Source organism: Kordia sp. (genome assembly GCF_965283645.1).
In the GTDB taxonomy this organism is placed as follows: domain Bacteria; phylum Bacteroidota; class Bacteroidia; order Flavobacteriales; family Flavobacteriaceae; genus Kordia.
Genome location: NZ_CBDIPG010000001.1, coordinates 634,386 through 865,071 on the forward strand (window position 1 = coordinate 634,386; position 230,686 = coordinate 865,071).

General features: G+C 32.7%; 172 protein-coding genes and 2 pseudogenes (2 of these 174 only partly in view). 59 read left to right on the forward strand and 115 right to left on the reverse strand.

Translation table 11 applies throughout. From position 1 onward, the window contains the following. From ACQ654_RS02660 to ACQ654_RS02705, 10 genes are all read right to left on the reverse strand, one after another. Window positions 1-2,342: the beginning of an amino acid adenylation domain-containing protein gene (locus ACQ654_RS02660; protein ID WP_430408766.1), read on the reverse strand. The gene continues 5,518 nt to the left of window position 1, outside the view; only the first 2,342 of its 7,860 coding nucleotides appear in the window; the start codon lies at window positions 2,340-2,342; its stop codon lies beyond the left edge, outside the window. Window positions 2,343-2,377: 35 nt separating this feature from the next. Then, window positions 2,378-8,890, reverse strand: a complete 6,513-nt coding sequence (locus tag ACQ654_RS02665; protein WP_430408767.1) for an amino acid adenylation domain-containing protein — start codon at window positions 8,888-8,890, stop codon at window positions 2,378-2,380. A gap of 70 nt (window positions 8,891-8,960) precedes the next feature. Next, the gene (locus ACQ654_RS02670; RefSeq protein ID WP_430408768.1) at window positions 8,961-15,521 is read right to left on the reverse strand and encodes an amino acid adenylation domain-containing protein; all 6,561 of its coding nucleotides are present in this window, start codon (window positions 15,519-15,521) and stop codon (window positions 8,961-8,963) included. Between the two features lie 60 nt (window positions 15,522-15,581). Then, the gene (locus tag ACQ654_RS02675; protein ID WP_430408769.1) at window positions 15,582-23,558 is read right to left on the reverse strand and encodes an amino acid adenylation domain-containing protein; all 7,977 of its coding nucleotides are present in this window, start codon (window positions 23,556-23,558) and stop codon (window positions 15,582-15,584) included. A gap of 77 nt (window positions 23,559-23,635) precedes the next feature. Next, a complete protein-coding gene (locus ACQ654_RS02680; RefSeq protein ID WP_430408770.1) occupies window positions 23,636-26,719 on the reverse strand; it encodes an amino acid adenylation domain-containing protein in 3,084 nt (1,027 codons plus the stop codon). Window positions 26,720-26,931: 212 nt separating this feature from the next. After that, a complete protein-coding gene (locus ACQ654_RS02685) occupies window positions 26,932-27,921 on the reverse strand; it encodes a TauD/TfdA family dioxygenase (protein ID WP_430408771.1) in 990 nt (329 codons plus the stop codon). Then, complete coding sequence (locus ACQ654_RS02690; protein ID WP_430408772.1) at window positions 27,918-37,130, reverse strand: amino acid adenylation domain-containing protein; 9,213 nt, start codon at window positions 37,128-37,130, stop codon at window positions 27,918-27,920. Before ACQ654_RS02690 ends, ACQ654_RS02685 begins: the two co-directional genes overlap by 4 nt. Before the next feature lie 93 nt (window positions 37,131-37,223). Further along, complete coding sequence (locus tag ACQ654_RS02695) at window positions 37,224-45,920, reverse strand: amino acid adenylation domain-containing protein (protein ID WP_430408773.1); 8,697 nt, start codon at window positions 45,918-45,920, stop codon at window positions 37,224-37,226. Between the two features lie 17 nt (window positions 45,921-45,937). Further along, entirely contained in the window at window positions 45,938-46,462 is a 525-nt protein-coding gene (locus ACQ654_RS02700) for a UpxY family transcription antiterminator (protein ID WP_430408774.1), read from the reverse strand. A gap of 411 nt (window positions 46,463-46,873) precedes the next feature. Next, entirely contained in the window at window positions 46,874-47,656 is a 783-nt protein-coding gene (locus ACQ654_RS02705; RefSeq protein WP_430412994.1) for a YifB family Mg chelatase-like AAA ATPase, read from the reverse strand. Here ACQ654_RS02705 and ACQ654_RS02710 point away from each other — a divergent pair. Next, entirely contained in the window at window positions 47,633-48,016 is a 384-nt protein-coding gene (locus tag ACQ654_RS02710) for a helix-turn-helix transcriptional regulator (protein ID WP_430408775.1), read from the forward strand. The two genes, ACQ654_RS02705 and ACQ654_RS02710, sit on opposite strands and share 24 nt — an antisense overlap. Window positions 48,017-48,062: 46 nt before the next feature. Here ACQ654_RS02710 and ACQ654_RS02715 read toward each other — a convergent pair whose 3' ends face one another. The 4 genes and pseudogenes from ACQ654_RS02715 to ACQ654_RS02730 form a co-directional block, all read right to left on the reverse strand. Next, window positions 48,063-49,139, reverse strand: coding sequence for a hypothetical protein (locus ACQ654_RS02715; protein WP_430408776.1), 1,077 nt, complete (start codon window positions 49,137-49,139; stop codon window positions 48,063-48,065). A 36-nt stretch (window positions 49,140-49,175) separates the two neighbouring features. Further along, on the reverse strand, window positions 49,176-49,937 hold the full coding sequence (locus ACQ654_RS02720; RefSeq protein ID WP_430408777.1) for a hypothetical protein: 762 nt from the start codon (window positions 49,935-49,937) through the stop codon (window positions 49,176-49,178). A 510-nt stretch (window positions 49,938-50,447) separates the two neighbouring features. Then, window positions 50,448-51,290 (reverse strand): annotated as a pseudogene (locus ACQ654_RS02725) (YifB family Mg chelatase-like AAA ATPase); the annotation flags it as partial. Then, window positions 51,253-52,776: a recombinase family protein gene (locus ACQ654_RS02730; RefSeq protein ID WP_430408778.1), complete on the reverse strand. Its 1,524-nt coding sequence runs from the start codon at window positions 52,774-52,776 to the stop codon at window positions 51,253-51,255. The gene ACQ654_RS02730 and the pseudogene ACQ654_RS02725, both read right to left, overlap by 38 nt. 340 nt (window positions 52,777-53,116) lie before the next feature. Between ACQ654_RS02730 and ACQ654_RS02735 the strand changes: the two genes are divergently transcribed. Next, a complete protein-coding gene (locus tag ACQ654_RS02735) occupies window positions 53,117-54,640 on the forward strand; it encodes a PDZ domain-containing protein (RefSeq protein ID WP_430408779.1) in 1,524 nt (507 codons plus the stop codon). An 89-nt stretch (window positions 54,641-54,729) separates the two neighbouring features. Here ACQ654_RS02735 and ACQ654_RS02740 read toward each other — a convergent pair whose 3' ends face one another. The 11 genes from ACQ654_RS02740 to ACQ654_RS02790 all read right to left on the reverse strand — a co-directional run bounded on the left by ACQ654_RS02740 (window position 54,730) and on the right by ACQ654_RS02790 (window position 67,634). Then, window positions 54,730-55,125: a LytTR family transcriptional regulator DNA-binding domain-containing protein gene (locus ACQ654_RS02740; RefSeq protein ID WP_430408780.1), complete on the reverse strand. Its 396-nt coding sequence runs from the start codon at window positions 55,123-55,125 to the stop codon at window positions 54,730-54,732. After that, window positions 55,112-55,672, reverse strand: a complete 561-nt coding sequence (locus ACQ654_RS02745; RefSeq protein ID WP_430408781.1) for a hypothetical protein — start codon at window positions 55,670-55,672, stop codon at window positions 55,112-55,114. Before ACQ654_RS02745 ends, ACQ654_RS02740 begins: the two co-directional genes overlap by 14 nt. Before the next feature lie 500 nt (window positions 55,673-56,172). Beyond that, a complete protein-coding gene (locus ACQ654_RS02750) occupies window positions 56,173-56,961 on the reverse strand; it encodes a hypothetical protein (protein WP_430408782.1) in 789 nt (262 codons plus the stop codon). A gap of 5 nt (window positions 56,962-56,966) precedes the next feature. Next, window positions 56,967-57,647 (reverse strand): queuosine precursor transporter, encoded by a 681-nt coding sequence (locus ACQ654_RS02755; protein WP_430408783.1) that lies wholly within the window; start codon window positions 57,645-57,647, stop codon window positions 56,967-56,969. Between the two features lie 5 nt (window positions 57,648-57,652). After that, window positions 57,653-58,537: a hypothetical protein gene (locus ACQ654_RS02760; RefSeq protein WP_430408784.1), complete on the reverse strand. Its 885-nt coding sequence runs from the start codon at window positions 58,535-58,537 to the stop codon at window positions 57,653-57,655. A 74-nt stretch (window positions 58,538-58,611) separates the two neighbouring features. Next, window positions 58,612-61,617: a type IV secretory system conjugative DNA transfer family protein gene (locus ACQ654_RS02765; RefSeq protein ID WP_430408785.1), complete on the reverse strand. Its 3,006-nt coding sequence runs from the start codon at window positions 61,615-61,617 to the stop codon at window positions 58,612-58,614. A 3-nt stretch (window positions 61,618-61,620) separates the two neighbouring features. Continuing rightward, window positions 61,621-62,202, reverse strand: a complete 582-nt coding sequence (locus tag ACQ654_RS02770; protein ID WP_430408786.1) for a hypothetical protein — start codon at window positions 62,200-62,202, stop codon at window positions 61,621-61,623. A gap of 273 nt (window positions 62,203-62,475) precedes the next feature. Further along, window positions 62,476-63,366: a hypothetical protein gene (locus tag ACQ654_RS02775; protein ID WP_430408787.1), complete on the reverse strand. Its 891-nt coding sequence runs from the start codon at window positions 63,364-63,366 to the stop codon at window positions 62,476-62,478. A 57-nt stretch (window positions 63,367-63,423) separates the two neighbouring features. Further along, the gene (locus tag ACQ654_RS02780) at window positions 63,424-65,163 is read right to left on the reverse strand and encodes a UvrD-helicase domain-containing protein (RefSeq protein WP_430408788.1); all 1,740 of its coding nucleotides are present in this window, start codon (window positions 65,161-65,163) and stop codon (window positions 63,424-63,426) included. An 8-nt stretch (window positions 65,164-65,171) separates the two neighbouring features. Continuing rightward, complete coding sequence (locus tag ACQ654_RS02785) at window positions 65,172-66,608, reverse strand: hypothetical protein (RefSeq protein ID WP_430408789.1); 1,437 nt, start codon at window positions 66,606-66,608, stop codon at window positions 65,172-65,174. 6 nt (window positions 66,609-66,614) lie between these two features. After that, window positions 66,615-67,634 carry a hypothetical protein gene (locus ACQ654_RS02790; RefSeq protein WP_430408790.1) on the reverse strand — a complete coding sequence of 340 codons (1,020 nt, stop codon included), beginning with the start codon at window positions 67,632-67,634 and terminating at the stop codon, window positions 66,615-66,617. A gap of 210 nt (window positions 67,635-67,844) precedes the next feature. Between ACQ654_RS02790 and ACQ654_RS02795 the strand changes: the two genes are divergently transcribed. After that, window positions 67,845-68,093, forward strand: a complete 249-nt coding sequence (locus ACQ654_RS02795) for a hypothetical protein (RefSeq protein ID WP_430408791.1) — start codon at window positions 67,845-67,847, stop codon at window positions 68,091-68,093. Between the two features lie 158 nt (window positions 68,094-68,251). Here the strand turns inward: ACQ654_RS02795 and ACQ654_RS02800 are convergent, their stop codons facing one another. The 6 genes from ACQ654_RS02800 to ACQ654_RS02825 form a co-directional block, all read right to left on the reverse strand. Continuing rightward, window positions 68,252-68,743 carry a hypothetical protein gene (locus ACQ654_RS02800; RefSeq protein WP_430408792.1) on the reverse strand — a complete coding sequence of 164 codons (492 nt, stop codon included), beginning with the start codon at window positions 68,741-68,743 and terminating at the stop codon, window positions 68,252-68,254. Then, window positions 68,733-69,092, reverse strand: a complete 360-nt coding sequence (locus ACQ654_RS02805; RefSeq protein WP_430408793.1) for a helix-turn-helix domain-containing protein — start codon at window positions 69,090-69,092, stop codon at window positions 68,733-68,735. Before ACQ654_RS02805 ends, ACQ654_RS02800 begins: the two co-directional genes overlap by 11 nt. 155 nt (window positions 69,093-69,247) lie before the next feature. After that, complete coding sequence (locus ACQ654_RS02810; RefSeq protein WP_430408794.1) at window positions 69,248-69,706, reverse strand: replication protein; 459 nt, start codon at window positions 69,704-69,706, stop codon at window positions 69,248-69,250. 51 nt (window positions 69,707-69,757) lie between these two features. Further along, window positions 69,758-70,651, reverse strand: a complete 894-nt coding sequence (locus ACQ654_RS02815) for a tyrosine-type recombinase/integrase (protein ID WP_430408795.1) — start codon at window positions 70,649-70,651, stop codon at window positions 69,758-69,760. A gap of 379 nt (window positions 70,652-71,030) precedes the next feature. Next, a complete protein-coding gene (locus tag ACQ654_RS02820; RefSeq protein WP_430408796.1) occupies window positions 71,031-71,987 on the reverse strand; it encodes a tyrosine-type recombinase/integrase in 957 nt (318 codons plus the stop codon). 234 nt (window positions 71,988-72,221) lie between these two features. Further along, on the reverse strand, window positions 72,222-74,843 hold the full coding sequence (locus tag ACQ654_RS02825; RefSeq protein ID WP_430408797.1) for an AAA family ATPase: 2,622 nt from the start codon (window positions 74,841-74,843) through the stop codon (window positions 72,222-72,224). Window positions 74,844-75,264: 421 nt separating this feature from the next. Between ACQ654_RS02825 and ACQ654_RS02830 the strand changes: the two genes are divergently transcribed. Genes ACQ654_RS02830 through ACQ654_RS02860 form a run of 7 tightly spaced genes read left to right on the forward strand, consistent with a single transcriptional unit; the run spans window position 75,265 to window position 79,352 of the window. Beyond that, window positions 75,265-76,467 carry a type IV secretory system conjugative DNA transfer family protein gene (locus ACQ654_RS02830; protein WP_430408798.1) on the forward strand — a complete coding sequence of 401 codons (1,203 nt, stop codon included), beginning with the start codon at window positions 75,265-75,267 and terminating at the stop codon, window positions 76,465-76,467. 50 nt (window positions 76,468-76,517) lie between these two features. Continuing rightward, entirely contained in the window at window positions 76,518-76,985 is a 468-nt protein-coding gene (locus tag ACQ654_RS02835; RefSeq protein WP_430408799.1) for a JAB domain-containing protein, read from the forward strand. Between the two features lie 33 nt (window positions 76,986-77,018). Continuing rightward, complete coding sequence (locus tag ACQ654_RS02840; RefSeq protein WP_430408800.1) at window positions 77,019-77,804, forward strand: DNA adenine methylase; 786 nt, start codon at window positions 77,019-77,021, stop codon at window positions 77,802-77,804. 34 nt (window positions 77,805-77,838) lie between these two features. Next, a complete protein-coding gene (locus ACQ654_RS02845; protein ID WP_430408801.1) occupies window positions 77,839-78,168 on the forward strand; it encodes a DUF2958 domain-containing protein in 330 nt (109 codons plus the stop codon). 5 nt (window positions 78,169-78,173) lie between these two features. Beyond that, window positions 78,174-78,377, forward strand: a complete 204-nt coding sequence (locus tag ACQ654_RS02850) for a hypothetical protein (RefSeq protein ID WP_430408802.1) — start codon at window positions 78,174-78,176, stop codon at window positions 78,375-78,377. A gap of 21 nt (window positions 78,378-78,398) precedes the next feature. After that, window positions 78,399-78,908, forward strand: coding sequence for a hypothetical protein (locus ACQ654_RS02855; RefSeq protein WP_430408803.1), 510 nt, complete (start codon window positions 78,399-78,401; stop codon window positions 78,906-78,908). A gap of 3 nt (window positions 78,909-78,911) precedes the next feature. Further along, entirely contained in the window at window positions 78,912-79,352 is a 441-nt protein-coding gene (locus ACQ654_RS02860) for a hypothetical protein (RefSeq protein ID WP_430408804.1), read from the forward strand. Window positions 79,353-79,428: 76 nt separating this feature from the next. On the opposite strand, the gene ACQ654_RS02865 is transcribed toward ACQ654_RS02860, so the two are convergent. From ACQ654_RS02865 to ACQ654_RS02880, 4 genes are all read right to left on the reverse strand, one after another. Continuing rightward, on the reverse strand, window positions 79,429-80,808 hold the full coding sequence (locus ACQ654_RS02865; RefSeq protein WP_430408805.1) for a thioredoxin-like domain-containing protein: 1,380 nt from the start codon (window positions 80,806-80,808) through the stop codon (window positions 79,429-79,431). Between the two features lie 4 nt (window positions 80,809-80,812). Beyond that, complete coding sequence (locus tag ACQ654_RS02870) at window positions 80,813-81,076, reverse strand: hypothetical protein (protein WP_430408806.1); 264 nt, start codon at window positions 81,074-81,076, stop codon at window positions 80,813-80,815. 277 nt (window positions 81,077-81,353) lie between these two features. Further along, complete coding sequence (locus ACQ654_RS02875) at window positions 81,354-81,899, reverse strand: hypothetical protein (protein ID WP_430408807.1); 546 nt, start codon at window positions 81,897-81,899, stop codon at window positions 81,354-81,356. A gap of 36 nt (window positions 81,900-81,935) precedes the next feature. Next, complete coding sequence (locus ACQ654_RS02880; RefSeq protein WP_430408808.1) at window positions 81,936-82,283, reverse strand: hypothetical protein; 348 nt, start codon at window positions 82,281-82,283, stop codon at window positions 81,936-81,938. A gap of 128 nt (window positions 82,284-82,411) precedes the next feature. Here ACQ654_RS02880 and ACQ654_RS02885 point away from each other — a divergent pair, with 128 nt between their 5' ends. Further along, window positions 82,412-82,672: a helix-turn-helix transcriptional regulator gene (locus tag ACQ654_RS02885; RefSeq protein ID WP_430408809.1), complete on the forward strand. Its 261-nt coding sequence runs from the start codon at window positions 82,412-82,414 to the stop codon at window positions 82,670-82,672. Here ACQ654_RS02885 and ACQ654_RS02890 read toward each other — a convergent pair. After that, a complete protein-coding gene (locus tag ACQ654_RS02890) occupies window positions 82,669-83,463 on the reverse strand; it encodes a hypothetical protein (protein ID WP_430408810.1) in 795 nt (264 codons plus the stop codon). The genes ACQ654_RS02885 and ACQ654_RS02890 overlap by 4 nt on opposite strands. A 183-nt stretch (window positions 83,464-83,646) precedes the next feature. Between ACQ654_RS02890 and ACQ654_RS02895 the strand changes: the two genes are divergently transcribed. Together ACQ654_RS02895 and ACQ654_RS02900 are read left to right on the forward strand one after the other, a co-directional pair. Then, window positions 83,647-85,098, forward strand: a complete 1,452-nt coding sequence (locus ACQ654_RS02895; RefSeq protein ID WP_430408811.1) for a hypothetical protein — start codon at window positions 83,647-83,649, stop codon at window positions 85,096-85,098. 10 nt (window positions 85,099-85,108) lie between these two features. After that, on the forward strand, window positions 85,109-85,735 hold the full coding sequence (locus ACQ654_RS02900; RefSeq protein WP_430408812.1) for a hypothetical protein: 627 nt from the start codon (window positions 85,109-85,111) through the stop codon (window positions 85,733-85,735). 111 nt (window positions 85,736-85,846) lie between these two features. Here ACQ654_RS02900 and ACQ654_RS02905 read toward each other — a convergent pair whose 3' ends face one another. From ACQ654_RS02905 to ACQ654_RS02950, 10 genes and pseudogenes are all read right to left on the reverse strand, one after another. Then, on the reverse strand, window positions 85,847-86,209 hold the full coding sequence (locus tag ACQ654_RS02905) for a helix-turn-helix domain-containing protein (protein WP_430408813.1): 363 nt from the start codon (window positions 86,207-86,209) through the stop codon (window positions 85,847-85,849). A gap of 83 nt (window positions 86,210-86,292) precedes the next feature. After that, window positions 86,293-87,003, reverse strand: a pseudogene (locus ACQ654_RS02910) (magnesium chelatase domain-containing protein); the annotation flags it as partial. A gap of 152 nt (window positions 87,004-87,155) precedes the next feature. After that, window positions 87,156-87,359: a hypothetical protein gene (locus ACQ654_RS02915; RefSeq protein ID WP_430408814.1), complete on the reverse strand. Its 204-nt coding sequence runs from the start codon at window positions 87,357-87,359 to the stop codon at window positions 87,156-87,158. A gap of 175 nt (window positions 87,360-87,534) precedes the next feature. Beyond that, window positions 87,535-87,699 carry a hypothetical protein gene (locus tag ACQ654_RS02920; RefSeq protein ID WP_430408815.1) on the reverse strand — a complete coding sequence of 55 codons (165 nt, stop codon included), beginning with the start codon at window positions 87,697-87,699 and terminating at the stop codon, window positions 87,535-87,537. 143 nt (window positions 87,700-87,842) lie between these two features. Further along, a complete protein-coding gene (locus ACQ654_RS02925) occupies window positions 87,843-89,531 on the reverse strand; it encodes a helix-turn-helix domain-containing protein (protein ID WP_430408816.1) in 1,689 nt (562 codons plus the stop codon). Between the two features lie 84 nt (window positions 89,532-89,615). Further along, window positions 89,616-90,254: a response regulator gene (locus ACQ654_RS02930; RefSeq protein ID WP_430408817.1), complete on the reverse strand. Its 639-nt coding sequence runs from the start codon at window positions 90,252-90,254 to the stop codon at window positions 89,616-89,618. Between the two features lie 3 nt (window positions 90,255-90,257). Beyond that, window positions 90,258-92,366, reverse strand: coding sequence for a tetratricopeptide repeat protein (locus tag ACQ654_RS02935; protein ID WP_430408818.1), 2,109 nt, complete (start codon window positions 92,364-92,366; stop codon window positions 90,258-90,260). A gap of 6 nt (window positions 92,367-92,372) precedes the next feature. After that, window positions 92,373-92,792, reverse strand: a complete 420-nt coding sequence (locus ACQ654_RS02940; protein ID WP_430408819.1) for a hypothetical protein — start codon at window positions 92,790-92,792, stop codon at window positions 92,373-92,375. Window positions 92,793-92,922: 130 nt separating this feature from the next. Beyond that, on the reverse strand, window positions 92,923-93,600 hold the full coding sequence (locus ACQ654_RS02945) for a hypothetical protein (RefSeq protein ID WP_430408820.1): 678 nt from the start codon (window positions 93,598-93,600) through the stop codon (window positions 92,923-92,925). A gap of 78 nt (window positions 93,601-93,678) precedes the next feature. Then, window positions 93,679-94,149 (reverse strand): hypothetical protein, encoded by a 471-nt coding sequence (locus tag ACQ654_RS02950; RefSeq protein WP_430408821.1) that lies wholly within the window; start codon window positions 94,147-94,149, stop codon window positions 93,679-93,681. A gap of 355 nt (window positions 94,150-94,504) precedes the next feature. Here ACQ654_RS02950 and ACQ654_RS02955 point away from each other — a divergent pair, with 355 nt between their 5' ends. After that, window positions 94,505-94,882: an RDD family protein gene (locus ACQ654_RS02955; RefSeq protein WP_430408822.1), complete on the forward strand. Its 378-nt coding sequence runs from the start codon at window positions 94,505-94,507 to the stop codon at window positions 94,880-94,882. A 9-nt stretch (window positions 94,883-94,891) separates the two neighbouring features. Here ACQ654_RS02955 and ACQ654_RS02960 read toward each other — a convergent pair whose 3' ends face one another. The 24 genes from ACQ654_RS02960 to ACQ654_RS03075 form a co-directional block, all read right to left on the reverse strand. Next, window positions 94,892-96,196: an ATP-binding protein gene (locus tag ACQ654_RS02960; protein ID WP_430408823.1), complete on the reverse strand. Its 1,305-nt coding sequence runs from the start codon at window positions 96,194-96,196 to the stop codon at window positions 94,892-94,894. 111 nt (window positions 96,197-96,307) lie between these two features. Beyond that, window positions 96,308-99,043 carry a hypothetical protein gene (locus tag ACQ654_RS02965; protein ID WP_430408824.1) on the reverse strand — a complete coding sequence of 912 codons (2,736 nt, stop codon included), beginning with the start codon at window positions 99,041-99,043 and terminating at the stop codon, window positions 96,308-96,310. 76 nt (window positions 99,044-99,119) lie between these two features. Further along, window positions 99,120-99,773 carry a hypothetical protein gene (locus ACQ654_RS02970; RefSeq protein ID WP_430408825.1) on the reverse strand — a complete coding sequence of 218 codons (654 nt, stop codon included), beginning with the start codon at window positions 99,771-99,773 and terminating at the stop codon, window positions 99,120-99,122. Window positions 99,774-99,788: 15 nt separating this feature from the next. Continuing rightward, window positions 99,789-100,349, reverse strand: a complete 561-nt coding sequence (locus ACQ654_RS02975) for a hypothetical protein (protein WP_430408826.1) — start codon at window positions 100,347-100,349, stop codon at window positions 99,789-99,791. Between the two features lie 9 nt (window positions 100,350-100,358). Beyond that, the gene (locus ACQ654_RS02980) at window positions 100,359-104,456 is read right to left on the reverse strand and encodes an AHH domain-containing protein (RefSeq protein ID WP_430408827.1); all 4,098 of its coding nucleotides are present in this window, start codon (window positions 104,454-104,456) and stop codon (window positions 100,359-100,361) included. Window positions 104,457-104,484: 28 nt separating this feature from the next. Beyond that, a complete protein-coding gene (locus tag ACQ654_RS02985) occupies window positions 104,485-106,377 on the reverse strand; it encodes a contractile injection system tape measure protein (protein WP_430408828.1) in 1,893 nt (630 codons plus the stop codon). Window positions 106,378-106,380: 3 nt separating this feature from the next. Continuing rightward, window positions 106,381-112,260, reverse strand: a complete 5,880-nt coding sequence (locus ACQ654_RS02990) for a hypothetical protein (protein WP_430408829.1) — start codon at window positions 112,258-112,260, stop codon at window positions 106,381-106,383. A 197-nt stretch (window positions 112,261-112,457) separates the two neighbouring features. After that, window positions 112,458-115,307 carry a hypothetical protein gene (locus tag ACQ654_RS02995; protein WP_430408830.1) on the reverse strand — a complete coding sequence of 950 codons (2,850 nt, stop codon included), beginning with the start codon at window positions 115,305-115,307 and terminating at the stop codon, window positions 112,458-112,460. Next, window positions 115,295-118,513 (reverse strand): baseplate J/gp47 family protein, encoded by a 3,219-nt coding sequence (locus ACQ654_RS03000; protein ID WP_430408831.1) that lies wholly within the window; start codon window positions 118,511-118,513, stop codon window positions 115,295-115,297. The genes ACQ654_RS02995 and ACQ654_RS03000 overlap by 13 nt, the downstream gene beginning before the upstream one ends. Window positions 118,514-118,515: 2 nt before the next feature. After that, on the reverse strand, window positions 118,516-118,929 hold the full coding sequence (locus tag ACQ654_RS03005) for a GPW/gp25 family protein (RefSeq protein WP_430408832.1): 414 nt from the start codon (window positions 118,927-118,929) through the stop codon (window positions 118,516-118,518). Window position 118,930: 1 nt separating this feature from the next. Next, window positions 118,931-119,218: a PAAR domain-containing protein gene (locus ACQ654_RS03010; protein ID WP_298420540.1), complete on the reverse strand. Its 288-nt coding sequence runs from the start codon at window positions 119,216-119,218 to the stop codon at window positions 118,931-118,933. 14 nt (window positions 119,219-119,232) lie between these two features. Next, window positions 119,233-120,981 carry a type VI secretion system tip protein VgrG gene (gene vgrG, locus ACQ654_RS03015; protein ID WP_430408833.1) on the reverse strand — a complete coding sequence of 583 codons (1,749 nt, stop codon included), beginning with the start codon at window positions 120,979-120,981 and terminating at the stop codon, window positions 119,233-119,235. Beyond that, window positions 120,978-121,733 (reverse strand): CIS tube protein, encoded by a 756-nt coding sequence (locus ACQ654_RS03020; protein ID WP_430408834.1) that lies wholly within the window; start codon window positions 121,731-121,733, stop codon window positions 120,978-120,980. Before ACQ654_RS03020 ends, vgrG begins: the two co-directional genes overlap by 4 nt. A 1-nt stretch (window position 121,734) precedes the next feature. Then, entirely contained in the window at window positions 121,735-121,890 is a 156-nt protein-coding gene (locus tag ACQ654_RS03025; RefSeq protein WP_430408835.1) for a hypothetical protein, read from the reverse strand. A gap of 6 nt (window positions 121,891-121,896) precedes the next feature. Continuing rightward, window positions 121,897-122,355, reverse strand: coding sequence for a phage tail protein (locus tag ACQ654_RS03030; RefSeq protein WP_430408836.1), 459 nt, complete (start codon window positions 122,353-122,355; stop codon window positions 121,897-121,899). 1 nt (window position 122,356) lies between these two features. Beyond that, window positions 122,357-122,794 (reverse strand): phage tail protein, encoded by a 438-nt coding sequence (locus ACQ654_RS03035; RefSeq protein ID WP_430408837.1) that lies wholly within the window; start codon window positions 122,792-122,794, stop codon window positions 122,357-122,359. Between the two features lie 53 nt (window positions 122,795-122,847). Further along, entirely contained in the window at window positions 122,848-124,944 is a 2,097-nt protein-coding gene (locus ACQ654_RS03040) for a phage tail sheath C-terminal domain-containing protein (protein WP_430408838.1), read from the reverse strand. A 33-nt stretch (window positions 124,945-124,977) separates the two neighbouring features. Beyond that, window positions 124,978-125,538 (reverse strand): hypothetical protein, encoded by a 561-nt coding sequence (locus ACQ654_RS03045; protein ID WP_430408839.1) that lies wholly within the window; start codon window positions 125,536-125,538, stop codon window positions 124,978-124,980. Next, entirely contained in the window at window positions 125,531-126,097 is a 567-nt protein-coding gene (locus ACQ654_RS03050) for a DUF4255 domain-containing protein (RefSeq protein WP_430408840.1), read from the reverse strand. Before ACQ654_RS03050 ends, ACQ654_RS03045 begins: the two co-directional genes overlap by 8 nt. Window positions 126,098-126,387: 290 nt before the next feature. Next, a complete protein-coding gene (tmk, locus tag ACQ654_RS03055) occupies window positions 126,388-127,017 on the reverse strand; it encodes a dTMP kinase (protein ID WP_430408841.1) in 630 nt (209 codons plus the stop codon). Window positions 127,018-127,183: 166 nt separating this feature from the next. Then, the gene (locus ACQ654_RS03060; RefSeq protein WP_430408842.1) at window positions 127,184-127,861 is read right to left on the reverse strand and encodes a response regulator; all 678 of its coding nucleotides are present in this window, start codon (window positions 127,859-127,861) and stop codon (window positions 127,184-127,186) included. Between the two features lie 11 nt (window positions 127,862-127,872). Then, window positions 127,873-128,667, reverse strand: a complete 795-nt coding sequence (locus ACQ654_RS03065) for a sensor histidine kinase (RefSeq protein WP_430408843.1) — start codon at window positions 128,665-128,667, stop codon at window positions 127,873-127,875. Further along, window positions 128,667-129,305, reverse strand: coding sequence for a hypothetical protein (locus ACQ654_RS03070; RefSeq protein WP_430408844.1), 639 nt, complete (start codon window positions 129,303-129,305; stop codon window positions 128,667-128,669). Before ACQ654_RS03070 ends, ACQ654_RS03065 begins: the two co-directional genes overlap by 1 nt. Before the next feature lie 3 nt (window positions 129,306-129,308). Further along, window positions 129,309-129,665 (reverse strand): hypothetical protein, encoded by a 357-nt coding sequence (locus ACQ654_RS03075; protein WP_430408845.1) that lies wholly within the window; start codon window positions 129,663-129,665, stop codon window positions 129,309-129,311. Between the two features lie 232 nt (window positions 129,666-129,897). Here ACQ654_RS03075 and ACQ654_RS03080 point away from each other — a divergent pair, with 232 nt between their 5' ends. From ACQ654_RS03080 to ACQ654_RS03090, 3 genes are all read left to right on the forward strand, one after another. Then, window positions 129,898-130,458 carry a phage tail protein gene (locus tag ACQ654_RS03080; RefSeq protein WP_430408846.1) on the forward strand — a complete coding sequence of 187 codons (561 nt, stop codon included), beginning with the start codon at window positions 129,898-129,900 and terminating at the stop codon, window positions 130,456-130,458. Window positions 130,459-130,509: 51 nt separating this feature from the next. After that, entirely contained in the window at window positions 130,510-131,070 is a 561-nt protein-coding gene (locus tag ACQ654_RS03085) for a phage tail protein (protein ID WP_430408847.1), read from the forward strand. A gap of 129 nt (window positions 131,071-131,199) precedes the next feature. Beyond that, the gene (locus tag ACQ654_RS03090) at window positions 131,200-132,240 is read left to right on the forward strand and encodes a T9SS type A sorting domain-containing protein (protein ID WP_430408848.1); all 1,041 of its coding nucleotides are present in this window, start codon (window positions 131,200-131,202) and stop codon (window positions 132,238-132,240) included. A gap of 342 nt (window positions 132,241-132,582) precedes the next feature. On the opposite strand, the gene ACQ654_RS03095 is transcribed toward ACQ654_RS03090, so the two are convergent. The 3 genes from ACQ654_RS03095 to tilS are packed head-to-tail and all read right to left on the reverse strand — an operon-like array spanning window position 132,583 to window position 138,181. Next, a complete protein-coding gene (locus tag ACQ654_RS03095; protein WP_430408849.1) occupies window positions 132,583-134,418 on the reverse strand; it encodes a DUF885 domain-containing protein in 1,836 nt (611 codons plus the stop codon). A 14-nt stretch (window positions 134,419-134,432) separates the two neighbouring features. Next, a complete protein-coding gene (locus ACQ654_RS03100; protein ID WP_430408850.1) occupies window positions 134,433-136,874 on the reverse strand; it encodes a protein-disulfide reductase DsbD domain-containing protein in 2,442 nt (813 codons plus the stop codon). After that, the gene (tilS, locus tag ACQ654_RS03105; protein ID WP_430408851.1) at window positions 136,871-138,181 is read right to left on the reverse strand and encodes a tRNA lysidine(34) synthetase TilS; all 1,311 of its coding nucleotides are present in this window, start codon (window positions 138,179-138,181) and stop codon (window positions 136,871-136,873) included. The genes ACQ654_RS03100 and tilS overlap by 4 nt, the downstream gene beginning before the upstream one ends. Window positions 138,182-138,414: 233 nt before the next feature. Between tilS and ACQ654_RS03110 the strand changes: the two genes are divergently transcribed. The 3 genes from ACQ654_RS03110 (at window position 138,415) to ACQ654_RS03120 (ending at window position 139,605) form a co-directional block, all read left to right on the forward strand. Next, entirely contained in the window at window positions 138,415-139,083 is a 669-nt protein-coding gene (locus tag ACQ654_RS03110) for a hypothetical protein (RefSeq protein WP_430408852.1), read from the forward strand. Between the two features lie 79 nt (window positions 139,084-139,162). Beyond that, window positions 139,163-139,348: an ATP-grasp domain-containing protein gene (locus ACQ654_RS03115; RefSeq protein WP_430408853.1), complete on the forward strand. Its 186-nt coding sequence runs from the start codon at window positions 139,163-139,165 to the stop codon at window positions 139,346-139,348. A 95-nt stretch (window positions 139,349-139,443) separates the two neighbouring features. Continuing rightward, window positions 139,444-139,605, forward strand: coding sequence for a hypothetical protein (locus tag ACQ654_RS03120; RefSeq protein WP_430408854.1), 162 nt, complete (start codon window positions 139,444-139,446; stop codon window positions 139,603-139,605). Between the two features lie 190 nt (window positions 139,606-139,795). Here ACQ654_RS03120 and pabB read toward each other — a convergent pair whose 3' ends face one another. The 14 genes from pabB to ACQ654_RS03190 form a co-directional block, all read right to left on the reverse strand. Next, complete coding sequence (pabB, locus tag ACQ654_RS03125; protein ID WP_430408855.1) at window positions 139,796-141,106, reverse strand: aminodeoxychorismate synthase component I; 1,311 nt, start codon at window positions 141,104-141,106, stop codon at window positions 139,796-139,798. Between the two features lie 136 nt (window positions 141,107-141,242). After that, window positions 141,243-142,259 carry a hypothetical protein gene (locus tag ACQ654_RS03130; protein ID WP_430408856.1) on the reverse strand — a complete coding sequence of 339 codons (1,017 nt, stop codon included), beginning with the start codon at window positions 142,257-142,259 and terminating at the stop codon, window positions 141,243-141,245. A 107-nt stretch (window positions 142,260-142,366) separates the two neighbouring features. Then, window positions 142,367-142,927, reverse strand: a complete 561-nt coding sequence (locus tag ACQ654_RS03135; protein ID WP_430408857.1) for a hypothetical protein — start codon at window positions 142,925-142,927, stop codon at window positions 142,367-142,369. Between the two features lie 158 nt (window positions 142,928-143,085). Beyond that, window positions 143,086-143,856 (reverse strand): hypothetical protein, encoded by a 771-nt coding sequence (locus ACQ654_RS03140; protein WP_430408858.1) that lies wholly within the window; start codon window positions 143,854-143,856, stop codon window positions 143,086-143,088. 9 nt (window positions 143,857-143,865) lie between these two features. After that, window positions 143,866-145,299, reverse strand: coding sequence for a DUF5916 domain-containing protein (locus ACQ654_RS03145; RefSeq protein ID WP_430408859.1), 1,434 nt, complete (start codon window positions 145,297-145,299; stop codon window positions 143,866-143,868). Then, window positions 145,296-146,723: a DUF3526 domain-containing protein gene (locus ACQ654_RS03150; protein WP_430408860.1), complete on the reverse strand. Its 1,428-nt coding sequence runs from the start codon at window positions 146,721-146,723 to the stop codon at window positions 145,296-145,298. Before ACQ654_RS03150 ends, ACQ654_RS03145 begins: the two co-directional genes overlap by 4 nt. A gap of 2 nt (window positions 146,724-146,725) precedes the next feature. Next, window positions 146,726-148,132, reverse strand: a complete 1,407-nt coding sequence (locus ACQ654_RS03155; protein WP_430408861.1) for an ABC transporter permease — start codon at window positions 148,130-148,132, stop codon at window positions 146,726-146,728. Continuing rightward, a complete protein-coding gene (locus tag ACQ654_RS03160; RefSeq protein WP_430408862.1) occupies window positions 148,129-148,845 on the reverse strand; it encodes an ABC transporter ATP-binding protein in 717 nt (238 codons plus the stop codon). The genes ACQ654_RS03155 and ACQ654_RS03160 overlap by 4 nt, the downstream gene beginning before the upstream one ends. A 666-nt stretch (window positions 148,846-149,511) precedes the next feature. Next, on the reverse strand, window positions 149,512-151,782 hold the full coding sequence (locus tag ACQ654_RS03165; protein ID WP_430408863.1) for an aconitate hydratase: 2,271 nt from the start codon (window positions 151,780-151,782) through the stop codon (window positions 149,512-149,514). 336 nt (window positions 151,783-152,118) lie between these two features. Continuing rightward, the gene (locus ACQ654_RS03170) at window positions 152,119-153,057 is read right to left on the reverse strand and encodes a DUF6438 domain-containing protein (RefSeq protein ID WP_430408864.1); all 939 of its coding nucleotides are present in this window, start codon (window positions 153,055-153,057) and stop codon (window positions 152,119-152,121) included. Window positions 153,058-153,183: 126 nt separating this feature from the next. Further along, on the reverse strand, window positions 153,184-154,137 hold the full coding sequence (locus tag ACQ654_RS03175) for an AAA family ATPase (protein WP_430408865.1): 954 nt from the start codon (window positions 154,135-154,137) through the stop codon (window positions 153,184-153,186). A gap of 7 nt (window positions 154,138-154,144) precedes the next feature. Further along, complete coding sequence (locus ACQ654_RS03180; protein WP_430408866.1) at window positions 154,145-155,563, reverse strand: peptidylprolyl isomerase; 1,419 nt, start codon at window positions 155,561-155,563, stop codon at window positions 154,145-154,147. A 1-nt stretch (window position 155,564) separates the two neighbouring features. Continuing rightward, a complete protein-coding gene (locus ACQ654_RS03185) occupies window positions 155,565-156,413 on the reverse strand; it encodes a peptidyl-prolyl cis-trans isomerase (RefSeq protein WP_430408867.1) in 849 nt (282 codons plus the stop codon). 6 nt (window positions 156,414-156,419) lie between these two features. Further along, entirely contained in the window at window positions 156,420-158,405 is a 1,986-nt protein-coding gene (locus ACQ654_RS03190) for a peptidylprolyl isomerase (protein ID WP_430408868.1), read from the reverse strand. A gap of 190 nt (window positions 158,406-158,595) precedes the next feature. Between ACQ654_RS03190 and ACQ654_RS03195 the strand changes: the two genes are divergently transcribed. The 5 genes from ACQ654_RS03195 (at window position 158,596) to ACQ654_RS03215 (ending at window position 160,581) form a co-directional block, all read left to right on the forward strand. Beyond that, complete coding sequence (locus ACQ654_RS03195; protein ID WP_430408869.1) at window positions 158,596-158,976, forward strand: T9SS type A sorting domain-containing protein; 381 nt, start codon at window positions 158,596-158,598, stop codon at window positions 158,974-158,976. 111 nt (window positions 158,977-159,087) lie between these two features. Continuing rightward, window positions 159,088-159,321, forward strand: a complete 234-nt coding sequence (locus ACQ654_RS03200; RefSeq protein WP_430408870.1) for a hypothetical protein — start codon at window positions 159,088-159,090, stop codon at window positions 159,319-159,321. Between the two features lie 94 nt (window positions 159,322-159,415). Beyond that, a complete protein-coding gene (locus ACQ654_RS03205) occupies window positions 159,416-159,940 on the forward strand; it encodes an OmpH family outer membrane protein (RefSeq protein WP_430408871.1) in 525 nt (174 codons plus the stop codon). 182 nt (window positions 159,941-160,122) lie between these two features. Next, window positions 160,123-160,323: a hypothetical protein gene (locus tag ACQ654_RS03210; protein WP_430408872.1), complete on the forward strand. Its 201-nt coding sequence runs from the start codon at window positions 160,123-160,125 to the stop codon at window positions 160,321-160,323. Between the two features lie 63 nt (window positions 160,324-160,386). Then, window positions 160,387-160,581 (forward strand): hypothetical protein, encoded by a 195-nt coding sequence (locus ACQ654_RS03215; RefSeq protein ID WP_430408873.1) that lies wholly within the window; start codon window positions 160,387-160,389, stop codon window positions 160,579-160,581. Window positions 160,582-160,662: 81 nt separating this feature from the next. Here the strand turns inward: ACQ654_RS03215 and guaB are convergent, their stop codons facing one another. The 5 genes from guaB to ACQ654_RS03240 all read right to left on the reverse strand — a co-directional run bounded on the left by guaB (window position 160,663) and on the right by ACQ654_RS03240 (window position 165,824). Beyond that, window positions 160,663-162,138: an IMP dehydrogenase gene (gene guaB / locus ACQ654_RS03220; RefSeq protein WP_430412995.1), complete on the reverse strand. Its 1,476-nt coding sequence runs from the start codon at window positions 162,136-162,138 to the stop codon at window positions 160,663-160,665. Window positions 162,139-162,271: 133 nt separating this feature from the next. Continuing rightward, window positions 162,272-163,135, reverse strand: coding sequence for a hydroxymethylglutaryl-CoA lyase (locus ACQ654_RS03225; RefSeq protein ID WP_430408874.1), 864 nt, complete (start codon window positions 163,133-163,135; stop codon window positions 162,272-162,274). Window positions 163,136-163,643: 508 nt separating this feature from the next. Continuing rightward, a complete protein-coding gene (locus ACQ654_RS03230) occupies window positions 163,644-164,261 on the reverse strand; it encodes a LysE family translocator (RefSeq protein WP_430408875.1) in 618 nt (205 codons plus the stop codon). 30 nt (window positions 164,262-164,291) lie between these two features. Next, window positions 164,292-164,789: a mechanosensitive ion channel family protein gene (locus ACQ654_RS03235; protein WP_430408876.1), complete on the reverse strand. Its 498-nt coding sequence runs from the start codon at window positions 164,787-164,789 to the stop codon at window positions 164,292-164,294. Window positions 164,790-164,804: 15 nt separating this feature from the next. After that, window positions 164,805-165,824, reverse strand: coding sequence for a quinone-dependent dihydroorotate dehydrogenase (locus ACQ654_RS03240; RefSeq protein WP_430408877.1), 1,020 nt, complete (start codon window positions 165,822-165,824; stop codon window positions 164,805-164,807). A 181-nt stretch (window positions 165,825-166,005) separates the two neighbouring features. Here ACQ654_RS03240 and pepT point away from each other — a divergent pair, with 181 nt between their 5' ends. The 3 genes from pepT (at window position 166,006) to ACQ654_RS03255 (ending at window position 168,872) form a co-directional block, all read left to right on the forward strand. Then, complete coding sequence (gene pepT / locus ACQ654_RS03245) at window positions 166,006-167,241, forward strand: peptidase T (protein WP_430408878.1); 1,236 nt, start codon at window positions 166,006-166,008, stop codon at window positions 167,239-167,241. Window positions 167,242-167,369: 128 nt separating this feature from the next. Further along, a complete protein-coding gene (locus ACQ654_RS03250; protein WP_430408879.1) occupies window positions 167,370-168,197 on the forward strand; it encodes a mechanosensitive ion channel family protein in 828 nt (275 codons plus the stop codon). Between the two features lie 75 nt (window positions 168,198-168,272). Continuing rightward, a complete protein-coding gene (locus ACQ654_RS03255) occupies window positions 168,273-168,872 on the forward strand; it encodes a YdeI/OmpD-associated family protein (RefSeq protein ID WP_430408880.1) in 600 nt (199 codons plus the stop codon). 189 nt (window positions 168,873-169,061) lie between these two features. Here the strand turns inward: ACQ654_RS03255 and ACQ654_RS03260 are convergent, their stop codons facing one another. The 5 genes from ACQ654_RS03260 to ACQ654_RS03280 form a co-directional block, all read right to left on the reverse strand. Beyond that, complete coding sequence (locus tag ACQ654_RS03260) at window positions 169,062-169,391, reverse strand: hypothetical protein (RefSeq protein WP_430408881.1); 330 nt, start codon at window positions 169,389-169,391, stop codon at window positions 169,062-169,064. Between the two features lie 105 nt (window positions 169,392-169,496). After that, on the reverse strand, window positions 169,497-169,787 hold the full coding sequence (yajC, locus tag ACQ654_RS03265) for a preprotein translocase subunit YajC (protein WP_430408882.1): 291 nt from the start codon (window positions 169,785-169,787) through the stop codon (window positions 169,497-169,499). Window position 169,788: 1 nt separating this feature from the next. After that, on the reverse strand, window positions 169,789-170,379 hold the full coding sequence (locus ACQ654_RS03270; protein WP_430408883.1) for a DUF1573 domain-containing protein: 591 nt from the start codon (window positions 170,377-170,379) through the stop codon (window positions 169,789-169,791). Window positions 170,380-170,421: 42 nt separating this feature from the next. Then, window positions 170,422-171,363 (reverse strand): transcription antitermination factor NusB, encoded by a 942-nt coding sequence (nusB, locus tag ACQ654_RS03275; protein ID WP_430408884.1) that lies wholly within the window; start codon window positions 171,361-171,363, stop codon window positions 170,422-170,424. Window positions 171,364-171,453: 90 nt separating this feature from the next. Next, complete coding sequence (locus ACQ654_RS03280) at window positions 171,454-172,557, reverse strand: Glu/Leu/Phe/Val family dehydrogenase (protein ID WP_430408885.1); 1,104 nt, start codon at window positions 172,555-172,557, stop codon at window positions 171,454-171,456. 138 nt (window positions 172,558-172,695) lie between these two features. Between ACQ654_RS03280 and ACQ654_RS03285 the strand changes: the two genes are divergently transcribed. Together ACQ654_RS03285 and ACQ654_RS03290 are read left to right on the forward strand one after the other, a co-directional pair. Next, window positions 172,696-174,450 (forward strand): ABC transporter ATP-binding protein, encoded by a 1,755-nt coding sequence (locus ACQ654_RS03285; RefSeq protein ID WP_430408886.1) that lies wholly within the window; start codon window positions 172,696-172,698, stop codon window positions 174,448-174,450. 79 nt (window positions 174,451-174,529) lie between these two features. Further along, window positions 174,530-174,910, forward strand: a complete 381-nt coding sequence (locus ACQ654_RS03290; protein ID WP_430408887.1) for a PUR family DNA/RNA-binding protein — start codon at window positions 174,530-174,532, stop codon at window positions 174,908-174,910. Window positions 174,911-175,187: 277 nt separating this feature from the next. On the opposite strand, the gene ACQ654_RS03295 is transcribed toward ACQ654_RS03290, so the two are convergent. Further along, complete coding sequence (locus ACQ654_RS03295) at window positions 175,188-175,541, reverse strand: 4Fe-4S dicluster domain-containing protein (RefSeq protein ID WP_430408888.1); 354 nt, start codon at window positions 175,539-175,541, stop codon at window positions 175,188-175,190. Between the two features lie 139 nt (window positions 175,542-175,680). On the opposite strand from ACQ654_RS03295, the gene ACQ654_RS03300 reads away from it, so the two are divergent. The 5 genes from ACQ654_RS03300 to ACQ654_RS03320 all read left to right on the forward strand — a co-directional run bounded on the left by ACQ654_RS03300 (window position 175,681) and on the right by ACQ654_RS03320 (window position 180,590). Then, window positions 175,681-176,748, forward strand: coding sequence for an acyl-CoA reductase (locus ACQ654_RS03300; RefSeq protein WP_430408889.1), 1,068 nt, complete (start codon window positions 175,681-175,683; stop codon window positions 176,746-176,748). A 33-nt stretch (window positions 176,749-176,781) separates the two neighbouring features. Then, window positions 176,782-177,522, forward strand: a complete 741-nt coding sequence (locus ACQ654_RS03305; RefSeq protein ID WP_430408890.1) for a hypothetical protein — start codon at window positions 176,782-176,784, stop codon at window positions 177,520-177,522. A gap of 140 nt (window positions 177,523-177,662) precedes the next feature. Further along, window positions 177,663-178,727, forward strand: a complete 1,065-nt coding sequence (gene serC / locus ACQ654_RS03310; protein ID WP_430408891.1) for a 3-phosphoserine/phosphohydroxythreonine transaminase — start codon at window positions 177,663-177,665, stop codon at window positions 178,725-178,727. A gap of 39 nt (window positions 178,728-178,766) precedes the next feature. Beyond that, window positions 178,767-179,726 (forward strand): D-2-hydroxyacid dehydrogenase, encoded by a 960-nt coding sequence (locus ACQ654_RS03315; protein WP_430408892.1) that lies wholly within the window; start codon window positions 178,767-178,769, stop codon window positions 179,724-179,726. A gap of 192 nt (window positions 179,727-179,918) precedes the next feature. Next, window positions 179,919-180,590 carry a DUF937 domain-containing protein gene (locus tag ACQ654_RS03320; protein ID WP_430408893.1) on the forward strand — a complete coding sequence of 224 codons (672 nt, stop codon included), beginning with the start codon at window positions 179,919-179,921 and terminating at the stop codon, window positions 180,588-180,590. A gap of 630 nt (window positions 180,591-181,220) precedes the next feature. On the opposite strand, the gene ACQ654_RS03325 is transcribed toward ACQ654_RS03320, so the two are convergent. The 3 genes from ACQ654_RS03325 to ACQ654_RS03335 form a co-directional block, all read right to left on the reverse strand. Beyond that, window positions 181,221-182,243 carry an NAD(P)-dependent alcohol dehydrogenase gene (locus ACQ654_RS03325; RefSeq protein ID WP_430408894.1) on the reverse strand — a complete coding sequence of 341 codons (1,023 nt, stop codon included), beginning with the start codon at window positions 182,241-182,243 and terminating at the stop codon, window positions 181,221-181,223. Window positions 182,244-182,303: 60 nt separating this feature from the next. Further along, entirely contained in the window at window positions 182,304-183,149 is an 846-nt protein-coding gene (locus tag ACQ654_RS03330) for a helix-turn-helix domain-containing protein (RefSeq protein WP_430408895.1), read from the reverse strand. A 227-nt stretch (window positions 183,150-183,376) separates the two neighbouring features. Next, a complete protein-coding gene (locus tag ACQ654_RS03335) occupies window positions 183,377-184,297 on the reverse strand; it encodes an AraC family transcriptional regulator (protein WP_430408896.1) in 921 nt (306 codons plus the stop codon). 545 nt (window positions 184,298-184,842) lie between these two features. Between ACQ654_RS03335 and ACQ654_RS03340 the strand changes: the two genes are divergently transcribed. Continuing rightward, on the forward strand, window positions 184,843-185,091 hold the full coding sequence (locus tag ACQ654_RS03340; RefSeq protein ID WP_430408897.1) for a hypothetical protein: 249 nt from the start codon (window positions 184,843-184,845) through the stop codon (window positions 185,089-185,091). Between the two features lie 27 nt (window positions 185,092-185,118). On the opposite strand, the gene ACQ654_RS03345 is transcribed toward ACQ654_RS03340, so the two are convergent. Together ACQ654_RS03345 and ACQ654_RS03350 are read right to left on the reverse strand one after the other, a co-directional pair. Continuing rightward, on the reverse strand, window positions 185,119-185,826 hold the full coding sequence (locus ACQ654_RS03345; RefSeq protein ID WP_430408898.1) for a tetratricopeptide repeat protein: 708 nt from the start codon (window positions 185,824-185,826) through the stop codon (window positions 185,119-185,121). 33 nt (window positions 185,827-185,859) lie between these two features. Beyond that, the gene (locus ACQ654_RS03350; protein ID WP_430408899.1) at window positions 185,860-186,462 is read right to left on the reverse strand and encodes an RNA polymerase sigma factor; all 603 of its coding nucleotides are present in this window, start codon (window positions 186,460-186,462) and stop codon (window positions 185,860-185,862) included. 145 nt (window positions 186,463-186,607) lie between these two features. On the opposite strand from ACQ654_RS03350, the gene ACQ654_RS03355 reads away from it, so the two are divergent. The 8 genes from ACQ654_RS03355 to ACQ654_RS03390 all read left to right on the forward strand — a co-directional run bounded on the left by ACQ654_RS03355 (window position 186,608) and on the right by ACQ654_RS03390 (window position 197,857). After that, window positions 186,608-188,584 carry a T9SS type A sorting domain-containing protein gene (locus tag ACQ654_RS03355; protein ID WP_430408900.1) on the forward strand — a complete coding sequence of 659 codons (1,977 nt, stop codon included), beginning with the start codon at window positions 186,608-186,610 and terminating at the stop codon, window positions 188,582-188,584. Window positions 188,585-188,702: 118 nt separating this feature from the next. Beyond that, complete coding sequence (locus ACQ654_RS03360; RefSeq protein ID WP_430408901.1) at window positions 188,703-190,244, forward strand: T9SS type A sorting domain-containing protein; 1,542 nt, start codon at window positions 188,703-188,705, stop codon at window positions 190,242-190,244. Then, on the forward strand, window positions 190,241-193,165 hold the full coding sequence (locus ACQ654_RS03365; protein WP_430408902.1) for a CHAT domain-containing protein: 2,925 nt from the start codon (window positions 190,241-190,243) through the stop codon (window positions 193,163-193,165). Before ACQ654_RS03360 ends, ACQ654_RS03365 begins: the two co-directional genes overlap by 4 nt. Window positions 193,166-193,305: 140 nt before the next feature. Further along, the gene (locus tag ACQ654_RS03370) at window positions 193,306-193,737 is read left to right on the forward strand and encodes a DUF6146 family protein (protein WP_430408903.1); all 432 of its coding nucleotides are present in this window, start codon (window positions 193,306-193,308) and stop codon (window positions 193,735-193,737) included. 39 nt (window positions 193,738-193,776) lie between these two features. Continuing rightward, complete coding sequence (locus ACQ654_RS03375) at window positions 193,777-194,304, forward strand: DUF6787 family protein (RefSeq protein WP_430408904.1); 528 nt, start codon at window positions 193,777-193,779, stop codon at window positions 194,302-194,304. A 206-nt stretch (window positions 194,305-194,510) separates the two neighbouring features. Next, a complete protein-coding gene (locus tag ACQ654_RS03380; protein WP_430408905.1) occupies window positions 194,511-194,843 on the forward strand; it encodes a hypothetical protein in 333 nt (110 codons plus the stop codon). 43 nt (window positions 194,844-194,886) lie between these two features. After that, window positions 194,887-197,283, forward strand: coding sequence for a TonB-dependent receptor (locus ACQ654_RS03385; protein ID WP_430408906.1), 2,397 nt, complete (start codon window positions 194,887-194,889; stop codon window positions 197,281-197,283). Window positions 197,284-197,296: 13 nt separating this feature from the next. Beyond that, window positions 197,297-197,857: a type 1 periplasmic binding fold superfamily protein gene (locus ACQ654_RS03390; RefSeq protein WP_430408907.1), complete on the forward strand. Its 561-nt coding sequence runs from the start codon at window positions 197,297-197,299 to the stop codon at window positions 197,855-197,857. A gap of 105 nt (window positions 197,858-197,962) precedes the next feature. Here the strand turns inward: ACQ654_RS03390 and ACQ654_RS03395 are convergent, their stop codons facing one another. Next, a complete protein-coding gene (locus ACQ654_RS03395; protein ID WP_430408908.1) occupies window positions 197,963-198,286 on the reverse strand; it encodes a hypothetical protein in 324 nt (107 codons plus the stop codon). Window positions 198,287-198,466: 180 nt separating this feature from the next. Between ACQ654_RS03395 and ACQ654_RS03400 the strand changes: the two genes are divergently transcribed. Continuing rightward, on the forward strand, window positions 198,467-199,579 hold the full coding sequence (locus tag ACQ654_RS03400; protein ID WP_430408909.1) for a DUF6438 domain-containing protein: 1,113 nt from the start codon (window positions 198,467-198,469) through the stop codon (window positions 199,577-199,579). 22 nt (window positions 199,580-199,601) lie between these two features. Here ACQ654_RS03400 and ACQ654_RS03405 read toward each other — a convergent pair whose 3' ends face one another. From ACQ654_RS03405 to folE, 3 genes are all read right to left on the reverse strand, one after another. After that, complete coding sequence (locus ACQ654_RS03405) at window positions 199,602-201,677, reverse strand: BNR-4 repeat-containing protein (RefSeq protein ID WP_430408910.1); 2,076 nt, start codon at window positions 201,675-201,677, stop codon at window positions 199,602-199,604. 453 nt (window positions 201,678-202,130) lie between these two features. Continuing rightward, window positions 202,131-203,447, reverse strand: a complete 1,317-nt coding sequence (locus tag ACQ654_RS03410) for a DUF885 domain-containing protein (protein WP_430408911.1) — start codon at window positions 203,445-203,447, stop codon at window positions 202,131-202,133. Between the two features lie 12 nt (window positions 203,448-203,459). After that, window positions 203,460-204,056 carry a GTP cyclohydrolase I FolE gene (gene folE / locus ACQ654_RS03415; RefSeq protein WP_430408912.1) on the reverse strand — a complete coding sequence of 199 codons (597 nt, stop codon included), beginning with the start codon at window positions 204,054-204,056 and terminating at the stop codon, window positions 203,460-203,462. 215 nt (window positions 204,057-204,271) lie between these two features. Here folE and ACQ654_RS03420 point away from each other — a divergent pair, with 215 nt between their 5' ends. The 5 genes from ACQ654_RS03420 to ACQ654_RS03440 all read left to right on the forward strand — a co-directional run bounded on the left by ACQ654_RS03420 (window position 204,272) and on the right by ACQ654_RS03440 (window position 211,720). Continuing rightward, entirely contained in the window at window positions 204,272-206,752 is a 2,481-nt protein-coding gene (locus tag ACQ654_RS03420) for a DUF5916 domain-containing protein (RefSeq protein WP_430408913.1), read from the forward strand. A 50-nt stretch (window positions 206,753-206,802) separates the two neighbouring features. Then, a complete protein-coding gene (locus ACQ654_RS03425; RefSeq protein WP_430408914.1) occupies window positions 206,803-207,465 on the forward strand; it encodes an ABC transporter ATP-binding protein in 663 nt (220 codons plus the stop codon). A gap of 168 nt (window positions 207,466-207,633) precedes the next feature. After that, window positions 207,634-208,200 carry a hypothetical protein gene (locus ACQ654_RS03430; RefSeq protein ID WP_430408915.1) on the forward strand — a complete coding sequence of 189 codons (567 nt, stop codon included), beginning with the start codon at window positions 207,634-207,636 and terminating at the stop codon, window positions 208,198-208,200. Window positions 208,201-208,395: 195 nt separating this feature from the next. Next, window positions 208,396-209,862 (forward strand): phosphatase, encoded by a 1,467-nt coding sequence (locus ACQ654_RS03435; protein WP_430408916.1) that lies wholly within the window; start codon window positions 208,396-208,398, stop codon window positions 209,860-209,862. 40 nt (window positions 209,863-209,902) lie between these two features. Continuing rightward, entirely contained in the window at window positions 209,903-211,720 is a 1,818-nt protein-coding gene (locus ACQ654_RS03440) for a cytochrome-c peroxidase (protein WP_430408917.1), read from the forward strand. Here ACQ654_RS03440 and ACQ654_RS03445 read toward each other — a convergent pair. Next, window positions 211,708-212,718 carry a carboxypeptidase-like regulatory domain-containing protein gene (locus ACQ654_RS03445; protein ID WP_430408918.1) on the reverse strand — a complete coding sequence of 337 codons (1,011 nt, stop codon included), beginning with the start codon at window positions 212,716-212,718 and terminating at the stop codon, window positions 211,708-211,710. The genes ACQ654_RS03440 and ACQ654_RS03445 overlap by 13 nt on opposite strands. Before the next feature lie 63 nt (window positions 212,719-212,781). On the opposite strand from ACQ654_RS03445, the gene ACQ654_RS03450 reads away from it, so the two are divergent. After that, window positions 212,782-213,543 (forward strand): TIGR02757 family protein, encoded by a 762-nt coding sequence (locus ACQ654_RS03450; protein ID WP_430408919.1) that lies wholly within the window; start codon window positions 212,782-212,784, stop codon window positions 213,541-213,543. Window positions 213,544-213,726: 183 nt separating this feature from the next. Here ACQ654_RS03450 and ACQ654_RS03455 read toward each other — a convergent pair whose 3' ends face one another. Continuing rightward, complete coding sequence (locus ACQ654_RS03455) at window positions 213,727-213,978, reverse strand: hypothetical protein (protein ID WP_430408920.1); 252 nt, start codon at window positions 213,976-213,978, stop codon at window positions 213,727-213,729. A 282-nt stretch (window positions 213,979-214,260) separates the two neighbouring features. Then, window positions 214,261-215,817, reverse strand: a complete 1,557-nt coding sequence (locus ACQ654_RS03460) for an NAD(P)/FAD-dependent oxidoreductase (RefSeq protein ID WP_430408921.1) — start codon at window positions 215,815-215,817, stop codon at window positions 214,261-214,263. A 192-nt stretch (window positions 215,818-216,009) separates the two neighbouring features. Between ACQ654_RS03460 and ACQ654_RS03465 the strand changes: the two genes are divergently transcribed. Further along, a complete protein-coding gene (locus ACQ654_RS03465; protein ID WP_430408922.1) occupies window positions 216,010-216,999 on the forward strand; it encodes a hypothetical protein in 990 nt (329 codons plus the stop codon). Between the two features lie 119 nt (window positions 217,000-217,118). On the opposite strand, the gene ACQ654_RS03470 is transcribed toward ACQ654_RS03465, so the two are convergent. Both ACQ654_RS03470 and ACQ654_RS03475 read right to left on the reverse strand, forming a co-directional pair. Further along, window positions 217,119-218,207: an NAD(P)/FAD-dependent oxidoreductase gene (locus ACQ654_RS03470; RefSeq protein WP_430408923.1), complete on the reverse strand. Its 1,089-nt coding sequence runs from the start codon at window positions 218,205-218,207 to the stop codon at window positions 217,119-217,121. Between the two features lie 161 nt (window positions 218,208-218,368). Continuing rightward, window positions 218,369-220,474 carry a LodA/GoxA family CTQ-dependent oxidase gene (locus tag ACQ654_RS03475; RefSeq protein ID WP_430408924.1) on the reverse strand — a complete coding sequence of 702 codons (2,106 nt, stop codon included), beginning with the start codon at window positions 220,472-220,474 and terminating at the stop codon, window positions 218,369-218,371. Window positions 220,475-220,628: 154 nt separating this feature from the next. Here ACQ654_RS03475 and ACQ654_RS03480 point away from each other — a divergent pair, with 154 nt between their 5' ends. The 6 genes from ACQ654_RS03480 (at window position 220,629) to ACQ654_RS03505 (ending at window position 226,753) form a co-directional block, all read left to right on the forward strand. Further along, entirely contained in the window at window positions 220,629-221,192 is a 564-nt protein-coding gene (locus tag ACQ654_RS03480) for an NUDIX domain-containing protein (protein WP_430408925.1), read from the forward strand. 361 nt (window positions 221,193-221,553) lie between these two features. Continuing rightward, window positions 221,554-222,432, forward strand: coding sequence for a DUF4238 domain-containing protein (locus ACQ654_RS03485; RefSeq protein ID WP_430408926.1), 879 nt, complete (start codon window positions 221,554-221,556; stop codon window positions 222,430-222,432). 152 nt (window positions 222,433-222,584) lie between these two features. Next, the gene (locus ACQ654_RS03490; protein WP_430408927.1) at window positions 222,585-224,513 is read left to right on the forward strand and encodes a BatA domain-containing protein; all 1,929 of its coding nucleotides are present in this window, start codon (window positions 222,585-222,587) and stop codon (window positions 224,511-224,513) included. Then, window positions 224,510-225,766, forward strand: coding sequence for a dihydroorotase (locus tag ACQ654_RS03495; RefSeq protein WP_430408928.1), 1,257 nt, complete (start codon window positions 224,510-224,512; stop codon window positions 225,764-225,766). The genes ACQ654_RS03490 and ACQ654_RS03495 overlap by 4 nt, the downstream gene beginning before the upstream one ends. Beyond that, window positions 225,763-226,089 carry a DUF4870 domain-containing protein gene (locus tag ACQ654_RS03500; RefSeq protein ID WP_430408929.1) on the forward strand — a complete coding sequence of 109 codons (327 nt, stop codon included), beginning with the start codon at window positions 225,763-225,765 and terminating at the stop codon, window positions 226,087-226,089. The genes ACQ654_RS03495 and ACQ654_RS03500 overlap by 4 nt, the downstream gene beginning before the upstream one ends. 10 nt (window positions 226,090-226,099) lie before the next feature. Next, window positions 226,100-226,753, forward strand: coding sequence for an alpha/beta hydrolase (locus ACQ654_RS03505; RefSeq protein ID WP_430408930.1), 654 nt, complete (start codon window positions 226,100-226,102; stop codon window positions 226,751-226,753). 349 nt (window positions 226,754-227,102) lie between these two features. On the opposite strand, the gene ACQ654_RS03510 is transcribed toward ACQ654_RS03505, so the two are convergent. The 3 genes from ACQ654_RS03510 to ACQ654_RS03520 all read right to left on the reverse strand — a co-directional run bounded on the left by ACQ654_RS03510 (window position 227,103) and on the right by ACQ654_RS03520 (window position 229,744). Then, window positions 227,103-227,921 (reverse strand): DUF7594 domain-containing protein, encoded by an 819-nt coding sequence (locus ACQ654_RS03510; RefSeq protein ID WP_430408931.1) that lies wholly within the window; start codon window positions 227,919-227,921, stop codon window positions 227,103-227,105. Between the two features lie 506 nt (window positions 227,922-228,427). Then, window positions 228,428-228,949 carry a hydrolase gene (locus tag ACQ654_RS03515; protein ID WP_430408932.1) on the reverse strand — a complete coding sequence of 174 codons (522 nt, stop codon included), beginning with the start codon at window positions 228,947-228,949 and terminating at the stop codon, window positions 228,428-228,430. Window positions 228,950-228,976: 27 nt separating this feature from the next. Beyond that, window positions 228,977-229,744 (reverse strand): MBL fold metallo-hydrolase, encoded by a 768-nt coding sequence (locus tag ACQ654_RS03520; protein WP_430412996.1) that lies wholly within the window; start codon window positions 229,742-229,744, stop codon window positions 228,977-228,979. Between the two features lie 165 nt (window positions 229,745-229,909). Here ACQ654_RS03520 and ACQ654_RS03525 point away from each other — a divergent pair, with 165 nt between their 5' ends. Further along, window positions 229,910-230,686: the 5' portion of a TonB-dependent receptor gene (locus ACQ654_RS03525; protein WP_430408933.1), read on the forward strand. The gene runs 687 nt beyond the window's last position; 777 of the gene's 1,464 nt are visible here — the first part of the coding sequence; the start codon lies at window positions 229,910-229,912; its stop codon lies beyond the right edge, outside the window.

Consider the following 230,686-nt stretch of genomic DNA (forward strand, 5'->3'; position numbering starts at 1 on the left):
TAACGAAGGTATAAGTTTTTACTTTGTTTTTCAGTTTCTATCCAAATTAGATTGTAGAATGATGAAGGCGTTTGGTTTAAAACAGTTACTTTTTCTTTTACTAATAAATCTATAAATAGATTGGTGTCTTTTGCTGTTTCAAAAGGAGCAACTACGAGTTTTCCACCAAATAATAAAGCACCATACATTTCCCAAACAGAGAAATCAAAACAATACGAGTGAAATAGAATCCAAACATCTTTTTCGTCAAAATTGAATAGCTCTTTTTCATTTTTAAATAATCGAACTACATTTTCATGCTCAATTAATGTTCCTTTAGGATTTCCTGTGGTTCCTGAAGTGTATATTACGTAAGCTAAGTTTTGTGGTGTGTTTTGTTTGGCTAAGTTTTTTACAGTGTAGTTTTCGGCTACAGCCATAAATTTTTCTAACTCATTTTGATCAAGTACAACTTTACAGTTGCTATCTTTTGTCATATATGCCACACGATCAGCAGGATAGTTTGGATCTATCGGAACATACGCGCCTCCAGATTTTAAGACCGCTAATAACGTAATGACCATCCATTCCGAACGTTCGAGTAATACGCCAACTAAATCATCTGATTGAATGTTGAATTCATTTCTTAGATATTCAGCTAATTGGTTTGATTTTGCATTTACTTCGGCATACGTCAATTGTGTATTTTTAAAAACTAATGCAATGTTATTTGGTGTTTTTGCAACTTGCGCTTCAAATAAGTCTACAATTGTTTTTTCTTTCGGATACGCAACGTCTACTTCGTTAAACTCATATAATAATTTGTGTTTTTCTTGTTGTGTAACAATGTCTATTTGTTGTACTTCTTGTTGTGCATTATCTGCAATTGTAGTCAATATTTGCTTAAAATGATTGCACATTCTTTCAATAGTTTCTTGCTTAAAAAGACTTTTTAGGTATTCAATAGAAACCACCAAACCTGAGGCAGTTTCTTTGATGTTGAATGTAAGATCGAACTGCGCGAATGTATCGTTGAAAACAAATTCATCATATTGATCAACTGAAATTTCTATTTCGGCTGGAGCTGTTTGATTTTGAAACGCAAATAATACATCAAAGAGTAAAGATCGACTTTGACTTCTTTCTTTAGAAATACTGTCTACTACTTTTTCAAACGGCGTGTCTTGGTGTTTGTATACTTCTAATAATTCTGTGTTTACATTTTTTGTAAATTCAATAAATGAACTTTTTGCAGGAATTTGAGATCGCAATACCACCGTATTTACAAAGAATCCTATGAGTTTTTCTAAGCTTTTGTGTCCTCTGTTTGCAACTGGAGTTCCGATACAAATATCTTCTTGTCCTGTATATTTATAGAGTAATACTTTTAATGATGCTAGCAATAAAGAGAATAGCGTAATTTGTTCTGAAGCTACTATTTTATTGAGTTCTTTTGTGGTTTCATTCGTTATTAGAAACGAAATAGAACGTCCTTCAATTTCTTTTATTGCTGGTCGATTGTAATCTAATGGCAACTCTAACGCAACACTATTTTCTAAGTATTTTTTCCAAAAGTTTAGTTTTCCTTCTAATACTTCTCCTTGTAATTGTTCTCGTTGCCAAACTGCATAATCTGCATACTGAATTGCTAATTGTGGTAAGTTTGAAGGTTGATTGGATAGTTTTGCTTGATAACTCTGAAATAGTTCTTTATTTAAAATACTCATAGACCAGCCATCAGTAGCAATATGATGCAATACAATAACGAGTGTGTATTCTTCTACAGTATCAATTACAACGGCACGCAACATATAATCTTTGTCTAGCGCAAATGGTTTACTAATAAACTGCTGTGTAATAGTTTCTGTAGTATTTTCTGTCGCTATAATATGCTCCAAATTCCATGCTACTTCTGATTGAATTTCTTGAAAAGCATTTCCATTTTCTATTTTAATGATGGTTCGTAATATTTCATGTCGTTGCATGATTTCGCGAAAAGCATCTTGTAATACGTTTGTATTTAAATCTTTGGTAAATTTAGAAATTGCATGAATATGATATTCTTGACTTCCGCCCATTTGATCTATAAAATGCAAGCGTTCTTGAGAAAATGATAACGGAATTTCTTTTGTAACAGTACGATCTAGCTTAGAAATTTCACCGCTAAGCATTCCTTTTTCATGCTCTTGCTGATTCTTTAACAATCTAAATATCTGCTCTTTATGATTTCTAATATCATCAATTAAGTTTGCATTAGGCTTTACTCCTTTAATCACTTTATATTGAAGTCGGTTGTCTCCTATAAATAAAGAAACACCTTCTTTAGCAGCCGCATTTATGAGTTGAATAATCTCAGTATTCATGGTATTGGTTTTATGTTTTTTGAATAAAGTGTTGTTTACAGTTCAAAGATTTCGTAATTGTCTTCTTCTACTTCTTCCTTGGAGATTTTTATAGAAACCATGTAATCGGAAATGTTTTCGATGGTCATTAACTTGAAATACACATCAATTGGAATACTGATTTCGAATGCTTCTTGAATAGTTGTAATCGCTTTTAAGACTAGTAATGAGTTTCCGCCTAATTCAAAAAAGCTATCCTTTATTCCTATTTGCTCCACATTGAGAAGTGTTTGCCAAATTTTTACTAACTTTTCTTCGTCTTCGCTTCTTGGCGCTACATATTCTTTTTTGATGATGTCTTCTTCTGAAATACTTGGCAATGCTTTTCTATCTATTTTACCATTGAATGTCGTTGGAAATTCTTCTAAAATGACATAATAGTTTGGAACCATATATTCTGGTAATCTTTTAGCAAGTGCATCTTTTATTTGAGTTTTTTTAACATCACTTTTTGCTACAATATATGCTACTATTGATTTTTCATCGTTTACTTCTCTGATATCAATGATGGCATGTTTTACATTTTCTGTTTGATGTAATACTTGCTCTATTTCTTCTATTTCAATACGATGACCTCTTACTTTTACTTGATTGTCTCTTCGTCCGATGAATATGACATTTCCATCTGGCAACCATTTTCCTAAATCTCCAGTTCGGTATAAAAGTGTTCCTTTTTTAAATGGATTTTCTATAAATTTTTCTGCTGTCAATTCTGGTCGGTTTAAGTATCCTCTACCCAATCCAACTCCACCAATGCATATTTCTCCAATAACACCTGGCGCTTGTAATTGTAAGTTTTTGGATAAAATATACACTTCAACGTTTGCCATTGGCTTTCCTATCGGAATGACTTTTTCTGCTTCATATTGCCCGTTAAACTCAAATACAGTAGCAGTTACTGTAGTTTCTGTTGGTCCGTATTCATTAAAAAATCGAGTGTGTCCATTTATTTTTTGAGCCAACGCGTACGGAAAATATTCGCCTCCAGTGACAACTCTTTTTATGGTTGGACATGTTTCTAAACCTTCTAACTGATTTAAATAACTTGGTGGTCCAGGAATATGTGTCAATCCTCTTTCCAGAATTCTTGCTTTTAATAACGACGGATCATAAATGAATCCTTCAGGAGCCAATTCAACGGTTGCGCCATTTAACAAGACTAAAAATAGTTGCTCTACAGATGCATCAAATGCATGATTGATCATCAATATAGATTTGTCTTCGCTTGTAAAATCTAAAGTTTTGGTTAAATCCTCTATCAAGTTTATGACTGAACGATGTTCAATCAATACGCCTTTCGGTTTTCCAGTAGAACCAGAAGTGTAGATTATGTATGCTAAGTTACCTGAGGTCAATGCTGTCTTTGGCAACGTTTCATCAACATCGTTTGTTGCAAAGAATGTTGCTAAGAAATCAGGATCAATGATGATTTTACAATTGCTATCAGCTTCAATAAATGCAATTCGTTCTGCTGGATTTGTAGGATCAATTGGCACATATGCGCATCCTGTTTTTAACACAGCGAGAATTGTGATTATTAACCATTCGTCTCTTTCAAGTTTTATCCCTATAAAATCTTCAACAGCGATTTCTTTTTGTTGCAGTATGTAGTTTGCCAAACGATTTGATGCTGTGTCTAATTCCGCATACGTCATTTGTTCTTCTCTAAACCATAAAGCAACTTTGCTTGGGTTTGCTTGTACTTGACCGCTGAATACATCAACAATTGTTTTATCTTTTTGATACGGTGCAACAGTATTATTGAATGTTGTTAAAAGCGTTTCATTTGTCGTTTGAGTAAAGATTTCTTGATGATCAATTGTAGCTTCAACATTTTTACTCAGTATTGAAAGTATGCTTTCATAATTGTGTACAAATTCTTCGAGCTGTATTCCTGAGTTTAATTCTTTTTTCTGGCTGAATGTTGCCTTTAATTGATCGCCCGTAATTCCTACTGAAATACCAAAATCTATGTTTGTTCGTTCGTAAGAATTGAGTTCAATATCATTTCTCTCTACAGGTTTGCTTTCTTGTATTTCTGTCTCCTCTGAAACTTTCCCCATTTCCTTGTAGATATGGAAGTTTGTAAAGTTGAAACCAATGTTAAATATTTTACTCGTTGCCTTTGGATCTTCGCCAATAATGGCACTAATTTGCTGTAAAGAGATGCGATCTCTTGTTTTGAGTGCATCCAGGTTTTTCTGAATGTTGAGTAAATACGTTTTCCAAGTATCACCTTCTTGATTTGTTTGAACTCTAAACGGAACCGTGTTTAAAAAACAACCCAATATTTTTTCTCCATCTTCGCTAATAGGTCTGTTATTTGACACCAATCCGATAGTAATGTCAGTTTCATATGCCATAAGTTGCAATGCATATATGAACGAACCTAAGAAGACTGTTTTCAATGGAATTCCTAACGTACTTGCCATTTGCTTGATTGCTACTAAGTCTACATTTTGGAAAAATTCCTGATGGTTTTTATCTACAGAAGTTTCCGAAAGTATATTTAAGAGTTGATATTCTTCTAAATACGATTGCCAAAAGTTTGTGTTTTCAGGATTTTCTTGTTCTAGTAACGATTCTACAACGGCAACTTTATTGGTTCCTGCTAACGGTGTTGGAACGAAGTTTACATCTTGTTGCAGTTTCATACATATTTCATACAATTCTGTATTCAGCATTGCCAAACTCCAACCATCAATTATGGCATGGTGAAATTGAAACACATATACCATTGTGTTTTTTGTGAGTCTAAAGATTTTAGCTCTCCATAATGGCGCTTTATGTGGTATGAATTTGTCTTTTAACTCTTCTTGTAAAAACAATTCTATGTACTGTTCTTGCTCTTTTTGTGTTTGATTTGAAATATCTTCATACTGAACTGTCGCAGGAACTTCTTTGTAAACGATTTGGTAGTTTTCACTAAAATCCGTCATGTTAAATGCCGTTCTTAGTGTTTCATGCTTGGCTACAACTAGCTTGAAAGCTTTTTCAAAAATGTCAAATTCAATAAATGGAACTACATATACAAATTGATCATGATAGACGCTTTTATCTTGACTTTTGAAATATTCATAGATCATTCCTTCTTGAATATCACGCATTGGATATACATCTTCTATTGCAGTAGCATTTTCAAGTTTTGAAAGTACCGTTGCTTTTACAGCTGTTATTTCATTATTTTTAAGTAGTCTTTGCCTTTTGTGTTGATCTTCTTCTTCGGCAGTTTCGATGAATTTTGCTAAATCTTTTAAGATTGAATACTCGTATATGGTTTGTAAGTCTACCGTTTTTTGAAGTTGCTTTTTTAGTTGCGTCAACATTCGAATTAAAAGGATAGAATCGCCACCAATTAAAAAGAAATCATCTTCAATACTTACACGTTCCAATCCGAGTAATTCTTGCCAGATTTCAGCTAGTTTATGTTCTACAATTGTGGTTGGAGGAATGTATGTTCTTTCTGGTAATTCAAATTGTTCTAGCAATGCTTTTCTATCTAATTTACCACTATTACTCAACGGAAATGTTGCAACTTGTATAATTGCATTCGGGCTCATATATGCAGGGAGTTTTTCCTTTAGATGCGTTGTGATTAAAGTGGTATCTACTTCTCCATCTCCAATAACAAAAGCAATTAGTTGTGCGTGATTGTTTTTCCCTTTTTTAACCAATACTGCAGCTCTTTGAACCGTTGCAACTTCTTGAATTGCCGTTTCAATTTCGCCCAATTCTATTCGGTAACCTCTAATTTTTATTTGATTGTCTATACGACCAATGTATTCTATAGTTCCATCTGGCATCCATTTTGCCAAATCGCCCGTTTTATATAAACGTTGTTCTTCTTGAAAAGGATGTTTTATAAATTTTTCATCAGTTAATGATTCGCTATTTAGATAACCTCTTGCCAAACCATCTCCTCCAATACATAAATGACCAACAACACCTATAGGTTGCATTTGATTTTCTTCATTTAGAATGTATATATTTTCGTTTTGGAAAGGCTTTCCTATAGATAAATTTGTGCTCGATTTTATGTCTAAAAATGTACTCCAAATGGTTGTTTCTGTAGGGCCATACACATTTTTGATATTTAAATGTGCTATAAATTCTAAGTTGTCATATACTTCTTTTGGAAAGGCTTCTCCACCAATTAATAAATGTTTTAAAGAAGGAATTGCAGTTTTAGAAATCACATCTTTTAATTGTAACAATCGAGATGGAGTTATTTGTAAAACTTCAACATTGTTTTTGTTCAATTCCGCTACTAAATTTGTAGGTTCTACTAAATCCTTATCACCAATAACGACTAGCTTTTTTCCATGTGCTAAAGCACCAAATATTTCCAAAATGGAGATATCAAATACTGTATTTGTAGTAGCAGCCACACTTTTTCCATCTGTATAACCTAATTGATCTTCAATATTTAGTAAAAAGGACGCTAAATTTCTATGCTCTAACAATACTCCTTTTGGCTTTCCTGTAGAACCTGAAGTGTAAATTACATACGCTAAATTTTTAGCTGTTATTGTATTTTCAATCGTATTGGTTTTTGTGTAATTAGCTTGATTTTTAATGAAATCAGCTATAATTTCTTTGGTAACACAAACTTTATATCCTGTATCTTCTGCTATAAATTTTACTCTACTTTTAGGGTAGTTTAAGTCTAATGGCACATATGCTGCTCCAGATTTTAGAATTGCAAGTAATGTTATGATTAACCATTCTGTACGTTCTAACTGAACGCCAATTAAATCTTCTGTTTTAATTGAATAATTTTCTGTTAAGTAACTTGCTAGTTGATTCGATATTTCATCTAATTCTCGATATGTATAATGCTGTTCTTTATATGTTAATGCAATAGCTTCTGGACTATTTGCAACTTGTTTTTGAATTAAATCTAAAACAGTTATCGCTTCATCATAAGGCACTCTAGCTTTATTAAACTCGTGTTGTATTGTATGTGCTTCTTCTTCAGATACCAAATTAAACATATCTAATTTTTCATCAGCTAATGTTATAATTTTATGCAAAGCATATTTAAAATGATCACGAATCATTTTTATATGTGCTTCACTAATTAAATCACTATTGTACTGAAAATCAATGTTTAATTTTTCGTTTAAATCTGCTTGAATCGATAATGGATAGTTATTATTCTCTTTTACACTATACTTCTGAATTGTTAATGAATCTGCTGTTTTTTCACCATTAGATTTGTTAATAGGAAAGTTTCTGAAAACTAAAATAGAATCAAAAAAGTCATCATTAATTTTATTATATCTTTTTATTTCACTTATCGATGCATGTTGATATTCACGTGCTTTTACATGTCCTATTTGTAAAAATTGCAACCATGTTTTAATGGTTTGCGTTGTATCAATGGTTGCTCTAAATGGAATCGTATTGATGTATAACCCAACTTTCTTTTCATACTTTGCTTCTGCTGGTCTGCCAGAAACTGTCACTCCAAAAGCGACATCATTTTTAGTTGTATACGTTGCTAATAATAACGACCAAACTCCTTGAAGTAATGTATTTACGGTAATGTTTAGCTTTTTAGTAAATGCATTCAATTCATTTGTAAATGCAGCATCTATATGTATTGAAACTTCTTTAAATATACCTTTTCTGTGTTCTTCTTTTATTGCATTATTTACAAAAGGTACTAGTGTCGATTTTTCAAATCCATCAAAGTATGTTTGCCAAAATTCTTTTTCATCTTTCGGATCAATTGCTTTGATATGTTTTATGTAATCTTCAAACTTGTCTTCTCTTAATACTGGCGGAACTCTATGATTTTTGTATGCGTTATACGCTTGTAAAAATTCGCTCATTAGAATTTGTCCTGACCAACCGTCCCACAAAATATGATGCTTTGTCCAAATCATTCGAATTGCTTTAGCTCCTGTTTTTACCAAAGTCAATCGCATTAATGGCGGTTTTTTGAAATTGAATTCTTTTTTGCGTTCTTCAGTTACAACTTCTTGAAATTTTTCTTCTAATTCAGTTCCTGTATAGCTTGTAAAATCTAGTAAAGTATAAGTAAGTGGTGTTTCTTTATACACACATTGTACTGGAATACTTAATTGATCGTGGATAAATGATGTTCTTAATATCGTGTGGTTTTTAATTAGATATTCCCATGATTTCTGAAAAGCTTCTAAGTTTAATCCATCTGGAAATTCCATACTAAATTGTGTTTTGTATGTAGTTCCTTTAGGATTATATAAGCTATGAAATAAAATTCCTTCTTGCAGTGGACTCAACTCATATAAAGCTGAAATATCTTTTTTATTGATTTTACCATCATAAGTTACCGTTTCCGTTAAATGTGCTATCAACTTCGATTTATTATTTTTAATAAACGTAGGTATGGCAACATTTTTCTGGATCATAGAAATTTCACTTGGAGATAGTTTTCCGTTGGCTCCTTTTAGTAATAAAGAGTCACCTTGCACTTCCAATCTTAATCCTAATGTTGTTATTTTATTTATAAATTCATTCATAAATAATGTCTTATTGTAGTTGCTGTTTTTGGTTGTTTTCTAGTATATTGTAAGTTGAATGCAGTGTTATTTACAGTTCAAAGATTTCGTAATTGTCTTCTTCTACTTCTTCCTTGGAGATTTTTATAGAAACCATGTAATCGGAAATATTTTCGATGGTCATTAACTTGAAATACACATCAATTGGAATACTGATTTCGAATGCTTCTTGAATAGTTGTAATCGCTTTTAAGACTAGTAATGAGTTTCCGCCTAATTCAAAAAAGCTATCCTTTATTCCTATTTGCTCCACATTGAGAAGTGTTTGCCAAATTTTCACCAACTTTTCTTCGTCTTCGTTTCTTGGCGCTACATATTCTTTTTTGATGATGTCTTCTTCTGAAATACTTGGCAATGCTTTTCTATCTATTTTACCATTGAATGTCGTTGGAAATTCTTCTAAAATGACATAATAGTTTGGAACCATATATTCTGGTAATCTTTTAGCAAGTGCATCTTTGATGTCTGCTTTTGAAACATCCGTTTTAGCTACGATGTATGCTACTATTGATTTTTCATCATTTACTTCTCTAATATCAATAATGGCATGTTTTACATTTTCTGTTTGATGTAATACTTGCTCTATTTCTTCTATTTCAATACGATGACCTCTTACTTTTACTTGATTGTCTCTTCGTCCGATGAAAACGACATTTCCATCTGGCAACCATTTTCCTAAATCTCCAGTTCGGTATAAAAGTGTTTCTTTTTTTAATGGATTTTCTATAAATTTTTCTGCTGTCAATTCTGGTCGGTTTAAGTATCCTCTACCCAATCCGTCTCCACTTATGCATATTTCTCCAATAACACCTGGCGCTTGTAATTGTAAGTTTTTGGATAAAATATACACTTCAACGTTTGCCATTGGTTTTCCTATCGGAATGATTTTTTCTGCTTCATATTGCCCGTTAAACTCAAATACAGTAGCAGTTACTGTAGTTTCTGTTGGTCCGTATTCATTAAAAAATCGGGTATATCTATCTATCTTTTGAGCCAACGCGTACGGAAAATATTCGCCTCCAGTGACAACTCTTTTTATGGTTGGACATGTTTCTAAACCTTCTAACTGATTTAAATAACTTGGTGGCGCAACAATGTGTGTCAATCCTCTTTCCAGAATTCTTGCTTTTAATAACGACGGATCATAAATGAATCCTTTAGGAGCCAATTCAACGGTTGCGCCATTTAACAAGACTAGAAATAGTTGCTCTACAGATGCATCAAACGCGTGATTGATCATCAATATAGATTTGTCTTCGCTTGTAAAATCTAAAGTTTTGGTTAAGTCTTCTATCAAGTTTATGACTGAATGATGCTCAATCAATACGCCTTTCGGTTTTCCTGTAGAACCAGAAGTGTAGATTATGTATGCTAAGTTATCTGAGGTCAATGCTGTCTTTGGCAACGTTTCATCAACATCGTTTGTTGCAAAGAATGTTGCTAAGAAATCTGGATCAATGATGATTTTGCAATTGCTATCAGCTTCAATAAATGCAATTCGTTCTGCTGGATTTGTAGGATCAATTGGCACATATGCACATCCTGTTTTTAACACAGCAAGAATTGTGATTATTAACCATTCGTCTCTTTCAAGTTTTATCCCTATAAAATCTTCAACAGCAATTTCTTTTTGTTGCAGTATGTAGTTTGCCAAACGATTTGATGCTGTATCTAATTCCGTATACGTCATTTGTTCTTCTCTAAACCATAAAGCAACTTTGCTTGGGTTTGCTTGTACTTGATCGCTGAATACATCAACAATTGTTTTATCTTTTTGATACGGTGCAACAGTATTATTGAATGTTGTTAAAAGTGTTTCATTTGTCGTTTGAGTAAAGATTTCTTGATGATCAATTGTAGCTTCAACATTTTTACTCAGTATTGTAAGTATGCTTTCATAATTGTGTACAAATTCTTCTAACTGTATTCCTGAGTTTAATTCTTTTTTCTGACTGAATGTTGCCTTTAATTGATCGCCCGTAATTCCTACTGAAATACCAAAATCTATGTTTGTTCGTTCGTAAGAATTGAGTTCAATATCATTTCTTTCTACAGGTTTGCTTTCTTGTACTTCTGTCTCTTCTGAAACTTTCCCCATTTCCTTGTAGATATGGAAGTTTGTAAAGTTGAAACCAATGTTGAATATTTTACTCGTTGCCTTTGGATCTTCACCAATAATAGCACTAATTTGCTGTAAAGAGATGCGATCTCTTGTTTTGAGTGCATCCAGATTTTTTTGAATGTTGAGTAAATACGTTTTCCAAGTATCACCTTCTTGATCAGTTTGAACTCTAAACGGAACCGTGTTTAAAAAACAACCTAATATTTTTTCTCCATCTTCGCTAATAGGTCTGTTATTTGACACCAATCCGATAGTGATATCCGTTTCATATGCCATGAGTTGCAATGCATATATGAACGAACCTAAGAAGACTGTTTTCAATGGAATTCCTAACGTACTTGCCATTTGCTTGATTGCTACTAAGTCTACATTTTGGAAAAATTCCTGATGGTTTTTATCTACAGAAGTTTCCGAAAGTATATTTAAGAGTTGATATTCTTCTAAATACGATTGCCAAAAGTTTGTGTTTTCAGGATTTTCTTGTTCAATCAACGAATCTATAACCGCCATTTTGTTAGTTGCTTTCAACGGTTGCAAATTGATAGTTTCTCCTTTTTGAATTTTAGCACATATTTCGTACAATTCTGTATTGAGTGTTGCCAAGCTCCAACCATCTAATATAGCATGATGAAATTGAAACACATATACCATCATATTGTCACGTATTTGGAAAATATTTGCTCTCCATAATGGACCTTCATGCGGAATAAATTTTTGCTTTAATTCTTCTGATAAGAAATTTTTAACATGCGTTTCTTGTGTTTCTTTGTCAAGATTTGAAATATCTTCGAATCCAATATGTACAGGAATTTCCTTGTATACAATTTGATAGTTTTTATCAAAATTTGTCATATTGAACAACGTGCGAAACGTTTCATGCTTTGCTGTAACTGCTTTGAATGCTTTTTCGAAAACGGTTACTGGAATTAAAGGTACGATGTAAACAAATTGATCATGATAGACGCTTTTATCTTGACTTTTGAAATATTCATAGATCATTCCTTCTTGAATATCACGCATTGGATATACATCTTCTATTGCAGCAGCATTTTCAAGTTTTGAAATTACCGTTGCTTTTACAGCTGTTATTTCATTATTTTTAAGTAGTCTTTGCCTTTTGTGTTGATCTTCTTCTTCGGCAGTTTCGATGAATTTTGCTAAATCTTTTAAGATTGAATACTCGTATATGGTTTGTAAGTCTACCGTTTTTTGAAGTTGCTTTTTTAGTTGCGTCAACATTCGAATTAAAAGGATAGAATCGCCACCAATTAAAAAGAAATCATCTTCAATACTTACACGTTCCAATCCGAGTAATTCTTGCCAGATTTCAGCTAGTTTATGTTCTACAATTGTGGTTGGAGGAATGTATGTTCTTTCTGGTAATTCAAATTGTTCTAGCAATGCTTTTCTATCTAATTTACCACTATTACTCAACGGAAATGTTGCAACTTGTATAATTGCATTCGGGCTCATATATGCAGGGAGTTTTTCCTTTAGATGCGTTGTGATTAAAGTGGTATCTATTTCTCCATCTCCAATAACAAAAGCAATTAGTTGTGCGTGATTGTTTTTCCCTTTTTTAACCAATACTGCAGCTCTTTGAACCGTTGCAACTTCTTGAATTGCCGTTTCAATTTCGCCCAATTCTATTCGGTAACCTCTAATTTTTATTTGACTGTCAATTCTGCCAATGTATTCTATGTTTCCATCTGGCATCCATTTTGCTAAATCGCCCGTTTTATATAAACGTTCACCAGTTTTAAATGGATTTTCAATAAATTTTTCTGCTGTTAATTCTTCTTTATTTATATAGCCATTTGCTACTTGAATTCCACCAATACATAATTCGCCAGCAACGCCAATTGGTTGTATCTGATTGTTTTCGTCAACAATATAAATTTGTGTGTTTGCAATCGGTTTTCCTATGAATGATTTTTCTATGAAATCTGATAAAGGAACATTCCAATAGGTTACGTCAATTGCCGCTTCCGTTGGTCCGTATAAGTTTTGTAAATTGATATTCCGATTCCCAAAAACTTTTTTAAACTCCTCAATATGATATCCTTGCAACGCTTCACCACTACAAACAACATTTCGTAAACTTTGACAGTCATTTTCCGTAAGTGTTAGTAAAAACACCGATAACATTGAAGGTACAAAGTGAATTGTAGTTACATCTTTTTGTTCAATTATTGTTTTTAAATAGGTATTGTCTTTGTGTCCTTCTGGTTTGGCAAAGAGTAATTTTGCACCTGTGAATAATGGTAAAATTAATTCCCAAACGGAAACGTCAAAACAGTAAGTTGTTTTTTGTAATACAACATCTGTAGTATCCAATTTATAAGAATCTTGTGCCCAAAGTAATCGGTTTAGCAATCCACTGTGTGCATTTAATACACCTTTTGGTTTTCCTGTTGAACCTGATGTATAGATAACGTATGCGAAGTCTGAAGGCAAAATTTCAATAGTTGGTGCTTCTGTCAATTGCTCTTTTAGCAAATCTTCATTTAGTATGATTGCAATTGCATGAAAATCATTTGGAATTGCAGTGATATTATTTTCAGTAGTAATTAGAATGTTTGCATCAATATCTTCTAAAATGTAACGTATACGATCTTCAGGATATTCTGGATCAATTGGTACATATGCGCAACCTGCTTTTAAAATTCCCAAAATACTCACAATCATTTCTAATGATCGTGTTACACACAAACCAACAAAGCTATTTTTTTTGATTCCTGTTGATCGTAAATAATTGGCTAGTTGATTCGATTTTTCATCCAATTCTTTATACGTTAACGTATGTTCACTACATTCAACAGCAACTGCATTTGGATGTTTTTTAAGTTGTTGTTGAATTAAATCTACTACCGTAATTCCTTCAGGGTAAGCAACTTTCGTGTTATTAAATTCGTGTTTTATTTTGGCTTCTTCTTCTTCCGAAATTAAACGCACTGTTTTAAGTTCTTCATCTGTAGAATTAATAATTTGCGTCAATACATTTTCAAAATGATCTGAAATCATTTGGATATGCGCTTCTGAAATTAATTCATTATTATACTGAAAATCAATGCTTAATTGTTCATTTAAATCTGCTTGAATTGATAAAGGATAATTGTTGTTTTCTTTTACTTCATAGTTCTGAATTGATAACGAATCATCTGTTTTCTCTGTATTTGCAGCATTAATCGGGAAGTTTCTGAATACTAAAATCGAATCGAAGAAATCGTCCTGAATATTGTTTTGTCTTTTAATTTCACGCAAAGAAGTATGTTGAAATTCACGTGCTTTTACATGTCCTATTTGCAAAAATTGCAACCACGTTTTAATGGTTTGTGTTGTATCAATGGTTGCTCTAAATGGAATTGTATTAATGTACAATCCGACCTTTTTTTCATATTTAGCTTCTGCAGGTCTACCAGAAACTGTTACACCAAAAGCTATATCTTTTTTGTTTGTATATGCCGCCAATAGTAACGACCAAACTCCTTGTAATATGGTATTTACAGTAACATTTACAGTTTTTGCATAGTCATTAATTACTGCCGTTTGTTCAACATCGAAGTTGATGGTTTGCTTTGTAAATGCTCCTTTTTTCTTTTCTTTATTAGTACCATGATGTACAAAAGGCAACAATGTAGATTCATTGAATCCTTCTAAATATGTTTGCCAAAATTCCTTTTCTAGTGTAGGATCAAGATTTTTGATATGTTTGATATAGTCCTCAAATTTATCTTCACGCATTGCTGGCGGAATTCTGTTAGTTGTATATGCTTGGTATGCTTGAAAAAATTCACTCATCAAGATTTGACCAGACCAGCCATCCCACAAAATGTGATGTTTAGTCCAAATCATTCGTATTGCTTTTTCACCAGTTTTCACTAATGTAATGCGCATTAATGGTGGTTTTTTGAAGTTGAATTCTTTTTTGCGTTCTTCCGTGACAACTGTTTGAAATTTTTCTTCTAATTCTTCGCCTTTATATGCTGTGAAATCAAGTAAATCATAGGTAAACGGAATTTCTTTGTACACACATTGTACAGGAACACTCAATTGGTCATGCACAAAAGAAGTTCTAAGAATTGTATGATTTTTAATTAAATATTCCCACGATTTTTTGAATGCTTCCAGATGTAGCCCTTCCGAAAACTCCATGTTAAACTGCGTTTTGTAGGTAGTTCCGTTTGGCTGATATAAACTGTGAAATAGGATTCCTTCTTGCAACGGACTTAGTTCATAAAGCGCCGCAAGATCGTTTTTGTTGATTTTATCATACGATTTTGTAGCCTTTACATGTGCAATTAGTTTGGCTTTGTTTTCCTTGATAAACGTAACAATTTCCACATTTTTTTTGATCAATTCGATTTCATCTTTCGATAATTTTTCTTCTGTTCCTTTCAGAATCAAATCATCTCCTTCTGCAATCAGCGTTAACCCTAATGTTCCTATTTTATCTATAAATTCGTTCATGAATACGATCTTAAAACTGTTGATTTGGTTGACTTTTGAAGTACTAAAGTTGCGCTACAGTTAAAATTTAATAATCCCGTCAGCTTCTGAGTTTTCGCTTTCAAATAATGTGTCAAGTTCAGAAATACTGACTTTGTCTTGTAAATCGAAATCTGATGGTGTAAAGTCTCCATCTTCTTTTCCTTCACAATGTTCTATTACTTGCGTTATATTTATAATGAACTGATTTGCAATATATTGAATGGTTTCTTTGTAATATTGCTGATCTGAATAATCCCAAGAAATTCCTAGTTTGTTATTCATAATTGCACCTTTTACAACTATTTTTTCACGAATTGGATAGTGTTCACTGATATGATTTCCAGTATTTTCAGTAGCTCCTAAAAACCAATTACTTTGGTTGATAACATTGTCCATTTGTCCTAAATAGTTGAAACCAACGTCCCAAGAAGTTCCTGCAAGTGTTTCTTTAGTGCCAAGTTTGGCATTGAGATATTTTAAACAACCAAATCCAAGTCCTTTATCAGGCACATTTCTAATTTGTTCTTTTACAGATTTGATTAAATCGCCTGTTTCTTCAGTGTTTACGGTTAGCAACAATGGATATTTGTTTGTAAACCATCCAACTGTATTACTAATGTCGAGCGTTTCCTCAATGGCTTCTCTTCCATGACCTTCCAAACCAATAACTACATGTTCATTTTGCGTCCAATTTGTCATGGTTTTTGCGAGTACTGTTAATAATATATCGTTGATTTCGGTGTTGTAGGCATTGTTGGTAGATTTTGTCAGTTTAGTAGTCAACGTTTCGTCAATGTTTACAATGACTGATTGAATGCTTGCTCTTTTTTGAACTTCATCACTATGATCTGTAGCGAAAGGCACAAAAGCATTTTTCACAGTTTCCCAATATTCTTTTTGTTCCGTAATTTTTGTTGAATTTGCAAATTCTTGTAATGCTACTGCCCATTCTCTGTATGAGTTTGTTTTTGGACCTAATTCTACATCTACATTTTGAAGAAAAGCATCTAAGATTAACTCCATTTCATCTAAAATGATTCTGATCGAAACACCATCAACGCCAAGATGATGGAAACTTAAGAATAATCGGTTGTGTGATTCGCTTTCTGGTGTGTTGATTAGTGTAAAATGTGCCAGTTTTCCTTGAATCAAATCGTTGCTTCGTTGAACATTTTCACATATTTCCGTGATTTTTTGAGCAAGTTCAGTCGTTTCTACTTCTGAAATATCATGGAAATCACAAATACCTTGATCGTTTCCATATGCTTGTTCCCAAACACCATCTACATTTTCAAATTGTAAACGCAATGCATCGTGCTGTTCTAAAATTCGAGCCGCTAGCATTTTGATGTTTGTTTCGTTGATTTTTTTATCAATTTTGAACAATAAGTTCATATTGAAGTGCGTTTTGTGTCCGCTTTCTTCTTCAAAAAACCATTCTTGAATTGGTGTTAATGGTAGTTTTCCTTCCAGAATTCCTTGTTCAGCAACATGCTTTTCAGTAGCTCGTGTTTCTAATAGTTCTGAAAGTTCTGCAATGGTTTGATGATCAAATAGATCTTGTACTTTAAATTGATGCCCTTTTCGTTTTGCTCTACTTACAAATTGTATTACAATGATAGAATCGCCACCTAATTCGAAGAATCCGTCATTGATTCCAACTTTTTCAACATTTAGGAGTGATGACCATATTTCGCATAAGTCTTCTTCAACTTTGTTTCTTGGTGCTTCATACTCTTGTGAAGCTTCAAAAGTTTCTGGTTCTGGTAACGCTTTTCGATCTACTTTTCCGTTGCTGGTTAATGGCATTTGGGCTAATTCCATAAATACTGTAGGAATCATATAATCTGGTAAACGTGATTGTAAATAACCTTTTAGTAATTCTTCATCAAATTCGCCTTCAGAAACTATATAACCAACTAGTTTGTTGTTGCCATTTTGATCTAGCTTGACTGAAACATGACTTTGTTGCACATATTTGTGTTCCGAAATTGCTAACGATATTTCACTTGGCTCTACACGATATCCTCTTATTTTTACTTGATCATCTACACGTCCAATAAATATAATTTCGCCTTCGGTGTTCAGTTGAACTTTATCGCCTGTTTTGTATAGAAATCCGTTTCCTTCTTCAAATACATTTGGAATGAATTGTGCTGCCGTTAGTTCGGCATTGTTGATATATCCTTTGGAAACACCCAAACCACCAATTAAGAGTTCGCCCGAAACTCCTTGTGGACATAAAGTCATTGCTTCATTTACTACATATACAGATGTTGCGGAGAATGTTTTCCCGATAGGAACTCTGCTATAGTTTTTGTCAAGTGATACTTTATGAATCAGCTTTCCAATGGTTGTTTCCGTTGGCCCGTAATGATTTACGATTTCAACTTCACTTCCACTCGCTTTTATTTTTTCTAAGATATCTAATGATAGTACTTCTCCTCCAAAAACAATCATACCTTTTGGAAGTAGTAAACTGTCTTCATTTGATAACGCTTTCCAGTGTGATGGAACTATTTTGATACAGTCAATTGCTTTTTCAGTAACATATGATTTCAACGTTTCGGCATCCATCAAGCTTGACTTGGTAAAGGTATGCAACGTTCCGCCACTTAGCAATGATCCGTACACGACTGTGTTTCCTAAATCTGCTGAAAGTGAAGACATTAATCCGAAGTTTTGGAAACGATTTATGTCTAACACTTCATTTAAACCAACATAATAGTCTACCAAGTTTTCATGACTTACCATCACTCCTTTCGGCTTTCCAGTTGTTCCTGAAGTATAAATTACATATGCTGTATCTGCTTTGTCAATTTTTGTTGGCGTTTCTGAGATTGTTATTTCATCTAATTCATCATCTTGAATGTCGATTGAGAAGATTGGTACTTCAAACGAAGTCACTTCAAATAAATCGTCAGACATAATGATTAGTGCTTTTATAGCTGCATTTTGAATGATATAGCCTTTTCGATCTTCTGGCAATTCATTATCTATAAATACATAGCCTGCGCCCGATTTTAAGATTCCAAGCATGCAAATCATAGACCATTCGTTTGTGTCCATCATCACACCAACCATATCATTTGCGCCAACTTCGTAGTTTTCTTTTAAATATTGACCTAAACGTGTTGCTTTGTCCGATAGTGCCGCATACGTATATTCGGTTGCTCCAAATACATGTGCTATTGTGTTTGGATTTGCTTCAACTTGCGCTTCAAATAAGTCTAGTATTGTAGTGTTTGACGTTTCAAATGTAGCTTCATTCGTATGCAACGCCAATAGTGTTTCTTTTTCTTCTACAGATAAATATTCTATATCAGCTAAAACACTGTCTTTGTTTGTAATTATATTTTCTAGCAATTGACTGAAATGATTTCCCATTTGAATCATTCTGCTTTCTGTAAATAAATCGATACAATAGTTGATACTTACTGAGAGTTCATCATTGATTTCTTGAACAAAGAATGTGATGTCAAATTTTGCAATTTGATCGCCCATAGTGAGCGTTTCTTCCGTTAAGGAAATATCATCTATTAGTTGTATTTCAGGATCTGGATTGTTGTTGAATACAAACAAGTGTTGAAATAGAGAAGTTCGGCTACTATCGCGCGTTACTTCTATTTTGTCTACTACTTTTTCAAAAGGAATTGCAACATGATCATACGCTTCTACGACCGTTTTACGTACTTCTTTGAGTAAACTTTTGAAGGTTGTTTCTTTGTCAAATTCCGTTCGTAGTGCCAATGTGTTTACGAAGAAACCAATGAGCGGCTCTAATTCTTTGCTTTTTCTGTTGGAAACTGTGGTTCCGATACAGATATCTGTCTGATTTGTATATTGATAGAACAATGTTTTGTACGCTGTAATTAACACCATATACAAGGTTGTACCTTCTTCTTGTGCTATTTTTTTGAGCGCAGTTGTTTGTTCTTTTCCTATGGTAAAATTTTTGTAATCGCCTCGTGTACTTTGGATTGCTGGTCTGTTAAAATCTGTTGAAAGATCCAGCACTTCTAAGCCTTTTAGCTTGTTTTCCCAGTATTCCATTTTCTGGTCAAATGCTTCTCCTACGATATGATTTCTATGCCAAATTGTGTAATCTGCATATTGAATGCTTAGTTCTGGCAATACAGGTTCTACGTTTTGCGATTTTGCCTGGTATATTTCTACAAATTCATTGATTAACAACGATAGTGACCAACCGTCAGAAGCAATGTGATGGCGAACTGTGAGTAGTAAATGTTCATTTTCAGAAATAGTGATTAATGTTACGCGTAACATGTAATCGATTGCTAAGTCGAATGCTTTGTAAACTGCATCTTCTAAGTATTCGTTTAGTGCGGCCGAAGTGTCTCCAATTTCGTTGATCGTAATTTGATTTAGTGACCAATCGTTTGCCGTTTTGATACTTTGATACGGTTTTCCTTCTTCATTTAAAAATACTGTTCGCAACGCTTCATGCCTGTCAATTATTTTTTTGAATGTATGTATTAGTGTTGCAGTATTGATGTTTCCGTTGATACGAAATAGTGATGGTTGATGATATGGCGTGCTACCTTTCCAATTGTCTATAAACCATAATCGTTCTTGTGCAAATGATAGTGGAATTCGTTCTGGGCGCTCTTGCGGAGTTATTTCAAAGGTTTTGTTTTCTTCTTTGTTAGATTCTATATGCATTGCCAACGTTGCAACTGTTGGATATTCAAATAAGTCTGCAATAGAAACTTCCATTGCTTTTTGCGTTTTGATTTCCGAGATCAATCTAATGGCTAGTAACGAATGTCCTCCTAGCGCGAAGAAATCGTCATTGATTCCAACTTTTTCAACATTTAGGAGTGATGACCATATTTCGCATAAGTCTTCTTCAACTTTGTTTCTTGGTGCTTCGTACTCTTGTGAAGTTTCAAAAGTTTCTGGTTCTGGTAATGCTTTTCGATCTACTTTTCCGTTGCTGGTTAATGGCATTTGGGCTAATTCCATAAATACTGTAGGAATCATATAATCTGGTAAACGTGATTGTAAATAACCTTTTAGTAATTCTTCATCAAATTCGCCTTCAGAAACTATATAACCAACTAGTTTGTTGTTGCCATTTTGATCTAGCTTGACTGAAACATGACTTTGTTGCACATATTTGTGTTCCGAAATTGCTAACGATATTTCACTTGGCTCTACACGATATCCTCTTATTTTTACTTGATCATCTACACGTCCAATAAATATAATTTCGCCTTCGGTGTTCAGTTGAACTTTATCGCCTGTTTTGTATAGAAATCCGTTTCCTTCTTCAAATACATTTGGAATGAATTGTGCTGCCGTTAGTTCAGCATTGTTGATGTATCCTTTGGAAACGCCCAAACCACCAATTAAGAGTTCGCCCGAAACTCCTTGTGGACATAAAGTCATTGCTTCGTTTACTACATATACAGATGTTGCTGAGAATGTTTTCCCGATAGGAACTCTGCTATAGTTTTTGTCAAGTGATACTTTGTGAATCAGCTTTCCAATGGTTGTTTCCGTTGGTCCGTAATGATTTACGATTTCAACTTCACTTCCACTCGCTTTTATTTTTTCTAAGATATCTAATGATAATACTTCTCCTCCAAAAACAATCATACCTTTTGGAAGTAGCAAACTGTTTTCATTTGATAACGCTTTCCAGTGTGATGGAACTATTTTGATACAGTCAATTGCTTTTTCTATAACATATGATTTCAACGTTTCGGCATCCATCAAGCTTGACTTGGTAAAGGTATGCAACGTTCCGCCACTTAGCAATGATCCGTACACGACTGTGTTTCCTAAATCTGCTGAAAGTGAAGACATTAATCCGAAGTTTTGAAAACGACTTACGTCTAACGCTTCATTTAAACCAACATAATAGTCTACCAAGTTTTCATGACTTACCATCACTCCTTTCGGCTTTCCAGTTGTTCCTGAAGTATAAATTACATATGCTGTATCTGCTTTGTCAATTTTTGTTGGCGTTTCTGAGATTGTTATTTCATCTAGTTCATCATCTTGAATGTCGATTGAGAAGATTGGTACTTCAAACGAAGTCACTTCAAATAAATCATCAGACATAATGATTAATGCTTTTATAGCTGCATTTTGAATGATATAGCCTTTTCGATCTTCTGGCAATTCATTGTCTATAAATACATAGCCTGCGCCCGATTTTAAGATTCCAAGCATGCAAATCATAGACCATTCGTTTGTGTCCATCATCACACCAACCATATCATTTGCGCCAACTTCGTAGTTTTCTTTTAAATATTGACCTAAACGTGTTGCTTTGTCCGATAGTGCCGCATACGTATATTCGGTTGCTCCAAATACATGTGCTATTGTGTTTGGATTTGCATCAACTTGCGCTTCAAATAAGTCTAGTATTGTAGTATTTGACGTTTCTTTTGAAGTATTTCCTTGATAATGAGAAAGTAACGCTTCTTTTTCGGCAACAGCCATAAAATCAATCGTTTCAATGTTTTCTTTAGAATTGTCTAAAATAGAAACGATGAATTGTTTGAAATGTGTGATGAGTTTTTCTATCATTGAACGCTCGTACACATCCGTATTGAAGATGACATCACAGAATAGACTGTTACCTATCCAACTGTAAATAATTGCCAAATCTACTTTGGAAATGATGTTTCCATAGTCTTGAATTTGATTGATTTTACTTGTACTTACATAATAATCTTCAGCTTTTTTGTCTGCATCTGGAAATCCGATAATGACATCAAATACAGAACTTCTTGATGGATCTCTCACCAAGTTGATGTCTTCCACCAATAAATCAAACGGATATTGTTGGTGATTGTAACTTTCCAACGTGTTCAATTTTACATGTTGAAATAATGTATCAAAGTTTTCTTTTGCGTTGATTTCGTTTTTTAATGGCAACGTGTTTACGTAAAACCCAATTTGATGATCTAAATCTACGTGTCCTCTTCCCGCAACAGGTGTTCCGACAACGATTTCTGTTTGACCAGAATATCTGTGGAATACTGCATTCCAAGCGGCTAACAATCCTATGTATAGACTTCCGCCGTTTTCTGTACAGTAGTTTTGAAGTTTTTTCGTGATTTCTGGAGAGAGATACGCGCCAAGTTTGTGCCCGTTGAATGTTTTGTTTTTTGGACGTATTTTTTGACTTGGTAAGTCTAGAAGTGGCAAATCGCCTTCAAATTTTTGTTTCCAGAATTCTTGATGTGGTTTGTAAGCACCACTTTTTATTTGTCCTTGTTGCCAAGCGGAAAAGTCTTTGTATTGTATTCTTAATTCTGGCAAATTAGTTCCTGTTCCATTTTCATATGCATTGTAAAATTCAAAAATTTCTTTGAATAGTACTTCCATTGACCACGCGTCGCCAATAATGTGATGCATGTTGTAATAGAGCAAGTATTTTTCTTCCGTAAGTTTTAATAAACGGACTCTAAATAATGGTCCTTTTTCTAAATCGAATGCAATGGTATTGTCTTCTGCAATGTAATTGTCAATCCACGTATTGTAATCTTTTTTGTCGCTTACATCAATGAAATCAATATCTATCGTTGCGTTTTCCGCAGGTATAATCCATTGTCTTGGTTCACCTTCTTCATTTTTACGAAATATCGTTCTTAGAATTTCATGTCGTTCTACTACAGCATGAATTGCTTTTTTGAAGTTTTCAAAGTTGTACGTTCCTTGCAATACTAAATCGGAAGGAATATTGTACGCCATTGCGCCTTCTTCAAAGTGATTTAGAATCCAAAGTCGTAGTTGTGATGAAGATAATTCATAGCTTTCCTGTGGTTCCAATGTTGGAATTTCCGCCATGAATGTATTACTTACTGTATTCTTATCTTGTGCTAATAGATAGTTTTCTAGTTCAGTTTTACGCGCTTTTATTTCTTTGATCAATTCTGTATCGATCGGATTTTTATCTTTTGCATACATCTTGAGTTTTCCATCTTCAAGTTTTAGCAATAATTTATTTTCTAGAATGCGTTTTAGTAAACTTTCCATATGAATATGAGCTAGTGGTGATTGGTTGATTTTGTTACTACCTTTAGTAGTTTCGAAGTTTTTTTTATTGCGATTGATTATATATCGAGTTCTATTAAGTTGTCTTCATTCATTGATTTTTGATCGATCATGAATGTAATTTCTAACCCTGAACTGCTTATTGTTGGCTTGCTGAAGAATGATTTAAAATCTATTTTTACACCAAATTCATGACTGATTTTATTCATTAACTTCATGACCAAGAGACTATTCCCGCCAAGGGAAAAGAAATCATCATTGACACCAATTTTTTCTTTGTTTAGAATTTCTTCCCAAATAGCAACTAGTTTTTCTTCCACTTCATTGCTTGGCGCTACATACGCAACTTTGTTTTGAGTTTCTTTTGCTTTTAAATCGATTAAATATTGCGTGTCAATTTTACCATTGATTGTCATTGGCATTTTATCAACTTGAATCATGCTACTTGGCATCATGTATTCAGGAATTTTATTGGCAATGGTGCGTCGTACTTCAATTCCGTCTACTTGTTGACTCGTTAGAATGAACGCCGTTAGTTCTTTTTCATCTTGATCTGAAAGTGTAACCAACACAACAGCTTCTTCAATGTTTGAGTTTTCCGTAAGTACTTTTTCTATTTCGCCAAGTTCTATTCGATATCCACGAATTTTTACTTGAGAATCAATTCGTCCTAAGTATTCAATGTTTCCATCGGGTAACCAACGTGCCAAATCGCCTGTTTTATAGATTCTTTCTTCCGTTTCGTGAGCTACAAATTTGGTTTCGTTAAGTTCTGGTCGGTTTAAATATCCTTTTGCTACTCCTGCGCCTGCAATTCCTAGTTCTCCTACAACTCCAATTGGGCAAGTTTGATGTTGCTCATCAAGAATGTGAATTTTTGTGTTTGCAATTGGTTTTCCTATGACAATTTTAGCATCTTCTTTTTCTATTTTCTTTACAACACAACCTACCGTAGCTTCAGTTGGTCCGTATTCATTATAGATTGTTGTTTCAGCATTTAGTGCATGCACATTTTCTATTTGTTGTGCTGTTAATGCTTCTCCTCCACAGATGATCGTTGTGATTTGAGTTTCCGAAATTTCCAGTTCTTTTAGTACAGATAAATGTGTTGGCGTTAGTTTTAACGTATCAATTTCTGGATGATTAAAACTTTCGGTTAGCAATTCGTAAATGTCTTTTTGATTGCCTCCAATCCAAAGTTGCTTTCCTCTGGTAATGCTTGTAAATAGTGCTGTAATGGTGAGATCGAAAGAAACAGAAGTTATCAATCCCCAATTTCCAGAATCTTCATTTTTAAAATAGTATTCGTTTGCCCAAGTAATGTAGTTTACAAGATTTTTGTTTGTGATAAGACAGCCTTTTGGGTTTCCTGTAGAACCTGATGTGTAGATACAATACGCAACATCTTCCAAGTTGTAATTGGCTTCATACGTTTGTATTCCTTCGTATATTTCTGCTGTAGTTGGATGCACAAATGGAATTTCTTTTAGTTTGCGTTCGCTTGCTGTGGCATCACAAACTAAGAGTTTCGTTTTGGTATCTTCTAGTATGAATTGAACTCGTTCGTCTGGATAGTTTGTATCTATTGGTACATAGTATGCGCCCGTTTTTAAGATTCCAAGTATGGAAATGATAAACAAATCTGAACGCTCTAATAGTACGCAAATTGCATCACCTTTACCAACATTATGTGTGCTTGTTAGATAGTTTGCAAATTGATTTGCTTTTGTGTTTAATTCTTGATAAGTGATTTTTTTATCTTCAAATACAATTGCGGTTGCTGTTGGATTTTGCGTTACTTGCAATTCAAATAGTGAAACGACGGATGTTATTTTTAATAGTTCGCTTTCCGTAGCGTTTGTTGTTGTTATGATTTGTTGTTCCGCATCCGTGATTGCCAATTGCTTTTTCGTTTCAACCGTAATTGTGTTGAAAAATTCGTGTAGTTGCGTTTCAAGTATGGAACTATTGAGTGTGTTGTATTTTTCTTGATCGAAGTATATTGCTACTTCTATGCTATTTTCTAATTGAACACAACTCAGTTTTAGTTCAAATTGATCTTGAATTCCATAACTATCAATAATTGTTGCTGTTGCTTCTTTTTTGTAGTGTATGAATTCGTAACTGTAATTGAATGTTGTTTCAGCTACACCTTTATTTTCTCTGTCAAGCGAGAAATAGTCTGCCCAATCGGCTAATTCAGTAAGTTGTTGTTTAGCATTTTTGACTGTTTCCAGCATTGTTGCTTCCGATTTCGTATATGTGAACGGCAATTGCTTGGCAACTAAACCTAAAGTATCTTTTAATTCTTCGTAATTTCTCTCAAAAGGAATATATCCAATTGTGAGTTGATCCGTTGTAAATGACGCCAAATAGTTAGAAAACTGAGCTAATAGTATTGTTCCCATTTCTATTTCATTGGCTTCACTAAATGCTTTTAGTTTTTCGTAGGTAGCGCCACTAATTGTTGCAACTTTCTTTTTTACAGGAGAAAAGTTTGCGTTCGTTGCGGTTGCAAACGGAATTATGTTTTGATTTGCTCGATATTCGTGAGATTTCCAGAAATTAATCGCGTCTTCTTCCGCTTCTGCTAGTAATTCGTTTTGCCATGCGCAAAAGTTTAGGTAATCTACTTTTTCTATTTCTTCAGCTACATACGCATCTAAGTTGTGTAGCGCTTTTGTAAGTTCTTCTTTGAAGTAAACAATACTGTAACTATCGCCCCATAAAGCAAATAATCGTATGGTTAAATACTGTACACCTTCAGCTGTTGTTGCGCCACAGAAACGTATTGGTTTGTTAATTGTAGCATCATAGTTACCGTTTATTTTTGCTGTTGTCGTTTCTATGATACGATCTTCTTCAAGACTGATTTCATGATAGTCTATATCTTGATTTTCAGCTATTACTTGCAATGGAAACGAGAATTTTTTATCGTCCAGCATATGGAACGACAATACTTGATGCTTTTGTATGACAGCCGAAATTGCTTTTTTCAGCGTTTCAGTTGCTATTGCCGCTTCGAATTTTATGACTAATTGGTTGTAGCATACTTGCTGACTATCATTTCCTAATTGCCAAACATTTTTTTGGTTTTCAGAAAATTCATACCCTTGAATTTTTTCTACAGTATTCGAATCCATAATTTATGTTTTATTGAGTTGGTCTAGTTAGTTTTTTTCTTAAAAAAGAGTATTGTAATGAGGCTGTCTAATAAGCTGTCATTGCGGATAAAATGAAGCAATCTGTTAAAATTAGGTTATCGATTTACAGCTTGTTTCATAGTTAATATTTTTTCGCAAAGACGTCTTTTTAAAATTTTCAGACTGCTTGTTTTTTATTGGTAATTAGATTGTTATGAGATGGAAACAATAATTTTTCGTTCTCCTTTGTATGGTCGTCGTCCGTGCGAGAATAACATGTTGTCCAAGAATAATACATCGCCTTCTTCCCAAGGAAATGTGATGGTTGCTTTTTCGTACGCATTTTTTATTTCTTCTATTTCTTCTTTAGATATTTCGGTTCCGTCACCAAAGAAAGTATCGTTTGGAAGGTCATCAAATGAGTTTACAGAGTTTAGTACCGATTCATCTAACATGTATTTGTTGAAGAATAATCCGTGATTGAACCATATTTCTTCATTTGTGGTAGGATGATTCCAGATCGCTTTTTTAGTCCAGGTTAGAATTAGTGTTTCTTCATCTTTCCATTCGAAATTCATTCCTGTTCTTTTGCATTCTTCTTCTACGTCTTGTTTGTTTGAGGTTTGAAATACTTCTTGCCAATTCAACCCTAATAATCCACTAAGATTTCTTCGGTATTGCACTCCTTTTTCTAGAAATTTAGCTTTTGTTGCTTCACTTAAGTTTGCTATAATTATTCTGTTGTCTGCAATTGGAGTTTCTCCTTGTTCAATAGCCGCAGTAATACAACAAAATACGATTCGCTCTGGATGATTTGGCGCATACGAACTTTCACTATGCATTTGTATTGTTTGATCTTCCGGATAGGTTGTGGATACATATACATTGTCTGTTAGTGAATAGCGTGGTGATGATCTCATTTTGTATTCTAATAGATCATTTGGAAAAATAGTCATTAAGTGCTGAAACTTTTCTACCGTATTTATTTTGAAATCTCTACATAGTATTGCGCCATGTTTTAGAAGATTGCTATTGAATTTTGTTAGATTTTTTTCAATCCAATTGCGCAGATTTAACCCAGAAATCATAGGCTTCTTCACTAATGGAAACTGTAATTCACCGTCAAAAAATGAGGTACTTACTTCTTCTTGGTTTGTTACTTCTTTAACTTTTATGTTTTTTAATCTTGCGAGTCGGTTCATAACATTTGTTTTTTCAGCCTGTTACTATTTATGTTTTTGAGATTTTTTAATGCTGTACGTGGCGATTTTTTAGGGTTTGAAATTGCTACAGATGTTTTTAATGTCGTTAGCATTTCCGTTGGATGATTCAAGAATTTTTTGAATAGTATGGTATAGTTTGATACGATATCTTTTATGATTGCTTCTTCATATTTGGTAGTATTGTATCTGAAATTGATTTCAATTGCCGTTTCAAACGGAACTACAATAATGTCAAAATCAAAACTTGGTTCTTCAAATACTTCTGGCGATTCTATGTTGATTGCATCCGTATTTTTCACTGTTTCTTCTTGCAATGGCAAGTTTTCAAATGTTACCGTATGATGAATTAATTCTTTTCCTAATTCATTTTGATATTGAATTTCTGAGAGTCCTAAGTAATGATGATCATTTCCGCCTAAAGCCTTGTCTTTTATCGTTTCTAAATAGCCAATTACAGTATCGTTTTCGGTATAATTGATTCGTACAGGAATGGTGTTTATAAATAAACCGACCATGTTTTCTACACCTTGTAATTCGGCTGGTCTTCCAGAAACAACCATTCCAAAAACAACATCATTTATGTTATTGTAAAGTGAGATTAAATATCCCCAAACACCTTGTATGAATACGTTTTGTGTGATATTATGTTTGATACAAAATGTGTCTAACGCTGTATATAATTCGTCTTTTACATGCAACATTTCAATAGCCATTTGAAAGCTTTTTTCTTCCGTTTGATTTTTGATGACAAATGGTTTTGAAATTTTGTTGTTGTATCCTGATAGATAGTTTTTCCAATACATTAATGAATCTTCATTTTTAAAACTTTCTAATAGTTGAATGTAGGTTGCATATACTGCTGGAACTGGCAATTTTGCTTCCGTTTTTGTGAGTGTTGTTTGTATGAGTTGTAAGTATTCATCAATGAGAATGTTTGCACTCCAAGCGTCCATGAGTATGTGATGGTAACTCCAGATAAAGTGAAAAGTATTGGTCGTAAGTTGTAATACTTTCAATCTAATTTGAGAAGTATCTTCTAAATTAAAACCTGTTTCTCGATCGGTTAATTTTATATTTTTGATGTATGTTTCTTTGTCTTCATCTTGAAGATTTTCAGGCATTATTTCACTAGAAAAATTACCTTTTACACCATTTCTCACTATTTGTAAAATTTCACCAGCATAATCGTTACTAAAACTCGTTCGCAAAACTGCATGTCTGTCAATTAGTTTTTGATATGCTTTTTCTATTACAGAAAGCGTAAGTTTAGGTACTGTAATCGTAAATGATGTTTGCTCAAAGTATAATGTTGTAGATGCATTGGACAGCCATAAGAAATACATTCCTTTTTGTAATGGCGATAGTTTATAGATGTCTACAACTGTATTGTCTTTGTTTATTTTTACAATATCTTTTACCGAAAGTCCTTTATATGTAAGATCTGACGGCGTTTTATAGCTTTTTGTTTCTGTTGCAAAGTCTGTGATAAATGCTTGCAATTGTGTTTTGTATGCCGTAATTAGTTTTTGAATCGTGGTTTCTTTGTGAATTGCTTTCGAATATCGAATTGACATGTGTAAAGCTCCTTTTACTAACATTCCTGAGATGTCAAGTAGGGTATCATGTCCGTTTTCTGGCGCTACATTTTTTCCAATTGATTTTGAAGAAAATTCAAAAAGTGTATTTGATTCGTCACCAACATTGTTTCCAAAATCTCCGAGATAGTTAAACGTTATTGAAGCGTTATTTTTCGGGTTGAAATCAGAAGTTAAGTAACGTAAGATTCCATATCCTATTCCTTTGTTGGGAATTTTTCGAAGCGCTTCTTTTACATAGATTAGATTTTCTCTTTTTTTATTTGATTTCGACAAGTCTAAAACAAACGGAAACATAGAAGTAAACCAACCAATTGTTCTACTAATATCAATATCTTTTAGGATGTCTTCACGACCGTGACCTTCCATTTGAATGATGGTTTGTTCTTGTTGAAAGACATCTTTTATGGCTAGCCCTAAAGTCGTTAGTAAAATATCATTGATTTCGGTTTTATATACATTTGGAATTTTTGTTTGTAATAAAGTGGTTTCTTCTTCTGTTAATGAAAATAGTTGTTTGCTTTCCAGCTGTATTACTTCATTTACCTCATAATCAACAACTAATGGTTGTACTGTAGCATTTGAAATTGTGTTCCAATATTCTTTCTCCGTAATCATTTCTGGACTTGTAGCATGTTCTTTTTGTGCTGAAGCCCAATTCATAAACGCGTCCGTTTTTAATGGTAATTGTATGTTGTTTTCTGTACTGAATTGTGTGTATGCTGTAGAAAAATCTTCTAATAATATACGCCACGAAATTCCGTCAACGACTAGATGATGTATGATGAGTGCAATGTAATCGCCGTCATTTTGTTTGAAATACCCAACTTTTACTAACGGTCCGGTTGTGATGTCAATTGACGCTTGCAACGCACTTCCCAATTCCTCCATTTTTGCATCAGCATGTGCTTCGTTTCGAAGATCATATTCATGTAGTTCATAATGTTCATGAGTAGTTGCCTGATTGATTTGCTTCCAAGAAGTTTCTTCCTTCGTATATTTCATACGCAACGCATCATGATGTGCTACCAATTTTGAAATACATTTATGAATGGTTGTAATGTCTAAAGTTGTCTCACTTTTTAATAATACAGATTGATTGAAATGATTCGGAATTGTAATTGCTTCATTCGTAAAAAAGTACTGTTGTATTGGCGTTAAAGCTACTACTCCATTCACCTCATCTTGTGGTATTGTACGTGTTTGTGTTGTGATGAGTTTTGCTAAACTTTCTACAATTGGGTTTTGTAGTATGTGTTCTACTTTTACTTGATATCCTTTTTGCTTGAGTCGCGCTACAATTTGAATTGATTTGATAGAATCGCCACCTAAGTTGTAAAAATTATCATGAATTCCTATTTGTTTGCGCTTTAATACATCTTCCCAAACTGCAATTAATACTTTTTCTTTGTTTGTAGTGGGCGCAATGTAAGTTTCACTGCTTTCTAATTCTGCTGTATTTATCGCTACTAATGCTTGTGTATCTCTTTTTCCGTTTGGTGTTAATGGAATTTCCGCAACTTCAATTGTATAGTTAGGCAACATATACGTTGGTAATTTGTTCATTAAAAAGCTTCTAATTGTTGCGCTTTTTTGTGTTTGCGTTGCTACTATAAAAGCGATCAATTCTTTTGTTCCTTCTTCAATTTCTTTTACACAAACAACCGCTTGCGTTATTTCTGGATGTGTTCGTAATTGTCGTTCTATTTCCTGAAGTTCTATACGATATCCATTTATTTTTACTTGATTATCAATTCTTCCAAATAATACAATATTTCCATCTGGAAGCCATTTTGCAAGATCGCCTGTTTTGTATATGCGTTCATTTTCTTTAAAAGGATGCGGAATAAATTTTTCAGCAGTTAGCTTGTTTCTGTTTAAATATCCTTTCGCTAACCCTTTTCCGCTTATGCAAAGTTCTCCAACGATGCCTTCAGCTTGCAAGTTGTTTTCAGTATCTAATATGTATGCTTCCGTATTTGCAATTGGTTTTCCTATTAGTACTTTTGATGCTGTTTTTCCAACTTCATATATCGTACATCCTACAGTAGCTTCCGTAGGTCCGTATTCGTTATATATTTTAATGTTAGGATTTAGATTTCGTAGAATTCCAACATGATGTTGCGTTAGTATATCACCGCCAACAATGGCTATTTCAACTGCAGTTTTAGTAATTCCGATTTTTGGCAGAATACTAATATGTGCTGGCGTAATTTTAATACATGAAATAGTACTTTCAAAATATTGTTTTAGTTGTTCTGAAATGTCTTCATCTTCGTTAGATACGACTAATTTTCCGCCACTTACTATTGGTAAGAATACGCTTGTTACCGTTAAATCGAAAGATAATGAGGTGAATAAACCAAAATCTGTATTTGTTAGGGTATTATTTGTTAAGTAATAACCTTTTGCCCATTGTACATAATTTGCTAATGAACCGTGTGTTAACTGTACTCCTTTTGGTTTTCCTGTACTACCGGAAGTGTAAATTACATACGCTAAATTTGCTGGTATTGGTTGTTCTAAGTTGGTATTATCGGTTGTAAATGTTGCTTGTTTTTGTTTAAAATCCGCTATGATTTCTTTTGTGATACATACTTTATAATTTGTTTCTTCTTGTATGAATTGTATCCTTCTTTTTGGGTAATTTAAATCTAAAGGAACATATGCCGATCCACATTTTAGAATTGCCATTATTGAAATGAGCATCCATTCACTTTTTTCTAAATGAATTCCTACCATATCTTCTAGTGTGATGTGATAGTTTTCACTTAAATAGTTTGCAAATTGACTTGATATTTCATCAAGTTCAACATATGTAAAACTCTTGTTGTTAGCTTGTAAAGCAATGGCAGTCGGCGTTTTTACAACTTGATGTTGAAACATATCCAATGCCGTATCCAACACATTGTATTCCGTTTTAGTAGTATTGAAGCTTAGTAATTGCTTGTTTTTTTCTACTTCCGTGAGATAGGTTATGTTCTTAATTTTTTCTTCAGAATTCGCCAAGACCGCTTCTAACAATTGCTTGTAATGCTTTGTTAGGTTGTGAATCATGTCTGCATCGTAAATACTGGTATTGTATGTAATGCGTACCTGAATTCCTTCCGAAACTTCTTTACAGATGATATCAACATCTAGTTTTGACATTTTGAAACCTGTATCGCGAATTTCATCAGAATGTAGTGTTTCTAAGTTGTTGTCTTTTTTCGTATTTGCATTGTGCATGGTTAGCATTACATCAAATACGGCATTTCTATTGGCATCTCTTTTTATGTCTAGTTTTTCAACCAAACGATCAAAAGGATATGCTTGATGTTCGTAAGAAGCTAGCGTGTTATTTTTTATTTTTTCGTAACACGTTATAAAACTATCATCTCCCTGTATTTCATTGCGCAAAGCAAGTGTATTTACATAGAATCCTATTTGGTTTTCCAACGCAATATCGTCTCTTCCTGCAACCGAAGTTCCGATAATAATATCTGTACTCGAACTGTATTTTTGTAAGAGAAGATTCCAAACGGCAAGCAAACTGATGAATAGACTTCCGCCTTGTTCTTTACTAAACGTTTTTAGTTTTTCTGTTGTTTCTTTTGAAATGTACGTTTCTACACCATTTCCTTCATATGATTTTACCAACGGACGTTTTGTGTTTGTTGGCAAATCCAATACAGGTAATTCTCCAGCTAAATGATGCAACCAATACGCTTCATGTATTTTGAACGTTTCTTCATTTATTTTTTGCAATTGCCATGCGGCATAATCTTTATATTGAATGTCTAGCTTTGCAATGGTTGCTGTTTCATTTTTTTGATACGCTTCATAGAAACGCATGATATCTTTTGCCAATATTTCCATTGACCAACCATCACTTATGATGTGATGCATGTTGTAATAGAGTACAAATTTTTCTTTTGAAACTTGCAGTACAGCAACTCTTAGTAATGGGCCTGTTGCAAGGTTGAAAGGTTTGTACGAATCGTTTGTGATGTATGCTCTTGCACTTTTTTCTGGAGATTCGGCATCACTATAATCTATATATTCAATGTTGAATCCGAGTGCTTCTTTTGATAGAATCCATTGGCGTATTTCACCTGACGCATCTACTTTACATACCGTACGAAGAATTTCGTGTCGTTCTATCGTAGCATGAATTGCTTTGTCTAAATTTCTAAAATCGTAGGTTCCATCCAGAATAATGTCATATGGCATGTTGTATGCCGTTGATAATGCTTCAAATTGACTTAATACCCATAATCGATATTGTGATGGAGATAACGCATATCCCTGTTCTGATATCGCTACTTTTTGAATGTTTTTAGTACTTGATACAGTATTGCTTAATAGTCCACTTGCTACCAACGCTTCAATTGTTGGCATAGCAAAAATATCGTGTACGCTGAGTTTACAATTGAATTCTTTTTTAACAATATTGATGAATTTCACAATTTTTAAACTGTGTCCACCAAGTTCAAAGAAGTTGTCGGTAAGTCCAATTGGAGCAACATCTAATAAGTTTTCCCAAATGGCAACAATTCGTTTTTCAAGATTCGATTGCGGCGCACTGTATGTTGCCTGCGTTGTGTGCTGAATTTCTAAAGCTAGTAATGCTTTTTTATCCGTTTTTCCGTTTGATGTTATCGGAATTGCATCCAAAACCATATAATGGTTAGGAAGCATGTATTCTGGAAGTTCTCGTACTAATTGAGTTCGAACTGCATCTATTTGTATTTCTGTTCCAACTATATATGCGACAATGCTTTTTTCACCATTTTTTTCTTTTACTAGTACAACTGCTTGATTGATATTTTCATGCGTTGTTAGTGCATATTCAATTTCACCAAGTTCTATACGATAACCTCTTATTTTTACTTGATCGTCTTTTCTACCTTCAAATACAATATTTCCATCTGGAAGCCATTTTCCAAGATCGCCTGTACGATACAGTTTTTCTCCTTTTTGGAATGGATTTGGAATAAATTTTTCGGCTGTTAGCTCAGGTTTGTTAAGGTAATTTTTTGCCAAACCTGTTCCAGCGATACATAGTTCTCCAGGAATGCCAATTGGACTTAGTTTTGTTGAATTTGGCTCTAAAATATATACATGTCTGTTTGTAATAGGTTTTCCAATAGGAATTGTCGTATTGTTAAGATTATTCACCTTGTAATACGTTGCACAAACAGTACTTTCTGTTGGTCCGTAGGTATTGTAAATAGCAATATTACCCCATAGATTATCTATATAATTTGGTTTTAAAATATCGCCTCCACTTATGAGAATTCTAAATTTGAAGTTATATTCTTGATCAATTTGATTCAAATATTGCAACGCAAATGGATTGGTACTTAAAATGGTAATTTCATGTTGTTCGCATGCTTGAAGCAATCCTTCAAAATCATTATTATTTTTTTGAATAACCAATGCGCCACCGCTACTCAGAATCGGGAATATTTCTTCTATGGACGTATCAAAAGAGATACTCGCTTGTTGTATGAGTTTGTCAGTAGTATTTATATTGAAATATTCTTGACATGTACGCGTATAATCTAGTAAGGAACAATGTGTGATTTGAACTCCTTTTGGGTTTCCTGTAGAACCTGACGTGTAGATTACATATGCTACATCTTCAGCTGAAATAGTTGGTGTAATTGTTCGTTGATATTTTTCCTTTTCAGTTCTAAACTTAGCAATAAGTTCATCATTTATAATCAACTTGCAATCGCTATCCGTATAGATGTATTTTTTTCTTTTTTCAGGATAACTTGGATCTATTGGAACATAAATAGCTTCCGTTTTTAGCACTGCATAGATTGCAATAATCATCCATTCATTTCGCGCTAATTCAATTCCTAGATAATTTCCTTTTTCAATTTCAAAATTAGTGACTAAGAAGTTTGCCAATTGACTACTATACTGATCTAATTCCGCATACGAAATGTACTCATTTTCAAATATTAAAGCCGTTTTATTAGGTTGCTTTTTTGCTTGTGCTGTTAATAAATCTACAACAGTAATTGTTTTATCACGAGTATGTATTTCAGAATTGAATTCATAAAGAATTTTGTCTTCTTCTTCCTTAGAAATAATCGCTATAGCTGTTAGTGTAGTTTCTGGTTGCTGTAAACCGTTGCTAATGAAATGTTCAAAGTGTGAAATGAATTGCGTTATAAAGCGTTCTTCAAACAGATCTGTATTGTATTCTACATTTAATAGTAATTCTGTTCCTTTTTCTTCAAATATAAATGTAATGTCTTGCTGACTTACGCCTCTTTCTATTTCATCATATATAGACGTTTGTATGCCTTGAATTTCTTTTTCATCATTAATATCTAACGCTCTATGATTTTGCAATAAAACCATAATGTCAAATAGTGGCGATCTGCTTTGATCTTTAGGAATTGACAACTGTTTTACCAATTCAGTAAACGGATATTCTTTGTTGTCGTATGCTTTGAGTAACGTAGTTTTCTGCTTTTGTAATAACGTCAAAAACGAATCATCCGTCGCAAATTTGGTGCGAATTGGTAAGGCATTGGAAAATAATCCTATTAGATTGGTCAATTCATCATTTGATCTTCCAGCAACTGTGGTTCCTAATGTTATATCTGTTTGACCAGTATATTTTGAAAACACACCATTGATACTTCCCAATAACATCATAAACAGCGTCATTTGATGCTCTTTCGTAAATGTGTTTATGTTTTGTATGAGTGTTGTTGAGAATTCATGACTATATACACAACCATTGTACGTTTTTTTAATTGGACGCGCTTGGTAGGTTGGCAATTCTAATACAGGAACAGCTTCTGAAAAGACTGTTTTCCAATAGTTTAGTTTATTTTGATATTCTTTAGTAGCTAAACTATCCGTTAACCATACACTGTAATCTTTGTATTGAATGCTTAATGTTGGCAATGCAATTGGTTTGTTGTGTACCAAACTATTGTACACTTTCATGACTTCTTTTGCCAATATTTGTAACGACCAACCATCACCAATAATATGATGAATTACAAATAATAAGATGTGCTTTTTATCGCATCCAATCAATTTTGCTCTTACTAGTATTTCTTTGTCTAGTTTAAATGCTTTTTGGTATTCTTTTTCTACTTCTGCTTCAATACTTGTTTTTGAAAAAGTTGAAAGTTTTTTGTGTAAAAGTTGAAACGTACTTGTTTCCGGAGCTACAACATGTTGTACAATTTCTTCTTCCGTATTTTTTATAAAAATAGTACGAAGTGAATCATGCCGTTTTATGACAGTTTGAAATGCTTGTGTTAAAAAATCAACATTCAAATCGCCATCTAACTGTAGTGTAGACGTGATGTTATATGCCTTATTTCCACCAAGATGTTCATGTGTAAACCACATAAAATATTGAGTTGGAGTCAAAGGATAATTATTGTCAAGATTGGTTTTAGGAATCTTTACTTTTGGAGCTAATAGTTGTACTAAAAAATCCTTATTGGACTTTATCTCCGTAAGTAATTCTGGAGTCAACGCACCTTTTGGCGCATTTACTTTTAGATTTCCATCTACAACCTTTACTTTAATATTTAAAGAAAGTAATTTGTTAATTAAATCTTTTTTCACAAAAATCGGTTTTTACTGATACGCACGCGAGTACGTATGAGAAAATAGTTGGTTATAAGTTTGAATGGTTTGCTTTAAAAAGCGTATTTGGTATTACAAGATGATTTCATCATAATCTTGATCTACCGCATCATTATTTTGTTGTTGTATTGAGAAATTGAGTATTTCTGCGAGTTCACTTATACGTAGTGTTTCATATAAGTTTCCGATAGATAATACACTATCGTATGTTTTGTTTATGGTATTGATAAGCACAACAGCTTGAAGGCTGTTTCCTCCTAATTCAAAAAAGTTATCTTCCACACCAATAGTCGTTGCTTCGAGTTGCAATACTGTTGCCCAAATAGTTACTAATTCATGTTCCAAATCATTTTTTGGCGCTACATACGGAACCGTTTTAAGGTTTTCTATTCCAGGCGTTGGAAGATTCTTTTTGTCTATTTTTCCAGTTCTTGTCATTGGAAAACGCTCCATAAACATGTATGCCGTTGGAATCATATATTCTGGCAATACATTTTTCAAAGCAGTTTTAATAGCACGTATTGTAGGCTCGTTTGTTGTACAGCAATAAGCCGTTAAAAATTTGTTGTTGTTTATTTCTTTGAGCAATACTACGGCTTCATTTATGGAATCGAGTTGTTCTAATTGATATTCAATCTCAGATAATTCTATGCGCAATCCGTTTAGTTTTATCTGTGTATCTTTTCTTTTGATAAATTCTATTTCGTCTGTTGGCAAACGTCGTCCAATATCGCCCGATTTGTAGATTCTTCCTTCTCCCGTAATTGGATCAGTTGTAAATACTTTTGCGGTTAATTCTTCTCGGTTTAAATATCCTACAGACAAATAATTACTTTTAAAAACAATTTCACCTTCTTGATAAATTCCTTTTTGCTCGTTATTTTCATCTAAAATATACACTTCAGTTTCAGTCACTACTGAACCAACAGGAACGTTACTTTTAGTGATTTCAGAACGATGTGATAAAAATTTTTGTGAAACTATGGTCGATTCGGTCGGACCGTAATCATTTACTAAAAATGCTGTTGTTGCAAAATGTTTTTTGAAATGTTCGAAATCAGATTTGAAAGTTGCTTCACCACCTAAATCAATAATTCGTATGTTTTCAAATACTTGATCAGCGTCCAAACCTCTTATAAAATGTCTGTATATGGTTGGAACCATATGAATGATTGTTATGTTGCGTGCTACAAACCAGTTTGACAAGTTCGTTAATCCGCTTTCGCTGATATCATATAAATGTACCGTTGCACCATTAAGTATAGCTCCATACATATCTTTTACAGAAGCATCAAAAGTATAAGTAGAAAATACACTTAAATGATCTTCTTTTGAGATATGAATTGCGTTGGTATATACACGTATGAAATGCAATACGTTTGTATGAATTTGAACAACTCCTTTTGGATTCCCAGTACTTCCTGAAGTATATAATACATACGCTTCATTTATATATGGAATCTCTAATTCTAAATTTGTTGTGTGCGTCAGTTTTTTGCCTACTTCAATTGTTATAAGTGCTAATGAAGGTATTTCTGTTTGTATTTTTTGCGCTTTGGCTGTTGTTGCCGTATTACAAATTAGAATGTTACATCCAGCATCTTCTAGTATGTATTGTATTCTACTGATTGGGTTGTTTACATCAATAGGAACATACGTACAACCACTTTTTAAGGTTGCTAACATTCCTATCACACATGTTTGATTGTGATCAAGAAGTAATGCAATACGTTGTTGTTTTTTCTGCGTAATCGCTGTAATTTGATGTGCAATATCATTCGCACTTTCATTGAGTTCCGTATATGTTACAGCAGTATCTTTATCGTAAACAGCAATTTTAGTTGGTGTTTGCAGTACTTGTTTTTCAAATCGTGCAGGAATGCTTTGTCTTACTTCTTCAGGTGTAAATGTATCAAATGCATTTGTTGGTTTTTCATCATCTACTTTAAAAACAGGAACTTCAAAAGCTTTTATACTTTTTATTGGTATCATTATTTCCGTCAAAACCTGATCTACAATAGTGATGTATTCTTCTAACCAATACGAAATCGTTTCGCTTTTAAATACATTGCTATCGTACACAAAATTTAATTCAAATCCGTTTACAAACGTCTTTACATAACATTCAAAATCAAATTTTGGTCGTGCTTCTAAGGTTCCGTGAATGAAATCAAAGTTTTCTATTTTTTCGGTTGCACGCGCATCAAAATCTAACATGTTCATAAATACCGAACTTATTGGAAAACGATTGTTCTCTTTTGGTATGTTTAGCTGTTCAAGTAATTGCTCAAACGGATAGTTCTGATTTGCCAATCCGTTGCGTAATGTTTGATCTACTTGTTGCAAAAAGCCTTCAAAAGTTTGTGTTTCATCAAGCGTATCACGTAGCATTATGGTGTTTAGAAAACAACCAACCATGTCTTTTAATTGATCGTGATTTCTGTTTGCTACAGGAATTCCTAAAATGATATCTTTTTCAGAAGTTAATCTGTTTAAAAGTATTTTTAGTGATGCTACAAATATTGAAAATACACTTACTTTCTTTTCTTTAGAAATAGCAATTATTTGTTGCTTTACATCTTCTTTTAAGAAAATTGTTTGATACGCTGACGTATTTATTGTTGCTTTTACTTTCCTTGTAAAATCGGCAGGTAACTGTAAATATGGCAATTCTCCTTCCAATTTAGATTCCCAATACAAGCTTTCTGAATTCCAATGTGTTGTATTGTAATCTTGATGTTGCCAATACGTATAATCTTTGTATTGAGCTCTTAATTCTGGCAGATTTACAGCTCTGTTTTCAACTTTCGCCGTATATATTTCTACTAAATCTCTTGATATAATATTTAATGACCAACCATCACTTAAAATGTGATGAATGTTAAAAAATAAAGTCGTTCCGTCTGTCGTTTCTGCCAAAGCAACTTTGAATAATGGATATGAATCCAATTCAAATTCGTAATCAAAAGTAGTACGTTCTGCTACTTCTAAACGCTCTTTTTCATAGTATGGAATTACAATTGTTGCATGCGGAAGTACTTTTTGTTTTGGTTCGCCTTCGTTTTCTACAAATATGGTTCGTATAATTTCGTGTCTGACGAGTAAATCATTGAATGCCGATTGAAATATTTCCACATTCAAATCTTTTGGCAAATCTAGTTTGCTATAAATATTGAATTCTTTTGATTTTCCTTGAATTTTATGCAGTAACCAAAAACGAGTTTGTGATGGTGATACTTCATAGAATTCTTGCGGAAGCACCTTTTTAATTCTGTGATAACCTGTTTTATTGCCAATCATCAACAATCGTGCATGATGCTTTAATGTTGTATTGGCATATATTTCTTTTAAATCTACGCGTGTTTTGAATTCTTTTTGGTAAGCATTAATCAAGCGTGTTAATAGCAAGCTATGTCCGCCAAGCTCAAAGAAATCATCTAAAATTCCGATGCGTTCTTGCTGTAATAATTCTTTCCAAATAGCAACTACTTTTTCTTCTGTTTCGTTTGTAGGTGCTATAAAATCTTGTGTTGTTACAATAGAAGCTTCAACTTCAGGAAGCATTTTTCTATCTATTTTACCATTTGCAGTTAATGGCATTGTTTCCAGTTCCGTATAATACCTTGGAACCATATAGTGTGGCAATCGTTGTTTTAGAAAACTTCGCAATTCATTTGTATCGACAGCAACAGAAGTTGTATAGTAAGCAACCAAAGTAGCTTCTCCTTTTACTATTTTTACAAGAACTAACGTTTGTTTTATTTGTGTTGAATAGTTTGTAATTGCAAGTTGTATTTCTTCTAGCTCTATACGATGTCCTCGTATTTTTACTTGATAATCTTCACGTCCAATATAATCTAAGGTTCCATTTGGAAGCCATCTTACCAAATCTCCTGTATCATACATTACAGTGTTTTCTTGGAAAGGATTTGCAATGAATTTTTCAGAAGTTAATGACGGTTTGTTTAGATATCCTTTCGCGATACCTGTTCCCGAAAGGTATAGTTTACCTACAACTCCAACTGGCAACGGCACTAATTTTTCATTAAGAACATACGCTTTTGTATTGCGTATTGGTTTTCCAATTGGAACGTTATTTGTTGCAGTTTTCGATAATTTATGAAACGTACTATAGGTAGTATCTTCCGATGGTCCGTATAAATTTCGAACTTCTGCAGGATGTTTTGCTAATGCATTCGCGATAACTACAGGAAATGCTTCTCCTGCAAGATTTATGACAGTTACATTGCTTAAATCTGCATCAGATTCCAACATATTTTGCATTGCAGAAGGAACCGTGTTTAGTAAAATATTTTTGTAAGTACCTAAATATTGATCTGCTTCTAAAATATTTTTTAAGAGTTTTATTGTTTTACCAACTGATAAGGTGTAAAACATTTCAAAGACTGATAAATCAAAACAATGTGATGTTGCCGCAAATACAATATCAAATGTTGTCGTATCAAACTCTTCTTTTGACCAAGATACAAGTGCAGCTACATTTTGATGCGTAATCATCACTCCTTTAGGTTTTCCTGTACTTCCAGAAGTGTAAATAATATAAGCGACAGTAGCTAGCGAAATAGAAATTTCTAATGATGTTGTTTTATAATTTGCTTGCACTGCTTTGAATGTCGCCAACTCTTTTTCATCAATAATTAATTTTGATTGACTATCATTCTCAATATATTCAATTCGTTCCTTTGGATACTCAACATCTATGGGAACATACGTTGCTCCTACTTTTAAGATTGCCAATAAACTGATGAGCAACCACTCATCTCTTTCTAATTTTACCGCTACAAAATCTGTCGCCGCAATTGCATGATTTTCTATTAAATAGTGTGCAAGCTGATTTGAAACAGCATCTAATTCACTATATGACAGCGTTTTGTCATTAACTAGCAAAGCCGTATGATTTGGTGTTTGTAAAACTTGCGCTTGAAATAAATCAACGATTGTTTGTGAACTAACAGTATTGTTTTCGACAGCATCACTAGAAATTCCTAGTTCTCTTTTTTCAGCATCTGTTAACAATGTGATCTCATCTAATTCAATTGCATGATTTTCAACAACTTGATCAAATATATTTTCCAAGTGTACAAAACTATTTTGAATAAAATGCTCATCATAAATAGCTGTATTGTATTCTATATATAGTGAAATTTCATCAGTAGCTACAAACGTAAATGTGATATCGAATTGAGAAGTATTTCGCTGAATATCAAATGATTCAACTTGTAAATCTGTAAATTCTTTTCTATTGGTAAAGTTTAATAATTGCTGTTGATTTTGCAATACAACCATAACATCAAATAATGGCGATCTTGATGTATCTCTTTTTATATTCAGTTTTTCTACCAAAGCATCAAAAGGATATTGTTGGTGTGTGTATGCTTGCAACAATTGTTCTTTTTCACGTTGTAATAAGCTTGAAAAACGTTCTTTTTCTTGAATGCGTGTGCGTATTGGTAATGTATTTAAATAGAGTCCAATTTGATGTTCAAAATCAGGATGTTCACGTCCTGCAATTGGCGTTCCGATTGTAATATCGTCCTGATTGCTGTATCTGTATAGTAACGTTTTTATACTTGATAATAAGGTCGTAAATAACGTTACTTGCTGTTCCTTTGAAAAGGCTTTTAGTGTATCTGTTATTTTTGATGAATAGGTATATTTTAGTTGCTTGCCCGAAAATGTTTTTACTACAGGTCTCTTTTTAAAACTTGGCAATTGTAATACCGATCGTTCTCCTTGAAATTGTTGTTCCCAATATACTGCCGCTTCTTTTGATACGTTCGTTTTGTTTTCAGTAGCCAACCAAGCCGCATAGTCTTTAAATTGTATTGGTAATACTGGTAAATCAATACGATTTTCCGTTTGTAATTGCGTATATGCTTGTAAAACTTCAGAAGTTAAAATTTCTAACGACCAACCATCACCAATAATGTGATGCATTGAAATGTATAATATATAGTCTTGAGTTCCTAATTGGAGTAATTCGCAATGAAATAAAGCCGTTTTAGACAACTCATATTCAACATCAATTTCCGTAGCTATGTAATTTTGAACAGCTTCAACTGAATTTGAAATATTCGTAAAATCTTTCGCTTTGATCTCAAATTGAAAAGCTTCGCTTGGTATGATGTGTTGTTGTAAGATTCCTTCATCATTCAAACTAAAAGTAGTTCTTAAAATCTCGTGTCTTGTTACAACTTCTACTATTGCTTTTTCTAATAATTTTATATCAATAACCGATTGAAAACGCAATGCTCCTGACATTTCATAGGCTTTTGATCCGCCTTCTAACTGACTCAACATCCATAAACGCGATTGCGCCGCAGTAGCTGGATATGATGCTGATTCAGACACTTTCTCAAGAGTAACATATTGTTTTTCTACCAATTGCTCACTTAAGCTTGTAATTGTTGGATTTGCATAAAATGTTTTAATCGTTATGCCTTTCCCCATTTGCTTGTAAACCTTGTTGATAATTTGAGCCATCATTAAACTATGACCGCCTAAAGCAAAGAAATCATCGTGTATTCCTATAGGTGAAGTTCCCAAAACTTCTTCCCAAATATCTACTAATTGTTGCTCAATTTCGTTTCTTGGAGCTTCGTAAACGTTGCGTACAACATCATTTATATCAATTGCTGGTAATGCGTCACGATTTACTTTTCCATTTGGTGTTAATGGTATTGTTTTTACTGCTACAAAATGACTTGGAATCATATATGACGGTAGTTTGCCTGCCAAATATGTTCTGAGTGAAGAAACATCTACAGGATTGTTTCCTACATAATATGCGACTAATATTTCTTCATTTTTTACTGCAACAACGACTTGCTGAATTGCATTGTTGAATGTTGCAATAGTATTTTCAATTTCTTCAAGTTCTATACGATATCCTCGCAATTTTACTTGTTGATCTTTTCGCCCAAAAAATTCGATCGTTCCATCTGGTAGCCAACGCACAACATCACCAGTATCATACATTTTAGCACCAACTATATATGGATTTTCTATAAATTTTTCTGCTGTTAATTCTGGACGATTTAAGTATCCTTTTGCGACACCTTTTCCAGAAAGATATAATTTTCCTTTAACGCCGATTGGCACTAATTCTAGGTTTTCATCTAAAATATAAGCTTGTGTATTGGCAATAGGTTTCCCAATAGGAATTGTTTTGTATGCTTTGTTTGTAATTTTATAATATGTGCTATACGTTGTATCTTCAGAAGGTCCATACAAGTTTCGTACTTCTATGTTTGTTTCAGAAAGTATAGTTGCAATAGCTACAGGAAACGGTTCTCCTGCCAAATTGATTACGGTAACAGTCTCCAAACTGTATCCGCTTTCGATAATATTTCGCATTGCAGACGGAACTGTATTTAACAATATATTTTTGTCATGTTTTAGTTCTGCGCCTATCGCAAGTGCATTTTTTAACAACTTTATTTTCTTTCCTATTGCTAGTGGATAAAATAATTCAAATACCGATAAATCAAAACAATGAGAAGTTGCCGCGTAAACAATATCAAAAGAATCTGGATTAAATTCTACTGTTGCCCATTGTATCATTGCAACTGCATTTTCATGTGTAATCAATACACCTTTTGGATTGCCTGTAGTTCCAGAAGTATAAATTACATAAGCAACATCATTTTTGCTTGTGTTTCGAGTTATATTTTGCGTCGAATAGTTCGTTTTAGTTGTCTCAAAAGCTAGTATTTTTTCTTCATCAATAACTAAAGTACACTTGCTATCATTTTCAATATATTGAATCCTTTTTTCTGGATATTCAACATCAATAGGAACATAAGTCGCTCCAAGTTTTAATACTGCTAATATGGTGCAAACCAAATATTCATTACGCGCTAATTTTACTCCAATAAAATCATTCGCTTTTACAGCATAATTCGTTTTGATATAGTTTGCTAACTGATTCGATTGCTCATTCAGAATGCTATAACTAAGTGACCTATTACCAACAAGTAACGCTATATCATTAGGAGTTTTAACAACTTGATTCTCAAACAAATCTAGTAAACTCAGTTCTTCATTATATGTAAGTTTTGTATCATTAAATAACGATACAATTTGTACTTTTTCGTTTTCAAGAAGAATTGGAATTTTAGAAATTTCTTTTGTCAAATATGTTGCTAACTGTTGTAACCAATGTGTATAGATTTCTAAAAATTGGCGAGCGATTTCCGTTGCTACAAATTCTTGAGAAAACCGTATCGAAAAATCAAATCCTGTCGCCGTTTTATCGATGTATAAACCAAATGGCATTTCATTGCTACCAATATCTTCATTTTGATTATAAAAAATCCCGAATGGTGTATAATTTGTTGTGAATAATTCTTCTAAATGTTCTTTGTGCAGGAATGAATTTGGCAACGTATATTTATATACATCCTGTACTTCTGTTTTTATTTCTTGAAGATATTCCTTCACAGATTTCTCTGATATCGAAGGTGCTAAATAGTGTGTTTTACAATTAGTGTTTGCCTTCGTCTTAGAGCATATAAAATCGCATTTCTCAAAATACCTTTTAGAAAGTATTCCAAAAACTGTAATGAAAACAGTAAACTCTACAAGTTTATTTCCTGAAGATATTTTAGAAAAATATTCTAAATTACCGTTCTGTATGGAAATTGTTTGTGTAGCAAAAGAAGCAAAATATTTACTATCGTAAACTTCTTGTTCTTTCAGTTTAATTTTCCAATAATTAATACTGATTTTTTCCTCTATAGTAATCACTCTGAATATGTTATAAATTAAACAGCACGTTCAATTTCTTGAAGATAATTAGCAGGAATAGTAGCTGTAATATTCTGTTGTAAAGAATCGATTCTTACTACTATTTTATTTTCATTATTTACTTTCAAAATTTCACATACCAATCCTTCAAGAGGACCGTATGTGATTTCTTTAAGTTCTCCTTTTTTGGGAAGTTGAGCATTTACATTTATTTCTGTAATCTCATCTTCCTGCACTAAAAATTTGATATTGTTGATTTCTTTATCTGTAACTTTGGCATACTCTTTACCAAAACGAATATACGCGCACGCTCCGCTTACAGAAAGCGCTTTATGAAAATCTAAAGAAGACGTTAGATTAACAAAAACGTATGAAGGAAATAAGGGTTGGTATATAATTTTCTTTCGATCACTCCACTTCTTTACCGTTTTCATTAACGGAAGAAAAGCATCTAGAGAGAGCTCTAAAAGTAAATCGTAAACTTTTTTTTCATGACGAGATTTGACATATAATACATGCCATCCGTTATATAAATGATTCATTAAATGTTATTTAAATTAAATTAAATAACAACACAGCTTCGCTTCCCTCAGTCACATGAGGATACTTTTATTCGAAAAATGGGTGGGGAATTAACTAATTTTGAGTAAAAACTATTGTTCTCGTGAGGATGAACCATACTATTTAAATACAATAGCAAACAACACTATTGTTTTTACTCTTTACAATGATAATATTTTTTTTTGAGTTCACAATAATAACTTATTATATTTTTTAACATATTTATAACAGTCTAACAGTCAAATGCATAAAAAAATATTTATACACAAACAAAGTAAATAACGCTCACAATAGTAAGTATTATTAATTTGGATTAGAAAGCAAAATACTACAAAATAAATTTCAAAATGTTGATTTGTAAAAATCGGTCGTTTTTAACAGATTTATTTACATTATCCTAACCAACCTTCACGATCCAAACTTCTATATTGAATAGCTTCTGCAATATGATTTGGTAGTATGTCTTTTTGTTTACTTAAATCAGCAATTGTTCGTGCTACTTTTAGGATTCTATCATACGCTCTTGCGGATAAACTCAACCGTTCCATCGCTTTTTTGAGAAGATTCAACGCTTCTTGATCTAATTTGCAATACAACCGAATTTGTTTGGTATTCATTTGCGCATTGTAATGTAATATTTCGGATTCTTTAAAGCGTTCCGTTTGAATTTCTCTAGCTTTGATGACACGTTCGCGAATAACCTCACTCGCTTCACCTTTTCGTTCTTCGGATAATTTTTCAAAAGGAACTGGTGTGACTTCGATGTGAATGTCTATTCGATCTAATAACGGACCTGAAATTTTTCCCATATACCGTTGCATTTCCATCGGTGAAGATGACATTGGTGAGTTTGGATCATTGAAAAAACCACTTGGACTCGGATTCATACTCGCTACCAACATAAAACTACTTGGATACGTTATGGTAAATCGTGCTCTGGAAATCGTGACTTCTCTATCTTCTAGCGGTTGTCGCATGACTTCTAAGACGCTTCGCTTGAATTCGGGTAATTCATCCAAAAATAATACACCATTATGTGCCAACGAGATTTCTCCTGGTTGCGGATAGCTACCGCCGCCAACTAATGCAACGTCTGAAGTGGTACGTTGCCCATTTGTAACATCAAACTGAAAGTTCAAAAACCCAGTTATTTGCCACTTCCCGATGAAAACGATAAAAGTCTCGGTGCAGAACTGAAACGCCGTCGTTTAGCCCTAGAATGGACACAGCAGGAAACGGCAAACCACTTTGGAGTACTTAAAGACTCCTACCAAAACTGGGAGTGGAATCAATATATCCCTCATATACGGAATCGAAAAAAAGTAGTTGAGTTTTTGGGATATAACTATTGGGATGATGGTTCTGATTCGTTGGCTAATAAGTGCTTGTTGTATAGGATTGAGCATGGATTAACCATAAGCGAATTAGCGGATTTAATAGGTGTTAGCTGTGGAATCATTAAAAGGATGGAAAACGCAGAAGAAAATGTTTCATTAGAAATTGAAAGTCTATTTTCTAAATTAACATTGTCATGATAGATTAAATATATTTTATTTTTACGGATGTTAATTTAAAAATCAGTCATCTCTTTCTTTTGATTTCTCTGAAAATAAACACAATCACTATGATAGCCAATAAAAAAAATAAGAAAGTATTTATCTTTGAACCATTTGAAGAATTTTCACTGTTTTTATTTATTAAATTTGGTTCATCTTTATATTTCGTTGATGACTCATCAGAAGTTGGTTTTTGCTTTTCTTTATCGTAGGTATTCTTGTTTTTCATCAAACTGGCGACTTCAAGAAATATCCTTTCATTTAAAATTTCTTTAAAACCATCTTCTTTAAAGGAAATTACATCATACAATATATATTCATTATCTTTAGTATTACCACTATCGATAACATTAAAAAAATTATTGTAATAAATTTTGTCATTTGAATATGTACGATGATCCAAATACATAATTTTAAGTTGATTACCTTGTTTAATTATAAATATTGGATTCCAAAATCCATCATTCTCAAGGATGTTTAATATATATATGTCAGAAGAAGAAATAGGTGACTTTTTTAATACTATTCTATGTTCCCTATTATTATATTTTTGTACTCCAAAAAACTTTAGTTTATTTTCATCAATATTAATTTCACAAAGTAGTTTTTTATCTGTTACGAAAGCATCATTTAATTTAGTTACTTTCCTACTCCATGATAATTCTCCATTATTAAAGCGTGTGTTTAATTTTTCTAATTCTTTTGTTTCGGTAAAAAGGGTTGGGCTTATATCTTTTTTACTTTTGAGATCATTTAATTTTCGTATTAATGAATCATTTTTGAAAAAAAGATAATCACCAACTATAGAATAATATTTATTATTTTGAAGATTTGATTTTGTAAATTCTGAGTATATTTCCACTTGACAAATATTACTGAAATTTGGTTTATTAAAATTTATCATAGTTTTACCAAATTCAATCTTATCAAAATCAATATCAAAGGCACTCTTAAGGTATCCTAGTTCATAAGTTCCATTAAAAAATTCAGGTAATATTCTTATAATTGGAGACTTTTTTTGAGGTATAGCTGTTTCTGTATAAAATACTACACAACTAGAGAAACAAAATATAAAAAAAACTATAAGAGTATATTTTTTCATAATGGATTGCTTTTATTGTTTATCTATTACAAGATATTAATTCGGAAATGTTAATATTTCATAGATAAAAATAGTTGGTCTTATTTCAAAAAGATAATCATACCCAGTTCCTTGATAATCTCTAGTTAGGGGATATCCTTGATTATTATATGTATATAAATATGTATCCATAACATTTAAATCGTTGGTATTGTATACTAGAACATTATTACTCCCAACAAATAGAGCTGTAAATAATACTTCTCTAGCCAAATTAATCTTAAGATATTCTTCAGTGTAAACTAATAACAATGGATTGTTTTTATCATCATAACTAGCGCTGTAATTCCAACATCCTTCTTGAAAGATACTATTTCCGTTACTTTCAAAAGTTATTGTATTAGTTGAGCAAATGGGAGTATTATTTAAAAATTGAGTATACTGAGTAACCTGATTAGAAGAATTATACTGAAATTCGTATGAAAAACCAGTTATTCCTTGGACTGGAGTAGCTGAAGATATAAGGCCATTTACATATTCAAAGTTAAAAGTACCATCAGAGATCAATTGTCCATTATTATCATAAGTAAATTCATATTCGACGACGGTATTATTATCAAAGAAAAAAGATTTCTGATTTAATGTCTGATCGTCATTATATTCATATGTTATGTATTGATCAACATTTCCACTCGAATCTAAGAAGTCCACTCTTACTAACTTTAACACTTCTTGTGTAGTTTCAGTGACTAAATTATTTTCGTCAGAAGAACAAGAAAATATAGTCAAGACTAATACTATAAGAAAAATAGATTTCATTTTCATTATCTTAATAAGTTATTTATTTAGATAAAAATAAGAATATTAAACTAATTATTACACATTAAACCTAAAAAAATATACTAAATAGACTACAAATAAGTGATATTATAACAAAATTTAAAAAGTGTTTAAAATATATAAGTTTATTCTTTTCAAAATAGCTTAAATGAACGATTTAATAGAAGTTATTGAGAAGCCATACTTAACGCATATCTGTTTGAATCACTAACACAAGTTAGCCTATTAACCCAATAATAGATGGAACATTATAACCCCAAAAGACCGCATGAGGGACTATTAAACCTAACTCCAATACAATTTTTATAACGTCATGAAAAGCTAGCTTTTCCATGAAAGAAAATCATAACTTTGTAAAAATTACATCGTAGCTAACATTGGGGACTTACACTTATAATTGAATATAACTCTGCAAAATGGTTCAACCCAATCATTGAATCATGTAAATTATTAATAAAGTAGTTCGACCTATCAGATAATAAGTCAACTTCATCCCAACCAACCTTCCCGATCCAAACTTCGATATTGAATAGCTTCTGCAACGTGATTGGGTACAATATCGTTTTGTGCTTCTAAATCAGCAATAGTTCTCGCTACTTTTAAGATTCTGTCATACGCTCTTGCGGATAAACTCAACCGTTCCATCGCTTTTTTGAGAAGATTCAACGCTTCTTGATCTAATTTGCAATACAACCGAATTTGTTTGGTATTCATTTGCGCATTGTAATGTAATATTTCGGATTCTTTAAAGCGTTCCGTTTGAATTTCTCTAGCTTTGATGACACGTTCGCGAATAATCTCACTCGCTTCACCTTTTCGTTCTTCGGATAATTTTTCAAAAGGAACTGGTGTGACTTCGATGTGAATGTCTATTCGATCTAATAACGGACCTGAAATTTTTCCCATATACCGTTGCATTTCCATCGGTGAAGATGACATTGGCGAGTTTGGATCATTGAAAAAACCACTTGGACTCGGATTCATACTCGCTACCAACATAAAACTACTTGGATACGTAATCGTAAATCGTGCCCTAGAAATCGTGACTTCTCTGTCTTCTAATGGTTGTCGCATGACTTCTAAGACGCTTCGCTTGAATTCGGGTAATTCATCCAAAAATAATACACCATTATGTGCCAACGAGATTTCTCCTGGTTGCGGATAGCTACCGCCGCCAACTAATGCAACGTCTGAAATTGTGTGATGTGGGTTTCGAAAAGGTCGTTCGGCAATTAAACCCGATTTGTCTTTTACATTCCCAACTACAGAGTGAATTTTAGTCGTTTCCAACGCTTCATGTAATGTCAACGGTGGAAGAATTGATGGCAATGGGTTTGTGACCCATTTTTTCCGAATTAGAAAAATGCCTCTTCTGAGGAAGAAGGCTCTTTAGATTGAAGTCAATCGTATCGCTACCAATGATAACAGACTCAATAACTTCTTCTACCAATTCACGCTTCTTATCTCGTGTATAGGTATCCCAATTATCAAAGATGTACTTTGATTCAGTAATGTAGTAATCAGCAGATTTCTTTTCTATTTTGAGACTTTCTAATTCACGTTCTAAGATATTGAGTTGTGCTTGCAATTGTTGAGATCGTTCAAATGGTTCTTGATGATATTGTGAAAATGCTTCGGTTGGTATTTGTTTTTGTTGATGTAGGTGGATAATGTTTTTAAGTTCTTCTTCTACTTTAGATAATTCAATTTTCACAAGATCATATTCTGACTTTTTTTCATCATACTTTCCGTTTGCTTGGTTAAAGTATGATGTTAGTTGTTCGGTATCTCCAAAGAAATTATCAAGGCGACTTTTAAATGCTTCTTCTAAATCGTCTCTACGTATCTTGTTGGTGCATTCTTTACTGACGCATTTATAGTGTGTCATACGCGAACGAACATTCATACGACTATCACAACATCCACAATGTATATAATTGGTAAAAATATGAACTTTACGATTTGGTACTGGCTTCCTATTTTTATCATATTCATCTATAAGATCATATACTTCTTGCCACATTTCAGGGCTGACAATTTGAGGGCAATCATGGAAGAACCATTCATTTTTTGGTTTGGTACGTGATGTTTGATTTCCTTTAAGTTCTTGCGAATAGTTGGTTCTGCGCTTTCCTTTACTAATAGGGTCTTTGAGCCAACGCTTAATTGTTGATGAATGAAATGGTTTTCCTTTTCTTGATCGGAATCCTTTTTCTTCGAGTTCTCGTGATACGGCTTTAAAACGCTTGTGTTTAAGATAGAGTTCATACATCATCGCACGGATCTTTGATTCTTCAGGATGAAGTTCAAGTTTATCTTCATTCCATTTAAAACCATACTGTGCTACACCTCCTAATTTCTTTCCCTCCTGCGCCATAATTTTCATTGAGTTTTTAACCCGTGACGCAATTTCAGATCGCTCAAATTCTGCGAATGCACCAATCATAGTAAAGAGCATTTTTCCTGCGGGCTGCGAACTATCTATATTCTCGTGGATGGAAATTAAATCTGCATTATTAGCGTTAAATACTTCTGCAATTTCAAGAAGGTGTCGTGTCTTACGGGTTAAGCGTGAAAGCTTAGAAAATATTAAACCACTTATCTTCTTTGAACGTATGTCTGAAAGCATTCTTTGGCATTCAGGATGCTCCATAACATTTGCTCCCGATACACCTGCCAAATCGTACACCGTGACTACATCATATTTTTTTAGCTTTGCGTACATCTGTGCATCTTTGAGATGATTCTCTGGAGACTGTCCTTGTGCTTGCATTTGAGTACTTACCCTAATCCATATTGCTACCTTTTTTTTCTTCATAACTATCTTACTTTAAGCGTGTTATAAAGTTACGGATTAAAGGTCACAAAAGGAAGGGTTTTGCGACTTTATTACCGAAACTTTAAATAAGAAACCTACTCTCTAAATGACTAAATATAAGAATGTCAAAGAGTCTAATTTATAGCATTTATTAGATATATTATAAAATAAAATTTAACAAATTACGGAATACCGTAAAGAAATGAGTTTTATAATATTTATTATTGTTTAGTTACAAAAGATATAAAAAAAACAAAAAAAATAGACTTACTAATAGAAAATACAGACCTTATTAAATTTTTTTCACAATAAGTTATTAATATTTAAACTTAAATACCAAATGAGAAAAAAACAGCTTCTTCCCACAGTTCTAATTAAGATAAAAATCATCTTCATTATTTTACTTTTATTTTCACATACTGTATATGGTCAATCAAATAAAGAAGAAGCAAGAGGTTTTATTGGCTCAATCGCTTCCTTGGTGTATGGCTTTGCATGGCCTACAGCTACATTTGAACGTTGGGATATAAATGACGTATCGCGTTTAAGTAATGGGCTTGATTTAAAAGTTAAGTTTACAGGAAAAAGTATTTTAGGACATAAACTTTGGGTTGTCATGAAATTTGAATTTAGAAATGGAAGTTTCCATGATATAAAAGTTTCTAATCATAATGCCGTTTTTGTTGAACCTTTTGCTCTTACGGGTGCGCTTACTGAACTTATGGCTGATTTACTTTCTGAAAATTCATCTAGTAGCTCTTATTCAAATAATTCTTATACGAATACTGAAAAGGAAGTTTTACCCTACTATTCTACACGTAACATAAAATTTAAAAATAATTGTGGCTATTCTGTTAAAGTGTGGATACGTTATCAAAATGAATACGGTAATTGGGTTACCGATGGTGTTTGGGATATTGATGGCAACAAAAGCTTTTTTCTTAGTAATGAGAATTCCAAAAATATAAAACTATCTAGTTCTGTTTTTTACTACTTCGCAGAAATACCCGATAGAAATTATAGTTGGCATGGAGATTATTCAAATTATTTTGGTGATGATAGGCTTGCCATGCGGAAACAAATACTTTCAAAGGATACTGATGGAAACTACTTCATTAATATAAATTGTAACAATCTTAGTGTTGAATTACCTAATAATGAAATTACTAATAAACCATTAATTATTGGTATTCTTGGAAGAAATAAAGAGAATTCTAATGGTTTTACCAATGTAGTAGAAGTCACAGATGTCATGAATGGTTTGCCTGCTTTTAAGTCTGGAATACAAAGAGGAGATATTATTACTCATGTAAATAATAAAAATGTTATTAACTTGAAAAATCTGCAAGATTTAGTAAAGAGTCATTACAATAAAAGTATGGAAATTAGTTTAGTTAGAAACAGTAATTTTCACAAAGTAAATCTAACTCCTGAATTTTATCCTCAGCGAAATCCCATAGATAGCAAAAAATGTAGAAAAGAAGGTAATCCTAATGATTATTACTTAGGAGCGGTTGCAGTCCCATTTACTAAATATGGTGTGTATGTTGTTCCTAGATACCCAAATACCATAGGAAGACTATTTGACACTAATGAACTCGATATATATATTTTACATAAAGATTCATCTACAGTTCATATTTACCATGGAAAACCAATAAGAAATGATATTATTGAGTTTACGTATATCGATAGAGATCGTGCCTTAATTGCTAAACTAGATTCAGGTGAATATTTAGATTTAGGAGTAAGAATTCAATGCCTTATCCAACCATGGGTTATAAAGGCAAGTAAAGTTAAATTAATCAGAACTAAAAACAGTGAAGAAATATCTTCTTATACAATACCGCTTAAAAAAGATTAAGAATGTATTTTTGAATTAAAATTATTGTCAAAAAAAGTAAATCCACTTAAAGAAGCGGATTTACTGGTAATTTAAGAAATTTACAACTTTTAGAAACCTACGTATTTTTTGATAGCTTCTCGATACGGTTGTGTGATATACAAAGGCTCGTCTAGATACTTTGAAAAAATGTAGTTCAACCCGAGCGTGGCTGTGAAATATCTGATGTTTATCTTGATTTTTTTGCTTGTCGCAACCAAATTGATTCCAAGCTCTTTCTCTAATGTTGCCATTGATCCGCTAAAAAAATATTCGTCCAAGTTTTTTAAAACAATCTTAGTGTAGTTCTTTTCACTACTACTTGAAATATAGAGGATTGAATTAATCTTAATTCTGTAACGATTTGCTGATACAACCTTTTTTCGGTCAACCAAATTAATATGCGTATGTGTACTCTTATTCCACGTCCGCAACAGCCAAATATGCTTCTTCCTATTCTTTTTCATGTGATGTGGCGTTGGGTGAATTTACTTTCTTCTTAATGTATCGTTTACATTTATTAATATATTTGATACATGTATACCAATTGTTCGATCTGTCATTAACCATAAAGTGCGATACCTTATGAATAAGATAATCTTGTCCCGCAACGAGCATAAAGTACCATACATCAAAATCAGGTACAGCCGCAAACGCTGCTGCAACTAATAATACAAATGAAAATAGAAGTAAGCTTGGAAACTTTTTACAGAATTGTAACAGTACTCTATATGTAAGGCGATTGTAGTTAAAGACATTTGTTTTGCTATCATGGACAACGGTGATAATATCTCCAAATCCTATGATATTGGTAATGTCTACATGTACTAACAGAGTGAATACATCACACCATTCGTTTACTAAACAATATACTTTGTATCCATGTAGGAGTCTAAAGCCTACAAGTAATATTACTAAAACTAGAAATACGGTTTTTACGGAAAACTTCGGAGTTTTTACCGAAGATAATATGCCACGTATTGAAGCATATCCTTTTGAAGTAATGTTCTTCATGGTATTCAATTTTTATATAATTCGTTAGATGACGAATCGAAATTGAATTGTTAAGAGAAGATTTTACCAAGCAAATTTTGGAACAACTTTTGTTACTATACAAACGTATTTGCATAGATTTTTTAAGTCGTGTAAAATGAAAAAAGGCAAAGTAATACTCAATTATCAATGATAATTGAGTACCTTTGCCGAAAAATGTACGAAGGGACGTGAGAAATTCTAAGTACACATTCAAATATGCTTGGACATTATTGTCCAATAACAATTGAAGACGAAAAGCCACTAATTTATCGGTGGCTTTTTTATTTTCTACAGGTAAGCCACTCTTTCTACCCAAAAAACTGAAAACCAACATATCATTTACAGTTTGTTTTGTAATAGTGATATGTTGGTTTTCAGTTTTCATATATCAAATATACTAAAAATGTAAACTAAAATGTTGATTAACATTTTAGTTTACAAAATTATTATTTGATCTAAATAAAAATAATGATTGGTAACTAATCTACCTTTGTTACTTCATAACAAACTGACTTACAATTCAAATAATTATTTATTAAATTTTCTTTGACTAAAGTCGAAACAAATTTTTTGTCATCTTCATTAAATTTATTGTAATTAGAATATGATAGTAAAGAAAGTAAAGATTCTTTTTCTATATCTGTCCTTTCATAAGGATTAACAAAATTTGAATTAATGAAAGTTTTATTAATTACGAAGTCTTTTTTGTCTAAGTTATCGATATAATCTCTAACAAATAATGATCGATCATGGTATTTTCGTGCAGTACGTTTCCATAATTTAGTGAATATAGAATCTTCTGAATCTAATACTATTATTAGAGTTACATTATTAGGAAGATTATTTATAAGATTATAAAAAGATTCTTTTTCAATTAGGTAAACTAAATGAATTGCTAAAATTATATCTACATCTATTGAAACTATATTAAATGCTTCCTCGAATGGGCTATTAATTCTCTCTATATTTTTAACTTTGTTAGTGTTTTTGATAGAATCTACAGCTTCGTTAATCATCAAAGTATCTGGATCAACTAACTTTATTGTTTCAAAACTCTGCTCGCTTCTTAATACTAATTCTCTGGTAATTAAGCCATCTCCACAACCTAGGTCTAAAATTCGAGATATATTTTTATTCCAAGAATTTAAACCTATTATATGTTTAGCTGTTATAACATTTTCGTCACTTATGGCTCTAAAAATTTTCCAACTAGATACATAATGTTCACGAGTCATTGGAAAATCTATTTTCATATTTGTTTCAATCATACATTTTATTTAACCTTAAAAGGATTATAATTAACTTCAACATCATATTTATCTTCCTCTTCTTTCTTCTTTAACCAACTTACAAAGAGGTAAGTTAAAGGAGTTGCTATAACCTCATACAATGTTTTTAATATAAATCCTGATACAATAATAGTAATTAAATCATTGAAAGCAAATATACCAGCAAAAGCAATAATGTTAAAAATAATACTATCAGCTCCTTCTCCAATAATTGTTGATCCAATAGTTCTCATCCAAAGTTTTTTTCCTTTCATTTTCAACTTCATAATAGACATTACGTATGAATTCAAAAATGATCCAACTAGAAAAGCGATAAAACTTGCAAATGCTATTCTAGGTGCAAAACCAAAAATTTTAGAAAAACTTTCCTGATCTTGCCAAAAAACAGCTGGAGTTAAAATTGTTGCTATATAGTAGAAAAATGACATTAAAGCTAATGATAAGAAACCCCACCATATAACTGAGCGTGTTTTTTCATATCCATAAACTTCTGTTAATGCATCATTGATTATATAAGCAATTGGGAAACAAATTATACCCGCAGGAAGAGAAAACCCCCAAAAGGTTATAATTTTGACTGCCAGAGTATTACCGATTAAAAGCATAGCTATAAATAACATTGCTACGCCGTGAAAATATCTATATCCTTTAGGTGCTGTTTTCATAATTTTTATATTATATCAGTAAATTTTATTTCATTTAATCCCTGTTCAGAGAAAGTTAATAATTTCTTAAGATGAGTATCTTTCCATAACTGAGTGACGTCATCAGAATATCTTGCAACACTTGGGTCATTTCTAACATAAGAAACACAAAAACTTGTAATTTTTATAGAATTATATTGTAATGCAATTACTGGAAAACAACACAATTCTTCATCAATTGTATAGACTTTTAACTTTCCTAGATTATTTATTTCGGTGAGAGTTTTATCTGCTAATTGAATATTCATAGAATATTCTTCATTTAACCTGTTTCTAAGGCTTTTCCAAAATTTAATAGCAATTAAACTATTTTTAGAGTTTGGTAAGAAAAATTTATAGTTTGCTTCTACTAGATTACTATATTCAGGAGTTGGTTTAATTACTCCAAGTTTATAAAGAAGTTGATTTTTTAACTCATCTGCATAAATAGAGTGATGCAGCTCGGCTGGTTCAAGCGTGACGATAATAATTTCTGAAGCTTTTTCTGTTTCATTTCTTAAATCAAAAAAATCTTTATCTCCAATATCAAGCCTCTTTTCTATTAGCCTCGATTCTGATTGGTACTTAAATGAATCAAATAAGTCTTTTTTAAAACTTTCTACATGGCTCAAATTATCATATCTTGACAGAATAGCATCTTCAATAGCTTTTCTTAAATTTTTACTTACGTTTCTTTCCCCTGTAAAAATTTGACTTAAAGAACTTCTAACCGTCGATTCTCTTTTACTTTTATATTGATGATCTTTGAGAGACATTATTGATTTTGCTAAATCAATTTGATTTTCAAATAGTGGAGTATTTTCTTTACCAACTCTTGCCTCAAAAAGAAAATATGATGGAGATTTGCTCATTTGAAATTAAATTAAAATGTTAATTTACATAAAAATTACAAAAATATTGTTTTTTTATGAAAATTTTATCTAATTTATTTCTTCTTTTTTATGGCATTTATGACTTTATTCCTAATAGAATCTTTTTTCTGTTTAGATGAATCATTTGGATGATAGTTAACATTAACGCGCCATCCTTTTACTTTGGTAGTGGACTTTTTTTCTTTTTCAGTAAGAGCATCTAAATGTGTACTCAATTCATTAGGATGCATATAAAAAGTCTTTCTAAATGATTTTGCTGTAATAGCTTTCTTTGCTCGCTTTTGTATGTTATTTCTATGCATCTCACTTTCAGAAACAAGGAATACTAAATCATAATCAGCAGACAGGCATTTTTCAATATTTTTAACTTCGTAATTAATAGAATTGGTAACTGATACCTCAACAGCAATGCGAATATCATTTTGTGTTAGTCCCACATCTACTCTACCAACATTCTTTATTTCTTCTTCAATACGTGCAACAAATCCTCGCTGTTGCGCCATGGTCTTGATATATTCTTGAAGAGAACGATGCTTACGCAGAACCTCCTGTTCTTCTTCTTTTTTGATATACGCTTCGGTATCAAAAGATTCTTTTTCTTTGGGTTCTACTTTAGGTTTAACCTCCTTAATAACTGCTGGCTTTGTAACAACTTCTTCTTTAACCACAACTTCTTTTTTAATAGATGTTTTTTGCTGCGGTAGAAGCGTCGCAAGAAGTTCTTTTATATGTTCTTTACTCTTTGAATATTTTTCTCGTGAATACTGAATAATGTGTGATAGTACCGATGGATTGGATTGAACTGTTTGTATGCCTAAGGTACGCATATTAAAATCATTGCTCCGCTTATGCACCCGCACAATAGCTTCTCCTCTATCAAGTTCCATAAAGTCTTCTGCTTCAAAAAATGAAAAGCTTGGTGCAATCTTTTTACTATCCTTATCACTCTGCCTAAAGAAGATTTGCGTAGCGGTATTACTTAAAATTGAGTTTAACAGATTGTTTGGAACTTGCTCCAAATGTTGAAGCGTCAGCACAAGACTTAAATTATACTTCCTAGCACCACTTAAAATTTGTTCAATCACAGGCGTATTTGCATAATTGTGACTTTCATCAATATAGAGGTGTATGGGAAATCTTTCATGTTGAGCAAAACTCTGACGAGAGAACGCAATTTGATTAATTTTTGAAATGATAAGGTGTGCTAAAAATATTGAGTTCTGTAAACCAATTAAGCCAACTGATAACTGAATCAGTACAAGTTTCCGCTCTTCAACTAATTCTCTAAAGTTAATACCTCTGGTTTGGCAAAAGATGTTCCGTAACAAACGTGTTTGCATAAAGATATCAATACGTAACAATAATGGCGATAAATCGTTTCTTCTTACTAATGGAAATTCGTTATTCCAATAGTACAAAAGTATTTGATCATCAAGCGACTGCAAAAATTCAGCCCTAAAATTTTGCTCTAATAAGAAGCGTTTCATGTCGAGTATGGATGCTTCTTTTTCAGAATAGATAAAGGTTGAAATAGTTTTTTGTAATACGGATTGGATTCTATCTCCCGAACTAATCCATGTGTCAGCAAATGCAGTTGCTAAATCAGATGCTAGAACCGTTTTCTCTGCATCCGTTTCTGTTGAAAAAATATTAAAGCCAAAAGAATAGTCTTGGTCAGCAAGATTGATATACACAACATCATCCTGCTTATCTTCGGGTATTAATTCTAAAATATCGTGTACAAGATCACCATGTGGATCAAGTACAAAGGCAGAATTTTTGAATGCTATATCTTGACGTATGAGTTGCTTCAACAAGTGGCTTTTCCCTGTACCTGTAGCACCACCAGCAACGATATGCTTACTAAAAATATCATCATTAATACTGACGTATTCTTGTTCTCCATTATGCTCATTGATACCAAGTACATACTTCTGCTGAATGACTTCTTTTGGTAACAACTTTGTTTTGTTATTACCATGACCAAGCTTTGCCGATACAACACTTTTGTTTGGGTAATGGATAAAGGTGCTGAGTTCTTTAGCGTTGAGAATAAATCCCAGGCGATTACTTAATCGCTCATGTAAATTAAATACATGAAAATCATAGTTATATCCCTCATTAGATAACGGAATCAACATATTAAATTCTGAACGAGAAACGTTACTGATGCTACGCGCGAGTTCTTGCGCTAGATACTGACTTCTTTCATTACTTCTTCCTTGGGTAGCAATACGCATAACAACTGAAAATAACGGATAGGACGTTTTCATCTTTGCGCACGTAAGCATTTCGGGAGCGTCAGCGAAGAATGAACCACCACTTCCATCACTTACCGAATATGGAATATCTTTTGCGAGTGGAGATGTAATACCTTTAAAGAGTATCTGAACAACTGCAACATCATCTGCCCTTAATGAATCAAGTGTTGCAATAATTGAAGTTAATGGATCGATACTATATGAATCGGCTTGCGCTATTGGTCGCATAAATTCATCATTCAATCCAAAATCTGCAATAGCAATATCGCAGAGCGTATCAAAACCAAACGATTCAATATCTATCTTTTTTGTAATGATATTCGGAAAATAGGCTCTAATTTGTGATTCTAATCGTTCACTATCGAAGGTGCTACATACTATTTGAATGTTGATTGTATCTACGGTACCGTGTATCTCAAAAGACATTGGATATGCCGTTGACGACAGCATGCTAAGAAACTCAATGTTTTTCAAAGGATGCACTTCATTACCTTTAGGAAATGAAAGTACAAATCCTATTATGTTAGGAATTGCTTCTGCTTCTATCAGGCGTGCCAGTGTATCAGGTTCTGCAACTTCCGCTACTTCTTTCTGCTCTGATTCAAAAAACTTTCCGATACGTTTGAATAACGATGGTACTCGTCCATCATCAATTACAGGAGCAACATTCTGAGTATACCCAAAAGGAATGTACGGTATCTCTATGTCAACAGGAGCTTCGAAGTGGTAATAACCACGATATCGATACTCCCATTGATAGAAATCTAGTGTTCTTTGTTCACTTAGACTTAGATTCATTTCTTAACGTGTAAACACATTATTAAGTAGTGGTTTACGTTCAGCTTCATTTAAGCTTCGTACTCCTTTATCTTTCGTAATATCATCAAGAACTTTCAATACGGATGATTGTGCGTATGACATAAACATAGAAGCAGTATCGATGCGGTAATACGTAACAGGATAGAGTTTTTCAGCTAACCATGCACCAGCAAATGGAATTTTAGAGACTACAAGTTTTCCAAAAGAGTTTTTGTACAACAGCCACCACGAAATAAAGAAGCCATTTCCAAACTTTGCTCCACAAATATCGTATTGATAATCTTTCCATGTTACTCGTAAATACAAGCGTGAAAATGAAAGCATACCTCCTTCTTTTAAACTTTTCTTTCTCATCGTGATGTTGGTAATACCATGAGATTTGAGTTCAACTGTTAATCGTTCATAAAATTCAGTTGGAGAATACTGAAATCCATCGATAAGGGTATTCCAATTAGAGTGATGATCTTTCAGAGCCTTACTGAAAATATACTTTAGGATAATGAAGATAATGACTCCATACAGGAGATACCACGAGTAAAAAATAATGTAATAAATAATGTCCATGTTATTGGATTTTAAGATTAATATTACATCGAAAATACTGAGGTGTGCTTGGTCAACAAGGGAGAAATGACAAGAGTATATTTTTAGAGGATAAGAGGCTTATAGAAGTGATAAAATACTAAATTCTAGGTTTTGTTGTACTTATAAAGGTGTATTAATCCTCTCCACTTAAATACTTGGAATTAAAAACTGCACAAACACTGGTAAATGCGAGCTATGATACTTTCCATTGAGTGAATTGAAGGTATAAAACCTAATCTAGAATCACATTACCTAGCTAAATAGATCCTTTAAGATATTCAAAGTTTCTGATAAGGTTTTTAACATTGTCGTTTCTTTAAAAGAGCCTACTTTCGTCAATTCTACAAGGGTAAGAAGCAATGATAAAGCACTAGAGATTATTAAAGAAATTCTAATGACGTTAAGAGAATTCCGGTAATTAGGTTTCTCTTTGTTTCTTAATATCTGAATAAAGACAATTGGAATTAAAAAAGTACCTATCAAACATATAAATATAACAATTGCTGGATCGAATGAAGTTTCAGGTATGTCTTTGAAATAGAAATTTAAAGAGTGGATTAATAAAAAAATACTAATTATTGAAACTAAAATGATGATTTTGTTTAATACGAGATAATTGGAGATTTTATCAAGCACATTCACTTTAGGTATATCTTTCAGATTTTCATCATATTTCTCCTTAACATAATCAAAATACAGTATATACATAATGATTGTCAGCGCTATAAAAAATAAGACATAGAGAATAAACAATAATGATTCCCAAAAAGTGTTGTAAGAATAGCTTTGAGTACTAGCACTATAATAATCTGAATATACTCTTTGCCTTTTTTGATTTACATAATAAAACCTTTTTAGATTATCTCCTAAATTGTATTTTTTTTCATCTGAGGAGAACTCTAGAGAATCATTTAAAGTAAAAGTCCAAACCTTAATGTAGTTTACATAAAATCTTTCTCCATCAGAAATTTCAAATCTTTGTATTGTGTCACTAATCTTTTTTACGGTATATAGTTCATTCTTTTTTGATAAATACAACTGCTTCTTGTGAATGTTAGATTCTATATTACCCCAAAGAGCAAAGAAGAATAGAAAAAAACTTATTATTGTAGCGCATCCTGTAAAACAACCATCATCGTGCATATAAAAAGTTCTTTATCATTAAGATTTCATTTTCTTATAAATCCACAAAAAAATTGATTATATAGCTAAATTATCAATATCATCATCTAAATCACACATATCAATTACCTCATTATTTTTCATAAAAATTTGATTTTTTTCTGGAAGTGGTTCAACCAAGAAAAGGGTGTTTTTTGCTCTTGTTATCGCAACATATTTCAAACATTTTTCTTGATAAATTTGCCAATCTAACATCCCTTCAATTTTTCGAGGTAGATTATTATATTCAAGGATAAAAACTCTATTTGCTTCTAGTCCTTTCGCTTTATGGATGGAAGAAAGAATTACTGAATCCTCATCTTTTCCATCCATTAACTTCTCAATAAATTTGAATAATTGATCTAAATTATTCGTATCATCAGAATTAAAATAACAGGTTTCCAAGATGTTTATACTGTCTCTGAGATTCTCTAATTTATCAAAGTTTGCAGGATTATTACCTAGCTTGACCTTAGCAGCTTTGAAAATATTTTCTAAATGCTCAACTAAGTTTTCAAAATAATATTCATCATAAAGTTTTTTATTTGGAACTAAATTTTTCAATTCTTTGAGAATCTCGGTTTTCCCAATAATCTTGCATTTTATGTTTACTTTTAGAAATTCAAAAACAACATCAAATAAATCTGAATTAGAACGAGAAAGAACATAATCTGATTGCCTAGCGTGTTCTATGATTTCATTAAACTGAATTTTTTCTACGCTACCCTCATTTGTATTCATCGTAGTTATGTCAGTCCTAATTTCCTTTGCTAATTCAATAATCTTTTTGTCACACCTAAAACAATTAGTTAATTTAAACATTGATGGCTCAAATGTTTGTTGAATATTATTAAAGGACTTTTCTGAAGCTCCTGCAAAACCATAAATTGACTGGAAGGGATCGCCAACAGCAAATAATCTACCTTGCTTTTTTATATGTTTAGTAATTACTTTTAACTGAGCATTAGATAAGTCTTGGCATTCATCTACAAAAACAATATCATAGTGATGCCTAGCTTTAAGTTTTAGATGACAAGGAAGAAAAATCATATCTGCAAAATCATAGACCCCTTTTTCAGTAGCTTGATTAATACCTTCTTCAATTACAAGTTCTATAAATTCTAAATACAACTCTGTTATTTGCTTATCATCAGAATTAATATCTATTCCATATTTCTCAATCAATAATTTAAACTTATTTACTCCCTGAGAAAAATAAAGAGTATACCTCATTAAATCAGTTAACTTATAGTAATTAGAGTAAAATATTTTATAAAAATTATCTACCTCATCTTGCTTTTTAAGTCTGTAGTAATGATCTCTTATTTTATCAAAAATCAAAGTAAATTTTGAGGGTTTCTCATATTCATAAGAATCCTTTTTCCTTTTTAATTTATTATTAAGAATGTGATAGTACTTAGAAGTATTAGGGGCTTTATATCCAATTACATCATAGCTATGTTTCAAAATATTTAATCCTAAAGCATACGTTGTTCTTACAATAACATTATCATAATCATTCGTTTTTTTATGAATCTCTAATTGAATTTTTTTATTAAATGCACAAAAAAGAATTTGCTTATTAGAATCAATATAACTTATACCTTGAATGATGGTGGTAGTTTTACCAGAGCCAGCAACGGCATCAATCATCCCGTGACCTTTTCCTTTATGGAAAAAATTGAAAATTAATTCTTGTTCTTTAGTTGGGTTAAATGGCATTAAGATATCTTTATTTATAATTAATCTTTGTCTTTGTTTAGTATTTAAAATACTCATGATATTTTTTAAATGGATTCTGATAAGAATTTCAATGCTCCATAAAAAATTACCATTGTTACAATCCATAAAATAATGAACCCAATAATTTTTCTATTTGCATACTTCAATTCACTTTTAAACTCGTCATCATCATTAAGAATTTTTGATATATCTCCTTCAGTTAAAAGATCGGTATTTTTAAGTTTCATTTTTTCATATCTATTTTTTATCCTATTTCTATTCGTGAGTACTAGAATAACCGAGTATATTAAATAGATAAATGAAATAACTAATAAAGATAAAAACATTATCGTTGCATCCTTAGTGAAAACGTCTTGAAAATCCACCTTATTCATTGTTCTTAGGATAAAGACAGATAGGAAAAAAGAAATATACAAAAAATTACTTTTTTGATAATTGACTGTTAACTCATTAAGCGATTCTCTAATTTCTATGAGAACCCTACTCACTTCATCATTTAATTTACCACGAACCTCAATATATTTTGAAATATTTTCTTTTAAATAAATCTTGTAACCTGAAATAATTGAGTCATAAGCAGAATTATCTATTGCAAGCGACTCTTCCTTTTTATACATTGAAATTATGTTTCTTACTAATCCTATCTTATCCGATATGTTACTTTCTGAAGCGTACACCCACTCGTTTATCTCTGCATAGATTGAAAATTTTTCATCTAAATTATCGATAAGGACTTCTCCACTATGACGTTTGAGTCCATGAAGTTGAAAATTGAGTGAGTCTTCTCTAAGATAAGTAACATCTAAAATACTAGTTAATGAAAATAAATTTCTTAAAATTATTAATTTATTTTCAAGTTCATCAAAATGACCTGCTTTTGAAGTAATTTTAAAATCTGCACTTTTGTAAGGATAGTTTTTACTATTATCAAAATGAAAATACTCCCAACTACTATTTAATTCTTTTTGAGATTTAGCCTGATCATTGACTCTAACTCTTTCAGTAAACAGGTTTGTTTCCTGTTGTTCGATAATATTAAAGTTTACAAATAAATTTGATGTAAGGGTTTTATTAATAGAATTGAGAAAACTTAGTGGGGAAAGATTTTTGACCCATAAAGAGAATGCTGAAAAATCATACACATTGCAAGCGCCATTTAATATATTTTTTTGTACAACAAATTTAAAAGAAAGTGCATCATCTTCAAAAGGTCGTACATCTGATAATTTGAAGACAAAATCATCAGAGATACAATTATTCGTTTCCGCGTATGGCTCTCCTTCGTTTATAAAAAAAAGTAAGACCCATCTATCATTCAATGGTCGGAAAAAATTTTCTATAAGCCTTTTATGATCCTCTGAAATAGAAATTTCAGAATCGAGACTTCCTTTAATTATCAATTTTTCAAAACGTTCTGTTACAGAGAGGTTTTTAATTTTAGATAAAAATAAACTATGCAATATTTCTGTAATATTTTTCAATAAAAATTAACGTTTGAATTTATTATATACATTTTCTTCCTCTGTGAAAATTTTGATATACATTTGTCCACTATCAGTTTTATCCGATTCAATTATATCTTTAAAATTTTCAATATGATCCTTGAATCTTAAATCAATATTATCAGTTATTTTAACTACACTTCTTGATCGTTTTTTTATATCTGGTTTTGAAATTACAAATGAAGGGTCAAAATCTATTTTTTTTGGTAATGACCTAATATTTTGCACCAATTTATCTTTTGAAAAAGTTTCATCAACAGGATAATAATCATCCAATAAAGAAGAAATAAAATCTTCTATTTCAAAACTATTTCTTGATCTGAAATACCCAATAAAACTATTACGTAAAATCAAATGATCTGCTGGATGCTTTTTCTTAATTTTATTAAGTGCTCTAGACTCAATTGAATCCATCGATTTTGAAGTATTATAACTATTGTCATGTTTTTCAAGTAATTCTAAATAGTCATCGTACCAGTATTTTGAATGATTTACATCGAGTACATCAATTTCTTCTTCGATACTATTATCATTATTTACGTGTATTAACGCTGCTTTAAAAATTTTCTTATCCCATGGCAGTCCACTTCTTAAAGAGAAAGAATTTTCATCTATATATTGATTATGATCTGCTTTGCATATGATAATTTTCTTTTTACCATCAATCTCAATGAATGTTTGAAATAGACTTCCTTTTAAAATTTTGACATTCATATTCCTACTATCCAAACGTTCTTGTGCTTTTATTTCTTTATCAAGTAATCTATCAGCACTTAATTTTACAGAATTAGTGATGTCATTATTAGTAATAATATTTTCGATAACTTGTCTTATCTCAGTAATATTACTTTTAAAGATGAACACTTTTTTATGTGGATGAGTATTAATTTCAGTGAATAATCTATTTGTATAATTTATTAACGTACTATTTGCACTAATGTTGATTTCTCTGATGGTATTGTTGGAATTATCTACATGATGTAGAGAAGAAAATAAAATATTCATATTTTTATTACTGTTATAAATAAGATTAACAATCTATAAAAGTAGTAAAAAAAACACATTTCTGATTGAGGTTTTCCGTAATGCAATATAAATAATTCATTAAAAACAATAATAATATATTTAGATAAACACTAAAATCAGCAACTTTTTCTAAATAAATTATTTCGGTTCTTGTTGATTTCTTTACTATTACTTATTATAATTCAGTCAATGACAAAAAAAGAAAAAATTACCGTTTCTAACAACGGAGATCATTGGATTTGTATTTGCAATAACAACACGATGAATAGTGGCTTTGATACCTGTGACAAAAACGGAGAATATATTGAACCGTTGGCTGATATTTGGACTGGCTTATACGCCTGTCTTGATTGTGGTCGTGTTATTAATCAAGAAACACATGAAGTAGTTACAAGAATAAAAGACCTTAGTTCATTTGGTATCACAGTGCAAAGTTAAAAAGTCATTTCTGTAATTTAGAAATGACTTTTGTATTAATTTTTAGTTTTAAGTACTTCTTTTTTTCTTTTTTCCATTCAGTATCAAGTTTCAATACATTAAATATTCTATGAATTTTGATTATGATATTTTGTCAGTTTGAATTGACACAAGAAGGATTAAGCTTCTAAGTAGTGATGAGTAAGCATTAACGCAAAAGCATCAAAGATTCCCATTTGGTAATGTTCAGCTTGTGTATTCTTTCTAATATCAGGCATACGAGATTGTAACTCTGGATACCAAGACGTAATTGTTTTGGATATTTTATATTTCGTATTTCCATCGAATTGATTGAAAACACCTTTAATATCTTCTCGTGAGTATTTGAAGATTGGTAATTCAAGTTCTTCTGCTTCCTTTTCAAAAGCATCTATTACTTTAATTACCCGCTTACTAATACGATTATCTGAATCAGTATAGTCACGTAATAGTATCAATGTTGGTCGGTATTCTTTAATGAATTTATGAAGTCTTTTCACATATTTATCTTTGGTAAGTGGTCGTATTTTTGCAATACCATAATTGATTAATTCTTTAGGACTTTCGCTGATAACGTATCCCATACCAAAAGCATTCGGATACAATGTGACGATGAGAGGGCTATTTTCCATAGCTATTATCAAGTTCAACGAGTCGATCAATAATAGTATCAAGCAGTACCAACCGCTTATCAATATGCGGTGCTTTCATTTCTTCAAGCAATCGTTCTTTCAAAGCAAGTGCATTACGCAAAGAGTTTTTAATGATTTCGGGATAATGGTTTTTAAACAGTTTCTCAATCGGTATTTTTAAAATAATGTGATACGAGAAAAGAATAAGAATATTAGCATCTGACTTGTGGTGTTCAATTTTTGAGAGGTTTCCAGTATCAACGCCAATCATGGTTGCCATGTCTTGGAGTGATACGCCCGTGCGTTCTCTGTAGCTTTTAAGTAGATGTAATTGTGATGCGTGTTTCATATAAAATTTAGAGCGTTGGGGTTAAAATATTATTCAACGCTTGCAATATTTTATACGTTTTTGTTATTACATTATAGATATTCCATTTTGTAAATACTACAAAAAAATTTCGCGGTTCTGTCAATTTTTGTGGACAGTTTGTGTATTGGTGGTATTTATGGTTTCTTATCCTTCCAGAATTGTATTTTCTTTAATCCCTGTGAAGATACTTCACGGTACATATTTGTATGTTTAATTATTGTAGTGTGAAGTTGCTTCACTGATGTATTGACGTTAAGTTCACTGGTGTTGAATGTATAGTAGAGTTTACGTGCTTGTTTTCTGTCGCTGGCTTTAAATACAAGACTTCCCTGTTCATTTTTAACGACAATCAATCGTTTATATACTAATTGGGAAATGGCAGTCGAAACAGCCCTATTTGAGAGACCAGTTTTTCTCATGAAAAACTGTTGCGAGACCCAATCCCATTGCTTGTATTTTCCAGTTCGCTGATCTTTCCAGCCATAGGTTTGACGAATGATGACAAGAAGTACTTTGAGTTCTGCATATCCCAAATCTTTTAAAAGAATATCAAAGATGATATTGGGAACGTTGGTGTGATATATGTAAGCCATCCTAGTAGTATAACGATAGTCATGTTTACAATATAGATAGTCGTGTTTGTATTAGTCAATATTTAAGGGATGCTTTACTACTTGAGAACGTAAATGTTCTGCAGTCGAAGAAAGATAAATTGTTGTTGTTTTAATGTCACTATGCCCCATCATTTTAGAAAGGCTAAAAATATCACAACCACCTTCAAGCATAAGAGTTGCAAAGGTATGTCGAAGTGTGTGAATGGTAAAATAGAGTCCCGAAGCTTCTCGTAATTGATTTACGAGAAGTTTTAATCCATTTTCTGAATACCCTTTATTCCTATTTGAAGAAACGAAAAATTCTGGACAGGTTTTACGTTGTTTTTTGCGTTCTAAGAGATACTTTTTAAGAGATTGAGCTAATGTGTAACTTATAGGAATAATACGGTCTTTATTACCCTTTCCTTGCCTTACAAAGACCGTTAGATTTTCAAGATCAACATCATTCAATTTCAAATTCAGTAATTCGTTTTTTCGGAGTCCTGTAAAAAGAAACATGGAAAACATTGCATGATTTCTATATTTCAAAAAACGATGAGTATAAGGGTAATTGTACACAACTTCAAGGAGAAAAAGAGCATCTCTTTTCTTCATAGCTTTAGGAAGTGACTTCTCTCTTTTAGGCAGTTCAAGATTTTCTATAAAGTTTTCCTCCAAATGTTTTTTTGTAACACACCAATTAAAAAATACTTTAAGTGTCATGTAATAGGTTCTGTATGTTGCAACTGACCATTTCTTTTGTACTCTACCAATTAAGAAATAGTTATGAACTACTTTTTCATTTAATTCATCAGTAGTATTTACTTCCATAGTTCTGCAAAATGCACCAACTTTTTCTCGATATCGTTTTGTTGTCATATCCGAAACTCCACGTATATAGCTGGAATAATAACAAAAATCCTCAAGTAATAATTCAATGTTCATATCTGTTGTAATCAGTAAACATATCACTATTTCTTAAGGATTTTAGGGACACCTTCACGCGATAGGTGGTAGCCAAGAGCTATTTTTTTACCCTTAAATCTCTTCAAAACGTTGAAAAATAAGGGGATTTGGTGGACCTGACAGGACTCGAACCTGCCACCTCGTCAGTGCAAGTTCTGCGGTGACCAGCTAATTCCAATATAACGTTATTTTATAAAGGTTTTAGAGAAATCTTGTAGTATTTACAAGCAATTTTTCGGCACCACCTTCCCGCACAAAATTGAGCAAAGAAATAGTAATACACTTACTTAAATATGCTTCTTTTGAAGCGTTAATTATAAATGTATCGACAGTATTAGTATAGCATGTAATTATACTTTTAAAAGATAATTTCTTGAATAAAACTTCTTGAGTTTTCAGATTTGATAGAACGCAAATACTGCTCTGTCATTCTTGTTGTGGTATGTCCCATTACATTCATAATACTAATAATATCAGCATTTTGTTTTGCTAATTTACAAGCGAAAGTATGTCTGAATCGATGTAAATGAAATTTGACACCAGATAACTTCACATATTTTTTTACCCATGATCGTAATCCATACTCAGTGTAAGGTTTGTCAAATTGTGAGGAAATAATCAATCTTTCGCATTTAGTTTTTCTTATTTCACGCTCTTTTAAGTACGCTTTTAATTGAAACGATAGTGAGTAATGAATAGGTATATATCTATTTTTTTTAGATTTAGATGTATCAGCATTTATAAACAGAGTATTAGTTTGAAAGTCTATATCGCTAACCCTTAATGCAAGTAATTCACCCCTGCGTATGCCTGTGTAGAGTAGCAAACTTACAATAACTAAATCACGAGCATAAATAAAATCATTTTCTCTTGAATATAAGGTTATAGAAGAAATTATTTTAGTTACCTCTTCATCGGTTAATGCTCTCTCATCCTCATATTTCGGTATTGGTGGTTTTATAATCTTAGGGCTTATCTCTTCTTTTAAATAATGATAGTGTTCTAACCATCGAATAAAAGCCACTAGTTTATTATAATATGTTTTGATTGTAGATGGTTTAATTCCTTGAACAAATTTCTTTCCAACTTTTCTTTTTCTAATACTGATACGTTTGAAAAACTCTTGTAACGTTTGCGGATGTAAATCTGAAAGCTCTTTTATCTCGGGCATTATTTTTTGAAACGTGGAAAATACTTCTCCATAACTTTTAATTGTTTTGGAACTTAACTGTTTAGTATATCTACAAGCCGAAAGATATTCTTTAAATAACGGTTTTAATTCAGTTAGTTCTGATGGGTTTTGGGAATTTGGCATAGTACCATGATATAAGTACTAGCTTTAGTTGAATAGATCAGCCTTTACAAAAAGGTGTGTCTATATCCATTCTTCTTTTCCGTTGTACTTATATTGATGATCTCTTACTATTATTAAGTCCTTTGAGTTGAGTCCTAATAGATGATTAACACCTTATTTTAGAGCTTTTTATGACTCTTCGACAAGAGTTCATACTTTAAACTACTAATTTTGATAATCTTTTTTGCTATTAAATTAGTTTCTTCTTTTTCTTAATTCAGCAGTATATGTTTTGAGAACATCTATATCTGCTTTTACCTCTTCAGCACTTGGCAAACTTTGAATTAACTCGCCAGTGCTATCATGACCAGAAAACATATTGGAGCATTTAGTCATATTGTCTTCAATAATTTTATAATCATCTATAGTAAGATCAATTACCTTACTCAATCGTAAGGTATGGATTTCTCTGCCAAATCTTTTCACAGCACCATTCAAAACTAATTCTTCAACAAGACGCTCCCATGTTTCTCTTATCAGACTATAAATAGGTCTCACATGCTGTTTATAAACTTCTTCCGTTTCATTACGTTCTATATTTTCCAATGATTGGAGGTTTTGATTAAGTATTGATATTCTTCTTTTAACGGTTAAGGCATCCCAAGGTGGGTTTTTAGCTAAGATTCCTGTTTCAGTTTTTTTCCTCGTAAGGCTTTTAACATCAATAGGGCAGTTTTTTTTCCTAGATACTTCTTGGAGCATCATCAAAAAAGTAATATCATGAGTAAAAACTATTGTTTGCCGCACCAAAGACTCCTCGATAATCCGCCTAGAAATCGTATCTCTCCATCTATGGTCAAGTGAAGATACAGGGTCATCAAATATTATTGCAGATTTATGTTCTGATATTGAAAGTTCAGAGAAAAATGTAGCAAGCGAAATACAACGATGCTCTCCTTCACTTAATATATCTTTTAAACTGATATTAACTCCATAAGATGTATCTAATTGTAAATAATGATATTGTTTTCCTCTAGCTCCCTTAGTATTAGCTATAATATTTATGTTTTTAAAGCCAAGTTTTTGTAGTTCTGCTTTAAAATTCTCTTTCAAGTTATTTGTTACATAACTATCAGTGATACCATTACTGCATATAGTTATATTTGTTGTTCGACATTGAGCAATGCATTTTTTTAGAGATTCAATACTTCTCTTTCTATAGATTTCTTCAGTAATTTGCTTTTCATACTTCTGAAGTTCTTTAATAGCTGATAAGTTTCTAAGCTCAATTTCTAATGATATTAATTCTTTTTCAACTGATACTTTACTTAATTTAACATTTTCTTCTTCTAGTGTATTTACAAGGGTTTCTATAATTGTAATTGGCGTACTTTCAAACCTTGGAACTTCTATAGCCTCGATATTTTTAGGATTTTCATAGAGTTTTAACACATTTTTTTGCTCTGTATTCAGAGTATTTATAAAACTTGCCTGTTTAACATTAAATCCTTCAAATAATTCTTCAATCTCTTCGATTGTTGGAGTGTGTTGTGTAAAATCAAAATCTAGGTTTGTATAATAGTTTTTCCATTCTTCTAATTTTGTTGATGCAATATCCAATTGCTTTTGTAAATCAGCTTTTACAAAGCTTTCGAAGTTGTTAAATCTTTCTTTAGCATCATCTCCAAGGTCTTGAAGGCAAAGTGGGCAATTTGAATTTTCACGTGTATTTGGAAATACAGTATCTCCAACTGAACGGTCATAAAACTTCCTAGCACTTTCCCATAATATTCTCCAATGTCCATTTCCAACATTTTCTATTGGTAAATTTGAAAATGCTTTCTCAGAAGCAGTTTTTGATACTTCGTTTGCTAAAAAGAAATTATTTATAACTGTTTTTGAATCCGTAAGTGTCTTTTCTATAAAACCAATTTCAATAATTTTGTATCTACCTTTGAGATTATTAAAACGTCTAATTTTTTTTTTATTATCTTCAATTACTTTTTTTGGATCTTTTGCTTTAAGTTTAATAATACTAGTTTCCAACTCTTTTATTCTAGCTTCTGATTCTTCAGTATGTTTGGTATGTGTTTTTAATTCTTCAATTTTTGTTTTGTCATCTAACACTTTTAGAAATTTAGAAACCTCTGTTTCATATTCTTTAATTAGAAATCTAAAATCAAAGGAAGAAGCTATCAATTTCCCTTTTTCTGTATTTATTTTTTCTTCAACTTTTTTACAACATTGAGCCAGCTTTTCAAGAACTATTAATCCAGAAGGAATGAATGCTATTTCATCTTCGTCCTCTATGTAATGATTAGCACTTTGTGTATCAAATACATCAACTACTTGAAGTATTTGATCATTCAAGTGATTGTCCTTCCATACTACCGAGCCTGACCGACCACTTTCGGTACTATACTCTAGTTCTGCAATTTGTTGCTTTTGATCACTATTCTCTATAAAAAGATTTGAATTAATAATTGGTCTTATTCCACGTGTATTGCATATATGTTTTAAAATACTAACATAGCTAGATTTTCCAGAACCATTGTCTCCATAAATAACTGTTAATCCATTGGGAGAAAACTCTAGTTCTTCGCCTTCTTTTAAAGCATTAATATTTTCGGTATTGTATATTTTAGAAAGTGTAACTGTTTCTTCACTATCTGAACTCTCTACCAAAGCTTTAAGTTCTTCAGTACCAAGAGCGTCAAACTTTAGTTCAGAGATTCCATTTTCAGACTTACAGATATTTACTAATTCATCAATATCTTCATCTTTTAAATCATTATTCTTAATAATCCGACTAACCGCTTCTTGCCAAAACTGAGGCTTATCTTCTATCCATTCAATTATATCTTGTAGTATAGGCATACATTTATCTTATTTTAATTCCATTTAGAAATCAATTTAAGCAGAAATACGATCTAAAAATTACGGATTTCCGTAAAGCGAACAATTTTATTAAGATTTCTTTTGAAGAGGAAAATTATAAGGCGTTATAATGCTATTTTTTTAAAATATGGGATGCGAACTCTCTATAAGTTTATACAAATTTTCAAGATCATCTTGCACATATTGTTTAGTAAAAGAAGTATAACGATTTCCTGTATTTAACTTCTAAAATCTAGAAGTTAAAGAATGGTGGATACAGCGACATCAAAACAACCAACATCTATTTATCTGCTAAAACACAACATCTACGAAAACAAATTGTAAAACATCCATTAAGTATGGAATTATAACCAAAATAGGATATCTATATGGTTTTGAATGAGTGAGCGAAAATTGATAGATGAATAATTACCTTGATCCATACATCAGCTATTTTGCTCGCGTTGATTTTAGAGACGACAAACGAATGTTCGGTATTTTTCAACATGATCGATTATTCGGTATGTATCTTTTAGGAAAAACTGGAAGCGGAAAAACCAATGTTATGAAAACACTCATGTACCAAGATGTATTACAACATCGTGGTTTTTGTTTGTTTGATATTAATGGAGATTTACTCAAAGAAGTACTTACTTTAATTCCAGAACATCGAAAAAAAGATGTCGTATTACTTGATGCTAACGACCCAAATCTGCAATTTGGTTATAATCCGCTCAAAAAAGTAAGTTATGGAAAACGAGCACTCATTGCATCGAGCATTTTAGAAACCTTTCAAAAATTATGGGGACAACAATCATGGGGATTGAAATTAGAATACATTCTGCGAAATGTTCTCTTAACGCTCCTTGACCAACCTAAAGCGAACTTTAATGATATTTCAAGAATATTACTTGATTCAACATATCAAAAGGTATGTGTGAAAAGTGTTGTCAATAAAAATGTGATTCGATTTTGGCAACAGGAATTTCCTAAATATTCAAAAACAGATATTTTACCAGTACTCAACAAAGTAGGAAGCTTTTTATCAATTCCAATGCTAAATAAAATATTGGTTGAAAATCAGAATCAAATTTCACTCCGCAGTATTATGGACTCCAAGAAAATATTCTTGGTTAACTTATCGAAAGGAACACTTGGGACAGATGGAGCGCATTTACTCGGCTCATTGCTACTCACTTCCCTTTCATCAGCTTCGTTCAGTCGTATCAATATTGAAGAGAGTAAGCGAATTCCCTTTTATATTTATCTCGATGAATTTCAAAATTACACTACCGCTTCCCTTACCAATATGTTTGCAGAACTGCGTAAGTTTAAAATTGGATTCATACTAGCACATCAATATTTACATCAGTTACAAACTGATATTAAAAATGCGGTGCTCGGAAATATTGGAACTATTATTTGCTTCAAGCTTGGACAAGCTGACGCAAAATATATGGCGCAAGAATTTTATCCTATATTTCAAACGTCAGACTTCACGAACTTAGAACATTTCCATATTTATTTAAAATTGCTCATCAACGGAAAATCTCCACAAGCCTTTTCTGCAAAGACAATTACTATTTCTGACTTAGATTACAAAAAGGCATATCTATATCAATAATTCGATTTCGCTCATACTCGTATCAGAACGAACCTTAAATTTAATACGACATGAACAAAACATTACCGAGTACGTGGCTCAATCACACTCACGAAATTGAACTTCATTATGTGCGTCCACTTTTTAATAAGATGTTTTATATCCGAAGTTCAAAAGATGCTGATTCGTTTTTAAAACGATTTGTGCATCTCAAACAACTAGACCTAAAAGAACGTTTTTGGGCATTATATCTCAACAATGCAAATGGTGTCGTTGGTGTATCAGAGATTGCGAGAGGAAGTACGACATCGGTATCTGTAAATAACAAATACATCTTTCAACTAGCGCTCTTAACTAATGCGGTAGCTATTATTGTAGCGCACAATCATCCATCGGGAACACTTAAAGTTTCAAGTGCAGACAAAGCAATTACCAAGAAACTTTGTAGTGCTGGAGACCTTATGAATGTCAAAGTCCTTGATCACATCATTATCACATCGGAAGACTATGTGTCACTCGCAGACGAAAACTTGATGTAATTCCCTTTTACTCGCCCTTCCCTATCAATCTTTATGAAAACCCCAATATCATATTATGGTGGCAAGATTACCTTGCTCCATAAAATACTTCCTTTAATACCTGAACATACAATTTATACCGAAAGCTTTTTCGGTGGCGGTGCTGTCTTCTTTGCTAAAGAGCCAGCAGAATCAGAAATCATTAACGATACCAATAACATGGTGATTAACTTCTTTGAAGTGTGCAAAACTGATTTTGACAATCTCAAAGTAAAGATAGAAGCAACACTCTTTTCAAGAGCTACATATACCGTAGCACATACGATATACCGAATGCCACATTTGTTCAGCAAACTACAACAAGCGTGGGCATTCTATATCGCTACGAATATGGGCTTTGCCTGTAAAATCGGAAGCTGGGGGTTTGATAAGTATGGGAAGCGATTGAAAACCGTGCGGAATAAGAAACTTCGATTTGATGAAACTATTTCAAAACGTTTGGAGCATACTCAAATTGAAAACAATAATGCATGTAAAGTTATTACAACGTATGATGCCGATGATGCATTTCATTATGTCGACCCGCCATATTACAACGCTGACATGGGACATTATGATGGCTACAGTAAGGCTGACTTTATCAAACTACTTGATACACTTTCTGCCATCAAAGGAAAATTTCTTTTGAGTTCATATCCTTCTGTAATACTAGAAGAATACAGTAAAAAGTATGGTTGGCATACAATTATGGTTGATAAGCCACTTGTTGCCAGTAACGGTGCAAACGAAAAAAAGCGAAAACGCAAGATTGAAGTCTTGACCGCTAATTACCCTCTTTAAAAAACAAATAGAAACCTTTAAAAATTTAATATCTATGAAACTCATCAACGATGCGTTAAAAAAGCGCTTTAGTGAAGTTGGTTGTCAATCAGATACCAACAATCCATTAGTTATTGCCAAATTCTTTCATCCTTCATCACCTGCCACATGGTATGCAACGGAATATGATCCTGAAACAAATATCTGCTATGGCTACGTCACAGGGTTAGCAGAGGATGAATGGGGCAATTTTTCCATTGATGAAATGGAGGCTTTCAAACAAGAAGTCCTTCTCAATATTGAAGGTGCTTTGCTGAAAGGAAACGTTCATATCGAACGAGATTTACATTTTAACGAAACGCGATTCAAAGAACTTAATCTGTAAATGTTATGAAACGAATCGTCAACAAAACAGTCAATCTTGATTGTTCAAAGTATAAGAATTATGAACTCTTAGGAGCTTTCATTCAGCAAGCACACTTGGAATCATGGAGTGAAGAAGAAATTGACATGGTTGTGAAAGCAGCCATCGAAGACAAAGGAAATTATTTTACAACTATCATTAGCCTTCATTGTAAACACGTAGAATCATAAACCATTTAAAATTTAATAATTATGAGTAATCACAACATTATTGACACGCTAATACAGAATATTAGCGATGATCAACAACTGCTAGAAACCGCAGATGAAAAAATTGAACAAGCCAAAGAAGAAAAAAGAGCTATTATTAATCGTATCAAGGACTATCAAAAAGATGCTACGGCTATGATGAAGTATGCAAACGATGAGCAAATCCAAAAACTTGAAGCCTTGAATTTAGATTTATCAGAATCTAAGCAAGGATTGAATTCGGTAGCCACAACAGCTTTTGATATTATGCTTAGTAGCAAGAAAAAAACGATGACTAATGAAAATCTTTACAAAGCGTATGTTGATACGTTGGATGATAAAGAGAAAGCAGTTAGCTATACCGCTTTCAACATCAAATGTCGTCCGTTATTTAACAATCAGCGATTATTGCGTAAAGAAGGAAGTGATCCAAAGTCATCACGTACCAGTATTATTTCTGTGAACGGGAGTTCTGCATCCGTAGTTAAAAAAGAAACATCAGAAAAGAAATAAGCTATGAAACATGATGACTATTTAGAAATTTTTGAAACACAACAAGGCGCAATTGATCGCGCGATGTGGCTGAATTTTAAATATCGATTAACGGATATTCGGTTTGGTGTGATTCATGGAAAAGATAATGATTGGGCATGTGTTGAAAAAATAACCGCAGATGAAATGGGTGTTCCCTTTTTAGATGTGTTGCCTGACAATTATTCTCAAATGACATATTCGCATATTCAGAACGCTAAGTTAGAGCATGATCTACTTCGTCATTTGCAGAACATCGCCAATATCTTTTCAAAGATAGATAGTGAATTATTACTGTATATTATTTACAGTAAGATTCCTCTTGAAAAGCTACTTTGTTATGAATTAGCATCACGAAAACGTGATGAAAAGAATAGATGGTGTGGATTTGAAAAAGCCAAAGAGATTTGGTGTACTGAAAATTAAATACCAAAAAACACTCGAGAATTGAACGAGTGTTTTTTCAATTGTGGAATATGTTTTCTAATTTTAATTAGATGAACTACCAATATTTAGCATTATCCAAATCATTGAGTTTTGAAAGGAATAATAATTCTTGTGGATGAATAAAAGACTCATCTATTAGATTCAAGTTTTTATCTACAATAATATATCTTGGTACAGATTGTAATTCTATAAACTTTAAAAAATCTTGATTTTCAGAAACTTCATCTTTTACAAGAAAACTAATTTCTTGTCCTAGATTTTCTGTCATTTTTTTCCATTTTTCAGTATCATTCTTTTTATCCAAACTAAGACTGATGACAGAAACATTGTTTGGTAATTCCATTTCTTTCATAATATGAACGCCTTTGATACATGGCTTACACCAAGTCGCCCAGAAATCTATCAAATAGTATTTTGAAGGGATATTTTTTATAATATCAGAAAAAGCAAGTTCTTTATTTTGCGGACTTAGTAATTGTAAATTTTTCAACTTCTTTTTGAAAAGAGTATTATTTAGTGGTGCAATCTGTTTCTCAATTTGAGAAAATTCCTTTTTGTATAGTTCTGTTGTTTTAAGCCAATCAATAGCTGCATTATATTTCTTATCTCCTTTATTATCTTGGTGCTTTAAAAAATTGAATACGCCAATAGACAATAAGTCTATATAATTTTGAGAATAATTTTGAGTATTGAGTTTAGAAAAATTAAAAGTATCAACATTGTTTTTCACATACGTAAAAGTTAAATTATATAACGGATCACCAGCAATGATTGGATATGATATATTTTTAAGAAATGTATCTACTTCTTGATTTTTAGGTTCAATTAATTGAAGACTATTGTAATAATGATACTCATTAAGTGTATTTAATATCGTTTGACCAGATGTATGATATTTTTTTTGAAAAAATGCATAGGTACTATCCAATTGCACACGGTTTTGTGAGGTGTTGATTTCTCTATATTGCTGAAAAAAATCATCTAAAAAAAATAATTGATCTGATTCTTCCGATTTCAAAACAATATTTCCTTTATCAAATTGAAATTGGATGCCTTTATTGTCTCTATGTACTAAGTAATAGTGTCGATACGTAGTCATCTTTCCATGAATAACACTAAAACCAAAATATTTTAGTATTTGATAATCATACAGATTCGGTATCGTTTTAACTATAAGCGCATCTTTATTTTGATTATTTTCAAACTCTAAATAGTTATAATTGAGAAATTCATCAGCAATACTAATCCCTGTTTTCATTTTCTCATTAAAGAGAACAGATAATGTAAGTGAATCATTTTTTTCTACGACTACTGGAGTAGCATTGGTTTCCTTCTTAGCTGTTTTTTTATTCTCCTCACAAGATAATAATATGATTAGCGTAAAAAACAGTAGACTAAAAAGCCTACTGTTTATAATTATTTTGTGATATTTCATTTTTTTATTGTCCAAATCCATCGTGTTCGCAATCATAGAAACATCTTGAAACACCAGGTTCGCTTTGTACTGTCTGTGAACAAAAATTGCTTGCGGCATTGGAGATATCTTGACCTGTATCGCCTAAAAAATAACCGCCACCCGGCTCTCTTCCTCCGTTGGAATAAATGATGGTAAGTCTGCAATATCCACCACCTCCACGAACATTTTGTTGTTGTTTCTTGTTAAGAATTGTTACTCCTTCTAAAGTTAAAATGTTTTTTAACATAATCTAATTTTTAATAATTAAAAAGTTTTCTTGAACATTTAGAGACATTCAAGATGTATGTCTTTTCAGCAATCCTAATATGCTACATGAGATATAACTGTTTAATAAGATTTGATTTTACTTTAGGCTATTATTAAAGGAAGGTTTTAGGAGTAACGATTGAATATTAATTCTGATTCAAATATAAATAATAAACGCATATAATTGTAAGATATTATTTCAATAATTAAAAAAATGTATAAGCGTAATAATTGAATTTATAATATGTTGAATATCATTACTTTTTCAACCTCCAACCATCATCAAACTTAATTAAGGTTACTTCTTGTTCCCACTCCGTTTTATCACAATCATATCGTTTTTTACTACTATACGTATTCTTATGCACATGAAGCGTATGATACGGAGTTTCTTCATTTTTAACTTTATAACGAACAATAGCTTCATTTTCAGTTTGCGAAATTGCTACAATTTCTGAAAACGTCATTTTTGTAATGGGAAATCCTGCTCCGTAGGTATCTAGTGATTGCGAGGTTGGAGTAATAGAATAATCTTTGTCAGGATTAGATGTTATCCCTGTTATACTAAGCTTAACATTTACCAATCCTTGTTTCTCAAGATTTCTAAAAATTTTTAAGGCTTCTCTGTCTTCCTTATCAGTCCCATAACGAGCATAAGAATATGAATGTTTTGTTATTCGTTTGGATGTACAATACTGAGGGAAATATTCTTTGATGACTGTTGCCGCTTCTTCTTTTGTCAATTTGCTTGAACAACTCGAAACTAATATTAGAAGAAGTGTAAAAAGAGATAGTTTTTTCATAATTAAAATTTTGTAATTTTTTGGTTAGATAGATTTTTATTCTTCTGTGTAACGAATAACAATTCCTTTAATTTGCTGCTCTTCTTCCTTGTAATTAATGACAGCATGTCCACCAATGGATGCTGCTTTTTCACGCATCATGTTATTTGCCTTTTCTGCTGAACGCGTTGTTGCAATAACTCCATAGCTATTCACGGTACGAACACTTACCGTTCCAATTTCTTTATACTTCTTGGTTGGCTTGTTGGTAATGAATAATTCGACATTTGATGGATTCGTCGGTTGGTATTTTTCTGTTGTTGTTGGAGTAACACGGTACGTTTGGCAAGAAACGATAAATAAAAGAAGTGTTAGTAGTGTTAGTAAAGCTGTTTTTAGTTTCATAATCAATGTGTTTTTGAATTAGTTATACTACAAACATATAAAAAGTTTATTAAAATATACATACTTTAATATGTAATTTAAAATAATCTTACTTTTCAACTTTGTTTCAATTCTGAAACAAAAATCTAATGGCAAAAAAAAGTAAAGTAAAAGATGAAGAGTTTGATGCAGTAATGGTAGAAATTGCAGAAAAAATAAAAGAATTAAGAATTAATGCTGGATATTCTAGCTATGAAAATTTTGCATGGGATAATGGCATTAACCGAATGCAATATTGGAAAATGGAAAAAGGAGAAACTAATTTCACGATGAAAAGTCTATATAGAATTTTGAAGGTTCATAATATGGAACTTAGTGATTTTTTTGGAATGATTAATATTAGTGATTAATTATCAGTAGCTCCTTTTGTCTTAAATATTTGAAAGCCGAAACCTATTCCTAACCAAGGTCTATTCCTATGAATCCAATTTTTTCCTATTTTACCTGACATAGCGTCTATTCCTGTAAAAAGGCTAATTTGGAATTTATTAATTTCAAAAACAAGTCCTCCACTAAAAGTAATAGCACTTTGATTAGATTCTGATTCAATAAAGTTTCTTGTCGTCTCTGGAGTAACTTTTATAGATGTAAAACTGATTCCTCCTACTGCTGATATTGATGTCTTACTTTTAAAATTGGGTGTAAATCTATACCCACATGTTATTCCAACATTAAAATCATTTCCAAACTCTGAATAAATCACCTTATCCTCATCTCTCTCGCCATTGCCAAATCTAATTTTAACTAAAGTAGTAGAAGCCCCAACGATAAATTGTCCTCTTTTTATCCATCTTTCTGCATATTGAGTATATTGATTTTTGGATAATTTAAAATAAATATTTTCAAAATTTGAATCTTGAAATGTTTTCAAATTTTGAGCTTTTGATTTTGATGAACCACCTGTAAATTTTGCGACTTGTATTATATAATCTTCGTTTCCATCTATGTTTTCTATAGTGAAAATCCAACCTTTTTGTATAACTTCCTTATTTGGTGTGGCGGGAGTGATAATAGTACCAGCAAAATCGCATTGTGAAAGCTGAATCGTTTTATTAAAAAAATGTCTTCCTTCTGTAATATCAGTTTGAGCATTTAATGGAAAACAAATAAGAAGTAAAAGTAAGGGATAAATGAATTTCATAATGACTGTGCTTTAATAACACTATAAATTTCAGGAAATAAAAAATCGTATCCTTACGGAAAACCGTAAATGGGCAAGCTTTATTTTTATAAAGAAAATAAAGTTTTCTTGAGAGTAAAAATTTACAATATAATCATTACTTTAGGTTAATGAATTTTGATTGCCTAATAGTATATTAACAATATGACATTTATTAGAAACTTCACTTCTCGTTTTTCAAACAAAACCATTTCAGTTGAAATTGATCCAGACCTTTTAACTGAATTAGATACTATTGACCAAATTACTACTTCGAGAAATATTACGTTTAATTTATACAAATTGATATATCATATTGGGACAATTCAATCTAGGAGATTTGCACCCTCCAATCGATTAAAATTTAGTGACAAATCTGATTTAATTGAAACTATTTACCGAAATACTAATGAATTCAGAGTTAGGGTAAATGATATTAGGACAGCTAATGGTTCTGAAACGCTTACTTCAATCTCCGAGGATTTTGGAATAGGAATTTCGGTTGTAATTGCTGAGAAACTTTTTAAGATTAAACGTTCAACAATCCAAAGAATTTATGGAACAGGAAGAAGACCTGATTGGAAATGTCAAACGACTGATAATAGAATTTTAGTAGTTGAATGCAAAGGCTCAACTAGTATGCAAACTTCAATTCAGCAAGAAGTCAATGCTTTAGATCAAAAGACAAAAGAAGCTGGTGATATTCAAATCGCATCTTTAACAGTCATTAATGAAGCAACAATAAGTACAAATAGATTTCTTGATCCACCTATTGAACAAAGTAATATTTCACCAATAATGGAAAATCATATTTTACGAGCTGGTCATTATGCTTCTGTTTTTAGTTTTCTAGGGAATAGTAGATTGAGCAGATACTATTCTCAGATGAGAAAAAGACTGGAAGGAAAAATTACTCCTTATGAACAAACGGAAAAGAACAAAATCTTCAAAGAAATAAGAACAAATGACCCAATAGTCCGATTTAAAGAAAGGGAATTTACTGGTTCATTCTACGAAATTGAAAATAAAAAATTTCTCTTTGTTGGTGTAGATAAAGAGCTGTTATCATATACAGGCTTTTTAGAGTTCAAAGATTATGAAAGTGATTCAGATACTTTAATTAATGGTAATTATTATAATCTTTTTAAAGATGGGGTTTTGATAATTGAAATTGTTGAAATTCAAGAATTCAATAACATTATTGATATTAATAGGATTAAGAATTATCAAAACAAAATTACCATTAGTGATATTGATGAAATGAATGAAATCTCATTTTCTAAATATTTCATTCATTTACTTAAGAGAAATGATTTTAATATTATTGAAGAACAAGCTATGGTTTCTAGTTTTCAATTTGATTTGGTAGCAAATTATAATGACGAAACATACTTTTTTGAATTTAAATTATTTAAATCCAAGCGAATAGACATAAAAACAATTGATCGACTTAATTTTTACAATAGACAAGTTACAAATGGCAAAATTGTACTTGTTACAAATGGAAAAATTAATTATGAAAGTATAGATACCGCAAGAATTACTGTTATTGATAGGTTAGAACTTAAGAAAATAGCCAACAATTATACTAATCTTATTAAACTAATTACTTCTTAAAAAAATACAAATGAATAAGGAAAATCTAACAAGAGTTTTTTTTCATGAAATAGGTCATTTTATTGCTTTTGAATTAAGTTATAAACTTTTCAATATAGGTCTTGGAACTGAGCATATATGGATTAAACCATATAAACTTAATAATTATATTGATTATGGAGGGGGTACAAAGCCTAAAAAGCCAAAAGATTATATACCAAGAAAAAAAGGTGATATTGAAAACCCCGTTCATTTTATGGCTGGTATCTTGTATGGCTGTTTAATTCAAACAATTTATCTTAAATCAATAACAAATTATAATTTCAGTAAATGTTTTAGTTTCGATGAAGAAGCAAACGGAAAACATGATGTTATTGATTTTGCTACAACACACCTTTATTTTAATGGAAAAAAACGTAAAAAGATTTTAGATTTTATTAATAACAAATATATAGATCAGTTAAACAGTGATAAAGTTCATTTAGAAAAGTTATTTAAGTTTAGTCCATTAGATTTTGCTTATGATTTTAGTAGTGAGCAATTTTTGGATATGGAATTAATTAGAAAATCTCTCAAAGATTTTTTAATAGAACATGAAGTACATTATTCATTTTTGATTAAAAATATAGAGATAATAAAAAACGAAAATAATACTTAGTTAGTACTTCAAATATTCTCCAACAAAGCTAGTAAGATACATAGAAATAAGAAAATCACAATTAGTACTCTACCAACTCTGGTAGTAAACAACCAAAACCGTGGATCATTATCATAGTTCTTCATTATCAATTTTTTTTAAGTATTGTTCTATTTTCTCAATCGTTTCTTCTTTAGCAACTTGACCTCGCTCAAATCGTGCCAACGTACTCTTATCCAACCCAACTTTGTGAGCGAGTTTTGTATAAGTTAATCCATATACAATTCTATGAGCAAACAGCTTCCCACTCAACGTAGTAGCATCAATATTTAATGTTGTAGGTATATATCCTAAAAAGTCATACACGTTATGAAGCGCATATATGGTATTAGAGTGCTTACCAAGTTCCATTTCATGTACAAAATTCTTGTTTACTCCCATCAGTTCAGCAACAGCATGTTGGCTTAAATTTCTGTCCATTCGTTCTTTTCGCAACTCGTCCCCTACGGTTTCAATATGCGCTGGGTACTTGTGGTGCTTGGGTTTAGGCGACGTTAGGCTTAGAGGTAAAAATGGGTAACAAAGGGTAATCTTTTGGCAAGCATGGTTTTTCCCGAACCAGGTGGACCAATTAGAATGATATTGTGTCCGCCAGCCGCGGCAATTTCCATGCATCTTTTGATACTTTCCTGACCTTTTACATCTGAGAAATCAAATTCGGGAAATGCTAAGTTTTTTAGGAACTCTGCGCGTGTATCAATAATAGTTTGTTCTAACACTTCACCTTTGTCAAAGAAATTGATGACTTGTTTTATATTTTCTACACCAAAGACTTCTAGGTTATTGACAACTGCCGCTTCTTTGGCGTTTTGTTTCGGTAGAATAAATCCTTTGAAACCTTCTTCGCGTGCTTTGATTGCAATTGGTAACACGCCGCTAATTGGTTGTAAACTTCCATCTAATGATAGTTCGCCCATGATTAAATATTCGCCTATATTTTCAGATTCAATTTGATTGGAAGCAGACAGTATTCCTAAAGCAAGTGTTAAATCGTATGCGCTTCCTTCTTTGCGCAAATCGGCAGGTGCCATATTGATCGTAATTTTCTTTCCTGGAATTTTATACCCGTTATTTTGCAACGCGGCGGCAATGCGGTAATTACTTTCTTTGATTGCATTGTCTGGCAAACCGACCAAATGATAACCAATTCCTTTTGCAATATTTACTTCTACCGTAATTGTAGTGGCTTCAATACCAAATACAGCGCTTCCAAAGACTTTTTTGAGCATTTTTTAGATGAGTTTTTCATAAAACTATCTTTTTATGTACAAGTTTCCTAGTATGATTTTGTAAGCGTTGAATATTTTGTATGAGCGTTATATTTTAACCTAAAATAAGTAAAAAACTAGCCTGAGTAAAGCCCAAGCTAGTTTTAAAAATATTATGGACAACGTAAAATAAATGAGTTACACGCAAATCCAATTGTTTGATCACATTGTTGACCAAATGAATGACATACGCCAGGTGGTGTTGTATTGATATCACAACCTGGTTGGTATGAAATTCCACCTTTTACTTTACTAAGATTAAAGTTGCTGATCGTTTCTTTTTTTAAACTGCAACTTTTTAATTTTGCTTTTTTCATAATAATCGTATTACTAATTAACGCCTACTCTATTGAAAGGTTTTCGGCTTCTCCTTACTCGTTAATGCATTAATTTATCTGAAAGTTAGGAGTTGTAATAGGTGTAAAAAAGCAAAGCATCCTAATTTTGAACAAAATAAGGATGCTTGTTAATTGTTTTTAAATCGATAAAAAATTAATGATTACAATACGCCGCATCACTTGGTCTGTCAATGTGAATAGGCTCTGTGTCATCTCCTACGATACATTGCCCGCCCTTGATTTTAGAAAGAATTGTCGTTTTTACAGTAGCAATAGTTCGTTTTTTTAATTCGATTTGTGTGTGTGTTTTTGATTTCATATCGTACATGATTTTAAAAAGTTATACTAATTTGATTCTTATTATATCATAATAAGTCGTATTCAATGTAGTACATACGGGCGTTTTTAAAAAAATACATGTCGCTATTTTGAACAAAATGCGGTACTAAAACACATGAAAGATCAACTCTTGACTTCTAAGATGTTTTTTATGTAGATAGAAGGTTTTTGACCTGTGCGTTCTTTGAAGTGTTTGACCAACGAATAATCGCTTTTGTAACCAACTTCTTTTGCAATGGAAGTTATGGAGAATAAACAGAATTTTTTATCTGTATTCAATCGATGGATTGTGTACTCAATTCGTAGATCATTGATATAATCATTGAAACTCTTCTTTTTGTGTGTTTTAATTATTTGTGATAAGTAACTTCTGTTTGTTTTTAACTTTTTTGCCATCGCACTTAAACTACATTCTAGTTTTAAGAAATATTCTGTAGCTTCTAATTTTTCAATTTTTTTGAGAATACTCGTTACTTTAGTAGCTTCAATGTCAAATAGTTTTTGTGCTTTTTTTCGTGTGACTAGGTTTTTATTTTCAGCATCCAACGTATGTATTGTTGATGTTAAGTCGTCCACAATTGCTCTGCTTGATTTTTGCTTTCTAATCATTCTTAAAACTGCTATAATTCCTAGTATGATAAAGAATATCGCACAAATAATAGCATACCAACTGATTGTATTGCTTTGTTGTTTTTCCTGTTTTAGCAATGCAATTTCATCTTTAAAATATTGTGTTTCTTTTTCGTAGATTTTAGTTCGAATACTGCTTTTATCTTTTTCTAATAGTGTGTTTAGTTTTAGATATTCTTCATGCCAATATAATGTTTGATCTGTATTTTTTAGTTTGTTATAACTTTTCGCCAATAAAAGATACGTGTCAATAATATACGCATCACGTTTTGGATCTTTTTTTAGAAGATCGATAGTTTTTAGTAATTGAGATACCGTTTTTTGATAGTTTTCTTGTTGGAAAAAACAAGCCGCAAGAAAGTAGTTTGTGTATGTTTTTTGATAGAAACTGTTTGGTAAGCTGTTATTTTTTAATATTTCATCAGCTTTGTGTAAATATTCAAGTGCCAAATTATAGGCTTCTTTTTTATAAAAAATGATACCTTTTTTAATGAGCAAATCTACTTTTCCATGTTCATAGTTGAGCGTTTCACTTATTGCTAATCCGGTTTTTATGTACGTTAACGCGGCTTCAAACTGTTCCATGTTTAGGTACGTTTCACTTATGATTGTCAATAAATTTACATGATTTTTTTTGCCTTTATAGTTTGTCTTTTCAATACTATTTAGGGCTTCAGTACATTTTTCTAACGCTTTGTCATATTGTTGCATTATTCTATGAATGACAGCAATATTCATGCTCGCCAAAAATTGATAGTTTACATTTTCAATTTTACTTGAAAGATCAAAAAGTGCGTAATACGATTCCAATGCATTTTCATTTTCTCCTAATTGATTGTATATATTTCCTTTTCGCAAGTAACATTTCAAGAGCAATGAATCATCTTTTAGCCGTTTACTATTTTCGATAGCTACATTGGCAAACTGCATGCTTTGTTCATAGTTTTCTTTTTTGTAGAAATGATACGCAACATCTAGCGCATTTTTTGTCCAGTTTTCATCTTTATCCTGACTTTTTAAAAATGTGGTTATATACAGATTTACTTCTTTAGGCGAAACCGTTTTTATACGTATGACGAGTTCATTCGTAGAAAGATTTTGAATACTCGTAGTTGCATTTTGCGCATGCGAAAGTGTGCATGTCAAAAATAATAGACAAAGTATGTGTACAGCTTTTAACATGTGGTAATGGTACGGTTTTAAGTAATTACTATTGGTATTACTTAAATGTAAGAACTTTTATTGAATTTGCAAACGTTCAACGAGTTACAACTCCACAAATCCATACTTTATAGCATAGTTGACCAATTCGGAAACGGAATGAATGTTGAGTTTACTATATAGGTTTTTTTTGTGCGATTGAACCGTGTTTACAGAAATGAAAAGAATTTCAGCAATTTCTTTGGTTTTTTTGTTTTGTGCAATGAGTTTTAACACATCTATTTCGCGTGGCGTGAGCTTGACAGTTACTACTTTTTGTGTTTTTGGTGTTTCTGTTAAATCGTTTATCAGAATGTTTGTCAAACGCGAATCGACATAAGTTTCCCCTTTTCCAACGGTATGAATAGCTTCAATGAGCATTTCTTTACTCGTATTTTTCAAAATATAGCCTTTTGCACCTTTTTGCATTGCTTTTTTAATGTATGCAATTTGATTGTGCATGGTCAGCATTAATACATTGGTATTGAACTTTTTTTCATTTATGGCATCCAAAACATCCAAACCGTCCATTTCGGGCATGGAAATGTCTAAAATTAGAACTTCAATGGTGTTTGATTGCAAAAATTGAAGTGCATCTTTTCCAGAGGTTACTATATGTATTTCAAAGGTTTCTGAACTATTTTGAAGCATCAATTCGATACCTTCAGAAACTAAACTGTGATCGTCGCAAATGAGTAATTTCATAGATTAATGTATTGGAATGTCAATATTTACAATAGTTCCGCGCGATTCTTTTGAATCTATATGGCACGAACCATCAATTGTTGCTAGTTGTTTTTTAAGATTTTTTAATCCAATTCCGCTTTCGTTCTTTTGTACATTAAATCCTTTTCCATTGTCTTCAATCATCATGTTTATGTGATCTGAATTGCGCGTAATGTTAATACTAAGTTCACTTGCTTCCGCATGTTTTAGGACGTTGTTGACCAATTCTTGCAAGATTCGGAAGATAAAAATACTTGTTTGTGAGTTTTGAAATGTTTCCAAACCATGAATCATTGTTTGCACTTTTAGATTTTTGTTTTCAACTTTTTTAGAAAAACTTGTAATTGCATTTTCCAAGTTGAAGTTCGGAATCGGATCTTTGTCAAAACGATGTGAAATGTTTCGCACTTCATCCGTAACGCTATCTAAAATGTGATTGGTTTTTTCGTATAATTTCTTCGTCCCATCATGTGTTTCAATCAACTGTTTATCAAATGCTTGAAAATGAAATTTTACAGATGTTAGTAAACTTCCAATGTTGTTGTGCAATTCTTTTGAGATTGCTTCTTTTTCCTTTTCTCTTGCGGATAATGTTGCGTTTATGATCTCAATTTCTTGGTTGTCTACTAAGTTTTGTATTTTTTGTTTCAGCAATATTTCTTGTTGATCCGCCAATTGATTCGCCACTTTTTTCAGCTTGTAAAAGTAAATCGCAATGATGACAACCAAACAGAGTATAATCGCGAAAGCAAACAAATAACTGTATAACTTTTTATTTTCAGCTTGTTTTCGTGAAGCAATTTCTTCCGCCAAGGCACGCTCTTTTTCAAGCAATGAAATTTCTACTTTTTTTACTTGCGAAAGATATTCTTTTTCTGATGCCGCCATTTCCCAAAGCTTTTGTTCGTTGAACACAGAATCATTTAATACTTCATACATTCGTTGATATTCGTATGCTTTTTTATAGTTTCCTTCGCTTAATGCGAATTCACTTTGCTTTTTGGCTAAATATCTTTCTACAGTAAGGTTTGACGCTTTTTTTGATAATGCAATCGCTTTTGCTAATTCTTGTTTTGCTTTTCCAATTTGATTGTTATTTTGAAATATGGTTGCCTTAGAGATATGAATTTTTGCAATGTATGAACTGTCTTTTTGGGTATTGAAAAAAAGTGATGCTTTGTCTAAATAGTTAATTGCCAATTCTGTATTTTTTTCAACGTACAATTCGGCTATGTTTAAATAACCGTTTGCTAATTGAAAAGAATCTGCTATTTTTTCTTTCAGTGCAATGCTTTTTTTGAAATATTTCAACGATTTTTCATCATCAGATTTTTCATAAAATAATGCTCCTAAATTATTGTATAACTTTGCTTCTTGCGCAATGTTTCCAGTTTCTTTGTAATGATCGAGCGCTTTGGTATAGTAAAATTCTGCAAGTTTGTAATTGTTTGATAAGCTATACACATTTCCCAAATTTACATAGGTTGCAATTGTTTGTCTGCCTACTATTTCTTGCTTGTTAAGTAATAAAGATTTTTGATAGTGATGTATTGCAGCATCATAAATGTTTTTTCTGGTATACACATTCGCAATGTTTACATGTGTGCTGCTTCGTTGTTGTTTTGTAATACTACTATCTTTAATGGTGAGCGCAATTTTATAGTTTTCCAATGCTTCATCATAGAATTCATTTTTTTTAAATAACAACGCTTTTGTATTGTATACGGCCAGCAATCCTTTGTAATTAGTATTCAATTTTTCTAAGTGTTCCGATCGTTTTAATACATTAAATACACTATCTAAGTTGTTTTTATGATTCCAATAATGTGCCTGAATTCGCAAACTTCTTGCCTGACCATTTGTATAAGTATGCAACGTTGCGAAGGAATCTGCTTTCATTGCAAGCATATAACTTTTTTCCCAAGCTTTTTTTCGCAACGCACTAAAAGCTTGCGTATTAAGGCTATCAATGTGTTGTACATGTTTTGTAGTTGTTGAAACCTTTTCTTGTATACAACCAACAAAACATATAGCAAACAGCAGAATACTACTTAAAAAAAATATAACTCTATGATGTATAGCACATTTCATTCTAAATTATTTTCTTGTATCATCAATAACATCTGTATCTTCATATGTAATTACCGTACGTTTTGTGCCTGTAGGTTTTTCTTGAGAGATTATATTGGTTAAGAATATAAAGTCGTTTTTTTCATTAAACTTAAAATTTAATTCACTTCTGTTTAATTCAAAAACTTTATAAATTAATACTGGTTTGTCTAATACGATTGAATTTTCTTTTCTTACGAGATGAATATCCAAATTCAAAACGCCTGCTGCCTCTTTTTCTGTATTGTGGTTTTGTAAATCTTCTGTTGCAAAATCTTTTATTTCAACATTCGATAGTTGACTCCAAATGGTGACATAAACATATATTTCTTCAGCTACTTCTCCTGGGCTTCGAGTTATATGAATCTTAAAATCTTTAATTGATGCTACTGATCTGTTATTTTTCATAATAGTTTTAGTATTTTTTTATGGTTTTAAGTTAGTAAATTAAACTCTTGTACGTATGTAAATACATCTTTTGTTTATTGTTTAAAATTATAGGGCAATCCGAAGATTGCCCTATAAAAACTAAACTGACCTATAAACTTGGATCTATATGTCTAATTAATGAAGCATCCAACGATCTTGCATTTTCACCTGCTGGAATAAATCTTCCTGTGCTAGAGTCATATTTTACAGAAATCGTATCAACTCCACCACCAAATCTTAGCTGAGTCATTGGAGAAGTTACTGTTGTTATTACAGTATTACTTGTTACCTGTGATTGTAACCAAATGTAAACCGTTGTAAATGGTGTCATTATTGCGGTACTAGCTAATAATACTGGAACTGCCGAAACTGCATTTCCTGCGATTTCTGTTCCGTTTACATTTGCATCTTGGAATAACCCAACCGTCATATATGGTCTCTCTGCATATTTATTTTCTAATGCATAAGAATCAGGAGCTCCACCACTTGCGGGTCCAGAAATTGTAGCGTTACTTTCTAACGTATATAGTTTATTTTGAATCGCTCCAACGGGCACTCGTGATAGTTGACTAAGCTTAGCTCCATTTACAATTTGACTCGTAGAAGCATAGATTCCATACTCTTCTTTCCATGTTAATGTATTTGCTTGCATTGGTTTAAAAACCTGCCAAGCTACATTTGGATTTTCTCCTCCTGTTGGTTTTGCAACGATAATATTAGTTCCAGTAGTATATATTACTTTTAACTGGTCGTCTGTAAACGCTGTTTTCAAATTAAATGTTGACATAATAGTATTGGTTTTAACTATTTCTCCTACTCTATTAATGGCTTTTCGGATTGCGCCATTCCCTATGACTGTTTTGAATTATGAACAATTACATTCATCATTCTGAGCAGCTAATAGTAGTAATGCGAGATCACCTGATGATAATTCTTCCGTACTTTTTGCAGCTAAAACTGGCATTGGCAATGAAACTGAAAATGATTTACTCACACATTTTTTCCCAACTGGCCAAGGCAAATTAATGCAACCTTCTAATTTCAAGTTGAAACTAATAACTTGTTTTGTCACTTTAAAATTTCTAATGGATACTTTAATCGATACTCTAGAAATTGGTTTGAATTCAAAATCAGCATCTGCACTGAATGAAAACGTTTTTGAATAGTTTCCAAAAGGTGTTTCTGCAATCAATCTTATTTGTACTGAACCATTTCCGTTTGCTGTTAATTCGGCACAAACTCTAAATCCTGCTACTTTAGGAGTGCATTTTCTAACTGATTGTACATCGAATCCTTCGTATACTTCGTTACTTTTTACTGCTGTAATTGTTGACATAATTGTTTTGGTTATAATCTTTTACTCTTACTCTATTAAGGTTTTTCAGATTCCACCTGTAGTAATGATCATTATTTTTGTACACTCCAAAACTAGGTCAGATACACGTGCTATAAAACACACGTATACGGTATATTTGTCTCACCTATTTATGTGATATTTTTGTTTGATATAGAATAAATTATGCTTCAAACCCTTGTAGATATTGAAAGTTATTAGTTTTAAAGCTTCTCGACTGTGCTCGAAGTGACACAAGCGATTTTATAAAATTTTGTAGTTATAGAATTGATCTCTTATGTGAAATGCACATCAAAATAAATTTGTATTTGCAATTTTATTTCTTCATTTTTAAAAGATGAAAAGAGTAGATAAATCGATACGTTTGGCGAATTATTTAATTGATATTGTTGTAGTTGTTATGATTACAATCGTCTTAACTATTATATTCGGTTCACTTACAGGTTCAGAAAAGTTATTGATTTGGTTTGTGGCGTTTGTCTATTATTTCATTTTAGAATCGCTTACGGGACAAACGCTTGGCAAGATTGTAACACATACTAAAGTTGTGATGAAAGATGGCTCAAAAGCAAATGTGATTCGAATTTTTATGCGTTCGTTTTTACGCATTGTTCCTATTGATGCATTTTCGTATCTTTTTGGAAATCATGAAGGTTTACACGATTTACTTTCAGGCACGCGTTTGGTCAGAAAAGAAGATGATGCTTCTTTGTAGCTATTTTAATTACACCATTCTACCTTCTTTTATAAATTCACGTTGTATCGCTTGAATTAAAGTTGCGTTTGATAGTGTATCTTCTTTATTTGCTAATGCCGTTAAGCAAGCATATTGAACAATGTTTACAATGCTAGCTCCTGTAACTTCATATTCTTCTGCAATTCGATGTAAATCGAGTGCTTTTGACATAAATGCTTTTGGAATATATTTTCCCCAAAGTTCACGACGTTCATCAACACCTGGATTTTCAAATTCGATAATCGATTGAAATCTACGTGTAAAAGCTTTGTCTATATTACTTCTGTAATTGGAAGCTAGAATGACCAAACCTGAATGTGATTCTATTCGTTGTAGTAAGAATGAAACTTCCTGATTGGCATATTTGTCATGCGCATCACGAACGCCTGTACGTTTTCCGAAGATGGCATCAGCTTCATCAAAAAAGAGAATCCAATCTTTATTTTTGGCTTTGTTAAAGAGTTGCGATAGATTTTTTTCAGTTTCTCCAATGTATTTAGAAATTACTAATGATAAGTCAATTCTGTACACATCTTTCTTGGTGTGTTTTCCCATTAAACTAGCCGTTAAGGTTTTTCCAACTCCTGGCGCACCAAAAAACATAACTTTATACCCTGGATTTATTTTGCCTTCCATGTTGAAGTCGGTTAGTAATGTATTGTTGTGTTCCATCCAAACCAATACATTATTGACTTCATTAAGTGTTTTTTTTTGCAAGACTAAATCGCCCCATTCCATGCTTGTTTCAAGCAATTCTGCTGGGAAATCTTGACTTAGTTTTGGTTTTGAGATTGATCCGTACACAAACAATTCAATGTATTCATTATCAAGCAATAACTTTCCACTGATTTTGGGTTCACCTTCTGGCGCACTTCCTAAAGATAGTATTGATTTTTTATGAAATATATGACTTTCATCAAATGCTTTTATGGCAAAGTTTCTGGCCATAAAATTATCGTCTGCAACTATATAAAGTGCAGTTTCTCCCGTTGGAATGATTCCGCGATAGTTGGTTCCTTTGACACCTCCAAACTCTGGGAAATCGCTTCCATTTGGAAAGTATTCAGAGAGTATATTGGTTAAAAAACCTGGAGAAACATGTGGTAATATGGAGAGTAATAGGATGAGTATTTCAAAAATTTGTAATTTATTTTCTATGACAAATTTTGAGAATTCTGAATTATCTTTAGCAAAATCAAACTCAGGAAAATTAACTTCTTCGTCACTTCCTGAAGCTTGTACAAGTCTATACCGTACCGCTTCTTTTATATAATTAATGATTTCAATTTTCATGATATGTACAAGAATTTTAATCGTGGTGTTGGAGGTTATGTATTCTTTGGGATTTTAAAGATTTAAAGTACGGAAGAATCCATAACATATACTACGGGAAAAACACCTATTCTATTGTAAATTAGTAGTATTTACTATTGAAAGATGCTTTTGTATGCTGTCAATATTCCTTTTGATACCGTGATCACTTTCCAATACTCTTTCATAGTATAAAAGTGTACTTTTACTTAAATGTCTTGCCAATGTTGGCTCATACGTTTCCCAAGAACAGTTATTTTCATTGGTTTCCGAGTATTTGTATATTTTTTTATTTTCCTTATTTAAGAAGTCTTTTAGCAAGTCTCGTAATGTTGCATCTTCAATTTTACCTCCAATAAATGTTTCTACATTTTCAATACTTATGATTCTTGGAAGATAGATTGGAATGTGCGTTACTTTGTATTTTTTTGAATTGATGACACTATCTATTGAGTCTTTTAGTTGACTTTCAGGTTTTCTACCACGCTTTTGCAATCGCTTTATTAAATCACTAAAGTAGTCAGGATTTTTGTCTAGGTTGGCGCCAGCACTAATAACTGCGGATAAGTTTCCTTGTTCTTTTTCATCAAACTTAATAAATGCTATTGCTGGATGTTGTTGTTTAAATTCTTCCAGCAAATGTTTTACATAATTACTGAGTCCATTAATAATTTCGACAAATACAACATTCGTTTCTGGCATAATGATAGGATCTTTACCTCTTTTTAGATTATCATACCAATCTAAACTTGTGAGCAAACCACTATTATCAATAGCTCCAGCATCAATATAATGTCCGTAATTTTTAATTTTTGCTGCAGGACTAAATCCTGGAAATCTATTGGTACACGAAACTCCTTGATAGAATGAAACAGCTTCTCCATTGGCTAATTGTGATAAGTTATCTGCGTTTAAAAATAGATCTTCATCATTATACCAAACAGAACAAAATACACCGCGTCGTCCGTTTGTTTTAGCTGTATTTACTAACAAAACTGGAAAGTATGTGTTGGAGTCGTATATATTTTGTTTCCAATAGGATAAAAACGAATTATTATCGAGCAATCTACTCTCTTTTCCTTCTAAAATATTTTGATATGCAACCATTGAATAATACGCTCTGTCTTTGTGTGGAGCGGCATATGCGTTTAATGGAAATACTTTTCTAACAAAATCCCAACCAAGCGTGTATGAGATATCCATTGAAGCAAAGTCTGTCAATGCTACTTTATCAATTTTGTTTGTAATTGCATCGTATTCATTTTGATGTTTTCCAGCAAGTACTGAATACATGGAAAGTCCCATCATACCACCTGAAGCACCTGAAAAAGAAGCTGTTTGTTGTAAAAACTTTCCACCTGTTTTTTCCTGTATTTCATTCAACACTTTCATTGTCCAAATGTTCGCTTTTAATGCACCTCCATGAGAAGCCACAAAGAATAATGGCTTGTTGTTTTGTACTTTGGTTTTTAGCACAGCTTTGTAGGTTTCAATTTTGAGTGAATCTTTTCGAACTATATGTGTAGCATCCGTATCTAATTGATGTACTTTTCGTTCTTTAAATAGTAAGGTTAATGATATAAATACGATCAACAAACTAATACCATACGCAACTACTTTTTTACTTCTTCGGACAACGCCTCCTTGTTTTTCTAGCGATATAATTTTTGAAACATTATCACTTGAATATCCGAGTGTGTCATAGTATTCTTTACCGTTTATTTTTCCATCCTTAAACGCATCCGATTGTCGTTTGATGGCTTGCATTACAAATAAATATTTTAAAATACACGCCAATGTGTAATAAGCTAAATAAATGTATGCCAACAATATAGGCATTGCATTTATAAAGTATTTCCAACCAAAAGCAACCGCTAAATTACTTTGAACTAAGAGTAGAAACATTGCTACTGCAATGATAAAGAAGAATAGAATATAGTTAAAATCTATACTGATGAGTCTGATAATTGGTGCGGCGCTTGAATCGTATATTTTTGATCTGAACAACCGAAAGTAGATATACGTTATTGATAAAAAGAATGTTAATAGTTGTAATAAAAAGTAAGTTGTACAGTTAAATCCTCCAAAAATTGAAATTCCAACTAATAATAATATTGACACCGTAAGAATTGATAAAAAGAAAATCTCTCCTCGTTTGTTAAATTTTTTATAAGCGTCTGTTGAATCTGTAGTTTTGTTTTCTTTTTTATAAGCTTTGTTTTCTTTGTCAATAACTCGCTTTTTTTCTAGCATAATTCCCATTACTATAAATGGAACGATGTAACATAGAATTTTTAGACCACCGATAACTTCTCTACTAAATTCAGCATATAAAAGTTTTGGTTTGTACGTTTCGTGAATGTAATAATGCCAAATACAAAAAATGAACAAGCCAAGTGTATACCGTAAGTATTTTGCCATATAATCTGGTTCATATTCTTTCTTGTTTGGATTTAGTTTTAAAGGCTTGGTTTTGTAGACAAATATATTGTAAACGCCTAACCACCTGTGGATATACCAATAATTTTCATCTTTGCTATCGTTGATATCTTTGGCGTAGTAAATGTAGATTGGATAGTGCGAAATGACTAATGCGAATACTGAAATGATTACATAACAAAGTATGAGCGAAAATGGTCCGCGTTCAATCATATCAATTAAAAGTGTGTACGCTTGATCTAACGCAAGTACCAATAAAAATATAACGGCTAATATGATAAGACTTAAGAAAGAAGCACGCCTAAACTTATTGAACGAAGCGAAAAACTTATAAATTCCTTTGATAAGACATGTGGGGAAATTTTTAAGGCATTTGATTACTTTTTTCATAAAACTTGGTTGATTCATTTTGTAAGAAATAAATATACAAAATAGTTTTTTTGGTTTTTCTAACTACATATAGGTATTATTGAGGTATTGGTTTTCTTATTTCTGTCGCCATTTTTCGGTACATATCTTTTAATTGTACCAATTGATCTTCTTGAATCGTAGCAGATGCTTGTAATTCTTTAATATTGATTGCAATTTTACGCGCTAAAGTTCTTTTGTCTTCTATGCTTTCAGGCTTTTGCCTTAAGTATTGATGTGTTTGTGCAAACTTTTTTAGGTCTTTTGCAACTTGATTTGTTGTGTCTTTTGCTAATATTTTTTCTGAATAAGAAATCGTTTTTTGATCATTTCCCAATGCTAAATACGCTTTCCCTATTTTTTTAACGTCTTCAGGTTTTGTAGAAACATCATTTTCTTTTGCTTCTTCTTTAACTATAAGATTTACTTTTTTAGTGAGTTGCTGTTTAATTTCTTCATTTTCAGGACATTTTGCCAATGCATCCGTAAGTGATTCTACATCGGCTAGGACTTCTTCTTTTTTGTATTCAAACAACCCTGCAACATTTGCTTCCGATATTACCGAAAAGCCCATCATGATGAATGACAGAATCATAAACCAAATCATTTTTGTCATAGGTTTATCTTTTTTAAATAGTAGAAACATAAAAGCGAGCGAACATAAAAATAGTGTTCCTCCGCAAATGAGTAATATGAGTTCTGTTGTTTTCATGGTAGTTGGCTATTATTATTCTGAATATACTTTATTGAAAATCAAACCAGTAAAGTTCAACTTTTTGTATAGCGTATAAAATTCTTCTTCAAAAACTTTTGTATCACTGTGAACAAAAATCTCTGTTGTGTATGTTTCTGGAATTTTGAATAATGATGAATTGGTAAATCTATTTTTCAAAAAACTATACTCCGTAATATCTCCTTTGGTATTATCTTCTAATAATTCCCAAGTTGTTTTCTCTTCATCCAATACATTAATTATCTCAGTTATATTTAAAACGTAGTAATTTTCTTTTTTAATAGTAATTGGTAGAATTTCTCCAGCTCGTTCAAGTATATCATACAATTCACTATCATACACTTTCTGATCAAAGACAAGCGCACTAGTTGTTCCAAACGAAAGGAAATTTGTAGCAGTTAAAGTAGGATTGAATATATACCAAATACTATCTTTCCAAAAATCAGCTTTCTTTTTTCCATCAAATATTTTATATTTTAATATTTCTAATCCTTCAATGTCAGGTAAAACTAAACGCGTTTCATTCTGATCAATATCTATTTTGTATATTTTCATATTATTTTATTATTTGTATTTAAATGTTCCTGATAACAAATCTGCCTCTATTTTACGTAATGCCGCTGGTAAATTTCCAGGTCCTTTAGCTTGAGCCGCTAATAATCTTCTTTCAACTTCTGCAAAATATGGCCCTGTATGAACAACAGAATGTGGTATTGCTGGTGGTGCTGCATGTTTTTTACTCGTTTTAAGAAATACTCCATTAATGGCATCATTAAAGTCTATTCCCTCAGATTTTAATATTGATCTTGACAATGCGGCTCTTGGATCAGTACTTGCTACCATGTGATGTGCGGCTGTGTTGGGCGGTCTGGTTTTTCCACCTGCTACCATATTATCACCTAGTTTTTTAGAATGTACACTCGTAGCTGATCGTCTTGATTTTACAATATCTGCTAATTCCGCTTTAGTTTTATTAGTTTTTAGTGCATCATTTAATTTTTCAATTTCTAACTTGTACGCAGGTGGATCATCAATCTTTAATTTTTTCAAGAATTCATCATAACTATCACTTACAACTACTTGTTTTCTAGTTCCTTTTGGTCTATTTCCTATAATTGTTCTGTCACCAGTAGTTGAATTTCTAGGCTTTATTCCTGTAGGGCTTCCAGTGCCTACATCTGCATGCGAAACCGTTGTATTTCCATGTTCATCCGTGCGTTCTTTTACTAAGATTACTTTCGCATTAAATTCTCCCCAAAGCTCTAACCAACGACCACTTTTTTCAAGCCAAATTCTTCTAAATTTAAATTTATCTAATATTTTCTGACGTAAGTTACTTAATTTTTTAGTTCCCTTTCCTACTACTCCACGCATGTATACAACTAAGCGTGTTCCTTTTATTTTTGCAGCTCCTTTTCTTACTATGTTACCAACACGTGTTGTGCCTTTACGTATGAAGTTTGCTCCTTTTACGAGTTTTTGACCTATTCTAGTTGTTTTAGCGGCGGCTACAATGCGTTTGAATACTTTCCCCATTCCTAATAGAATTTTATCTAATAAGAATTCCATTACTATAACAGCCATTGCTAACGCTAATGATTTTCCAGCTCCAACGGCATCACCTGCCCAGGCTTTTTTAACGTAATCCCAAATGTGCCCCATTGCTTGATATACTGCATATGCTCCGAAAATGATTATCATTGCTTTTACAATAATATCTACAGCAGCAACTAATCCTGCTCCACCTGTAAAAAAGGCTATTAATCCTGCCGCAATTAAGGCGGTAACTAACGCCGCAATAATCCAGACTTTATTTTTATTCCAGAATACTTGCAATCCTGTCATCATTTGACGTCCCATAAACGCCAAACGTGTTGCAACGTCTAAACGTCCCGTTTTTGTTATTAATACAGCCGGACTGTTATCCATATTTGGTGTTGAAGCAACTTTTCCTGGTTGCGGATCTGTATTTCCAACGTTTTCCGATTCTACCAACATTTTATTGTTGTAATGATCAAGTTTTTCAGAATTAGACATCGTTATCCAATCTGGATTTGGCTTTTCTGCTGCTTCCTCCATTGATTCGCTTGCTGTTCCTGTACGTTCATCAACAGATTGTTCTACTTGTGGTGGAAGCGCATATCCTGCCGCATCTGCCGCTGATGCTTGAAATTGTTCTGTAGTTATTGCATCTGCGCCAGCACCTCCAAGCTCTAAAGGAACACCTTCTTGCATTTGTGGCAAATCTGCTATTAATTCTGGATCAAGTGTAACTGCTGGATATGGTTCGAGTGTGACATCATTATCACCTAGTTTTGATTTTGTCAGCACGGATTGTAAATGATCAGGTATTGCTGTTGTTGTACTTGTGGCATCTGTTGTTTGTCCTCCTGCTTTTTTCCCCATAGCCGCCGTCCAATTGTCTTCTTGCCCAATTGGAACTTCAAAGTCTTTTAATGGTTCTGCCGGATTTCCGCCTAAAGCAACTTCTGCTAATGCTCCAAAGAATTGACCTGGTGCATACAACGCTCCTAATTGAAGATTCCATAGAAAACGTATGATTTTTATGAGACCAGTTGTTAAGAATTTCATTGCGTCAAGCAGTAAATTATAGAATGCTTGGTATAATGCCAATATTGCATCTAATGCCGCACCTAACAAATCAAGTAAAGCGTTTACCGCTTTTTTGAGCCCTTCTGCTAAGACATTTACAGCTTCTACGGCAAGGTTTACTGCTTTGTCAATTGCCGCATTGAACTTATCGCGGAGTTTCGGGAATGCCGCTAATGCTACATTCACCAATGCTTTTAGGGCTTCACCAAATACTTTAATCATTCCAACTATGGCATCTCTGGCAAGATCAATTAATTTGTTTGCAAACTTTTTAGCGGCTTCAATGAGTCCTTTTACAAGTTTACGAAGTCCATCAAAGAGCTTGTTCAATCCAGCTTTTAGCGCATCAAAGAAACTGCTTACGGCATCAATAGCTCTGTCCCACCAACTTTTCTTTTCCGAGTCTTTTTTGGCTTGTGCTTTTTTACGCGCTGCTTCTCTGTCTGTTTTCGCTACTTCTTTGTCTGCTTCTTTCTTAGCTGTACTATATTCTTTGGTAATTTTTGTATCTGCATCTTTGACTTTTTCGTCTATTTGTCCATCAATTTTTTTCTTTTCAGCATCAGATTTTTCGCCGTATTCTTTTTTGACGTTTTCATTTTCTTTTTGCCATTCACCTCGTTGTGCTTCAACTTCAGATTTTGCAGTATTTTGTGCTTGTTCTTGTTCTTTTTTTACACGTTGTGTTTCAGTATCTATAGCATCTTCAGATTTTTTATGTTCTTTTTCCTGATCGGCTTGCATTTTAGCATATTCTTCATTTTGCTTTTGCATGTCAGGTGCTAATTCTTTGTCAATATAACCTTTTGCTTGCGTATCAAAACTACTTTTAATTTCTGCTGAAACTGTTGGTATTTCTTCAGAAAGTGCGGTTGTTTCTGGTGGAGCTGATAGTTCTACCGTAGGTGACATCATTTCTAATTCCATTTCAGGATAGATGTCATCTTCGCCTTTGTATAGCTTGCTTTCTGCTAAGTTTTTAGCTTGCTCTTTGTTTGTTGTTTGTGTAGATTCGTCTAAGTTTTGTTTGTTTTTGTTTGGATCTGCTTGTCCTGTTAGATCAACTTTTGGTTTAGTTCCTGGACTTGTTGTTACACTTTCAGATGTTGGTAACTTCCTAATCCCACTTTTTATTTGTGATTTACGATCTTCTTCACTTCCACTTTTTCCAAAACCAAAGAAACTACGAATTCGTGCTAGTACAGAACTTGGCGGTTGTACGCTTTTTGTAGGTATTTGTGCGCCTTCTTTTTTTCCTTTCGGACTTAAGTCTGGCAAGATTGATTTGTCGCCTTTTATTTGTTCGCCAGCTTTATCTGAAGGTGCTTTTGCTTTTTGTTTTTGAACAGCTGTTTTTGTCGGAATTCCCGTAGGTTGTTCTATTTCAGGAAGTGATTCTCTTAGTGTTTTTTGTTCGTTTGCTTGTACTTCCGCTACAGCAGTATTTGATTCTTTTACACCTCTGATGAAGTTTGTTGGTGTTTGACTTGCCAATCCGTCAGCATATACTTTACTGTTTTCTGTTGGCAATGCCAATGGTGCATCTTCTTCTTTTACAATTTCTTTTTCTACTACACCAACTTTGGAAGCATCAGGGATATTATAGGCTTTTCCGCCGCCGCTAGTACCTTTGGTTTTTCCTTTTGGGGTTGTTTTTGTTTCTCCAGCTACTTTTGCTTCAGCTGTTGCGGTTACATCAGTTGTTGACGTTTCTTTAGCAACTATTGGTGACTTTTGAGCCTCTTCTTTCTTTGTTTCTTGTGCTTGTGTTTCAACTTTTTCTTCTTTCTTTTCTTCTAAGTTTTCAGTAGTTGTTGACCTTGTTGATACTGTTTGAGATACATTTTCGGCTATAGCCGTATTTTCAGTTGTTGTAGTTTCTTTAGCACTTTGCTGTCTTGTTGGTGTTATGAATAAGTCAACTTCTTTATTTTCGGCTGAATTTTCATTGTTCTTTTTCAGTTGCGTTGGCGCAATAAACATACTTGACCGAGAGCTGTTTGCTTTCGATTTTTCAGAAGTATTTTGTTGAGTGCGCGCTGTTATCATAGTATGTTAGAGTGATTTTTGAAGTTTTTTACCATTCAATATGCATCCTTTTGTCCATCCATTTTAGTTGAAATAACCCGATGCTCCATGGTACTTTGTCTAAGAGTATGTCTTGGGCTAAACGTTCTACAACTAGAGTTATACTATCTTTTTTGAACGTTATTTGCCCTTCTCGTTTTATGAACATGTCACGTAATGTGTTTTCTGAACTATTTTTTAATACTGACCAATGTTGTATGACAGCTTGTAATAACTCATTGCACAACGCTTTATCTTCGTCTGTTAGTGGCGTTTGGTAGTTGATGATGGTATCCAACGGAATTCCTAAAAATATTTTTTCAAGAGTAAGCTCTACATCAGTTGCTTCTTCTGTTCCAGTCGCTAGAAAATGTAGTAACATAGCCGCTTTTCCAACGGCTGTTATTTTGTTGTCAGCATTGACAAGTTTTGCGCCAGTAAAGAATCTTACGAGAAATGGATTTAATAGAATTAATCCTGCTTTTTCGGTTGTTAGCGGAATTTCGCGTACTGGCGAGTTGAGTTTAGATAGTTTTTCAAAGATTCTATTGTCTACTTCGATAGTGCTTTCTTGATTTGTTTTTGGTACGTTTTGTTGTGCTGTAGCTGGATGTGACTCTTGTTTTTCTTGTGAATTTGTATCTGTAGTAGTTTCAACAGTATTTTCTTGAACTTTTTTTCTTTCTGATTGATTGGTATTACTCGTTTCTTGATCAATAACTGCTGCTTGATTTGTTGTATTTTTTGTAGATGTTTTAGTTTGATCGTTTTCTTTTGAGGTTTGCGTTTCTATGTTATTTTGATCTGTCAATTTGGTTACCTCATCTTCTTCCTGAAGCTTATTTTGATGATTTTCAGTTGTAGTTTGCTCACTTTTTTGTTGCGAAGAAACCTCAATTACAGCATCAATAGCCTGTGTTTTGTTTTGTACGGTATCTTTTGTAATGTTTTGTTTAGCAGCATCTTCACCTGTTTTTGTAGTTGTTTTTTGTTGTGTATTTGTGCTTTTATCAACCTCATTCTGAACATCTTTTGTGATCGTTCTTATTTCAAAGATGTTATTGATGGCTATGTTTAACGGTTTTTGCAAATCGTATTGAATAATGGTTTGTAGTATTGCAACCGAAAGATTGTGTTCGTTTACATTGACTAAGCGTTTTTGTTCCGCAAGTGCTTTTGGAGTAAATAGTTGGATGAATGTTTTTGAAAATTGCGCTAACGAACTACTAAGTCCTAAGGTTTTGAACCAAATGTTAGCTTGCGCTTCCTGATATATTAGCTGTGATTTTCCACAGATTGCTTGTACAAATTTTTTAAAGAAATTTTCTTCAAGTTTGATGTATTGTTTCGTGATTTTCTGATTTGTTTCAAGGATTGCAGCAAATTTTTCAAAGTCATTTCGCAATAGCGATACCATTCGTTCTATTGTTTCCGAATTTGATGAAAAAAGTGCTGTTAACGTTGTTTTTTCTGAAGCTGTAAATTGTACAATAGTACCCAACCATTCTTTGAAATTTTTTACAGAGATATGTGCTGGCAAGATTCCATTTTTGAGGTATAAAACCAGTGCATCAAATGGAGACGCTACGGAAGTGATTGTTGCACGCACACTTCCATTTTTCGTCGTACCATGTTCATTTAGGCTATGAAGTTGATCGTTGATTTTAGTGATTATTTTTTCTTGTAATTCGTCAAGATTTATATGATCAATTTCAACATTTATGTCAATTTCATCTATGCTACATTTTTTATTAGGATGTTTCTCATCCCATGTATTACAGAGTTTTTCTACTTTGGGAAGCAATCGATCTTGAAAAAAATTCACATAGTATTGCTCCCAAGAAATGTCTTGTTCCTCATGATTTACAGCTACTTCAAATAGTATGTTATGAACCGTATGCATCTTTTAATTACGCTTCTTTGTCGAGCCATGTACAGCATCAAATTTTGTTTTTATTGACGAAACTTTCGGAGTGAAATTATTCACATATGTACTGTCAATAGTATGTCTTGGTTTTTTTACATATTCAGTATTTCTATTTTTCGAATCTATAAAGAAAGTATCTAATGCAATGATTAAACTATCACCTGTATTTGTTATACAACGAAGTACTTCTAAGACGATCAATTCCATGATTTCATCTAGTTCTAAGAATGATTGATAAAAGTTAGGGTCAATATTGTCATTTTTATAGTATTTGTTTATTAATTCGTTTCTTAACCTGTTGATTTCTGTAACAGCAGGAGTTGCTATTGAATCCAGGTTTCTACTCGCTATAATTGCATCCATTACTTGATCTAATGGACCTAATACATCATTTGTGAGAGAATCTCTAAATGGTTGCTCGGTATAGCTCTCTTTTATCGTGTTAAGCAACTCAGTAACTCCAAGTATTTGTAATCTATTATCATAAGATGTTGTACAGTCTAATTTTTCTAAAGAATCGTCTGGTCTTGTTGATTTAACAGTTATTGTTTGGTCTTCAGTACAGCTTACTCCTGGAATTGAAATTACTACAGTAACATCTTCATTGATAAAATCATCATCCGTTGGTATAAGATATTTGTGTTGTCCAGTTTGTCTTAATTTAGATTCATCTATTTTACGAATCACCTCGTATGAGAAATAATTTTTGTCGATAAGTTCGTGTGTAAATACAAATTCGTATCCACTTTGCGTCCATTTTGATGCTTGAACGTCTTGTACTATTGTTTTTTGACTTGGCGTGTTGTATACGTTGATTGCAACTCCACTTTGAGAAAATCCATCAACACTAAAGCGTAACGTAGTTCCCCATAAAAATTCAGGTACTTTGTTAGGATCAAACATGTATTTACCATTGTTCGGCGTAATAACATCCGCAGGTAATGATCTGTTTGTACTTTGTAAGTTTCCTGTTTCTAAGGAAACTCCTCTAAATACTACTGGCGTGTCTGGCAAACAGAATTTATCTTTTGTAACCGAAATTCCTCTGTGACGACGAATTATTGTTTTTCTAGTTTCTTGCGAGCAAAGTATGCCTTCAGTAGTTGCTGATACTCTTAAAAACACTTCAACATTTACTCCATCTCCATTATCTGGAATAAGGTATCTGTTTGGTTCACTTGTTTTGTCTAATAATGTATCTACATTATTTGCGCGCATAAACCATTCATATTTGTAGTAACTTCTATTGATAATGTTTGCTGCTAAATCGATGGCTAATCCATCATTTACCCAACTTTCATTACTCGTAGATATGGTTATTCTTAATAATTCTTGTATTCTGTATACTTTGGTGGTTGCTTTTACTTCACCATCTGCTATAAAACGTATTTCTTGTCCTAGTAATTCTTCTGGAACAGCTTCTGGGTTCAATTTGTAGTTTCCTAGTACTCCTTCTATAAATGCTGTTCCATCTGGTGATGTAAGACTAAATGATGAAGGTGTTACTGTAATTGGATATGTTGTTGGATTTCCGATAGTATCTGACTGGATGTGACAGATTTCAGGAGCTATAGTTACAGTTACATTTGGTCGTACTTCTCTTATTCTTAATAAAACAGGAGTTTGTGTACATGCTTTTTCAATAAGTCCATCTTTTACTTTTACTTCAAGCGAATATTCTTCATTGATACCGCCATCATCTGTATTTATTGTAAAGTTGATTCGTTCTTTATCAGTTAAAACAATATTGTTTTTAGAGTCTTTCCATGTATAGCTTAGATAGTCTTCAATTGTTGGTATTTGACCTTCAAGACCATGTGAAGCAGTAAGATCGATAATTAATGTATTTCCTTGCCAAACAACATTATTATAGTTTGCTTCAATATTTGCAGGAACTTTATAAACTATAGTTGTAGCTACTGGATTTCCGTCAATTTCAAATTCGATAGGAACACCAATTAAGCTATCAGGAACTGCCATGGTTTCAAATACATAGTTTCCTGGTTCTCCAAGTAGTAGTTTAACACCAACTTCATCTGCTATTGGACATGTTAATTCTACTTGGTCGTCTGAAATATCTATAGCTACTGATCCAACCTCTTGATCTTCTAACCAGCAGATTGCTGGCGGAATGCTCACTGTAATGTCTGGTCTAGCTTCATCAATTGTTAGTTGAAATTCTGATGATGTACACAAGCTACTTTCTGATCCTATGACACGCATACGAATTCTGAATATTCGGTTTACATTACCATCTACAGCACCTATGTGTAAATTAGCGGTTAATGACGTTGCAATAACCTCATTATTTTCATTGAGCCATTCGTATTGAAAGTATTGTTTATCATCATACGCATGTGCGGCAATGAGTTTTACGTTTACGCCTGTGTTGTCCCAACTTATAACTTGAACACTTGTTGTTACTGAACCTGGAATTTTATATACACGTGTTTCCACATTTTCAACAGCAACATCGTTTACAATGTATGTAATTGGTTCACCAACAAGTGCATCTGTTACAAACATTGGGTTTAGTGTGTATATTCCATTTGAGAATTCAATGAAACTTTGTCCATTTACTGGTTCTTGTGGTGACGTTAGTGTTCCGTCAGATGGAGTTACAACTATTTGTTCTGGATTTGGGGATGTAATTTCTGTGTTGTAACATATTTCGTCAGTAACCACTACATCAACTTCTATAATTTCACGTTCTTCATCAATGCTTACAGGAATTTCTAATTTACACGGAACAGGATTTCCAACGACGTCAATTACAATGGTAATATCTTCTTGGAAAATATTTTCTTCTGTGAGAATTAATATGTTTGAAGGATTTTTACCTTGTGCTATTTCTGAACCGTTGTTACGTTTCCAAATGTGTTGTAGATATACCAAATCTTCTAATTCATGTGTTACGTTTAGGTTGATGACTAAACCATCGTCTGTCCAAGCAACAAATTCGTAGGTTGCTGTGACGTCTTCTGGTAATTTATAGACCATTGTTTCGATAGGAATGGTTGGAATTTTTCCATCTACAAGAAAACGAATTCCTTCGCCCAGTAATTCATCTGGTACTTGTGTAGGATCAAACGCATATCCGTCTGCTGTTGTTATGATAAATGCTGTTCCATCTGGTGATGTTACCACACCTCTTTCGGGTTCTATAATGAAATCTTCTTGTGCATCATCGGAAGGTAAACAGAATTTTTTACGTGCTATTGCTAAGGTTACAGGATCAACAATATCACTGTATACTATTGTATCTGGTGCGCATTTCGCTTTGCACATATATGGCAACGCAAAGTCTAAAAGTACTTCTCTTTCAAAAACTTCTACTTTTGCATCGGCTTCTTTTAAGGTTACTTGTTTTTCTCCAATGTATACAAGTATAAATGTTCCTCCTTTTGGAACTCCAGCCATGTGTTCTAAACCAGGATGTTGTTCTACAAATTTTGATAAAATAAGTTCTTTATACAGGTTTTTTCGGACATCATCTAATTGTAATTTTAACCAATTAAATTTTTCTTTTAAACAACATAATCCTGCAATTTTGTGGATTAAGAATTCATACATTTTGTCATGAACTAGTTTTCCAAATGTTCCTTTATTCGTTGCTGTAGAAAGTGTGAATACTACTTTTTCTACTTCTGTGCATAAGTCTGCAAATGCTCGGTGAAATGCTGTCCATCGTTCCGTTACATATACATCTTGCAATTGATTGATGAATCTGTATTTTACAATTTCAAGATTTGTGATGATTCGCATTGGAATTTCGACATACAATTTAAATTCATCACTATCAACATCTATCGTTTGGTTATTTCTTATATTTTCAATTTCTGAAACTACTTGTGCTATCACATAATCAGCTGATAGATTTTCAGGATTTATATTAGCAACTACTTTTTCAAGTACAAAAGCAAGTGACTTTTTGTAAGTGGCACTTGAGCGAATGGTATAGCTAGCGTCAATATCTGCACCAATAACGATTCTATCTTTAGCGGTTGCTGCTAGTTGTCTCTCGGCTGTTTTTTGACTTACAGAATTAGCTATTTTTTTTATTCCTAGGGTTACATCTCTTACTGAAGCAACTGGTGTGCTTGCATTGTCTTCTATGGCTGCTTTTATAGCTGCTACATCTTTTACATTTCCAACAACTTCTTTGTCATTTTCGGCTTTTACTGCAGTTAGTACCGTATGTACATCAGCTACCGTGTCGTTTGTTCCTAAAACTGTAGATTGATAGCGTCTAAAAAAGTCTATGGCTCTATTTGCAACACAGTTAAATTCTTCTTCCCACGTTTTTACAAGTGTTACATATTCTTTTGTTTCGCAAGTATCTTCATCAAGTGATATACTGTTTACCGGAAAACCTATACTGATTGCTTTTACATCAAAAGGTAAGTTGTATTGTGCTTTCTTTCTGAGGATATTTTTTAGTGCAATAACAAAGTTTTTCCCTTGATGTCCTTCTATTCTATAAAAATCTTTATCAAGATGATTGTAATTTAAAGGATCTTTAATACAATCTAAATCTTTAAGATTTCCTGTATTGTATCCAAGTTGATATGTAGATTTTCGATTTTTGTTCGATTCTGGATTCCAATTTGTTACAAGAGATTTTCCACTTTTGTAATAGTACGGAATTGAACGTTCACTTAGTTTTGCATCATATGATTTTGATGGCGTAATTTTTATTTGCGCACTGTTAAAATCTATGATATTGAAATCACTTAGTTGATAAAAAAACTTTATACATAACGTTCGGATGGCTATTAAATTTTCATCATTTTCCGAAACCATTGGCGACGGATAAAATTGATGTCTAGTTTCTAAACGTGTAGTAGGTTCGGGAGTACCTAATAGTAGATGTTTTGGAAATGCTTTTATGTTGGGAACACATTCAAATTGTGAATGTAGAATGAGTTCTTTTATTTCGCGATATGTTTCGATTAAATCTCGTAATAAATCGTATCTATACTGAACATATTCATCATCAAAATCATTGAAAATAGTATCAATATACGTTGCTATTTGACTTGTGAATACGCCGTATTTTTGAAAGTTGATTCGTGGGCTGAATTTTCTGATGATTGTTAAAATTCCAAGATATAAATCGTCTTTTAGTGCAAATGTATCTTTGTATTGCTTCAAAATTGGAAAACCAACATTTGTATTGTCTTTCGTTAGAATAATTCTTGGCAAACATAAATCTGGTAAGTTGTCATAGTATGTTAGTACATCATGACTTTTATAGATGGTATCATTTGTGAGAAGATATTTTTGATTGCTTATATGCGTGATTAAGAATTTCAGATTACTGAATACTTTGTTTCCCGTTTCGTCACAACCAGAACCGCCACATAACCCTTCATCTTCTGTATAACTTTCTACGTACGCTATAATGATACAATCTTTTAGCGTAGTGCCTTCTTCAATACTAAAAGAGGCGAGCGGAAGCTCGTCGCCAGGACGTCCCGTCGCCTCTTGTTCGTAGAGTTCATATACTTTCATGTCACCTTTCACTGGTTTAAAGAGATCGTAATCCGCTTTGTCGGAAAGGGCTGAGTAGTACTGAAATCTACGTGTTTCTGATTTTATGATATCGCCATCGGTTGTAACTCCTACACCTTGGCCAATTTCTATATGTTTGTTTGATGATGAAACAATGTTTAAACCGCAACCAACTCCAACACCTGTAAGGTAAATACGGCTCAATCGGTCTTGATCTTCGAAGTAATTTACGATTTTATTTAGATTTTTGTGTGTTAAAACCTGATCAGGTAAAAATTCTTCATAAATATTACCTCGTGTGTTTAAAATATGTAAATACGGTTCTTTTTTTTCTATTGTTTTCATCTGTATTTATTTTTTAAATGTAGGTTGTTCAGTTGCCTTAGCTGTTAAAGCGTTGCACTTCTGAGTTGCTTCACTTTTGTGATGTTGTTCTCGGTTTGTGTATGAAATTCATAACCGACAACTTATAACAGTTAACTCACAACTAATGACTTACATTATTTTATTTCATTTTTTCATCATTCGTACTTGGTAATTCTCTAAAGCGATCCAAGTGCACTTCGGTTAAGTATTATTCTGTTTTTCAATTCGCCATCTTCATCATTACAATCGTGTAATGTTCCTGTTGCATATATAGTATTCATTCGGTTGATAGCACATAATAGGTCTTTCGTACTTTTATGTGTCGCCATGTATTCATTGGAAGTTCTACTTTTCGATTTTAGAAATGCTTTCCAATATTTTTGCACGTATTTCATATCGTACAATTCGTCATTTTCTATAATTGTATAGGTAAAATTTTCATCACTTAGTTCTTCACCAACTTTAAATACAGGAGCTTCTTCTTCAGAAATTTCTTTATTTATTATTACTTCTGAAACCACAGGTTCCGAGATAATCATATCACCTATTCCATCTACAGGGTTTACATCAATTGGTGTTTTTTCAACTTGTGTCATTGCGCCATCAATATGTCCAACCCAACAAATTCTAGGAAGAATATGCGCTGGCAATTCTCTTCGAATTAAGTCTTCCATAAAAATTCTGAAATCTATATTGGAGAATCTTGCCGTATATCCTGGAAATATGATGGTTACTTGATACGAAAACGGATCAACTTCACTGCAACCCAAACATTTTTCGTCTATACATAAAGGCAAACAATCGTTGAGATCGTTAATTTCTTTACGCTTGTATGGTAATGTTAAAATATTTTCTATGAGATAGAAGCTTTCGTCAAAGAGTAAGTTTTCAATGAATAGAATGGTTTCTAATCGTTTTTGTGTGGCTTCTTCTTTTGTGTCATAGTAATGATTGTATTGTCTGCCAATTACCTCATCTTTTTCATTTAACAATGCTAAGTAATAGCGCTCAGAAGGTGTTTTTGTTTTGCGTAATACGAAGTTTTCACGATTGGTAGCTAATTTTAGTACAATTAGTAATTCGTTTATTGCCGATTGCTTGGAAAGAAAGTCTTTTTGAGATGATAAATATATCATACTATCACTTTTTATTTTCCAACGATATTCTATATGAACACCTTCACTTTCAGTGTCACGTTTTAACGTTTCTATTGTAATGTTATCGTTAAATAAGTCTCTACGTGTATAATCGTCTAAACCAGAAAGTAAGGCAATTCGTTTTTGAAAACCTGAAACATTTGTGGTATTCCATTGCTTATTTTTTCTGTAATTGAACGCCAATCCACGTTCTGAACTTATGATATCGTATTCTTTTATGAATCTGTTTTTTGTGTTGATAATGTTGTTGTCTACACTATTTTTCGATCTTCCAAAAAGCTTATACATTGTGTTGGTATAGTCTTCAAATACTTCTGCAAAACGTGCGATTAAATGATCTAAAAGATCGTTTCTACGTGCATTGAAGTCTTCTAGCTTGTCAATGATGTTTTCTACATTTTCTTTGTATTCAGGAAAATCTTTTAACAATGTATCTATTCCATTGATGCCTTCTACAGCTTTGAAAAAGTACGTTTGTTGTAAGTCTTCATCTGCCGCCAATAATGTTTTTACATGCTCTAAATGAGAGAAATACGTACTTAATATTTGATCAAAGAATAGTAAATATCCTTGTAATTGTTTTGCTTTCACTTTGCGTTCGTCTGAAACTGTATTGGAAAGTCCATAGTTGGAAATACCATAGTTTTCTGGCAAGTGATGTTGTACTGTTTGGTATTTTATATCGTTGTGCACACCTAACGGCATTGGTAAATCGTCAAATGATTTTTCCTGATTTGCCTTTGCTTCTGCTTTAAGTATTGCTAAATTTTCTTCTACCAATTCACGATTTACACCAATTGGCAAGAATCCTTTTTTATATTTTAATGTGCTTTGATCACATAGTATTGGCAAGTGATTTTCTGCTACACAAATAATCCAAGGATCACTTTTTGCCGTTATGTTTTGATTACAATCACCTTCTTCACCTTCTGTTTTTGGCGGGCAATTGTCAATACTTATGTTTTCAATGAGTTTTATACCATCAATTTTCATGATAATGTTCATAATGTCTGATAGACGCACATCTTTGCGAAGCTCTGATTTTTGGAGTTCTTCCGTGGTAAGGAATCCGTTTTCTAGGACTGGTCCTTCAAATATTTGATCTGACGAAAGTCCGCTATCAATCATTTCTGTAAGTGTATTTACTTTGACACTTGGCGATAGATATTGTCCAACTTCCCACTGAATTTTTGCATCAATGAGTTCCTCATCGGCATCGTTTTCTAGTTGAATTTCAGCACAGACACGTATGCATTGTTTTGGTATTTTTTTTACGTCAACCAAGTCTTCACATAAGTTGCGATTGTCATGATATTTGGTAAATATTTTTGCTATGATTTCTTCTTCAACAAATGCTGAACCTTCTTCAAAATCAACAAGAATTGTGTATAATCCTTTGATATTAAATGGTTTTGTTCTGTATTCAGATTTTTCAAATCGTGTAAAAGATACTTTTGGTGCTTCCGAATTACATTCTGCATAGAGTTTTAAATCATGAATGGCTAACCAGCAGTTTCGAACACCTTTGATGTCTATAAATAGTTTTCTATAATCTATAACCGTTACTGGTTTACAGGTGAGAATATTTTTTGCAGATTTGAATTGCTCGTGCATTTTAGCAAAATTATCATCTGCGGAAGCTACCAAGTTTTCAATTGGCTGATCTATGCGCAATCCTAAGTCTGTAATGGCATAACACAACAATTCCATAATTGTAATTCCTGGATCGTGAATGTTATAGTCTGTCCATAATTTTCGACTGAGATCTTCAATATATTGCTGTCCTGCGTCTCTTAGAAACTGAAAGTCCAGATCGTCATTGTAGCTTACATTGCTCGGTATGGTTATATGTTGATCTAAGATTGACATAGTGTTGTTGTTATAGCGTTTACAGCATGCAATTCTGGCAATACTGAGGTTAAAATACTTTTTTGATCGGTTGGAACGATTTCATCTTTTTCTTCTCCATCATGCAACATTTTGAAATCTTTGATATAGTCTACATAGTTTAGGTTTTCAATGTAAAAGATAACTTCACTTGCATACATTGCATTTCCGAAAGAAATTATTTTGTCTTTGTCAAATGCCCACGGCGATAAGTATTGTGCAATGTCTTGTTGTAATTGTTTGGCGTAAAAGTTAGCGTCTAATCCTTCGTAAAATCGTGCTTCTAGGCGTATGGTAACTTCTTCATATACAGGTGATATTACTTTTGCATTTACGTGTAACGTATTGAGTTGATTGATATATGTTTCTATTGCGTTTAGTTTTGTTTGACTTAACTTCGGCTTGTAGATATCGTATACATTTTGATCTTTTATGTTTGGAATTGCAACCAATAATACTTCTCCAGGTGCTTTAAAACTTGTACGTGTACTGTGATTTAAACATTTTATTTTGTGTAAATAATTAAATTCTTGAAGAATGATGTGTTCATAATCCCAAAGCGTAATTGCTCTGTTTTTATGACGCAATCGTTCGCTAACTCTTCTGTAAAAATCTAAGTCACTTTCTTTCGGAAAACCGTCAAAAGAAGCATATGGCTGCGTTATTTTTTTTACGGTTGCTAAACGATCTTTGAGTTTGGAAATGGTTTCCGCAGGCATTCCGTTGTCTAAATGTTCAAGTGTGTTTTCTTTGTTTAAGAATTTTGCTTCAACTGCTTGCGCGTGAATGTTTGTAAATTTAGAAACTGTATCAAATGGTTCGTCAATTGTGGCACGAATCCATAAGTAATTTTCTGCAAAAAGTGTGTTTTCTCCAAATTGTTTTGGCACAGTAAAGGCTACCAATCCTGCTTTTAAAAAGTTGTCGGTTTGGTCTTTGAGTAAAAAGATAGGTTTTAAATTAATCCATTCATTTTTATATAAATATTGCCACGTAACTGTCGCTAACTTATAAGCTTCTATAGCATCTGGATTTTCCGAACCTTCTTCTATTTGACATAATAACTGTATGTTTTGATCGGCAATAGCTTTGTCTATTCCAATATATAATTGTCCTCCTAATTCTGGTTTAGGAACTAATGTGTCGTCATTTGTAGCAATTGTATCTATTCCGAATGGAAGCTCATGATACAAGGTCATTTCTCTTTTGGTATCTGAGAAAATTTCTTTTGTTGTAATGGTTACTTTTAAGTTTTCTGCAAATGGCGCATAGGGCACATTTGGCAATGGAAACTTGTTGAGTGCTAAGTATGTATATATTTTAGCATACGCATCGTGTAAGAAGTTGTTTTGTAAAGATAATTGAATGAAATAATCATCTGTAACTTTTGGTACATACGTACTGTTGGTTGGTAAAAAATGATTGAATTCTACTGTTGGATCAGCATAAAACATTTGTTGATCTTGTGCTGATGCGCCACTTGTAATGTTGTCTACAGCATTGTCTGATGCATTTCCGGTGACAACATTGTCAGATGCATCACCTAAAACATCATTGCTGTCATTAGTAAAATCGAAAACGTTATTTAATGCTGCTGCTTGATCTTGATTAAATGGACGCGCTAAAGGATTTCCTCTTAATAGATTATTCCTATCTATTTGCTTGAAACGTTCTTCAGATTCTTGTGCTTTTTGTTCTTCTTTCGAAAGAATTATATGGTCTACTTCGGCAACACTTTGAATTACTTCTTTGGTACTTCCAATGTAGTCTGTTAACACTCTAAAACGCTCCGCACCATTAGCTCCGTTAACGATCGTTTTGTTATTTGACCCTGCATGTACAGATATAAATGTTTCTGGCGGCGTTATGTTTAGGTATTCTTCAATATAGTGTTGGTAATGCTTTTCAAAGTTATCTGGAAGATCTTTCCAATCTAAAGAAACCGTTACATCACTGATGCGTTTTCCAATCCATTCAGTTGCCGCAATTTTTAGTTTTGCGCGTTTTTTGGCTAGTGGTCCAAATGGATAAAAAGGATTTTCAGTATTTACTTTTCCTAAATCGTTTTTTACTGTTAAATTATTTTTGTATTCTCCTGTTGTAGAGAGTTCTATATTATTTAAAGTTGCTTCTGAAATTTTTAAATAGGCTTCATACGTCTCGTCTGTTCTATCATTAGATTTGAACAAAACACGTAGTATTGGATGTGTTGTATTGTAGTTTCCTTCGTGAATTTCAGCATCGTAGTTTACAATTTTTTCTGCATCTTCATCAAGCGTTAATTCAATTGTAATTGTATTATTATTTGCATTCGCTGCTGCTACTTTTGCTTCTTCCCAACCTTTTTCACCTGTATGTTCAACTGTTAGTATTGGGTGTAAGTTTTTGCTTAACGATAATTTAGTATAGGTAGCTTTTAGTGCAATAGTTCGTTTTCCTTCTGTAAGTAATAAAGAAGGAGAACTTACGGAGAAGCCTTTTTTTGCAAGATTTCTGTTTGTATCGCCAAATGGCAACCAAGAAGTACTTGCATTTTCAAATTCGCCACCTTCACCATCACCAGAGTTTGCAATTGAAGAAGCGTACCAATTTGGTGCATCTTTGTGTGCATATGTATTTTTTAATGCGGCAACAGTTGCTTTGTTAATGGCAATTTCTTCTTCAAGTTTGTAGTGAATGGTATTTCCGTCACTGTCTTTTCCTGCATTTAATAGAGTATCATCACTTAAAAATTGTTGTTCCGCATTTTTAGCTAATTCAAATATAATATATGCGTGATCTGCTTTTTCAGCATTTTTGTTTAGTTGTAATACTTCTTTGTAATAGAAATCTAAATGACGTTTTGTAATTTTATTGAATCGTTCTTTGCTTTGATTTAATAGCTTTAAGAATGCTATAAATAATGCTAATTGTGGTGTTACATCTCCTTCAGCATAGGTTTCTATGACTTCTTTTATTTCATCAGATGCATTGTGAAATGGTTCCCAAGTTCCGTTCGGAATTGTGTAGTTTTTATTGTTGTATAAATTGACATGCTTAGAAAATTCTTCTGCAAAGTTCATCCAGTCTTTCACATCAAATCCCATGAGTTCTACATTCTCAGGATCGAGCAAAGCATGATAACGCGCTTGCTGTGTGGTGCCTTCGCGTAACTTTATTAGTGTATTTTCTGTACAATCGTTTTGCATGATTATATGTCTGTTGCTTCAGTTAGGTAATAAGGAAAAACAATATTTCTTCTTGTGTTTGTTGCCCTTATGATGTATTCTACTTTTATTAAAAATGTACCTTCTAGTATGTTTTGTGTATCTAGTGCTATTTTGATAACATCTATTCGTGGTTCAAATAATATGATGGCTTCCTCAACTCTATTTTTCATAATGTTGATTTGCGTAGCATTCAGATTTTCAAATATTTTATCTGTAAGATCGCACCCAAATAATGGTCGCATTACGCGTTCACCACGTCGTGTTGTAACAATTGTTTGTAAACTTTTCTCAATATCTTCAATGTCTGAGATTAGTTTTACTTCTCCCTTTTTTTCGAGAAATGTAGGTGGGAAATCCCAACCTTTTCCTAAGTATGTTGCTGTTGATGCATCCATGTTATCCTATCATTACGGTTGGACATCCTAATACTATTGATCCTCCATGCGCAGTAGAATCGCCCATGCGAGCAGCTGGCATTCCTCCTATTAACACCGTTGCCGAACCTGCTACGATACTGTCTGGTGGTCCTGTGCATACACACATATCTCCTACTTTTGCTGCTGGTAAACCTCCAATAAGAACTGTTGGTTCTCCTGGCGGTAATATAGGTCCTCCAACATGTGGTACTGGACCTGTTGTCATAGGACAAACGTGCATATCTGTTATTCGTGCTGCTAGTGGCATGTTGTTTTCGTTTTTTAGTTAATTTGTACCATTCCGCCTTTTATGGTGGTCGTTGCCGAACCTTCTACAGTTGCTGTTACAGCTTCTGCTTTGAAGTCTATGGAAGCGACTGCTTCTATATTCATGGCTTCCATTTTTATATCCCCTGAACTTGCGGTCATGATGATGTCTTTTCCAGATTCCATTGTGATTCCGTCTGCATCCATAATGATGCTGTTTCCATTTTCATCTTCCAGTTTTATGTACGCTTCATCTTCATCAAGTGTGATGAGTTTACCTGCTGGCGTATCCAACGTGATACTTTTGAGTTCATCATTCATCGTGATTTTGATTTCACTTTTTGTCATGATGACTTTTTCAAAGTTATCGTCTGAATGTTCTAATGGAGATGTGTTTGTGTTACTGAATAATGAACCCAATACAATTGCTTGGTTTGGATCGTCATTTAAGAAGCCTACTAATACTTCGTGTCCAATTTCTGGTAAGAAGTGAACTCCGTAGTTTTCGCCTGCATGCATGGTTAGTACACGTGCCCAAACACCTTCTTCTTCAGCGCTTATGATTGGTAATTTTACTTGAATTCTGTGTTCTTCATCTGGATCGCCTTCTAAGGCAGTAACAACTCCTATTTGCAAACCTCCAATTGCTGGTAACATTCCAGAAGCTGGTAATTGGCTTACTTCGTAGGTTGCTGCAAACCATTCAGGGTCTAATCCAAATTTTGTTGTTGTTGTCCAGTTTCCATTTGTAATGGTATGATGTACGCTACAAACAAATACGTCACCGTTAAATCGGTCGCTCATTCCTGCAAGCGTAATCATTTTTCCTGGTAGAATTTCTTCTGTTCCTTGTACTTGAACCGTTCCGCAGATTTTGGCAAGTTGTTGATACATGCTTTTTCCTTCTGCCCAAGATGTCAATATTTCATCAGGAATGTTTCCTGTGTGTGTTAATGTGATACTTTTACTTCCTGCGGCTTCTGATAGTTCACCTGAACTTAAGTTTCCAGCTGAATTTAAATCATTGTTTTCAGCAGTTTTTGTAATCACTTCTTGATCTGAATAGTTCCAAGCAGATGCTTCAAACGTGTCATATTGATTGCGTGCGTCAATTTCGGCTTCAAACGAAAATACATTATCTCCATACGTTGCTGTAAATACACTTGCTCCAGAGAGTTCAGGAGCTTTGATGTCTACCGTTCCATTTTCAACAAAACACAACATGTTATTGATTTGTGCTCTGCATTGAATAAAATCCCAATCCGTTGCTTGGTATTGTACAATTTCATTGTGCATGTGCGACGTTGATGTGGCACTACCACTGAGGCCGTTTTCACTGATAATTTCGTCTATGACATCACTTTCGGTAACTTCATAGAAGATTTTGTTTTTACGACCAAGTGTCATTTTGAACGCTTCATCTTTACATTCAATAACTAGATAACTTGTTTTTGCAGTGGCTTTTATGGCATGTTTTGTAATGATTCCTTCAAAAATGGTTTTGTCTTCAAAGTCATATCCTGCTTCAATGACAATTTTTTCACCTGGCTTGAATTCGTCTGCGTTGCTTGCTTCAAACTCTTGTATTGTTCCGTCTCCATCCACTAATAATAGTGTTGCTGTCGGAATACGATTGCAGGAACGTTCTACCGTTATGGTTTTTACACCATAACTGGCACTTATATCTGTTTTGGCATCACCCAATAAGATTTTGTACGTTACTAAGCTGTTTTCCTGTGTGGATATGTCTGCAACTAGACTCATGCGCTTTGGTTTTTATCTAAAGGTGGAAATATAAGTTCCGTTCCTGGTGTAAGGCTTCTGAAATTGAGTAAGTTATTAGCTCTGGCAACCTCTAGGTAATATTTTGAATCACCATAAATTCTGTATGCCATTAGTGGTAAGGTATCACCTTCTTTTACCGTTCTGATGTGTGTAAGATCTGGTGAAGATTTTTTCTCTTTTGCCAACCGTAACACTTCGCTCGTGCTTTGTTTACACGTAAGTGTTGCTACTGCTCGTATTGGAAATCCTTGCGGATTGAAAAGCTTATAGTCAATGTCTAATTTTGTTAGAATACATTTGAGTTCTAAAGCTCCCCAATTGATTTGTAGTTCGTATGGTTTGTGAATGTCACCTTGATAGACTACAAATTCTTTTACTTTTTCAATTTCTTCTACGATGTTGTTGTTTTCGGCTTCATCATCCTGAAAAGGAATAAATCCTGAGATATCTTCTGCGATACTTGTGAGTGTGTCCGCTAAATTTAATCCTACTACATCAAATATTCCTGTGGAATCGTATAGTAATTTGAAGGAGAAATTCCCTGGTTTTACTTTTACAAATTTTGGTTTTTGACCTCCAGAATTATTTTGCTGATCATCATTGTATTCAACAGTATATGATTCTTTGTATCCTTCTGGATTGATTAAGACTTGGATTGGCGTTCCTGTTGCCGTTCCATCTTGATCCAGTTTCGTTATGATCATTTTTTCTAATTCTCCTAAAAAAGCCATGTTATCGTTCTTTTTTGTTGGTCATTATTTTTGATACTGCATTGATGATATCTCCAGAAGTCCAATTGGTTTGTCCTTCTTCTACTTCAGACGTCTCTTCTTTTTTTTGAGCATTTACATTGACCTTAATTCGTAAGTTTTTTATTTCTACTGCCATTATTTTTTATATTAATGCTTTAAAATAATTATACTTCAATTCTAAGGTTTCGATGAGTATACTATTGGTTTCGGCATTGAAATCTCCTAGTTCATATTTGACAGGATACGCTCCAACTACATTCCAACTTTTGATTGGAATGTGATTTTCGCTTAGTAACATTACTATTAAGTTCAATGGTTTGAAAGCAAAGCTCTCATAGGCATCTTCACACCATTTTGTGATGGATGAAGGCGCTGTTTTTAATCCTCGTTTTAGCGTGAGCGTACTGAATTTTAACCCTTTTGGTATTTCATGAACAAACCTATTTTCTCCACCTTCTGTATACGCTTCTGTTTCTACAGTAACACTTAGTCCTGATACAGATTGAAAACTCAGGTCTACAGGATTTGGTAGTAATCCATTGAAATAGACTACAAAGTGAAATCCTGAAACTGGATATTTAAAGTTGTCAAAGAGTGCCATTTTAGCCTAGGTTTTCCCATTCAACTCCTTCATGAGCAATGGTTAACGTTTCTATTGCTACTTCGTTTCCTTCTGCTTTTAAGTCAGTTGATTGAATTTTCTTTGGCCATGCATTTTTAACTCTCCAAACGACTACTGGTTCATGTCCTTCGTTTAGTAAAGCAATTGTAATGTCTCTACGTTCCGCCACATTTAGTTTGTTTTGTTGCATCCAATCATAGAATTCATTATCACCTTTAAATACACCTCTTTTTAATACAACATCTGTATATTTTACCATTCCTGGCATATTAATTTTGTTGTATTCAGGACTTGAACCTTCTCTGTATTCTAACATTTCGTGTTCTTTATCGAGACCTGATACTTCTTGAAAACCTATTTTGGTTCCTCCCCAATCTACTTGAAAATGAAACTTTGGTAATGGATATGTTGCTGACATAATATTTTGTTTTAAATGTTTATATTTTTTGTGTTTTTATCTGTGATAATCATTTATGATTCTTGCATTTTGTGAGAAAATTTAAGAACGATGAATTCAGCCGGACGTACTACTGCCATTCCTATTTCAATGTTCATGATTCCGTTGAGAATATCATCAGCTGTCATTGTTTGGTTTAATCCAACTTTTACATAGAAAGCATCATCTGGAGTTGCACCTGCTAATGCGCCTGCTTTCCATTGGTTGATTAGGAAGTTTGTTATCATTGCTTTGATACGAACCCAAGTGTTGGCATCGTTTGGTTCAAATACAAATTGATCGCTTGCTTTTTTCACAGATTCTTCCACCATGTTGAAGAAACGTCTTACCGATACGTAACGCCATTCGTTGTCGTTACCTGCTAACGTTCTTGCTCCCCAAACCATGACTCCTTTTCCTGTGAAGGAACGAATTGCATTTACAGATTTACCTGAAGTTGTGTCTACATTTAGTCCATCTTGAATATCATTTGTGATTCGAATTGTAGGTTTTACTACATAGCTCAATCCAACATTTGCTGGTGCTTTCCATACACCTCTTGTGCTATCAACTCTTGCATATACGCCTGCAATTCCACTACTTGGCGGAAGTTCCATTGGTAAGTTGTTAATTGCTGTTCTAATTTTGTTATACGTGTCGTTGTCTTTCGTTTCAAGATCACTTAATGTTCTTCCGTGTAGTTCTCCATTGTTTGTATCTGACTCAATTACTGTGTCTAATTCGGTTTTTAATACTCCAAATTTTGATACAATCGTGTCTAATAATGTAGAATCTGTATTTGCTGGTGCTGTATAATCTGCTAATACGGCTATTTTCTTTACTGTTTTATGAATACTGGTAGCCGCCGTATCAATTGTTTTTTTGATTTTAGCAGTATCACCACTTGTGATGTGCTTTTTTAAGTCTGCTTGAAGCGTTACTAAGTCGTTGTATTGTGCTTCAATTTTGCCAGCATCTTCAAAGTCATCTAAGAAAGCTTGTCTGTGCGTTGATAAGTCAGTTGTATCTACAGCTTCATCTTCAAGTGCGCTTAATGCGGCATCAGCTTCTTTTTTGATTTTGTTTTTTAGTTCTATCAGACTGCTCAAAGCTCCTAAGAGATCATCCATATCATCACGTAATGTTTCTGGACGTGGAGAGTCGTAATTTTTTGTTCCACTCATGTCAAAACCTTCATTTGGTCCAACATTGTCTTCATATAAGTAACTAACTACATCTGCTAATTTTCCTGTAAAAGTTCCTGGGAAACCAGTAGCTAATCCAACTATGTCTGCTGACATTATGGTTACATCTGGCTCAATATTTTCCATTTCTTCTTTGATTGCTGTTTTCGCATTTGCTTCAGCTTTACTGAAATGAGAGATTGAGATTGAGGAAGCATCTACACTGTAGTTTAAGATGGTTTCTAGGTATGGATAATATGCGGCACCATATTTTACGAAGTCTTTTCCTAAACTGATACCTGCTCTTAAAGCTGCAATGTTTGGATCTACGGAAGTAGCGCCATCATATCCTAAGGTATCAATAATTGTGAATCGATCTTGTAGTTTGTTACATTGTGATAATGCATCATTGTATAACCCGTAAAACGTTGTTGCGTCTATTCCGTCTACTCGTGTAGCATCTGGAAATACAATTAGCGTTGGCTCATCAACTTTTGCAATTTCATCTAAACCACCTTTTAGAGCGTCTGTATCTGCGATACTGTCTACTTTTGTTTCTCCATCTGGCAAGTCATCTCCATAACGTCCAACAGAAGTTATGTAACATGGTCCACCACCATTTGCAAAGTATAGTTGTAATGAGTAATACATTAAAAACGGTTGTTTGCTGGAAGGTTGTGTTACTACAAGTGAACGATTGTTTGCAGAATCGTCTGTAATAGTTACATCTATTGATGTTTCTGCTTTGGAAGTTCCAAAGAATCGTTCATATTCCAACAGAGATGTTATTCTTGTTGGAACCATGTTTAGGTCTCCATTGATTTTGTTTGTTGCTTTCTCTGTATATCCAATAAATGCAGGAATAGCCGTTTCAACTTGTGCTACAGAAGGCGGAAATTTCACAATCTCCTCTATGTAAACTCCTGGTGTTTTTAATGTACTAGCCATAATATTTATGATTTAAAAAATTTTGTTAGTGTTTTACTTTATTTCAAATGTTACTGTAATTGGTGTCGTTAGGTTTGCTTCTACTATGTTTATTTGCAGTATTGCATCTGGCTTTACCCGTTCGTTAATGTCGTTATTTGTATTTTTTATTCCTTCTAATTCATCAGAGTTATAAACGATCTGTTCGTTTAGGTTTAGTCCCAGATTATTAGTTCCATTCCACTTTGTGTCTTCTCTATATGTTTGATCCGCCACAGCGTAAAATTCTAAATCAACATCTATTATTTCTGGAAGCCAGTTTGAGAAAGTTCTGTCTGGCGAAGTTGATACGTAGCCAACTATTTTTTTATCTATTACTTCTTTTCCATCTATAATGAGCACATTGTCTATTGTTTCTGCTTCAAATATTTCTGCTTTTTTGTATAAAACCACCAATCCTTCAGGAATACTTTTTACGACTAATTTGTAGTGTTCTATGAGCAAAGCTGTTTGTTTGCTCGGATATAGTTTTACGTGAGTTTCAGTAGCTAAGTCATTTACATGAGTTAGTTTTATCGTTGTTAACGGTTCGTATATGTAATTGAATCTACTCATCTTGTTTTTCTATGGATCCAATTGAAGTTATGATTGATGCTAGTGATTCTATATCTCTTTCTAAGGCAGAAACTCTTGCTTTGTATACTACGCTTGGCATTTGTTTTCCGCCTAACATTCCCCAAATATTATTGAGTTGTTCAAAACTTGGCGAACATAGTTCCATGTTTAGTTCTATGTCGTCTCCATCAGAATCAAAGACAAATTTCTTTTGATATTGAAAGAATTTTATGGCTTTGTATATTACTGCAATGGCTTTGTCATATTGCAACGTGCATGAAAATAGTAAGTAGTAGTTTAGATAGATTTTCGGAAAGCGTTTGTCTACTTTAAATGTTTGTCCACTTTGTACTAGTTTTTGATTTGGAAAGTTTTTTAGTGTACTTTCTTCTTCAATTCTAACAACAGTTACGACTAAGTTTTCTCCGTCAAAGTCGTTATCGTCCGACTGATAATCGCCAATGTTTTGCGCTCCCAACTTTACAGAAATTCCCTGCAATGTGTTGATGTAAGTAGCCATTCCATCGGTGGTAAGTTTGTCTACGAATTTGTTTATCATGTTTCCTGCTTCGTTGCTGTTGATTTACTGATGAAACAAAACTACTTATAGATAAGTGGAACTGGTAGAGTCTAATAGCTAATTTATGACAGGAAAAACACTATTTTAATTCAAGGAAAAAACATTTTCTGTTGAGGAAAAACACGGTTTTTTGTTTTGGGAAAATAGTTTACTTAAAGAATAGAATGCAATTTAATAAATTGAATATCAAATGCTTAAATTATATAAAATAAAAAAATCCCTTCGTAAAAAGGGATTCATTTGCTATGTATGTAGTATATGGTTTTGTACTATTTTTTTAGTTCAGATTGTAGTATTTCCCAAAGTGATTCCGTGACTTTTTCAGGTGTTTCATCACCGTTCACAGCAACAATATGTTCACTGTGTTTTAGCTTTTCAAACGCACGCAAGTATTGTGCCTGTACCGCTTTTAGGTTGTCTAGTGTTTCGTAGATTTCAATGTTTTCACGGTTTGCATTAATGCGCTTCATAGCAACTTCGGGAGAAACATCTACAAAGATGTTTAGTGTTGGTTTTAGTGTTTTTGCTGCCATTTCATTTGAAGCAATCACCCAATCCATATCTATGTGCGCGCCATGATACGCATAGGAAGAAAAGTAGTAACGATCTGTAATTACGGTATATCCTTCTGCTAGCTTTTTTAGAATTCCATGTGTTTCATGTAGTAAATGATCTAATCTGTCAGCAACAAATAATGCGGCAATTACTTTTTCGTCTGCTTTTTCTTTTCCGCTTAAAAAAGTACTTCTTATCATTTTTCCAATACGCATATCGGTTGGTTCAAATGTAAGATATACTTTGTGACCTTCTGCTTCTAGGCGTTTTGCAATGTTTTTTGCTTGTGTACTTTTTCCACTTCCATCGATTCCTTCGATTGCAATGAATATATTTTTTTTCATGAAATTTTACTTCTAAATGCCAAAAATAACATTAATTATAGGAATATATCATCTTACATAAATTACTTTTAAGATGATTTATATGATGAAATTATTTTTATAAAGTTTCACTTCAAAAGACTTGTATGATGATTTTTTGGGGAATCGTGCTATTTTTTTGGTATGATTAAAAATCTGGAGATAGTTCGATGAGTTTTTTCTGGATACCGTAAATAACCAATCCTGCAACGTTTTTAGATTCCGTTTTTAGTAACAGATTGTTTCTGTGTCCTTCAACCGTTCGTGGACTTATGAATAGTTTATCGGCTATTTCGTTGGTTGTGTATTGATTACAGATTAATTCTAAGATTTCTTTTTCGCGTTTGGTGAGTAGATTGTTGTCTAAATCACTTTTGATCCGCTTACTTTTTGCTGATAGTAGATTTTCATGAATAATTTTCAAGACGCGTTCATCATAGTAAAATCCTTTTACAAATACTTCATTTATAGTGTGTACGACAACTTTTGGAGAGGTATTTTTGAGCAAGTATGAAGAAGCTCCAACATCGATCATATTGGTTATAAATGATTTTCCATCGTAACTAGTGACAGCAATTACTTTTATTTCTGGGTATTCTTTTTGTAGTATTTTGGTACTTTCTACTCCGTTAAGTAGTGGCATTTTTAAGTCCATCAACACTACATCTGGTCTTGGTTGTGTTTTTAGTTTTTCAATTAAATCGGCTCCATTTTCAGCTTCAAATACGATTTCAAAATTTTTAACTCGGGTTAATATAAATGATATTCCTGCTCTAAATAGAGCTTCATCATCGGCAATGGCTATTTTTATAATTTCTGTATCCATAATCCTGTATATTAAATTGTAATTTCTACTTTAACTCCTTTTAATTCTTCACTTTGATAGGCAATTTTGCCTTTTAATAATGATACTCTACTTTCTATGTTGCGTAGCCCTAACCCTTTTTGAACACCAATTGTATTTGTATCGAACCCTAATCCGTTGTCTTTGTAAGATAAGGATAAGTTTTCTTTTTCAGAGTTGAAATTTAGTTCTATTTCTTTCGCTTTTCCATGACGCATGGAATTATTCATTAATTCTTGCACGATTCTGAATACGTGCAATTCATCATCTTTTGACAATCTTTCAACTTTATATTCTATTTTTGAGGTTACATTTACTTTTTTGCTATTGCTAAATTCGTCACATAATTCTTCTAATGCGGCTCCAAGTCCAAATTTTTCAAGAATAGGAGGTAATAAATTGTGTGCAATTTTTCGTGAACTTTCAATCGTTTTGTTGGTAACCCGAAGCATATGATTGATAATTTCGTCAGTTTCTTTTGGTGTTACATTTTCTTCTTCCAAGAGAAAATTCGCACTAAGCGAAACTACATTTAGTTTTGCACTAATGGCGTCATGTAAATCTTGTGCTATTCGATTGCGTTCGGCTTCTTGTGCGACAATGGTGGCTTTTAGCATTTCTTTTTGATGTACTAATTCTAACGTTTTCTTTTCTAATTCTTTTTGAATAATTTTTTTTCGAGATAGATAAAAAAACAAAATCAGCGTTAGTCCCATAACCAACAGTAAAACGACACCAAAAATAACAATTGCTATAACTCCATTATCTTCTAAAAAAGGTCCATCCATTATATTTTTTTGTTTTTTCTGCGGTCAGAAAACCATTGTGTAGTAATAATTACTTGAAAGACTAGATAGATAAAAGCATTTAATATCCACAGTGCAACTTCTATTTCTCGTTCTATTTTTAATCCAGCTTTTGCTATTGAAAATAGTAAAATAGTTCCTAATAAATAAATTAATATACCGCTATTTACAAGGTATAGTTTTAGTTCTTTATCAGAAATGTGGTGAAAAAAATACGTGATTGCGTAAAATATAACTATCGTGGACGTTGCTATGATTCCATAAGGATTATATTCATGAAATAATCCAGGAGTCCAAGCATATTGAACTCCTAAGATTATTGATACTGTTACTAGTATTATTAAGATATATTTTCGTTGTTTTTGTTCTTTAAAAATTGCGTAATAAAAAAGACTTAACATTACAAATTGCATAATCATATATGTATTTGCAAGTAATGTATTGTCAATTTGAAACTCAAAAGAAATGGTAACCAATGCTTGATTTAGTGCCATTAATATTAAGTAAATCGCAAAGTATTTATAGGCAAAATCTTTTGATACTATGAATTTTGAATATAACACAGCGTTGAGTAATAAAACTACCGTAGAACTATCCGAAAAAACATCCAATAATGACATGTCCTAGTTTCCCCCATTTAGTACGTTTCCATTACCACATTGTTGTGGACAAGGCTTTGTGTAGTCATACACAAATTGACCTTTAAGTTCGTCAATCATATCATTTCCTTTAGCATCTACACCTACAAGTAAAAGGTGGTCAACTCCATTTTCATCAATTCCTAAATATCCTCTCATATTATCAATTCCAGCTTCTGCTCTAGCTTCGTTGATATCATCCATTGGAATAAAAAAACCATTAATATCTTGAATATCTTTTCTTTCTCTCCAGTTTTGAGTCCATTTTACCGCTGTAGATAAAGGAATTGCTTGTAGTGGGTAAACGATTTTACTTTTCTGTTCTTCGAATTTTGAATCCATAATTATAATTTTTTGTAGTTAGTATGGCTAAAAATAATAAAATATATCATTCTATTTTCTACAATTCTTACTAAAAAAAATAATTTTCATTTATAATTACGTACTTATACCTGTTTTTAATTTTAAGTGTAAAAACCATTATATTACTGACGTATTACTTATATTTTTGAAATCGATGGTATTTAACAAAAAATGCTATCTTTATTCTTTTAACCTTATAAACTATATTATTATGGATCCATTTATCGGAGAAATTGTTATGTTCGGAGGAAATTTTGCACCAAGAGGTTGGGCTTTCTGTCAAGGACAATTATTAGCTATCTCAGCAAACTCAGCGTTATTTTCTATTTTAGGAACAACGTATGGAGGAGACGGTAGAACTACTTTTGCTTTACCTGACTTACGAGGTAGAACAGCAATTCAACCAGGAACAGGCCCAGGTCTTTCTACTATCAAATTAGGACAAAGAGGTGGTGCTGAGTATCACACATTAAATGTTTTAGAAATGCCTAATCACTCGCATAGTGGTGCTACTTTAAAAGGTAGTATTATGGCAAATGAAGACGATGGAGAATCTAACGATCCTAATGGAAAAAACTTTGGATTAATAGATCCTGATACTACACTAATGTTTAATGGATCTACTAATAATGTTACAATGGCTCCTAATTCTGTTGGAGTTACTGGAAACACAATGCCTACTGGAGGAAATCAATCATTTTACATTAGAAATCCTTTTGAAGGGATCAACTTTATTATTGCAATGCTTGGTGTATATCCATCAAGAAGCTAATATATTTAGTTTACAAAAAATCGAAATTAATTAACATTAAAAAAATATATTATGAATCCATTTTTAGCGCAAATAGTAATGTTCGGTGGAAATTTTGCTCCAAGAGGTTGGGCATTATGCGAAGGACAATTACTATCAATAAATGCAAATCAAGCCTTATTTTCACTTTTAGGTACTACGTATGGTGGAGACGGAAGAACTAGCTTTGCTTTACCTGATTTAAGAGGTAGAAGTCCAATTCAACAAGGTCGCGGACCAGGATTATCTGATATTAAGTTAGGTCAAAGAGGTGGTTTAGAAACAAAAACATTAACCTTATTAGAATTACCAAATCACTTTCACAATGCATCAACTTTAAAAGGCTCTATTGGATGTAATGAAGATGATGGAGAGTCTAACGATCCTAATGGAAAAAACTTAGGATTAATAGATCCCGATACTACACTGATGTTCAATGGATCTGCTAATACTGTTACAATGGCTCCTAATTCTGTTGGAATTACTGGAAACACAGGTTCTTCTGGAAGTAGTCAACCATTTAATATAAGAAACCCTTTCTTAGGTATTAATTATATTATAGCAATGCAAGGAACTTTTCCTTCAAGAAGCTAAATAAAATTAACTTCCCTTCTTTCATAAGAACTCAGAGGGGAAGTTTAACTTAATATTAATAATTCTTTAGTAGTATGTAGGTATCTTTTTTAATTTACTATCTTTACTGCACTAAAAATCCTAAACGATATGAAAATAAAATTACTTTCTGTATTGGTTCTATTACCAATGCTATTTATAACTTCGGCCTCATTTAGCCAAGCAACAACACTTACTGCAGGAGATATTGCCGTAATACATGTGAGAAGTGACAGTCCCGATAGATTTGCTTTTATTACTTTTGTAGATATCAATGCAGGTACTGGTATCTATTTTACAGATTGTGGAACAACAGCTGGAGGTAGTTTTACCACACCATGTAATGAAGGAACTCAAAAATATACTGTTCCTGCTGGTGGTTTATCTGCTGGTGATATTATACAATTCGAAACTGGACTAGCAAATACAAACTTTGCATCGTACTCAGATTCTAGAATTGGAGGATCTCTTAACCTATCTGGTAACGGAGATCAAATAACGGTATTTCAAGATGCTACAAATGCTGCTGGAGGAACAAATGCTGGTAATAACGCAACATTTATATTCATAACCCATAATTCCTCAACTGTTTTTACAGGAAATCCTACTGATACAAACCAAAGTTCTCTACCTATCGGATTGAGTGATGTGACTACTCCTAGGACTGCCTTAGGACTTGGTAATAGTGCAGGTGCAGAAGATGAAATAGATAATGTTATTTATAGTGGTACATACGATTTTTCTGGATTTGCAACTGAAGCGCAAGCACTAGCCGCAGCAAAATTAGCATTTACTGATCCTGCAAATTATTATAAAACTAATACTAATGGAACTGGTGATACTACCTATAATAATCACTTAGCAGCTATACCTACTGGCATAAATATTACGACTTTATCAAACGATGAGTTTTTAAGTAACTCATTTGCGATTTATCCAAATCCATCAAATGGAAATATTACTATCAGAAACTCAGGTGTTGCATTACAAAATATTACTGTTACTGACTTAAATGGTCGAACGATTTCTTCAAATGATATGAATGGAGTTACTAGTAATGTTGATGTAAGCTTAAAATTAACTACTGGAATCTATTTAATGAAGTTAACATCTAACGATGCTTCAACTACTAAAAAATTAATCATCAAGTAATTTTATAATTCTTGATTTTATATACTATTAAAAGCGGATACAATTGTATCCGCTTTTTTTATGTTTTTTTCTGAAAATTGTATTTGGAAATTTACTTTTTATTTTATTTTACTTTCTGAAGGACTTTACTCCTATTGTCATTTTACCGAGTTGCTTCAAAACGTACGAAAAGAAATAGAATGGTTGTTACAGCAATAGTTTTTATACCTAATTACTGACTTTGTATTGAAATATGTACTATCTCACGAAAGTGAAAAAACAGGTATTAGGCAATTGGATATTGGGCATAAAAAAACGAGCACCATTACAGCACTCGTTTCTATATATTTTAGATAAGATTGATTAATTTTTACTGGCAATCCATTCGTCTACTAAATCGCTTAATACGTTTAAAGGAACTGCACCATTACTCAATACTACTTCATGAAATTCACGAATGTTGAACTTATCTCCTAGCTTGTCTTTTGCGTTTTTACGAAGCGCAATGATTTTGTTCATTCCTACTTTGTAAGCCGTTGCCTGACTTGGCATTACAATGTGACGTTCTACCATTTTTATGGCGTCTGATTCAGCGTTTGGTGTGTTTACCAAATAATAGTTAATTCCTTGTGTACGTGTCCATTTTTTTGCGTGAATTCCTGTGTCAACTACTAAACGACATGCACGCCATAATTCCATTGCCAAGCGTCCAAAGTCTGAATATGGATCACTATAGAAGCCCATTTCTTTGGGAATAAATTCTGAATATAATCCCCAACCTTCAATATACGCCGTATATCCGCCAAGTTTTCTAAACATTGGAACGTCCTTTAATTCTTGTGCAATTGCAATTTGCATGTGATGTCCCGGAATTCCTTCATGGTATGCCAATGCTTCCATTTGGTAACTTGGCATGGCTTCCATTGCATACATGTTTGCGTAGTATGTTCCTGGACGTGAACCATCTAATGCTGGTTGCTGATAGAATGCTTTTCCTGCAGATTTTTCACGAAACGCTTCTACCGCTTTTACTTGAATGTCTGCTTTTGGCTTTGTGATGAATAATTCGTTCAAACGAGATTTCATTGTAGTAATTATTCCCGTTGCTTTGTCCATGTACGCTTTTCTTCCTTCAGCTGTAGCTGGATAATAGAATTGCTCATCATTTTTCATGAATTTAAAGAAATCTTGTAGTGAACCTTTGAAGCCAACTTGATCTTTAATTCGCGTCATTTCGTTATGAATACGATCAACTTCTTCCAAACCGAGTTGATGAATTTCATCAGCCGTCATGTTTGTTGTAGTCGTTCTTGCCAAAGCATTATTGTAAAATTCTTTTCCGTTTGGAAACTTCCAAGCTCCATCTACATCGTCCGCAACTTTTTGCTGTTCTTGTAATAGTAATATTAATGAGCCGTATGCGGGTTTTACCGAGTTTACCAAAGCTTCTTCTGCTAGTTTTTCTAACTTTTCTCTATCGTCATCTTCCAACGCTAAGGTTTCAATTTTTGATATGAAATCATTCCAAAGTGTACTATTTTCTTTGCTATTATCAAATGGTTTTCCTTTGATGATGTTTTTTGCATCGTTTATAACATGATCAAACACAAATTTTGGTGGCAAAACACCTGCATTTTGGCGTTCTTTCAAATTTGCTTCTAATTGTGTGAATAGTGCATTTAAACCATTTAAACGTTTTATATACGACTTTGCATCACCTTTGTCTTTTATTTGATGCATGTTGATTAAGAATGCCGGAATTTCCGCTTGCATCCCGTGCATTTGATTTAATGGATAGTTGTATAATCGATATTCATAATCTTCAATATGATTTTCCATACGTTGTTTGTACAACTTAAAACTCAATGCTGTTGAACCATCTAAACCAGAAATATCAACATTTTCGGTCAACCATTTTAAACGGTCTTTTGCTTTTTGTAGATCTTTTTCGGCTGCAGTTGGCGAAATATCGTCCCATTTTCCATAATCGGTTTTGTCACCAATACGTGTTTGCATTTGTGGTGAATCTTTTAAGTCTAGCTTAAATTGTTCCTCAAACCAATCATTCAAGCGTTTTGAATGTTCTGTAATTTCTGTATCAGTATATGTTTTTACAGGTGTTTTTTCTTCACCTTCTTTACACGCTACAAAGCTTATAACTAGCGTAAATACACTTATATATGTTATGATTTTTTTCATCTACTAAAGATAACTTATTTACTTTTGTTTTTAAAATTTTCAATTCCTACACGTAGCCATGCTTCATATTCTTCCGAATCTGGTGTATATCCTACGGGTTTTTGTAACATTTCCATGTTTGGAGATAGTAATACATAATATGGTTGCGAGTTGTTGTTGAAATTTAGCGTTTGTAAAGTCGCTAATTTATCGCCATATGTTTTAATCTTTTTAATATTACCGTTTCCTTTGTCAAATTGGAACTTTTCATCTTCTGGTAATGGCTTTCGATCGTCTACATATAACGAAATTAATATGTAATCGTCATTTAAAATATTAAAAACATTCGTTTGACTCCATACTTGTTCTTCCATTTTTCTACAGTTAACACATGCCCAACCTGTAAAATCTAACATAATAGGTTTGTTGGCGGCTTTTGCGGCTGCAATTCCTTCTTCTAAGTCTTTATAACATGGCAATCCGAGCGGACAGTCGCCATGTTCAGTACTTTCTACGCCAGCTTGCTGCTCATATAAACTATAAAATAATGGCGGAGGAAAACCACTTAGCAACTTCAAATTTGCATATTTTGTATTTGATAATCCTGGGATTAAATACACTACAAATGCGATGACTAAGATTCCAAAAGATATTCTACTAAAGCTTAACTTTTTGATTGGACTATCGTGTGGGAATTTCAATTTCCCGAATAAATACAAGGCTAAACCAATTCCTAAAATAACCCAAATTCCTATAAATACTTCTCTTTTTAATAATCCCCAATGCGAAACTAAATCTGCATTTGATAAGAACTTTAATGCCAATGCAAGTTCTATAAATCCTAAGACTACTTTTACAGAGTTTAACCAACCACCTGAACGTGGCAATGAGTTTAACCATTTTGGAAACATGGCAAATAGTGTAAATGGTAAGGCTAATGCCAAACCAAATCCGCTCATTCCCATGGTTAATTTCATAGCTGGATCACCGGCGGCAAGCGTTGTGCTTCCTAACAAAGCTCCTAAAATTGGACCTGTACATGAAAAAGAAACAATAACCAATACCAATGCCATTAAAAAGATTCCGATAGCACCTCCAATATTGTTTGCTTTTGAGTCTAACGAGTTACTCCATGAAGCTGGCAATGTTAATTCAAAATAACCAAAGAAAGAGAATGCAAATACCACAAATACAATAAAGAATATTAAATTTAATGTAGCATTTGTGGAGACATTGTTGAGTATTTCGGGATCGAGCGAATCTAATACGTGAAATGGTAAGCTTAGTAAAAAGTATACTAAAAAGATAAAGAAACCGTACAACATAGAGTTGAACAATCCTTTTTGTGAGTTTGCTCCGCTCTTTGTAAAGAAAGATACTGTCAACGGAATCATTGGAAATACACAAGGTGTTAACAACGCGATTAATCCGCCTAAAAATCCTAGAAAGAAGATAGAAATATTACTTTTTTCTACAATTTCAGAATCATCTTTAAAATCCTCTTTTCCAGTAATTTGTAAATCTAATTCTTTAGATAATATATTGTCATTTTCTGTCAATTCAACATTTTTTGTTGCTACAGCAGAATTGTCCAATGCAATAACGAAATCTTCTCCTGTTGGCGGCAAACATTTTTCATCATCACACACCATGTATATGACTTCTGCACTGATGATTTTTGTGCTTTTATCTTTAAGCTTTATTTTTTGTGTAAATGTTGCTTCTTTTTCATAAAACGAAATGTCCATTTGAAATACTTTATCAAACACATCTTTCGTTGGTGATTCTTGTACTTTTCCAACTAGATCATAGGTTTTTCCAGCATCCGTAAAATTAAACTCTGTCGGGAATGGCCCTAAATCTCCATAGCTTCGTTGCGAATATAAATGCCAATTCTTTTCAACGCTTGCTTTCATAACAATTTCGTACTCATCATCCGAAAGTTTATTTACGGATGCTTTCCACGTTACAGGTTCTAATATTTGCGATTGCTGACCAATAGCATTTGAAGCGCTTTCTTTTCTTGGCAATTGAAAGGTAAATTCTTTGTCACCTAATACACATTTTTCATCATCACAACTTTGATAAATTACTTCTGAAGTTATTGCGGTTACCGCTGGATTTGTGATTTCAATTTTTTGTGTAAATGTTGCCGTTCCTTTAAAATACGTTAGTTCCGCTTGAAATACTTTGTCAAACTTTGTAATTCCTTCACTTTCTTCATTTTTTCCAACCAATTTAAAATCGTTGACTTGTTGAATGGAATCGTACATGAATTCCGTTGGAAATCCACTATTTTCAGCTAAATATTGTGAATATAATCGCCATTTATCAGCAATTTCTGCTTTATAAATGAGCTTGTATTCCGTATCTGATACTTGTTCTATTTCGGAAGTCCATTGAACCGGATCATCCATTTGTGCCTGTACAGCAAAGCTGGAAACACATAAGAGTAATAACGTAATTAGTTTTTTCATTGCAGTGTAAACTTAATAATTGTGTTGGTTGGTTGGGTTAATTTATAGCGGTTATCAGAACGTTTTCCAATAACCCAAACAATTTGTCCTTCATTGCAAAGTAACCATTGATTTTCTTTATCAATCAACGAATACTTCTCATCTTTGAAGTACTTGCTTAATTTTTTTTTGCCTTTCATCCCAAACGGATAAAAATAGTCTCCATTTTTCCATTTTCTTACGATTAGCGGAAACTTTAACAACTTTTTATCAACATATAACACTGTATTTCCTGTAGTGGTTATATTTGATATTTCTTCAAGTTGTAATTTTATAGGATTTGTAATATATTTTGTTGCTTCAGTAATCTCAATTTCTACAAATTCTTCATCTGTACGTAATGGTTGCAATAACAGGTTTTCTCTATCTTTAATCAAACGATAAGTAGAAGAAAATAGTTGCTTTCCACTTTGACCTGCTAACAAATTTGCCACATCATTCCAAGCGGTAAAACCATACGAATGTAATAATTCAAATAGATACGCTTTTGGATGCAAACTTTCTTGTAATTTTTTTATATCAATGCTCAAATTTCCATCCTCGGTTTCCTTCATTACATTCGCGCGAAGCTTTTCAACACTAGCAGTAACAATCATTTTACTATCTTGCAAATGCTTTTGTGTTGCCTGAAAATTCTCCATAAATGTTGGATGCAATTCTTTTAATAACGGCACAATAGCATGTCGTATTTTGTTGCGCACATATTTTGTAGATGCATTGCTGCTATCTTCTCGCCATTGCAAACTAGTATTTTCGGCGTATGTTTTTAGCTCACTTTGCGTGAAAGGTAATAGCGGACGTACAATGTTTCCGTTTTTTTCCGGAATACCTGTCAAACCATCTATACCAGTTCCGCGTGATAAGTTAATCAAGAACGTTTCTAACGCATCATCCATATGATGTGCTGTCAGAATGTAATCGTATTGGAATTCTGCAGCTATTTCTTGAAACCATTCATATCGCAACGAACGCGCCGCCATTTGAATCGATTCTTTCTGTTCGTTTGCATAGTGTTCTGTATCAAACTTTTTGGTATGACATTCAACTTGTAATGCTTTTGCTAAATTTTTCACAAACAATTCATCGCCGTCACTTTCTGCATCGCGTAGCTGAAAATTACAGTGTGCAAAGGCAATATCATAATCAAGCGTATGAAACAAATGCGCCATCACAACACTGTCTAATCCGCCACTAATAGCGATTAGCAATTTTTGTTCTTGTAAAAACGGTAACTTTTTAGCAATATGTTTTTTTAAATTCTCTAGCAAACGAATAGGTTAAAGAGACTTCAAGCCTTATGATACTTAGTATTGCCAAAGATAATTAAATAGCCGAATTATCAACAAAAACCACTTAGAAATGTTATCAAAATGTTATGAATGATTTAAGTTTTTACGTAAACAAATTGCTTGGAAAACCATTATCTATTATTATTTATTAAATTCGTGAACGATCAAATACGGAACGATGTTTGTGAGATTATTACAAAACATTTAAACCTATGCGAATTCATTTTACCATTACTTTACTCTTTTTTATGTTATTGACAGCTATCAGTTGTCAAAAGACAGTCGATACTACAGAAGAAAAGACTGTACAGCTTATTGAAAATAATTTTGGTCTGTATACAACAGAACATAATAGTTTGAGTGTAGAATTACAACTAGATCAGTTTGATGACTTTGACGCGTTAATCAAACGAACGGAAGCTATTGCTTGTAATGATAGTTTGCCCAAAATTACGTTGAAGCATGAAAACGAATTGAAAAATATTTATTTACGAAATCCGTGTTGGAAAAATTATGCGTGTATTTTGATTAAACAAAAAAATATCATTGAAATTCATAACGATACCATTAATAAGTTGGATGAACATTTTTATCCATTGGATAGTTTAGCGAATGTTTTACGTAGAGATTTAGAAAATAACGGGCAAAATCCTAATTTATGTGAGAGTCCTGAGAAGTTGCTAATTTATATTTCGTATGATGAAAACGGTATAGAAAAACTACCAAAAACCCTGAATTTACTCACGCAAACGTACAAAGAGATTGCTGGAAATACGAATTTGAAAATTTGGCTACATAAACGAATACTTATTTCTCCACCACCACCAATGCCGCCTGAACCTGATAAAATTGAATTGATTAAAGATGCTATTATAAATTAATTATGAGAATTATTTATTGTGATAGCGTATTCGATAATAAACTGATGGAACTCGATTATGAAGCCGAATAAAAAGTGGCATGCCGATAACGAAAGAATTCAGAATCTTTTTTGCGAACAAAAACATTGTAAAAGTCTTTAATTATTGGGATGAAGGAATCTATGGAGACACAAAATCTCAACTTGATCATTTTTTAGAAATTGCACAACATATTGATCGTAATTTCTTTACTATGGACGTTGCTAAAAAGAAAAATGGCGATTGAATTATAATGAAACTTTGTGACGGACAAGTTACTGGATTACCTGATAATGCTGATAAAAACGAATTTTACAGGAATCTGAAAGAAAATATACACTAATGAATTTAAAAACAATTCATACACATTTGGCAAATCAATGGATTCGAATTAACGGAATCAGCAATAAAATTAAAAAAGGACTCACTGATTTTGAAGTTGAAAACCTTTTTGGTTATGTTTACATTGATCATACGGCTGGTGTAACGTTAGAAATTGTATAGTTTATTGATGTAGAAAACGAAAAAATAGTAGTGAAAGATTCTCCTATTGAGAATGAACAATATATTGTTGGTCTTATAAATATTGAAACAGCATCAATTACGGCTACAAAGCCAACAAATTCAGCTAATAAACCTTGGTAGAAATTTTGGTAAAACTATCCTATTGAAAATTTATATTGACAACCTACTTTTACAACTCCAACGCTTCTCGCATGGCTTTGGCTTTTATCAAGCATTCTTCATATTCTTTTTCAGGAATTGATTTTGCCGTAATAGCGCCACCAACCGAATACGAAACATATTTTTTGCTACTATTATACAAAATAGAACGAATGACAACGTTGAAATCGAAATTATTTTCAGGTGTAAAATAGCCAATAGCGCCCGAATAGATACCGCGTTTGGTTTCTTCTAAATTTTCAATGATTTTCATGGCTGAAATTTTTGGTGCGCCTGTCATGCTTCCCATTGGAAAAGTTGTTTGTAAAATTTCTACAAGATTTTGCGTTTCCGAAACTTCCGAAGTTACCGTAGAAATCATTTGATGCACTTGATCAAACGTGTATATTTTACAGAGTTCTTCTACTTTTACACTTCCTTTTTTTGCTGTTTTCGCCAAATCATTTCTGACCAAATCTACAATCATTACATTCTCTGCACGTTCTTTTTCATCATTTTGCAAATCTGTTGCAAGTTTCTGATCTTCAATAGGATTGCTCACACGTTTTGCCGTTCCTTTTATAGGTTGTGACGTAATTTTAGTCCCGTTTTTCTTGATGTAACGTTCTGGCGAAGCCGATAAAATGTATTTATCACTCAATCGCATATAGGTTGCAAATGGTGGCTTAGAAATGGCGTTTAAATGTGCATAAGTTGATACTGGATCAATCGTAGCATTTTCGGCATAAAATTCTTGACAAAAGTTAGCTTCGTAGATATCTCCACGATGAATATGTGCTAATACTGCATTTACTTTTTCGTGATATTCGTCTTTGTGAATGCGTAATTTTATTTTAGGTCGATTTTCTTTATTTAATGTTTTATTTGTAAATATTTCAAGATCGATTTTTGTGTTTAAAATTGCTTCAACATCTTCCTCTAATTCATCATCAACAGCGCGTAAATACTGAACTTCTAATGTATTTCCTTTTAGAAAGAATAATTTTTTAGGTTGAAAGAAATACAATTCAGGAAATTCCAAACCATCATGATTTTGAGAGACTAAATTTTCCACATCATTTTTTAAATCATACGATAGATAGCCAAAAATCCAATCGTTTGTAGTGCGTTGGTATTCGTCTAATTTCTGAAAACCCTGTACGTGATCGGTTTGTAATACCGTAAATGCATCTACGGCTAAAATGGCGTCAAATTCGCTATATTTTTGTTGGTAATTATTAGAATCTAACCATACAATTTCATGATATTGCTGACTCCATAACAACAGTTGTTGTTTGATATGTTCCGTACTTTCTAGGGAAATTTTTAACGTGACTCTCAAGAATTCAAGTTTAAGTTGCTAATTTCTTAATTAAAGATCGTTTTGCCAAATGTTCCGTAGGTTTTCGGACTTGAACTCTATTTTGACTGTACTCAGTCCTCTCTTTTGGGTTTTAGATAATTAATTCAGAATTAATTTAATCACGTTTCTGCTTTGTTATATACTGTTTTTCAAGTTCCTTAAAGATATCTTTCAACTTATATGTAACTTTCTCATTTTCAATAGTTATTGTAATTTTTTCATCTTTAATTACAGACGTTTCTTTTTCATCATCAATACTTGAAAGGTCATATTTTAATCGTCCACAAATACCCGTTTCTATATTTATGACAAATAGTTTGTATTCTCCAGTTGGAGGTAAGTCTTGTTTTATGAGTAGATACTTACCCAAAAGCTTTGCCATGCTTATCGATTCCCATCGTAATTTTTCAGGTGCACCAGTTATGGAAACGTCACTTATAAATACCCATTTATGAGTTGTTCCTTTTTTTACTAAAATACCATGAGATGTGTGATAGATTTGGTAAAGATTGTTACTGCTTGAAAGTTGCAAACTATCTCCTGCTCTATTTCTATAATGATTGTGTGCATAATACGTTAAAAATCCTTTGGCGTCCTTTTTATGTAACCGTTTTGGAGCTTCATAAGAAGTATCATATAATTGAGTTAGTGTGTCACCTTTAACTTCAATGTAATAATTACTTGGATATTCAAATTTATGATGTTTCCAATTATTTTTAGGATCAATAATTAAATCAAAGAAAGTATTATTTTCTAGCTTTTTGTTAGCGTATGCACTTTTAATAATCCACTCTAATGAAGCGTCTGGCGTGTTTCTTTTTTCAGGAAGTAATTCCGCTTTAAGCACATCCAAAAAAGGTTGATTCTCAGTTTTAGCAAGTGCTGGCGGTATGAGTACTGTTCTTTTTATTTCACAAAAACAGCCATCATTTGTAAGTTGAAAGTGTTCGTTAGTTTTTCCATTTACAATTTGAACATATCTTCCTCCAAAACCACTTCCACCTTCGTAAAAGGTCTTTAGTGTATCAATTACTTTATCATTATTAAAATCATTCACACTAACTTTAATAGTACGTTGTCCAAGAACTTGATAAGAGATTAAAAAAAGTAATATCGTTAGTATCTTTTGCATAGTATATGACGTGTCCGTGAATGGTTAATTACGTTGAATTAGTCTAAGCTAGTAAAAGAAAAATCAATTATTGATTTAATGATAAAGATATTTCATCAAAAATAATTTTACTGTCCGTATATAACCGCTAATAGTAACGGAATTGTAATTAGAATAGAAATTATAGCTGGTTTAATCCAACTTCTTTTTCGGTGTTTAAATTCTTTTCCAATAAATTGATTCCAAAAGTATTCTGTTAGAATCATTCCTCCTACAATATTTATAATTATGACAATATTACTTTTGCTATTTAATAGATTGATTAATACAAGAGTTGCTATCGTATATAGTATTCCGAAGATTAGTACTTGAATTCGCCCTTTCGGGTTATTCATTTGTTTTATATTATACATTAGTAAAACAGCTCCAAAAATGGTTGAAAACAATCCAGAAAAAACCATGATTACACGTTTTGAATGTAGTTCAGGTGCCGTTGGATCATCAGTAATATTATTTTTCTTTTTTTCTTCTTCAATTATCTTTCGCTGTGCAACTACTTTTCTCTTCTTTGTTGTTTGAATTTCGTTTTCTATAGCTTCTAATTTCGGAGTTTCTTTATTTTCTAAAATATTTGCTAACTCAGCGTCAGTCTTACTTTGGAATTTTTCAATGTATTTATTATCATTCATTTTTCTTAAGTGTATCGCAACTTTTATGTAATTGGAGTTTTGTTTGTTTTCGTATCACTAAACTCACTATATTTCTTTAAAATTTAGCGTTGCTTAAAACTATTATAATCTTCTCTAAGATCAAAATAATTGGTGCAATTTTATATGTATCTACTATTTTAAAATTGTTTTAGAAAAGTAATTTTACTGATAAATTGTCGTGTTTGTTGCATGGGATCAAATACATCGGTTTGTATATCATTAAATACCAAATAGATGAATGATAACGGCATGTATTCCCAACTCAATCGTAAGTTCCAACGTCCTTGTTCATCAAAACTATTGTATTGATAGAAACTTGAAAACTGTACTATAGGATTTAGTGCTAAGCGCAAGTTGGCAGTATATAAATCAGTATTTAAACTTTCATTTTGAATTCCTAAACTATTGATGTTATTATGTTCATAATTCGCTGTAAAAGAAACATTTGGAAACGGTGCATACCGTACACTTGCGCTTAGTGTATTACGAGTTCCATTGTAAAAATTTCCAAAATCATAGCTGGCTGAAGCAGATAGTTTTTTAGATTGATCTGTATTATATCGCGTTAAAAAACGAGTATATTTATAATTATCTTCTCCAATTGCAATTCCCAAAGGCGCAAAATTGAAGTTTATATTTTGCCAAGTAGGCGTAAATGAAGCTTCAAAAAAGCTATTGTCCTTAAACCACATAAATATTGGAAATATATAAATACTTGCTTGCTGAAAATTTCCAAAGTCTTTTAAGTCATGGTAATAGTTTACAAAAGCACCAGGATCCCATCTTCGTATGAATGGCAATGATTTTGGGCGTAAAATTGCATAACCACCTGGACTGTGATACATGAGGTTTTTTTGAAATACAAATCCCATGTCGGGCGTATAATCTTCACTAATAAATATATTCACATAGCCCATTTAATAATCATTAGTACGTTTTCCTGGAAAGATACGTCCTGAATATCCTAAGCCGCCAATTTCGCTATCTATAGAAGTTGATAATAGATAGGAAATTGTTACTTCACTTTGCGGACGAATTAAGCCATCTACCGTAACGGTAGTATTGTTAGAATTGTCTATACTTAATGTACCAAAACGATCGTCTAAACGAGATGTGAGCATGACTCCAAAATTGTTTTCCTTTCCGTAATTTTGTGTGTAACGCGCAACTCCAAAGGTGCTTCCGCCAGATTCATCTGTTTTCCGTTGACGTACAGCCATGGCCGCAATAGTGCGTTTTTCATCACGATTTGTATAGCGCGCTCCAAAATCTAATGGTGCTGCTTGCGCATTAAAACTGTTGTCCAAACCAATGGTACGACTGAAAAAAGGTTTGAGTTGCGAATTGTCGCTTCCCGCCCAAATACCAGAGTTTTCTAAGAAAAATTGACGTCGTTCAGGAAAGAAGATATTAAATCGTTCTAAGTTATTAACTGCTCTATCTACATCCGCTTGCGCAAAATCTGTATTAATCGTCAAATCCAATACTGTTTCTGGATTGATTACCCATTTTACATCTCCACCAATTTTGGGCTCACTTAATTTATCTGTTACCGTAGCACCTGCTTTATTTTCATCATATTGATACAATGCATATGGTTCTACTCTAATGTTTGCAGATGGTGGCGGCACTTCAAGACCTGTAAGTTTGGCGGCATATGTCATCCTATTTTCTGAGAAAGATTGTGGTATCGCTGGAAACACTGTCTTTTCAAAATCTTTTCGCGCCAATCTGTAAAAGGTAATTCCCCAAGATACTGGCTTTCCATCTACAGGCTTGTCATATCTAATTGATTTGAATGGAATGGCAAATTCTATAGAATATCCTTCATCGGTTCGCTGTGTTCGTACATTCCACAACGCATTCCAATTGGTATCTGTAATTCGATCGTTAAAACTTTGCAAGTCCAACTGATTTCCAAAAGGCGTCGTTTGAAATGATACTGCATATTGTTTGGTGTTTTGTGCATCTATTTGTACGCCAAAAACATCATTCTCACTTCTGTTAAAGTCTCTCCGAAGGTCTTGCATCCGAATTCCTTTTTTCCCTAAAGAATCTTTAGCAATGATTCCAATGTATAAATTTTTATCATCAAAAAGTATCCGAACACTTGTTGGATTTTTAATCGTCTCTCCTTGTACAGGTTCTACCTTAAAAAAACGTGTAATAACTTCTGCGTTTTGCCATTGTGGTTCGTCTAAACGTCCATCTAAAATAATTTTATTCGTTGTTTTAGTTGCCTTTATTTCCACAGGAACGTCTGGTGGAGGAAAGTTTGTATCATTTCTTTCTTGTGCTTGTAAAAAGTTTACAAAGAACACAAAAAGCAGTATTAGTATTGGTTTTATCATGATGTTGTACTATGTATCTGTTGCTTTATTCGCTTTAGTACAAATACTAAGAGCACGATAACAAAACTCAGTGCTAACAATCCTAAAATTCTAAGATTGCTTGTATTTTGCATGTATTTATATTCAAATGAAGGAAGGTTTTTATAATCACTCTTCTTAAATTTTTCATTTTTGAACAAGTAGGGAATGAAAAAGTCTCGCCATTCTTGTGCAAATTCCAAGCTTTGATATCTAAATGCTTGGTAATCTTTTTCAGAAGTTCCTGCCAAATTGTTCAATGCATTTTGAATGGTTAATGCTGGAGATAACCAACTGAATGTATGTGCCCATTGTTGCTGATTGTCTATTTGTGTTTCAAATTTTTCAACAACAGGACGTAATTCCTCTTTTACCAAATTCTGTGTTGCCATGTATCTGTGGTAAAAGTTTCGTGTTTGGGTACTATCATTAATTGCATATTCAGGATGATCTCTTAAATAATTATCCAGAATTTCATCTTGCTTTTTAGTAGCTTCTGCTTTCAAGGTTCGCATTTGATTGAGCATTAACGTACGTGAAGGCATAGGATATACGGAATTGCTCATTTGATTTAAAATTGAAGGCGATAACAATACGAAAAAGACCCAAAAACCGATTAGTGCTATAGCATTTTTAGCAGAACTATGAATCCAAATATTGGTCGCAAATGCCAATACAAACCAAAATAGAGTGTATACGATTATGTATGCTAAAAGTGTTGCAAATGCTGTCCAATTTTCCATTAAATTGAATGAAAAAATGATAAATACGACTACAAGTGTAATGCTGATACATACGAGTAACCAAAAAAAGCGAAGTGCTAATTTTTGTAATACCCAAGTTCGGATGAGAATAGGCTGCGAAGCTAAGAGTTTTAACGTGCCACTTTCTCGTTCGGAGGCAAGTACATTAAAAGAGAACGCAATAATTAATAATGGTAATAAGTAAATAATGACAAAAGCCAAATCAAAACTTCCAAAAAGTAATTGTATCGGACTTGTCATTTCGGTATAATTCATGGAAAGATCGTCACCTGCAACTGTAGGTTTTACATAATGTGCAAACAAATCTGATTGTCCTGTTGCAATAAAAGCCGTTGGTTTTGCTGGCATGTTTACTACTCTTGGCAATAAATTTCCAATCACAATTGGTCGCGAAGGAATTAACCATCTTGATTTATTTACTTTAAATCCTTTAGCTATAGAATCTAATACTTTTAAAGTTTCTGTTTCCTTTGCTTTAAACTCTGAAATAGCAGTAGTAATGTTCTGTTTGCGTGCATCTACTTTTTGAATTCCGTTATACACGGCAAATCCAAATAGTAATAGTAGAAGAATGGTAAGTAATTGAATCCATCTATTACGAATTAATAACAACCATTCATATTTAAAATTATAGTATAGCATTTTTACAATGATTTAGTAGTGAAAAACAAAAGGGTAAAGGAACCTGCTAACCAAACAATCATGATTATGACACTTGACGTATTGGTTTCGATAGTTTCTGATAATGATGGCAGCTCGTATTCAAATTTTGGCATTTGTTTCCAAAAATCAGCATCCGCTTTAAAACTCCAATCTCCATATTTTGATTCTTTCGCAAAATGATCGTTGAGAAATTTTTGACTTTCAATTCGATAGTTTTCAGCTGCATCTGAAAAATCCCAATGTGTATTGTAATCGGTTTTAGCGATAGCCATACTTAAAAATCGTGTAGGCAAGTATGGCGAAATAGCCGCTAATTTTTGATAAATTCCACTTTGATTTACATATTGAGTTTTTAGATACGCATAATGTTTTGCGTAAATTTCTGCTTCGTGTTCTTCTCCTTTTTGCATTCGATAGCCATCGTAATTAAAAGGTAATTGGCTCAAGCTGTCCACTCCGTATTCTTTTAACGTTTCCTTTTCGAGTTCTTTGGCGGCTTCACTCCAAGGATTATGACCGTCTAAACCTTGTTTTTTGTCATTAGTCACATTTGCACTAAATTCTTGTCGTGTAGGATACGGATATGAATATTCTGCAATATTACTCGCCGCTTTTGGCAATACTAAACAAATTAAAATCCAAAAACTTAATGATAGTACTAAGGCTATTCCAGATTTATGTACAGATGCAGATATAATTAATACTAGATTGATAAAAATGGCATAATAGATTAAATAAGTTAGAAATAAAGTCCACAGAGAACGCCAACTAAATACACCAAAATCATGCAAATTAGATAGTAGCAATCCTGTAATTAGGAACAGTACAGCTAATAGCACAAGTACTGGTAAAAAAATAGCCAACCATTTTCCTGAAACAATTTTCCAACCTACAGCACCTTGACTGTTTAATAGTGTAAGTGTTCCGCTTTCTTTTTCTTTCGTAATACTATTGTAAGCTATTAGGATAAGAAGTAATGGAATAATGAATAATAGAATAAAATCAGGAGTTAAATCGCCAAAACGTGCCAATCCTGTTTGGTCTGAAGCCGCGATAAATTGCGCTTCATTTCGTCTATGTGCTTCTAAAAAGATGGAAGTTCCTGTATATTTATCTACACCATGATCTATGAGTGATAAGGGATATTTAGGTTTAAAAGCATAGGTGCCATAATGTGCCGCTGAATGCGGATTTTTTTCTCCTTGATTGTCCCAAACTTCTCGTTCATTAGCACTCGCTTCAATATATTGTTCATTTACAGTATTGTAATGTTTTGTACTGATTATCACCGCAACCGCAGTTAATAATAAAACGATGATAAAGGCAATTCTAACGCGACCGTCGCGCCACAATTCTTTTGTTTCTTTTTTAAATGTGTGTAATATCATGACTTTAGCGAATTATAAGACATGGTTTCTAAATAACTATCTTCCAATTCCTTTAAGGAAAGTTCTTCTACTGCCCATTGTTGTTTCAATTGTCCGTCTTTCATCACTCCAATAGTAGTTGCTACTTCTTTTGCTCTAAACAAATCGTGAGTTGCCATCAAAGTTGCCACTCCTTTTTGTCGTAGTTTTTGTAATAATTGCCCAAATTCATTGCTTGCTTTTGGATCTAATCCTGAAGTAGGTTCATCCAACAGCAATACTTTTGCATCTTTTGCCAACGCAATTGCTATACCTACTTTTTGCCGCATTCCTTTGGAGTATTTAGCCACTGATTTGTGAAATGCAGTTGTTTGTAATCCTGCCTCAATTAAAAATGCTTCCAATTCATCTTTTTTAAAGTTTTTATTGGCGATTCCTGAGAAGTAATCTAAATTTTCTATAGCACTCAAACTTGGATATAACATCAAATTTTCTGGAATATATGCCAAGTAATTTTTTGTCAATTTAGGTTGTGCTACCACATCAATATCATTAATAAAGGCATTGCCCGAAGTAGGTTTTATAAATCCTAATAACAAATTTATTGTGGTTGTTTTCCCAGCTCCGTTTGCTCCTAAAAGGCAGTAAATTTCTCCTTCTTTTACTTCTAAATTCAAGGTATCTAAGGCTGTGAGATCTCCATAGATTTTGGTTAAATTTTGTATACGTATCATCGATTTTAATATTATATAATTATATATTTTTACCATATCATACTGTAATTCAGCATAATACAATTAATAGAATGTATTGAAATTGAATAAGGAATTGTAAGTAACAGACGGTAACAAATACATAGTATTGTATTTCACAATAGTTATATTGCAAATACATTACTTATTTGAACTGTGTTTTTAAAAAATAAAGTCTTCCTTATTTTACGCCTTTGAAGGTGGTGGCTTATTGAAGAATTGATCCGAAGTGTAGATACTAATTACTGGACTAGTATATAATAATATTACGGGTTTGTGAAAATTAACTACTAATGAATTTGAACTATCATACACATACGCATGGTAATCAAATGTTTTATTTTTGTTTGAATCAAGAATCAAAAAACAATCTTCACAATCAGCAATATCGTCATGAGAGAACGTGTGCGAAATTGCATGTGAAAAGCCCAACTTTAGTAAAACAAAGATGGAAAGTAACACAATACTCTTTAGTATAGGTATGTTTGTTTTTTGAAACATCTCTCAAAATTAATTAAAAAAATATAAAAAAGTGTTAATACTACTTATCAATGTATTGTACTCTTCTCGTTTAAAGAATTTTAAGCACAAAAAAAGCCCTAAACGTTTCCGTCTAAGGCTTTTATATATTAAAACAAGTTACTTGAATTAAGCGTTGTTTTCTTTTTTGATTAAGTTTAAAGCAGAACCTTCATTGTACCAGTCAATCTGACTTTGGTTGTAGGTATGGTTTGCTACGATAATATCTTTGCTTCCATCCGCATGAACTGCTTCAATTGTTAATGGTTTTCCTGGTGCAAATTCGTTTAGGTCTAAGAAGTTGAAGGTGTCATCTTCTTGGATTAAATCGTAATCACTTTCATTCGCAAACGTTAATCCTAACATTCCTTGTTTTTTCAAGTTTGTTTCATGGATACGTGCAAACGATTTTACAATAACTGCCGCTACACCTAAGTGTCTTGGTTGCATTGCCGCGTGCTCACGTGAAGATCCTTCTCCGTAATTGTGATCTCCAACTACAATTGTTTTGATTCCTGCCGCTTTGTATGTTCTTTGCGTTTTTGGAACAGCATCGTATTCACCATTTAACTGACTTTTTACAAAGTTAGTTTTCATGTTGAATGCATTTACAGCTCCAATTAACGTATTGTTTGCAATATTGTCCAAATGTCCACGGAAGCGTAACCAAGGTCCAGCCATAGAAATATGATCAGTAGTACATTTTCCGTGTGCTTTTATTAATAGTTTTGCACCTGTAATGCTTCCGCCTAATGGTACAAAAGGTGTTAACAATTGTAAACGTTCTGAATCCTCTTTTACAGTAACTTGTACATGGCTTCCGTCTTCTTCTGGCGCTAAGTATCCGTTATCTTTTACTTCAAAACCTTTTGGAGGTAATTCCCATCCTGTTGGTTCGTCTAACATTACTTCTTCTCCGTTTTCATTGATCAGTTTGTCAGTAATTGGATTGAAGTCTAAACGTCCTGCTATTGCAATTGCCGCAGTAATTTCTGGAGACGCTACAAAAGCATGTGTATTTGGGTTACCATCTGCACGCTTTGCAAAGTTTCTATTGAATGAGTGAACAATACTGTTTTTTGGTGCGTTTTTCGGGTCTGAATAACGTGCCCATTGTCCAATACATGGTCCACAAGCATTGGTGAATATTTTAGCGTCTAATTTTTCGAATATTTGAAGAATTCCGTCACGTTCTGCTGTGTAACGTACTTGTTCTGAGCCTGGATTGATTCCTAATTCAGACTTCATTTTTAAGCCTTTGTCTAAAGCTTGCTGTGCAACAGAAGATGCTCTTGATAAATCTTCGTATGAAGAGTTTGTACAAGAACCAATTAATCCCCATTCTACTTGTATTGGCCAATCTTTTTCTTGTGCTCTTGCTGTCATTTCTGAACCAACAGTTGTAGATAAATCTGGCGTAAATGGTCCGTTTAATAATGGGCCAAGCTCTGATAAGTTAATTTCAATAACTTGATCAAAATATTGCTCTGGATTTGCATATACTTCAGCATCACCAGTTAAATAGTCTTTCACTTCATTTGCAGCATCTGCAACATCACTTCTGTCTGTAGCACGTAAGTAACGCTCCATAGATTCGTCGTATCCAAAAGTTGAAGTTGTTGCTCCAATTTCAGCTCCCATATTACAAATTGTTCCTTTACCTGTACAAGACATTGATACAGCGCCAGGTCCAAAATATTCTACGATAGCGCCTGTTCCTCCTTTTGCAGAAACAATGCCAGCTACTTTTAAGATTACGTCTTTTGGTGCTGCCCAACCTGAAATTTTTCCAGTTAGTTTTACACCAATTAGTTTCGGAAATTTTAATTCCCAAGGCATTCCAGCCATTACATCAACTGCATCTGCTCCACCAACTCCAATGGCAACCATTCCTAATCCACCTGCATTTACAGTGTGTGAATCGGTTCCAATCATCATTCCACCAGGAAAAGCATAGTTTTCTAATACTACTTGGTGAATGATTCCTGCGCCTGGCTTCCAAAATCCGATACCATATTTGTTTGATACTGACTCTAAAAAATTGAATACTTCACTACTGTTGTTCATTGCAGCTTGTAAATCACTAGTTGCTCCAACTTTCGCTTGGATTAAGTGATCACAATGTACGGTAGTTGGAACTGCTACTTTAGTTTTTCCTGCTTGCATGAATTGCAATAATGCCATTTGTGCAGTTGCATCTTGACAAGCAATACGATCTGGAGCAAAGTCTACATAGTCTTTTCCTCTAACGAAAGCTTTGTCAGCCATTCCATCCCATAAATGCGAATAAAGTATTTTTTCTGAAAGTGTTAATGGTTTACCAGTAATTTCGCGTGCTTTGTCTACACGTTCCACTATTGTTTCGTAAACCTTTTTTATCATATCAATATCGAAGGCCATATGTTCGTTTTTTTTGTGTTTTGAAAGTCTTGCGAAATTACGAAATTATCTTGATTTTTAAAAATCAACAGTATAACATTATTTTATGGAAATTATTTTTAGCTAATATTCGATTTTGTTGAGGAAAATTTAAAATAATGATCTAAAGAGACACTAAATTACGAATTTATCAATACAGGCGTTTTAAATTTCGATATTCTCAAAACTTACTAAATTTTAGTTGGTTTTTTTAATTATAAAAAAGGTATAACTGTGAATTTATTGTAGAAATTTATGTTTAAAATTGATGGATTCGGTATTTTTATGTTGAGAATACATATTAAAACCTTTTACAGTTTATTTTATATTAGCACTTATTTCTAGAAGCTTTTTGTAGATCACACGAAGATTGTATGTACCGAAACGTCCGTAATCATAAATTTCTTTTACATCGCCGTTTTTGAAGGTGACTTTGAGATTTGCCGCTGGATTGTCTGTCACGTTTATGCTGTAACTATCTTTTAGGCTTTTTACGTCTGTATATTCAATGAGACCAAACAACGCTTCTACTTCTTCTGAACTTATTTTCAGTTTTTTTCGACCTTTGAAATTTGTAGATCGCTTCCCATGATATTCTAGATTTCCGTCAGAAGTTATTTTTAATTCAAAAACTGGACAGCTTCCAAAACAAGGCGTTGCTTCAAAATGAATTTCTTCTATTTCGTTTTTAAATTTTTCCTTGCTCTTGTTATATTTTAAAAACGTTCCATATTTCACTTCCAAAGTATCTACACGATATTGAATGTCACGAATTACCTCAACCATTTTATTTGTTTTTCGATCATAAACGACATCTTTTTGATTTTTTTGTGTGATAATGTTTTCATGATTTGTAACATCAAACGCAGAAACTTTACTTGTTCGAATAAAAATAATTTTATCATTAATTTTCCCCATCGATATGGATCGCAGCGGTTGATCTTCGTCTTCAAGTAGTTTTATTTCTTCATAAGTATTATTTCCTTTGTTTCGAATGAATATTAAAATACCCACATAATCTATACACAAATCCGTAAAGCCATCGTTATCCAAATCTACTTTTTGAACAACTTCATTAAAATCTTCGGTATCAATTTCATTTTCACCTTCAAAAAATGACTCAAAAGTATATTCCTTGCTTATTTCTTTTTCGAGGAATGTGCCTACTTCTTTAAATGTTTTCAGGTTTTCAATAGTTTGTGCGCAAGTAATTCCTGAAGTAAAAAATAGTAGTATTAACAGAATTACTTTCTTCATTTGATTGCTTTTGTTTGTAATGTACAACGAACAATAGCTTTTTAAAAATTTAATTTAAATACTTAAACAAAAAAATCACAAACTTTCGCTTGTGATTTTTTATATAATTTTAAAATATGTTTTCTTTTAGAATAAACTTTCAATAATTTTTTCTATCGTAATTCCTTCCGCTTCTGCTTTGTAATTTCGAATAACTCTGTGTGATAAGATTCCAATTGCAACCGCTTGTACATCTTCAATGTCTGGAGAAAATTTCCCTTTGATTGCTGCGTTTGCTTTAGCAGCTAAGATTAAGTTTTGCGAAGCTCTTGGTCCTGCGCCCCAATCTACGTATTGTTTTACTAAGTCAGTTGCACTTTCTTCTTTCGGGCGTGTTTTTGAAACTAATCGTACCGCATATTCTATGACATTATCTGCTACAGGAATTTTACGAATTAGTTGTTGAATGGCAATGATTTCTTCCGCATTGAACAATGGCTTTACAGATGCTTCAACATTTGTAGTGGTAGCTTTTACGACTTGTACTTCTTCTGCAAACGTTGGATATGTTAAGTGAATAGCAAACATGAAACGGTCCAATTGTGCTTCTGGTAACGGATACGTTCCTTCTTGCTCTATTGGGTTTTGCGTTGCTAATACAAAGTATGGTAAATCGAGTTTGTAGTGATGTCCTGCAACAGTTACCGCGCGTTCTTGCATGGCTTCTAGTAAAGCGGCTTGCGTTTTTGGCGGTGTACGGTTGATTTCATCAGCCAGAATTATGTTTGCAAATATTGGTCCTTTGATAAATTTGAAATTACGTGATTCATCTAAGATTTCACTTCCCAAAATATCACTTGGCATTAAATCTGGTGTAAATTGTATACGTTTAAAATCTAACCCTAATGTCGTTGCAATGGTATTCACCATTAATGTTTTTGCTAATCCAGGAACACCAATCAATAATGCATGTCCACCAGAAAATATAGAAAGTAATATTTGATCTATTACAGTTTCTTGACCAACAATAATTTTCGCGATTTCGTTCTTGAGAACCTTGTGTTTTTTTACAAGGTTTTCAATAGCAGCAACATCTGACATAGGCTTTTTATTTTTTTAACCAGTTATTTTGAAATTCACAATCACGATTACCTTTGTTTACGTTTATGTACGTATCCTCAATTTTTTGGGTAATCCACTTTTCAACTTCTTTTAACTGCTTTTCTTTAAGTGCTAAACTTTTAATTTTGATGTAATCTTTAGAATAATCAGCTACGTGTTCTTCGTAACGGTTGGTTACTTTTAAAAGTTTGTATCGTTTTTGACCTGTGCGTGTTTCATCTATTAAAGGAATTGAGATTTCGTCTCCTTTTAATGGTTCTATTTGAGAATATTGTTCAGGATCCATTTTTGTAAGTTCAAAATGTGTTCCTAATGTTGCAGGGTTGATTAATTTTCCTCCATTGTTTCGTGTTTCTTTATCATCTGAAAACGAACGTGCCGCTTCATCAAAAGTAAGTTCTCCTGCTAAGATACGTTGACGTAAAGTATCTATTTGTTTACGAGCATCATCCAGTTTTTTGTTTGTAATTTCTGGAATTAATAAGATGTGACGTACATCTCTTTCTTGTCCACGTACTTTGTCAATTTTTACAATATGCCATCCAAATTCTGTTTCGAAAGGATCCGAAACTTCACCTTCTTGTAAGGTGTATGACATGTCTTTGAATTCTTTTGCCAATGGCATTCTTTTCGTGATAGACATAAATCCACCTTGACGACCTGACGCTCTATCTTTGGAATATAGAATGGCTTTTGTTCCAAAACTTGCACCTGCTTCTACATCTGCTTTGATTCCTTTTAATTTGTCAATAACTTTCTTTACAGCTTCATCGGAAGGTTTTGGAGCAATAATAATTTGAGCAACTTCTAGTTCAATTCCAATTCTTGGACGCTGATCTGCTGGAATTTTTTCAAAAAACTGACGTACTTCTTCTGGCGTGATTTCTACATCACCAACCACTTTCGATTGCATACGTTGTGTTAAGATGTTTTCTTTCGTAATTTTCATTAATTGTTGGCGTAATGAAGATTCATCCTCCATAGCGTAGAATTTTAATAATTCTTTCATTCCGCCTGTTTGTTGGCTAAAATATTCAATTTGTTGATTTACACGGTCTCTAACTTCTCCTGGCTGAACGTCAACACTATCTTGTACCGCTTGATGTGCGTACAATTTGTCTTCCATTAACTTCCCAAGTAGTTTACATCTTGTTAATCCTTCTATAGAAGTTCCTCGTTGTCTTAAATCTAAAAATGTTTTATCTATATCCGATTCTAATATTACATAATCACCAACTACCGCGGCTACACCGTCAATTTTGACACGCTTTGAAGTCGTTTCTGTAGAATCGTTTACTTTTGCTTTGGCCTTGATCATTGATGATTCAGTAACCATTTCCTCTTGTGCTTGTGCTTGCATTCCTATTCCCACAAGCAATACTAACAAGTATATACTTTTCTTCATTTTAATTGTAAATTTCAAACTGTTTTCGCTTAACTGCATCTTTTGTGATGTCTTTTTCTAATTTTCTGATAAATTCAAGCTTGCGCTTGTTGAGAATGATTTGTTGTACTGTAGGACGCACATACGCTAGTGGCGCAATGTCGTTTCTACCTATCATATCTTCAATTCGCACCAAATATAGTCCTATTGAATCTTCTATTTTAGAAAATTGTGATTTTTTTAAGTATTTATCCTTGTTTTCGTTGGTTATAACAGGAATTTTATTAAACACTTGCGTCGCTTTTACCCAGATTGAATCGTTTAATGAGTAGTTGTTAAATTGAATGGCCAAAGAGTCCAAAATAATTTTATCTTCTGAATCAAAACGTTCAAAACGTTCGGTAATTTCTTTTATGTTTGAGTTGTCTTTGTTGATGCTGATGTAACGTAGTTTGAGTAATTCTTCATTGAGTTTAAAATTCTCTTTGTTCGTATCGTAATACGCCGCTTCGTCAAACCCAGTTACTGTTGTATCAATTGTTTTTTTAACAACAGCTTCTTTGTAAGCTTCAACATATAAACCTTTGCGATATTCTTCAACAAGTTCGTCAAAAGCCGTTTGCTTTTCTTGTGGTAAGTTTATTTTTGCACGTTGTATAAATAGTTGTTGTGTAGCCCAACGATTGATATAGTTGGTTACAATGATTGTGCTATCTTCTTTAGAGGTATTTTCAGAAAGCAATGGAGTTATATCTGTTTTGTACAGATAATTTTCGCCAACTCTGGCAATAGGTTCTCCATCTTGCGACGACTGAAAGTATTCGCAAGAACAACACAATATGATACTAATAATGGCTATTAATTTTCTCAATATGTATTATTTAACGAGTTTTTCTAGTTTTCTGTATACTTTTTTGTTGATTTCTACTTTGTAATTTTCTTTGAGCGTTTTTATCCATTCTTTTTCAAGATGCACTTGGTAATCGCTTATGACTTTTCCTTTGATTTCAGAGAGTTCTTTGTAACTAGCTGGAATGATTTCGTTTACTTTTACGATAGTGAAATCACTTTGTTCATCACTTAGAACATCCGAAACACCTTTTTCAAACTTAAATCCTTCAGGAAGATTTCTGTGTCCTTTTTCAAAAGTTCCCATCGTAAAGATTACGTTTACTTTTGATTCTTTATTAACTGTTTTTTTGATTTCATCAAGTGGTTTTCCTTCTTTTAATAATTGTTGTACTTGATCTGCAACTTTTTCAACTGTACACGAAGCAATTACCGCTTCTACTCTATCTTTCCATTTGTAATTTTCTTTGTTGGCATTGTAAAACGATTCCAAACCAATTGTATCTTTTTTCGCTTTGTCCCAAATTTGCTTTTCCATTAAATCGAATAATAGCAAACCGTCTCTATATTCTCCATAGATTGCCGCAAATTCTTCGTTTACATTTTCTAAATCATTTTCATAGAATGACAATAGTTTACCATCCATATATTCAGTAAAAGAGCTATTGATAAATCCTTTTGGATCACTGTTCTTTTGCATCATGCGAGCTTTATTTTTTAATAAATACGTAGCAAATTCATTGTATGTAAACTTGGTATCGTTTATTTGAAATAGTGTTTTGTTTAAGAATGCACTGTCTGTTGGTTTTTGCCAAGAACGCGTAAAAAAGTTGTCCGCCATTGCAATTGTATGAAAATCTTCTCTAAGCGTTGGATTTTCAGTAATTGTATACATTTTTTTAATCTTCTTTATCACAGAAGTGTTGATTACATTGGCTCTTTTATCTTTTTTGATGCGTCGCTCAAGATTGTATTTTTCTTTTTCAAAAGTATTTTGAGCATGTTTTGAGATCAATTTTACAATATGCCATCCAAATTCCGATTTGAACGGTTTTGATATTTCATTCACTTCTTTTAATGAAAACGCTACATCTTCAAATTCTTTTGAACGCAAACGACCACGACCAAATTTTGGCAATTTCCCATTGTTTACTCCAGAACTTCTGTCTTCCGAGTATTTTTTTGCCATCGCTCCAAAATCGCTTCCTGAAGTTATTTGTGAATAAATATCTTTTATTTTCTGAGCAGGATCTTCCTTGTTTTCATCATTTTCTTTGTCTAATAATAAAATATGCGCAACGGTTACTTCGCCAGCATTTTCGCGAACATCAGTCACTTTTATAATATGGTAACCATATTGCGTACGAACTGGCATTGAAATTTCTCCTTTTTTGGTATTGAATGCCGCAGACTCAAACGGATACACCATTCTAAATGCTGAAAAATATCCTAAATTCCCTTTGTTTCCTGGCGTTCGTTGATTTCCTTTTGCAGAAGGATCATCTGAATTTTGAGCAGCAACTTCTCCAAAATCAGCACCATCAAGTATTGATTTGCGTAAATTCATAATTTTTTCATACGCTACCAAGGTGTCCGCAGGCGAAGCATTAGGAGAAACTTTAATGAGTATATGACTTGCTTTTACTTCCGTTTTTAAACGATCGTACGCTTCTTTCACCAATTGTTCGGTAGCGTTATTATCTGTTAAATAATTTGTAGAAAGTTGTTTTTTGTAGCCTGCTAATTCTTTCTTGTAGCTTTCTTTTTCGTCTAAATTTAAATTTTTAGCTTCTTTCAGCTTCAATTTATATTCGACAAACAAATCAAAGTATTCTTCAATATCTTTTTGATCTTTTTCATCAATGATGTCAAGGTTCTTTTTATAAACTCTAGAAAATTCAGAAACGTACGTTGGTTCACCTTCAATAGTAAATAATACTTTATCTTTTTTTGATTGCGCAAAGCTTGTCAACGAAACCAACAGAATAAGAAATAATTGTATGCTATTTTTCATTATCATTTTTTTGAGAAAGACAAAAATAATAATTCAACGATATTTCACAACAAATAACTACATGGATATTGCATACTTTTCAACTTTTTGGCTTAGTTTTTGGTATTTAACAATAATATGTAAGATGAAGCTTCATTTTTAGTGATGTATTCATTTTTTAACTATATTGTACTTAATACCGTTAAACGTTATGAAAAAACTTTACATTTTGCTTATATGCACATTTGCATCAACAGTGATGTTTGCATCTGAAGTGTTTACAATTCAGACAGAAATTACCGTAGAAAATACGACTGTTTCTGTGTTGGATATGTTTGATTTTTCACAAAATGATCAAACAAAGAAAAAGGTTCATACAAGTTATAGTGATGGTAAATTGACCATTACGGGCGTCAATGCAACTTCAAACATTGCTATTTATAATTTATTAGGTCGAAAAGTTATCGATTTAAAGAATGTAGCCATCAATGGAACGTTTAGTAAATATTTAGATTTACCAAAAAACAACATTTATATTGTAAAAATTACTTCGAACAATTTTACCAAGACATTTAAAATTATTGCCAAGTAATATTTCGAAACATAAAATTTTAAAAACGGATGAAACTTTCATCCGTTTTTTTATGTCTTTTTTCTTCTTTTCTTTCTAAAGAATGATAATTTTGCAAAAAACTTACAATGTATGGCAAAAGTAAAATTGATTTGGGAGTTTAGAGGTCCAGCGGCAAAACGTACTGCAGCGCACCATTGTATTCACTTACACGACTTTATCAAGTTAGAACAGATTGATGGTGAAGCTATTAAAACAGAAGAGTTTTCAGACATGTATGTATGTGCTTCTATGATTATATCACAAGATGATGTTCCTTTTATGCGTGAAAAATTAAAGCCACACAGAGGTCAATTAGTTAAATAATTATACTAAAAAACGTTAATTTTATGTGAGAACGTTTTTTTGGTATGATGTTTTCATTACTTTAGCCAACTTTGAAAAATAAAATATCAATTAGATGAAAATTAAACATTTACTTTACTCGTTAGCAATTGTACTATGCTCATTTACGGCATCGGCACAATCAAAAGTAGGAACAGTTAATATTAATATTATTGTTTCTAAATTACCTGAAATTGTACAAGTAAAAACAGGAATTGCGGCGTATGAAAAGACGTTACAAGCTGATTTGAATGCCAAAATGAAGGCATATAAAGAAGAAGTTGATACCGCTGATAAATCATTTGCTACAATGACACCTGAAGCAAAGAAGAAGAAGCAAGAAGAAATTTTTGCTATTGAAAACGATATTCAAAAATTTAGACAAAATGCGTCTCAATTGATTCAATTGAAACAAGATGAGTTGATGCGTCCATTATATCAAAAAGTTGGTGCGACAGTTGCTGAAATTGCAAAAGAAGAAAAATTTACACAAGTTTTTACTCTTGACGGAAACGAGTTAGCATATGCAAGTCCTGTGTATGATTTAACATTGAAAGTTGCCGCAAAACTTGGAATTAACTTACAAGAGGATAAAAAGTAATTTTTAATACCTCAATTTTATAAAAAAAGCCTTGTATTTACTTTAAATACAAGGCTTTTTTCATGTTTACATCTTATCTCAAATTGATAAATTTGAGGTAGTAAATATATTTTCTTCGCTCTATTTTCTTCTGTAAAGATGCTTGATTTAATATATTAGTATCAAATCAAAACTATAATATCATGAAGAAAAAAAATGCAAAGACGTTAAAATTCGGAAAAACTGTGGTTTCAAACTTGAAAGTAAATCATATAAAAGGTGGAAGCATGGGATCAATAGAATGTCCTTCATATCATCCTACAGTTTGTGACGGTGGAGGTTCAATAAGTAGTCAAGGTATACGTTGTGCTGTTAATTGCGGAACTGGAACATTGCCTGTATAATAATTTATCTACAAATAATTTTATTTAATCAATTTAATACGAATCAATTTTAATTTTTAAACCATGAAAAAAAGAAACATCAAAAACAACCTAAACTTAAAAAAGACTACGATTTCTAGATTGTCTGAAAAAGCCGTTAAAGGAGGAACAGGAACTACGCTTTTCACAACTATTTTTGCTGATTTGTGCTATGGAGCAAATACCAGTTATATTTTGAAGTGCGCAGCTGCTTGTGCGCCACCAGATACTGACGCTTAATAGAAAATAAATTCTTAGAAAAAAGGCTGTTACCTTCTCTATGTTGAAATGTAACAGCCTTTTTATATGTTATACTAAAGATTATCGTCTTGAATAGTTTGGCGCTTCTTTGGTAATGGCAACATCATGTGGATGACTTTCGTTGATTCCACTTGCTGTTATACGTACAAATTTTCCAGTTTCTTTAAGTGTTTCTATATCTTTTGCACCACAATATCCCATTCCTGCACGCAAACCGCCAATGAATTGGTGAATACTTTCATCTAAGTTTCCTTTGTAAGGTACACGACCTACAATTCCTTCAGGAACCAATTTTTTGATATCTGCTTCTACATCTTGGAAGTAGCGATCTTTTGAACCTTGTTTCATAGCTTCCACAGAACCCATTCCACGATACGATTTGAATTTTCTTCCTTCGTAAATGATTGTTTCTCCAGGTGATTCTTTTGTTCCTGCTAGTAATGAACCTAGCATTACAGAATCTGCTCCAGCGGCAATTGCTTTTGGAATATCTCCTGTATACCTAATTCCTCCATCTGCAATAACAGGAACTCCACTACCTTTTATGGCGGCTGAGACTTCTAATACTGCTGAAAATTGAGGAAAACCTACTCCAGCTACCACACGTGTTGTACAAATGGAACCTGGCCCAATTCCAACTTTTACTGCATCAGCACCAGCGTCTACTAAGTATTTTGCGGCTTCTCCCGTTGCAATGTTTCCAACAATTACTTCTAAGTTTGGAAATTTAGCTTTTACTTGTTTTAATACAGTTACCACGCCTTTTGTATGTCCGTGTGCCGTATCAATTACAACCGCATCAACACCTGCATTTACCAATGCTTCTGCTCTATCTACAGCATCCGCAGTAACTCCAAGTGCCGCCGCAACGCGTAAACGTCCGTACGTATCTTTGTTTGCGATTGGTTTTTGTGTAACTTTAGTTATATCACGAAAAGTGATTAATCCTTTTAATTTGTAGTTATCATTTACAATTAAAAGTTTTTCAATTTTATTTTTTTGAAGAATTGCCTCAGCATCTTTCAACGAAGTTCCTTCTGATGAAGTAATTAAGTTTTCACTTGTCATTACCTCAACTATTGGTCGTTCATTGTTATGCTCGAAACGTAAATCTCTATTGGTTACGATTCCTTTTAGTGTTCCGTTTTCGTCAACAATTGGAATTCCGCCAATGCTGTGTTCTTTCATGTTTGCTTTAGCATCAGCAACGATTGCTGTTAACGGCAACGTTACTGGATCGATAATCATTCCGCTTTCAGCACGTTTTACTTTTCTAACTTTTTGTGCTTGACGCTCTATTGTCATGTTTTTATGTAAAACACCGATTCCACCTTCGCGAGCCATCGCAATTGCCATAGAAGATTCTGTAACCGTATCCATAGCGGCGGAAACAATCGGAACATTGATGGTTATATTTCTAGTAAGTTTTGTTTGAATGCTGACTTCTCTTGGAAGTACTTCGGAGAAAGCGGGAACTAATAAAACGTCGTCGTATGTTAGTCCTTCGCCTAAGATTTTGTTGTTGTGTGCTGTCATGGTGCAATTAAAATATAATTGCATGCGAATATACTACATTTTATGTTATTAATACTATTTGCTAGAGTAGATAACAATTTGTTAATGCTTATTTAGTAATGAGTAATGAGATATCAGTATTGAGAACTGAGAACTAATGATATTCATTAAATATTTTAGAAGCTTCATTGTAAGACGATTCAAAACTCATTGCTTGAATGTTTGCATTTGCTTTTGCCGCTGTGAAGTATGAAACCATTTTTTCTGTTGGCATGTTTCCGGTAAGTTCGTCTTTTGCCATCGGGCAACCGCCAAACCCTTGAATAGCGCCATCAAAACGTCTGCAACCAGCTTTGTATGCCGCATCTACTTTTTCATGCCATAAACTTGGTGTTGTGTGTAAATGTGCGCCAAATTCAATTTCTGGATATTTTGGAATGAGATTCGAGTATAGATAATCGATTACATCTGGTGTAGATGAACCTATTGTATCTGATAGCGATAATATTTTCACGCCCATGTTGGAAAGTTTTTCTGTCCACTCGCCTACTATTTCCACATTCCAAGGATCGCCATATGGATTTCCAAATCCCATAGATAAATAGGCAACTACTTCTTTATTCGTTTTTGCCGCAATGTTTAGAATTTCTTGTAGTGTTTCTATGGATTGCGCAATAGTTTTATGTGTATTCCGCATTTGAAAATTCTCAGAAATGGAAAATGGATAGCCTAAGTATTGAATTTCAGGATGTGTACTTGCATCTGTGGCGCCACGTACATTGGCAACAATTGCTAATAGTTTACTTCGTGTTGAAGCTAAGTCCAATTTTGATAAAACTTCAGCGGTGTCCACCATTTGCGGAATTGCTTTTGGCGACACAAAGCTACCGAAATCAATAGTATCAAAGCCTACACGAAGTAATGATTGAATGTATTGTACTTTTTTTTCTGTTGGAATAAACATTTTGATGCCTTGCATGGCATCTCGTGGACATTCGATGATTTTAATGTTTTCCATAGAATGTCAAAGATAATCAACGAAATCGTTTTAGGAACTATTTTTTAGCATCAGTTTTGGCAGTATTTAGCCTTTAGTTTATTCTGAACTTTTTAAACTTACCAATTATTTTTAATTTTACTGATTTTCAATTACTTACACAATAAAATTGTTACTATTTACAATCCGTCAATTTGATAATCACGGGTAAAATCTCTTTTAAAGAGTGTAATTTTCATATTGGTTTACATCATCATTAACATTAAAAATTTATCACTTATGAAAAAAAAGAGTTTAAAAAGTTTAGTACTTAACAAGAGATCTGTATCAAGTCTTACAGATGTTAAAGAAGGAAAAAGAAGAAGTTACACCTCCAAAATTAACTGTTCATTTAACAACATAGTTATCTAATGTTATGGAATCTGAAACGCAAGGAGATCCTTGCCATTCACTCGATCCTGGTTGCGAGTGTTAAGATATGTTTTTAGTTACTTGATAAGGTTGGTCATTTATTGAATGACCTTATTTTTTACAGTAAAATAAATATTGCAATTCCGACAAATACAATTATTTGCAACCATTTCATGAAAGTTCCTATGTTTTTATTTTTTTTGATGGTTTCCGAAATGGTTCCTGCTAAGACAGCTATTGAACCAAAAACAACAAAAGATACTAAGATGAAAAGTAATCCTAAGATGTAAAATTGAAGCACTTCATTCATCGTTTCACTAAAGAGAAAACCTGGAAATAATGCCAAGAAGAAAAGCGTTACTTTCGGATTTAATACATTCATGATGAATCCTTGTTTGAAAAGTTCAGCAACACTTTTTTTAGGAATTGCATCGTTTCCCAATTCAATATCGCCTGAACTTTTGAATACTTTGTACGCTAAATACACTAAATACAATGCACCAAATAGCTTGATGATGAAAAATAATGTTGGATTTTGTTGTAAAATGGTAGATGCGCCAAAAGCAACTACCGTTGTATGAATTAAACAACCTGACATTAAACCCAAAACCGTTGCTATTCCGTATTTACGACCGTTTACAATACTTTGCATTAATACATAAATATTGTCTGGTCCTGGCGTGATTGCCAAAAGCGATGTTGCCGCAACAAATCCGATAAGTATTTCTAAGTCCAATGCTGTGTTTTAATTTAAGAGGTTGGTGTCCTAAGGCTTTTGTTTTTTTATCATTTTTTGAAGAAAAAGATTATTGGGCATATTTATTTCTTCACCTTCTTTTGTTTTTACAGTAACAAAAAAGAGCCCGATATCACTAACTCTTCCTTCAATTTCATATTCTTTTCCTTCCATAATAATAATAGAATCATCAATTCTTACTGAGTGATTAAAGAATAGAATAATACTTGATGTAATGTTAGATAAAAGTGACCATTGTGCAAAAAATGCAACACCAACTACCGTGAGAATTGACCCTATGTAGGCCGCTAAATCAGATTGGTTGACTCCCCAAATAGTTAATATTAACAGAATACATATAAATACTAAAGCTATATTAATTGCTTTTCTAATTATTTTCGCTCTCGATTTTTGGATCAGCTTATTTTTCGTCGTTTTAGTGATGAATTTATTAGATGTCATTCGCACCAGAATATAAACTCCAATAATAACAATAGATTCTATAATTTTTAAATAATATGCTTCCACTCGTATGTATGCTTTTTATAATTTCTGTAGAATTTTTTTGTTGATGTTTTTAATCAACTTTGGACCTTCATATATAAATCCTGTATATAATTGTACCAAATCTGCGCCAGCTTCTAACTTTTCCAATGCGTCTGTAGCAGTATGAATTCCTCCTACTCCAATAATTGGAAACGCTTTGTTGCTTTTTTCTGCTAAGAATCGAATTACTTCCGTAGAACGATTTGTTAATGGTTTTCCGCTTAATCCGCCCATTTCTTCTTTGTTGTCCGATTGTAAACCTTCGCGTGAAATAGTTGTGTTTGTGGCAATTACACCAGCAATTTTAGTTTCGGCAACAATTTCGATGATATCTTCTAACTGCTCATTTGTTAAATCGGGCGCTATTTTTAGTAAGATTGGTTTTGGAGCTTCTTTTGCGTTGTTCATTGTTTGCAACGTTGTCAATAGCTTTGTCAACGGTTCTTTGTCTTGCAATTCGCGTAAGCCTGGCGTATTTGGCGAACTTACATTCACCACAAAATAATCTACATGTGGAAATAACGCTTCAAAACAAATTTTATAATCTTCTACCGCACTTTCGTTTGGTGTCACTTTATTTTTACCGATGTTTCCACCAATTAAAACACCTTTATTTTTCTTTAAACGCGTAACTGCTTCATGAACACCACCATTATTGAATCCCATACGATTGATAATCGCTTCATCTTGCTTTAAGCGAAACAAACGTTTTTTAGGGTTTCCAACTTGTGGTTTTGGCGTTAACGTTCCTATTTCAATAAAACCAAATCCGAAGTTTGACAATTCATTGTATAGTTTGGCGTCTTTATCAAATCCGGCTGCTAAACCTACAGGGTTTTTAAATTTCAACCCAAAAACAGTACGTTCTAAGCGTTTATCATTTACAGTATATATTCCTCTAAAAACACTTGAAACCAAAGGAATTTTACATAATGTTCGGATAAGTGAAAAGGTAAAATGATGCACTTTTTCTGGATCGAATAGAAAAAGAATAGGTTTTACAAGAAATTGGTACATGTTGTTTTGTTTGTGCAAAAATAATCTAATTTTCAAAAGGCAAATATTTTTAATCACTATTTTTTATGATCTTTCATATAAATGGATTGATGCAATAAAAATCTGTATTAAGTTAAAAATACACAAGCACATATTTTAGGAATCCTAAGAAATCTGTTATTTTTGAAGAAAAAGAATATTCATGCAACATATTATAGATAGATTCATTAGTTATGTAACAATTGATACCGAATCTGACCCAACTTCAGAAACAACTCCAAGTACAGAGAAACAATGGAATTTAGCCAATTTGTTAGTGGACGAATTGAAACGCATTGGATTGTCTGATGTTACGATTGACGAAAATGCATATATCATGGCAACGTTGCCAAGTAATGTTGATCATGAAGTTCCTACAATTGGTTTTGTATCGCATTTTGATACGTCTCCTGATTTTACGGGCGCAAATGTGAATCCGCAAATTGTAAAAAATTACGATGGAAAAGATATCGTTTTAAATGCTGAACAGAATATTGTGCTGTCGCCAGATTATTTTGATGATTTGTTATTATATAAAGGGCAAACGCTTATTACTACTGACGGAACAACGTTACTTGGTGCAGATGATAAAGCTGGAATTTGCGAAATTGTTTCTGCCATGGAATACCTTATTAATCATCCAGAAATAAAACATGGAAAAATTCGTATTGGTTTTACTCCTGATGAAGAAATTGGTCGTGGTGCACATAAATTTGATGTAGAAAAATTTGGCGCAGAATGGGCGTATACAATGGATGGAAGCCAAATTGGAGAACTTGAATATGAAAACTTTAATGCTGCAAGTGCTAAAATTGATATCAAAGGAAAAATTGTTCATCCTGGATATGCAAAAGGAAAAATGATCAATTCTATTTTGATTGCAAACGAAATTGTCAATTTATTACCGCCACATGAAATTCCACAACAAACAACAGGTCGTGAAGGATTTTACCATTTACATACAACAAAAGGAAGTGTTGAAGAATCATCTTTAGATTATATCATTCGCGATCATGACAAAGCGAAGTTTGAAGCACGAAAAGAATTGTTAGAAAAAATCGCAACAGACATCAATAGTCGCTACACATACGATCCTGTTACTCTCGTAATAAAAGATCAGTATTTTAACATGAAAGAAAAGGTTGAACCAGTTTTTCATATTGTTGAAATTGCCGAAGAAGCTATGAAAGCATTAAATATTACGCCAATTATCAAGCCAATTCGTGGTGGAACAGATGGTTCGCAATTGTCATTTATGGGATTACCATGTCCTAATATTTTTGCTGGCGGACATAACTTTCACGGACGTTATGAATATGTTCCTGTAGAAAGTATTTTAAGTGCCATAGAAGTGATTGTGAAAATCACGGAGTTGACTGCTGAAAAGTATAAAAAATAGCACATTTTAATACGTTAATCGATTTTTTGACTTACTACATCGAACCATTAATTTTTATGTACTTGTAAGAATTTAACTGAATAAGTCTTTGTTATTTTTGGATATATAACCTTAAAAACAAAGAAATAATGGGAAATACGATTACAGATTCATTAGGTGAATTTTATAATGCAATTGCAGTTGGAATTGGAGATTGGGGATTGAAATTAATTGGAGCTTTAGCTGCCTTAGTCATAGGTTTCTGGATTATTAGAATGATCATGAAAGCGGCTTCAAGAGGATTTGAAACACGTCATATAGACGAAACATTGCGTCCTTTTTTACTTACGTTAATTGGTTTTATACTCAAAATTGTTTTATTAATATCCATTGCTGGAATTGTTGGAATTCCTACGGCTTCTTTTGCAGCATTAATTGCTGGTATTGGAATTGCTATTGGAGCTGCATTTAACGGTTCATTAGGTCATTTGGCTTCTGGTGTAATGCTACTTATTTTTAAGCCTTTTAAAGTTGGTGATTTAATTAAAACTAATGATGCGTTCGGATTTGTAAAAGAAATTTCAGTATTTGTAACCGTTATTGAAACGTTTCAAAACGAAACCGTTATTGTTCCTAATGGTGCAATTACAGCTAATAAAATAACAAATCTTACCAAAATAGGAAATTTACGTATTGATATGCCTTTCGGAATCCAGTATGGAACAGATATTAAAAAAGCGAAAGAAATTGTGGCTCAAGTTTTAAATAACGATGATAATGTATTAAATAATCCTGCACCTAGAGTTGCTGTCAATAATTTGGGCGCTAATGGTATTGAATTGTTAGCAATGCCATATGCAAACTGTGAAGACTATTGGGATGTTTATTGGGATACGCGCCAAAAAATTGTAGAAGCTCTTGGAGCTGCCAATTATGATGCACCTTTTGCACAACGCATTGTAACGATGAAACAATAAGATCATATTTATATAAATTTTATGAAAAGCTACTTTTTTAGTAGCTTTTTTTATTTTAGCACAAACTTTCATAAGATGAAAAAATTCAAATCTGTAGAAGCGTATGTACAAAGTTTTCCTGAATGGGAAGATAAATTACGTTTGCTTAGAAGTATTATTCTGAAAAATCATGATATTGAGGAAGGTTTCAAATGGAGTATGCCTGTGTATATGGTTGATGGAAAAAATTTGATAGGTTTAGGGTCTTTTAAAACACATATAAGTGTGTGGTTTTTTCAAGGTGCTTTGTTAAAAGATGCAGCAAATGTATTGGTAAATGCGCAAGAAGGAAAGACAAAAGCCATGCGCCATATGAAATTTACCAATTCGGCTGTAATCTCTGAGTCTTTAATACAACGTTATATAGATGAAGCTGTTCAATATCAAAAAGAGGGTAAAACGGTTCCTAAGGTCAGAAAAAGTGTTAAATTGATTATTCCAGATGAATTAAAAAGTGAATTCGATAAAAATACAGCATTAAAAACTGCTTTTGAAACGTTATCAAATTACAAACAAAAAGAATATTCGGAATATATTTCAACTGCGAAACGAACAGCCACTAAAGAAAGTCGTTTGGAAAAAATTATTCCAATGATTTTGGACGGAAAAGGATTGAATGATAAGTATAAAAAATAACTGTTGTCCAACAAAAGATAAAAGATCGCTACGCTATTAGATTATAGAATAAAGACTTGTTTAGTAATTAACTGAAAAACAAAGCTTAAAATTATATATTCCTTATTCTTTCCAAAATAATTTCTTTACTACTAATGATTAACTAAAAGTATGGTTGTTCATTAAAGATATCTGAGAAGTTTCTTGGTATTATTCATTTTGAAGCCTTTCTCTTCTCTTTAATAAATTAACATAACAACGATCACAGATTTTATCGGTAAAACATACAGAGTCTTCATCTTCGCTTTTACCAAATTTTACGAAAAATCCTTTTTCAAAATAGATCGGAGATTCTTGTCTTAAAAATTTCTTTTCTTCTTCTGTTAATATATCAGAATACATAAGTCGCACGGCTAGTCCATCTTCATTTTCAGAAATTCCAATTTCGTCTAACTTTTCCTTTAAAATCGGATTATTCTCAATCATTTTTAAATAATCATCTTGACTCATTTTTTTGCAAACTGTGTCACTTTGGCTCATTTTTTTCTTTTTCTTATTTCAAATATAATAAATTATTTCAAAAGTATATTTCAAAAAAAAAGCATCGTTTTCACGATGCTTTTTTGATATGCTTTATAAGTATATTTATTTTTTTTCAGGAGCATTGATTCTCAATGTTGCATCTGCTGAAAGTGCTACGCGTTCAAATTTAATTTTCCCGGCTCCAGTTTCAATAATACATGTATTGTCTTTATCATTGAGTTCAACAATTTTTCCATGAATTCCACTTTTGGTAATCACACGATCACCTTTTTTAATGGAGTTCATAAAGTTTTTCTCCTTTTTTTGACGTTTAATACTTGGTGATAGTATAAAAAAGTATACAACTACCAACATTAGTAGTAAAGGTCCGTATTGTCCTAAAAATCCTTCCATCTTAGTGATTATGCCCTTCGTGACTTGAATTTATCACTCCAGTTTTTTTAGTTGCCGCTGCTTTTTGTTGTGCTTCTTGTTGCACTTTCATTCTCGCTTCTCTCTCAGCTTTTGCTTTTGCTCTTTTAGCTTCTAACTCTGGGTTCGGTTTTGCAAATGCTTTAATACGGAAAATTTCTCTACCTTTTTCAGTGTTAGCTGTAACCGTTACCGTATTTGTTTTTAGGTTTGGTTTGTTTGTAGAGTTGTACTTTACAGTAAACTGTCCTTCAGCTCCTGGTGCAATAGGTTCTCTTGGCCAATCATTTGGAACTGTACACCCACAACTTCCTTTAATGTTTGAAATTAATAAAGGTGTAGATCCAGTGTTTGTAAACTTTACTGTAGTTTCTACTTGATCACCTTCGTCAATAGTACCAAAGTCATGCTCTGTTTTCTCAAATGACATTACTGCAAAATTCTTTGATTGTGCATCTCTTTCTGCAGCTTGTGCAACGTTTTCACTTTTTACTTTTTTGGATGCGTCATCTTTACATGATGTGAATAAGACAAGCGACATAGCTCCTAATAATATAAATCCTTTTCTGATCATAGTGTTTAAAATTTAGAATTGTAAATTTAATAATTGTTTTTGTTACATCAAACCGCGACCGATTTTATTTAACTTATTTTCTTTTTTGTATTCTTTAATTAATTTATCTAGAATCCCGTTTACAAACATACTACTTTTCGATGTAGAATATTCTTTTGCGAGCTCAATATATTCATTTATGGTGACTTTTGCAGGAATTGAAGGAAATTTTAAGAATTCGCAAATTGCCATTTTTAATACTATTAAATCAAGATTTGCAATTCGATCTTTATCCCAGTTTGGTGTTTTTCCTTGAATTTCGGCGGCTAACATGTCATCATTTAATACCGTTTTACGGAATAAGTCTTTAACAAACTGTTTGTCTTCATCATCTTTGTATAGTTCTGATAAAAAGATTTTCTCTCTTCCTTTCTTCGCTTGTTTTATCGATTTTAATATCAATGTATTAATTACAGGAACATCGTCTAACCATGTTAGTTTTTGATCTTCAAAATATTCATATAATTTATCATTTGGTGCAATAATTTCTGAAAATAATTTTGCCACAAAAGCTTTGTCTAAATCATAGCTAGTTTCTGTTTCTGCCATGTATTTTTTATACAAATCACTTGCAATCATTTCATCAAAAATGACACGAATGTATTCATCATTTAATTCCCAATCGTTTAATTTTCTATGCTGTACCGCTTCTTTTAATTCTTTGTTTTCTACTAAATGTAGAATGATTGCGTTTTGAATAAATTTCCTGTTTGGGTTTTTATCTTCTGAAGTCGCCAAGTATTTTTTCTGCGAAAGCGCAAGTTGATTTGTTGCATAATCGCTTAATTTTACAAATAAATCTAGCGTAAGTATGTATAAATCGTGCATATTCGCAATACTCATGTTGATAAATTTCAACTCTTTGTCAACTTGATCACTTTGTGACTGTGACAATGCATAAATGGACTGCATTACTTTAACTCGAATATGTCTTCTTGTTAGCATCTAAGTAAGAACTTTAATTTTAAAAAATGAAAGGCGAAAAGATTCAAATCCTTTCGCCCCGCAAAAATATAATTATTTTGAATAAAGTTACTATTTATTAGCTTCTTTTTTTCTTGTTTCTATTCTATCCAATGCAATGTTTAGTGCAGAATTGTGTGTTGTAGAATTATTTATTTCTGAATGTGTAAATATTTCCAATGTTGTATTGTATATATTTTCGGTTTTACGCATGATTTCTGCTTTTCCGTATCCTTCTAATTCAGCGTATACATTAATAATTCCTCCAGCGTTGATTAAAAAGTCAGGTGCATATGCAATTTCTTTTGCACGTAACATAGCTCCGTGTTTTATTTCATCTGCTAATTGGTTGTTAGCCGCACCTGCTATTACTTTTGCTTTTAGCTTGTAAATACTTTCGTCATTTATAGTTGCTCCTAAAGCACAAGGTGCATACACATCCATTTCTTCAGCATAAATATCAGCTCCCCTGTAAATTTCGGCTCCGTACGCTTTACTTACTGCTTGCAAACGTTCTTCATTAATATCAGCAATCACAACTTTTGCGCCTTCGTTAGATAAATGCTCTACTAATGCTTCACCTACATGTCCAATTCCTTGTACGTATACTTTTTTATCTTCTAAAACATCCGAACCAAATTTATATTTAGCTGCAGCTTTCATTCCCATAAAAACTCCGTATGCAGTAATAGGTGAAGGATTTCCTGCGCCACCTCTTGATTCTGAAATTCCAGTAACATATGGTGTTACGTCTCTAACTAAATCCATATCAACGGTTTCCATTCCGATATCTTCTGCCGTAATGTAACGTCCGCTTAATGAATGTACAAATTCACCAAACTTTTTCATCAATTCTGGCGTCTTCTGCGTTTTGGCATCACCAATGATTACCGCTTTTCCACCACCAAGGTTTAATCCTGTAATTGCTGACTTAAACGTCATTCCACGTGATAAACGAAGTACATCATTTAAGGCTTCCCACTCGTTATTATATTGCCACATTCGGGTTCCTCCCAAAGCAGGTCCTAAAACTGTGTTATGTATTCCTATTATTGCTTTTAAACCTGTATCTTTGTCATTACAAAAAACAACTTGTTCGTGGTTATCAAAAGATAACTGACCAAATACTGGATCTACCTTGTGTAATTCATTTGTGTGTATAACGTCTGTAACCATGTATATTATATTTGATTATACTATCTATAAAAAATAGAGTGCAAAAATAGTGATAATTAAAAATTATGCAATAAACTTGTTGTTAAAATGAATATTTTTCAAAAAAAATTCAAAAAAAACACTTGCTAATATAGGAAAATGAAAGAATTACAATATTTAAATAAATATTTTGCAAAATATAAAGGACGCTTACTTTTAGGTATATTAATCACCATTATAGCACAAATTTTTGCTCTTTTTGCTCCAAAACTCATTGGAAATTCCTTAACCGCAGTTGATAAGTACATTCACAAAGAAATTACAGATATTACAATTGTACAAGATGAACTTTTTGTAAATATCTTAATTATTGTTGGAACTTCTGTCCTAGCCGCTTTTTTTACATTTTTAATGCGTCAGACTATTATTAATATTTCTCGATATGTAGAATATGATCTAAAAAATGAAGTGTACCAACAATATCAAAATCTATCTACCAATTTTTACAAAAAAAATAGAACAGGCGATTTGATGAATCGTATTAGTGAAGATGTTGGAAAAGTACGTATGTATGCTGGTCCTGCAATTATGTACAGTATTCGTACCATCACATTATTTGCTTGCTTAATTCCTTTAATGTTCATTACAGCGCCAAAAGTTGCAATTTATACCTTAGTTCCATTGCCTATTTTATCATTCTTAATATACAAATTGAGTAAAGCCATACAGAAACGAAGTACAATTGTGCAACAATTTCTTTCAAAATTATCCACTTTTACACAAGAATCCTTTTCAGGTGTTTCAGTAATTAAAGCTTACGGAATAGAGCCACAAATCAAGCAAACCTTTGATGCAATGGTGATTGAAGGAAAACAAAAAAACATGGATTTAGTAAAAGTAAATGCATGGTTTTTTCCCATGATGATTTTACTAATTGGTGCCAGTAACATTCTTGTTATTTACATTGGCGGACTGCAATATATTAATGGAGAAATTGAATTTGGTGTCTTGGCAGAATTTATCATGTATGTAACGATGCTTACGTGGCCAGTTGCCACAATTGGCTGGGTAACTTCTATTGTGCAACAAGCTGAAGTGTCTCAAAAACGTATCAATGAGTTTTTAGATGTTGTGCCAGAAATTCAAAATCAAATTGCGGAAGCAACGCCAATTATAGGGAATATTGAGTTCAAAAATGTTTCATTTACGTATGATGATACAAATATTACGGCTTTAAAAGATATTTCTTTTTCGTTAAAATCTGGAGAAACGCTTGCCATTATTGGAAAAACAGGTTCTGGTAAAACGACGATTTTAGATTTAATCAGTAGAATGTATGATATTGATAAAGGAAGTATTGAAATTGACGGAAATCCACTTAAACAGCTAAATTTAAACAGTTTACGAAATTCTATCAGTATTGTTCCGCAAGATGCTTTCCTGTTTTCAGAAACCATAAAAGACAATATTAAATTTGGAAAAGAAGATGCTTCCGAAGCAGAAGTTATAGAAGCCGCTAAATTTGCATCTGTTCATGAAAATATTATCGGATTCAAAAATGGGTATGATACCATTTTAGGAGAAAGAGGTGTTACATTAAGTGGTGGACAAAAGCAGCGTGTTTCCATTGCGCGTGCCGTCATAAAAGATCCAAATATATTGTTATTAGACGATTGTTTGTCAGCTGTAGATACTGAAACTGAGGAAGAAATTTTATCTAATATTGAGCGTGTAACTCAAAATAAAACAACAATTATCGTAAGTCACCGAATTTCTTCTGCAAAAAATGCAGATAAGATTATCGTATTAGATGACGGTCATATTATTCAAAATGGAAGCTATGACACTCTTATACAGGAAGATGGTTATTTTAAAGAACTCTATTTGAAACAACTTTCCGAAAAAGATTTGTAAGATTTTGTTGTTCAGTTAATTTTTTTTTTACATTTTTGAGGGAGATTAACAAACAACTAAATTTTAGAAAAAAGGGATTATGAGTGAAAAAGAATTATTAGAGAAAGAAGAAATTTTCTCTAAAGTATTGAGGGCAGGAAGGAGAACTTATTTCTTTGATGTCAGAGCAACCAAAGCTGGCGACTATTACCTAACCATTACTGAAAGCAAAAAGTTTACGAACGACGATGGAACTTTCCATTACAAAAAGCACAAAATTTACTTATATAAAGAAGATTTTGCCGCATTTACAGAAATTTTAGGTGAAATGACTTCTTATATTGTAGATGAAAAAGGTGAAGAAGTAATTTCTGAACGTCATCAAAAAGATTTCAAAAGAGAATATACCACTGGAGAAGATCAAGGCGGAGACGCTGGTACTTCTGAAAACTTTACAGATGTAAATTTTGAAGATATATAACAATTAACAACCAACCCAAAACCAAAAAAAGCCACTTTATGCTATCATAAGTGGCTTTTTGCTTTTTATAAGAAAACTTCAATGTTCAATGTTCAATGTTCAATGTTCAATGTTCAAAACTAAAAATTTAACATACGTTTGTTGGTAATAATTCTTTACAAAAAAAGCCACTACATGGACTTATGAATGACTTTTCGTATTTTATTTCTCTACTTATCTATTTTCAGAATTCAAATTCAGCTTCAAATTCGATTTCGATTTCGATTTCAGCTTTATTTTACCCTTCTGGATGCATAAATGCTTGTTTTCCTAGTAATTCTTCTTCTGTTTCAACAATATCTTCATCAGGTACACAACAATCTACTGGGCAAACCGCGGCACATTGTGGTTCTTCATGAAATCCTTTACACTCGGTACACTTATCTGGAGATATATAATAAATTTCGTCAGAAATTGGTTCTTGCGCTTCGTCTGCGTTCACAGCTTTACCATCAGGAAGTACAACACTTCCTTTTAAAGATGTTCCATCAGAATAACGCCAATCGTCAGCTCCTTCGTAAATAGCTGTATTTGGGCACTCTGGCTCGCAAGCGCCGCAATTGATACATTCGTCAGTTATAATTATTGCCATTATTTTCTCTTTTCGTTTACAATCTTGTTATCAACTACCACTAATGCGGTAAAAGTTTTATAAATTCGCCAAAACTAAATCTTGGTGTTATTATTTATTTTACAAAAATAACGCCAAAACTATTCATAAACAAATTCAGATGGCTTTAGCAGAAAGAATTAACGCTTTTGTAAAACTTAGTGCATTTTTAGAACAATTTTCTACGGAAAATCCTCAAAAAGATGAAAAAATTCCTTTTAATGAATTGTTTTTTGATGGAATGTTGCATCAATTGAAGCTCACAAAAGAGCATAATGGCTGGTTTACCAAAGAAAATATTCAGTTTGCTATCGGAAATTGGGCAAAAGCTTTGCGTAAAGAAAATTTAGAAAATTGGACAGCAACATATCAATTTGAAAATATTTCTACAAAAAAAGTTGCCATTATTATGGCTGGAAATATTCCGTTAGTTGGTTTTCATGATTTTTTATCGGTATTAATTGCTGGTCATGAAGTATTGGTAAAACAGTCTTCTAATGACAAACACCTACTTCCCTACTTAGCCAAATATTTAGAATATATACATCCTGAATTTAAAGGAAAAATTACATTTACAGATGAAAAATTATCAGAATTTGATGCTGTAATTGCTACAGGAAGTAACAACACGTCTCGTTATTTTGAATACTATTTTAAAGATAAACCCAATATTATTCGTAAAAACAGAAACTCTGTTGCTATCTTAACAGGAAACGAAACGGAAGATCAACTCATAAGTTTAAGTGATGATATTTTCACGTATTTTGGGTTGGGTTGCAGAAGTGTTTCCAAATTATTTGTTCCGAAAGGATATAATTTTGAAGCCTTTTTTAAAGGAATGTATGGAAAAAGTGATAGTATGAATAGTGCAAAATATGCCAACAACTACGATTACAACAAAGCTGTGTATTTAATGAGTTTGTTTGATATTTTAGAAAACGGCTTCTTAATGATCAAAGAAGATGAAAAATATGCGTCACCTATTGCAACGGTTTTCTATGAATATTACGAAAATGTAGAAGCACTCCAAGAAAAATTAAGCGCAGACGCAGAAAACATACAATGTATTGTAGCTGATTTAGATTTTGAAAATCAAGTGGCTTTTGGGCAAACGCAACATCCTGAATTACACGATTATGCAGATGGTGTTGATACGCTTCGGTTTCTAACGAATTTAGATGGTAATTGAACAAAATTACCGCTATACAAGTCATAACCAATTATGAAATTCTTTAAAAAAACACGTCAAGTCTTATTAAAAGATAACAAACTCGGAAAGTATCTAAGTTATGCCGTTGGCGAAATAATTCTTGTTGTTGTCGGAATTTTAATTGCGTTGCAAATTGACGGTTGGAAGGCACAACAAGAGGAAAGTCAACATGAATACAACATACTTCAAAACCTATACAGAGACTTATCTGCCACCAAAGACGAATTAGAAAGTGACGTAAAAGCAAATCAGGCATCAAAATTAAATCTTGAAATTGCGCTAAATCATCTTGATACAAATACGGTGTATACGTCCGCAATGGACACTTTATTTCCTGCCATTGCAAATTGGGAAAGTCCGTTACCGACGTTTACTACGTATGAAATTTTCAAAATGGAAGGTATCAGAATTATTAAAAGTAAGGACATAAAAAATGGTGTTATCAAATTTCACGAATCCACGCTTGGCTTTATCATAAACGATTACGACAAAGCAGAATGGGCATTATTTGAAAACGTGACAATGCCATTCATCACTGAAAATCTAAGTTATTTAGAACAAGGTAAAATAATCAGTTTGAAGCCAAATAATTATGCTGAACTTTCAAAAAATCCGCAGTTTCGAAATATACTAACTCTTACAATGGCAATGCGTAGCAAAGGATTGGCATTTTATGATTCCTCAATAAATGAACTCACGGAATTGCTTCAACTCATAAAAAGTGAAATTGAAAAAAATGGGGATCATGAATAAAATACAACTATTAAAAAAGATCAATACCAAATTATGTAGAATGATAAACTAAATATTTAGCATAATCATAACAACAATTCGTTCATAATTTAGCAACTTTGCATTCAAAATATTCTGATTAACAACACACAACATAAATCATGAAAAAACACAACTTTAGCGCAGGACCATGTATCTTACCGCAAGAAGTATTACAAAAAGCTTCTGAAGCCGTTTTAAACTTTAACAATGACAATCTTTCTTTAATTGAAATTTCACACAGAAGTAAGCCTTTTGTAGCTGTTATGGAAAATGCACGTAGTTTGGCATTAGAATTATTAGGATTGGAAGGAAAAGGATACAAAGCACTCTTTTTACAAGGTGGCGCAAGTACACAATTTTTAATGACTGCTTACAATTTATTAAATACAAAAGCGGCGTACTTAAATACAGGAACTTGGAGTGACAAATCGATTAAAGAAGCCAAACTTTTTGGTGAAGTTGTAGAAGTTGGTTCATCTAAAGATAAAGGATTTACATACATTCCTAAAGGATTTGAAATTCCTTCAGATGCCGATTATTTCCACTGTACAAGTAACAATACTATTTTTGGAACGCAAATGAAAACTTTTCCAGAAACGAATGTTCCTGTAGTTTGCGATATGAGTTCGGATATTTTCTCACGTCAATTAGATTTTTCAAAATTTGATTTAATTTACGCTGGAGCGCAGAAAAATATGGGTCCAGCTGGCGCAACGTTAATTGTTGTAAAGGAAGAAATATTAGGAAAAGTAAATCGGGAAATTCCTTCCATGTTGAATTATAAAATTCATATTGGAAAAGATAGTATGTTCAATACACCAGCTGTATTTCCAATATATGTTTCAATGTTAACATTAGAATGGTTAAAGAATTTAGGTGGAATTGCCGCTATTGAAAAAATAAACGAACAAAAAGCCACGTTGCTTTACAATGAAATAGATAGAAACCCATTATTTAAAGGCGTGGTTGCTACTGAAGATAGAAGTCATATGAATGCAACATTCACACTAACTGATGAAGCATTAAAAGAAACCTTCAATACCATGTGGACTGAAGCCGGAATCAACGGACTAAGCGGACACAGAAGTGTTGGTGGTTATCGTGCTTCCATGTACAACGCTTTACCTTTGGAAAGTGTACAAGTGTTAGTTGACGTAATGCAAGAATTGGAAAGAAAAGCATAATCATTCAATTTTTTAATCTTTGAATATTTAAATTAAATTATGAAAATATTAGCAAACGACGGAATCTCGCAAAGTGGAATTGACGCTTTAGAAAAAGACGGATTCGAAGTTATTACAACCACAGTTGCACAAGAACAATTGATTAATTACATCAATGAGCACCAAATAAACGTATTACTCGTACGAAGTGCTACCAAAGTTCGTAAAGACATTATTGATGCGTGTAAGAGTCTAAAAATCATTGGTCGTGGTGGCGTTGGTATGGACAATATTGATGTTGAATATGCACGATCTAAAGAAGTTCATGTTATCAATACGCCAGCGGCTTCTTCAAGTTCAGTGGCTGAGTTGGTATTTGCACACTTATTTAATGGAGTTCGTTTTGTGTACGATTCCAACAGAAACATGCCATTAGAAGGTGATTCTCGTTTTAAAGACTTGAAAAAAGCCTATGCAAAAGGAACTGAATTACGTGGAAAAACACTAGGAATTATAGGTTTTGGACGTATCGGACGTGAAGTAGCCAAAATTGCTTTAGGTCTTGGTATGAAAGTAATTGCTTCAGACAAATTTATTAGCAAAGCAACCGTAAAAGTAGATTTTTACAACGGACAATTTATCAATGTAGAAATTGATACAGAACCGATGGAAGACGTTTTACAACATTCGGACTTTATCACATTACATGTGCCTGCTCAAAAAGGATACATTATTGGAAAGAAAGAATTTGAACTCATGAAAAATGGTGCTGGAATTGTAAATGCGGCGCGTGGCGGCGTTATTGATGAAGTAGCGTTAATTGATGCCTTAGACAACAACAAATTAGCCTTTGCAGGATTAGACGTTTTTGAAAACGAACCAACGCCAGCTATTAAAGTATTAATGAATCCGAACGTATCGTTAACACCACATATTGGTGCGGCAACTAACGAAGCACAAGACCGAATTGGCTTGGAATTAGCCTCACAAATAGCGGCTATTTTGAAAACTGAAAAGTAAAATTCTATTCATATACATAACTAAAAAGCACTCAAATGAGTGCTTTTTTTGTTTTTAATCGAACAAAAAAATCCATTCGTCTGATATTTATGCATTTCATGCTGTTCATCTAAAAAATACAGGTGCATCCTTTAAGTCTTGCATAATATCCCTATCTTGTTTTCATATTAACAATAAATATCGTTTAAAAAAATGTCTGGAATTTTAGATTTATTAAATAGTGATTTGGGAAAACAAATCATTGGAGGAGTGAGTAATGAGGTTGGACAAGATCAAAACAAAACTGCTTCTGTATTAAGTATGGCGTTGCCTGTACTTATGGGAGCCATGAAAAGAAATGCAAGTACACCTGAAGGTGCTGAAGGATTAAATAACGCTTTATCAAATAAACACAACGGAAGTATCTTAGATAACTTAGGAAGTCTATTTGGTGGTGGAGTTGATCAAGAAGTAAAGAATGATGGTGATGGAATTTTACGTCATGTATTAGGAGACAGAAGATCAAATGTAGAAAATGCAATTAGCAAACAATCTGGTGTAGATGCTTCTTCTATCGGAAACATTTTAAAAGTTGCCGCGCCAATTTTAATGGGCGTTTTAGGAAAGCAAAAACAACAACAAAATGTTCAAAGTTCTAGTGGAATTGGTGACTTACTTGGCGGATTGTTAGGTGGCGGATCATCAAATCAGGCACAACAACAAGGACAACAAAGTTTTATTGAAGCTATTTTAGATGCAGATAATGACGGAAGCGTTATTGATGATATCGCAGGAATGTTCTTCAAAGGAAATGACAAAACAGGAAACGGAAACAGCGGAGGCGGACTTGGCGGATTACTTGGTGGACTTTTTGGAGGAAAATAATATATCAAAAATATATAATTTAGAAAATAGCATTCATGAAAGTGGATGCTTTTTTTGTGGCTAGACTTCTTAGAATTACTTCACTTTAAGATTGTTGGTGTATTGGTAAGTGAATTATTTAACGTGAGTTTGACATAAATTCTATGCAATTAAAATTTTGAAGGTATTTAGCAAGTAATTTTTAAGATACTGAATTATAGATTTTTACTTTCATTCTTCATGTTCGCACAAAGAGAAGAAACAAAAAAAATGTGCTTTTCCAGAGGTGTTTTTCTAAATTTTTCAGTTCACAATTCTCTTATTTTAAATTAAGGAGTTCATAAATCTACGATTTCCAAGGCTTGAGCAGAAATGACTTGTTAATGTATAGTTTTAGGGGAGTTTAACGTGTTTCTTTAGTTTGTAATAAATATCTTTAAATAGAAAAAGAGGAGTAAGCTTACTTTGCTTAGCCATTTTTAAAATAAAGTCACTAGAAAACAACGATATCTTGATTGTAAGCGGTGTTCTTTTTAGAACTTCATAAAAAAGATACTCTTAAAAGCACTAAGAATGCCTTGTTTTTTTGTGAAATTATTGGGTTCTGCAACGGTTACCAGTGTTATGCGTTCGTTTTTCTTATGAATAGGCTTAGACTTTCTTATTTAGATTGACAACTATTTTACCAACTACAGTACGTTGTTCAAGGCTATGAATAGCATCTGGTACGTCTTTTAAGGAAATAACTTTTTGTATAGCGGGATTTATCTTTTTATCAGCAATCATTTCAAGCACTGTTTTTATATTTTTTGTAACCTCAACCTCTTGAGTTAAAGCCATAAATTTCTGACTACCACGGTCGAAACGACCAAAAAGTTTTAGCTTAAGCATATTGTAAAAATCACCTCCAACTAATACATATTTACCATCTTTCTTTAAAATTTGTTTGTATCTGCCTGGACATTCAAAAGATGCCGTATCAAAAACAACATCAAACTCATTTCCTTTTAACGCATTGATTGAGCCCTGTTTTTTATAGTCAACAATCTCATCTGCTCCCCAACTTCTTACTGCGTTAACTTTTTTGGTTGAACATATTGCAGTTACATAGGCTCCCTGAGCTTTTGCTATCTGAACACCAAAAGATCCAACTCCACCAGAGGCACCATTAATCAACACTTTATCTCCTGGATTAATTGAGCAGAGTATCATTCCCATCATTGCGGCTTGGCCAGATATAGGTACTGTTGCGGCTTGCTCAAAAGAAACGGTTTGTGGCTTCTTGACCAAGTGTTTAGCATGTACGATTGCATACGTTGCAAAACCTCCTCCAAGGGATTTTCGAATATCAGCTACGACTGTATCTCCTATTTGAAAACCCTTAACATTTTTCCCGATGAGTTGAATTGTTCCAGCAATGTCCATTCCTAAGATTCTTTTTTTCTTAGAAGGTCTGAACAGTCCAAAAACCATCCGAATAATAAAATAATTTGCTCGGACAATATACCTATCGGCAGCATTAATAGAGGCACATTCAATTTTCACTAAAACTTGATTCTTGTTGGGCTTAGGTATTTCCCTATCATCGACAAGTTCCATTACTTCCTGAGGGTCACCATAGTTTCGGAAAACAATAGCGCGCATAAATTTGGGTACAGATTTTAAAGGTTGCATATTTTTTATTACAAATCTATAGGGAAGCAATGATTCAGCCTTTGCCTGTGGGCTCAATCATTATTCACTGAGGTTCTTTCTAAATTCAGTAGGCGAATAGCCATATTGATCTTTGAACATTCGCGAAAAACTGGAAGGGTTAGTGAATCCACATTCATAGCAAACCTCTTTTATCGAGCTTAGAGAAAAAACTAAAATTCTTTGTGCCTTCTCCAACTTTTTTTGAGTGATGTATTTAGCTGGTGTGCTGTCATACATTTTGTTGAACTTTCTTTTGAAGGAGGCCATACTGTTGTTTGTCATAGCCGCCAAACGTTGAAGGTCTAATGGCTCATACAGATTAGAGTCTATGACTTCTCTAAATGAAAAAGTTTTATCAGAAAATAAACTTCTTATGATTATATTCAAGTTTGAAGATTCGTCAGTTTGCAGGAGAAGTAGAATAATTTCTTTTAATTTGAGTACCAAAATTTCTTCGCTAAGTACATTTTTGTGTTCGAAAAATTTAGCGATACAAGAAAAATAAGCTTCTACAAGGGCTGTAGCATCTTCTTGAGAAGTATCCTTTTTCAGTGGATGATCCAATTCTTTCCAAAATTTCGGCTTTTGGCCATCAAAAACTTTTTGTAGCACCTCTCTATTAAAATGAACTATAATAGCACTCAACTTTCCAGATTCAATTGTTGAAAGGCTACGACCGACTGTTTTACCGCATAACGAAAGGATAACCGTGCCCTTTATAGCTAAAAATCCTGAGTTTGTTAAGTCCTGCTCATCACCTTCTAAAACATAGGCAAAACAAGATTCGGCTGGTAAATCAAATCCTCCCTCTATAGGTGTTAGTGATTCATACCATGTAAATAATGGTTTTTCAAAGAGTAGGATTTGTTTAAATTTATTAGGCATACACTTATTTTATTCCTTATTCTTAACAACCTTCTTCTAGGTTGTTTTTTGCTTTTTGTTAATTGGCTCTAACGATTTGCGTATGAAACGTAGTGTGTAAAAAGACACTAACTTTTCGGTTAAACACAGCGCCAAATTTAAAAATTTGGCAAACTTTGTAAATAAGTACAAACCTTTTGATTTGCACTTTTTAGCAATGTTTTATACACCGTATTGTACAGCATTTTTTATTCGATTGGTATATTTAAATCAACTATGAATTTATTTTCAGGATGCTCTCTGTAATCATTGTGGTAAATTTCAAATGGATTTTCAGAGCTCTTTTTATATCCATTTTCATTCATCCAAATAAAAAGGCTCGTCCAAGATTTTTCAAATTCATTTGGTGTTATTTCAAAACGACCAACAATACATTTCCCTTTATCAATAGTCAATTTATTAATCTCACCTTTTGTTTCAAAGGGTTCATTAGTTGTCAAAAAGATACTCATACGAACCTTGCCAGGCGCAGTAACTTTAAAACTGTCGTAGAAAATTCTGCCCATTTTAGCTTCTGATTTTTTTAGTAAGCCTTTCGGTATTGCCCATTTGGTAAGTTTTTCAAAAGCGTTTTCAATTCCGCTTATTCCAACGTGAGTTACTCCCGCAAGAGTCAATTTCGGTGTTTCTTTAATTTCAATTTTTGCATTCATTTTTGTCCATTTTTTTAGATTATTAATGATGCAAATATATTTTTCGTAGTCAGGATATTCTTGTCCGTTCTTGCTTTTAAGTTGACGAATCTTGCTATGTCTATTTGGGTTTTCCTTTATAAATCTGGTAGGACTTATTCCAAAATACTTTTTAAAAGTTCTTGAATAGGAAGAATTATCACTAAATCCGTACTTGTGTGCTATTTCTGTTGTTGTGATGTTTTTATGAAGCAAATCCGAAGCTGATTTTTCAATTCTCCGCCTTGTTACATATTCATTTAGAGTTTCTTCAGTAACAAATTTGAAAACTCTATGAAAATGGAATGGTGAGAAAAAAGCAATTGCTGAAACAGTATTTAAAGATAAATCCGATTCCAAGTTTTTGTCAATAAATTCAAAAACTCGATTAATTCTATTTTTGTAATCGGTTTCTATTTCTTTATCTAATATTTTCATTTGTGGATAGATGCAGTACAACGTATGTATAAAAGGAATTCCTGTTATTTCTAGTATAACTAAACCTAAATTTCAATATATAAATTTAGTCAAAAATTAAAGCTAAACGAATTTTATGCAAAATCAAACTAAAAAATAAGATTTATATTATGTTTCGTCGAATTCATTTGCTTCTCCTGTACTTATACATTTTCCAACTACTATAAATTTACTTTTTTAAACTACCCGTTGTGCATTTTGAGTTCAAAAGTATAAACAAGCGTCTGTTAGAGTGATTTTGAGGTACGAAAAATTGTATCGAGAACTTGTGTAGGGTAAAAATTCTATTCTCAACACAAATTTTACTCATTTTCAATCGTAAAATTCACTCCTTTAGATTCGTATGTAATTAATTGTTAACTTAAAAATGGAAAAACTTTCTGTTTGTACTCCAAAAATGACGAATTAGTAAACAAAATTAAAAATATAATGTCACGTTTAAAGTTTCGAAAAGTTATAGTTGTAGAAAGAAGTCTTAATGACTTTTATAAACGAAATTTTATATCATGAGAAAAAAGAATCTTAAAAAACTACAACTAAGAAAATCTAGTGTTTCAAAACTTTATGGAGGTAGCAGTGCAGCGAATCCTGGTAATGATAATACTGATACTGGTAATAGTCATTATGATGAAAAAACAGTCTGGGGAGATTATGGATGTCCATCATATAGTGAGTTAAGAACTGCCTGCTATTGCTATTCAATTGATGCTAAAGACTGTCATAATGATAATCTAGCACCAGATACCATGCAGTAATTTTTAACTAGCGATCTTCGGATCGCTTTATTTTTCAGTTTCCTCATGTAACAATTTTAGTATTATTTCAGCTTTTTTATATTTATACGCCTTTTTAGCAACAATTTTTTGAAATATGTTTTTAGCTTCTTCTTTTTGATTTACATCAAGATATACCAATGCTAATGCCCAATTTGCTTCTTCCTGAACCGTTTTTATTTTGCTAGCTTCTATTAAGTATGGAATAGCTTTTTGTGATGCAATTGGTGTTTTTTTCAAATAACACATAGCAATATTATAATTTGCAAAACCCTGTATTTTTCCTGTAGCAATGATGGCTTCCCAACGTGCTATACTGTTATCATATTCTTTATTTTTATATGCCGTAATCGCTTCTAAAACTTGAACATTTACAGTGTTATTTCCTCTTGTTATAACAGCATGATTGTCAAAACTTATTAAATTTTCTATCGATTTATCTACAAGTGCATCATAACTAGGCGTTGAAAATGTTGCAATAGTATACGTTACAATTCCAGCAATGCAAACAATGGCCGCCGCAATAGCAAGTTTTGAAAATGAAAACAGTCGTTTGTTTGTTGCATCTTCTTTTTCTACACCATAATCGTCTTTCAAACGTTGTGCCCATTGGTTTCGTTTATCACGATCAAACTTAGCTTGAATCAATGTTTCACTCATTGTTTCAAGTTCTTCGGCTGAAAGCTCGTCTCCTCCTGTATATTTTTTATGCTGCATATACTTTTTATATCGTATGCTTACAATTTTGTACTACTGTTTGTAATGTTTCAAAAAAATGGACCGTAATGTTTCTAAGCATCGTTGTTTTTGCTTTCGCAAAGCGGCATCCGATTTTCCTAGTGTATCGGCCAATTCTTTTAAGGCTATTTTTTTATAATAATAATTTTCCAATAACTTACTACATTGATTACCAAGTAATTTCCAAGCTGCATCTAAATAATCAAGAATTGCATCATCTACTTTTTCAAATTCATCTTCTACTCTATCATCGTCATCAATTTCTGATAATTTTGCCTTTTTCTTAAATGCATCTGTTAAAAACTGACTTGCCATTTGTGTAAATAAAAAACGCATGTTGTAATAAGTGATTTTCCCTTCAAGCAATCGTTTTCTAAACTTTAATAACGCGTCCATTGTTGCATCATATGCTGTAGATCGATCTGTATTGTAACGATTCATTAAATACGTAATTGTTTCTTCAAACTGCGCTAAAAATATCTTTTCAAACAAATCATCATCACCATTTTTCATTTTTTGAAGCATCTTATCAAACTGAGCTTCCGTAAGTCCAAAATTTTGTTTCGCTTTCGCGCGATTGTTCTCGGTAGTATGTTCGGTAGGTTGATGCTTCATAATTCTTTATAAAACTAAAGAAAAAAAGTTTTCATCGGTAGTATAAATAAAAAATAACTGAAATGTGACTAAAAAAATGTCACGTTTGGTTTTTGACTTGGTTATATGTAAAATCAAACAGTATTAATCATTAAAACCAAATACCATGAGAAAAAAATTATACCTCTTATTTGTACTTTTAGCATCACTCGTTTCATTACAAGCTCAAAATCCTTGCTGTGATGCTACAAATAATTTATTAATTAATGGAAACTTCAACACAAACACTTGTGCCGTAAACAACGATTTTAATGGAAACTGTGTTCCAAATTGGTCAAAAGTTGATGGTTCTCCTACTTTAGCAAACTTTAATACTAATCCATTTGCTTGGATGTGGTCTGTTCACGGAATTGGTGAAGCCATTTTAGGACGTGCTAACTTTGAGCAAGGAGTTACCTATGATATTTGTTTTAGAGTCCGAACTGGCGATCTTAATACAAATGATCCGAATGTAGCAAATATTGCCACCATTAATTTAGTAGCTACCAACAACACAACAAATCTTGATGTTACTGCAACACCAAATGGTCAAATTATTTTTCAAGATACCATGGGTACGTATTTAGGAACTTGGACAACTGTTACTGTTCCGTTTACACCAAATATGGATTATGAACAATTGTGGATTTTTCCATTTATGCAACAACCTAGGCTAAATGGCGTGAGTCAGGCAGAAATGAGCATTGATGATATTGTTATTTCTGAACGTACTTCTATTGATCCGTCTTTGCTTTTAATGGACGATAATTATTGTCAAAGTGATGCCATAATTCCGTTACATATTCCACAAAATATGATGAATTATCAATGGATTATTTCTGAAATTAATACTGCTGGAATTAGTACACAATTTACATCTCCATTGACTTCGAGTCCAGCACCATCAGTAAATTTAAGAAATATTTGGAACGGTTTTCAAATTGGAAAGCACTATCGCATTACATTAGCTTATGAAGATGATTGTGGAAATATATATACGTACGAACATGATATTTTTATCAAAGAAGAAACGAGTCAATTTATAGATATTTCGCTTCAATGTGGGCAATCATTTGATATCAATCGGTTTGACATTGTTGATCCGTGTAATGGACCAATTCTTTCTATTGAAGATTTAAATACAGGTACATCATACGATCCTAACATACCAATAACTTTGTTTGAAGATGCATACTTAAAAATTACCTATCCAGATTGTTGTATTCTTTATGTACATATTAGAATTGAAAAAGAAGCAGAACAAATTGTAGAATTTTGTCCTCCAAAAGACGGCAAATTTTTAATGGAAGCTTGCGGAAATGGTGTTGGCGGTTATTACGATTATTATGTAAATAATACAGCTATCCGCACCACAGATTCTTCCATGTGGGTTTCGTATGTACCTGGCAATTCATATTCGGTAACGTATACTTCTCCACAAGGCTGTACTTGTACTGCGATTTACAAATTGGCGCAACCTATTGTGCAAAATGTATATGCAACTTGGTGTGCAGGAACTACAAGTTTTGATTTATCAACGATTATTGATCCAGATTGTCAAGCAAATATTGATGGTTTTAAACTTGTTAATAATGCTACAGGACAAACCTTTACAAATTTGACATTAACTGATCCGAATGGCGGTTACGATATTTTTGGGAATGGTGGAAATGGCGACTTATTATGTTTAACATATACTAGTTTTGAAGGAAGTTGTACAAAATGCATCACCAACATAACCTTGCGTTTTTACAATGGAAATTGTGCCAATGTGCCTGTTCCTGTATATTGTACATTTAAAAGAGACGCGCCACAAATTAATGCGGATATTGTACGATTTAAAAAAGAAGATCTGAATTTTAGTGTGTATCCAAATCCTTCAAACGGAAATTATACAGTACGTTTCAATTCAACTATATCGCAACAAGCAAAATCATTTTCCATCAATGTAAAAGATATTTCAGGCAAAACAATTCTAACAGAAAAAACAATTGATGTTACGTCCGAATATCGTTTAGATATTTCTACATATGCGCCAGGAATTTATTTCTTATCGGTAGAATTTGGCAATAAAATAGAAGTTAAAAAATTGATCAAAAATTAATCATACAATTTGTAAAATATCACATAGTAAAAAATTGCTGTGTGCTATTTTTAGTACTGACATTGCATACCTTTAAAGCTTTACAGTAACTATATTTTAACCTCAAAACAATTTAAAAATGAAGTTTATACAAATTTTAATAATCACAACGTTACTATGGATGTGTTCTATATTTTCTGCACATGCACAATATAATCCAACATTAAATGCAACTATTGGCAACAATGGATTGGTGGAATATGAAATTGCAAAAGCAGGGACAAATACTTTTATATTTACATTATTTGGCGACGGAACATTTAGTACACTGACTAAACCAACACATATATTTGATAAAGACACTGTATATAAAACAGAAGTGTATTTTGCCAGATCATACGATCCAAATATTCCTCCTAGAAAAACCATTCAAGTCACACCAAATATTACTCCTGGCATTCCAAATCCGCAAGCAAACCCAACTGTAAATATGACTGGAGAAATTGACTTAATGACAAGTTGGGCAACAGCCGTTGGCCATGAAACCTTTTATATCATTGCGTTTAGAAACACAACAAGTCAGAATGCTGTAAATGGAATTATTGAATTTTCATATCATTCTGATGATTTACAAGTTAATACTAATAACATAAAAATTTATAACAATTGGGCAACTCCAATTACTCCCACAAATTTAAATACTCCACAAATATCTCTTGCTAGTAGTTATAATGAAAAATTAACTTGGTCATTTACAAACTTAGCTTACGATGAAATACGCTATATATACGTTCCGGCAACTACGTTACGAATGACTGGAGATAAACTAAATTTAGAAGTAAAGTATGCTGCAAATGGTCAAGAAACTATAAGGCAGCAAGAATTCTTAACACGTAGGTATCCGCACGATCCTAATTTTAAGATTGTAAATAAAGAATATATCAAACCTGGACTAAACCAACAACAGGAACTTATTTATACGGTTGGTTATTTTAATGATGGAGAAAATTATGCACGAAATGTATATGTAAAAGATGTTCTTCCAAGTTCTTTAGATCATGATAAAATTACTTTGCTAGATTATGAAGTGCAACCAACGTGGTATACAAATAGAGGAATTATTTATTTTGACTTTTTAAATATCAACTTGCCTGGCACCAATCAAACCATTCCAAATATGTATTCGTATGATCAGGCGTCCACTTATTTTTCGTTTAAAATTTGTACCAAAACCAATTTAACAGATTGCATCTTAAATACAGCAAGCATAGTGTTTGACTCACAACCAATATTTTACACAAATACATCAAAAATTTGTACTAAAATTGATTATTTCGATTATACTATTTGTGGAGGAAATAGTGCATTACGAAATCAGGGACAAGCATTTTCGCAATTAACAAATCCAATGCTATCGGACGAATTGACTTTTGATGTGTATCCAAATCCAGCATCAAATAAAATTAACTTCAACATACAATTCAATTCAGAAAAAGCTTCGAATTTTTCCATTACGTTGTACGATTATTCTGGAAAAATTATCAAAGAACTTGTGATAAATCAACATGATTCTGCTATCTTTAAAAACAGTTTTGATGTACATGATATAGCCAGCGGTTTCTATTTTATGACATTAAAAACCCAACAAAATCAATATACCAAAAAGATTATTAAGCATTGATTATACAAGTTCATTTTTATACCCTACAAAAAGTATTCACGTTGTGTATGATGATTTTTGTGATGCATGTTTGCAAATCACAACAGACACAACGTGATACTCTTTTTGCTAAAAAGTTATTGCACAAAGCAGATTCACTCAATAGAAACGGTAATTACAAAACTTCTGACAAAATAGCTTTAAAAGCAGCTTCTATATTTAAGGAATCAGAAAAATGGGCGTTATGGTTTGAGGCGTACAATATTATTTTTTATAATGGTTTATACTCCAAAGATTTAGATACTAGTAGTAAACTCGTTGAAAAAGGATTGCCAGCACTTCCAACTTCTGAAACCTACCTATTGGGAAGATTACACTATATCTTAGGCTATTGTTACGAACGCAAAGGGTTAATTTTTGAAGCTTTGCCCTATTACGAACAAAGTTTAGAAAATTTTAAAAAAGTAAAAGACAACTATTTCATCAACCAAATCTATGGAAATATATCTCAACTATATATACAGCAAGGAGAATATCAAAAGGCAATTACCTACTTAAAAAATGCAATTGCTCACGGAAAATCTACCAATGATACGCTTACTATTTGGAAAAACACAAAATCATTAGGTGACGCTTATCTTTTTAATGGCGAATTTAAAAAAGCACGAAAAACATACCAACACGCGCAACAACTCATCGATGAAAAAGATGGGACGTTTGAACGGTATGAAGCAGAAATTTTATACAAATTAGCAGCATATGAAAAAGCATTCATAGCCACTCAGAAAGCACTTGAAATTACTGAAAACTGTAAAAAAGATGTCACTAAAAATCAACGCTATTGTACTGCCAACTTTAATACAATGAATGTGTTACTTGGGAATATCTATTTCAAGCTTGGTAACACTAAAAAAGCACTTGATCAATATCAAAAAAGCTTACATTTTATAAAAGAAAAAGGTAATTTACGCGAAATTGGAAAAGTATCTATCTTAATTGGAGATACCTTCAAAGCGCTAAAACAGCATGACAAAGCCTTAGAAAATTATCAAAAAGCACTGCAAACTTTTATTCCAGATTTTACTGAAAATGAAGTTACTGAAAATCCTTCACAAGAGTTATGGATTTTGGAAATTTGGTTGATGGAGATTTTTAAGCGTAAAGGAGATTGTTTTTATGCAAAATATAAAGATTCAAAAAGTGACAAATGGCTCTATTTAGCAGAAGAAAATTATGAACTTGCGGCTACTTTTACAGAAAATGTTCGGTTAAGCTTTACAGAAACTGCGTCGAAACTTAAGTTAGGTTCGCAAACTAATATGTTTTATGAAGAACTCATAAAAGTGAAATTAGCACTGTTTACGCATACCAAAAAACCGCAGTATAAATCGCAAGCATTTTTAATTTCACAAAGAGCCAACGCTTTTGTATTGCGAGGATTATTAAATGAAAAACAAGCACTTAAAGTCGCAGACATTCCAAAAGATAGCATTGTATTATTTGAAACGTATGCAAAAGACATTACAATTCTGAAACAGAAAGTTGAAGATTCTATCGAAATTGATTCCTCACAGAAACTTCTTATTGATGCAAAAGAAGGTTTTCAAAACTTAAAAAATGCTATTTCCGAAAACTATCCAAAATTTGACATGCTTCGAAATAATTTAGAAGGCGTTACGGTACAACAAATACAAGCTTCTATTGATACAAGTACGCAGTTTATAAAGTACTTTTTAGGATCTGAAACTTTATATGTTTTTTCAATATCGAAAGAACACTTTTTTGTAGATCAAATTCAATTACCTGAAAATTTTCAAGAATTAATTGCTCAGTACAGACAATCGTTAAGTGATATTTCATTTATCAACAAAAAGTACAATCTTGCTGAAAAGCAATACTTACAAACGGCACATTCTTTATATAAAATTTTATTAAAAAAGCCATTGCAAAACCTCAACAACACTACTGATATTCAAAAACTTACCATTATTCCCGATGGTGTTTTACATACAATTCCGTTTCAAACGTTACTAACCAATAAAAGTGATTCGTGGGCAAATTTGGACAATGCAGTTATTAAAAAATATGCCATTAGCTACCATTATTTTTGTAAAATGTTAGTACATAAAATTGTTGATTTTAAACACACAAATGGTTTTACTTCTTTTGGTTTAGAATTGGATGAAGCTACGTTGCGACATGTACAAAAAATGACAAAAGATAGCATTCAGAATAGTACTATCAACGATAATTTACGAAATATGGCGTTATACAAACTCACTTTTTCGGACGATGAAGCGTTGCAACTCGCAACATTGATGAATGGGAAATCGTGGATTAACAAAGAAGCAACAAAAACCAATTTTATACAAAATGCGAGCAATTCGTCAAGCATTCATTTGGCTACACATGCACTCTTAGATACTGAAAACCCTAATATTTCTGCGTTAATTTTCACCAAAACAACGGATACAATTAGTAACTTGTTGCGTTTGGACGAAATCTACAATCATAACTTCAATGCAAATATGATTACGTTAAGTGCCTGCAATACAGGATTTGGCAAATATCACAAAGGAGAAGGTTTGCAGAGTTTGGCACGTGCGTTTAACTTTTCAAACATTCCAAGTGTTACTGCAACTTTATGGAGCATACCAGATGCTTCTTCGGCAACACTTATGAAATTGTACTATTCGTATCTCAAACAAGGATTTTCAAAAAGTGTTGCCTTGCAAAAAGCACAACTTGAATATGTAGAAAATGACGAAATCAGTAGTCCAGCTTCTCGCCTACCTTTTTATTGGGCGGCTTGGACACATATTGGCGCAAATGATGCCATTACTTTTGAGCAACAGAACAATTTTACATACTATCTTCTAAGTATTCCGATACTTTTGTTGCTAGTTGTTGGGTTTTTATGGTTTAAAAAATTGCGCGTATAACCAAACTTTATTCTTTCTGATACTTCGTTTTAAAATCTCAATCACTCAAAAGTACACCTTACGTATTCATACATACTGTTCACTTGTTATGACAAGGTTACTCTTAAAAAAATCGTACCTTTATACAAACTGAATTATTTATGAAAAAAGTATTCTTACTAATTGCTTGCGCAGGATTTGTCGTCTTTTCATGTGCCACACCAGAAAAAGCAATGACGAAAAAAGCAGACGACACTACACAAGTTTCTGATAGCATCCGTATCACAGATGAAGATGGTTATGACATCATTATCTTTGAACCTGGTTTTACCGCTTGGTTGGTTGGCAATGCACGACCACGACAATACTATTCGAAACAATTTTTAAGTACGCGAAACAATGTATATGTTACCGAATGGAATTTACGTGTGATACAACCAAGTCGTTATGATCCTAGTTTGTATCAACAACAAATTGACTTCCGTTCTAATGTTGATTACGGTTATGAGGTAAATTATCAACTGTATTACTATTTTGTATATTTTCAACAAAAATACAATCAGCGTTTAGGCGTATTTCCAGCACGCTTATAATGTAGAAGTTGTGTATCTTTGCACTAGCAAATTGTACACATGAAAGCATTTAAAGAACGTTGGGAAATCCAAAACAACTGGCAACTAACCTTTCCCTTCTTAGGAATCCTAGCGTTATTATATACAGCATACCTTTTTTCAAAAAAAATTATTCGCAGTTTTATTGACAGACAAGAATACAGCATTTTATATTATGCACTAATTTTTGTTAGTGTTATTGTGTTCTTCTACATCATGCTTCGCTTTTTCTTATGGTGTTTTAAAAAGCTTGAAAATAAATGGATAACCACATATCGTTGGGAAATCATTACCATATTTATTGTCTTTGCGTTGACAGGAACAAGTTCTGTAAGAATTGCAAAACCCATACTAGAATTCATTGGCTTTACGCGAACACTATTTCCTGATGGTTTTTTTGGTGGTTTTTTGTATTGGATTGTTAGAATTATTATAATCTTACCAATCTATCAAATACTACTAATTATATTCGGAAGTCTTTTGGGACAATTCAAATTTTTCTGGGAGTTTGAAAAGAAAATGCTCAGGCGCATGCGAATTATAAAGTAAGCATATTTCAGTAAAAATACTACATTCTTTTTCTACAAATCAATTCTACTTTGTTAGATATTGTTATTTCTATAGAAGTTAATTTTTTTTAACGTGATGCATTTAGTACTTTTGTTTTTGAACTCGTTTAGATTTTTAGGATGGAAACAAACATTAGAAGTTTAAAAGAGTTCCTTACTAAATCATAAAAATTGTTTAAGGCAATAATGAAAATTAGAATCAACATAAAAGAAATATGTATTACATCTTTGTTAGTCATAACATTGGCGTTACCTTCTTTTATACAGTTTTCACATCAAGTGACGGAAAACCATGATTTCATTACATGCCATGAACAAAAGGTACATATTCATGAAAATAATTTGCATTGTGACTCATGCGAATATCATTTTACGAACTTCATTTACGAGGTTACAAAAATGCCTGAATTACAAGTACCATTAATTATCTCAGAAACTACATTAGGGTCAACTACTCCATTATGTTATTATTTACCGCTTACAAATAAGCAATTACGCGCACCACCGACGCTTTCTTAATCATAAGATCAAAATATATTTTATTTTAAATTAAGAATTTTACATGCGTAAATATATCTATATATTACTGCTGTGTAGTGGTTTTATTGTGAATGCACAAAATTGTAACAATACACTATCTGGTAAAGTAATAGATTTACATGATAACTCTGTACTTCCTGGTGCAACATTAATTATTGTAGGATTAGAAAAATTTTCTGAATCAGACATTGATGGAAAATATACATTTTCTAACCTTTGCGAAGGAACTTATACGATTCAAGTATCACATGCTAATTGTTCAACACAAGCTTTCAAGGTGAAAATTTCTGGTAAAGTAGAAAGAAATTTCAAACTAGAACATCATTTGGAAGAATTGAATGCTATTACGTTAAATGCTGCAATTTTTGGAAGTAAAACAAAAACAAACTTTGAGCAAAAAATAACGGAAAAACAATTAGATCGTTTTAGCAATAGCTCATTAGGAGACATTCTAAATACGATGAGTGGTGTTTCGTCTCTCAATACAGGGAATGCTGTTGTAAAACCAATTATTAATGGTGTACACAGTAGTCGTGTGGTAGTGATGAATAATGGCGTTCGTATGGAAGATCAGGAATGGGGAGCTGAACACGCTCCAAGTGTCGATGTTAATACCATTGGAAACATTACCCTTATTAAAGGTGCTGGTGCCTTAAAATATAGCGGTGATGCAGTTGGTGGAATTATCATTACTGAAGCCTCCAAAATTCCTGTAAAAGATACGATATACGGAAAAACAATTATGGCTGCAGCTACCAATGGACGCGGTGGATTATTAACTTCTACCATTACAAAAAGTTACCAAAATGGTTGGTATGGTTCGTTACAAGGATCTATAAAACGCTATGGCGATTATGAAGCTCCTGACTATATACTTAGTAACACAGGTATTTTTGAACGAAATATAGCAGCGCGCATTGGTCTCAATCGTTTTGATTATGGTGTAGAAGCCTATTATTCTTTCTTTAGAAATGAAATCGGCATTTTGCGTGCGTCCCATATTGGAGGCGCAAGCGATCAAATACGTGCCATAAATAGCGGTGTTCCTTTAATTATTAGAGATTTCACGTATGAAATAGACGCTCCAAAACAAGATGTAACACATCATCTATTTAAAATACGTGGATTTAAAAACGTTAAGAACTTAGGAAAACTTACGCTACAATATGATTTTCAACAAAACAAACGTTTGGAATTTGATGTTCGGCGCGGTGATGATGACAAAGCATCATTAGACTTAGTATTAAATTCACATACAATACGTTTAGATTTAGACACAAAAAACACTGATCTTTTTAACTTTAAAACGGGTTTGATGACACAATATCAAAAAAATGTTGCGAACCCTAATACAGGTGTGAGAAGATTAATTCCAGATTATGAGCGAGTTCAATTTGGAGTTTATGGTGTTGCTGATGTTTCTATCAATGAAAATTGGCTAGTCGAATTTGGCGGGCGTTTTGATTATATACATACAGATGCACAAAAATTTTATCGTACTTCTTTTTGGGAAGATCGTAATTATGATCAATTATTCCCAGATATTGTTGTAGAAGAGTTTGGAAATCAAATTTTGACAAATCCGAAATTGAGCTTTTCAAATATATCTGTAACAGCAGGAACGCGTTATTCATTTAATGATACGTATAAATTATTTGTTAACTATTCGTTGGCTTCTCGCGCTCCAAATCCATCGGAATTATTTAGCGAAGGTTTGCATCATTCGGCATCTCGTATAGAACTGGGAGATTTACGTTTCAATTCGGAAATCGCACACAAAGTGTCACTAACATTACAAAAACAAGGAACAGTCTTTGGTTTTTCTATCAATCCATATATCAATTTCATAAATGATTTTATGATTATTGAACCAACAGAAATTCAACAAACAATTCGTGGAAATTTCCAAGTATGGGAATACCGACAAACCAATGCACGTCTATTAGGACTTGATATTGACGCGTCATTAACCTTCACGAAAAACTTGAGTTTCTCTCATCAATTTTCATTAGTCAAAGGATATGATAGAACATTAGATTTACCTTTAATTGATATGCCGCCTGTAAACACAACAAACGGATTGGTATATCAAAACGCAAATTTTAAAAACCTCAGAATTGAAGTTCAAAGTGAATATACATTTCGTCAGAATGAATTTCCAGACAACAATTTTGAGGTTTTTATTCCAGAAACGAATACACAAGAATTTGTTGATTTAAGTACTTCACCAGATGCTTATCATTTACTACATTTAAATTCCAGTGCAGATTTTAAATTAAGTGAAAAATCAATACTAAATGTTGGCGTGTCAGTTTCAAACATATTTAATACTAATTATCGAAATTACTTAAACCGTTTGCGTTACTATGCAGATGATTTGGGTAGAAATTTTTCAATCAATTTAAAAATAAATTATTAAACAAAATACAATCATGAACAAATTCAAATTTTCACTTTTAACAGCAACTGCAATACTAGCTTTACTTTTTACTGGATGTTCTAGTGATGATGATGCACCTCTTCCTGTAAACGAAGAAGAAGTAATTACAACCTTAACTGTAACGTTAACACCTACTGGTGGAGGAACGGCTATTGTATTACAATCACGTGATTTAGATGGTGACGGACCAGATGTACCTGTAATTACTGTATCAGGAAATTTAGCAGCTTCTACTACATATATTGGAGCAGTTGTTTTATTAAACGAAACAGAAACTCCTGCAGAAAATATTACTACAGAAGTTGAGGAAGAAGATGATGAACACCAATTTTTCTTTACAGCTGGAGCAAGTTTAAATGTCACAACTGCAAACTTTAACTTAGATGGAAATGGAAATATTTTAGGAACTACATTTAACGTTACAACTGGTGCTGCAAGTACAGGTTCGTATACAGTAACACTTCGTCATGAGCCAACTAAACCAAATACTGGATTAGCTGATGCTGGAGGAGAAACAGATATTTCTGCTTCATTCCAAGTGACTGTACAATAATAAGTTATAGTAACCATATACCATAAAAAATCCCTTAACATTACGCTAAGGGATTTTTTATATCTTGTCTTGTACTGAATAAATTTTTGGTGTAAATAGTAGTCGTTATTGCATATCCGTAATATCAATTACATTGTCGTCTTCATCTTTTTTCTTCGGATTCATTACATATGTATACAACCACATAAATGTAAATGTTGGTACTGCATCCGTAAATGGCAACGCTTCTTCTATAAAAGTAATAACCGCTCCGACTTTTCCAGATGTTCCTTTGTACATTCTAGTCATAAGCCAAGCCGAAAGTGGCGCCCAAATAATATCTGAAGTTTCTGCAAATCCAGGAATGATATAGGAAGCATATCCTATAATATCAAAGATAATTCCGAGGAAAAGTTTTAAAAATTTTTTGTCTTTTTTGTCTGTTGTCATGTAGTTAAATAATTATGTCAAGTAAAGCACTGTTGAGATGCTAAAGTAAATAAAGCAATAAAAATGCCAAGATTTTTTCATGACAGATACAAATTGCGTGTATATTTAGCTAGATTAATTAGTTAATTGATGAAAAATATAATTTTTAGCTTTCTTATATTTCTTTTATGCTGTAATTGTATGAATGAAGATACAACACAAACCATCAAAAATCGTATACAAGGTTCTTGGGTAGATATCAATGCCGAAGAAGTAAGGAATACTAACTACTTTGCTCCTTTTAAAGTTCCGTTTGGAGTAAATTTTCAAAATGATCGTGTCGATTTCTTTAAACAATTTACTAAATACGAGCAAGATACACTAACGAATAAAAAGCATTTTAACGCTTTCGCGGGATTTATCTCGTATCAATTAAAAGCTGATAGTTTATTCATTATAAATCCTTTACATAAAAATTTAGAGTTTACATATACAATTGATGCTTCTCTGAAAGATACATTACTTTTGAAAAAAAACGACACATTACTATATACGCTTGAACGATTTTCGCAACTAAAAAAAGATACACTTTCGTTCGACCAACTAGTATTTTCACGATCAAATTGTTTTGGAAGCTGTCCAATTATGAACATTTCTGTAGACAAAAACGGAGCTGTATTATTTTACGGTGAACAATTCACGGCTGTAATTGGTCAATACAAAGCAAAACTTTCTCCTGAGTTTACAACCTATCTTTTTAAAAAGTTCGAAGCTATTCAAATCTCAAAAATAGAAGCAAATTATAGTGTTAAACATACTGACGATCAGACAATTTCTACAACATTTCTTGAGAACGGAAAAATTGTAAAAACGATCAGAGATTATGGAAAAGCGGGAACAAAAGAAATGTTGTGGGCATATCAAACCATTGAAAATCTATACACACAAATCAAGCTTTCTTCACTAACTATTGATGAAACAAAACCCAAATTCAATCAATACTCCTTTGAGAAAGAAGGAACACAATTGCTATTAGAAAAGTCCGAAAGTTTTATACTATGGAATGCGTTTCAAAATGCACTAATCACAACAAATCGTTTTAAAAATTTATATATTTTTGACACAAGTTATTATCGAAATGAATATATAAAAGTTGAATCTGACGGTCAATTTTATAAATTCTATTTCAAAAATGGAACAATTACAACCTACGATATTGGCTATAATTTCATTACTAAAAATTTCAAAGATTCTGATTTCAAAAAAATAATTCAATACAAATATCACTCCCCAGATTCTACAGCTGACAAATAGCTACAACTTTTACATTGTACATTTAGCGTTTTTCATTTAAAATTTCAAAAATTTCTTTCCCAGCCAATAAAATGGCTCCGTTAGTTTCTACATCTAACTTTCGAATCAAATTCTTCTCAATTAATTCTTGTTGTAGCATTCCCCATTGTTTTTTTACATCTTTGATATATTTTTTATCAAACAAATTGTTTCGTATACCAGCGGCAACACTGTAAATCATAAGTGCTTTTGTTCGTACTGTTTTACCAACATAGTATGAATTTAATGCTTCTAAGAATAAAGCTGTTTCCTTTGTAGTACCCTTTTTTAATTCATTTATAGCTAGTATTTCTTTATCAAATTTTTCAATAGCTTTAATTTGGGTAGCTAATGTTAAATAAGCTTCTCTATTTGAAAAATCTCTATACGTTATAGATTCTATTTTTTGAAGTGTTATTCTATCACTTGTTTCTTGATATGCCCAAATTGAGTTGAAAAGATTATTTACCTCTTCTTCTTCTTCCGTTTGATATTGTTTTATATTCAACAATTCATTCTCATAACGTGCTTCTTTAGTCATTGCAGCGAAAGCTTCCAATCCCGCATAAAAAACACCATATTTCCAATTAGTTTTAGATATTTCATGATTTGGATTTTCCAATTGATGTTCCGCGACTTGACGAAGAGTTTTTGTCAAATTTTGAATTGTCAAAGTTGAATCGATTTTAGACTTAGTCAAATTCATCTTCACAGCAGTCTGATAACGATCTTTAAAATTAAGCTCAGCCGTTTGTCCGCGTGTATCATGCGAATAGTAAACATACTTTGTATTTTGTAACCATAACACTTGCAACGGATTTCCTTTTTTGGCACCACGAACGGCAAAAGGTCGCACATTATTTTTGGTAGAATTTTGCGTAATTTTCTTTACGTTCCACGATTTTCCTTTGTTTTGGGTTGTCCACTGCTCTATTTCAAAAATATTCTTGCGCCTTACAGAAACATAAATAATATTTGGATTTTCATGATCAATGACAATTCCGCCTGCATAATGTGGCTCTGCTTCTACCGTTCCTTTTCGAGTTTCTGGAAACCATCCATTCACTTCTAATAAGTCGTAACTGTTCCATTCATTTTTGCTAAATGTTGCATACGAATAGATATGAATATCATCTTTTGGGAACTTCACATACGTAACAATTGGGTTTTCGTTCGCATCTTGTGCAATATCCCAATTCCATGATTTCATTGTATCAGACTCAAAAATAACGTCCATTTCATTTTGCAAAATGGGCAACTGAGAAACATCTTTTATTTTTGTTCCGTTCGCTTTGTAAAAAGCACCATTTTCATAATACATATAGTACAAGCCGTTTGTATCTTCTCTTGTTGGATGATCGTCCGTAAATGTAAAATGTATTTTAGAATTCCCATCAGAATATACTTTTGTGTAAGGCGATTTTAAGGAAGTTGTTTCGTTTGGCATGAATATGATTTCTCCTTTGGACCATGTATTTCCATGATCTGTAGAAACGGAATACGAGGGTTTTAAATCAATTCCACGCCAGAATAGATAGAGTTTTCCATCTTCTTTGGACAAACGAACAGGATTTGTGTACGTATGCCGATTAATTTTCGCCTTGTTATATTTTTCATCATTATTAAGATATAACTCCTTAATTGGCGACCAATTGCTAACATCTTCAGGATTTGTAGATGTTCGCATAAACAACGGTCGTTCGTCTTGTAAATGTGTGTTGAAAAAAATGAGTAATCTTCCTGTAGCATCAAACAAAATAGACGGATTATCATGATCGTCAATTTCTAAATTGTCATATACTACATGTGATTTAATTTCTTTCGTATCATGATCGTAAAAGCCAATATGCACATCACCATAATTGTCTATCCAACCTGCGTAGGTTCGTTTGTGTTTTCCTTCAAAATAAACAGCTCTCGGATCAGAAAACCAACTCCAAACACCATTAAACGTCATTGATTGAAAGTTCTCCGAAGCAATTGCTTTAGACTTTGTAAAACGATGTGTTGCTTTGTTTTGCGCACTACTCATCATACAACTCAACACAAAAATTACAATAATATGTCGGGGAAAATTCATAAATACAAACGTACTAAATATTAATACAACTGTTTTTAATAGAGTATGTAAATATAGGCTATAAAACTAATAACGCACATATAATAAATATTCCATTGTTGAATAAAAATGAAAGCTTAATTATTAAATATAGTGCGTATTCTCCTCAGAACATCGATTTTTTGAAATTGAATGCTACTATTCGTTAAAAAGATTTAAATGTAAAAATAACTAATACACTAATCTCAAATCATGATAAGGAGAAAGATAAACCAGACTCATTTCAGTTAATGTTTTTCATACTAATATTTTCTATTACAGTTGTTTGTATTAAATATTTCTTTGAAAAAAAATGGTAAGATGAAGCTTACACGGATATAATAGATCAAAAGAAAATATGCTTACTTAAAGAATATACTGTAACGACTGAATAAATTTGAATAATATTAACTTGTTTTTTTTAAGTTAAACTAGTTAATTCCCAAAAATCTCCGTATCCATCACCGAAAACGGTAATGCTCCATTTTGTAAAATTTGTGTGTGAAACGACAACCAAGGAAATGATTTTTCTTTTGACAAAATAGCATCAATAGCCGCTTTCCATTGCAGAATTTTATTCGCGCCATATTTATATGTAATTACTTGTGCTGGCCAACGTTTCATACGAGTAATTTCGCGTTGTGCAATATCATCTTGTCCTTTGATATGTTGTTGCCAAAATTTCAACGCTTTTTCGTCGCTCCAATCATAATAATTTAAACCAACATCCATTGCAACACGCACCGAACGAATGATGTCCCATTCCCACTTTCCGAGTTCGTCATATTTGGTGGTATACGTTCCAAACTCGTGAATGAGTTCTTCTACATACGCCGCCCAACCTTCACGGTAACCATTGTATGAAAATAATTGTCTCGTACTTGATTTCTCTAGTTGTTCTTCAAATTTAATTTGATAATGATGCCCAGGAATGGCTTCATGAAAGTAAATCCATGCAACTTGTCGTGTATTAAATGGTTTATCAAAATAATTGTAATAGAATGTACTTTTAATTTCGTTGTAATATGCAGGAACTTGTGCGTACGCTTTGTTTTTTCCCTGCTCAATATATACATCTGGAAGTTGAGCTACTTTTGGGAAAGCTCCAATTAAATTAGGCGCTATTTCTTTTTTAAAACTTTCAAAATGACTTTGAATAGTTTCGGCATTGGTGTGAAAAAAGATTGGTGTGTTTATATAATTTTGAAATTCCAAACTGTCCAAACCAGAAGCATCTTCAATTGCTTTGATTGCTTTTTTAGCCCGATCAATTTCTGATAAACCAAATTGAAACATGGCATCTGGAGTTACTTCAGCATCAACCCATTTTTTTAAAAAGTATGCATACCATTCTTTTCCCATAGGAACTTGTTGCAAACCTTCTATAGAAATTCTTTTGGGTTTTACTATTAACCACTTTTTTTCGAGTGCAATTCGTTCTAAATGCAACTCTATTTCATAGGAAGCTAACGCATAATCCAATTGTTTACTTTTCGTCAACGAACCGTAATCAATTGATTTTAAGCTATTTTTATATTTTAAAAATACTTTTTCTTGCTTACTAATATTTCGTTCACTTTGTATGAGTTCTAAATTATCTACATAATAAATTTGTAAATCGGCAATGTGCAATCGTTTAAAATCTTTTACAAACGAAGCTTCAAAAGTATTCCAATCTTGTAATGTGTTTTGTGCAAACAAAGATGTAGTACACAAAAAAATTACTAAAAATATGTAAGTATAAATTTTCAAAAGAAAAATGATTTACGACAAACTTGAACTTATGAGTTTTAAAAATTCTGTCCTAGTTTCTATTTTTTCAAAAGCACCTCTAAATCCTGAAGTTGTAGTTACTGAGTTTTGTTTTTGCACACCGCGCATCATCATACACATGTGAGACGCTTCAATAACAACGGCAACGCCTTTTGGTTTTAATGTGTTATTAATACACTCTAAAATATCGTGCGTTAAGCGTTCTTGCACTTGTAATCTTCTTGCAAAAACATCTACAATACGTGGTATTTTGCTCAAGCCAACAATATGACCATTTGGAATATAGGCAATATGTGCTTTTCCAAAAAAGGGTAAAATATGATGTTCACACAACGAATACAATTCTATATCTTTTACAATCACCATCTCGTTATAATCTTCGGCAAACATGGCTCCTTTTAAAATTTCGGTGGCATCTATATCATACCCTTGCGTTAAAAACTGCATAGCTTTTGCCGCACGTTCAGGAGTTTTCACCAAACCTTCGCGCTTTGTATCTTCGCCAAGTTCCTCAATAATAGCTTTATAACGACCTTTTACTTCGTTCGTGACTTCTATATTATACTCTTCTAATTTTCTATAAGGCATTATTCTATAATTTCAATTTCATTGTTGCTAAAGATAGTTAAAAAAACTTCATCAAAACTCTGTTGAAACAGCGTATTTGTTAAAAATTTTAAGTAATATTTAACTTTTTTTTAGGAAAAAAAGTGAAGTATCCACCTAGTTTTGCGTTGTCTTACTGTAACAACAATAATTTCCCTTGCTCTTTAAGATATCATCAATCAAAAAAACTGTAACCAATGAGCCGCCTTTTAGTATTCGTACTACTTTTTTCATTTTGCCTTAATTCTGTTGCTCAAGATAGTATTCCTAAGAAAACCTATACCATAAAACGAACTACTATTCCTCCAAAAATTGATGGAGTTTTAGATGATGAAGTATGGAAAAATGCAGCTATAGCAAGCGATTTCATTCAATTTAGACCTGATATTGGAAATACATTACCCGAACATCAAAAAACGGTCGTGAAAATGACCTATGATGATGAAGCAATTTACGTTGCGGCATATTTATATGACAAGCCAGAAAATATTATGCGTCAATTTACAACGCGTGATAATTTTGGAATTAATGATTTTTTCATCATTGCCATCAATCCAAATAATGACGGACAAAACGATACCTATTTTGTAGTATTTCCAAATGGAAATCAAGCAGATGCAATTGCAAATCCTTCTGTTGGAGAAGATTATAGTTGGAATTCCGTTTGGCAAAATTCTGCCAAAATTGTAGATGATGGTTGGATTGTGGAAGTAAAAATCCCATATCGTACGCTTCGCTTTACAAATCAAGAAGAACCAACTTGGGGAATTCAATTTCACCGACAGTTTCGAAAAACGAGAAAACAATATACATGGAATGCCTTTGATCCGACAAAAGGATACATTGGATTATATGCAGGAGAAATGAAAGGTTTGCGTGATGTGAAACCACCAACACGACTAATTTTTTATCCGTTTACTTCAACTGTGATTCGTTCACGTGATGGCGAAACGACCGATGAATATAATTTTGGAATGGACGTAAAGTACGGAATTACCGAAAACTTTACATTGGATGCTACGTTGGTTCCCGATTTCAGTCAAGCTGGATTTGACAACCTTCAGTTAAACTTAGGTCCATTTGAACAAACGTTTTCAGAACAGCGGCAATTTTTCACGGAAGGTGTCGATTTATTTAATAAAGGAAATTTATTCTTCTCACGACGAATCGGAAATGCGCCTTCGAGAAGTGCTGATACTGCCGATAATGAAGAAGTTGTTGACTCGCCAAATGAAGTGAAACTGATTAACGCCGTAAAAGTTTCAGGAAGAACTAAAAACGGATTGGGAATTGGCTTTTTTAATGCAGTTACAGAAAAAACAAAAGCAACGATACAAAATACAAATACAGGCGAGTTTAGACAAGAAGTCGTGGAACCGTTGACGAATTACAACATTATGGTGGTTGATCAGCAGTTTAACAAAAATTCGTCTATTAGCCTGATTAACACAAATGTAACTAGAGATGGAAGTGGATTTAGAGATGCAAACGTAACTGCGGTTGTAGCCGATATTGTAAATAAAAAGAATACGGTAAATGTTGATGCGCGTTTGCGAATGAGCAACCGAAACTTACCAACAGGAACGGAAACAGGTTTCAACTCTTTCTTTGCCGTTCGTAAAATTAGTGGAAATTTTAGATACAGTTTTGATCATAGTTTTTCAAATACAAAATATAACATCAACGATTTAGGGTTAAATTTCCGAAACAATTTTAACAATTTCGGAATTGACGCTTCGTATGAGATTTTTGAACCAACAGAAAAATTGAATAATTTTAGAATTAACAGTTGGGTAAATTATCGTCGTTTATACAGTCCGGATGCATATACAGGTGCAAACTTTGGCGTGAATTTATTTGGTGTATTGAAGAAATCGTTAATGGCTTTTGGCGCAGATGCTAGTTTTGCACCAGGAAAACAATTTGACTTTTTTGAACCACGTGATTTTGATAACAAACGTTTTTTTATCACGGAAAACCAATTCAACGCAGGTGGATTTATTTCTACAGATTACAACAAAACTTTTGCTCTTGACATGCGTTTAGGGTTTAACACGTTCTTTGAAAAAGAACAAGGTTTTACGAGGTATAGAATAAATGTTGAGCCAAGAGTTCGTGTAAATGATAATTTTATTGTGAGCTACCAAACATCATTAAACATTGAAAATAATCGTAGAGGTTATGCTAATAGTTCCAATGATTTAGAGAATGAAATTATTTTTGGACAACGCGATCAAATTATATTGGTGAACAGTATTTCTGGGAATTATAGCTTCAATTCGTTTCACGCCTTAAACTTAACATTTAGAAACTATTGGTCTACGGTAGATTATGACGAAACTCCGTATTTCTTAAGAGATAGCGGTCGTTTGGTACAATCGCAAAGCACTTTTGAAACGTTGAATTTAGGAAACTCAAACATTAATTTCAGTACTTGGAATTTAGACTTAAATTATACGTGGCAATTTGCGCCAGGTAGTTTTTTAACTGCTTTGTATAGAAATCAAATATTCAATCAAACAGAAGCTTCAGCAGATACATATTTTAATAGTTTAAATAAACTTTTTGATGAACCTATTGATCATACATTTTCATTGCGTTTGGTATATTTTATTGACTATAACAATGTGAAAAATATCTTCAAAAAGAAAAAAAGAAGCGGTAAAATCAATTCTTAATTGTGCATCACAGCTTTATGTAGTAAATTGGAACTTATTATAGATAATCCATGATTACAGCGAAAAATATACGCAAACGTTACGGCGATTTAGAAGTTTTAAAGGGTATTAATTTAACTATTAAAAAAGGTGAAATTGTTTCCATTATAGGTGCTTCAGGTGCTGGAAAAACAACCTTACTTCAAATATTAGGAACTTTAGATAAAATGTCTCCCAGTAAAAGTAGTTCCTTGATTATTAACAATGTAAAAATGGAAAAGCTTTCTGAGAAAGATTTGGCTAAGTTTCGAAATAATCATATTGGATTTATCTTTCAGTTTCATCAATTACTTCCTGAATTTACGGCAATTGAAAATGTATGCATTCCTGCATTTATCAAAAACACCAACAAAGCAATAGCTGAAAAAAGAGCTAAAGAGTTGTTAGACTTCCTAGGATTATCGCACAGATATAATCACAAACCGAATGAACTTTCTGGTGGAGAACAACAACGTGTAGCTGTAGCAAGAGCTTTGATGAATAAACCTGCAATTATTTTTGCCGATGAACCAAGTGGAAACTTAGATTCAGAATCTGCCGAAAACTTACACAATCTATTTTTTAAACTTCGTGATGAATTTGGACAAACATTTGTCATTGTCACACATAACAAAGAACTTGCCGATATGGCAGATCGTAAGATTGTGATGCGAGATGGGAATATTGTAAGTTAGATTATTAGATTGTTAGATGGAAATTAAATAATCCTAACCCCATTTCGAGTGTCCTGAACTTGATTTAGGATCAATTGAGAAATACGTTAAAATTCAACATCTATAATTTTTCATTTTTCGTAACGCAACCTTTTCATACTTTTTTCATCTAATAACAAAAAACAATTCATGAGAAATAAAATTTTCAAAATCTATGCGCTTGTCTTAGTCGCTCAAATATTCTTATATGCCTGCTGTGATAATAATTTTAATATTTTTGTAAAATCATTTGAATTTTCAGCACAAGATGAAGCTGATGAAGATGCTACTTCTGTCTCCAATGCCGATTTCTTTTTACAATTCGAACCTACCTATCAAGTGGATGTTGCTGCACTCCTATCTAAAAATTCGAGTCTCATAAACACAGCCTATGCTGCTATTGATTGCTTTGATGAATATACTGTAATCAAATATGTGGAAAATATCGAAGTAACTTCCGATGTACCGCTATTTGATATTCCTGCAGGAGCCTCTCTAAACGATCGTATCTTGGTAACATATAGATTTAATGCTGAAAACCTATTTACTACCAATGATATGATATTAAGGTTGAATGGAGGTCCCGCTGATTCTAATTATTCACTACGATTCGATACCGAAATTCCTGCCGAAACTACAGCAACTTTTACCTTTACAATTACTTTTGAAAATGAGGAACAACTTGTAATTACAACCGCAGCCGTAACATTTGAATAAAAAATGAGCTATTCAACCTGTATAAAATAAAAATTTTCTATAATCTTACAGCTATTAAAATTTTGATTTCACATAAACTTAAACTCGAAACGTTAACTTAATACACACGTAAACGTAAAACAATATTCAGCTAAAAATTCGCTAACACTTCATCAATAGATTTGTGGAACTAAAAATTCGCAAACCAATAAATCGATGAAAACTATTTCAAAAATTTTAGCCTTAACAGGTTTAATTACTTTCATGTCATGTGATAGTGATGATAACAGTACTGAAAATATTTCTGGTACTAACAATTCAGTAATTGAATTAAAAAATCATTCAATAACACCAGCTTTTGTAACAAAGCAAACTGAATTTAACAATATTGAAGTGTATACCATATTAAGTTCTGAGGATGCATTAACTGAATCTCCAAACTTTGTATACGGAAGTATGGCTGATGGTTGTGGATTATTGAGAAATAATGACGGGACATTTACACTAATTAACAATATTGAAGCTGACTATTCCATTGCGCGTATCACACTTGATGCTACATTTAAACCTGTAAAAGGAGAATACATTTTAAACTCTGATGCTACAGGAAATACCGCACAATGTTCTGGAAGTTTAGCAACGCCAGAAGAACACGGATATGGTCCTGTATATTTTAGTGGTGGAGAATGGGGAGCAATGCCAACAAACAATGTATTTATGGTTGATCCGTACAAAGCGACTTCTGATGCAAGTGTTGCGGAAGTATTGCCAGCTATGGGACAATGGACAATTGAAAATGCAGTTCCATTAAGCAAAAATGCTTTTGAAGGAAAAACAATAGTAATGATTGGTGATGATAGCCGTGGAGACGCTGGTGGACAATTGGCTATGTATATGTCTAACACAGTTGGAGATTTACACAATGGAAACCTATACGGAATGAAAGTTGGTGACGGAACTATTACGGATAACGATTTAATAACTGGAACTGAATACGCTGTAGAATTTGTTCAACTAAACCAAACTACATACAATGAATTAAACACAGAAAGCATTGCCAAAAAAGTAATGGCGTTTAATCGTGTTGAAGATATTGATTACAGAAAAGGTACTGCCGCTGCAAACAGAGAAATCTATTTCAATGCTACCGGACACAGCTCTAACTCAGATACACGTACAAAATATGGGCGTACATACAAATTAGTGCTAGACGAAAACAATCCGTTAACTGGAAAGTTAACATTGGTATTAAATGGTGATGACTTAGCAGGAAAAGCAAAAACATTCCACAGTCCAGATAACATCTTAGTTACAGAAAACTATGCCTACATTCAAGAAGATCCAAATGGATATGTAGATGATATGGTAAAACAACACGATGCATACTTATACCAATACAATCTAAACAATGGAGAATTAAAAGTCGTATTAGAATCTGCACACAGAACAACACAGGCCGTTGATAATGGATATGCTAGCTTTGATGATCGTTGGGGAAAATGGGAACTTACTGGAATGATTGATATTTCGGATGTTATTGGTGAGCCAGATACTTTTTTACTGATTCAACAAGCGCATTCTTGGAAAAGCGACGCCTTCTTAAACCCTGACGGTGCAGGAACTGACGCTAACAGCAATTCAGAAGGAAGTATTTTATTAGTTGTGAAAGGATTAGCACGCTAACACCATGCAAAGAAAAATTAATCTACTAAAAGAGGCTTACATGCTAAGCCTCTTTGTTATATGTATCAGTTTCCTGTTCCCGTATGCGTGTAAAAAGACGCCCGAAACAGTTATAGCTCCTGCAAAAGATACAACTGAAATTACCACAGCTATCAAAGCACAATTTACAAAAGATATTGCTATTTGTTTACAAGAAGTTCTTGCTTTGCGCGAGGCAACAAAGAAAGATAGTATTTTATATTATTTTAAAGAATCACGATTAGCATTCAAACGTTTAGAACCAATTTTATCATTTTATAATAGTGCCAATTATTATGGGTTAAACAAAGCCAATTTACCAAAAGTTGATGAAGGCGATAATGCCGAAAAAGTAATTGAAGCTTCAGGTTTTCAAGCGTTAGAAGAAGCCATTGTAGCAACGGAAATTGATACAATTGCAATTCGTGCATACGCAAATGACATTTACAGAAAACTTACACTCGAACAAAATCATAATTCTATTTTAAAACATACAGATTATAAGTTTTTATGGTTAACACGACAGGCTTTGGTGAGAGTAATGTCGTTAGGAATAGCTGGGTTTGATTCGCCAATACTATTACAGTCCATTCCTGAAAATAGAGAAGTTTTTGTAAGCTTAGCAACTTATTTCAAAATTTACGAAACACATTTCAATGACAAACAGTTATATAAAAGTTGGATTACAGCATTAGAAAATGCTCAGAAAGCATTTACAAACGCAGAAAATTTTGATGCATTCGATCGGTATGGGTTTATCAAAGACAACTTGCATCCAATGGTTTCTTTGTGGAATCAAACAGTAACAGATTGGGAAGTGGAATTTCCTTTAGAGCGAAAGTTGAACTATGAAATTGACTCTTTTTTTGATGCAGCCACCTTCAATCCAAATGCATTTAAACCAAGATACAGTCCAGACGTATCTCCTGAAATTGCACAACTTGGTAAAGAACTCTTTTTTGATGCTTCACTTTCAGCTTCGGGCACGATGAATTGTGCAAGCTGTCATCAACCTGAAAAAGCATTTACAGACGGTTTGCGCTTTTCAAAAGATAATAATGGAGACTTTGTACAACGTAACTCGCCTACATTACTATATGCAAGCTTGCAACAATCACAATTTTATGATGCACGTGTCGAAAATTTAGAAAATCAAATCTTAGATGTCATTAATAATGAAAAGGAATTTCATGTAAATACGGACCTAATTATTAAAAACTTAGAAAATTCTTCACGCTACAAAAAACGATTTGAAACCTTATACAAACAAGGTATTGATCACAAATCGGTTCGAAATGCTATCGCAACATATATTCGTACTTTAACACCTTTCAACTCTAAGTTTGACAGGAATATTTCTGGAAAAGAAAATACATTTACAGAAGAAGAAACGCTTGGTTTTAATCTTTTTATGGGAAAAGGAAAATGTGCTACATGTCACTTTGCGCCAATTTTTAACGGAACAGTTCCACCCTATTTTACAGAAAGTGAATTGGAAGTTTTGGGCGTTCCAGACGTAAAATCTTGGAAAAATGCTACAATAGACAAAGATGTCGGACGTTACAATGTGGCACAAGCCGAATTGAAACGATTTGCCTTTAAAACACCTACAGTTCGCAATGCTTCAAAGACAGCTCCATACATGCACAATGGCGTATATGACACACTGGAGGAAGTACTAAAATTTTACAATCTTGGAGGTGGTTCTGGTATAGACATTTCGTTGGAAAATCAAACACTTCCACCCGATCCGCTTAACCTAACAGACGAAGAACTAAATGCAATTATTGCTTTTATCAATTCCTTAGAAGACAAGCTCGACGAAACTTACAAGTTATAATCTAACGGCAATGTATTTGCGATTCGCTTTTCACCAAAAAATCCTCCGAAAGATAACTTTTTTGGAGGTGAAAAGTTTCCAAATTTGTTAATGTAGAATTCTTTATTTTCATACGGAATGGTCATAAATGATTTGTAAAATCGATCATACATAATTGTTAACTTATTGGTTTTTAGGTTAACTTTAGTATTTTCTCCTTCTTGCGTAATGTCAAAATATTTGTATGGTGGCACTATAAATCCTTTGTGAAAAACTTGAAAACCGTTTTCTTCCAATTGCTTTTTTGCCAACGATCGCATAAAATATAAAATGGATTGTCCAAATTCTTTTTCTCTAGCTTTTACATACCGTTTTCGTGTTTTTTCACTCAATTCCGAATAAAAACTTGTACCTTCTACATATACACGTCTTGTGGTGGCAAATCCGTTTCGCGATACTTGTAAAGTAGCTTCAAACTCTTCCATTGCATACGAAACTGTATACCCTAAATATTTATTTTTAATAAGAATTGGTTTATTAGCATACGCCATGAGCGTTTTTGTGGTTGGATTAAAAACGACATCAATATCATCTTCATTTAAAATTTTACAATCGCGAGCTTCCATGCTATTTCCTATAAATTCACGCCTAAAAATTGCCATCTTCTTTTTACGTGACCACGGATCATTTTCAATGTACACAACACCTAAAGCTTCATTTTTTGGTTGTAAATAAACCTTAACACCACTGGCTAACTTTCGTACATCAAATGCTCGTGAATCGTATCCTAAATAACTGATAACCAGAGCTGATTCGGTAGAAGCTTTATAACTGATAATAAATTTTCCTTGCGTGTCCGTTGCCGTTCCATTCGTTGTTCCATCAAAATACACGGAAACGCCGTACAAAGGTTCTTTCGTCTTCTCATCAAACACATAACCCGAAAGCGTTTGTGCCGAACTGTAACACGAAAATAGAATCGCAATCCAAAAAAAATAGTATGAGTAATTTGCAAACATATAGGTGAGATTATATCGAAAATGAAAATAATAATTATTTTTGTAATAAGACTTCAATTTAATATGAATTTAACTGAATTAAAAGTCTTTCTCGATGAAAAGGTTGTTGAATACAATCAACCGAAATTTGTAGAAAGCGATCCGATTCAAATCCCGTATCAGTTTGAACAGAAAGAAGATATTGAAATCGCGGCTTTTTTAACAGCAACGATTGCTTGGGGAAATCGAAAAATGATCAATAATAACGCAAAAAGAATGATGAATTTATTAGGAAATTCACCATATGATTTTGTGATGCAACATACTGAAGAAGATTTAGAATCATTACATTCTTTCGTACACCGAACATTCAACGGAATTGATTTTGTGTTTTTTATCAAAGCATTGAAAAATATTTATGAACATCACGGTGGATTGGAAGCGGTTTTTGCAAATTCTAAAGCAGCTAACTTACAACATACAATTTCAGAATTTAAGAACGTTTTTTTCAGTATTCCACATCCTGAACGCACGCGCAAACACGTTTCTGATCCAAAAAAAGGAAGTGCCGCCAAACGTATCAATATGTTTCTCCGTTGGATGGTTCGCAATGATACCAAAGGTGTTGATTTTGGTATTTGGAAATCTTTATCGCCTTCACAATTATCATGTCCGTTAGATGTACATTCTGGAAATGTAGCGCGAAAACTTGGTTTGTTAAAACGAAAACAAAACGATGGAAAAGCCTTGTTAGAATTGGATACAGCGTTACGCAAACTTGATCCTAACGATCCTGTAAAGTATGATTTTGCATTGTTTGGATTGGGCGTTTTTGAGAAGTTTTAATATTTAATTTCTTAGGACAATTATCATACATTATACACTCTAGCTTTAAACAATTATAGATTCCAAAGATGATATTTAAATATTGAAAATCAATATGTTACATTAAAAAATTTATTTTTTTACATAAAAAAACCTCATCAATTGATGAGGCTTGTATTTTAATGTGATCAATGTTTTTTATTATTATTTGACACGATTAAAAACGATCGCATCATGTGAGAAATCAGTTGGTCTGCCTGATCCGCCACCAAATGTCATTGCCATTTGCATTTCGTTTCTAGATTTCATTTTTATGATTCCTTTTAAACGTCCAAGCTCTTCTTTTTGGTCATTATCATAAATAATAAAATCGATCGAAGTTGGAGACGTTCCAGTGTTCACCGTATATTTCATAGCGGCATTAACTCCTTGATGATTGTATGATTTGCCACCCATTATTTGACCACTAAATTCAAACGTAGCGAATCCATCATCTGATAAAGTTAGGAATCCAATATCGCCCTTGTCTTTTCCTTTCTACTTACCTATATGTTCACCACTTGGAGCTGTAAAAGAAAATAAAAGCATTAATGCGATTAACGCAAAAGATAGTTTTTTCAAAATTTTCATAATCGGGATATTTCTTATTGTTTTAATATCAGCAAGATAAATTAATATTTTAAAAAAGACAATTATTTTTTTGTAAGCATAATTTTGAAAATTACAGTTGTGTAAAATTTACAATCCTACAATTGCCGCTTCTGCACAACGTTCACCATCCATAGCCGCAGAAACGATTCCGCCAGCATAACCGCCACCTTCTCCACATGGAAATAATCCTTCAACTTCTGGATGTTCTAAGTTTTCCTTTCGTGGAATGTTAACGGGTGAAGATGTACGCGACTCTACTCCTATGATATTTGCTTGATCTGTGTAATAGCCGTTCATTTTTTGACCAAAAGCCGCAAATCCTTTACGCAAACGTCCGCCAATAGGTTTTGGCAATAACGAGTGTAAAGGTGCCGATTTCAATCCTGGTTGATAGGACGTCGAATTTAAATCTGTTGATAATTTACCTTCCACAAAGTCCGTTAAACGTTGTGCTGGTGCTACCTGACTTCTTCCACCAGCTGTAAATGCTAGTTTTTCTAAATCTTTTTGAAATTCTAACCCTTTTAAAACGCCATATTTTTCGTATTTGTATAAATCTTTGTCCACGTTAATTTCGACAACAATTCCCGAATTGGCAAATTGATTATTTCTACGTGATGGTGACATTCCGTTGACCACTACTTCTCCATTTGCCGTTGCCGCAGGAACAATAAATCCGCCCGGACACATACAAAACGAATATACACCGCGATCTCCAACTTGGTGTACCAAACTATACGCTGCCGCTGGTAATAATTCGTTGCGCTCGCCAGTACAATGGTATTGAATATTGTCTATAATTTCTTGTGGATGTTCTACACGAACGCCCATTGCAAACGATTTTGCTTTGAGAGCAATTTCGTGTTTGTGTAGTAATTTATAAATATCTCTAGCGGAATGTCCTGTGGCTAGAATAACACGATTTGCGATCATTTCACGACCATCAAGTAATTGAATTGCTTGTATTTTGTTTTCTTTAATGACAAAATCTGTTACGCGTGTTTCAAAATGTACTTCACCACCAAATTTTAGGATCGTTTCACGAATATTTTGAACAATTTTAGGCAATTTATTGGTGCCAATATGTGGATGTGCATCAACTAGTATTTGATCCGTTGCACCGTGATAAACTAGATTTTCAAAGATTCTTCGCACATCACCACGTTTTAGGCTTCGTGTATAGAGTTTTCCATCAGAATATGTTCCTGCGCCACCTTCGCCAAAGCAATAGTTTGAGTCTTCATTGACAAAATGCTCTTGATTGATCGCGCGCAAATCACGACGCCGATCTTGTACATTTTTTCCACGTTCGAGTACTATTGGTTTAAAACCTAGTTCGATACAACGTAATGCGGCATACATTCCGGCTGGACCGAAACCTACAATATGAATTTCCTTTGCATTGGATACGTCTTTATATTCAAACACATATTCACTCGCTTCTGGAAGCGCTTCGTTAATGTAAACCGCCACTTTATAATTGAAGATAATCAACGGTTTACGGGCATCAATTGATTTTCGTAATACTTTGATTCCGCTTACCTCATCTTTGTCAATACGCAATTGTTTCACTACTTTTTGCAGTACAATAGCGTCTTGTGTTTCTTCTTCAAGCGTGACACGCAGTTGAATTTCTTTAATCATGCTGCGAAGTTATTCAATTTTTTTTGGAATTGAGTTTGTTGGTTGACTGTTTGTTTATTCGTTTATGCACTTCGGCTTTGCTCAGTGTGAATGTTTATGTGAAATTACCAATTATTTAATTTGATTACGGGAAACCACATATAATAAAACATTAAGTTATTTAGTTTTACTTAAAATATTAAAAAAACTAGAATGGCAACGTTAAAAGGAGCGCTTAGATCATATGGAGCAACTTTGAGAAGAATTGAAAGAGAACAAAAAAGAAAAGCTCGTGAAGCTGCTAAAAAATTCAAGGAGCAACAAAAACTTCAAGATATAAGAAATGCTGAAAAAGCTGTTTCTGATTGGAATAATTATGTAAGTATGTTAACTTCAGTCCACAAAAACTGTACAGAATCTATTGACTGGAATTTAATTGAAAATACAGAAAAACCTATTGAACCAGAGCCTCAATTTATAAATGAAACTATCGCACATACTAATTTAAAAAATTACAAACCTTCTTTTATTGATTCTCTTCTTGGATCTTCTAAGAAACAAGTAGTGAGATTAGAGCTGTTAGCTAAAATTGCTATCAAAAAAGACAAAGAAGAATATGAATTAGCTTACGATTCTTATCTAAATGAATTAGAAGAATGGGAGGAACTTAATAATATTTGTATAGGTGTTAAAAAAAAGAACATAGCTTCTTATAAGGACGCTATTAAATATTTTGATCCGTTCTCTGATTTAAATGAATTAGGCACTCAAATAGGTTTTATTTTTGACGAAGATTATATTGACATCAATTTGTATACAAATAGTTTGGATACTATTCCAAATTATGAATTGAAGCAAACTTCAACAGGTAAATTATCAAAAAGAGAAATGCCTAAAACAAAATTTAATGAATTATACCAAGATCATATTTGTAGTGCCACATTAAGAGTTGCTAGAGAGATTTTCGCATATTTACCATTAGAACATGTAAGAATTAATGCTGTGATTAAAATGGTAGATACAAGTACAGGTCATTTGAAAGATCAAATTATTTTATCTGTTTTGTTTGTGCCTGAAACTATTGAGAATTTAAACTTAAACACTATTGATCCGTCAGATAGTATGATAAATTTTATACATACTATGAATTTTAATAAAACTAAAGGATTCAAGGGTGTTGAAAAAGCAATTTTTGAGACATAGTCAAAAAGCCAACACACTACTTCAAAAAAGCAAGATAATGGTTTTAGTGTATTGAATTCAACCGTATTTTGACTTACTCTGTAGGCAAATTTCAAAAATGAAAGAAAGTGCTTCAAAAATTATGAGTAAGAAGTAAAAAACCGCTTCCAAAAAATCGCATCTTTCCAACGTGTTTCTTGTTGGTATAAATTGTTTTTAGAGTGTAAATATTGCTTGAAAATGGTTTGCATGGTTTTTCCGTACTCGGGAAATGCTTCAGAATCTGCAAAATTCAACTTCTTTTCTATTGCTTCTGCCGCTTTTGCGGATGTGTAGATTGCGTTTGTTATTCCGTGTGATGATAACGGATCAAAAGACATTGCGGCGTCTCCGATGGCTAACCAATTACTTCCTGCAATTTGTGAAGCAACTGATGAGTTTGCGTTTCCACCTTTTAATTTAGCCTGATTGGTTTCTTGCAGAAAATCTTTTAAGTAAACAGTTTCCGCTAATGCAGATTTCCATTGTGAAACTTCTTTTAATTGGGACAAAATTTCATGTCCTTTATGTGTAAAAATAGTGCATATATTTTCGGTTTCGTTTAATGCTGAGACAATTCCCCAACCTTCTTTAAAACTTTCTACATAGACTTCATGCGTGAGTTTCGGATGTTGTATTTTTGGAATGTGACAACTTACAGCGACCAATTCATCATGAATTTCATTTTGAATTTTTAGTTTTTGTAAAACTGTACGATTTCTACCTGTTGCATCAATAAGAATTTTTCCTTGTATGATTTTCACACCTTCATTTTTTCCTAAAACAACTGTATTTCCATATACTTCGTGAATAACTTCAAGTCCTTTTTGATACGAAATCATATTGTCTTTTATGAGTTCTCGAAGTTTTTCTAAGGTTTGGTGTTTGTTAATTTTCAATCCATTTTTATACGGATTTTGATGAAAAAAGTTAATATCTGTTACACGTGAATTTCCCCACATAGAGTGATATCCATAGGTTTTTCGATATGCGTTTTCTTCAAAAATGGAAAGAAGTTTTAATTCATTTAGAAATTGCATAGCTGACGGTGGTAAAGTTTCACCAAGTGCAAAAGGTTGTTTTTCACCTTCTCTGTGTAACAAGACAAACGGAATTCCTTTTCGTTGTAAAAGCACTGCAAGCGTTATACCTGCAATGCCGTTGCCTAAAATGATGACTTGTTTTTTCACATTTTTCAGTTTTGTAATGACTGTATTCACAGATTTATTGGTAGTATTTAGTTTCAGAACATTCGAAGTGACGCTTTCGATATCTAATGATTCAAAAGCGCACATCGAATGAAATTGAGATGAAGTACTTCTTAGAGGTTTCTGCCTGCGCAGGAATGAATCTAGTTATCCTTAGAATCGTACGCTACATATATAATGTTTGGAATTCCATCAATATCTAAATCCAGTTTTCTACCAGTTACAACTCCAATATCTTTCCATTGGTACACCATATTTATCAAACCGTTCATGTAACCGCCTTCTGCGTGATATCCTATAAATCCTGTACTTGCCGTATGCAACCAATCCATTCGATTTGCATAAATGTTACGTTTTGTATCCTCTAAAATTGTTGGATCTAATAATTTTTCATAACTATCTTTTGGCAATACATGTACTGGTAAGTTTGCCGCCCACCATGATGGAATTGGATATTGTTTTTCTACGTATACAGCCTGACAACTTCCTGCGTCAGATTGCCACGGAATTCCCATCCATTTTGTTAAATCGCCTGGTGTAACTTTCCAAAACCAGCTATCTTCACTTCCGCTTTCCATTGATTTACGCACATCTTCTGCATTCATTGAGAAACCAAAATTGTTATAGAAAATTCTTTCTTGTTCTTCTTTTGAAGCTAGGTTTAATCGTACTTCACGCAATCCATAAGCACCAATTCTGTAGTTAGAATTATCTACGATAAGTTTGTATGTTTCTTTGTTTTCAGCATAAATTTCATTGTGACGCATTGGCCAAGTTAATTCTACTCCTGGGTGAAATCCACCACCATATAACGTTTCCAATACGGCACGTGTCATTAATAATGGTTTGCGCGCTTCATCTTTTGCAGATTCTAAGAATTGCTGGCGGTAAAATTCGCCCATTTCATCCATGTTTTTAAAGTTGAAACTTGCTGGCGTATAAAAATTACCATCGCGCCATTCTCTTAGTTGTTCGTAAATCATTGGTGGAATTGCAAACCATTGTGCCGGACTTCCTGGATAATCAATTGCATCACCTGGATAGTATGGTAGTTTTAATTCTTCTGTTCCGCTTCCACGATTGACCAAATCCGTTGAGTTTTTACTTGGAATTATTGGCTCATTTGCCATATTATATGCAGGATTACGGAACATATTAAATATTTTTTCACGTACTGCATCAGCTTCCGCTTTTGGTTCTTTTGTATAAATATATTTGAATGTATCTGTTGCTATTAATTCGTCAATAGTTTCTTTGAATGACGGCGCTAAGAAATCACCTAAGTTTACCCATTGCATTCTGTATAAACGATACATCATTGGGAAAACGGTTGCCAATTCTGGGGCATGCTTTTCATTTGCCGCTCCCGTAATTAGATCAAACATTGTAGAAAGTGGTTGAATTTGTGGCGCATAATCTGGCGGAGCAGATGCAACCCAAGCGGCAGTATTTGCGTCGTCTAGTTTATATTCTTCCCCAGAATCTTTTTTGCGAATGTTTGCCGTAATGCGTCCATCACAAATGTCATCATACCAATTAGAATTATCTGCAAAATCAGTATTTAAGTCGGAAGGATTTAACGCCGCAGAAATTCCGTCAGCTCCATAAAATATGAGTGTTCCATCATCATCGTATTCAACTGTTCCAAGATTTACATCTTTTGCATCAACATTCATACGTTTTGCCAACATGCTGACACCATCTTTTGAAAATTTTGAAGAAGGAAATTGTCCTTTTATTTCTTTACGTTTATCATTTTCGTCAACACTGATCGTTCCTGGATGATTTACCAAATCTTTACGAAAATTATAACCATCTTTTACTCGCAATTCTTGATTTAATACATTCGGATTTCTATATGCAGCATTAATTCCTGGCGCTAATTTATCTTTTACAAAATTTGGCGATAAGTTTTGATTGTCTGCTACTACAGATAAATCTAAACTATTATTAAAATCGTACCAAAATGGTTTTTTATTAGCAACTTCCACTGACCATTCAATATCGTAAGCAGCCGCATCAATTTGTTTTGTTGGATTTCCGTTTGCATCACATTCATAAATGTAAAAACGTTGTGCTTGTTTTTTTAAACGTCCATCTTTCGTTAAGTAATTTTTATCCGTTTCAAATAAGTTTGCCCAAGGAATTTCTGGACTAAATATTACTTGATCTTTCGTTGCAGGACCATTTCCAAGTCGTGCAATTCCGATAGAAGGATAGATTCTAAATTTTGGAGGTGTATTTGCCATAATGTGTTGATTTTTTTAGTTGCCTAAAGATAAATGTAGTCGTGTTTTTATACTAGCGTATTTTTACGTGGTTTTATGAAATAAGTAATTGTTTTTTCTTTCAGAATGATTGTAGTATTTTTAATAAATATCATTTGACTTAAATTAGAGAAACATGAAATATAGAATTATAGCAGAAGAATTGGTTTTTAATGGTTTTTTTCAGGTTAAGAAAGGAACAATTACACATGATCGGTTTAATGGCGAGCAAATTACGGTGGATCGCTTATCGTTTGAACGTAACAATTCCGTTGCAATTTTGATTTATGAACAAGACACAGATTCGTTTTTATTTACCAATCAATTTAGATATCCAACCGTACAAGAAACTAACGGTTGGTTGCTGGAAATTCCTGCAGGCTCCATGAAACCTGTAGATAATCCTGAAGTTAGAGTTCGGGAAGAAGTGAAAGAAGAAATTGGTTACGAAATGGATTCCGTTGAACTCATCAGTGAATCGTTTGTTTCGCCTGGCGGTTGTTCGGAAAAAACCTATCTGTATTATGCGGAAGTCAACTCTACACACAAAACAGCAAAAGGTGGCGGTTTGGAAAGTGAACAAGAAGATATTCAATTGGTTAAATTATCGAAAGAAATGGTCATTCAAAAGTATCAGAACAAAGAATTTTTAGATGCCAAAACGATTATGGCGATTCAGTGGTATTTGTTGAATCATTAAAAGATTGAAAATTGAAGAATTGAAAAATTGATTGGTTTATGAAATATTCGTAAAATATCATAAAGCTACAAAGTACGTCATTCTGAACTTGATTCAGAGTCTCATACTATTGTGAATCAATCTTATATCTGAGACTTGAAATAAATTCAGGTTGACGCAGTAACTATTTGACACAAAGCGGATCTACAAAAGAGTTTAAAAGTCTACTAGTTTATTTCTAATCGATAAAATATTGAGGTTTTTTTCTGGATTACGGGAAACCACATTGTGTATGTGTAATCTTTGGTTTACTTTGAATCAACTCACAAGTCTATCTGGAAAATACAATAAAAGTCTAAATATCAATAAATAAAAAACTGAAATGAGTATACCTAGAAATCATCATTATGTATCCCAAGTATTAATTAAAAAATTTCTAACAGTTAATAAATATTACAGCTATTATAGTAAATTAGAAAAGAAAGTTTTAACTAAAAGATTAGAAAGAAAAGACTTTGCTGAAAAGGATTTAAATTCAATTACAGATGATAAAAATGAAATTGATCATAAAACAATTGAAGATAATTTAAATTCGAATTTTGAAAGAGATTTTAATAAATACTATCACTCATTATTCAAAAGCATAGAGACTAATAATCTCGTTTTATTTGAACAATCGATAAAATATTTAATAAGGCTAGGTATTATTGGTGACATGCGTACTAGGGAGCATCAATTAGAAACACAAAATGCAATTTTAGGGGGATTAAGTGATATGTATGATCTTTTTTCAGATGAATTAAAGCAAGAATTTTCTAATATTATTGATACACAAAAACCTGTAAAAAATAAATTACCCATTGACTTTAATAAACTTACTGATGAAATATTATATAATATGGGGGAAATTAATTATTATGTTTTTAAAGCCCATAAAAATCATTTCTTTTTTTTACCCGATAATACTTCGATAATAAATCGATCCAAGTCTTATGAAGATATAAAAACCGATGATGGTTTGACATTGACTAGTCCTGCTGCACATATAACAATGGTAATCTACCCTATAAATAGTAAAACAATCATAGCTACTATGTCTCAGAAAATAAACAATCAATACAAAAGTGGAACTTTCAATTTATCGGAAGAAATGACTGAATCATATAATTATTCATTTATTAACAATTCAAGAGATAAGGTTATTTGTGAAAATGAGAAATATCTAAATATGTTTATAAATAAATATAGAACAAAACTCTAATTGAAATTTTATGTTTTATTTTTCTAATAAAATATTTTATCTGTTCAATAAATAGACTATCAACTACAAACCCACTTTAACAAATCATTATAAACCCAAAATCACAATAAAATAAAATTAAACGTTTATATTTGACAAACGTTTTTATAGGAATGCAATTCAAATACCCAGAAGTACTTTACGCGCTAGTTTTACTCCTTATTCCTATTCTTGTTCATTTGTTTCAATTGCGACGCTTTGAAAAGACTGCGTTTACAAATGTAAAGTTTCTGCAAAACGTTATTCTTCAGACACGTAAAAGCTCACAATTAAAAAAATGGTTGATTCTTTGTACACGCTTATTAGCACTCGCCGCACTTGTTATAGCCTTTGCTCAACCGTATTTTGCGAATAGAGATATTGTAAAAACCGAAAACGAAACGGTTATCTATTTAGACAATTCGTTTAGCATGCAAACGAAAGGTGAAAAAGGCGATTTACTCAAACGCGCTGTTCAAGAATTACTAAATACGGTTCCGGAAGATGAAGAAGTTTCTATATTTACGAATACAGAAACCTATAAAAACACAACGATCAAAAGTATTCGAAATGAATTGTTGCAATTAGAATATTCGCATCAACAAGAAGCAATTCCTTCTGTAATTCTAAAAGGTCGTAAGTTATTTACGAAACAACAGAATTCGGTTAAAAACTTGATTCTTATCTCAGATTTTCAACAACATGCACAACTTTCAGTGCAGAATGATAGTACGTTTAGCACAAATTATATTCAACTAAAACCTGCAAACGCCAACAATATTGCGTTGGATAGTTTATACATTTCAGAACAAGATGCAAATTCGGTTACAATTGCGGTTGTCCTTAAAAACTCAGGAATTCCTGTGCAAGATGTACCCGTTTCGCTATACGATGGCGAAAGTTTGATTGCAAAATCGTCTGTGAATTTAGATACGCAAAATGCTTCAGAAGTCACATTTTCGATTCCTTCAAATAAAGTGATTCAAGGAACTATTAAAATTGATGACAATTCGTTACAGTTTGATAATCAACTATTTTTCAACATCAACGCGCCTGAAAAAATTAATGTATTAGCCATCAATGAAGCGGATGACGAATTTTTGAAGAAATTGTACACGGAAGACGAATTCAACTTGATTTCTGCTCCTATAAATCAATTGAATTACAATGCCATTTCAACACAACAATTGATTATTCTTAACGAACTAAAAACGATTCCGAATCCGTTGTTGACAGCGTTGAGAAGTTTCAAACAAAACGGCGGTTCGTTAGTAATTATTCCCGCGAAGGAAAGCACTTTAAACACGTATAACGAATTACTACAAGCGAATAATTTTAGACGTTTTCAAGAAATTCCAAACGTAACTGAAAAGAAAATTACAAACATTAACTTCTCGCATCCGTTGTTTACAAATGTGTTTGAGAAAAAAGTGACCAATTTTCAATATCCGAAAGTGAATCATTATTTCAACATGGAAAAAGCAAGTGCCGCAATTCTATCGTTAGAAAATAATGCGCAGTTTTTAGTTGAAAACGATGAAACCTATCTTTTTACAGCGGCTATTAATAAGGAAAATTCAAACTTTAAAAGCACGCCGTTAATTGTGCCAATCTTTTATAATATTGGAAAAAATAGTTTGCAATTAACCAACCTGTATTACACCTTAGGTAAAGAAAATACGTTTGATGTACAGACTTCGTTATCGCAAGATGCGGTCTTAACAATTGTGAAAGACACAGAAGAATTTATTCCATTACAACAAACTGCAAATAATAAAGTTCGTTTAACAACAGATGAATTTCCTACAACTGCGGGAATTTACACTATAAAAAATCAAAATACTGATTTACAAAAAGTTAGCTATAATTTTGATCGAAAAGAAAGTACGTTACAATATCATAACATTGCCAATTTATATCCAGAAAATACACATACTACGGTAGCTCAATTTTTTGAAGATTTAAAAAATGAACAGTCTGTAGCTTCGCTTTGGAAATGGTTTGTTATTTTTGCATTACTATTTTTATGTATTGAAATTTTGATTTTAAAATTCGTCAAATGAACCTCATCATAAAATCCGCAACTATCCTAGATTTGAAGAGCAAACACAACGGCTCTACACATGATATTTTGATAGAAAACGGAATCATTACACAAATTGCTTCAACTATTGAAAACCCAAACAATTACGATACCATTTCATACGAAAATCTGCATGTTTCGCAAGGTTGGTTTGACAGTAGCGTAAGTTTAGGTGAACCAGGTTTTGAAGAACGTGAAACGATTGAAAACGGACTTAAAACTGCGGCAAAAAGTGGTTTTACGGCAATTGCGGTAAATCCGAATGCGAATCCGATTGCAGATTCGAAAGCAGATATTGCCTTTTTAAAAAGCAATGCTTTTGGAAACGCCGTTGACCTCTATCCTATTGGCGCGTTGACGACAAAAAGTGAAAGTGTAGATTTAGCCGAGTTGTTCGATATGAAAAATGCTGGCGCAGTTGCGTTTGGCGATTATCAGAAATCGATTGACAATCCAAATTTGTTAAAAATAGCGTTGTTATACGCTTCCAACTTTGGTGGTTTGGTCTTATCATTTCCACAAGAGAACAAAATTGCAGGAAAAGGAATTGTCAACGAAGGACACAATAGTACACGTTTAGGTTTGAAAGGAATTCCAAGTTTGGCAGAAGAGTTACAGGTTGCCCGCGATTTATTTCTGTTAGAATATACACAAGGAAAATTACACATTCCAACAATTTCTACAGCGAAATCAGTTCAATTAATTCGTGAAGCCAAACAAAAAGGTTTGAATGTAAGTTGTTCAGTTGCTATTCATAATATTTTACTGTCTGATGACGAATTGGAAGAGTTTGATACCAATTACAAAATATTGCCACCATTGCGCACGAAAAATGATTGTGAAGCCATTGTAGCAGGTTTACAAGATGGAACAATTGACATGATTACCAGCGATCACAATCCAATAGATGTAGAACATAAGAAAGTTGAGTTTGATAACGCTATGTACGGAACTATTGGTTTGGAAACGGCTTTTGGTGCTTTACAAACGGTGTTATCAACAGAAAAAGTAATTGAATTGCTAACTGCTGGAAAAGAACGATTTGGAATTGAAGCGTCTCAAATTGCAGTAGGACAAATAGCAAATCTGACACTTTTCAATCCGAAAGGAAACTATACATTTACAGAAAAACACATTCATAGTACCTCTAAAAATAGTGCTTTTTTAGGAAAAAAACTCAACGGAACTGTGTACGGAATTGTGCATAATCATCAAAAAATAGATTCAATATGAATCCACAAATAATTGAAGAAGGAAGACAAAACGCCATTATTTCCTATATCACATTGATAGGAACCGTAATTGCGATTATTTCAAATACAGAAAAGAAGAATCCATACGCAAGTTTTCATATACGACAAGCATTAGGACTTAATATGTTGTTTTTTGCTATTGCAGTTGTGGTCAGTTATTTTGATAATTGGATGATTTCTTCTGCTTTTTATGTATTCTTTGCTGTTTTGTGGTTTTTTGGACTCACAAATGCGTTTCAATGTGAACATGAACCAATTCCAATAGTTGGTGATTTTTTCCAAAAATTGTTTAAATCATTATAATTTTATCAGTATGCAAGCTAAAAAACTATCACTTCATCATATCATTCGAGCACCAAAAACGGCTGTTGAAAAATCGCCAGTATTACTATTATTTCATGGCTATGGAAGTAATGAAGAAGATTTATTTTCGTTTGCGGCTGAGTTACCTGAAGAATTATTTATTGTTTCGGTGAGAGCACCAAGAGATTTACAACCGTATGGCTATTCTTGGTATGATATTCATTACACAGCTACTGAAAAAATAAGCAATGACGAACATGCTGTAGAATCGCGTGATGCAGTTGCCAATTTTATTGATGAAGTTGTTGAAAATTATCCTGTAGATAGGGAAAATGTTACACTTCTAGGATTTAGTCAAGGAACTATTTTGAGTTATGCCGTTGCGTTTACGTATCCTGAAAAAATAAAAAATGTAATTGCATTGAGTGGTTATTTAAACCATAACATATTTGATTTCAATACGGAGAAAGATTACAGTTCCCTAGATTTTTATTGTTCTCATGGAAGTGTAGATCAAGTGATTCCTGTAGAAGCCGCTCGTGAAATTGAGCCGTTTATGCAAGAACATAATTTGAAACATGCATACGAGGAATTTCCTGTGGGACATGGCGTAGCACCACAAAACTTCTATTCGTTCAAAACTTGGTTGGAGAAGCGGATTTAATTGTTCAATTTGAAGATTTAATAATGTGTCAGTTTGATAATTTGGATTACTGAACTAACTTCAGTTCAACATAAAATCTATGCAACCGAATTACGACGAATTAATGTGGAAAAGTTTTGGTGAAAATTTCAAACTCAATTATGCGTTAATTTTAGAGGTATGACTTCTGTTCACCTAGAAAGATCCTTTTATATTGTAAACACTTTTAGTAGTTACGAAGTAAAAACTGGAAAATTATACGTAAAGATTGCAACTTTGTTTGTAAAGCAAGAAAACATTGAAAACGATATTGTTATGCCATTGAGTATTAAAACTGTTGAAAAGTGTAACAATTTTATTGAGAACCTAGCTATTTTTTAATTACCCTAAATGTTTTTTGTTCTAAAGCACTTAAAACTTTTACATAATAAATTCCTGCTTTAAAAGTACTCAAATCTAACGTTGTATTAAATTGTTCATGCTTTAACAATTGTCCGATGGTGTTATAAACAGATATAGTTGTATCTGTATTGGCTACACCTTTTATATAAATAGCATTTGTTGTTGGGTTAGGATATACAGAAACTTTGTCATTATTTTTACTTGCTTCATCACTCAAAGATAATGTTGCTTCATCTATTATTAATTTTGGTTTTACACTATCTGATGGTGCAGTATCTCTACTAAAAATAAAACTCGGTAAATCTTCTTGAGTAGAAATAATTTTAATTGAAATTGTATCATCACCATTCGATACATGACTAACAACTTCAGTAGAAATATCAAATTCTATTATGTTTCCAACATGATTACCAGAAGCTATTGATGTTCCAATAACAGCAGGCGCATTATTCCATCTAATGGTATTCTCTGTCCATGAATCATTTACCAAATATGCCGTATAACTTCTAGTTGTTGGTATAGAGCTTTCTAAAGTTAATACAACTTTTGCAGAAAACACGGTAGATACTGAACTTAGGTTAAACTTTAAATATACCTCCCGATTGTGTGTAGTGTTATCTGTATCGCTACTAGTTATTAATCTTTTGTCACCGTAATTTAATGTTGGGTTTGTATCCCAAGTATATGAATCTGCGTTGGTAATAATAGTGGTTTGAGAAAATGCAAAACAACTACATAAAACAAAGGGTAAAAACCAGAATAAGTGTTTTAATTTACTTACTTTCATAATCTTTAGAATTAAAAATAGTAGCACAAAAGAACGAAAAATAACACAATAATTTATAGTCTAGTTGTTATTTTATCAAAAAGATTAGAAAATATAATTCAAGTTTCAATATTAATTATATTTGTATTCTAATGTTCAGATGATGTTGGTTCTTCGTCATTTTTGAAAAAAAACAAGAGTTTGATAAACAACCTAAGATGTGCCAATTTTTTTATAGAAGATTAATTTCTGCTCCAAATAAGTGTCTACAACTACTTTTGTAGAACAAGTAAGAGAAGTCTGTTTGAATCGAGAAACTTCATTCTGGACATGGCGTTGTGCCACAAAATTTCTATTCGTTCAAAACTTGATTGGAGAAGTGAATTTAATTAGTTTACAATGGTTATTATTGAGAATTTTCATGAATCCTTACTAATAAAATTATCTAAGATGCGATATTGAATCAAGTTCAGTATGACGAACGAAAATTTGCAATCAAAAAATCTAACAGCTAACAGTAAAGCGGTCTACTTTGTGTACTTATTATACAACAATTCAGCAACCGTCTCAAAAGTTAAGTTTTTGTCTTTGTCAATTTCGTAACTCAAAATCATTTCGCCCCAATAACCACCATCAGTAAAGCTACATAAAGCCCATTTATGGTTAATTACTTTTACTTTATCGACGACAAAAACACCATCCATTCCTGAAAATGGAACTAATGGATTATCATTTTTAGTTGAGTTTTTATCGTAAATAACATCTTCAATGTATTGTGCTAAATCATCTGTAAACTGATATTTTTCAAAATATTCCAATGCTTCTGCGTTGTGCCTCAATGTAAAATAACTTAAATCTATATTTTCATTAATTAAGACATCTATAGAATCTCTTTTAACTTCTATCTGTGCTGACATGTCATCACGTTCTGTACGTAACTTTTCTATTTTTTCGTTCATTTTTTCATACATTCTATTTGTATTTACATACTGATATAATGCTAGTAAAATCACAAAAATAAGTGCGTATCCTAAGATTCTCTTTGTCATAATGAATGCTATTTTTTTAATCGTTAGTTAGATAACGTTAATTGTAAGTGTATCGTACGCCAAAAATACGTTTTCTGGCAATGTTTTGGAAACTTCTGCATGAAAACCTAATAAATGACTGATATGGGTTAAATATGCTTTTTCTGGCTGAATGTCTTCAATAAACTCCAAGGCTTCTTGTAGTGAAAAATGTGAAATATGCTCTTGAATTCGCAATGCATTGATTACTAAAACTTTCAATCCTTTCAATTTGGCTCTTTCAGCAGGTTCTATTGTTTTTACATCTGTCAAATATGCAAAATCACTAAAACGATATCCAAAAACTTGTAATTTGTAATGAAATGCATTGATGGGCGTTATTGTAACTCCTTTTAAATTAAATGATTCATGATTTACAACTTCATGCTTTATAACACCTGGTGCACCTGGATACTTGTTTTCTGTCGCAAAAATATAATCAAAACGCCTTTCTAATTCTCCAAAAACACGTTTATGTGCATACGTATCAATATCTCCTTGACGGAAATAAAACGGTCGTATATCGTCCAATCCTGCGGTATGATCGGCGTGTTCGTGTGTAAACAGAATTCCGTCAATATAACTACAATTGGCGCGTAACATTTGCTGTCGAAAATCGGGTCCACAATCAATCACATACGTTGCATTTTCCCAAGAAATCAACACCGAAACACGCAAGCGTTTATCGCGAAAATCATCACTCAAACACACAGGATGATTGCTTCCAATAATAGGAATACCTTGTGAAGTTCCCGTTCCGAGAAATGTAACTGTCATCATAAAATTGGTAATTTGTTAAAAATCAAGTGTTTTTTTAGTTATATGCTTCCCGTTTATCGATCATTATTCAAATTTAACTTATTATTTAACAAAAAAGCCGAAATAATACATTCAAAAAAATAAGTATTGTTTATTTTTGTAACAAACAAATTCAAACTACTCATGGCTATTGTCTATAAAGGTGATCCAAACTTAGAAAACGTACCTTCCATTAAAGCGAAAGCGTTACGAATTAACTTAAACAGCCAAATCTATGGTACTTTTGCTGAAATTGGAGCTGGACAAGAAACTGTTCGTCATTTTTTCAGATCTGGAGGTGCATCAGGAACTATTGCAAAAGCAATGAGTGCATATGACAAAGATTTTAGTGACGCTATTTATGGTGTTGAAAATGATCGACGTTATGTAACAGAAGCGCGTTTAAAGAAAATGCTTTCTCATGAAATGACATTGTTGGAAGATCGTATTACGCGTGAAAAACATCCTGATAAAATGTTTTTCTGCTTTGCAAATACGGTAGCAACTATTGATTTTGCTAAAAAATACAAAGGTCATGGTTGGTTAGGAATCAAATATCAAATTGATCCTGAACAAGAATACAACGAAATTATCTTGCATGTACGTTTTCAAGAAAATGATGCGAAATTGCAACAAGAAACATTGGGAATTATGGGAGTTAACCTAATTCACGGTGCTTTTTATAAATACAACAATCCAAAAAATCTTCTAAAATATCTATACGATCACATTGATAAAGATAAAATTGAGATTGATACAATTAATTTTTCCGGACCGCAATTTGAAGCTGTTGATAACCGTTTAATGAGTTTACAACTCTTAAAGAACGGAATGACAGAAGCCGTTATTTTTGGTCCTGATGGAAATAATATTCTTCCTGCACGATTGCTGTACAAGAAGAATATATTAGCACTTCGTGGT

What these genes read in the sequence shown, in the direction of transcription:
- ACQ654_RS03060 (WP_430408842.1), bottom strand. Translation starts at nt 127,861, where the DNA reads ATGGATACAGAAATTATAAAAATAGCCATTGCCGATGATGAAGCTCTA.
- ACQ654_RS03085 (WP_430408847.1), top strand. Translation starts at nt 130,510, where the DNA reads ATGAATCCATTTTTAGCGCAAATAGTAATGTTCGGTGGAAATTTTGCT.
- ACQ654_RS03450 (WP_430408919.1), top strand. Translation starts at nt 212,782, where the DNA reads ATGAATTTAACTGAATTAAAAGTCTTTCTCGATGAAAAGGTTGTTGAA.
- ACQ654_RS03175 (WP_430408865.1), bottom strand. Translation starts at nt 154,137, where the DNA reads ATGTCAGATGTTGCTGCTATTGAAAACCTTGTAAAAAAACACAAGGTT.
- ACQ654_RS03420 (WP_430408913.1), top strand. Translation starts at nt 204,272, where the DNA reads ATGAGCCGCCTTTTAGTATTCGTACTACTTTTTTCATTTTGCCTTAAT.
- ACQ654_RS02940 (WP_430408819.1), bottom strand. Translation starts at nt 92,792, where the DNA reads ATGAAAAATAACAGATCAGTAGCATCAATTAAAGATTTTAAGATTCAT.
- ACQ654_RS02900 (WP_430408812.1), top strand. Translation starts at nt 85,109, where the DNA reads ATGAATAAGGAAAATCTAACAAGAGTTTTTTTTCATGAAATAGGTCAT.
- ACQ654_RS02745 (WP_430408781.1), bottom strand. Translation starts at nt 55,672, where the DNA reads ATGAAGAACATTACTTCAAAAGGATATGCTTCAATACGTGGCATATTA.
- ACQ654_RS03400 (WP_430408909.1), top strand. Translation starts at nt 198,467, where the DNA reads ATGAATGAAGATACAACACAAACCATCAAAAATCGTATACAAGGTTCT.
- ACQ654_RS02775 (WP_430408787.1), bottom strand. Translation starts at nt 63,366, where the DNA reads ATGCACGATGATGGTTGTTTTACAGGATGCGCTACAATAATAAGTTTT.
- ACQ654_RS02960 (WP_430408823.1), bottom strand. Translation starts at nt 96,196, where the DNA reads ATGAAAATTGAAATCATTAATTATATAAAAGAAGCGGTACGGTATAGA.
- ACQ654_RS03295 (WP_430408888.1), bottom strand. Translation starts at nt 175,541, where the DNA reads ATGGCAATAATTATAACTGACGAATGTATCAATTGCGGCGCTTGCGAG.
- ACQ654_RS03190 (WP_430408868.1), bottom strand. Translation starts at nt 158,405, where the DNA reads ATGAAAAATAGCATACAATTATTTCTTATTCTGTTGGTTTCGTTGACA.
- ACQ654_RS02795 (WP_430408791.1), top strand. Translation starts at nt 67,845, where the DNA reads ATGACAAAAAAAGAAAAAATTACCGTTTCTAACAACGGAGATCATTGG.
- ACQ654_RS02915 (WP_430408814.1), bottom strand. Translation starts at nt 87,359, where the DNA reads ATGAAAAAAGCAAAATTAAAAAGTTGCAGTTTAAAAAAAGAAACGATC.
- ACQ654_RS02895 (WP_430408811.1), top strand. Translation starts at nt 83,647, where the DNA reads ATGACATTTATTAGAAACTTCACTTCTCGTTTTTCAAACAAAACCATT.
- ACQ654_RS03170 (WP_430408864.1), bottom strand. Translation starts at nt 153,057, where the DNA reads ATGAAGAAAGTAATTCTGTTAATACTACTATTTTTTACTTCAGGAATT.
- ACQ654_RS03405 (WP_430408910.1), bottom strand. Translation starts at nt 201,677, where the DNA reads ATGAATTTTCCCCGACATATTATTGTAATTTTTGTGTTGAGTTGTATG.
- ACQ654_RS03080 (WP_430408846.1), top strand. Translation starts at nt 129,898, where the DNA reads ATGGATCCATTTATCGGAGAAATTGTTATGTTCGGAGGAAATTTTGCA.
- ACQ654_RS02965 (WP_430408824.1), bottom strand. Translation starts at nt 99,043, where the DNA reads ATGAAAAAAGTAATCAAATGCCTTAAAAATTTCCCCACATGTCTTATC.
- ACQ654_RS02740 (WP_430408780.1), bottom strand. Translation starts at nt 55,125, where the DNA reads ATGAAAAAGAATAGGAAGAAGCATATTTGGCTGTTGCGGACGTGGAAT.
- ACQ654_RS02925 (WP_430408816.1), bottom strand. Translation starts at nt 89,531, where the DNA reads ATGTTAAAAGCTGTACACATACTTTGTCTATTATTTTTGACATGCACA.
- ACQ654_RS03335 (WP_430408896.1), bottom strand. Translation starts at nt 184,297, where the DNA reads ATGAAAATATTAGATAAAGAAATAGAAACCGATTACAAAAATAGAATT.
- ACQ654_RS02760 (WP_430408784.1), bottom strand. Translation starts at nt 58,537, where the DNA reads ATGAGCAAATCTCCATCATATTTTCTTTTTGAGGCAAGAGTTGGTAAA.
- ACQ654_RS02995 (WP_430408830.1), bottom strand. Translation starts at nt 115,307, where the DNA reads ATGTCAATCTTAGATCAACATATAACCATACCGAGCAATGTAAGCTAC.
- ACQ654_RS03035 (WP_430408837.1), bottom strand. Translation starts at nt 122,794, where the DNA reads ATGTCAGCAACATATCCATTACCAAAGTTTCATTTTCAAGTAGATTGG.
- ACQ654_RS02790 (WP_430408790.1), bottom strand. Translation starts at nt 67,634, where the DNA reads ATGAATATTTTATTTTCTTCTCTACATCATGTAGATAATTCCAACAAT.
- ACQ654_RS02835 (WP_430408799.1), top strand. Translation starts at nt 76,518, where the DNA reads ATGAACAAAACATTACCGAGTACGTGGCTCAATCACACTCACGAAATT.
- ACQ654_RS02815 (WP_430408795.1), bottom strand. Translation starts at nt 70,651, where the DNA reads ATGAACATTGAATTATTACTTGAGGATTTTTGTTATTATTCCAGCTAT.
- ACQ654_RS03385 (WP_430408906.1), top strand. Translation starts at nt 194,887, where the DNA reads ATGCGTAAATATATCTATATATTACTGCTGTGTAGTGGTTTTATTGTG.
- ACQ654_RS03285 (WP_430408886.1), top strand. Translation starts at nt 172,696, where the DNA reads ATGAAAGAATTACAATATTTAAATAAATATTTTGCAAAATATAAAGGA.
- ACQ654_RS03065 (WP_430408843.1), bottom strand. Translation starts at nt 128,667, where the DNA reads ATGGATGGACCTTTTTTAGAAGATAATGGAGTTATAGCAATTGTTATT.
- nusB (WP_430408884.1), bottom strand. Translation starts at nt 171,363, where the DNA reads ATGCTAACAAGAAGACATATTCGAGTTAAAGTAATGCAGTCCATTTAT.
- ACQ654_RS02670 (WP_430408768.1), bottom strand. Translation starts at nt 15,521, where the DNA reads ATGAACGAATTTATAGATAAAATAGGAACATTAGGGTTAACGCTGATT.
- ACQ654_RS03020 (WP_430408834.1), bottom strand. Translation starts at nt 121,733, where the DNA reads ATGGCTTTTTTAGGAGAATTAGAAAAAATGATCATAACGAAACTGGAT.
- ACQ654_RS03360 (WP_430408901.1), top strand. Translation starts at nt 188,703, where the DNA reads ATGAAGTTTATACAAATTTTAATAATCACAACGTTACTATGGATGTGT.
- ACQ654_RS03340 (WP_430408897.1), top strand. Translation starts at nt 184,843, where the DNA reads ATGAGAAAAAAGAATCTTAAAAAACTACAACTAAGAAAATCTAGTGTT.
- ACQ654_RS03155 (WP_430408861.1), bottom strand. Translation starts at nt 148,132, where the DNA reads ATGATATTACACACATTTAAAAAAGAAACAAAAGAATTGTGGCGCGAC.
- ACQ654_RS03195 (WP_430408869.1), top strand. Translation starts at nt 158,596, where the DNA reads ATGAAAAAACTTTACATTTTGCTTATATGCACATTTGCATCAACAGTG.
- ACQ654_RS02720 (WP_430408777.1), bottom strand. Translation starts at nt 49,937, where the DNA reads ATGAAATCTATTTTTCTTATAGTATTAGTCTTGACTATATTTTCTTGT.
- ACQ654_RS03200 (WP_430408870.1), top strand. Translation starts at nt 159,088, where the DNA reads ATGGCAAAAGTAAAATTGATTTGGGAGTTTAGAGGTCCAGCGGCAAAA.
- ACQ654_RS03445 (WP_430408918.1), bottom strand. Translation starts at nt 212,718, where the DNA reads ATGTTTGCAAATTACTCATACTATTTTTTTTGGATTGCGATTCTATTT.
- ACQ654_RS03305 (WP_430408890.1), top strand. Translation starts at nt 176,782, where the DNA reads ATGAAATTCTTTAAAAAAACACGTCAAGTCTTATTAAAAGATAACAAA.
- ACQ654_RS02825 (WP_430408797.1), bottom strand. Translation starts at nt 74,843, where the DNA reads ATGCCTATACTACAAGATATAATTGAATGGATAGAAGATAAGCCTCAG.
- ACQ654_RS03250 (WP_430408879.1), top strand. Translation starts at nt 167,370, where the DNA reads ATGGGAAATACGATTACAGATTCATTAGGTGAATTTTATAATGCAATT.
- ACQ654_RS02680 (WP_430408770.1), bottom strand. Translation starts at nt 26,719, where the DNA reads ATGGATTCGAATACTGTAGAAAAAATTCAAGGGTATGAATTTTCTGAA.
- tmk (WP_430408841.1), bottom strand. Translation starts at nt 127,017, where the DNA reads ATGAAAAAAAATATATTCATTGCAATCGAAGGAATCGATGGAAGTGGA.
- ACQ654_RS03300 (WP_430408889.1), top strand. Translation starts at nt 175,681, where the DNA reads ATGGCTTTAGCAGAAAGAATTAACGCTTTTGTAAAACTTAGTGCATTT.
- ACQ654_RS02800 (WP_430408792.1), bottom strand. Translation starts at nt 68,743, where the DNA reads ATGGAAAATAGCCCTCTCATCGTCACATTGTATCCGAATGCTTTTGGT.
- ACQ654_RS02930 (WP_430408817.1), bottom strand. Translation starts at nt 90,254, where the DNA reads ATGAAATTACTCATTTGCGACGATCACAGTTTAGTTTCTGAAGGTATC.
- ACQ654_RS03375 (WP_430408904.1), top strand. Translation starts at nt 193,777, where the DNA reads ATGAAAGCATTTAAAGAACGTTGGGAAATCCAAAACAACTGGCAACTA.
- ACQ654_RS03505 (WP_430408930.1), top strand. Translation starts at nt 226,100, where the DNA reads ATGCAAGCTAAAAAACTATCACTTCATCATATCATTCGAGCACCAAAA.
- ACQ654_RS03025 (WP_430408835.1), bottom strand. Translation starts at nt 121,890, where the DNA reads ATGGCAGTAGAAATAAAAAACTTACGAATTAAGGTCAATGTAAATGCT.
- ACQ654_RS03100 (WP_430408850.1), bottom strand. Translation starts at nt 136,874, where the DNA reads ATGAAAAAACTAATTACGTTATTACTCTTATGTGTTTCCAGCTTTGCT.
- ACQ654_RS03390 (WP_430408907.1), top strand. Translation starts at nt 197,297, where the DNA reads ATGAACAAATTCAAATTTTCACTTTTAACAGCAACTGCAATACTAGCT.
- ACQ654_RS03485 (WP_430408926.1), top strand. Translation starts at nt 221,554, where the DNA reads ATGAGTATACCTAGAAATCATCATTATGTATCCCAAGTATTAATTAAA.
- ACQ654_RS02860 (WP_430408804.1), top strand. Translation starts at nt 78,912, where the DNA reads ATGAAACATGATGACTATTTAGAAATTTTTGAAACACAACAAGGCGCA.
- ACQ654_RS03380 (WP_430408905.1), top strand. Translation starts at nt 194,511, where the DNA reads ATGAAAATTAGAATCAACATAAAAGAAATATGTATTACATCTTTGTTA.
- ACQ654_RS03145 (WP_430408859.1), bottom strand. Translation starts at nt 145,299, where the DNA reads ATGATAAAACCAATACTAATACTGCTTTTTGTGTTCTTTGTAAACTTT.
- ACQ654_RS02970 (WP_430408825.1), bottom strand. Translation starts at nt 99,773, where the DNA reads ATGAAAACAACAGAACTCATATTACTCATTTGCGGAGGAACACTATTT.
- ACQ654_RS03135 (WP_430408857.1), bottom strand. Translation starts at nt 142,927, where the DNA reads ATGAATGATAATAAATACATTGAAAAATTCCAAAGTAAGACTGACGCT.
- ACQ654_RS03290 (WP_430408887.1), top strand. Translation starts at nt 174,530, where the DNA reads ATGAGTGAAAAAGAATTATTAGAGAAAGAAGAAATTTTCTCTAAAGTA.
- ACQ654_RS02985 (WP_430408828.1), bottom strand. Translation starts at nt 106,377, where the DNA reads ATGCATACGGTTCATAACATACTATTTGAAGTAGCTGTAAATCATGAG.
- ACQ654_RS02820 (WP_430408796.1), bottom strand. Translation starts at nt 71,987, where the DNA reads ATGCCAAATTCCCAAAACCCATCAGAACTAACTGAATTAAAACCGTTA.
- ACQ654_RS03520 (WP_430412996.1), bottom strand. Translation starts at nt 229,744, where the DNA reads ATGACAGTTACATTTCTCGGAACGGGAACTTCACAAGGTATTCCTATT.
- ACQ654_RS03455 (WP_430408920.1), bottom strand. Translation starts at nt 213,978, where the DNA reads ATGGGTGGCAAATCATACAATCATCAAGGAGTTAATGCCGCTATGAAA.
- ACQ654_RS03000 (WP_430408831.1), bottom strand. Translation starts at nt 118,513, where the DNA reads ATGCAAAACGATTGTACAGAAAATACACTAATAAAGTTACGCGAAGGC.
- ACQ654_RS03370 (WP_430408903.1), top strand. Translation starts at nt 193,306, where the DNA reads ATGAAAAAAGTATTCTTACTAATTGCTTGCGCAGGATTTGTCGTCTTT.
- ACQ654_RS02955 (WP_430408822.1), top strand. Translation starts at nt 94,505, where the DNA reads ATGAAAAGAGTAGATAAATCGATACGTTTGGCGAATTATTTAATTGAT.
- ACQ654_RS03160 (WP_430408862.1), bottom strand. Translation starts at nt 148,845, where the DNA reads ATGATACGTATACAAAATTTAACCAAAATCTATGGAGATCTCACAGCC.
- ACQ654_RS03130 (WP_430408856.1), bottom strand. Translation starts at nt 142,259, where the DNA reads ATGCAAAAGATACTAACGATATTACTTTTTTTAATCTCTTATCAAGTT.
- ACQ654_RS02765 (WP_430408785.1), bottom strand. Translation starts at nt 61,617, where the DNA reads ATGAATCTAAGTCTAAGTGAACAAAGAACACTAGATTTCTATCAATGG.
- ACQ654_RS03225 (WP_430408874.1), bottom strand. Translation starts at nt 163,135, where the DNA reads ATGGAAAACATTAAAATCATCGAATGTCCACGAGATGCCATGCAAGGC.
- ACQ654_RS02935 (WP_430408818.1), bottom strand. Translation starts at nt 92,366, where the DNA reads ATGAAATGTGCTATACATCATAGAGTTATATTTTTTTTAAGTAGTATT.
- ACQ654_RS02755 (WP_430408783.1), bottom strand. Translation starts at nt 57,647, where the DNA reads ATGAAAACAGCACCTAAAGGATATAGATATTTTCACGGCGTAGCAATG.
- ACQ654_RS03180 (WP_430408866.1), bottom strand. Translation starts at nt 155,563, where the DNA reads ATGAAGAAAAGTATATACTTGTTAGTATTGCTTGTGGGAATAGGAATG.
- ACQ654_RS02735 (WP_430408779.1), top strand. Translation starts at nt 53,117, where the DNA reads ATGAGAAAAAAACAGCTTCTTCCCACAGTTCTAATTAAGATAAAAATC.
- ACQ654_RS03350 (WP_430408899.1), bottom strand. Translation starts at nt 186,462, where the DNA reads ATGAAGCATCAACCTACCGAACATACTACCGAGAACAATCGCGCGAAA.
- ACQ654_RS03325 (WP_430408894.1), bottom strand. Translation starts at nt 182,243, where the DNA reads ATGCAACCTTTAAAATCTGTACCCAAATTTATGCGCGCTATTGTTTTC.
- ACQ654_RS03490 (WP_430408927.1), top strand. Translation starts at nt 222,585, where the DNA reads ATGCAATTCAAATACCCAGAAGTACTTTACGCGCTAGTTTTACTCCTT.
- ACQ654_RS03260 (WP_430408881.1), bottom strand. Translation starts at nt 169,391, where the DNA reads ATGAGCCAAAGTGACACAGTTTGCAAAAAAATGAGTCAAGATGATTAT.
- ACQ654_RS03510 (WP_430408931.1), bottom strand. Translation starts at nt 227,921, where the DNA reads ATGAAAGTAAGTAAATTAAAACACTTATTCTGGTTTTTACCCTTTGTT.
- ACQ654_RS03215 (WP_430408873.1), top strand. Translation starts at nt 160,387, where the DNA reads ATGAAAAAAAGAAACATCAAAAACAACCTAAACTTAAAAAAGACTACG.
- ACQ654_RS03320 (WP_430408893.1), top strand. Translation starts at nt 179,919, where the DNA reads ATGTCTGGAATTTTAGATTTATTAAATAGTGATTTGGGAAAACAAATC.
- ACQ654_RS02750 (WP_430408782.1), bottom strand. Translation starts at nt 56,961, where the DNA reads ATGATTGAAACAAATATGAAAATAGATTTTCCAATGACTCGTGAACAT.
- ACQ654_RS03120 (WP_430408854.1), top strand. Translation starts at nt 139,444, where the DNA reads ATGAATTTAAAAACAATTCATACACATTTGGCAAATCAATGGATTCGA.
- yajC (WP_430408882.1), bottom strand. Translation starts at nt 169,787, where the DNA reads ATGGAAGGATTTTTAGGACAATACGGACCTTTACTACTAATGTTGGTA.
- ACQ654_RS03475 (WP_430408924.1), bottom strand. Translation starts at nt 220,474, where the DNA reads ATGGCAAATACACCTCCAAAATTTAGAATCTATCCTTCTATCGGAATT.
- folE (WP_430408912.1), bottom strand. Translation starts at nt 204,056, where the DNA reads ATGCCTTATAGAAAATTAGAAGAGTATAATATAGAAGTCACGAACGAA.
- pepT (WP_430408878.1), top strand. Translation starts at nt 166,006, where the DNA reads ATGCAACATATTATAGATAGATTCATTAGTTATGTAACAATTGATACC.
- ACQ654_RS03355 (WP_430408900.1), top strand. Translation starts at nt 186,608, where the DNA reads ATGAGAAAAAAATTATACCTCTTATTTGTACTTTTAGCATCACTCGTT.
- ACQ654_RS03480 (WP_430408925.1), top strand. Translation starts at nt 220,629, where the DNA reads ATGAAATATAGAATTATAGCAGAAGAATTGGTTTTTAATGGTTTTTTT.
- ACQ654_RS02830 (WP_430408798.1), top strand. Translation starts at nt 75,265, where the DNA reads ATGAATAATTACCTTGATCCATACATCAGCTATTTTGCTCGCGTTGAT.
- ACQ654_RS03030 (WP_430408836.1), bottom strand. Translation starts at nt 122,355, where the DNA reads ATGGCACTCTTTGACAACTTTAAATATCCAGTTTCAGGATTTCACTTT.
- ACQ654_RS03040 (WP_430408838.1), bottom strand. Translation starts at nt 124,944, where the DNA reads ATGGCTAGTACATTAAAAACACCAGGAGTTTACATAGAGGAGATTGTG.
- ACQ654_RS03495 (WP_430408928.1), top strand. Translation starts at nt 224,510, where the DNA reads ATGAACCTCATCATAAAATCCGCAACTATCCTAGATTTGAAGAGCAAA.
- ACQ654_RS03010 (WP_298420540.1), bottom strand. Translation starts at nt 119,218, where the DNA reads ATGCCACTAGCAGCACGAATAACAGATATGCACGTTTGTCCTATGACA.
- ACQ654_RS02805 (WP_430408793.1), bottom strand. Translation starts at nt 69,092, where the DNA reads ATGAAACACGCATCACAATTACATCTACTTAAAAGCTACAGAGAACGC.
- ACQ654_RS02890 (WP_430408810.1), bottom strand. Translation starts at nt 83,463, where the DNA reads ATGAAATTCATTTATCCCTTACTTTTACTTCTTATTTGTTTTCCATTA.
- ACQ654_RS03095 (WP_430408849.1), bottom strand. Translation starts at nt 134,418, where the DNA reads ATGAAAAAAATCATAACATATATAAGTGTATTTACGCTAGTTATAAGC.
- ACQ654_RS03075 (WP_430408845.1), bottom strand. Translation starts at nt 129,665, where the DNA reads ATGGATTCAAAATTCGAAGAACAGAAAAGTAAAATCGTTTACCCACTA.
- ACQ654_RS03345 (WP_430408898.1), bottom strand. Translation starts at nt 185,826, where the DNA reads ATGCAGCATAAAAAATATACAGGAGGAGACGAGCTTTCAGCCGAAGAA.
- ACQ654_RS03070 (WP_430408844.1), bottom strand. Translation starts at nt 129,305, where the DNA reads ATGTCATTATTGGATGTTTTTTCGGATAGTTCTACGGTAGTTTTATTA.
- vgrG (WP_430408833.1), bottom strand. Translation starts at nt 120,981, where the DNA reads ATGAGTCTAGTTGCAGACATATCCACACAGGAAAACAGCTTAGTAACG.
- ACQ654_RS03465 (WP_430408922.1), top strand. Translation starts at nt 216,010, where the DNA reads ATGGCAACGTTAAAAGGAGCGCTTAGATCATATGGAGCAACTTTGAGA.
- ACQ654_RS02845 (WP_430408801.1), top strand. Translation starts at nt 77,839, where the DNA reads ATGAAACTCATCAACGATGCGTTAAAAAAGCGCTTTAGTGAAGTTGGT.
- ACQ654_RS02665 (WP_430408767.1), bottom strand. Translation starts at nt 8,890, where the DNA reads ATGAATGAATTTATAAATAAAATAACAACATTAGGATTAAGATTGGAA.
- ACQ654_RS02715 (WP_430408776.1), bottom strand. Translation starts at nt 49,139, where the DNA reads ATGAAAAAATATACTCTTATAGTTTTTTTTATATTTTGTTTCTCTAGT.
- guaB (WP_430412995.1), bottom strand. Translation starts at nt 162,138, where the DNA reads ATGACAGCACACAACAACAAAATCTTAGGCGAAGGACTAACATACGAC.
- ACQ654_RS03315 (WP_430408892.1), top strand. Translation starts at nt 178,767, where the DNA reads ATGAAAATATTAGCAAACGACGGAATCTCGCAAAGTGGAATTGACGCT.
- ACQ654_RS03440 (WP_430408917.1), top strand. Translation starts at nt 209,903, where the DNA reads ATGCTAAGCCTCTTTGTTATATGTATCAGTTTCCTGTTCCCGTATGCG.
- ACQ654_RS02880 (WP_430408808.1), bottom strand. Translation starts at nt 82,283, where the DNA reads ATGAAACTAAAAACAGCTTTACTAACACTACTAACACTTCTTTTATTT.
- ACQ654_RS03210 (WP_430408872.1), top strand. Translation starts at nt 160,123, where the DNA reads ATGAAGAAAAAAAATGCAAAGACGTTAAAATTCGGAAAAACTGTGGTT.
- ACQ654_RS02855 (WP_430408803.1), top strand. Translation starts at nt 78,399, where the DNA reads ATGAGTAATCACAACATTATTGACACGCTAATACAGAATATTAGCGAT.
- ACQ654_RS03110 (WP_430408852.1), top strand. Translation starts at nt 138,415, where the DNA reads ATGCGAATTCATTTTACCATTACTTTACTCTTTTTTATGTTATTGACA.
- ACQ654_RS03205 (WP_430408871.1), top strand. Translation starts at nt 159,416, where the DNA reads ATGAAAATTAAACATTTACTTTACTCGTTAGCAATTGTACTATGCTCA.
- ACQ654_RS02700 (WP_430408774.1), bottom strand. Translation starts at nt 46,462, where the DNA reads ATGAATCATTTATATAACGGATGGCATGTATTATATGTCAAATCTCGT.
- ACQ654_RS02730 (WP_430408778.1), bottom strand. Translation starts at nt 52,776, where the DNA reads ATGAAGAAAAAAAAGGTAGCAATATGGATTAGGGTAAGTACTCAAATG.
- ACQ654_RS03425 (WP_430408914.1), top strand. Translation starts at nt 206,803, where the DNA reads ATGATTACAGCGAAAAATATACGCAAACGTTACGGCGATTTAGAAGTT.
- ACQ654_RS03050 (WP_430408840.1), bottom strand. Translation starts at nt 126,097, where the DNA reads ATGATAAACAAATTCGTAGACAAACTTACCACCGATGGAATGGCTACT.
- ACQ654_RS02980 (WP_430408827.1), bottom strand. Translation starts at nt 104,456, where the DNA reads ATGATAACAGCGCGCACTCAACAAAATACTTCTGAAAAATCGAAAGCA.
- ACQ654_RS03240 (WP_430408877.1), bottom strand. Translation starts at nt 165,824, where the DNA reads ATGTACCAATTTCTTGTAAAACCTATTCTTTTTCTATTCGATCCAGAA.
- ACQ654_RS03515 (WP_430408932.1), bottom strand. Translation starts at nt 228,949, where the DNA reads ATGACAAAGAGAATCTTAGGATACGCACTTATTTTTGTGATTTTACTA.
- ACQ654_RS02675 (WP_430408769.1), bottom strand. Translation starts at nt 23,558, where the DNA reads ATGGAAAGTTTACTAAAACGCATTCTAGAAAATAAATTATTGCTAAAA.
- ACQ654_RS02975 (WP_430408826.1), bottom strand. Translation starts at nt 100,349, where the DNA reads ATGAAAATATACAAAATAGATATTGATCAGAATGAAACGCGTTTAGTT.
- ACQ654_RS02840 (WP_430408800.1), top strand. Translation starts at nt 77,019, where the DNA reads ATGAAAACCCCAATATCATATTATGGTGGCAAGATTACCTTGCTCCAT.
- ACQ654_RS03255 (WP_430408880.1), top strand. Translation starts at nt 168,273, where the DNA reads ATGAAAAAATTCAAATCTGTAGAAGCGTATGTACAAAGTTTTCCTGAA.
- ACQ654_RS03435 (WP_430408916.1), top strand. Translation starts at nt 208,396, where the DNA reads ATGAAAACTATTTCAAAAATTTTAGCCTTAACAGGTTTAATTACTTTC.
- ACQ654_RS03280 (WP_430408885.1), bottom strand. Translation starts at nt 172,557, where the DNA reads ATGGTTACAGACGTTATACACACAAATGAATTACACAAGGTAGATCCA.
- ACQ654_RS02990 (WP_430408829.1), bottom strand. Translation starts at nt 112,260, where the DNA reads ATGAAAACAATAGAAAAAAAAGAACCGTATTTACATATTTTAAACACA.
- ACQ654_RS03005 (WP_430408832.1), bottom strand. Translation starts at nt 118,929, where the DNA reads ATGGATGCATCAACAGCAACATACTTAGGAAAAGGTTGGGATTTCCCA.
- ACQ654_RS02945 (WP_430408820.1), bottom strand. Translation starts at nt 93,600, where the DNA reads ATGTCAACATTTAATTTGAAAACAGCGTTTACAGACGACCAGTTAAAA.
- ACQ654_RS02870 (WP_430408806.1), bottom strand. Translation starts at nt 81,076, where the DNA reads ATGTTAAAAAACATTTTAACTTTAGAAGGAGTAACAATTCTTAACAAG.
- ACQ654_RS03430 (WP_430408915.1), top strand. Translation starts at nt 207,634, where the DNA reads ATGAGAAATAAAATTTTCAAAATCTATGCGCTTGTCTTAGTCGCTCAA.
- ACQ654_RS02770 (WP_430408786.1), bottom strand. Translation starts at nt 62,202, where the DNA reads ATGGACATTATTTATTACATTATTTTTTACTCGTGGTATCTCCTGTAT.
- ACQ654_RS03270 (WP_430408883.1), bottom strand. Translation starts at nt 170,379, where the DNA reads ATGATCAGAAAAGGATTTATATTATTAGGAGCTATGTCGCTTGTCTTA.
- ACQ654_RS02810 (WP_430408794.1), bottom strand. Translation starts at nt 69,706, where the DNA reads ATGGCTTACATATATCACACCAACGTTCCCAATATCATCTTTGATATT.
- ACQ654_RS03045 (WP_430408839.1), bottom strand. Translation starts at nt 125,538, where the DNA reads ATGAGTAGATTCAATTACATATACGAACCGTTAACAACGATAAAACTA.
- ACQ654_RS03460 (WP_430408921.1), bottom strand. Translation starts at nt 215,817, where the DNA reads ATGATTAAAGAAATTCAACTGCGTGTCACGCTTGAAGAAGAAACACAA.
- serC (WP_430408891.1), top strand. Translation starts at nt 177,663, where the DNA reads ATGAAAAAACACAACTTTAGCGCAGGACCATGTATCTTACCGCAAGAA.
- ACQ654_RS02865 (WP_430408805.1), bottom strand. Translation starts at nt 80,808, where the DNA reads ATGAAATATCACAAAATAATTATAAACAGTAGGCTTTTTAGTCTACTG.
- ACQ654_RS02950 (WP_430408821.1), bottom strand. Translation starts at nt 94,149, where the DNA reads ATGTCAACAATTACAGCAGTAAAAAGTAACGAAGTATACGAAGGATTC.
- ACQ654_RS02850 (WP_430408802.1), top strand. Translation starts at nt 78,174, where the DNA reads ATGAAACGAATCGTCAACAAAACAGTCAATCTTGATTGTTCAAAGTAT.
- ACQ654_RS03115 (WP_430408853.1), top strand. Translation starts at nt 139,163, where the DNA reads ATGCCGATAACGAAAGAATTCAGAATCTTTTTTGCGAACAAAAACATT.
- ACQ654_RS02685 (WP_430408771.1), bottom strand. Translation starts at nt 27,921, where the DNA reads ATGAACCGACTCGCAAGATTAAAAAACATAAAAGTTAAAGAAGTAACA.
- ACQ654_RS03330 (WP_430408895.1), bottom strand. Translation starts at nt 183,149, where the DNA reads ATGCCTAATAAATTTAAACAAATCCTACTCTTTGAAAAACCATTATTT.
- ACQ654_RS03500 (WP_430408929.1), top strand. Translation starts at nt 225,763, where the DNA reads ATGAATCCACAAATAATTGAAGAAGGAAGACAAAACGCCATTATTTCC.
- ACQ654_RS02920 (WP_430408815.1), bottom strand. Translation starts at nt 87,699, where the DNA reads ATGAAATCAAAAACACACACACAAATCGAATTAAAAAAACGAACTATT.
- ACQ654_RS03395 (WP_430408908.1), bottom strand. Translation starts at nt 198,286, where the DNA reads ATGACAACAGACAAAAAAGACAAAAAATTTTTAAAACTTTTCCTCGGA.
- ACQ654_RS02780 (WP_430408788.1), bottom strand. Translation starts at nt 65,163, where the DNA reads ATGAGTATTTTAAATACTAAACAAAGACAAAGATTAATTATAAATAAA.
- ACQ654_RS03165 (WP_430408863.1), bottom strand. Translation starts at nt 151,782, where the DNA reads ATGGCCTTCGATATTGATATGATAAAAAAGGTTTACGAAACAATAGTG.
- ACQ654_RS02875 (WP_430408807.1), bottom strand. Translation starts at nt 81,899, where the DNA reads ATGAAAAAACTATCTCTTTTTACACTTCTTCTAATATTAGTTTCGAGT.
- ACQ654_RS02885 (WP_430408809.1), top strand. Translation starts at nt 82,412, where the DNA reads ATGGCAAAAAAAAGTAAAGTAAAAGATGAAGAGTTTGATGCAGTAATG.
- ACQ654_RS03150 (WP_430408860.1), bottom strand. Translation starts at nt 146,723, where the DNA reads ATGCTATACTATAATTTTAAATATGAATGGTTGTTATTAATTCGTAAT.
- ACQ654_RS03090 (WP_430408848.1), top strand. Translation starts at nt 131,200, where the DNA reads ATGAAAATAAAATTACTTTCTGTATTGGTTCTATTACCAATGCTATTT.